We start from the raw sequence: 195,460 nt of genomic DNA on the forward strand, positions 1-195,460 counted from the left end.
TGCTGCTGCGCATCCTATTCCGGACCAGCAGAGTCTAGTCATCCAGAAATATTCAATCGGCATTTGATTCTCTAACCCGCATGCATCTCATCTTCAGCACGGACGTAACGAGATTCAATCTCTGCGTCCGCCGCGAGCTGCTTACGATGCACGATAGCCGACAGAAATACACTGATCTCGTACAGAAGAAGCAGCGGAATCATCACCAGAATATCCGATATAAAGTCTGGAGGTGTAATGATCACTGAAATAAAAATCAGGACAAAATAAGCGACTCTCCGCATCTTGCGAAGCCGAACCGGATTCAAAATCCGGAGTCCTGTTAGAAACATAATAAGCAAAGGAAGTTCGAATAACAGGGATACGGGCACTACAATTCCAAACAGGAAACTGAAATATTGCTTCATGCCGTACGTCTCCACAAGCCCCATTTTCTCCGTAATTGCTGTAGTGAAGGCAAGTGCCATCGGAAAGACGATGTAATATGAGAATGCCACTCCTATAAGAAATAACAGGAAAACATAGGGTACATACTTCAGTGACGCTTTTCGCTCGCGCGGACGCAATCCCGGACTAACAAACTTCCAGATCTGAAATACCGTAAATGGCAGCGTAATAATGAGTGAAAACAGACCGGCAATCTTCATGTAGATGCCAATTCCGTCCCAGAACGAAAAGGCGTGCAGCACAAAACCCTGTGCTGACTCGGCCTTTGTCAGATAGCGATATACCGGGTCCGCTACAAAAAAACCTGCTACCAGTCCCAGTACAAAAATGCTTAGTACATAGATCAGCCGCTTTCGCAGCTCGCTCAGATGTTCCGTAATCGTCATTTCTTCATTTTGCTGCGTCATGCCTGCCCCCCAGTATTGCCAGCTTAAAATATAAAACCCTTCCGGCAGGAAGGGATTTCTCTTTCGTTGCCGTACAGCTTATTCCGGCAGGCGTTTATCGGCAGGCTTGTCTGCAGGTGTGCTCTCCGATGCCAGCGGCTTCGCCTTCTCCTGCTCCTTGCGTTTGGAATTATCATCAGAGATAATGTCTCGTGCACCTTCCTTGAATTCGCGGAAAGTTCGTCCGACTGCACGCCCCAGTTCAGGCAGCTTGTTCGGTCCAAACAATAGCAAAGCGACAATGACTAGCAATATGATCCCCGTTGGTCCAATACCACCAAATCCCATAGTTATCCTCCTCCTTGTCTTAACTCTACTAGAAGCTGCGAACCTGCACCCGCAACCTTAAACGATACATCTACTGTACTTTTTAGAATTAAGCCCATCATACCATAGATGTAACCACTTACATAACCCGCAATATTCACAAAAAAGACATGTAATTCCGGTATTGGTCCTATTGCTTGAATTGCCCTGTGACCATCAACAGCGCTTCCGGAAGCTGGTCCATAATCGCCGCCAGATGCTCATGTACACCCTTCGGAGTACCTGGCAAATTGACAATCAACGTACGTCCACGAATGCCGCATACGCCCCGGAACAGCATCGCAGAACGATTCTTGCCCATGACACTGTATCTCATGGCTTCAGCCATGCCTGGAACTTCCCGTTCAATAACCCGACGGGTCGCTTCCGGAGTAATATCACGAATTGCAAGCTCCGTACCCCCTGTGGTCAATACCAAATCAGCGTGAAAATAATCTGTCATCTCAATCAAAGCCGCGATAATCTCATCGGGTTCATCCGGAACGATGCGGTACTCCACGATTTCCCCACCCAGTTCTTCTTCCACAAGCTCCCGGATCACTTGGGCACTCGTATCCTCACGTTCTCCGCGGGCCCCTTTGTCGCTGGCTGTCAGGATTGCTGTTCTCCACACCATAAAGATCACCCTTCTCCTCTATGAAAAATAAATATCCTTATCGGCTAAAATCGCCGTTTTTGCCACCACTTTTCGAGTTCAGCATGGTTGGACCGATAATCATATCTTTTTGCATGGCTTTGCACATGTCATAGATCGTCAGTGCCGCAGCCGAAGCTGCCGTGAGCGCCTCCATCTCGACACCGGTCTTTCCTTCGGTTTTGACCGTGGCTTCAATCTGCAATTCATCCACACCGTTGTCATGAAAACGGATATCCACACCCGTCAGCGCCAGCGGATGGCACATTGGAATCCAGTCGGATGTTTTCTTGGCGCCCTGAATGCCAGCAATTTGAGCCACGGCCAGCACATCACCTTTACCGATACGCCCCGCTCGAATGGCTTCCAGTGTAGCCGGATTCATCGTCACCTTGGACACCGCCACAGCTGTGCGTACGGTGCTTTCCTTGCCTGAAATATCAACCATCCGGGCTCGACCCTGTTCATTAAAATGGGTCAACTCCCCGCTGGAAGCCTGGTCGTTATTCACTTCTGAATTCAATTACATCACAACCTTTTATTCGATATGTACTATACCTTCGGTTGTTATCAACAGATCAAGCCGCAGATCACGCGGGTCCATCGGAATTTCTTCCTGCAGTTGGCCTGGCAATACGAATGAAGCCATCAATGGTCTTCTGCCGGTCATTGCACATTTGGCTGCAAGTGTCTCGGCAAAGCGATCATAGTAACCGCCCCCATAGCCAATGCGTCCACCATGAAGGTCATATCCCAATCCGGGTACTACGACGAGATCAATATCCGGCCAGCTATCAGGTTGAAGCACTTCACAGGAATCCTTGGGTTCGGGTATCCCCCATATTCCCGGTTCAATATCCCGCTCCCCCATGACTTGCCGCAATTCCATTCGAGCCGGATTGGCCAGCACTTTCGGTGCGAGCATCAGATCCCCATGCTTCCAGCCCTCTTCAAATAAAAAGGCTGTCAATGCTTCGCTTCCATAAGACAAATAGCTGAATAGGACAAGATGTTTGTTCTCCAGCTTCCATTTGTCCCGCCTAAGGCGCTCCAGCTTCCGCTTCATCACCACCTGAATCTCAATCATCACCTGTTGACGCATGCTTGCATCCATCAGATCACGGCTTTGCTTGAGCTTGGAACGAAGGCGGCTTTTCTGTCCCGTACGATCCTGCATGTCCTTCGATAACCTCCTGTTGATAGGGAAGGTAAACTAGCTCTCATTGATAAACAATTTATATGTTATGCACCAGTTGTCATCGTGTTGGAATGGCCAAATGATTCATTTTCTGCAAAATCCTCATGTAATAACATGCCTTCTTTCAGTTTATCATTGATTGACCAAAAAGACTACACGCCTCCGGCACTCTCCATCGGTGCATTTGCTCTGTATTTCATGTAAACTGGAATGTAGTTGTCAAATCAAGAACTGGACCTATGGAGGAACTTAATTTTATGCTGCTGCAAGTATCCGGAATTATCAAACGTTTTGGTGTCGATCCAATCCTGGACGGCGTGAACTTACAAATATTAGAACGCGAGCGCATCGGCCTCGTTGGTGTTAACGGCGCAGGGAAATCCACTTTGCTCAAAATTGTGGCAGGGGAAATGTCCTATGATGGGGGACAGATATTCAAATCCAAGGAAACCACACTCGGCTACCTCGCCCAGAACAGTGGACTGCAATCCGATCGCTCCATATGGGATGAAATGATGAATGTATTCGCTCATCTGACCCAGGCTGAAGCAGATTTGCGTCAGATGGAGCAGGATATTGCTGACCCTGCCCAGATGGAAGATGAGAAAAAATATGCAGACCTGCTGGAACGTTATGCGAAACGCTCGGACTGGTTCAAGGATCATGGCGGTTATGAGATGGAAACCCGCATTCGCAGTGTACTTCACGGGATGGGATTCGGTGAATTCTCGCCGAATACCCAGATTGCCACACTGAGCGGCGGTCAAAAGACACGACTTGCGCTCGCTCGCATTTTGCTCCAGGCCCCTGACCTGCTTATGTTGGACGAGCCTACCAATTATCTCGACATTGCCACCTTGACGTGGCTCGAGGATTACCTGAGGGGTTATTCCGGCGCGCTGCTGGTCGTATCCCATGACCGGTATTTCCTTGACCGGCTTGTTACAACTATTGTGGAGATCGAACGGCACCGCTCCAAAAAATATACGGGCAATTACAGCCGATACATGGAACTTAAAGCTGCCGAGTATGAAAGCCAGCTGAAGCAATATGAGAAACAGCAGGATGAAATCTCCAAGATGGAGGAATTTGTTCAGAAAAATATCGTTCGTGCTTCCACGACCAAGCGGGCACAAAGCCGTCGCAAGGCTCTGGATAAGATGGAGCGGCTCGACAAACCCATGGGGGATCTGAAGAAAGCTCATTTCTCTTTTGAAACGGCTGTCATGTCGGGTAAGGAAGTGCTCCGTGTGGATCAGCTTTCCGTGGCCTACGATGAGGCTTCGCCGTTGTTCCGCAATGTATCTTTTGATCTGAGACGCGGGGAAACGGTTGCTTTGATCGGTCCGAACGGTATCGGAAAATCCACCTTGCTGAAATGCCTCACTGGAAGTTTGCGTCCTGTAAGCGGTGATATCCAATGGGGCACCAAGGTGCAGATTGGCTATTATGATCAGGAGCAGACGGGACTTAACCCTTCCAATACCGTATTGGAAGAGCTGTGGAGTGCCTATCCAGGCATGGAGGAAGCGCGGATTCGTACGGTGCTTGGCAACTTCCTGTTTAGTGGAGATGATGTGCTCAAAAAAATCTCATCGCTTAGCGGCGGAGAAAAAGCACGTGTCTCTCTCTCCAAACTCATGCTCAAGGAAGCCAACATGCTCATTCTGGATGAACCTACGAACCATCTCGATCTGTTTGCCAAAGAAGTGCTTGAAGCGGCGCTGATGGACTATGAAGGCACATTGCTGTTCATCTCCCATGACCGGTACTTCCTCAATAAAATGGCTGAGCGCATTGTTGAGCTTCATCCAGGTGGAACAGAACACTACCTCGGCAATTATGATGATTATGTAGAGAAGAAACAGGAGCTTGAGGACATCGCACGTGAAGCGGCTGAAGCACGTCTTGCCTCCTCCAAAAACTCGACCAAATTTGATCCAGGCCTATCCGCATCCGAAAAGTCCGGAGCCGCCTCATTCGAAGCGGACAAGCAGGCCAAGCGGGAAGAACGAAACCGCCAGCGCAAGCAGGAAGCTCTGGAACAACAGATCGCGAAGCTGGAAACAGAGATTACGGAGCTTGAGGCACAGATGGCCCTGCCTGAAATATATCAGGATTACATGAAGCTGCAAGAGCTTCAGGAACAAGCGGAGGATCACAAGCTTCAACTTGTCAAGGCTTATGAAGAGTGGGAAGAATTGGCCTTGGAATAAGCTGGCCCTATAAGGAGTTGTCCCATAAGTCAGGCTCATGACTTATGGGACAGCTCCTTTTGTACGGGATGGGAACTCCAAAGGTTCTTCAGGCGTAAGTTTCTTGGCGGGAATACTTCGCAAGCTCGAAAGAGCTTTCCTATTTTGTTTTTGACAAGGGTGTTTGCATATTTGTCAAATTTACTCGAATGATGGAAATTATTTTTTTTGTTGGTTACTTCACTGTTTATCCACAAGAAAGCAATATAGCAAGCAACTTCATGGACTTAATTATACGGCGGTAGAATAGCCTTTTTTGCACGAAAACCATATTTATCCACCAAGTTATCCACGTTATCCACAACTTTGTGGATATAAAGGGAGCTATCTATCCCCTAAGACCTTTATTTTCGAAAACATTACTGGTTTGGGTTTGATATAGTTACCCACAAATTATCCTGAATATGTGGATAACTATAATCACACCTTGACAAATCGATCTCTTCTCTCACATTTTATCTCCTATAAAAGGACAAAAGCAGACCTCTGTATTCAAGGCCTGCTTCGCTCCTCTTCTTCGTTAGCGTAAACTCATGTCAGTCTCTGAAAGGCTCTTGCTATTTATGCGTGCACAGGCTCATCGCTCTCGAAAGACTCTGCCTTCAATCCAGCAGCATTACAAGCGGCTACATACGCCAGCCCCGCAGCCATGACGATATCATTGTGCGTAGCGGTTCCTCTGAATTCACGTCCTGCCCGTTCCACAGTAACCGCAGCTTCTGCACTCGCAGCCTCTCCTCCGCTCAAGGCGTGCATCTCCATATCCACAAATGTAATATCATCCGAAATGCTCTGCCCAATCGCCCGGATGGTTGCATCTACCGGACCACCGCCAACCGCAGAATAGGATTGCTCCCCTGCGCTCGTACGAATGCGAACTGCTGCCATTCGATCCGTCATGCTGCCCGCCGTAACCTGCAATTCAACCAATTCATAATCCTGGGCAGGAATATTCATGGTCTGGCTCACCATCTGCAATAACTGGTCATCACTGACCACTTTCTGTTGATCGGCTGTTTCTTTAAAGACCTCATACAGCTGTTCCATTTGCTGCTCATCCGGTTCAAAGCCATATTTGCGAACCCGATCCTTCAAAGCGTGACGACCGGAATGTTTGCCCAGGATAATCATGCTGCGGGGAATGCCCAGCGCTTCCGGGTCCATAATCTCATACGTACTCCGATTCTTGAGCAGACCATCCTGATGAATGCCGGACTCATGCTGGAAGGCATTGCGCCCCACCACCGGTTTGTTGTAGGCGATCGGGAAATGCATTGCACGGCTGATCTGACGCGATGTCTCATACATTTGGTTCAATTTAATATTCGTCGTTGCTCCAATGGCGTCTCCACGCGTCTCCAGAGCCATAATCAGTTCTTCCAAAGCACAGTTGCCCGTACGTTCTCCCACACCGTTGATGGTTACTTCAATCTGGGAAGCACCATTGGCAATCGCAGCCAGACTGTTGGCAACCGCAAGCCCCAAGTCATTATGACAGTGTGCGCTGTAACGCACCTTGTCTCCGCCTCTTGCCCCCTCACGTACCTGACGGAACATCTCTCCATATTCATGCGGCAGCGCATACCCGACCGTGTCTGGCAAATTGATGATACTTGCTCCTGCTTCAATGGCCACTTCAACCATCTCGATCAGATCATCCATCTTCGTACGAGCTGCATCCATGGCGGTGAATTCCACAATATCCGTGAACTGTCGTGCATAAGAGACCATCTCCCGAGCCGTAGCCACGACTTCACTGCGCGGACGACGCAGTTGATGCTCAATATGGATATCCGAAGACGAGATAAACAGGTGAATTCGGCGGCGAGCTGCATCCGCCGTTGCTCGAACGGCTGCATCAATATCCCCTTTGACCGCACGCGCGAATCCACAAATCTCTACGTTTTGCAGTTGTCTGGAAATCGCCTGAACCGCCGCGAACTCACCCGGACTTGAGATCGGGAATCCAGGCTCGATGACGTCAATGCCCAGAGAGGCCAATTGGTGTGCCAGTTCAATCTTTTGCTCAGGCTGCAGACTCGCTCCCGGTGCTTGCTCTCCATCACGCAGTGTTGTATCAAAAATCTCAATCATGCGTTTGTTATTGTTCATTGTCATATTCATCAACCTCCATCAAATTTATAAGATGTTCCTTGCGCTCGAACTAGACCAGAATCTTGCTGTTCACATGACATGTTTTCGTATGTTTTTGTTCATCGTTGTGTTTGAAAGGTTATCAAAGCTTGCTACGTTTATTCGTTCCATAACTCAAACATTGCTCATGACTTATTCGTGACAACAAGAGTGTACGTCGACTTACACTCTCTCATTTCTCTCATGCATGTCATTCATGCCTATCGCCCACCCCTGCTGCCGGCAGCAAACACAAATAACCCGCCATCTCATCTAAGAGACGGCGGGTTATTATCCCTCCGCGGTACCACTCTTGCTTGATGATCCAGGCTTGCGCCAGACATCATCCACCTCGTTGTCTCCAGCCAGAAAGCTTTGTAGCTACGTACACCATGCACCTACAACAGCGTAACCAGCAGGAGAAACACCCTATAACGGAGGTTAGCCGTTGCTGTGTACCACAATGTCCTTCGGTTATAAGGGCAAGGGATGAGACATGGTCTCACCTGTTTCCACAGCTCCGTTCCCGGGCGAGATTCGAACGATTCCAGCCACTGCGTCGCACCACCCCGCAGCTCTCTGAGCGCTTTATCGTTCTACTGCTCCCGTTCATTACATTTATGATATGCGACCATGAATTTCATCACCATTTTGAACATCAAAAAAAGCCTGCCATCTCCTGCAATATTGCAAGAGACGACAGGCTGTTCACCTTCGCGGTACCACTCTTGTTGACTTCGTTTCCTTCGAGCTGATTCAGTATGCGTCCATACCGTTATCATTGCCCAAAGTGACAAAAAGCCCCCTCAGTTATTGTTGAACTTCTTCCGATATGTCATCCGGACTCCATCAACAACGGCCCATTCACGGAGGCAACCCGTAACCATGTACTTTGGGCCATCATCGGCCTTCGGCTTCTCCCAGGGAGTTACCGTGTTCCATCGTTCCGCTTCCAGGTGAGTTTCAGGTTTCCTTCGACTGCGTTGCACCACCCCGCAGCTCTCTAAGACCGGGAAATCCCCTACTGATCCTGTTCATTGCGTTTCAGTTCAGGAATCTATATAAGTCAACAAATGAATATTTACACTGGCGCTCCGATGACAGAACAACCTTCCGATCGCTGTTATCCCCAGATTTCTTTGATTCCCTTCTCTAAAGGGAAAATCCGGTGATAAAGGCGAACGCTTCGCTTCTCCAGGTTATTTCTGTCCTCTCCGCTATTGTGTAAATGTTTAGTTGAACATATCGAATTCCTGTTTTAATTTGTAATTAATATACAGTCTTCACTTGAGACTGTCAAGTCTTCATATACATGAATCAATCTATAACGATTGAACAGACCATGCCTCAAGCGAAAGCCCAGGATCTGCTTTGGCATCGAATTCCGAGATTTCTCCCCGCTGCCATTTTAGATACGCCGCAGCTCCAATCATCGCTGCATTGTCGGTACAATACTCCATCGGCGGGATCAGCAATTCGAGCCCTTCCTTCGCACAGCGCTCCTGCAAAGCTGAACGTAATCCCCGATTTGCAGCAACGCCACCGCATAACAGCAATTGACGTGATCCATACTCACGGACAGCCCTTACCGCTTTTTCTACCAGAACCTCAACGACCGCTTCCTGGAAGCCCCGTGCCACAGCAGATGGTTCAAGCGTTTCTCCGCGCATTTTGGCTTGATTCAGAACATTCAGTACAGCAGACTTCAGACCGCTCAGACTGAAATCATACGAATCTGCTTCAAGCCAGACGCGCGGCAAAGGTACTACCTGCTCTGCCTCAGCAGCCATCCGGTCCACATGCGGTCCTCCCGGGTAGGGACAGCCCAGGGCCCGTGCCACTTTGTCGTAAGCCTCGCCTACAGCATCGTCGCGGGTACGACCGATCAGTTTGAACTTGCCTTCGGATTCCATATGCACAAGCTCGGTGTGACCACCTGAAACCACCAAAGCCATCGCTGGATATTGCAGCTCATGGGTAAGTCTGTTGGCATAGATATGTCCCGCAATATGATGTGTGCCAATAAGCGGCTTCCCAAGAGCCATAGCCATGGTTTTTGCCGCCACAATGCCGACCAGCAATGCACCTACCAGTCCAGGCCCTTGCGTGACAGCAATGGCACTCAGATCACGCGGACGGATGCCGGATTGTTCAATAGCCTGTTCCAACATCAATGTAATAACTTCCACGTGTTTACGCGAAGCCACTTCAGGCACAACCCCGCCAAATGCCTTATGTGTCTCGATCTGACTGGAGATCAGATTGGACAGCACTTCCCGTCCATCCTTGACTACCGCTACGGATGTTTCATCACAGCTTGTCTCCACGGCCAATATATAAGATGGTGCTGAACTTATCTTTTCATTGAAATCTTTCATGAATCCGTTACGCTTCCTTCCTCTTCGCCGCTCCGGCTCGCAGGCGGCAAATTCGCCCACATAATCATCGCATCCTCCCCATTGTCGGAGTAATATCCTTTGCGAAGACCTGCCGATTCAAACCCTTTTTTCTGATATAAGCCCTGGGCAATTCGATTCGATACCCTGACTTCCAGCGTCATTCGTTCCATCCCAAGATACGCCGCGGTTTTCATCAATTCGTCCAGCAGCTTCTCGCCAAGCTTCCGCCCACGATAAGCTTCACGGACTGCAATATTGGTAATGTGGGCTTCATCCATAATGGTCCACATGCCGGCATAGCCAATCGCTGTTCCTTCCAGTTCCATAACCATATATTTAGCAAAATGATTGTGTGTCAATTCATTCTGAAACGCTTCTTCCGTCCAGGGCAGGGTAAAGGCTTCATGTTCAATAACCATCACATCCGGAATATCATCCAATGTCATAAGCCTGAACTGAAACGTCGCCTCCTGCTGGTCATTCTCCACGTTCTCCATTGGCTTCCCCTCCCTTTTAGTGCGTGTTCAAAAAGACCGGTTTTCAGTACCGAGAAGATGGGATGAAGCTAGAAATGGAGTAGCGGAGCATAGGGAAAACTACGTGAGCAACCGCGATGTTTTTGAAGGAAACATACTCCGTAAGCCCCCACTTATTTCGGCTGAATTCCATATACGATGCTGAGGATGCCACTAGGCATCCTTCGTAATCAAAAGCGGACTTTTTGAACAACCCCTTTTAGCCTTTGCGCAGCAGATTGGCTTCCGCTTCAGCCAGCTGGGTGTAGTTGGGCACGAGCGCATGCACGTCATCTCGCTGACCTGCAAGCAGCGCTTCGGCGCCCAGGCGCCCAACCCAGCGGCCCTCCAGCTCATAGGGTACGAGCTGGAGCGCCGTTCCTGCGGGGCAGCGTAGCTCAGCCGCTGCTGCCGCATGCGGGCCCGTCTCGCCGACAATCCAGACGGCAGCGGGCCGCTCTCCCGGCGCCGCCTCCGCCATGCGGGCGGCGAGGGCTTCCAGCCATCCGTCCACCAGGCGGATGGCATCCGGTTCCAGCCGTCGGGGCGCAGCGCTCCCGGCGGAGGCAAACAGCGCGGTATAGGCCTGACCGCGCCGTGCATCCACAAGCGGAACGATCCAGTGGACAGGGGCGGCACCTGTGCCGCCCTGGTCCGCGGATGGCGTTCCGCCAGCCCCAGCTGCGGCATTCTCTGCCGCAGCTTCGGCCTTGGCGGCGAGGCCGCTGTGCCAGCCGCCCCAGGCCAGAGCCTGAAGGCTGGACACCCCGACAACGGGGATGTCCCATGCCCAGGCGAGCGTCTTTGCCGCGGTCACCGCAATGCGGATGCCCGTGTACGAGCCTGGGCCGATGCCGACGGCAATGCCGTCCAGCTGTCCGGGCTGCGTGCTGCTGGCTTCCAGCAGCTGCTCCATCACGGGTACAACGTGCACCGAGTGATTGCGTTCTGCCCGTTCATTGCGTTCTTCCAAAAGAGCGTGATCTTCCATTACCGCGGCTGCCATCACCGCAGTCGAAGTATCCAACGCCAAAAACCGCTGACGCGGCTTTTTTTGTAAATCTTCCATCATCTTTTGACTCCATTCTGTCTGAACTGTCGGCATATAGCAGCGTAAGTCTCGCCATACCCATCCAGTGTAATCGTTCGATCCTCCGGGCCTGTCGTCTCGATCTGCACATGTAAATGTTCCTGCGGCAGCAATTCGGGAATGATGCTCGACCACTCCACCAGGCTGACTCCGGCCCCATAGAAATACTCATCCAGTCCAAGCTCTTCCGCTTCTTCCAGTGATATGCGATAGACATCCATGTGATACAAGGGCAGACGCCCTTCGTATTCCTTGATCAATGTAAACGTGGGGCTGTTGACCACATCACGTACACCCAAATGCCAGGCAAACTTCTGTGAAAATGCCGTTTTGCCCGCGCCCAGATCACCGTCCAATGCAATCACCATGCCGGCGTTTGCCTGTTCAGCGAGTGCGGACGCGAGTACTTCTGTATCTGCAATGCCATGGGAGTAATACACCCAATGCTCATGCGTCTGATTCAATATACGCCCCACCTTTGGCGGTCCAGCCGCCTGAGTTCACTTTGAACTTTATTATATCGGTCCCTTTCTTCCCCCGCAACATCGAAGGATAGGAAGCAGAATGGAAGCTGGCCTCGCGTCACAGGAACGACAAATAAACCGGCACCTTGCGGCACCGGCTACGCTTGGACATCTTCAAGCCTCTTTGTTTCTCTTTATTCTTCCAAACGGTCTACACGTACCGTCTGGGTATTTCCCGGTCTGCTACCCACCTGCACCGTTGCCATGCCGTTCGCTTCATCCACATTTTCAATCCAGACAGGATCTCCTTCCAGCGAAACTGCAATCGTATCCTTGGAATCAAAAATGGCTTTTGCGCGTTTTACATCCATCATTATTCATACTCCCCTTCCGGATCTTCATGAGATTCACGAACCATGCTATCTGTTGTACTATCACCAATATAACCGTTATCTTCCGTAACTTGTCCTCCGCCCAGTCCCTCATTCACCATGCGATCAATGTCCAGCATGAACGACTCTCGGTCAAGCGGCAGCTCTTCCGAAGTAATAGCCTCCCAGTTGACCGCTGCTGCCGGTGTATGAAAATCCTCAGACCCTTCCGAGTCGGCACGGGGATACGGGGAGAACGTGCGGGCATGAGCTTCAGCTTCATCTCGTTTGTTCTTCACAGGTGCACCTCCTGACGTGGTACGTAATAGTTGCAGCATCATCCCTTTATTGGTTAGCATTTCACATGCAGACCCAGGGATGTTTCGTTTATCATCCCCCAGTCTGTCTGAACCATACAGTTCCATGGAAATATGGTTATCCCGTCCGCCAAATGCCTATACTATTGAAAAAAAGGTTCACGGAAAGGAGCCGCCCTCATGCATACGGTCTGGAAAGGTGCGATCAGCTTTGGTCTGGTTCATGTGCCTGTCAAAATGTTCTCGGCTACCGAAGACAAAGATATCTCCATGCGTTATATTCACAAAGTCTGCGGCAGTCCACTCGCTTATATACGCAAATGTCCTTCCTGCGATGTTGAGGTTCAATGGGAAGAGATCACCAAAGGATATGAGTATGAAAAAGGCAAATTCGTCCTGTTTGAAAAAGACGAGCTTGAGGCTTTAAATGATTCCAGCAGTAAAACCATTACCATTCTGGATTTTGTGGATTTAACCGAGATAGATCCCATCTATTTTCAAAAAACGTACTATCTTTCCCCCGATCAAGCGGGAGGTAATGCCTACCAATTATTAATGACAGCCATGCGAGACACCGGCAAGATCGGCATCGCCAAAATCTCCATTCGTTCCAAGAGCAGTCTGGCTGCAATCCGTGTTCTGGAAGACTGCATCTCTATGGAAACCATTTTTTATCCGGACGAGATTCGTCCCGTCGCTCAGGTTCCCAACCTGCCAGAGGTTTTGAACGTGAACGAAAAGGAATTGACGATGGCCAAACTGCTGATTGACCAGTTATCCACCCCTTTCGAACCTGGTAAATATACAGATGACTACCGTGCCAAACTGCTGGATCTGATCAATCACAAAGTGGCAGGCGAAGAGATCAAAATTGCCCCGGCCAAACCGGAAGCCAATGTTATGGATCTGATGGCTGCGCTGCAGGCAAGTATCGAAGCCGTGAAACCCATTCCTGCCGATCCTGGAACGACTACAGCCAAACCCAAGAAACGCGCTCCGAAAAAAACGTCCGAACAGGCAACCGCTGTGGGTGATACTGAAGCTCCTGCCCCTGTCAAAAAAAGGAGAGCAGCTCCAAAGCCCAAGGCATAAGTTATCGAAGCTGCCGAGCCCTTAAGAAAATTGCTTTATACTCCATATTCAACATTGGAGATCCGGCCATTGCCGGATTTTTGTTTTGCACGAAAAATGCGATTGACGAAAGTTGATTTATATTCTATATTAACTTATGAAAAGTAACTTATTTATAAATATACAGCTTAGTTCCGCTTTTATATGATTTGTCTCCATATAATAACCTTATTTCATGACTTATGAGAGAACCAGCCTATACCCTAAACTCTTTTCAGGAGGAAACCATTATGACTTCCACTTATCAAATTCCTGCTACAACCCATCTGGGTGAAGTAAGCCTGCGAATCAGCAATCTGGAGCGATCCATTCAATTTTATACTCAAATTGTCGGACTGAAGGTGCTTGAACGCAGCGAAAAAGTTGCTACAATGACAGCCGATGGAGTGCATACTCTTCTGCGCCTTGTGGAGCTTACCGATGCCGTGACGATGCCTGTTCGCTCCACTTCTGGCCTGTATCACTTTGCCATCCTGCTGCCTGACCGCAAGTCATTGGGCCTTGCCCTCCGTAATCTGGCTGAATCCGGTATCGAAATTGGCCAAGGGGATCATCTGGTCAGTGAAGCGTTCTATATTTCGGACCCGGACCAGAACGGAATTGAAATCTATGCAGACCGTGCACGGGACACCTGGAAGCGAGATGCGGATAATAACTACATCATGTCAAGTGATCCCGTTGATGTGGAAAGCCTGTTTGCTCTAGCCGCAAACGAGCCATGGCAGGGCCTGCCTGCCGGAACAATCATTGGCCATGTTCATTTCCATGTGCGCAGTCTGGAGGAGTCACGTCGTTTCTATACAGGTGTGCTTGGTTTCGATATCGTGGGCAACTTCGCCAATATGTCGGCCCTGTTTGTTTCCGCAGGCGGCTATCACCATCACATCGGGCTGAACATCTGGGCTGGTAACGGCGCACCTGTCAATCCGGACAACGCTACAGGGATTGACTACTTTACCATCCTCTACTCGGGAAATGAGCAATTGGAGCAGGCTGTGGAGCAACTTCGCCAATCAGGTGCAACTTTAGAACAACAAGGTGGCAGCTGGTTTACTGTAGATCCGCAGAATATCCGTATTCGCCTTACTACAACGAGCTATTAAGCCAAATTTCAAGTCCCCCGAAGCTAGCTTATAAAGCGAATCGATTCCTGCACTACCTAATCTGGCCCAGAGCCTGTCTTTCTCCATGTACCCTTGGAGCAAACAGTCGCCTGGGCTTTTTGCATGCCTGTTTATAAAACTGGAGAAATTGGTGCATCCTAACCAAATACCCAGATAGACATGCGGAGGAGAACCCATATGATTGAAAAGGGGCGTTTAACGGTCCGACAACTGGCTTCATTGATGTTCTTATGCACCATCGGTGAGCAGATTATTGTCTTCCCCTCGATGATCACCTCATATGCACATCAGGATGCATGGTTGTCTGCATTATTGGGTGTTGCTGGAGGAACCGGGGTAATATCCATTATGCTTATTACATACAAGCTGCAACCCCGGATGAATCTGATTCAACATGTACTGGAAACGCTGGGACCCTGGATCGGTGCTTTCTTCAGCTGCTTTTATTTATTCTATTTCCTGATAGGTACCTCCGCGTTCATAAGAGAAATCGGTGATTTCATGACGACCCAGATCCTGCCTGAATCACCACTCATGATTGTGAATTTGCTCTTTCTTTGCACTCTTGTCTGGGGACTCTTCTCCGGTCTGGAACCCATAGGCAGGAGTGCCGAGGTGTTCCTCCCCTTGATCGTGCTGTTTCTGCTTATATTAACGGTCTGTCTGTTCCCGCATTCACATTTGGATAATATCAAGCCAGTCCTTGCAGAAGGCCTCCTTAATCCCTTCAAAGGCTTTGTCGCTGTGCTTACCTATCCGTATTGTCAATTGTGCATCTTTCTTATGCTTTTTCCGTACGCCAAAAAAGAAACGCATTGGGAAAGAGATATCCTTCTGGTAGCCATTATAGGCGGACTGATGCTTACCCTGACGCTAGCCATCTGTCTTCTGGTCATGGGACCATTCATGACAGAGCACCACTGGTTCGCAGCATTTAATCTGTCTCTGAAGATCAATATCGGCAACTTTTTGCAGCGAATCGAGGCCTTTATGGCGTCCGTCTGGATCATTGCCGTCTTTTTCAAGAGTGTTCTGTTTTTTTACAGCTTTATACTCGGAGCCACGTATCTCTTCCGGTTGTCCAGTTATCGTCCGCTCATCTTGCCTGGTGCCCTGTTGATTCTGGCCCTGTCCATTCTTATCGCCCCCAATGAAAATTTCTATCTCAAGTTTGTTATCCCCTATTGGATAGATTGGGATCTGACATGTGGTATTGGAATTCCCTTGCTGCTCATAACGATACATAAATTGAAGGCCCGTTTGCGAAAGGGTTAGCTTGCACAATTCCACCTGGAGGATCATCTCCGGCGCAGATTTAACACTAGAGAGGAGTACAGTACATGTTCAATCCCGTGGTTCCTTTTGAACCCGTATCCCGGGATGTTATCCCTACCGGAGAAAACTGGATTGCCCAGATCAAATGGGATGGGGTCCGCATGCTTGCTTACGAAGATGGGCAGGGTATTCAGCTGATCAACCGCAAGCTGCACAATCGAACGGCACAGTATCCCGAACTGGTCCTGCCACGTAATCTGTGCACGGTCCCTTCCTATATTTTGGACGGAGAGATTATTGCTCTTGACCCGGATACAGGGAAGCCTTCCTTCTACCACGTCCTCCGGCGGGATCGCATGAGCAGACCGGATGGCATCGCCCAGGCTGTAAACCAGATTCCGGTGACTTATATGGTGTTTGATATTCTGTACTGCGATGGAGTCTGGGTCACAGATCAGTCTCTTGCCCATCGCCAACGTTTGCTTCATCAAGTACTGAATCCTGCTCCCCATGTTCAGGAGGTGACCAATTCGTCAGATGCCGACGCTCTGCTCACTGTCATGAGGCAGCACCAGATGGAAGGGATTGTATGCAAAGACCTTTCCAGCGCCTATGGAATCAACGGCAAAGATCCACGCTGGCAGAAGGTTAAGATCATGCATGATCTGTATGCCATGATCGGTGGCGTCACCTACCGCAGCGGGATCGTCAATGCCATTGCAGTCGGTGTATACGATGGTCCCAACTTTGTCTATATTGGTCATGTTGGCACAGGTAAGCTGAACTCGGACACTTGGCGTGAGCTTACCGAAAAAGTGAAGCCTCTCATTCGCAAGGATCGACCTTTCCATAACGAGCCGGAGCGAAGCGCAGAGACGACATGGATAGAACCACGAATCGGTGTCAAAGTGCAATTTATGGAACTGACACACCATCGGACATTACGTCACCCCAGTATCCAGACTTTTGCTTCTGTAACCCCTGAGGAGTGTCAGGCCAGTCAGCTTATTTTTGAACGATAGTTTCCAAGTTCGATCCCGCCCGAGAAAATTTAGCCATCGGATACGAGAGTGGTTCACTACAGGAGGTGTTCTTCATGGCCCATACGGTAAAGGGCACTATTACGATTCATGGAATGGAACTGACCGTGACCAATCCAGACAAACTGTTATGGCCCGAAGCAGGTGTAACCAAGGCCATCTATTTGCAAAAACTGGCTGCACTGGCACCTTATCTACTCACCTACACTCGAAATCGGCTTCTCACCACGATACGTTATCCACATGGTGCAGGCGGTGAATTTTTTTATCAGAAAAATGCCCCTGAACCTGTTCCTGATTTTGTGCGAACTGAAATGCACGAGGGAATACGATACGTGGTGATGAACGAACTTCCAGACCTGTTATGGCTCGGCAATTTGGCCGCCCTTGAGTTTCACCCTTCCCTGCATGCGGTAGGCAGCCATCTGCCCTGCGAGTGGATGATTGATCTGGATCCTTCCCAGGAAGAGGAACCTCGCATCATGCAGGCTGCTCTGATCGTGGGGGAAACCCTAACTTCTCTTGGTTTAAGATCGATACCGAAAACCTCTGGTGCCACAGGTGTGCAAATTATTGTTCCCATTCGTCACGGTGTTACCTTTGATGAATTGAGGGATATTGGTCATTTTGTAGGAAAATACGTCACTCAGAAACATCCGGATCTATTCACACTGGAACGACTCAAAAAAGATCGGGGTGACCGTATTTATTTTGATTACCTTCAGCACTACGGAGGCAAGACCCTTGCAGCTCCCTATACACCCCGCGCCAAGTCTGGCGGTACGGTCTCTACCCCGCTCACATGGGATGAAGTCCGTGCCAACGTTTCGATCAAGGATTATCATCTCATGAACATCGTGGAACGTCTGACGCAGACGGGAGATTTGATCGCAGCAGTCGAGCCTCAGCCTGTTGAGCTGATTATTCAGCATTTAAAACAAAAATAGCCGGTCCCCTCAAACCAAGAGGCCGGCTATCTTTATGTGTGGATTACGTTCGATGAGACTCGCTAATGGATACCTTTTTTCTTGAAACGTCCACCCTTCACATCATGAATGTTACCGATCGCCACAAAGGCTTGCGGGTCCCAATCCTCAACGATGGACTTCAGCTTCGCTTCTTCAAGACGGGTAATCACTACAAAAATGATTTTCTTCTCATCTCCGCTGAATCCGCCTTCTCCATCCAGGTAAGTAACTCCACGACCGAGACGATCCGTCAAGGCTGAACCAATATCACGATACTTCTCACTGATGATCCATACGGATTTGGACTGATCGAGTCCTTCGTTCACAATATCAATCATCTTCATCGCAATATAATAAGCAATCATGGAATACAGCGCATTCGGCCAGCCGAATACAAAACCTGCACCTGCGAATATAAATACGTTAATGAACAGTACGATCTGTCCTACAGACAAAGGTGATTTTTCACTTAGGAGGATGGCTACAATCTCCGTACCATCCAATGACCCACCAGACCGGATAACGAGACCCACACCCACACCCAAGATCAATCCGCCGAATACGGCTCCGAGCAGCGGTTCACCTGGCGTCAATGCAGGAACCTTGTGTAGCAATGTTGTTCCAATGGACATTACAACGATCCCAAGCAGTGTAGATAACGCAAACGTTTTACCAATTTGCTTGTAGCCCAGAATCAGGAAAGGCAAGTTGAGCAAGGTCAGGAATATCCCGAGTGGCAGATGCGTAAGCTCCGACACCATAATCGAGATCCCTGTTATTCCACCATCAATAACACCATTCGGCACGAGAAATACTTCGAGTGACACAGCCATCAGTGCAGCACCGACCAGAATCATCACAATACGTTGCAGCAGCTTCAGTGTAAACACCGAGCTCTTTACATTGCGGTCCGGCTTGGATGTTAGTTCTTTAACCGTTACATTGGACATGGTATCCCCCCCATTTTGATCAGTATGTGAATCCATTTCATATATCATTTAAGTACCGAGAGGAACTCCAGCATATAGAAGAACAATCGTCCCGATTCTATACGCACCCTGCATTAAAAGCACCTAAAGGCTATATGAAATGTATTCAAGTATGTCTTAATTCCGGTTGATACTTTCCAAAGAGAGCAAAAGGGAGCCTGTTTTCCCGCAGACTCCCCTCCTTCGCCAAGACATAATTTATATAACTATTATATCATAAAAGATCAAATTTGAGCAAAATAGTTAGCAAAAAGAAGATAAATTCACAAAAAGTGAATTTATCTTGAGAAATCCGCCCTAAATCGGCTAAAGCAGCGGAGAAAGCATGCGAGAAAGCATTTCGGCCCCTTTTTGCCACCGAGAACGCTGCTGGAACACCTTCACGTTAATCTGACTGCAATCATCCAGATCCCGTTCAAAATCTTCTGTGAGTCGTTCCATGGATGATGCCTCAAACAACACTGCCGTCAGCTCAAAATTGCAGAAAAAACTGCGCATATCCATATTGGCTGTACCTACCGTCGCAAGCAAATCATCCACAATCAAAACCTTGGCATGTACGAAACCTTTACGGTATTGATAAAATTTTACTCCGGCTCGTAATAATTCTTCGACATACGATAACGAGGCCAGATGGACAAGCCGGGAATCCGATTGATACGGGATGATAATCTTTACATCGACCCCGCTGACGGCAGCTGTTTTGATCGCTTCATACAGAGCAGGGTCTGGTATAAAATAGGGTGTTGTAATGTATATGCGTTCGCAAGCTACAGAAATCGCACCAAAGCACATTTCCTGAATCGCATCCCATTCCTGGTCCGGCCCGCTGGCCAGAACCTGAATTCTTTCTGTTCCACTGCAAATATGGGGCGGGAACAGCTCTGTTAACTGGGGTTCCGTAATCTGCTCGCCGGAGGCCAGTTTCCAGTCATTCAGGAACGTATTTTGCAGGAAATATACGGCATCTCCTTCAATCTGCACATGGGTATCCCGCCAAAATCCAACCTCGGGATACTGCCCAAGGTAATCATCTCCAACATTCATTCCACCCACAAACCCAATCCTTCCATCCACCACAACAATTTTACGGTGGTTTCGGTAGTTAACTCTCCGATCAATCGTTGCAATAAGCGGTGGTAGAAAGTAATGGAACTCTACGCCAGCATCCTGTAAATTGCGGATAAAACTTCCGCTCATTTTATGGCTGCCCAGTCCGTCGCATATGAAACGCACGTTAACGCCTTCTTTTGCTTTGCGGATCATGACTTCCTGAAACTTTGTACTGATGACATCATCACGGAAAATATAAAATTCAACATGGAGATGATGCTCTGCCTGTTCCATTGCCTTCAGCATGGCTGTAAATGCCTCTTCACCATTCGTGAGTACTTTACTCTTGTTGCAGCCCGTAATCGGACTCTCAGACAGGCGTGACAGGAGGTTAAACAAACGATGCTGATGGTTGTATCGGCTGCCGGACATCTGACTGGCATTCTCGATAATATCGGCCTGTTTCCAGATCGTTTCCCGTATTTCCCGAAAGATTCGCGAACCGGCTTTACGGACCTTCTTGCGTTTGTTGTAGTCCTGGGCGACAAAATAATACACAACGAAGCCGATCAAAGGCACACAAAATAAAATAAACAGCCATGCCACAGCTTTCGCGGGATTGCGGAATTCCAGCAAGAGAATGGTGGCTGCCTGAAAAGTAAATACGAGCAGTATAATGACCAGCCAAAACATTCGGCTTCCTCCTCATGGCAAGGTTTAATCTTGCCGTTCTCTCTCACTACATAAGCTTTGACGATAAAGCCTTTAACTAATCATAGATACCCAATGTTAGCCCCTTTCGTAACGTTTGCTTAGATAAAATTTTACATACGAACCTCGGTTATCCATGGTGATCAGCAGGTCAAGCTATGCTCTGTCGGTGTATATTCGGACTGTGTTATCTTCTACATATTATTATTTCAAGTCAGCAAATGAGCAATGCAGCGCACTTTTGAGCAATTCCCCTTCCAGACTCTTCCTGTTTTCTTGTCGAGAGGTGGTCTTCTTACGTAAAATTAGATATAATATTCGTTAAAAACTTATTACCTAAAGGAGAAGAGCAGTGAATGGAAAGTGAGAGGTATGCGATAAATTTAGTAATGGTTGCGTTTTTGATAGGACTTTCGGCGTTTTTTGTTGCAGTGGAGTTCGCTCTGGTGCGGGTTCGACCGAGCCGGATCGACCAAATGATTGCAGAAGGAAACAAGCGTGCGCTGGCTGTTAAACAGGCCGTCGCCAATCTGGATGGCTATTTGTCTGCCTGTCAGTTGGGCATCACGATTACATCTCTCGGACTGGGCTGGCTGGGTGAACCAACGGTTGAGAAAATTCTCCACCCTGTGTTTGAAAGCATGAATATCCCTGAGGCAGTTTCTTCATTCTTATCATTTGTTATTGCGTTTGTTGCCATCACGTACTTGCATGTGGTCGTTGGTGAACTGGCGCCTAAAACGATAGCGATCCGCAAAGCCGAAGCCGTTGCTCTGTTTACGTCAACACCTATCATCTGGTTTAACCGAATTATGTATCCTTTTATCTGGCTGTTAAACAGCTCAGCGAATCAACTGGTCAAGCTGTTCGGAATCAAACCTGCATCTGAACATGAAGATGCGCATTCGGAAGAAGAATTACAGATTATTATCAATGAAAGCTTTGAGAGTGGAAAGATCAATCAGGCCGAGTTCGGATATGTAAGCCGGATTTTTGCCTTCGATGAGATGCTTGCCAAAGAAATCATGGTGCCCCGGACTGATATGGTCTGCCTTTATGTGAATAGATCAAACGAGGAAAACCTGGAGATTATTCGTGAAGAGCAATATACCCGTTTTCCGGTTGTTAATGAGAGCAAAGATGATATTATCGGTATCATTAATACCAAACAATTCTTCCTGGAGTTATACGGAAACGACGAGCCTGTCGATCTGTCTTCTCTGATTCAGCCGGTATCGGCTGTTCACGAAACAACTCCAGTAAAGGACTTGCTTAAGAAAATGCAGAAGGATGGTGTACACATCGCCGTGCTGGTCGATGAGTATGGAGGAACTTCCGGAATTGTAACGATTGAAGATGTACTTGAACAGATTGTCGGTGAAATTAGGGATGAATTTGACGCAGACGAAGTGGAAGATATTCAGGTCATCAATGAGAACTATGTAATTATGGACGGCAAGGTATCCTTGTCTAAGGTAAACGACATGTTCATGTCCCACCTGGATGCGGATGAATGGGATACCATTGGTGGATGGCTCTATAGTCATCGTCCTGAGATGAATGAACAGGAAGAATATGAGTTCGAGAATCTGACCTTCGTTTTGCTGGAAAAAGACAAGAATCGTTTCTACAAAGTCGCCGTTGTTCCTAAGGAACCACTGACCATGTCCGATTACACCGATGAAGACGAGAAAGAGTCCAATTGGGCTAAATAAAGCAAATTTATAAATAAGAAGAGGAGCACTTGCCTATATTGGTAAGTGCTCCTCTTCTTATTATTTCCCGCTCCATGTGTTACTCTTCTCCATGTTATTTTAATACCCACTTCGCAATATCATCGATAATGGCTTTGGAGACATTAGATGGCTCAGCGTACTCTTGACCAATCGAAAGTCCATCATAGCTGGATAAAATATGATTTACCTTTGGATAGCTACTGTACGTTACATTGGAATGACCTTGAAGAGCCAATTTCCAGTTTTGGAATTGCTTCATAGACACCTGCACATCATTTTCGCCTTGTATAATAAGCATTGGGGTATTTTGCGTTTTAGCCAGTTCCGCAGGCACATAATCTCTCTGCTCAAACCACCAATAAGCAGGTTGGAGTGGAAACGCCTCAGGAAGATGATCTACAGAATATTTAGGATCCTTAACGATCGCAGCAACATTTTTATAAAAATCAGCTTGCCCTTTAATAATCTCAGTGTCTAAGCCAAGCCGCTTCATCCGATCTACCAATTCGTCCTGCTGCTCGGTAAGCACATCCACAAAGCTACTACTTGGTGCAGCAAGTAGTATACTTCCTGCAATATCATGTTGTTTATCCTCAGCAATGATTAACGGTAATGCAAACCCGCCTTGACTATGTCCAGCTACAAAAATCGCTGTAGAATCAATATGTGTATTCTTTTTGAGTAATTCTACTGCATCGTTTACCTGATCTACGCTTTCTTGTTTTAATGTGAATTTAGGCTGTGAAGCGACCTTATAGGTATGCTCATACGTGACCTTATCGTATCTTAATACAGCAACTCCTTGTGAAGCTAAACCTACCGCAAGATCGCGAAATGGCTTTGCACCACCAATGGCAGCATCTTGATTGTTAGGCCCGGATCCATGTACCAGAATGACAACCGGGAAAGGTCCCTCTCCCTTTGGTAAAGTTAGTGTCCCTGGTAAAGCCAAATCACCCTGACCAACCGTAATGTCTTGTTCTGTATAAGCAGATGGGTCGTCGTAGCTTGGTTTTTGATACACATTTGGAGCAGCAGCGGCAATATACAAGTCATCCACAAGCCCGTTATGATTCATTCTGACCGTAATATTTATACGAGTAAGCTCTGTTTTAAACGTATAGGTGACATTGCGATGCACTGTGTTATTTTCTACGTGTTTAGCTATGGCTTTACTTGTCATTTTACCATTTTGACCTTCTAGTGATGACCATAGCTGACTCAACAACGTAGGTGACAACACTCCACTCACAGAGGTATGAACATATTTGGCGGCTTCCTCGCCATCGCCCTCACTTATAAGTGAAATGAATATATCCTCAGGCGCTGCCTTCAGCGTCTCGGTAAGAAATCCTCCATCCATAAAGGTAACTCCTTTCGTTAACTGAACAGGATTGTCTAAGGATATGACTCGCCCATTCACAATCGCCTGTTTCTCTCCTACCTTAACTACAATGGTAAGTTCATTTTTTCGTATTGTGATTTGTCCTGTTTTTTGTTGCCAAGAAACCTCTCCCCCATTCTTTTCTGCAATCTCACGAATAGAAACTAGATTTTCACTACCAGCGGGTTTTTCAGGGGCTGCTGAGATGGATGTCACTGGCAGGATGAGACATACGAAAGTAAGAGAAAGTAATAGCTTTTTCCAATGGTTCATCGTAATAACTCCTTCTAATTCATTTTTATGATATGCATAGATCTATGAGCATTTATTGGCTCAGGGCTATACTTATAACAACAATAGCAATGATGAATAAAACAATGACCCAAGATAGTGGACGAGCGAAGTTATTGGTCCAGCCTATTCCATAACGCTTTTCTACGGTTAAAGAAGGATCATTGGCATTGAAGTAAATAAAACCAAGTTTCCAATAATCATCGTCGTTCACCGGCTGCTCCTTAGATCGTTTGCGCTCCTCTTGATGACTCCAAATTTTCCCACCGCCTTGTCTGCCTGTGAGAGACAGCAGTATAGCGCCTAACACGATCACCACAGGGATGGTGAAGCTAATAGCTGTTAACAAGACCAGATTAGGGACAAACATATTCATCTGAATGACGGCAAATAAAATGGTAAGAAGCAACCCTGTTATGATCGTAAATAGGGACCATTTACGGCGGAATTGAATATTTTCAGCAGCAAACTGGACAGGATTAGACGCAGTAAGCTGTTGTTTGCTTGTTTTAATACTCCAGTTCACCAACATCATAAGTGCAATGATTCCTAGCTGTACAAGATTAACAGCCAGTACCGAAAGGTAGGTTTTAGGCACACTGGAAGTGACATTGCCCTGAAGATCATATTTTATTGGAATGACGTTAGGTAGTTCCTTATAATTCAGGATCGAAATGAACGCAATGGCTGCAATAATAGCAATGTGAATGAGAAACCAATAGTTGGAATAGGTGAGCTTATTTTGGCGGAAGGTGGTATCAATTTTAACTCTTTGAGGTGCTTCTACAGTTGTAAGTGTTCCTTTTATCTTTTTCATCTTGAAATGAAATAATATGTGTAGTGCTGCCCAGTACACAATGAATATCATTGTGCTAACACCGGTAATCATTGCGGTAGAATCTTCATTAGCAGATCGGAGTAAATACAGACAGACAAGGATAACCATCCCGTTTCCGACCAGACTTACTGCCGCAAACGTACTCCGCAGCTTACGTAAGATTGGTGTGTAGTAACTATATTCACTTACCGTAACCCCAAAGCTAATGGTTTCCCTTGTCATATATGGTGCAAAGGATAGAAGTAAGCCTAATGGGGCAAAGATTAAGATGACAGGTAATATACTAAATAGCTGCATACATAACACACTCCCTTGATTCCTTTATTCTTTGTTGTGACCCATCTTTACATCATCATAAATTTGATCTAATACCGCAGATAGTTCCTCTTTGGTCATTCCGCGACATATCGCTTCGGCAATAATCGGTCTGAATTCGCTTTGCTGCTTTTTCAAAAAATCATCCGTTAAATCAGGCATTCCATCAGGGTTTACTACAACTCCCTTTTGTCTATGAACTAGAATGTATCCATCTTGCTTGAGCAGTGTATAAGCCTTGTTGACCGTGTGAAGGTTAACTCCAATATCTGCCGCCAAATTCCGAACCGAAGGTAGCGCCTCACCTAGCTGTAGCTCACCACTAGCAATGCCTTCGATAATTTGATAAACAAGCTGCGAATAGATGGGAAGTTCGGATTGCATATCCAGTTGAATAATCAAGAGTTCACCTTCTTTTTGTTATCTGTTATATATCAAGTATAACAGGTATAACATGAGTGAGCAATATGTATGAAAAAAAGCCGCGTATTAATGGCGAGGGCAAACTTACCTGACCCTTCACCATTGATATGCGGCTTATTCTGATGAGCTTATCTATGTGATTCAAGAACAATCATTAGTCGAGCACATGATAAAGTTATTTTCAAATTCCATTCAGAGTTCAGTCTTATCTTCAACAATCCGATAATGGATTTTGCGAACTATAATTTTCAGAATCATATATAGGGGAATAACGATGATCATACCCAAGATATTTCCCAGGTCAGCACCCACGAGCAAAAGGATAACGGTAGTCAGTGGATGAATATCGAGCTGCTTGCCATAGACGTAAGGTGAGATCAGGTTATCCTGAATTTGCTGTGCGATCACAATAATGACCAGTGACCAGATCGCCATCGAAGGTGATTCAATAAACGCGACAATGACAACCGGGATAGCTGCCAGCAAAGCCCCCACATAAGGAATGAAGTTCAAGATGATGGATACAACCGTCAGAAGAAGGGCATAGGGTAAACCGAGAAACAGAAAACCGATGTACATCAGAATGCCCAAAGCCACATTAACGATGACACGGCCTACAATATAGCTACTAAGTGCTTCATCAATTTCATGGACCGTCTCTTCTCCATCTTTGCGATAACGTCTGGGCAGCAGCAGGGTAAGATTGGTTCCGAATTTGCTGCCTTCCTTAAGCATGTAATAGAGCATGATTGGGAAGGTCGCCAAAATGATCACCAGATTGGATACCACCGAAAACAACCCGGATATATAATCCGTCACCTGTGTAATCCCTTGGCTCAGAAATTCGGAAAGTCGCGAGAATAGATCGGAATCCTCGGGCAAATATTTGGAAAGGAAACCCTTCTTTTCGAATTCACTCAACTGATCACTGAGCGAAGTAACCAGTGCCGGGGCATTTTCCACAAAATTCAATAGCTGCTCCCGCAACGAAGGCCATACCAGTACGCTGAACCCTGCCATGATTAACGCAATCACCGCATAAATCATAATCACCGACAAAGCTCGCTTCATTTTGTGCCGTTCCATGTAATCGACAAGCGGGCGAAGTAAATAATAGAAGAAACCGGCAATCAGCAGCGGAATCATGATGATATGAATCAGTGAGGTTAGGGGTGTGAAAATAAAGTTCACTTTATCCCCCAGATACACGATGAGCAGCAGCAAAATAATCGCTGTGCATATACGGTAAAACTTGTTGTTTATCAAGAAACGTGATCCCTCCATACGCTGCTCTGCCAATGGTCTGCGGCGTTGATATGTATATCTAGTCATTTACTTATGATAGTAAGTACCCTTTAATGACAGTCATGCCACAGGTGATACTGAATATACACTCATTTTCTTCCCAAAACAGAGCTGAAAGCAAAAAAAAAAGAAGCAGGCGTTAGCCTGCCACATCCCTTTTGCTGAATACCACCCATGAAATGACCATGAAGATGACATAGTACACTGCCAGTACGGCAATGGAAAATCCAAGTGTCATGCCTGCATTCCCTCCGTCCACCATGCCAAAGTCCGTCCCTTGACTCATATATCGACTGAGATCCATATTATTGAACAGGACATACTTGGCCCAGTCATAACGGACAGGATTAAAGATCAGCGAGAACAAATTCTGTGTAAACATGATAAATAGAGACAAACCGATTGCCAATGCACCTGAACGAAATACAGAGGAGACCATAAAGGCAATCGCGAGTGTGATAAACAGGTCTACGTAAAGATATCCCCATGATGTAAAGGCGTATGATGCAGAAACTCCACTTCCATCCTGAGGTGCGGAATGGGAGAACAGCAGATACGACATTGCTGTTGCCAGAATAACAACAAGCAACGTGCTCAGAATACTAAACCCAATCACGGTCAGATATTTGGAAGCCAGTATTTTGCTGCGCGACCACGGACGGATTAACAGCAATTTAATGGTGCCCCAGGTGAACTCTCCTGCCACCGCTTCAGCTGCAATGACCACACAGAAGATGGTATTCAGGAAAAAGACCACCTGTACGGTTGTAATGGCTGGCTGCCAGAATAGGTCCTCACTAGATCCCAGGCCCTCTCTTAGCAAAACCGGCATCAACAGTGCGATTATTGCCAGAATGGATAACATAATCCAGGTACGCGGACGACGGAAAATTTTCATGTTTTCGTTCATAATCAGATTCCCGAAATTACCCAATACTTCCGCCCCCAGTCACTTTCAAAAATTGATCTTCCAGCGTATGGGTTACGTTACGAATACCGTATACCTGGAACCCTTCACTGACCAGCCTGGCATTCAAATCCGGAATCTGCTCACGGGATAAACGAATCACAATGGCACTGCCCTGAACTGCAGCTCCGGTAATTAGTTCGGCTGCACGCGGGGCATCATCTACCTCAAATGCAACTTCAGTAAGTACATCCGCTCCCGCCTCAGCTCTGAGATTTCTTACATCAATCAGCTTTCCGTTCTGAATAATCGCTACGGTATCACACATCAATTCCATCTCGGACAGCAAATGACTGGATACAAAGACGGTAATGCCTTCCTCCTTGCAGAGCTGACGCAAATAATCCCTGAGTTCCCGGATTCCCTGCGGATCAAGCCCGTTGGTCGGCTCATCCAACACCAATAACTTTGGCTTATGTAATATGGCCTGTGCGACACCCAGACGCTGACGCATACCCAGAGAATAGGTCTTTACCTTGTCATGAATGCGAGCTGTAAGCCCTACACGTTCAATCGTCTCGGCAATTCTTTCTTTGGTAATGCCAGGTGACATCCGAGCAAAGTGAACGAGATTCTGATAGCCAGTCAGGAACTTGTACATTTCCGGATTCTCGACAATGGCTCCAACTTGAGCTACGGCTTGCTCAAATTCATTCTTTACACTGTGTCCCGAGATGATGATATCTCCTTTGGTAATGGACATTAGTCCGACCATCATTCGAATTGTTGTTGTTTTCCCCGCCCCATTGGGTCCTAAAAAACCAAAAACCTGCCCCGGAGAAATATCCAGAGTCAGGTCACTGACCAATGATCGGGAGGAGATGATTTTACTGACGCCCTGAAGACGGACAACCGGCTCCTGCTGCATTCCATTTCCTCCTTCATCGACGGACATTAACATGATGCCCGTTTCTCATATGAACACAGTGTATCATAATCTTTAGTATATTGTCCCGCAAACTGGGTTTTTCCCTGACGTTTCGTATGAACTACACACGCTTCACAGCATCCAAGCGGCATCTCACTCCGATAAAATCCGGTGCGAAATACGTGATTGCCTCCACAGTCCTCTTCCTTTAGTTCGACAGAACCTCTAACGACCGACACAATCATCCCACAACTGACACAGTAAAAGCGGTCCATTTCGATCAATGTTATTCCTTCCCCTCACAAGGCGCATTGAAGTCCCTGTTATTTGTCGTTAGACGCTGAAATTTGATACATTTTGTATCTATCTCGTAATTTACTTCACACCAGGACCAATGTCAAGGATTTACGGGCATAAAAAGAGATAAAATGCAAAAAAAGCTCTATAAATGCGACGAAAGTCTCGCATTTATAGAGCTTCTTTACGTCCAAATGATACAAATCGGTTCATTATATGGGTTATTATCATTTTCAATGTTTATTCACTGCTTTCATGCGGGGTGTCACCATGCTTCGGATAATACCAAAGCAATGTCCAATCCTCCCCATCCTGCACAACGTAACAGGTCTGTACAATTTTAAATTGCCCGAAGGTTCCTGTATATTGCTGTGTAATTCCAATACGATACACCTCCGGGAACGGCTTCACACCATCGATCACAGTAACGTCAAACTCCCGCTCCGGCTTTTCCATCTCAAAATCAAAGGTTTCCACTCCAAAGTGCTGCATGAAAATATGTGCTCTGGACTGTAAATAGACGCTTTTAGGAAAACGTTCTTTCATTAACGGATGAAAGAGTTCCCATGAACTTCCGAAGTCTCCCTCCTGCTCATAGTTGTAGAACTCTTCGACAATAGCAGCAGCTTCGTCTGGTGCTTCCGCACGAAACAGGTATGGGATCGTTCTGCCTATGAGCCACAATAGCAGTACTACAAGTGCTATAAATCCGACTTTTCTAAGCAGCGCATTCCGGTTCCTTCTTCGCAGCATGTCCAACCCTCCTTGTCCTACTCCCATACTTATGATGGATGGCAGGCAAGTAGAAGCTGGAATCGGAGCAGCATTTCCTGGGAAATCACTTTCTTTTGACTGGAGAATACCTTGTTGATCTGATCGTCCTGCGAATCGTCCGAATTGCCATTACTACGGCAATTCCGCCACATCCGCCAAGCAGGTCCACGCCCACATCCCGAATTGAACTGGTCCGATTCGGGCTAAACTGCTGAATATATTCATCAATGGAGGCGATAATCGCTACTACAGTCAGAGCAGCAGCGATACAAGCCCACATTCGCATTTTCCTGTATCGTAAGCTACCATAAACCAACCCTGCCAGCACTGCATATATGAATAAATGGGCACTCTTCCGAAATATAAATTCGGCAAAATCATAAGGTCGTTGTCTTAGCGAATATTCATGTTCGCCATATGTGAAATGAACATCTGGTAATGCGAATCCGATGTTCAGTTTTGGAGCCCACTTATGCAGCAATGGTTGAATAGTCTGCTGCTGATACGACTGTGTCGAAAAGGACCAGATCACCAGTACCCAGATTACAACCAGAAGTATGGAAAGGATATACACATACGGTCGTTGACTGCGTCTATGTTTATGTCTTCTTTTCCCGATGTCCTCCTCCATAAGCAATCTCTTCACCACTTTCTTTCTTGAAACATTTACGGTTTTCTTTATTTCTCCAAATGATCTTTCAGTATTTGGTGAATGCGGTCCCTCTCCTGCTGATCCACGATATAATAATAAATCCCATTGATTTTTTCGCCTTTACCCTTAATTTCTACTGTGTCGACATTCTCCAGATCACTGCGATAATCAAGAATAAGTTCCTTCATTTCATCAAAAGTAACATCGGTTCTGACATGAGTACCTAATTCGTCAAGCATACTTTGGATATTAAGGACGCTGGAAAATTGCATTGTATTCTTAAGCACCTGCTTCAGAACTTCACGCTGTCGATCATTACGACCCAAATCTCCTTTCGGATCATCATAGCGCATTCTTGAAAAGCCGAGTGCAGCAACACCATCCAGATGAATATTCCCCTGATCATAACGCTGTCCCTCATAATCAAAGGCAAAAGGATTATTTACATCCACGCCTCCGACCAGGTCAATAATTTTGGCAAATCCCTCCATATCCACTTTCATATAATAATGAATGGGAACTCCCAGAAAATTCTCGACGGTATTTACCGACATATCCACGCCTCCGAAGGCATAAGCGTGATTGATCTTATCTTCTGTATTGTGTCCGACAATTTCCGTTCGTGTGTCCCTTGGAATATTAAACATGAGCACTTGTTTTTTCTCAGGATTCACACTTAGCACAATCATTGTATCCGAGCGCCCCCGATCATTTGGACGCTCATCCACGCCAAGTATAAGTGCATTAAAAGGCTCTTTACTGTTGATATCCACCGGAAGCCCACCTCTACTATCCGTGACTGAGACGGGCTTCACAGGATTTCGAGGCTCATAAATTTGGTCAGCCGTTGATCTAACGGATTGGTAAAGATATATGGCATAACCAAACACAACAATTACAAAAAGTGAAACAATCCATGTTGTAATTTTAATCCACTTTTTCATGGGATCTTCCTCACTTACATTCAAGATGATAACTGGTTTGATTAAATGATGGCTGCCGTTTTCCCCTTAAGCTTCTTCAAACCTGGACGGCCAACAGAATAATATTGAAGATTAGATGCCTGAATCTGTTCAGCACTGTACAAATTACGACCGTCAATCATGATGGGATCCTTCATGACTTCAGCCAATTCTGCCAAATCAATATGGGCAAATTCCTTCCATTCAGTCAGTACACACAGGGCATCTGCACCTTCAGCCGCGTGGAGTGGGTTCTCTTCCCACGAGATAGATGCTGCATCTACCTCTTTACGAAAATTCGCCGTTGCAATGGGGTCATAAGCCTTGATTACTGCTCCTGCATCGCTTAAATGCTGAATAATATCGATCGCTGGAGCATCTCGTACGTCATCTGTATCCGGTTTAAAGGCCAGCCCCCAGATTGCAATTGTCTTTCCTGTCAGAGATCCGAGTGCCTCCTCCAGCTTGTGAATAACATGGAAGCGTTGATCCTGATTCACTTGAACAACGGATTTTAACAATCTGAAATCATAATCGACCATCCCCGCAATCTGAATTAATGCCTGTGTGTCTTTGGGGAAACAAGATCCGCCGTAACCAATACCCGCTTTCAAAAATGAAGAACCGATACGCTTATCGTAACCCATACCTTCGGCTACCCGGGTAACATCCGCTCCTACTTTTTCACATATATTCGAGATTTCGTTAATGAATGATATTTTGGTTGCCAAAAATGCATTGGATGCATATTTAATCATTTCGGCTGATCGAATGTCCGTAATGACCAAGTTTTCCGTTAAAGGACGATGAAGTTTCTTTAGGGTTTTAATGGCCCGATCACTGTTCGTTCCAATGACAATACGGTCGGGATTTAATGTATCTTTGACTGCTGATCCTTCCCGAAGAAACTCCGGCACAGAAGCCACATCAAAAGGCTGGGAAGTGATACTTCTGATGAGCTCTCTTACACGATCATTGGTACCTACAGGTACAGTGCTCTTGGTTACTACAATTTTATAGCTCTCAATGTGACTTCCAATCTCAACAGCGACTTGCTCTACATAGCTCAGGTTGGCCTCGCCGCTCGGAAGGGAAGGTGTGCCTACAGCAATAAAGATAATATCGGACTGATTTATGGCCTCAGCGATATTGGAAGTGAACGACAGTTTTCCCGCTTGCATGTTGGAAACCATCAACTCTTTAAGTCCAGGCTCATAGATGGGAACGTGACCCTCATTCAGCATTTCAACTTTGGCTTGATTGTTGTCCACACAGATGACCTGATTGCCGATTTCCGAAAAGCATACTCCCGATACAAGACCAACGTACCCTGTTCCAATTACCGCAATATTCATCTTGTTTTCCCCCAATTCATGCAATTTTGGATTATATCTGTCCATTCCATCTCTATACGCACGATATCCTCTTCCACCAGTTCACTGCCCATCTGAACTTCAATGATTTCAAGTTCGGTTACGGCTCTCACACTGTGTTTGCTGCCTGCCAGAATGGAAATGATGTCCCCCTGATTAAGCAATCTCAGTTCACCATCCAGAATCAGTTCGCCTTGTCCTGAAACGACTGTCCATACTTCATTTCGTTTGAGATGGTATTGATAAGAGAAATTCTTGTCTGCCCCAACAATAATGCGCTTGGTTAATACCTCTTCTCCTTTGGCATTACGTGTATAATCAAGCACCTTGTAACAGCCCCAGCGACGTTCTTCATACATGGGGCGTTGATTGTTATCCTTAAGAATCTCTTTAATCTGTGGACTTGCCTCTTTCTCACTGACCAGTATTCCATCCGGACTTGTAGCCACGATCAGATTGGATACACCCAGCACACAGACCGGGATGTTCAATTCGTTGATCAGATGTGTGTTCACCGAACTGTTTGTCATCACACCTTTGCCCACAATATTGGTACTCATCTCATCTGTCAGTGTGTTCCATGTACCCAGGTCTTTCCAATATCCCTCATAAGGGGTAACCACAATGTGCCTTGCTTTCTCTACAACCTGGTAATCAAAGCTGATTTTCTGTAATCTTCCGTATTGTTTGAGCATCTCTTCATACTGAATGGGAAGCTCAAGGGAAATCAGCAGATTAATCAGATAGTTCAGCTTGAATGCAAAAACCCCGCAATTCCAAAGGGCAGATTGTTCAATCATCTCTGCCGCTTCAGCTTCACAGGGTTTCTCTTGAAAACGTGACACTTTGGCGTGTTGGTGGTGTTCTTCAGTTTTATGTTGATCAGGAATAATATAACCATATTTCTCTGAAGGATAAGTCGGTTTAACCCCGATTAATGCGAGCTCTGCACCAGACTCATCCAATACGCCTTCAAGTTCCGTCACTTTATAGAAAAAGGATTCCTCCACATAGGGATCAACAGGAAGTACAGCAACCGTTTCGCTCAGACTGACACCCTGTACCGAGTACAGATAAACAGCTGCCAAAGCGATCGCAGGAAAGGTATCTCTGCGCTCCGGCTCAACGACAAGATCAACCTCATTACCCAGTTGACTCCGTAAAATCTCCACCTGCGGCTTGCTCGTTGCAATCGTTGCCTGTTCACTTAGCCCCGTATGCTGCAGTTGCCTCCATACCCGCTGCACCATGGATTCCGTCTGCCCCTCCGGGCCCTCCAGTACTTTCAGGAATTGCTTCGATCTCGTATCGTTGGATAAAGGCCATAACCGCTTGCCTGATCCACCGGAGAGAAGTACGATTCTCATAGTCATCACTCCACTCTCTATATTTTACACACATTGAGCCCGAATTTTTATACTGTTGCGGTTGTTTCCATATACTTAGGCGCAGGTGGAGAGCTAGCTTTTGAGGAAGAATCCATGTTTGCCGTGTTAACTTCGTGAGTCCATATCCGATAATATCCCGAGTTCTTTCCATAAGAGTTATCGATCAACACATTAGGTTTTGCCATAAGGCAAGACAGAATGTGCCCGTGTAATCTGGAAGAATGAATCATGCGATAATCAGCGAAACAGCGGATTGCCTTATTAACCAGATAATCACTATATTTCATCCATAAAAATTGTGAAATGGTTCTTGACGCTGGCTTTTTTAACCCCCTACTGATGTAGTAGATCAGTTTCTTTTCATATCTGTTAAATAGAGAAGGCCAATCCAGATGATCACCTTGTACTACCAGTTGTGTTTGTTCTAAATTTTTTTCGATATCGGTCCTAAAAAAGTTGAGTCTCTCTTTGCTTGGGTTATCTTTAACTTCGATTGGCCAAAGCTGATGCGCCATATCTGGAAGAAGAGCAACATGACAATTTATAAAATACGTAGAGGCCAACTGATAAGATGACTCATCTCGTACATATAAATGGAGATTTGTATGTTTATTAAAAATGGCCGCTGTTTTAAGAATATTGGTTTCCTCTTTATAGAAGATCGTCTGAGGCAAAATGACTATTTTGTGTCGGGTAAAATTCTGAACAAGTGTTTCTCTCACCTTCTGGTGAGCATCATACAAATCCCCGAAATTTCCTCCCCCACTAAGAACGATAATGTGATCCTCTGGGATATGAATGTTTTCATGAAAATCATGCACACTATATCTGGCAGAAACCTTAATATTATTGCTCTTAAAAAAGGCTTCTGCTCCCTTCATAATTAATATATCCCCCCCATTGCTATACACAGGGTAATCAATATAATAAATTTTGGAATGGGGAGGTATGACCTCCAGTATCGATTCAAGCCGTTTTTTCAACTCATCCATGGGATGAATCTTTTGCACGTTTGACATCTTTTCCGGCTCCTTTGAGTAAATTTTTCTCTCTCAATCTTTCCTTTAAGAACGTAATATCTTCCTTGTTGTACAGCATCTTATGCATGGGCATTTTGAAAATAATGGATACCGATGCCAGAGACATCAACATACGTACAAAGGAACCTAGCAATAATGCTAACCCTATTCCGTATAGACCCAGGAGCGGAGTGAGCACAAAAAATAAAGTAATGGTCACAGCCAATGCCACAATCTGCCGAAGTACGATTACACCCGGTCTTCCTAGCGCATTAAAAGCAGATGCCAAGATCCATGACCCTCCGCCAACAATGCATTCCAGAGATAACAAATAAAATACACCGCTGGCTTCCAGAAATTCCGGTCCGAATAATAATCCAATAAAAAAACGACCAATCAGCATACTAGGTATGATGATGATCGTCATAAGAACCATACTGATTCGGAAGGCTCTGCCTACAAGGGTCAGCACTTTCTGCTGCTCCATGCCTGCGACTTTCGGAAAGATAACATTCGTTATTGCGGTTTGAACTACATTAAACATTCGGGAGAGGGCAAAGACAACCGAATACAACCCAAAATCTTTGGGGGTAAGCAAAGCCAAAATAATAATTTTATCAAACTGGTTATACAACGTTCCAAGCAGCTCCACACCGTATACTCGAATCCCATAACTGAACAGGTGAATACAGGTTCTGAATTGACCAGCCAGTTTGCTTAAAGAACTGAATATTTGCTGACGCATGGCATACATGTAACATACTAATACCAGTATATTGGCTGCAAAACTGACTATGATCGCTCGTTCTACTGTCAATATGTTTGTTACCCACAACAGTACAAGCCCTACAAGATTTAACAAGGGGGCCAATAGCCGCGATAAATTATAAATATGAAATTTATCTGTCCCTTGGGCGGCAGCTGCAAGCACACCCATAAACAGCATGACAGGAACCATGGTTACCGTATACCAGCGCGCAATGGAAATAACTGATTCCGAATATCCGGAAAGCCAGGAAGAAATGCCAAACCAACTGACCATTCCAGCTATGACGCTGATGGGAATTTGAACCGCAAAACTCATGCTGATGTAGGTTGGTAATTGATTGCTATTCTTTTTGACATTGTAAATTAATGAGGTTGGCAGGCCAAGTGCAGCTAGACCAGATATAAAGGCGGGCCAGAACAGTACAGCCGCAAGTTCCCCTTTACCCGTTGCCCCAAACATGCGGGCGGTGATAATAGACGTGAGAGTCGTTACAGCCATAATGAGAATATTGGCAAAACTGGTCATGAGAATGGTCTGTACCATACTGCGCTGTCTTGGATTTTTGGCAATGGCCATGCTCATCAGGTGTTCAATCCTCTGCCGTTCCGGAAAGATCCGACAATCGTTCCGTTACGATAAGATATCTTGGCCATTTCACTCATTACCTTTTGCACATTATTGAATGAGATTAATATTAATAAAGCCGCTTGTACAATCCTTACCGTATGCTTGAATATTCCCCATCCACTCTTCTTATAACGTGTTGCATCACTAATGCCTTGCCAATAAACTCTTCGTAGCAACCAACGTTTAGTCAGCCTACTTTTTGCTATTTTGTGCTCTACAATAGCGTATGGACTGTAAAAAACTTTATATTCTAAGCGAACCCGACCGATTAGTTCACTTTCTTCACTCGACATTAAATTACTACCGACACGTCCTAAATCTTCTCTAAACGGTTTAATCTGCTGAAAAATACTCATTCTGAATGCTACGTTAGCTCCAAAAGGAATAGATGGCGCCTGCATTTCAACAACCTCGTCAGAAAAATCCATTAACGTGTACAAACTAACGATATCCTGTGGGATCCAATCAGGTTTCCCACCCTCCCAAATGGGATTTATTTTTCCACCGACACATCCAATCCGGGGATCCATATCAAATATTTTAACGACTTCTTTAATCCAGTTAGGACATGCTAAAGCGTCGTCATCCAGGAATAAAATAAATTCCCCTTTTGCTTCCTTGATTGCTCTATTTCTAGCATAAGATAACCCTAGTTGCGGCTCGAAAATATAGCGAACATGCTCTGGCAAGTTGAGTGAGTCGAATAATTCTTTGGTGTTATCTGTTGAATGATTATCAATGACCAGAATTTCGTAATCTGTACCACCCGTATCCCCATTCAAAACACTTTCAACAGCCTGCATCGTGTCTACTGCTCTGTTGTGTGTACAAATGGATACTGAAGCCTTCATGATCTCACCCCAATTACATTTTTTAATTTAGGCTAATTGCTTCAACAGCTTCCCGCGATGCGACCACAGACAATGATTGGTAACCCACTCATACCCGTTATTCCCCATTGTTCTGGCCAGTCCCTCGTCGGTAATCAATTCTTCAATCCGATTCGCGATTTCTTTCTCATCCATTGGATCGACGAGATAACCGGTTATTTCGTCCTTTACCGCGTCAGGTATGCCACCACTATTCCCCGCAATCACAGGCAATCGGTAGTAGTTGGCTTCAAGGAATACAATTCCGAAACCTTCAACATCACCTTTTTCCTTGATATCACGGCTAGGCATAATGAACAGATCAGAACATTCATATAACTGATGCAGCTCATGGTCAGTCGTCCGCCCTGTGAAAACAACTACAGAATCCAACCCGTACTGTCTCACCAGACGTTCCAGCTGCTCTTTATAAGGTCCATCTCCGCATATTACATATTTAAGATCTGGAATCCGTTCAATCACTTGGCTCATGGCTTTAAGCGTGACATCATGACCCTTGCGTTCCACGAGCCGAGAAACGGTGATCATTATTTTTTTGCCATGCAGATCATACTTATCCCGGATATCTTCTTGAAGCCCAGCGGCAACGTTTAATTTGCTTACGTTTAATCCTGGTGGAATAATGACAATCTGTTGTTCCAAAATGCCCAGCTCCACCAGCTTGGACTTGGTATATTGACTATTGGCAATCACCTTGTCGGACCGCTTCAAAATGAATAACAGGAGTGGAAATAACCTGCTGTTCACCATTCCCATCACATCCAGGCCATGAACATAAGGAAAATATTTCACCCGGAAGAAGAGCTTCATAAACGGGCCAGCGATGCCTACCGGAAAAATGTTGACAAAATGTATTTCGTCCGTCTTTTTGCGCCATTTCAGATGAATAAGCTGAATGATCAGGATGAGCTGCGAGAGGATGAGCAGAAATTTATTGGAATCCCAAAAAATCCGTTTCCGAATAATTTCAAAATCGGCCTTCTGGTCGAATTGTTCGGACTCGGCAACATTCTTTATTTTATTCGTTAGAACCGTCGACTCTTCAGCTGGAATTTGTGATATAAGCCCATAAGCATAATCATGAATTCCTCCTTTTTCGGGTGGGAAATCAATAGCAACAAACACTTTATTCATAGGTTTTTATCTCCCTTGAAAGAACGCATCTTGCCTTCTTACACCGTACTCATAATAATATTGACCGTATCCTTGGCACATTTGTTCCAGGAGAAAAAAGCCGAATGCTCTCTGCCCTGAATGGATAATCTCTGACCAAGCTCCGGATCAGACATGATCTCGACGAGACGTGAGGCTGCTTCCTGCGGGTGGTGAGGATCAAAATACAGCCCAGCTTCCCCGCACACTTCCGGAATGGAGCCCCGAGAGGATACAATCACCGGACAGCCGAGTGCCATCGCCTCCAGTGGTGGCAAGCCGAACCCTTCATACAACGAAGGGAAAATGAAGCCAGCAGCATGTTCATACAATGCTTTTAACTCTTCGTCCGTAACATACCCTACCCAGTTTACACCTTCCGATTCATTCACTGCATGATTGCTGAATACCTTGCTGTTTTTTGATCCCACAATGACCACACTCAAATTTTGCGCTTTGACTTCAGGCAAAATCTCTAAAATCAGCTTGAAGTTCTTGTACGGATTCATGGTGCTGACTGCAAGGACATATGGTGATTGAATTCCGTATTTCTCCAGTGTCCCTTGAGCAGCCTGCCTATGATGGATATGGTCGATGCCCAAGTGAGTAACAGATACCTTCTGGGCGGCAATTTTGCAGTGTTGGATCAGTTCTCCCTTGGAGAAGTTAGAGACCGTAATCACTTTTTTGGATATTTTCCCAAGTCTAACCGTCAAAAACTGGTACCATGAGCGAAAAGCAAAAGAAAATGCCTTGGGGTAACTAAATACGGACGCATCATGAATCGTTACGACCTGATTGCGTTTAAAAGCCGGACCTGTGTTACACAGGTTAATCAGCAGTCCTTTTCTAGCATAGAGTGGAAGCTCAAGCTGTTCCCACACATGTCCCTTGAATCTGCCGACCACTTGGTGACGGATATGCTTTAATTCAAGTTTGGTAATAACATTTGCGGGAGAAAGCAGACAAAATTCGTACCTTGTTCCATCCACCTCTCCTGCGTCAATGAGTTTATCGATTTCCTTTATAAGCTCAATGGCATACCGCTGTACTCCGGTAACGGTCTGCGTTAGGAAACGGGCATTAATATATATTCTAATCATGTTATTCTCCATTTCTCTTTGAAATTTCCAGACGTGAAGCGGTATGAACTCCCTCAAAGGTAACCCCCATATCCCTCGCTTCATAATAGAGACTAACGAACTCTTCATTCATTCGATCCGAGCTGAATTTCTCCTTGTAAATGCTATGGCCCACTTCACCCATAGCAGCCAGCGTCATTTTATCCAGATTCATTAGAATCTCCCTCAGCTCTTCGGGTCGTTCAAGATCAAAGATGTATCCATTCATGCCATCTGAAACTAACTCGGGTAAGGAGGCTCGATTGCTTGCAATTACTGGTTTCCGGTTCTTCATGGCTTCCAGAGCTACAAGAGGTAATCCCTCCCATCTGGATGGCATGATAATCGCATCACATTGCTCGTAATAGTGATCAATTTCCGCATTGTTCACCCATCCCAGCCGAACTACATTTCCAGGAAAATTCCACTCATTCTTCTCCAGTACGCTATCACCGATGACATATAGCCGGATTTTCTGCTGAAGTTCAGGATATTTTCCGAATACATCCAGAAGGAGGTCCAGTCCTTTCTGCCGATCATATCTGCCAACGAATAAGAGCTGAATGGCACTCGCCTGCTCCACATCCTCACGAATAACGGGCGGAGAGAACTCTTGTCGCTGGTCATTTTTATGATCCCGCAGACCACTGTAGACAAACCTCGATTTGGCAGGAGACATCCCTAATTGAACGGACTGTTCCAGCTCATACTTTGAAATATTGATAATAAAATCCGTTTTGAACTCTAATACTTTTTCGATCATGAAATAGGCCTTTTTGTGCAAAGGTTTGGTATCCATTAAAAAAGACCACCCGTGGGAGCAATAAAACACGCTCGCTTTTCGAGGCGCAATAAAAAATAAGCCCCTTGCGAGCATACCCGCAAATGAGCTATGAACATGAATAATATCCGGTTGAATCCGTTGTATGGCTTGGTGAATCTGCCTCATGGCTGAAAAAAAGTGTTTGGGGTGGCGTTTGTACTTGTAACGCAAAATGCGATCGGACTCCAAATCGAAATCAGAAGCTGAATTATGGTCACTCATCAGTAAATAAACATCAAAAATATGACGCTGATAGGCAACGAGTTCATTTAAGTAGGTCGCCACACCACCAACAACGTACTCTCCTATATGCAAAACCTTCATTAACGCTCACCTGCTTTGTAAGGTATATCGTCTGTTTCGCGATATTGATAAAGAGCCATCCCCATAAACATCCAGAAGAAAACATTGGCAGGAAACAGTTCAAGTACATTCGTTGTTAAACTTGCTGCTGCCACTCCTGCTCCAAGAGAAAGTGCTACCTCGGGCAGTCGCAAACCATTCGAGTCTGGTAATGTATTCATTCGCTTCACAAGCGAGACGACAATCCACATAAATAAAATGGCAAAATAAACGAGTCCGATCCAACCTGTCTGTTCGTACAAGGAAAAGTACTGATTATCTACCGCAAAATTACTGGAATTCAAACCCATCATATGTGTTCTCCGGCTTGCAGCTCCTACCGATCCAATGCCATTGCCAATGATTCCATTCATCGTGAACGGAGAAGTGAGACTGCTTCCCCATGTCTGTAATCGATCCAATAAGGAAGAACTGGAAAGGAGATTTTTAGATTGCAGCATTCTTCCCCCGAAAAATACAGCTGCCGGGAGCAACATAAATGTCAGTGCCAGGATCAGTGTGTTTTTCTTGCTATATTTACGAATATGGAGAAAGAACATAACCACTTGATATACGAACCATAGTAATAATGCTGATCGAATGGTCGACAATAACAAAAAGCTGATCGTCAGCAGTTGGATACATATGCGAAAACTCCGATGGTTCACTGCCGCTTTGGTTCGTTCGGCAATGATCCCTGTCATAAGCAGAGCATACGCATAGCCATCAGGTGAATACGTAATAGAAGACAAACGTGGTACACCCTCAAGATAATTTTTGATGTTTACTCCGTATACAAATCCCATCGTGATCAGTTTTTCTATACCCAAAGCATATTGAATTAACCATCCTGCAATCAGCATCATAAAAATAATCAGATTGGTTCTGGCAAATGCATAAATTCCACCATATTGCGCCATAAGCATGCCTGCAAATAACATCACCAAAGGTAAAAACGTAATTTTGATGCCGTAGATCAATGTGACCACGCTGGAACCCAAAAATACATTCAGTGCTCCCAGTACTATAGTGGACCCAAGTATAAACAGGAACGGATTTAAAAAGGCAACCTGATGACGATAGACTCTAGTAAGCGAAAAAATGGAAATCAAGACCATACCTACATCTTTCAAAGAGCGAATCACAATATTATCCACATAAATGGAAATCAAGCCGTAGATGGATAGATAAATGAGCAAAAAGTGCATGGACACCGTAAAGAGTGAGGACGGAGATTCGGATCTCGCCTGGACAAATGGATGAGATTTGGCATCCAAAGAAGTCATGTACATGTTAACCTCCACACCTGATTAACTTCTCATAGATACTGGCATGTTCCTTGAGAAGGTAATCTTCATTAAAGGACTGGCTGTGTGCATAACATTGAAGCTTCAACTGATTTTTCTCCCATTCCGACAGCCCATAATAGTGGAGGATCGCCTTGCTAATTGCATCTGCACTATGAGCAGCAAATGAAAATTTTCCAGCATCCAGCAGAATTTCCGGCATTCCTCCAACCTTTGAGGCGTAGACGGGTGTACCTACCTGATATGACTCAATGACTACCCTACCAAAAGGTTCATCCCATGTAGAAGGCACGATGGTGAGGTCCATCTCCTTCATCTGCGGAGCGATCTGTGTTTTATCCATTTTCCCCATAAAAATGATCCGTGGTTCTGATTCTGCAAGTTCTTGCAACTGATGGAGCATTGGACCATCCCCATGAATGAACAGCTTCCCCGCAACCTTCTCATCCAATCTTTTTACAGCTTCGATCAAATGATGAACGCCCTTTACTTCCGTTAATTGTCCAAAATACCCAATGCTCAGCGGCTGATCATGAAAAACCTTTTTGCCTGCATACAATTCCTGAACATGGTCATTATTTTCTACAATATTATGGATCACATGTTTGGAGGCATGTTGGAAGAAACCCAGTTCTGTATGCGTCTTAAGAATATGTTCGGATATGCCAATTACCGATGAGATCATGCGGCTGTATCTCTTGGAGATTTGCCTGTACAACCTGGAATAAGCTGATATTTGAATGGGCTCAATTAGTGAAAAATCCCGAAGAGTATGGACCACTGGAATATCCAGTTCAAACGCTGCTTTCCAAATCGCAAGACTAAGCCCAGGAATATTCTGAGTATGAATGACGGCCGGACGTGTTAACTCAAGATATCGTTTAATATGCCGATACTGCCTAATATTGAATATATCCTGAACCCGCCATAACACTTTGTCGGAGGTCGATACTTGCCTCGCAGAATCACCAATCCAGTAACGATTGTTAAACGGCAACCTCATAATTTCGATACCGTTAACGGTATCTGTCCGCACTTCGCCTTCCTTGTGTCCACCTACCGTAATGACCTTAACGTCAAAACTGGGTTCAAGGGTCTGGGCAAGAATCTGTGTAGATATTTCAGCCCCTCCAATAACATGAGGCGGATACAAACTGTGGGCAATCACTATTTTTTGCACGCATCTCAACTCACTTTATTCAGCTTCATGAAGTTTCCTGCAGCATGGCCCGGTAATGATCAATGGTGAGTTTTAGACCCTCTTCCAGACCAATCTCCGGTTCCCAATTCAAAATCTCCCGAGCCTTGTCAATCACCGGACGTCTAACCTTGGGGTCGTCTTCGGGCAATGGCAAAAATACGAGATTACTGTCCGATTGTGTTAGTTCTTTTACCAAATTAGCAACTTCAAGTATGCTATACTCCGTGGGATTACCAATGTTGATAATTTCCCCATTCGCTTGATCTTCAGCCATCAATTGTTGTAATCCCCGGATGTTATCATCCACATAACAGAACGAACGAGTCTGTGATCCGTCCCCGTACACCGTAATATCCTGTCCTGTTAGCGCCTGTGTCACAAAGTTGGAAATAACCCGACCATCATCGTTACGTAGTCCGGATGAGTACGTATTAAAAATACGCGCCACTTTCACGGAAACGCTGTGTTTCGTGTAGTATTCATAACAGAAAACTTCGCCCAACCGTTTGGCCTCATCATAACAGGCTCTTGGACCCCAGGTATTCACGTTCCCTCGATAACTCTCGGGCTGTGGATGAACTTCAGGATCTCCATAGGCTTCACTTGTACTGGAATAGAGAAACTTTGCTCCCTTGATCCGCGCCAGTTCAAGTAAATGATAGGTCCCTCGGGTATTCACCCAAATCGTACCGATCGAATTTGCCTGATAGAATTTCGGCGAGGCTGGTGAAGCTAGATGATAGACTTCATCCACAGGCTGGTCAACCAAAAAATCCAGTGAGTCGGGCAGCGTAACGTCTGCTTCATGGAAAAAAAAGAGGGGGCTATGAGCCACCTCTTGCAGATTACTAGCAACACCTGTTGAAAGATTATCTATTCCGGTAACCTGATGTCCCTGATGAATTAATGATTTGACCAGATGTGAGCCCAGGAAACCAGCCGCACCAGTCACTACAATATGTTTCAATGCGATCACACTCCATATTATCTATTGAGTAAGTTAAAATGTATTACTTTTAATCATCACACCCACTGTTTTAAAAATGATCATCATATCCATCTTCAAAGAGACGTTAGAGATGTAGTGAAAATCATATTGAAGATTATGATGAATGGGCTCCTTCCGTGCCTCGCTTACCTGCCACAATCCGGTAATCCCTGGTTTCACCAGAAAACGTCTGCGCTCCAGATCCGTATAGCTTTCTTCTACGATTTTCTTCATTTCAGGTCTAGGGCCTATAAAGCTCATATCCCCCTTGATAATGTTAAGCAATTGCGGTAATTCATCCAAGCTGGTCTTGCGAAGTATTCTACCCAGCCGTGTAATTCTAGGATCATTGCTTGCCGTTGGGGAGGCACTGTACTTCGGAGCGTCCGTACGCATCGTTCTGAATTTATAGATATTAAATTTGACCCCGTTTTTCCCGTAACGTTCTTGTTTGAATATGACAGGTCCTTTGGAATCAAGTTTGATCATCATTGCTGCAACCAGCATGACCGGTGATGTAATCAGCAGCAGCACAACTGCTATAACAAAATCGATGAACGGTTTCATCACATCAGTATACCCGCCAACACGTTGTGAGTAAGGCTGCTCAAGCACTGCCGCAGTACCTTCCTTGACTGTGGTTTCCCCACTCCCAAAGTATTCCGGCCCTGAAAGTTTCACAGGCTATCCCCTCCAGCTACAAGCATTTGTTTCAATTGTTCCTTCATCAATATCTCTTCAATCGCCATTAGAACCGGGGCACGCAGCTCTTTATTTTTGAGAGCAAAGTCAAGCGTCGTCAGAATATACCCCAGCTTCTCACCTACATCAAACCGTGAGCCTTCAAAATCATATGCGCTAATTCCTTCATCCCGATTTAACATTTGCAGTGCATCAGTGAGCTGGATTTCGCCACCAGCACCCACATTCTGTTCTTCCAGGTATTCGAATACCTTAGGTGTTAAAATGTAACGACCCATGATCGCCAAGTTGGAAGGTGCTGAACCCAATGGAGGCTTCTCAACCATGCTGTTTACAGAAGATAAACGCCCCTCAGTATGCAGGGGATCGATAATTCCGTAGCGATAAGTTTCACTTGGACTCACGGTCTTTACGCCAAGTACAGATTGGTTCACCTTCTCATATTGCTGAATGAGCTGCTTGGTGCAAGGTACATCCGAAACCACAATATCATCCCCAAGCAATACAGCAAACGGTTCATTACCTATAAAATTCCGAGCACACCAGACTGCATGCCCAAGTCCTAGCGCTTCCTTCTGCCTTATGTAATGAATATCCACGTTGGAGGATTTCCGGACCTCTTCCAGTAAACTGAGCTTTCCTTTTTCGAGCAGATTTTGCTCCAGTTCAAACGCGCTGTCGAAATGGTCCTCAATGGCACGCTTTCCCTTGCCTGTTACAATAATGATGTCTTCAATTCCGGAAGCAACAGCTTCTTCAACGATGTATTGAATGGTCGGTTTATCCACGATAGGGAGCATCTCTTTAGGCATTGCCTTTGTAGCGGGTAAAAATCGGGTTCCCAATCCGGCTGCGGGAATGATTGCTTTCCTCACTTTAGTCATAAATACCACCCTATCCATATAATTTTTTTTTATTTTAAAAGCATGAGTTGGACCATTTAAATCCATGAAACCATGAAATAAATTGATGCAATTCTTACTTTTAATTTCATAAAAGGGCATTAAACCCATCCTCACATCACACCCTTGACGATTTACGTCTAAGGTACACTACCCACAGTGTGACCGAGTGCCTACCTTGATAAAGGTATAGTAGACATGACCTTGACAATCCTATTTTGTGAATTAATCCACACCTTTGCTATGCTTGTTCTCCATAGTAAGCACTACGGCTCTTTGGCACCTGCACGTTGTTTAAAACGGCTCCAAGAATGCGTGCATTCACATGTTCAAGATGGGCTTTTGCCTTTTTAACCAGATCCTTCTTCACCTTACCCGCACTGACAACAAGGATGACACCATCACACAATGAACTAATAATCAGTGCGTCCGTAACGGCCAAAACAGGCGGTGTATCAAACAAGATAACATCATATTCTTCTTTTAAATCCTGAAGCAGAGCTGTCATTTTACGAGAACCAATCATCTCTGAAGGATTAGGTGGTATCGGACCAGAGGAAAGGACATGCAGCCCTTCCACCCCGGTTTCCCGAAGTACTTCTGTCACCTTATATTGGCTGGACAATACACTGGTCAGCCCCACATGATTGGGAACGTTAAACATGCGATGTACCGAAGGTTTACGTAAATCCGTATCCATCAGCAGAACCTTCTTCCCTTCCTGAGCGTAGGTAACTGCCAGATTGCCAATGGTTGTTGTCTTTCCTTCACCGGACAATGCCGAAGCAATCATAATCGTCTGGATCTGACTATCAATAGATGAGAATTGGATATTGGTTCTTAACTTCCGGTAAGCCTCAGATGAAGTAGACTTAGGATTAGCCATTGTTACAAGGGTCCCTTTTTCATTGGTTAACCGTGGCATACTGGCCATCACCTACCTGTTTTTGAGATGTTGTTGATTGCTTGGAAAAACGAGCCTCTTCTTTTCTGATTCTGGAGATCACAGCAAGTGCAGGTATACCCAGTTCTTTCTCCAATTCGTCCTCTGTCTTCAAGGTGTCGTCCAGGTATTCCAACAGGAATATAAATCCTATAGATAATAGAAGGCCAACAAGGAAACTGATCAGGATGTTCATAACTGGATTTACATTAATGGGTTTGGAGGAATCTGTAGGTTTGGCTTCACTCAAAATAGTTACGTTGTCTACTTTCATAATTACGGGGATTTGGGACTTGAACACTTTGGCAACTGCATTTACGGTTTTAGCCGCTTTTTCAGAAGATAAACCGGTGGCGGTCAAACTCATAACCTGGGATTCATTCGCGGTGGTTACCCGAATGCTTTGGCCCAGTTGGTTGCTGTTCATGCCAAGATCGGGGTATGTAGCAGCTACTTTATCGAGGATTGCCGAAGATTTAATGATTTCCATATAGGAATTAATCACTTTAATGTTGGTTTGAATTGAACCAATATCAAGGCTTGGGACACCTTCGGCATTATATGCCTGGTTAACAATTAATTTGGCATTCGCCTCATAAATCGGTACAGTCAAAAAATAATTTTTAACACCTGCACCAATACAAGCAACGGCAACAAAAGCTATGATAATCCAGATTCGTTTGCGCAAAATTTGCATATACTCTTTTAGCTCCATCTCGTATTCCTCCCATTCAAGTCAGCAATGATGATGAAGATCATTTCTTTTATACATGTTTAGCCTGTTTCCAGAACCACATGCTGCGTTTCTTGATCACCGGAACTTCAAGCTTTACGGTTTGGTTGTTCCATACCGAGCGCGCATTATTATGCAAGTTTTGAACCAGACAACTGCCGAATCGGCGTTCAAGCAGGTGATATGCGGCTTTCATCATAAACGTCCGATCTTTCATATCATGAGCATCTGATGAAATGAAATGAAATCCGTTTTCTTTGCAAAAATGAAAACACCACCGCTGAACTTTTCGTCCGAAAAGTCCTAGGACTGATTGGGCCGTAATTTGGCATAGAGCACCTTGCCCAAGATATTCAACCAACAAATCAGGATTAGTTTGAATTAGACGATTGCGTTCGGGATGAGCGATGATTGGAATGATACCCGCTATTTGAAGTTCATGGAGTATCCCGGGGAACTGCGAGGGAATATGGCCAAAGGGCAATTCCAGCAACATATAACGACTCCCGGCGAGTGTGCAGCATTTACCTGCATATAAGTCTCCAATCAGGTTGTCATGCACCCTGATCTCCTGTCCGGGGCGGATCTCCAAGCGAATGCTGCGTTTGCGAAGTTCTGCTCGAAGCAGATCCACTGCCTGATTGACCACGTTGGGTTGATTATTGTACTGCCCGTTCAGGTGATGCGGAGTTGCAATGATCGAGGTAATTCCTGAGGCTGCCGCTTTCTCAGCCATCGCAATGGACTGTTCCATATGAACAGGGCCATCATCCAGACCGGACAAAATGTGGCAGTGCATTTCAACCATATCCAAACTTCCTCAATGTATGATCCCCCTCGCCCCTGTATTCATTGCGCAAAATGCTTTTGGTGTTAAAGAACTAATGCATAACGCTATGAAATATAGTAAAATGGCGTTAAGTGCATGCTTGTTCAGAATTTGTTTAGAATGTGCTCAACTCATATGGTAAAATCAATGTAATGATAGGTTTTCTGCAAGCCAGGTTGTTCCGATTGCTTTTCATACTGAAACCGGGAAACCGTTGGAAACTGAACTTCGCGAATCATCGCATTTAACTGTCCAGTTATATATAGTGTCTGCTCTTGCTGAATATGCAAGCTCGAATGATACAATGTGAGCTCACCGAAGGGTTGTTTCCATTGCAACCTTGCGTAGAGTCGTACACATACATGACTATCTTCTACATCCAAACCAATCAGCATCTCTGATGAGATCGGCAGATTCAGGTCGCTCAGGAACGTGATCGCTTGTGTGTCCATACCAAGTAACAATACAGGACGTCGTTTGCGGTCTACCGATTGGCCATGAAACTCCTGAATGTACATATGGACATTTAATTTCAGATCAGCCCATTCCTGAATCATTGAATTCATGGCTTCATTCCTTTTAGAATGGATTAACTTGCAAGAGTTACCTCTATTCCTTCACACAGGTATATGGGGCGGGTAACTTGTTCATACTTAAAATATCCCAAATGATACATTTTGTAACTCCATACGTCCAATTTACGATACAATACGTATCATGTCAAGCGGTATTTGGACATGGTTCTTTTGATTTACGACAATATGAGATGTCCTTAGACAGACCTATATACAACTCGTCGATCTAAGGCTTTACAATTATGCAGGAAAGCTGCCCTGATCAAAAACTTGGCTCAGGATTGTTTCAATATATATTTGATGGCGTTCAGGGGGAAATAGCTTATGAGCTACGGAAATCGCATTGCTGAATTAAGGGAACAGCGGGGACTTACTCAAGAAGAACTTGCGAGCTCCATTCATATTACAAGAGCTGCTCTCTCCCACTATGAGAAGAACCGACGTAAACCGGATTTCGAAGTGTTAACGAGGCTTGCTGACATTTTTGGCGTATCCATTGATTATCTCATTGGTCGTACCAAACAAAGTGATGTGGTCATGGATGAGGATGTTCGGGAATTTGTCGACTCCCTTGAATTATCGGATAAGGAAGTGCTGGAGCGCTTCGGCCTGATGATTGATGGTAAACCCTTGACAGAAGAAGAGGCTCGTCGTTTCATTGCTTTTGTCCGGATGGAACGCAGTATGGATTAATTTCGTAAAGAAGACCCAGTCCGAGAAGTTTACTCTCCGGTTGCTGGGCTTTTTTACTGTCCTCATTTCCCTCCATCCTCTCGTTGTCGATGGTTGTCAAGGGCGCTTATTATTGTCGGAGGATACGAAATGGTTCCAACGCTCCGGGTCGATTCCGCATTGCAGTAAAACTTTCATGATGTCTATCTGGGTTGCTTCGACTGATTTACCTGTCGGCTTACGATCGCCCCTGGGATGCTTCATATTCATTCCGCTAACCTCTCTTATCTTTATACTTTCCCTGCACTCCAAAACTAGCCTTATTATACTTGAGAAAGTTCCTCAATGTTGTCGTCTCATGGCGATAGCGTTTTTTGTATGGGTTCTAATTTTGTCGAAAACAAAATAGGAGCTCTACGACGCCGGTTTGGCAGCCATAAAGCTCCTATAATTCTTAAGACAACCTGTTCATGCATTCGAACAGGGATGGTGAATTAACCTCCAGCACGTGCGAGTTCACGCATGTTGGCTTCAAATGCAGCCAGCAAGGCAGCCTCTCCAGTCAGACCCGTCGCCTGAATCCGCTCAATTTGCTCTGTCATCCGCTTAAAGTCCTTCGGTATAACGCGAACGAATTGATCAATCGATTGCTGCCAGTTATCCAGAATGCGCTGACCAGCCGCACTGCCTGTATTGGCAACATGGCGCTGGATCATGCCGCGCAGATCTGCACTTTCGGATACGTCTTCGATACGCTCCAAAAGTACCATTTCCAGATTACAACGTTGCAGGAATGTGCCTTCCGGATCATACACATAAGCAATGCCTCCGGACATCCCGGCTGCAAAGTTCCGGCCTGTATCCCCCAGAACGACGACACGTCCGCCCGTCATGTATTCACATCCATGGTCGCCCACACCTTCAACGACTACTTTCGCACCCGAGTTCCGCACGGCGAACCGCTCACCTGCGATTCCGCGAATGTAGGCCTCACCACTGGTTGCTCCGTACAAAGCGGTGTTACCAATGATGATGTTATCTTCGGCATCAAATGTCGCTTTTGGTGAAGGCAACACGATCAGTTTCCCTCCGGACAATCCTTTACCTACATAGTCATTGGAGTCCCCTTCAACGGTCAATGTCATACCTTTAGGTACAAAGGCCCCAAAGCTTTGTCCGGCAGAGCCGATAAATTTGAATTGAATCGTATCTTCCGGCAATCCTGCGAGACCATATTTGCGAGTGATCTCACTACCCAAAATGGTACCTACCGCACGGTTCACGTTCGTAATTGGAAGTACCGCTTCTACCGGCTGACCGGATTCGATCGCAGGCTGTGCCAATGGCAGCAGCTTTTGCATATCCAGCGTTTCTTCCAACTGGTGGTTCTGATGCTGTGTACGATAACGTGCAGAGCCTTCCGGCATTTCAGGCACATGCAGCAGAACAGACAGATCTACACCTTTTTTCTTCCAATGATCCACAGCTTCCACGGTTTCAAGACAATCTGTACGGCCTACCATCTCCTGGATGGTACGGAAACCAAGCTCAGCCATAATTTCGCGAACATCTTCAGCAACAAAACGCATGAAGTTGACCACATGAGCTGGATCACCGGTGTAATTTTTGCGCAGCTCCGGATTTTGTGTAGCTACACCGACTGGACATGTATCCATTTGGCAAACACGCATCATGATACAGCCAAGTGCAACGAGTGGAGCAGTAGAGAAACCGTACTCTTCGGCTCCAAGCAGTGCTGCAATTGCCAGATCACGACCGTTAAGCATTTTTCCGTCTGTTTCCAATACGACACGGTCACGCAGATTGTTCAGCATCAACGTTTGATGTGTCTCTGCAAGACCCAACTCCCAAGGCATTCCCGCGTGACGAATTGAACCTTGTGGAGATGCACCCGTACCACCGTCATAACCGCTGACGAGGATAATATCGGCACGTCCTTTGGCAACACCTGCAGCGATTGTACCCACACCGACCTCTGATACCAGTTTTACATTGATCTCTGCACGAGGATTGGCATTCTTCAAGTCATAGATCAATTCTGCCAGATCTTCAATCGAGTAGATATCATGATGCGGCGGTGGAGAGATCAGACCTACACCTGGTGTTGATCCACGAACCTCAGCGACCCAAGGATACACTTTACGTCCTGGCAGCTGTCCACCTTCGCCCGGTTTTGCTCCCTGTGCCATCTTGATTTGAATCTCGTCGGCATTGACCAGATAGTTGGACGTTACACCAAAACGTCCGGATGCCACCTGTTTGATGGCACTGCGACGAGAATCACCGTTGCTGTCTTTAATGAAGCGAGCCGGATCTTCCCCACCTTCACCTGTATTGGATTTACCTCCAACACGGTTCATTGCGATGGCGAGATCTTCGTGTGCTTCCTTGCTGATCGAACCGAAGGACATTGCCCCTGTTTTGAAACGGCGCATGATGTCTTCCACGGATTCAACTTCATCCAAAGGAATGGCAGGGCCGACCGGTTTCAGCTTCAGCATGGATCGAATGGTCAGCAATTGATCATTTTCGCCTTGCACGAGTTTGGAATACTTTTTATACAGCTTGTAATCCCCGGTACGTACGGCATGCTGCAGCGTATGGATCGTTTGCGGATTGAACAGATGCTCTTCTCCGTCATTACGCCATTGGTATTCACCGCCAGAGTCCAGCACCTTGTCATTGCCGTCTTTGTCCGTAAAGGCACGGTTATGATGGGTCAATGCTTCGGCAGCCACTTCTTCCAGTCCAATCCCGCCAATTCGGGAAGGCGTCCAGGTGAAGTAACGGTCAACGAAATCCGATTTCAGACCTACAGCTTCAAAGATTTGAGCTCCGCGATAGGATTGGATCGTCGAAATTCCCATTTTGGACAATATTTTAATAACGCCCTTGGTAGCGGCTTTGATATAGTTTTTCACAGCTTTTTCATGCGAGATACCACGAAGCAAACCTTGCTGGATCATGTCATCCAATGTTTCAAACGCCAGATACGGGTTCACGGCACTTACACCGTAACCAAGCAACAAAGCATAGTGATGAATATCACGCGGCTCTGCCGATTCCAGCAAAATGCTGACTTTGGTTCTGGTCCCCTGACGAATCAGATGGTGATGCAGACCTGCTACGGCAAGCAACGCTGGAATGGCTGCATTCTCTGCATCCACGCCACGGTCGGACAGGATCAGAATGTTATGACCTTTGTCAATGACACGGTCTGCAGCTTCGAATAGCAGTTCCATCGCTTTGCGGAGTCCTTCTGCGCCTTCTTTGGCTGTAAAGAAGATCGGAATGGTCATCGAACGGAAGCCCGGGCGACGAACGTGGCGAATCTTCGCGAAGTCCTCATTGGACAATACCGGTGTATCCAGACGAATCTGGCGACAGCTCTCCGGTTCAGGGTTCAGCAAGTTGCGCTCAGGTCCAATCGTTGTTGCTGTTGACGTGACAATCTCTTCACGAATCGCATCAATCGGCGGGTTGGTAACTTGGGCGAACATTTGCTTGAAGTAGTTATACAAACGCTGCGGACGATCCGACAATACGGCCAGCGGCGCATCATAACCCATGGAACCCGTAGCTTCCATCCCTGTTGAAGCCATGGGCTCCAACACTTTGCGTAATTCTTCAAATGTATATCCATAGGCCAGTTGAAGCTGGGTTACATTATCATGCTTTGGATCAGGCAGTTCCGGTGCGTCCGGCAGCTCATTCAGATCCATCAGATGTTCATCAAGCCAATCCTGATACGGATTCTCTGCTGCAATGAGTGCTTTCACTTCCTCATCTGCAATGATGCGGCCTTGCTCTGTATCTACAAGCAGCATACGTCCTGGACGCAGGCGGTCTTTGTAGAGAATTTCTTCCGGTGCGATATCAAGTACCCCAACCTCGGAGGACAAAATAATGCGGTCGTCCTTCGTCACATAGTAACGTGCCGGGCGCAGACCATTACGGTCCAGCGTTGCACCAATCTGTAAACCATCGGTAAAGGCCATAGCTGCCGGTCCATCCCACGGTTCCATCATCGTGCTGTGGTATTCATAGAATGCCTTTTTGGCAGGGTCCATTCCCTCATCTGTACTCCAAGGCTCAGGAACCATCATCATGGCTACGTGTGGTAATGAACGACCACTCAAATACAGGAACTCCAGCGTGTTATCAAACATCGCTGTATCCGAACCATCCGGATTGATAACCGGTTTTACTTTGGAGATATCATTGCCGAACAATTCGCTCTCGAACAACGACTGGCGTGCATGCATCCAGTTCACGTTACCACGCATCGTGTTGATCTCACCGTTGTGGATCATGAAGCGATACGGGTGGGCACGCTCCCAACTTGGGAATGTATTCGTACTGAAGCGGGAGTGGACCAACGCAATCGCGGATTCTACAAGATCTTCCTGAAGATCCAGGTAGAATTGTCCAACCTGTTCGGTTGTCAGCATGCCTTTGTAGACGATTTTGCGACAGGACAAGCTTGGCAGGTAGAATGAACCCCCTTCTGCTTCATCCGCCGAATAGCGAATAGCCAGCTCAGCACGTCTGCGAATAACGTACAGCTTCCGTTCAAATCCCAATTCATCCTTCACTTCCGCCGATCTGCCAATAAACACCTGACGCACATAAGGCTTCGCTGCAAGTGCAGAGCGTCCAAGCATTTCATCATACGTAGGCACATCCCGGAAACCAAGGAACGTCTGGCCTTCTTCTTCAATGATTTTCTTGAGACTCTCTTCATGTGCGCTTCGAATCGCTGGATCCTGGGAAAGGAAAAGCATTCCTACTCCGTAGAATCCCTGTTCTGGCAATGCAAAGCCGAGGCGTTCCGCTTCTTGTGCAAAATAACGGTGTGGAATCTGGATCAAAATACCGGCTCCGTCACCGGAATTGGGTTCGCTTCCCTGTCCTCCGCGGTGCTCCATGTTACTAAGCATGGTCAGTGCCTGACTTACGATGTCGTGTGAAGGTACTCCTTTGATATTGGCAACAAAACCCATGCCGCATGCGTCTTTTTCGAACTGTGGGTCATACAGACCCTGTTTGGGAGGTAATCCGATGTGTCTCATGGAACGCAACCTTTCTATAATGAAGTATTTCGGAAAGATCAAGAACATAGGCAACAGGCAACAATGAAACGGGAGGAGCCGGCCTTTCGATAAGCGCCTGCTGAATGAACGAGGGCGACAGCGATCGCTGTCTAGGTCAAGAGCGCTGCAATTGGGGCAGACAGCATGAATTGAGATGCGCTGATCGGGCAATCCGATAACAGGCTGGTATAACTACACGCAACCGCTGGCACGGTCGCTGAAATAAAACGACGTTTTTTGATTATAGTTCTATTATTTTAACACCGACCTAACATCAGCGCAATTTAAACTTTTTAATACCTCTGATAAGAAATGTTTTGCAGTACAGCTTTAGTGTAATGACGTTTAAATTCATCTCTTTTTCGAATAATTATACACATTTTATGTCAGAGTACAACTGATTTAAATGACTAACAAAAGAAAATCATTCCATATGTGGCCTGCGTTTATCCATATTTCCGCTATTTTATCACACCGTAATCCAATGAGCGTCCTCTTCCTTATGCATTTGTATACAAAAAGAGTCTGCAACCCGTTTTCGGGTCACAGACTCTTTGTACTATTTGACTACTATATTGCACAATTTTGATACACAAGCACAAAGTTTATTTTTCATAAAACCAGTCTCATTGTAGTCCAGATTCGACTTATGCTGTTACAACCTGACCGGATTCCGCCGCTTCGACATCTTTTTTGGGGCGTCTGCCGTTCCACAGGAAGAAAGCCAAGGTTAACAGCACAGATACACCCGCATAGATTGCCAGGATTCCGGCCTGATGCCACATTACATCGAAATTGCCACTTGATACAACGGCCTTGAAGCCCATAATGCTGTGCGTCATTGGTAACCAAGGGCTAAATGCCTGCAGCCACGATGGAATCAGCTCCACCGGGAAGGTTCCCGCACTCGCTGCAAGTTGGAAGACCAACAGCAGTATGACTACATAGCGTCCTGGAAGATCCAGCCAAGTGACAAGGGCCTGAACAATCAACATGAAGGTCAGTCCGGTAATGATCGTGAACAGATAGAACAGCGGAACGCTGTGTGTCTCCAGTCCAAGACCGTATAACATGAAGCTTGCAACAATCACCGATTGGAAAATACTCATGGAGCCAAATACCAGCGTACGGCTGACAAAACGATTCCAGCCTGTTGCACCCGGTACGGAGGTCTCACGCATTTTCAACACAATGGTAGAAATCAGTGATCCTACAAACAAACCGATGGACAGGAAGAACGGCGTCAACCCTGTACCGTAATTGCTCACATTCTCTGCCGTGTCCTCTGACGTATTCACAGGTTCAGCGAACATGTTTACCACGTCATCTGTTTTCTTGACTTCTGACGTTTTTTGAGCTGCATCATTCAGCTTGGTAGCCAGCTCATTCGATCCATCTTTCAGCTCAGTGAGGCCGTCAGCCAGTTTGCCCGCTCCGTCACCCAGTTGCTTGGAACCGTCTGTGAGTGAACTCACACCACCGCTAAGCTTGCCTACACCCGTTTGCAAAGCTGACGTTCCCGTCCCCAGTTGTTTGGCTCCATCTGCCAGCAGCGTACCGCCACTTGCAGCTTCACCCAGCTTGCCGCTAAACTGCTTGAGTCCGTCGGAGAGTTTCGTTCCGCCTTGGCTAAGCTGTCCGGCACCTGCCAGCAATTGCTGCTGACCATCCAACAGCTGGTTCGCACCTGCCAGCAGCTGCTTCTGGCCTCCATGCAGCTCGGCAGCACCCGCTGCAAGCTGTTGGTTACCCTGATGCAGTTGATCCGCACCCGCTGCCAGCTTCTGCTCACTCTCATGCAGCTGCTTGCTTCCGTCTGCAACAGCTGCGCTGGCTGCAAGCAGCTTCTGCACATCCTCGCTGGCTGCCAGTTCCGGGTTCGATGCAGCAAGCTGCTTCAACCCCTCAGCAACGCTCTGCGCACCGTCTGCCACCTTGCCGCTGCCGTCCACTGCCGATTGCAAGCCAGCTGCCAAGGTTCCGCTACCCTCCACAGCGCTTTGCAGACCGTCGGACAGTTTCGCGCTGCCCTGCTCGGAAGACTGCAATCCTGTTTGCAGCTTGCCTGTGCCGTCCAGAGAAGACTTCAGTCCGGTTTCCAGCTTGGTACTGCCTTCCTTCAATTGGTCCGCTCCGCTTTGAAGCTGACTTGCAGCTGCCGTGTGAAGCTGCTGCAACCCGGATACCAGATTCGTTGTTCCACTTTCAAGTTTGGATGCACCCGTGTGCAGTGCATTGACTCCATCACTTAATGGGGACAATCCCTCCTGGAGTTCCAGTGTTCCGGAAGCCAGCTTCGCCAAATTATCCTTGAGCTTCACCGCTCCATCATCCAGCTTGCCTGCACCTGTATTCAACTCGCCTGCGCCGTCGCCAGCTTCAGCCAATCCGTCGGATACCTCCGAGAATTTGTCGAGCAGCGTCTCCGCATAGGATTCTGTAACTTTGGCCGACACCTTGGCTTTCAGATCCTTGATCGCCGTCTTGCCAATCTGTGCACCCACGAAACTGTAATTACCATTCGGTTCGTAGATCAGGTCCGCCGGCTTGGGCTTGTCATTAAGCAGCGTGGTGGCCTGGGATGAAAAGTTTTCCGGGATCGTGATTTGCATATAATATTTGTCATTTTCCATGCCTTCTCTAGCCTGACTGGCACTCACAAAGTCCCATTTAAAATCTGCATTTTTCTTCAGTTCATCAATGAGGTCGTTCCCTACATGCAGCGACTTGCCCTCCAACTCTGCGCCCTTATCCAGATTGACAACGGCAACAGGCATTTCATCCACATGACCGTACGGGTCCCAGTAAGCAGCCAAATAAATACCGCTATACAGAATCGGAATAAACATAATGGCGATAACGGGGATCAATATTTTCGGGTTTCTCACGGCCGATCCCACATCCTTGAAAAACACGGATAAAGATTTCATGTCATTTTCTCCCCTTATTCTCTCTGCTCCAAGAGCAGGGTAACCATAGTGAAATTCATTTGATGTGTTCCAAAAAATTACCGAAACACTTACTGACCATTTTCCTCAAACGGTCATTTTAGAGCAAAAAACAAACCTGTCTTCCGACAAGCCTCACTGCCTTCGTGCATATGGATAACCCCTATTATAGTAGAATAAATTTTCGGGCTACGTTGCGGCAGCAATTCCTTCCATTAAGAAAAGGCGAAAGTAATTCTTGATTTCCTCTTTGCTCAGCGGTTCGTGCTGCTTGCTCCAGTCTGAGGTGAGGGCGATGTACAAACGAATCATCATAAAGGCTACTACCTGTGGATCACAGTCGCGAATCTCTCCGTTGCTTCTAGCCTTCTCAAGCTCACGAGCCAGAAAATCGGAGATTACCTTCTCCACTTTCTCCAAACCTTCCTTGGCCTGAAGTGTACCAAAATCCTTAAGCTCCTGGGACAACTTAACCAGCAAATCGTGATCACGGCGAAACTCCAGCAGCGAATCAAGCACACGAAACAGATTATCAAAAAAAGCACTTTCCTGATGCACTTCACGGTGAGCAATGTTCTTCATTTCCTGAATCACTTCCACCAGGATTTGGTCAAACAATTGTTCCTTATTCGTAAAGAACGTGTAGATCGTTCCCTTGCCAACGTTCGCAATCTTTGCTACCTGATCCATCGTGGTTGCCTTGTATCCAAACATGGCGAACGACTGCGCGGCTGCATGAATGACCTGCTGTCTCCTGTCAATCGGAGCCATCATATCCCTCCTCATTTTCATTGATCGTCCTTTTGAATGACCAGAAATACAATTCAGTCATTCGGTCAAAAACAAGATTACCACTCTCATTATCAGATTGCAACCCTAACATTAAAAATTTGGGTTAATTTTTTTTAACCGAAATGCAGTGGAAACTGCTTCTATCCTCGTCTATAGTGTATGATGACTCCAACAAACGGGTAAAGACGAAGTTTCGATGTATCAGAACATCAACTGTAGTGTAAATATGTAACGAATGAACATGATTTTCCGCTTCGCTGTATATTCATGTAGTAATGCATCGTGCGGTATGAACATTAAATTTAAATTGATGAATAAAGGTGAACTCATGCGAAAACCAAGAGTGCTCTTGTTATCCGAAGGTTTCGGCACCGGTCACACACAGGCCGCCCATGCGCTCGCAAGCGGCATTAAAAAAATTAGTCCACATGTGCATAGCCGGGTGATTGAGCTCGGGAAATTTTTGAATCCAACGATGGCTCCACTTATTCTGTCCGCATACCGGAAGACACTATCCGTTCAGCCGAAGCTGGTCAGTCTTCTGTATCGGACGCAGTATAACAAATCGCTGAACGGATTTACAAAATTGGCCTTGCACCGGATTTTTTATACACAGACGGCTCAAGTCGTATCCCAATTGAAACCTGATGCCGTAATCTGCACGCATCCCTTTCCGAATGCGGTCATCTCCCGGCTTAAACGTCAGGGGCTCAATATTCCGCTGTATACGCTCGTCACGGACTACGACGTACATGCAACCTGGATCAATCCCGAGGTGAACAAATATCTGGTTTCCACACCACAGGTAAAGGCTCTGCTTGAAATCAGAGGTGTCGAACCCTCACGAATTGTAATTACCGGTATTCCTGTACATCCCGACTTCTGGGAAGCAGGAGACAAGGTGAGCCTACGGCAGGAAATGGGGCTCCAGAACATGCCTACTGCCCTGCTTATGGGCGGAGGATGGGGACTTTCTTTTGATGAAGAGCATATGAAGGCTCTCACCTCCTGGGCAGATCGTGTACAGCTGCTGTTCTGTCTGGGAAGCAATGAGAAAATGATTGCCAAGCTGAAGGAGATGTCCTGCTTCCAGCATCCGAATATCCGTATACTCGGGTATACCCGAGAGGTCAGCAAACTGATGGATGTATCTGATGTACTGATTACGAAGCCAGGCGGCATGACCTGTACGGAAGCACTGGCAAAAGGATTACCGATGCTATTCGTACCTCCGTTGCCTGGGCAGGAAGAAGAAAACTGTGAATATTTTGTACAAGCCGGATACGGTCAGGTTATTCACTCGGCTGACGTCATTACCAACCGTTTCAGAGAGTTATGTGACGGAGCTGCACCCATTCAAACTGAGAGTCAGCTGAAAACAGTGCACAAACCTAGCAATAAATCCAGCTATGATCCGACGTGCTGTGCCCAGGCGGTCCATGATTTATTGTTCCCGGCTACAGCCGAACTCACATCCGCGCCCAAGGAGCGCTTTACAGCCGGGATAGGAGCCACTTCGCTGTCAGGTACCCGAATCCCATTCTAGCAGCTCTAAGACCCCTTCTGGACGTTCTACGAGGGCTTTTCATATCCGCAGGCCATATATAAAGAAGGTTCCCCTCCGTTACTGGAAGGGAACCTTCTTTTATTTCACTCATTTTCCGTATGATTTACTGAAAAAAAGGGTAATGTAAATAACAAACCCTCATCAAATATAAAATGAAAACGACGAAATAAAACTGCGTTCAAAGCGTATGAGGAGTTGGTATCGTCAGAACATAGTTAACTACCCTGCCTGTTTGCAGAATTTATAGGTATTTTACTTGTAAAACGTATGATGCCCGATGGTTTTCACTTTTTTCTGGGAATGAGCCACTGTCAGATCATCTGCAAGCGTCAAAGACAGGAAATAATACGTATCGTCGGCTACTTCCTTTTTCCCGTTCAATGCCGCATTCACTGCCTTGATCGTGTCCTTATTGGGAGTTACACGTTTCAAGCGCCCATTCGCTACAGGACTGAATTGAGATTTCTGATAGATCACTTTGTAAATGGTATCGGGAAAATTGGCTGACCGCAGCCGGTTTAAGACAACATTGGCAACTGCCACTTTGCCTTCGTACGGTTCACCTTCCGCTTCTGCCATGACAATTTTCTGCAGCAGAAACAGCTCTTTATCGGACACACTGTATGACCAGGTCGCAAGTTTCGAGTCTTCCTGATTCAGAAGTTTGGTCCGCGTAAAGTAAAGTTTTTGGGGGGGAGTGGTTATTGCAGCTACCGCTTTGGCACGCTCTACCTTCGCCAATTTCAGAGCAGCCTCTTTTTTTGCTTTGGCCGCAGCTGCAGCTCGGGCTGCATGTTTAGCCTTCGCTTCCTTCAGTTCCTGCTCTTCCTGAGCAGATGTCAACCAGTTCTTGGCAGGGAGCGAATTGGTCCAGTTACTAGTCTTGATAGACCCATTAGCAGACAGACTTGTCCCGTCTTGCATCATTCGCCTGTCCTCGTTAAAAGAATTTTTGCTATTTTCCACAGAAGCCGCGAGTTCGGTCATCTGTTTGCTCTCACTTGCCTCATTCCACTTTCCAGTCGCCTGAACGACGTTAGCCCCCACTATACATACAAGCAGCACAGATAACATCGGTGCCACCCAACGATTCTTGCTTATAATATCCATTCGAAGATTCCTCCTGTCGAAACAATTCCCTAATCTAAGTAACCACAAAAAAAGAATTTGAATAACGTTGGCTAATATTACATAGGGAATAACGTAATGTCAATGTGATTTTATGTCATAATAATGAGTTTCAGGAAAAAGAAAACGTATCCACGACCTCATACATCGGCTCCTGACCTAGCTGTGTCACATATAGCACAAAATCTTGAATCATCCATGAATTAACACCTAAAACCTGTTCAGGAAGCACTCCAAATATTCCTTTATCCTCATTTCCTGGAACCTGTCCCAGAAATTTTCTCGCCATAGTAATGTGCGGAGAATAAGGTCTCAATTCGGTCTCATATCCAAGGGATGAAGTAGCGTCCACGATTCGTTTTTGCAGCAGATTCAGCCGCCCCAGTTCCCCTTCAACACCTCTCCAAAGCACCTTTGGTGCTTCTTTTAAACCGAATGTTCCCCACCCGGAGACTTTCAGCTCAAAAGGCTGGAATCCGGCGCCTGCCGAACGTAAGGTTTTTCGAAGTTGCCCAATGTCACTAACAAGGGTATCCCCCAGAAATTGCAATGTAATATGATAATCCCGATAATCCGTCCATTTGCGAAAATCAAGTTTGCCCTGCACGAGTTCGGCAGACAGGCGAAGTGAATGTTGTATATGTGCCGGCAACCGAAGCGCAATAAATAATCGTTCCCGTCGGGACGGAAGGTCCGTATATGAATACTTATTCATGGTATACACCTCTTCTAAAGTTCATTTTATTATTTCACAGTCGCCTCTAAGGTTTCAAGTTGGTTAATTATAGAGTGACACAATTTCTGGGATTTGCACATGAGGCTGCATTCCTGCCTTTTACGCACATCGTCTTCTTTTCTGCTACACTAAAAGTACAACACAATTGAATTCAGGAGGCCACTAACTATGGGTAAAATTGTATGTTTCCCATCCTTGTCGACAAAGCAACAACAACGCATTCTGGATGCAGCACCAGGTTATACACTTACGGTTGGCAAAGCCAAAGAGATTGACGCATCGGAGTTAAAAGAAGCCGAGATTATCGTAGGCTGGTCTCCATTGGTAACCGAACATGCCCTGAAAGAAAACAGCCCTTTAAAATGGGTTCAGGTCTGGTCCGCAGGTGTGGATAACCTTCCTTTCTCAGAATTGGAAACAAAAAATACACTGGTAACCAGTGCTAATGGCGTACACGCCATTCCCATTACCGAAATTATTCTGGGTATGATGTTATCCCACAGCCGCTGGCTGAGACAAGCCATGGTCCACCAACAACAGGCAGAGTGGAAATCACCCGGCAAGCCACTGCCTGAATTGCACGGCAAAACAGCAGTCATCGTGGGCGTAGGAGAGATCGGAACAGAAACCGCGCGTATTCTCAAAGCACTGGGCATGAATGTGATCGGAGTGCGCCGCTCCGGAGAAGATGTTCCGAATGTAGACCGCATGTACACCATGTCCGGCTTCCATGAAGCTCTCGGTCAGGGCGATTATGTCATCAATATTTTGCCACTCACGGATGAAACCCATCATATCTATGATCAGGCTGCATTCGCCCATTTCAAATCCGGCGCCTGCTTCGTCAATGTTGGGCGTGGTCCAAGTGTAAATACGGAAGCTCTTCTGAGTGCATTGGACAGCGGACAGGTTGCCTTTGCTGCACTTGACGTATTTGAAGAGGAGCCTCTCCCTTCCGATCATCCATTATGGGGCAAGGACAATGTTCTGATTACACCGCATATTGCAGGCAGCACAGAGCAGTACACTGAACGGGCACTTGATATTTTTGTCCGAAATCTGGAAGCGTATGTTTCTGGTAAAACTCTTCCGCTCAATCTGGTGGATTATAGTCACAAATACTAAATATTCCATTTTATTCTATGTGAAATTGTACAAATCTATATTAGGTATTCCCTTGCCACTCCAAACAAAAACCTCCACACTGGAAATTTTTTTTCCGGTGTGGAGGTTTTTCGATTATTCAGTAATGTTCATGTTGTCACACACCCAAATGTGACGTATAAACGTGCCCTTGCTCACTGTTCGATACTGAGCGATGGTCCATCCGGCATCCAAAATGTGCCCCTCTACCCTTTCGGTGGAAACGATAACCGCCCTCCTTGCAAGCCTCTTCAAACTTGCCAACATGCCAAATTGTTCCTCATCGGGAAGAACAGAGCATAAATTGTAAGGCATATCCAGTATGGCCGCATCGTAGAAACCTTCCAAATCATTCATATCCCCAAGGGTAATCCTGGCCGGATCATACCCATAATGAGGAAGATTAGTACGCGCCCCCTGTACTGCCAAAGGATTCAAATCATTGCCAATCGCCTCGATCCCCATCGATAAAGCTTCAATGACAACAGTTCCCATTCCACAGCACGGATCGAGTAATTGATGACCCTCCACTTGTGGAATCGCTATATTGACCAGCGCTCTGGCTAATGTAACACCAAGGCCTGTAGAATAATTTTGCGGTTTCTGGTGATGGGACTGCCATGAACGATCAGCTTCGATCCACTGGCCCAGGATCCATTTTTCGTCTGAATGGATTAGTCCAAAAGTCACATCAGGCTGCTTCATCATCGCCTTGCCCTTAATGCACATGCCCAGCTCTTTTTCCAGCTGACGGGAACGCGCATAATCTGGCATATGATCTCCTTCTTTCAGGCATACCACCTTAAACGTTTCACCAGAAGACAGATCGATTTGTGAAGCGGCAGGCTTCAGACCTGCCACCGTATCCGCCTCGGCCATCACATCCAGTCTGCCCCGAACAAATGGACTTCTGCCCGGTGGAAGGCAGATCTGGGAGCGAATATAGGCGCACCCTCCGGAATGGATATCGATATCAGGAACGAGCATGGTGGTTAGCTCCAGTTCACATAATGCACGTTCATTTTCATGACAGGCAAAGGTATACACATAACTTCCAACAACTGAATTTTTGCGGTTTGCATCGTTCAACATGGTAGCCGTCCTTCATGTTTCTTCTATTATAAGAAGAGGTTTATATTTTTAATTTTTCAATGGAGGCCAGCAGATCATCGGACAATTCTTTCAGGGTTTGAATATTGCCGCTAATCGTTTCCATCGAACTCACCTGCTCTTCGGCCGAAGCAGATACTTCTTCTACACTCGCCGCGGATTGCTCCGACACTGCCGAAATCTGTTGGCTAAAATCATTCATGCGTCCGCTCGTCTCCTGCATACCCTCCAAGCCATCCGTCATAGTCGCAATGACCTGGACCATGCTCTCGACCGATTCACTAATGGTACGGAACAGATTGCCGGAAATACGTACTTGCTGTTGCCCCCGCTCAGTCTCCAGTACACCTGTACGAAGTTCCTCAACCACACCCTGGGAATCCCGCTGAATGTCCTCTGTGATGACTGTAATCTCTTCCACCGAAGTTTGAACGGCTTCGGACAATTTCCGCACTTCTGCTGCGACGACTGCGAATCCGCGTCCGCTCTCCCCCGCACGAGCTGCTTCAATGGAAGCATTCAAAGCAAGCAGGTTGGTCTGGCGTGCGATATCATGGATGACCTGAACCAGCTGCGAGATATCTTCATTTTTGCGGTCAAGCTGTTCCATTTTGTTCATGGAAGACGAAACTGCCCCAGCGATCTGCTGCATCTGGTTTACAGATTGTTCCATCGACTCGCGACCATTGTGTCCCTGCTTCAGAATGAGGTCTGACATCCGTCGAAGCTGGTTTCCCTGCTCGGAATGCTGCTGGATAAGGATATTAAGTCCTTCAACGGTACGAGCGGATTCTACAGCCGTTTCCGCCTGACTCTCTGCCGCTTTTGCCGACTCTTCCATCGTTATGGCAATTTGGCGACTGCCAATCTTAACCTCTTCGGAGGAGATGGCCAATTCGCTGCTTTGGCGATTGACGGATTCAGCGATACGTCTAACATTCAGTACCATGGACGTCAGATTACCTTTCATGTCATTCACCGCTTTGGCAAGCACACCAACTTCATCTTCATGTCTGGTATGTATATCCTGGACATTCAACTGACCTTCCGCAATCAGTTTCACGGCGCTGATCACCCGGAGCAAAGGTTTAACCACTTGAGAACGAATGATCGGAATACTGATTGCCGTGATAAGAATCATTACCACTACACCAACAACAATGATCATTCTTCCATCCTGCACGGATCGAATCGTCTGCGCAGCAGAGATGCTGGATTGTTCCTGATTGTATTCCACCAGATAGTCCAGATCGACTTGCATGGCATCGAAGGAATCGGCCCCTTTTCCGGATACTTCCTTGGCCAATTGTTCCTGTCCTTCATCACTCAGCTTAATGGATTGTGTGTTGATCTTGAGGTAAGCTTCCCACTTCGTTTTGAATGCATCCCAATGTTCCTTTTCTTCCGTTGTCTTTTCCTGTTGATCGTATATTTTAATCGCCTGGGCCGTTTCCCGAATGTACTTGGTACGCTCTTCCCCGAGGGCCGCTTTGACCCCGGCCTGTGCATCATAATGGCGGTAGCTCAATGATAAAATATGTTCTGTCGTATAATTTAAACGGTTAATCTGTTGAAGTGAGGGCATCCAGTTATTGGTGATCTCATTCGTGTTTCTTTCCATGGAGTTCATTTGTGTAACAACGGTGACGCTAAGAAGAATTAAACAGAGGATTAATAGATAGAACGCGATGCTGATACGCAGACCGATACTCTTGATCTTGAATCTGCTAAACATATGATTTCCTCCCTGTGCCTATTTTCGGCCACTTCCGAATATAGGTTCTTTTGTCGTTGTTTTACCCTTCTTTTGGCATATTGCAAAATAATCTGTTCAATACAATATCTATAGGAAAACAGACGTAACGTATTATAACATTCTTTTGTTAAGGACATGCTCTGTTTTGTTAAAGATGGTGGATGGCTGCCCGACTCAATTCAAAAAGAGCTGCAGCATACGGATTACCGATCTGCAGCTCTTTAGATTGTGAAACAAATTAGGAATCAGGTAGAGAGTAAGCTCGTGCACATTACGCTTCAGCCAGCAATCTGTAAGAGGCCAACCTGCGCTCATAATCCGGTCCAGCCGTAACCACAAGCAATCGATTGGTACCCAGTTTGTCGCTCACCTGCTGTAACTTTTCCCAAATCTGCAAAGGTGTGCCTGTATAATGGCGCTGTGCTTCCGTTTCGCTGGCATGGTCCACATCATGAGCTATCGTGTCAGGATGGGTACGGGTGTGGATATCGGGCTGTCTTGGAACCTCTTCCCCTCCCGCTCCCCGGTTCTTCGTCATTTCACGACTCCAGGACAGCGCCTCTTCCTCTGTCTCCGCACACAGAATGCTGACAGCAACCATGACCTCCGGCTCTTTCCGATGGGCACTTGGGATGAACCCCTCCCGGTAACGACGTACAGCCTCTGTACCATCAGCGTCACTCATGAATTGACCGAATACATACCCCATACCGAAACGGGCAGCGAACTCCGCGCTCTTTACGTTGGTACCCAGCATCCATAAGGATAGGGGAAGCTCCGGGATCGGGCGAGCCGTCACGGGATGCTCCTCATAAGTATAACGATCCTCCAGCAATTCCGTCAGTGCAGCGAGAGATTCAGGCAGCTTGGACACATGTTGCAAGTAATTGCCACTCAAGGCCATCGTTGCATGCGGACCACCGCCTGGCGCACGACCCAAGCCGAGCTCCATTCGCCCCGGATAGAGGGCGGCGAGCAGCCGGAATGACTCCGCTACCTTAAGCGGGCTATAATGCGGAAGAAGCACAGCTCCGGAGCCAAGCTGAATCGTGTTGGTTCTCGCCCCAATATGAGCAAGCAGCACTTCCGGTGATGCCGATGCAAGTTCGTCCATATCATGATGCTCAGACGTCCAGTACCTTGAATACCCCCAAGTCTCAGCACGCTGCGCAAGGGTAACGGATTGTTGAAGCGCCTGTTCTGCCGTGGCACCGTTCAACCTTGGAACAAGGTCAAGTACGCCCAGATTGTATTTCCCACTGATGTTCGCACCCAAGCGGCTCATCCCCTCCATCTCGCTTATCTAGTCCAGATCGTAAATAGAACCGACCTTGAGACCGTAAAGTTCATTATATATTTTCTCGGCAAAAGCATCCGTCATCCCGGCAATATAGTCGATCACCATATGCTCCCATGTCCAGATCGGATTAGCCTTCGCCTGATCCTTCTCATACCGTTGCAGCCAATCAGACGGAATAATGGATTTGGATGTCTCTGGATCAAGGAAAGCATCCCACAGACGTTTGATCATCCATTCACTGCGCTTTTGCAGCCGCTGGACTCGCAGATCCCGAATCATAGTCACCCAGGCGAAGCTCTTGAGCACACTCACTGTACGCAGCATGTCTAGATCCTCGGCACCCTCACGGACAAACGTGACCTTCTTCCAGTCTCCGTTATCAATGACCCCCAGGCTGGCAACAAAAAGGCTGACCCAGTATGCCTTGACCTCACGGCGGGTACGTGAGTAATCATGCTCACAGAACGGCATCTTTTCATTCCAGATACGCAGAAACGAAGCGAGTACTTCTTCTACCTTTTGCCCAATCGCTTCCCTTGTCCACCCGTTCCAGAACAGATCCTCCAGCGTCGTAATCTTATCCACAATCAACCGATTGATATGCGGATCTTGGAGGAAATGCTCATGCACTTCAATCTTGCCTGCCTTGATGCCGTCCTCCAGATCATGGGCAGAGTACGCGATGTCGTCGCAAAGGTCCATCAATTGGGCTTCAAGCGTCTTTTTGCCAGCCGGAATGCCCCAACGATTGCGAATCTCGTGGATATACTGCCATTCATGATGATACATGCCCTTCTTGCTCTCCGTACCGGGGTAAGGGTACTTGTTGATCCCCAGCAGCACTGCATCGGACAGGTTCAGCCCGTCGATATCCTCGCGTTTCTCCAAATACATAATGAGACGGAAGTTGTGTGCGTTGCCTTCAAAATGTTCATATTTTCGTTTCAGCTCCGCGCGAATCTCCGGCTCCTGTTGGGGTGACTTGGCCCCGCGGCTCTTTTTCATCACTTTCTTGACCTCGGTGTTGATGAGATCATCCAGAATGCCGTCCAGCACTTCTTCCCCTTTATGTCCAAAAGGCGGGTGACCAAAATCATGTGCAATTGCGGCACACTCCACCACTTCCGAATCGATGATCAATCCGGGGTTGTCCGCCTGACTCCAGTCTATCTCCGGAAACCGACGAAGCAGGCTCCGTGCAGCTTCACGCGCAATCTGTGCCACCTCCAGAGAGTGGGTTAATCGTGTGCGATAATAATCGCCTGTTCCGGCGCCAAATACCTGGGATTTGCCTTGCAACCGACGGAAGGTCGGTGAATGGATCAGTCTGGAATAGTCCCGCTCATATGCGGCCCGAGCTCCATCCAGTTTGGTCAGTTCAGGGTATTGCCTATGTTCTCTTAGATCGTTCCATTGCATGTTGATCACTCCTAGCCGACTGTCTCTATTTTGAGTGATTATACACATAATCAGCGTTTTCGAAAAGCAAAACCTATCTGCGATTGTCATCTCTTCTCACATCAACTTGTGAAGCACAGTCATCTTCCTTTTATTATACCCTGCCAGACTATCATCCGTGCACCTAAATGATAATGATTCATATTGAAATTACACTAACGTGACTAATGGTGAAAAAAAGTGACTTATACAGTTTACGTGGCCGTTACGGTTACGGATCGTTCTTTTGATCGCTGTTATTCCCAAATTTCTTTGATTCCCTTTAAAAAGGGAGAAATTCGGGAATAAAGGCGAACGCTCCGCTTCTACAGAATCGATTCCGTCCCCTTCACTACTTTTGCTGTCCTTAAAATACATAATGGTATTCACCATTCAACTCGCTAAAATCGAGTGAAAATCAAGTTCAATTTAGAATAATATCATCCATCACTACAGTGATAGTCTGCCTCCCCCGCATCCTTCCCGTTGTGGGTAAAAAAACAAAAACCGACAGGACGGAAATGCCCTGTCGGATGAATATGGAGATGCAGCGAAGTGATTTAGCTACTCAACTTAATTTTCACCTAGTTTGAATCTTAAGGCTGCGTGAATTTTTGCATCAAGGATATTATCGCACGCTTGTACGAAGGATTTTTACACCATAACCTTGCAGATATCGTTAGTGAATTCTACCGGGTCTTGAATTGGTAGTCCTTCGATCAGCAATGCTTGATGATACAGCAGGCTTGTGTAGAGGTTCAGTTTTTCTTTATCCTGTGCGAATGCGTCTTTCAGCGATTTGAAGACATCGTGATTGACATTGATCTCCAACACTTTATCCGCCTGTACATTTTCACTGTTCGGCATAGCTTTCAGGATTTTCTCCATCTCAATCGTCAGTTCACCTTCCGTGGACAAACATACCGGATGGCTTCTCAGGCGTTTGGAAGCTTTAACAGCTTTTACTTTGCCGCCGAGCTGTGCTTGCATCGCTTCGAACAACTCTTTGTTATCGTTGTCCTGTGCATCCGTCTCTTCTTTGTCTGCATTGTCCTCGATGCCCAGGTCACCGCTGGAGATGGATTTGAATTCTTTCTCTTTGTAGTTCGTGATCATCTTGATTGCAAACTCATCGATGTCGTCGGTGAAGTACAAGACTTCATAGCCTTTGTCGAGTACACCCTCGATCTGTGGCAGCTTCTCAATCCGTTCAATGGATTCACCGGATGCGTAGTAGATGTACTTCTGATCTTCAGGCATTCTGGAAACGTACTCGTCCAGGCTCACCAATTTCTTCTCTTTGGAAGAAGAGAACAGGAGCAGATCCTGCAGGGTGTCCTTGTTCACACCATAGTCACTGTATACGCCATACTTCAGCTGACGTCCAAACGCCTGGTAGAACTTCTCGTAATTTTCACGCTCATCCTTAAGCAGGCTTTGCAGCTGGCTCTTGATCTTGTTCTTGATGTTCTTCGCGATCAGACTGAGCTGACGGTCGTGCTGCAGCATTTCACGGGAGATGTTCAGGGACAGATCTTCCGAATCCACCATACCTTTGACAAATCCGAAGTAATCCGGCAGCAGATCTCCGCATTTGTCCATGATCAATACACCGTTAGAGTACAGTTCCAGACCTTTTTCATACTCTTTTGTATAGTAATCAAACGGTGTATTCTCCGGGATAAACAGGATCGCATTATATACCACTGCGCCATCAGCGCTGATGTGCAAATGTTTGAGCGGTTTGTCAAAACCGTAGCGTTTTTCCATATAGAAGTTGTTGTAGTCTTCTTCGGTCAATTCGCTTTTATTTTTACGCCAGATCGGCACCATGCTGTTCACGGTTTGCTCTTCTTTGTACTCTTCGAACTCGTTCTCCGTACCTTCTTTTGGACGTTGGCCTGACACATCCATTTTGATCGGGTAGCGAATGAAATCGGAGTATTTCTTGATGATGGATCTCAGGCGGTACTCTTCCAAAAATTCGTCATACGAATCTTCTTCGGTATTCTGTTTGATCGTCAGGACGATTTCCGTACCCACGGTATCTTTCTCCGCTGGAGTGATCGTGTACCCGTCCGCGCCTTCGGATTCCCATTTCCAGGCTTCGTCGCTGCCCAGCGTTTTACTGGTCACGGTAAGCTTGTCCGCCACCATAAATGCAGAGTAGAAACCAACCCCGAATTGTCCGATGATATTGTGTCCGTCTTTGGCTTCATTCTCTTTCTTAAACGCCAGCGATCCACTCTTCGCGATAACCCCCAGGTTGTTCTCCAGCTCTTCCTGCGTCATCCCGATTCCGGTATCCGTCAGGGTGAGTGTCCGGTTTTCTTTGTCGATGGTGAGCTTGATGTAGTAATCCTCTTTGTTGAAGACGAGTGTGTCGTCAGTCAGTGCTTTGTAATATATTTTGTCAATGGCGTCACTGGAGTTGGAGATCAGTTCTCTCAAAAAGATTTCCCTTTGCGTGTAAATGGAGTTGATCATCATATCCAGCAAACGCTTGGATTCAGCCTGGAATTCTTTCTTAGCCATGAATGGGTGTCTCCTTTCAAATTGGATATCGAATGATTGGATTGAATATAGAAAGTAAACCTTTGAATTGTCCATGCCGAACGTTACGTTGCTAGACCAGCCTTCAAATGCTTTGATCCACAGATTTTTTGGATTCACTCTATTGCTGATTTAAAATAAGTGCATAATTTTCTGCGGTCCAGCCGTTCCGGTTACGAATCGTTCTTTCGATCGCTGTTATCCCCTAATTTCCTTGATCCCTTTTTTGAAAAGGGAGAAATTAAGTGATAAAGGCGAACGCTTCGCTTCTACAAAATCGATTTCGTCCCCTTCACTGCTGCCGCACCATTCACCAACTGATTTTAAACATTGCGATTTTTATTCAAGTAAAAATCTGTTGATCCATCTTGCTCGTGTGCCAGGTCTTTTCTAGCCCCTCAACTCTCATGTCCTATTCAAGGTTAACTTTATCCATATTCAAAAACACAATCATTCCATATGTAGTCGTGTAATGTAAATTCATTTGTTAGCACTCCAATCATCAGAGTGCTAAACCCTTCCTTTTATATAACATATGGCAAAATTGGGTGTCAATACGAAGGCGGATATTTTAACAAAATGATCGAATAACCATTCAAGTTTTGCACATCTCTACCATTTTAGCTCAATCCATCATGCAACACAAAAGCCGCCTCGAATCAAAGTTCGAACCGGCTTGGAGACAGACTGTAATGAGTATGTGGAACAGACGATAGTATCATAACATCGCCATCTAATGTATTTCGAAAGGACATCTACCTTGCTGTGTTGTGATTGCCACATTAGATAACTGCCTTAGATGACTGCCTGAGTCAGCGCTGGCAAACCACACGCTAACGAACCTTACAGAAGTTAATAGGGCTTTTTAGGATGATTTCGCTAACCTAAAGCATCGTAGCACGCTATCTCTCACCTTTAGGCGACCTTCCCAAACTTTCCGCAGGTTTTCGCAAAATAGTGTGTGTGGGATTCGTCAGACTGGGAAATTGGCAGTAAATCGCACAATAAGGCTTTCCAGGTTCGTTAGATTTGGAACAGATTCGGAGACTTGATTTTAGAGATTAAAATGGAGATGCAACCTTCTACTTTTTCACCATTTTTGGATCAAGGGTATCGCGCAGCCCGTCCCCCAGCAAGTTGAAACCGAGCACGGTGAACATGATGGAAAGTCCCGGGAAAATAAGCGTCCAGGGCGCTTTTTGCAGAAACTGGCGGGAATCCGACAGCATTTTACCCCACTCCGGGTCAGGGGGTTGCGCCCCCATGCCAAGAAATCCGAGTGCAGCCGCTTCAATAATTGCTGTCCCTATGCCCAGTGTGCCTTGTACGATGAGCGGGGTAAGGCTATTCGGCAAAATGTGCCGAAACAGAATCCGCATATTACTAGCCCCCAGCGTACGCGCCGACGTAATGAATTCCTCCTGTCTCAAACTAAGTACCCTTGAACGCACCAGCCGTCCGTAGGTCGGGATGTTCACAATGGCGATGGCGAGCAGTGCATTTTGCAAGGATGGACCAAGAATGGCCACGATGGCAATCGCCAGCAGGATGGCTGGAAAGGCAAGCAGGATATCGAACAAACGCGAGATGAGCATGTCTGCCCATTTTCCATAAAACCCGGCAATCAGTCCAAGCAACGCACCCGCCACAATGGAGCCAATCACGGAGAAAAAACCGACCCATAATGAAATGCGCGCCCCGTGCAGCACTCTGGAAAATACGTCACGCCCGAGATCATCGGTACCGAACCAATGCTCGGCCGAAGGGGCTTGCAGACGATCTGTGAGTACCTGCTCTTTGTAGTCATACGGTGCAATATATGGGGCAGCAAAGGCCAACAGAATGAAAAAAACGATAATGATCAAACCTGCGAGCGCAAGCCGATTTCTTCGAAACGTTCTCCAGGCTTCCCGCCATGGACCTGATGCAGGTGCAGGCGCAGTGTCCATTGGTGCTCCGGTATTGGTCGATAATTTGACCATGCGGCGTCTCCCTTCTTGGCTATGGATGAAAGATAAGATCAACGAGTCCACTACGCTCAGGCACTACGATTGCTGAACCGTCTTCCTACTTGTAGCTAATCCGCGGATCGAATACGGCGTACAGTAAGTCCACAATCAGGTTGATCACTACGAAAAAGAATGCCACGATCAGAATGCCGCTCTGGATCACCGGATAGTCCCGCGAACTAATGGCTTCATATATATAGCGACCGACACCAGGCCAGGCAAAGATCGTTTCGGTCAGCACCGCTCCACCGAGCAAGGAACCGGTCTGTATGCCGATGACAGTAAGAACGGGGATGAACGCATTTTTCAACGCATGTCCATATACAACAAAAAACGGGCCAAGCCCTTTCGCCTTCGCGGTTCGGATATAGTCCGAACTCATCACTTCGAGCATACTGGAACGCGTCATCCGGGCAATAACAGCCATCGGAATTGTGCCGAGCGCGATACTTGGCAGCAGTAAATGTTTTGTTACCGTCCACAACTGATCCCAGCGGCCGGCAATCATCGTATCCAGCACATACAAGCCCGTCATGGCTTCAACTGGATCACGCGCATTCATTCTGCCGATGGAGGGCAGCCAATGCAATTTGTTCGCAAACAGCCATTGTTCCATCAACCCCAGCCAGAAGATCGGCATCGACACACCCACCAATGCAATGACCATGCAGCAGTAATCAAACCACGAGTTATGTTTCCACGCACTGACGATCCCGGCATTCACGCCAATGATGATCGCAAACAGCATGCTCGCCATCGTTAATTCAAGGGTCGCTGTCAGATAGGGCATAATTTCCTGGGCAATGGGAACCTTGGTGCGGATGGATGTGCCCAAATCGCCCTTAAACAGATCGCCCAGATAGGCGAAATATTGTTGAAACCATGGTTTGTCCAGTCCCAGCTGGTCACGCAGAGCCTGCTTGGATTGTTCGGTTGCCTTTTGCCCGAGTATGGTCTCGGCCGGATCACCCGGAATGGCATGGATAATGGAAAAGACGATCAGGGTCATGCCCAGCAGCACGGGCAGTAACACGAGTACACGTTTGACGATGTAACTGTTCACTCCTCATTCACCTGCCTTCGATGTATCATGCAAAATCCATGCAATATGCAATTATAAAAAGCGCTGGCAGACATGCATGCTTAAGATCGTTACATCCAGATGTGGGTTCTTATCAAGCATTGCGTGTACGCCAGCGCTTTGAACTAATAAATCTTGATAATACTAAACACAGCTCATATACAAGTTATTCAAAGTAGGCTTTGGCATAGGATTCCGTGCCCAATGGGGACGGTACGAAGTCTTTCAGGTTCGCTTTTCCTGCCAGAATGGGAGTGGTATGCACAAGTGGAACCCATGGAGCATCTTCCTTAATAATCACTTGCGCCTGCTTGTACAGTTCCGCGCGCTTGTCCTGATCCGTTTCTTTCTGCGCACTCGTCAGCAGCGTATGCAATTCTTCGTTGACGTAGAAGCTGCGGTTGTTGCCCGGGATCGCGTCTTTATCGAGCAGCGTATACAGGAAGTTATCCGGGTCACCGTTATCACCTGTCCAGCCGAGCATGTAAATGTCGTCCTTCTCCCCGGCTTTGGCATCATCCAGATACGTTGCCCACTCGGGTGATTCGATGTTGACGGTCACTCCGATTTTCTCAAAATCGGCCTGAATCGCTTCGGCAACCTTCTTGCCGTCAGGCATGTATGGCCGGGATACCGGCATGGCATAGAATGTTACCGGGTCAGGCAATCCATCAGGATAGCCGGCTTCGGCAAGCAGCGCTTTTGCCTTTTCCAGATCGTAAGCATAGTCCTCAATACTGTCGTTATATCCCCAAAGCGTTGGCGGCATCGGATTCACCGCTGGCTGCGCTTGTCCGGCAAAGAAAGCATCGATAATGCCTTGTTTGTTTACCGCATGGTTGAGGGCTTGTCTTACTTTCACGTTATCAAACGGTTTTTTCTTGAAATTGAAACCAATGTATGACACGTTAAAGGGTGGACGCTCGATTTTTTGCAGCTCGCTATTTCCCTCAAGGATGGACAAGTCATCCGGGTTCAGGTCCTCCATGATATCAATCTCGCCGTTTTGCAGCGCATTGAAGCGGGCCGTGTTATCCGGAATGGAACGCACGATCACCTTGTTCAGCTTCGGCAGTCCCTCTTTCCAATAATTCGGATTCTTCTCCAAGGTGATGGAGTCGTTCCGCTTCCACTCTTTGAATACAAACGGGCCTGTGCCTACCGGCTCGCTCTTGAAATTTTCCTTTTTCTCCTGAATCGCGGTTGGACTCGCAATGCCAAATGGCGTCATCGCTATGTTTTGCAGGAAAGGCGCTTGCGGCTGGTTCAGGGTGAACTCGACCGTTGTCTCGTCAATCGCCTTGACTTCCTTGATCACACGTGCATCCTCTGGACCAAACATGGAATCGTAGTAATCGAAGGAATCTCCCTCAAATTTATACTCACTGGCCGGATCACTCCATCGGTTGAAGTTGAACACCACAGCCTCTGCGTTGAAGTCGGTACCATCGTGGAATTTCACTCCGGACTTCAACTTGAAATCATACTTGAGTCCATCCGCCGAAATCTCCCAGCTCTCAGCTAGTCCAGGAACAACCTCGGTTCCACCTTCTTTGTAGTCAAGCAGCGAGTCGAACACCTGATGTCCGATCTTCAGTGACTCCCCATCTGTAACGATTGCCGGGTCCAGTGCCACGGAATCTCCGCCGCGTCCCATAATCATCGTATCCTAAGCCTCGGTCACTTCCGCTGGAGGTTCACTGCCTTCGGCCGGAGCAGGTGAATTCCCAGCCCCCTCATTACTGGAGCAGCCCGATAGGATCAAGACTGTACTCATGGCCATTGCCATGATTCCGGACATCCACTTTTTTCTCATTCGCATACGTACAACACCCTTCCCTGTCTCATAATGTGTGTGATACTGGCATGAAAAAAACTCTATTGATTACAATCGATCGGTTTGGTGCTTTGTATCATATGAAAGGCTTTAAATGCCTTTGATACCTGGGATGGATGTTTAGATAAGTTGAGGAGCATATATGAAATGTAAAAACGGATGTAACCGTACACATTTTTTTAGATTTTTCGAATGTGGTGACCATTTATAAATGCCTGTCGTTGTTGCGCAATAATTAAACTTAGGTCAATAAGCAACAGTAGGATGGTACTGATTTGGCTTGGCGGCTCCAAAATCGAGCTGATTTAGAGAGAACGGCAGCGTTGTCTGATAGGGTAGGAGTTTGTCTTGGCGTTAGATCATCGCAGCTAAAGTGCAATAGGCAAAATCAAATGGTGGCGATCAGCTGATGGACAACGTAATTTAAACAGGATTTTAGTGGTTAAGCAGGTTGGATTGTGTCATAACGTTGTGAGATGGATCTACAGATGTTGGATTTTACAACAGGGAGACATTACATTAACTTTTCATGTTAAAGTCTTGTCATGATGAGGAGGATTGTGAAATTAAACAGTGGTGAAAATCGATTTCGTGTAACTTACTTTACATCACATTGATCAATTAGACAAGAGATTTACGGACATACGTCTTCAACTTTATTATATATGTTAATATCATTTACATGAAATACAAAAAAGGAACACCTTTCGACAAAAAGCGTCGTGTGTCCCTTGTTGTGTTCACTCAGTTATAACCGTGCCCAACTTATATTTTAAGTTATACCAGCTTATTTTTTGAATAAACCTCTGCGGTACATGACCGTGATAAAACGGTAAAAATCATAACTTGCCCCATTATCGATGCTAAACAATGGATTTTTCGTATCATATGCCAATGCTGCATCCACGGCCGCTTTCGCCCAGACCGGAACTTCCATCTGCTGGCGCGCCTGCAGTTTATCTACCTGGGATTTGAGCGCATCAAACGCTGCTTTCTCTTCGGCTGTCATCGGTTCGCCCCCTTTCGGTGGTTCGGTTGGATTCGTGGGATGGGTTGGTTCGGATGGCTCTGGCGGCTTTGGTGCTGCTGCTACATATCTTGCTTTCAATTCCGCTGCCGATCCTTCAAACTCGTTCATGTCCACGTTGCCGCTGATCCCGTTTACCTTGCCCGAATCCGTATACTGCCAGAACGTCCACCGTTTCCAGGCCGGCTGTGCATCCGGTACACGTGTGTTGCTGTAACGCGCAATCCATAGATCGTATGAGCTCATGGAAGTATCAAAATTGCCGGCAAATGAATTGCCCGTGTATATAATCGGTTTTACACCTGTGAGACGTTGTAATTCCGTTAAAAAAGCTTTGGCTACCGTGTTGATCTGAGCTTTACTCAGGTTACCGGGATTATTCTCGTAGTCCAAGACAGGAGGTAATTGCAGCGCCTTGGCGCCTCCTACTTTTTGCAGTGTCGTGGCATAATGCGCAGCTTCAGCCTTGGCACCATCCATGGATGTTGCACGGAAGAAGTGGTACGTTCCGACCAGCATGCCCACCGCCAGTGCGCCAGTCACATTTTTCTGGAAATTCGGATCCGTATATGTCTGTCCTTCGGTGGCCTTGATGAACACAAATGTCATGCCGCTTGCCTTCACTTTGGCCCAGTCAATTGTGCCCTGATAACGGGAGACGTCAATGCCCTGCGTGTTGCCCGAGCTTCTCGTTTGCATGTTTCTCACACCCTTTATGCGGCAAATTGCCGTTTGTATCCGCATTTTGCATCATTCGATTCAAGCGCTCCAGGATGCAAGTATAGACAGATTAGATCATTCTGATCTATGCATTGCTGATGGAAAGTCGCTCTCTGGATTGATGCATAATACTCTTACATTTAATGCTTGAGGATCAGGGGTTGCTTGTGTGCATGTCCTGATTGTTGGTGAAAGATAAGTTTGGATGGCTATAGATTACATCGGTTTTGCTATTTGGGTAAGATTAGTTGCTGCTTGGTCAGTCTGCTTCGAATTCTATGTCGGTGCTATCTAACTTCTATTGGTAATCTATTGGGTTTCCTTTAACTAACTAAAAAATACCGAGTCGGTAAGTGACCGTTCCAGCTACGGATCGTTCTTCCGATCGCTGTTGTCTCCAAATTTTCTTGATTCATTTTCTTAAAGGTTAGAAATTCGGAGACAAAGGCGACCGCTACCGCTTCTTCAGAATCGATTCCGTCTCCTTCACTACGTGTAGCTAATGGATCAGACTATCGATTCGAATATTGCTCTATCTCTTGCTACTAGGCACATTTTAATGAAAGCTAATTCCTTACTTCGTTCCATCTCGGGTCTGTTGATCAGCGTCCTTATGATCTGACTGTACAAAAGATTCCTTGGAATCAGGAGTATAGTTACCAGGAATCCCCCCGTCTCCTCCCTTACCCTTGAGCACTTCAATAGCCTGCCGGATCGCAGGCGGAATTGGTGCGCCCAGCTTGCCCCCATTTTCAATAATGGACAACAGCTCATTCGCGATATAAAAAAAGGCGACCGCATCCCTGAACAAATGTCCGTCTCCCAGAACACCGTCCACCAGATGAGCCACCGATACCATTGCAAAAATAAATACCTTTCGGGCGATGCCAAACATCCCGACATTGCTCTCCAACTTGCCACTCATCCCCGCCGCTGCAATCCCAGTTAGATAGTCGAGGATGACGAAGACTAGCAGTACGCCGAGCACGCCTGACCAGCCGCCGAAGAAGTAGGTTGCTGAGCTGGTTATTAGAGCGAGAAGCCATTTCCATAGGGTATCCCATCGTTCCATGGTTTCACCTCCTTTGAATTTTAAATTTTTATATTTGAGATCTTTAATAGGTACATAAAAAAACACGCTCCGTTGTTGGGCGTGCTAACTACTCAATAATTTCATTTGAATCTATTCTGATAGCATGCAGTGCTTCAGCCACTTTCTCTCGACTCCTTACAGGTATTTGCTCGAGTTTGATCAATCCCTTTTGAATCAGCAAGCTTAACCCGCATCAGGTACCACACTCAACACCGGTTACCACCTTATTGTGGACACTGTACCTCTTATTCGATGTAAAGCTTTAAAATACTCACATTTACTCGGATATGTGCGTTTGAATGGTACTAGACTTTCACTTGCTTCAGTTTTAAAGTTCTATCTTCGACTGCCTTCATATATTCATATGGAGAGAAATCGTAGATACTGCCATGCAGGCGAATGATGTTGTAATCTTGAATAAATTGACTAACAACCTCTTAAGCCTGTCGATAGCTCCTGGCGACGATATCATGCCATCTCAATGATGGCTTGATAAGATTCAATATGAGCGTTTTTTTATTGGGTATTATAGGCGGTATAAGCTCGTGGATCGTTCTTAAGCTAAGGTTGATATTAGTCTACACACCTAACCCATCCTCGCTACAACTGTCATATCTATGCCCAAAGTGAAGTTTTGTATTGACGCCGAACTCCCGGCGCTGGCTGAAAAATAATAAATTTGAAGTTCTTGTCCTGCTTCCAATCTTATGTTTAGCAAGCCAACAGTTTGTTCACCTGTGGTTGTACTATCAGATGTGAACTGGACACCATCTTTCATGTACCTGACAGTAGCTAACGCTCCGCCAGTGGAAACAAGTCTATATGTCAATTTGTAGTTACCTGATTTACTAATCTTAATTCCTCTAAACAGAGTCAAAGAACCGTTTGTAGTACTCCCTGTTGGCGCGGAATAGATTGAAAAAGAGCCTGGAGATATTGTCGATATCGCCAAAATTTTATCTTTAAGTACCGCCCATGTCTCACTTGTGGATGCACTAATACCCTTGGCGTTAATGGCATCCACGATCCCATTTTTAGCATCAACGCCAGATTGAAAAACGTCAGGACTCCAAGCACTCCAAACGCCATTTGTCATGACACGCTGCCTATACCTTGGAACTCCTTCCAACGCTAGAGCTTCCTGCGTCATGAAAAGATCATTATGCAGTGAAACATTTATGTGCCACCAGCCACCATCTGGTGCATTAGTCATTGCAAAGCCACGATATTTCCCGGTTAATAACCCAGGAGAATTAAGATCAAATCCATTAAGGAGTTGAATGGTCGCTCCATCGTCCTGTGTTACTTTGTGAGTTTGAAAATTGTACACGTTCTTCCTCCACGCCGTCCATCCATGCTCGCTTGTGTACCTCCGTTGCTGGAACGTGTCTTCGTATATACTCCTAGCTATCTGAATGACATATGCTCCCTGAAGATGTGCTTGCACCTCGATATAGTAGTATTGGTTGTTGGGAGCATTAATCATTTCTCCACCAGAGTAAAATCCTGTGGTCATTAGAGTATTTAGATCTAATCCATGAGCGGATAGAGTAGTTCCGTTATCTTGTGTTAATTTTCTTTTTTGCCATTGCTTATCATCTACGTATCCATTAGATGCACTTATTGCACTTAATTTTGCATCCCTCACCGCCTTCTCAGTCGCCGCCACCGTCTCAGAAGTTCCATCCGTCTTGCTCGATAACTGCACCTTCCCTTTCTGCGTCAAAGACGCATCGGGAATATCCATCTGACTCACCGCTTCACGAAGCGCATCCAAATCCGCCTGCGTTGCAACACCCTCATCAATCTTTTCAAAAATCCCATTAATACTCTCCCGGGTTACGTTCTCATTCCCCAAGGGAAGAGGCAATTTCAGTCGATCCGTTTCTTGTGGCATTACGCCCACACCTCCAGTTCATTCCACGTCAGGGACGCGGCATCCAGTTCATCCCAGGTCATCTGTTTGTTGTCCAGATCGTCCCAGATCAGATAGTGATATTCATATTCCACGGCCATGTGAGCCGGTTTCAGTTCATCAATCGCACGTTTGAGATCATCAATATTGGGCGGAATGCCCATCGTATCCACAAAGCTCACCGTAAAGCTCCATGCTTCCGGCTGAAACGTCACATCCACCTTGCCCCCGGCATACGCCTCAGCTACATTCGCCACGAGCCTACCGGAAAATTTCCCGGCACCGCGCAGCTTCGATTCGACCACCGCACGCCGCTGGTCTACTGGTTTGAGACGATCCGTCTCAATGCCAAGCTCCTGCTCCCAGAAGTCCAAACCCCACGTCGACGTGCGGACAAAGAACTGATCCAATGTCTCATCCAGCGCCTGATACAGCAGATCCATCTCGGTTCCTTTGGACTGCATATCGGCCTGCATCACGCGGGAAGTCTCATAATAGCTCGGCAAATACGAAAAGAGTTCCCGCCCTTTCTCACTCGTCAATCCAACAGGTACAGCAGAAGGAGCACTCATGCCCTGTCCCCTCCCTTCCTCTCACATCAACGTAAACACCTTCGCTCAAATGCTGCGTTCCCGAGCGGCGTACCGCACGACCCAAGCACTCTTCTTGTCCAGCGCTTTTTTCTCTTCCAGCTGAACCGGATGCAGCATGGTCGGAACATTCCCCATGCCCCATACTACCGATGCCGCTATAACTACGCTTTGCATCCTCCACTACGCCTCTACTCATGCAAATCCACCGTCCCCAGCACCGCCACCTGACTCGCTGTCATCTCGATATTCTGGTCGCTCACACCGTTCACGGTTAGCTCCGAATAATCGATAATCGGCGGAATGTCCAGCAGGATCGCGGCAATCCGGGTGTAGCGTACAAGCGGATCGGCAAAAGCAAGCTGCTTCAAATACGCAGTCACCCCGAGTTCGATCAATGCTCGTACATCTGCCAACGTCGCATCACTCGCAAGGGTCAGCTTCACCTGAATGTTCATTGGTACTTCTTCTGCTGGCATAACCGTCACTACAGGACCAGCGGGGGCAACACCTTCACCCTGTCCATCCTGCGTTGGGTCCACGTATTTCTGCACAGACGCCACCAGATCGGTTCCCGCGGCACGTTTGTCCGTATCCAGCAAATACAATCCCACCGTACCCGGCCCCTTCCATAACGGTATGACACGAGTTGCACCAACACCTGGCACCTCACTGGCCCACTGCACATACTGTGCTTTGTTGCCGCTGGTCCCCTGATTGCGGACTTTGGCATAAAAGCGTTCCAGCAGCGCCGTATCTGCCTCAATATCTGCACCGCCTTTAATCACCTCAACGTTGGTTACAGAGGTAACGCCACTCACTGGTGTGGACAGCACGGTCACGGTGCCTGCAGGCACGTTGCTTTCTTTTCCGGCAACGAGCGCCCGCACGCCAACACTACCCAGACCATCTTCTCCCAACTCCACTCGACCAACGGTTTCATATTCGAGCGAAGCCTCACCGGAGATTTCATCTGCCAACGTAGCCACAACCGTACCCGCAGGAATCACCTTGCCCGGCGTACCCACGAACCTCACCACACCCTGTGCCGCTACCGCAGCCCGCCGCGTAAGCCCATGCTCCCCCGCCCGCAAATCCAGCTCCTCCGAACGAAAATTCGGATCACTGCTCGCCGCCGTACTTGCAAACCCGCGCCGCAGCAGTTCCTGCGCCCACAAAGCCGCCTCAGACAGCATAAACGCAACCGGAGCCTCTGCATCCCACAGAAAAGAACCTTCCGACTTGTCCAGATCCGCGGGCAGACGATCCAGCATACGCTGCATAATCTGTTCCTCCGTCTGGTCCTCCAAATAACGCGGAATCTCAGCCATCCCGTCAGATCACCTCACTTTCCAGAATAAACATCTCTTCCTGCACACTCGCCACCCGGCATGAGAACTTGCACTGCTCCCGATTCCAATCGAACGTAAACTGGTCTACCAAATCCGTGCGTGGATCAGCCAGCAGCGTCTCCGTAACCATCCGGGTGATCTCACTCTCCATCACGCCCCGGCTGTCACCCTGACCCACCAACTCATCCAGCTCTGATCCATAGTTTCGGGAGTAAATCACATGTCTGTACCGCGGCGTCTTCACCGCCTTGATGCACCACTGTATCCAGGCTTCATGTGCACCTGCCGCAGCGACTTTACCACTTGGGGTCAGCACAAAATCCCCCGCATCGTAATCGAATCGCCAGCTCCGTCCAAACCGCACCTCTTCCGAAGCCGCCCCCGACAGATCTTCCTCATCTCCCCATACCACACCCGTTTCCGGGAACAAACTAGGCATGCGCACTCACCACCTTACACAGCACCACAATGTCGTTACCGCCATTCACCCGCATCGCCAGCACACGATCTCCGGCTTTCAATCCTTTACCAAGAGACCACACCGCTTCTTCCACTTCCCCTTCTTGCAAAAGAAACCGTCCCGTGCCCGTTGTTCCGCCGTTTGCCACGTCAGGTATACCGGAAATCGCGCCAGCAGCCTCGCGCTCCGGCAGCCCAAGCGTGCCCGGTAACTCGGCCACGAGATAGTCCTGCACTTCGTGCTTGAAATCGTCCAGCTTCACGCCGGATGAAGTCATCGTACCCAGCACAGCGCCCATGCCACTCACGGCCTGACGGGAATGAGTACTCATCGCACCCCGCATGACCTCGGCAAAATGCCCGTACGGATCATCTTTATTCAAGGTAAACCCTCCTTTTCACCATCTCGACCGTGCCGAGCTCCAACGTCATCGTTCCAGGTCCGGCAGATAGATCACGACTAACCGACATGACGATCAGTTTCAGCCCTTTGAGCAGTACAGCGTCTCCGGCACGAATCGTATTCACGTCTGGTGCAGATACGGTAAAGGTCTCCTGAATACCCGTCAAACGGCTTTTTGCCAGCTTCTTGGCGGCAGTCGCTGTTTTGACCTGATCGTCCTCGATCAGCTTTTGCAGCGTGCCCAGTTCGGCTACACCGTCCTGCTCAATTGCCAGCACCTTGGAAGGAACCTCTTTGCCGCTGCTGGACTCCGAGGCCGCCATCACTTTAACTTTGGTGACCGCGCCTTCGAGCGTACGCATCTGGGTCAGATCGATCAGCCGATCCAATTCGTGCACCTTCGCATTACTGCCTACCTTAAAAAGCTGCAATCCGCCCGGCGTCATCCGCGGATGATACATATCCCCACCGGACTTCACCGTTTCCTTCAGATCGGCAAACATCATCGAAAAAATCGTCTGCGACCGATACACCGCTTTGCTCAGCTTCGTTTGGGTATCCGGCAGCGCGGCATATGGAATTTTCCATTCCTTGGCGTACGTTTTGAGTCGCTGCGTAGCGGTCTGATCCTTCGGCAGCAGGAACTCATCCTCCGATTTTTCCAGATAAATCATCCGGTCGTAGACGGTCAGGGACAGCCGCTTGGTGCCACTGTTTGAGCTTTCCACTTCCCAGATGACGGCAGGGTGCAGCAGGTGAACCATTGATTTTTCGCCAAAAGGAACCCCGCTGATCCGCACCGCCATACCCGGTGATATCGCAGGCAGACCTGAAGATGCAGACACCGCCAGCCGGATGTTGGCCTGATAGGCAATCTGGTCGAGCGAGTCCTTCAGCGTAATCGTCTCCACCAGCTTGGTGATGTCATGTTTGTCGTCCACAATGACCTTGTAGGTCATGGCATCACCAGCTTTTGTCCTGGCTTGATCCGGTTCGGATCACTCCCGATGATCTTAGCGTTCAGCTTGTAGATCTCGTTCCATTTGGAACTGCTGCCCAGCTCAAGCTTTGCTATTTTGGACAGGGAATCGCCAGATTTGACGGTGTAGGTCTTGCTGCTCGTTTTCAGATCCGTACGTGAACCCGACTTGCTCGCAGATGCTGCGCCGCCAACCTTCTCCACTTTGGAATCCCGCCACGTGCGCAGCGTAATGTCAAAGTAAATATCCCCGCTCTCACCGCCCCGGAAGGTCGTATTGTGAGAGATCAGATACACCGGCACGTTCACGCCCGTGTTAGTAATGATGAAGCGCAGCGGCTTTTTCGAAACCAGAAACGTATTCAGCATATTCATCGCTACACGCGGATCAGGCAAAGGCTCGTACATGCAATAGGACGCATCGTATTCTTTTGGAAAAAAAGAAGAGAAGGTGATCTCCTTCACCTTCTCCCCCTGCGCAAAATCAAATTCGCCATGCTCCAGCATATTGATCGTTTCGTACCCTTTGGATCGGGAGATCGTCAGTTCTTCCGGTCTCACTGGAAATTGAAACTTCGTTTTCCCATCGATCAGGGTAAATTCCATGTTGACACCTTCCACGTTATCTTCAAATACAGTCATGACAGGCCTCCTTTCTGCTTAGGCCATAATGGTTTTGCGGTTTTCCATCGCACGGCGTACTTCGCCTGCAAATCTCATCCCAACCTGGTGTGAAATTGCATCGTAGTCGATGGCATTCTCCCGGACAGTCACCTGCACAGCTCCTTGTGGTACGTTTACGGTGATCTGATTGGTCGTCTCGGTTTTGAAATCCTTGAGGTAACCGGACAGACTGCTCATCTGGTCTTCGGATATTTGTACGGTCATCGTGGACGATTTGCCATTGGCATTCGTCTGAGTCCCGTTACCGAGCGCCATCGCTTGGGTCTGCATCACACTTGTCCCCATGAATGCAGCCGACGTAGGTTGACCCCCCTTGCTGTTCAAGTACGCAACTGGCCCCGTAGTAGTTAGCGCAGGTGGCACATATGGAGGCGGCATCATGGGACCCGTAGCTATTTGAGTTGGGGTAGCAGCCGTTGTTGCCGTTACGGCCTTGTCCTCCTTCTTCGAGCCAAAACCGAAGAAACTGGATATGCCATCGGTGATACTCTTTGTTTTCTCAGAGACGTAATCCGCTGCACCCGACAATGCATTACCTACTCCTTCGGTTGCGTTGGACATAAATTTCCCAATATCTTTGGATTTGTCCCCAATCCATTCGCCTGCTGCACTTCCAGCCCAACCACCCACAGCACCACCAACCCAAGTTCCGATTCCCGGTAAAAGGACACTGCCGATGGCACTACCAATCGCTGTACCCGCTGTGCCGCCAATCATGGAACCGACAGCACGACCGCGCTCTTCGGGTGGGGCTGTCGCAACGTTTGCCACATCCGCAAGCATGCTAATCGGCCCAAGTAATTTTTTTGCTCCTTTGGCGAAGCCGCCATTCAGATTATCCATCAACCCGCTACCTGTCAGCATGTCCGTTAAAGATCCGAGTACACCAGAGTCAGCAAACCCTAAGCCACCCGCGCCTCTAATTCTTCGCCCTCTTCTTCCATTTCTATTTTGATCAGGTGGAGGATTAGGTGGATCAGGTACAGGCGGTCTCGGTAGTGGTCTTGGATTCGGTCCGCTGCCTGATCTTCTGCCACTTCGGTAACTTCGTCTTCCACGATCAGGCCCTCTACCACCATCCGCATTGGGTGAACGGACGCTGCGTCTCGTACCAATCTTCCCACCTGTGCAACAGCAGCATTTAGAAGCAGGGCTTCTGGTTGGATCTGGTGCAGGACTGTCATCCTTTTTCTTTTTGAATAACTTTATGATGTCTCCTGCATTAAAGAGTGCATCTTTCACATCATTGAATGCTTGGATTCCTTCAAGCCATTTTTCCCACAGCTTTTTTGGCTCTTCTTCCTTGGCCGGATTGTTGACCGTATTATTATTGCTCCCAATATTCAATGCCAACGATGGCCCACTCGCCGGGTTCATTTTCCCCATCGCCACTTCAACCTTCTGTCGAACTTCCACCGACACCGTACCCGAAGCCTTAACCATCTGGTTCCTGAAGCTGTTCAATTTCGCTAATGCACGATCCAATGCCGGACTCAGATTATCGATCAACCCAACCGTCGGCGTAATCTGCAGCCGGCTCAATCGCACAGCCGTGCTATAAATGCTTTCCAGCCTGCGCCCGGTCGTTCTCAGCTCATTGTTCACCTTGATCAAACTCTGATAGCGTACTCTGCCCAGACGTTCCGTAGAACGCTGAATCTGATCCAGATACCGGATCGTCGTTCGCATTTCCGCATTGGATTTGGATAAACCCACAATCATTTCTGCCATTTCTTTCACCCCCTGCCCGATTTAGTTATCGATTCATTTGCGAGGTGATCGCTGTCATTTCCTCTTCCGAGAAAGCAATCAACAGCGAGCGCTCCCCGCGCGGCAAAGACCAGAACTCTCCGGGCCGTAGATGATGACGGACCCACATGTGATACAGGAACGTGGTCATCCCGCCGGAGTGAATCAGTTTTTTAGGTCTTCAATCTCCACACCGAACCCGGACAGCTCAAGTACCTTGTCGCCAACGGCATCCAGCTCACCCGCGAGCAGCATGCGGCGAACTGCTTGTTCCCCACCGGACAGCTTCATGCGGCCTGTGATACGGTTGTCTCCCCAGCCGGACAGCTCGAGTCCGCGTACATTCATTTTCACCGTTGCCTCGGAGATCAGCAGAGCATTAAACGTTTCGGTATCCACCTTTTCCTCGGTGCGGCCTTTGACCGTTTTCCGAATCGTACAGCGTTCGCGGATCTGATCCACCTTGGAGGACGTCAATCCACGCAGGGTTAGCAGCAAATCCAAACGCTGAATGCGTACATTCTCTTCTGGCAGACGCTCTGCTGCTTCAAACAATTGATCCAAAATTTGTTCTTCGGACAGATTCTCATTCATACTCATGGGGCATAATCTCCTTCTCATTTCACACTGGGGTTAATACATCTCCATACTCAGGGACAACAAAGAGACCGAGAATTTCTCGGCCTGCCTGTGTATCCCACTCTGTTAAGTCTCGTTGCCCGTACGCCTGATCAGACAAGCTTCGTTACGAGGTCTTTCCGAGCTTTGAAGTCATTCCATCCTTAGTTCGCAACAATCGGGTTCAACAATTCAAAACCTTCAAATGTAAAACCTGTCTCCTCCGGTACTTCCTCACCCGCTGTCCAGTTGGCGAGCTGGATTTTGTCCACCATGCAGCCCTTCAGCAAGACACTTTCATGTCCATAGGATTCTGGGTCGTTCAGCTTCGAGATGATCTGGAACTTGGTGAAGCCGCGCTGGATCATATCCGAAGTGACTTTGTAACCCGTCATCGTGCCTGTTCCTTTTTTCGCACCATTCTTGTGGACCTTCCAGTCGTTTCCGACCAGATTCAGCTCACGCTTCTCGATTTCCACGCTGGCCTCCAGCTTATTGATATTCGTCTGCCACACACCATCGATATGCAGTTGACCATGGGTACCGAGAATTACTCTTGACGCATCCAACATGACAATTCCTCCTTGAGATTAGAAAATATCGTATAAAACATCCGTTCACCGAATCGCAGTTCCTTCTAAAATACCGTTTCCTTCTACACAAACCTTATTGCACGTAAAACGTACCAAACAACTGCTCCATTACATCCGTCAGTTTCACATTCCATTGCAGGAATACCTGATCTGCCTCCGGCTTGAGAATTGGTGCAGCACCATAATACGCCGGATCGAGAACGACATCGTATCCATCAGCTTCAATGACATTGCTCTGTGCGAGCAGTGCCAGATAGGCTTTCATTGCACCGATCAGCGCCTGACGGCCCTCTTCCGTATTGTTCACTTTACCGATATACGTATCTTCAGCGGAGCGCTGCAAATCCGTGTTAATCGCATCCATTACGCGGATGGAACGGATTTTTTTCCAGGCATTATTCTGTCCTGCGGCCGGGGTCACGAGTGTATTTACTCCGCGAAGCGCCTTCACCTGACGTCCATCATGGAAGAAAATAAATACACCGTTCTGTACCGCCTGCTCCTGTTCTGCACGAGTCCAGCGACGCGTTACGTCATCGAACGGAGAAGGTGCGTAGGTTGTGGATTCATTCAGGCGTTGTCCTGCGATCAGACCCGCGACATAGGCAGACGTTTCCGCCGAACTGTAGAACGCCTCTCCCAGACGCACACCCGTACCAACATTGATTACACCCTCATGGTTCAACGTGAGTGAACGTGCTGCCGCCTTCTGTGCTGCGGTCGCAGAGGTGTCGTCTGCCGCAGAACCGCCGAATACAGCCATCACGGGTTTACCCTCACTGCGCACACGTTTCACCCATGCTGCAAAGCTCGCCAGCAAAGGTGCATCCGCCGCATAATCCAGTGCCAACACGTCAAATTGCTCGCCTTCCAGCGCGCCCTGCATGGCAATATACTCCGCATTGGTCAATCCGTCGTTGCCACTCGCACCCCCTTTGAACGCCGCTCCCGCAACGGTTGCAACGACACCTGTGCCGTCCCCAATCGCCTGAGCGTTCACCCAAATATTGCTTTCATCCGCGTTAATCTCTTTCGCCAGGCCAGCCGCCGAAATATCCGCAGTCAGAAGCGCGTACAGCATCCGATTGCCTTCAAACAAGCGAACTTCATGCTTCGTATTATCAATTACACCCGGCTGAATCGTGACGTAGAACCCGTTACCTCGGTCCCCCGGATACTTGGCGTCCAGTTGCAGAACGGCCGCATCACTGCTGTCTTTCAGCGTAAGCGTGGCTGCTTTTGCCGCTGCTCCGGCTACCCGATAAGCGAGCAGCTTTTTCGGTCCACCCAGCAGAGCTAACTTCAATGATGTATAAGCTGTTCCGTTATCCAGGGCATGCGCCGAGAAAATACGCTCAATCGCAGCTTCACTGCCGACTTCTACAAAAGTACCTACCGGACCCCAGTTTGCCTTGATCGGCACAACTACCGTTCCTCGATTACCAGCCTGAATGGCCGAAGACGCTGCCGCCTGAAAATTCATATATAAGCCCGGAAGGACCGGACGATTCGTTTGCTCCCAAGTTCCACCTGCCATTATCCCTTCACCTTCGCTTTCATAAATTGGTTAATTCGAACCTGTGCTTCCTCAATGGAAAACGTCTCTTGCGCTGCTTCGTACAGCGCACCGTACAGCACCTCTGCCTTAACGGCAAAGAGGGCTTCAGCATGATTAATCAGCTCGGCCCGCGTATATTGCGGGGCAGCCTGTGTGTTTTTTTTCACGGAGCTTGCCATGGCCATCTCACCTCATGGTTTGACTAAGATTTTGTAAAACGATGATCTTACGCTATGATTTATGAGCTATGATCTTGAAGAATGAAGCTATAATTTTGAGCTATGAATTTTTGATCCTATGAATCTACAATTTTGATGCTAAAGCGATCATTACAAAGCTACAATCTGGAACCTGTACTCCGAGTTCCTCTCGATGATCGTTTACACAATCCCCTTGCTATGATGAATCTCGCGGATCAAAGGTATTTCCGTACCCGGACGGCGAATACGCTGCTGCAATGTCAGACGAATCTGTCCATTCAAGTAGGCGTCTGCCTGCAAGTCGGCAGAAACTTCTTCCACCGTCAAATATCGCGCACCGTCAGTATCCGCCAAAGCAATACGAGTCTTCACAGCCAGTTGTTCAACCAGATGTGTGACTGTATCGCGGACATCTCCTACATTCGCAGCCTGCACATGCCCAACCCATTGCTGTCGAACCTCCAACGTCGAAGTCCCTGCGGCAGTTGTGCTGCATCCGGCCAAACGCCATAACACAGACGGCATACCATAACCTCCGGGCCATGCATCCCCATATACGGACCATTCCTGTCCAAGCTGAGTTCGTGTCCAGCTTTGAAGTGCAGCCATCCACGAATCTGCTGTTTCAGCTTGAGCGCGTTCCATCGTTTCCGGAACATACACTCCAAACCGCAGGCTGCGCGTCACCAGTCCAGAACTGGCGTCCACACGATCGCAATCCGAGGAGCCCAGATAAATACAGGTAAATGCCCCGCCTTCCTCATCCTCCAGCCGAACCTGATGCAGTCCATCCTTCAGCGCTGACGACCAGGCTTCCACTTGTTCAGCGCCTCCGTCTTCGGGACGTGCATATGGAGAGATTTTGATGACCCTCCTATATCCCGCCCAAGCAGACTTCGGTACTTCTTCCGCAAAAGCAATCACGGCACATGGTCCGGTTAACACCTCTCCCGATGCTGAAATATCCTGTACTCGGCCATTCCAGGCAGGGACAAGCGCCTCCAGCTTCATCTTCAGCGTTTGCCTGATGGCGCTGCTTAATCGGTCTGTGTGTGCCAAAGTGTGTAATCCACTACGATTAGACACATTCATTTCGCCCCCTTCAGCTGCAAGTTTGCGATCTGCCCGCATTGCGCAGCGACAATGTAGCAGCAGCGAATTCCCCCTTAACGCAGCTTATGAATATCTACCGGAGTCAAAGTCGGACACCATTCACCGCCATCAAAAAGACCGGCCCCTTGTGGCCGGTCTGTACATTAGCGTATGTGCTTTCGGTGTGTGTCCTTTGCTATTGATCCGATAATACAATCTTACACCCTTTCATCCCTAGCGCGGATGGTGATTCGTACGACTTCGGTGCGATTAAGGTTGTAACTGGGGTGGAAAAAAGACGAAAATTTAGCTGAAGCATAAGACGTCTTATTAACATTAGTTTATTTCTTTGTATTTGGTATTATAGGCAATGAGGTATTTCTCTGTAGAGTCCTCTACTGCAATCATATCTATACTGTTTTCGTTTTTGATTTTAAATAGTTTTGTACCTACTTTGTAGGTGTTGGAACTTATAACGTTCCCATCACCGTGATCTCTCTCATTGGTCGAGGATACCTCTATCTCACCTATTTGTTCAGCTAGTTCCTCCTCTGAGATGATGTCATTGCTTGTAAAATAGACTTCTTCCTTTAGGTTTATCATTTTATCTGAAGGGAAACTTTCTCTGGATGAAGAGCACCCAATCAAAAGTAAAATCAAAGAAACGATCAGTATGAGTAGTAATTTTCTTTTCATATTACCTCCATGTATAGACTAGATCCCCTATTAGATGGCCTTGACTTTTTCTTTTAATTAATGGAAGTTGAAACTTCATCAAGAGTAACCAAACGATTATCGTAAAGGTTTTTGAACGAAATGTCACCCGTTTTAAACGATTGTACATCCTGTTTAATAAAGATACTTTCATCCTCATTAATAGGAATGTATACATTATCGTCGATCTTTTTTAGATACATTAATACTTCTGTACCTTCTTGGAGTTCGGTAGAATTCTCATAGTAAACAATAGAAGTTTCTGTTTCTCCACCAATTTGCCGAAGATTAATTAAATCTCCTTCTGAAACTTCTCCTTTAATGACATTTTCTATAACAACCTCTGATTGGTAAAATGCTTCTTCGGTTTCACCATCATTTTTAATGAGAGGACTAAGTTTGTTTTTAATAGTCCCACTCACAATAAGATCGGCATCATATGCACGAGCTTCGAGAGTGCTGTAGCCAATAGCCCAGGAATAATGGTTTATCTTCAAGTCTTTTTGTGTGGTTTGAGCCTTTTGCAAAACATTTCCGGGAACATCAAGAACAGGTTCATGACTCTGAGCTTTAGCAAAGTTATTATCATAAAGAACATTAATGGTGTTAATGTCCCATGAAGTTGGTGACTTGTTTGGACGCCCGTCTACTAAAGTTCCAGAAGAATTACGTTCAAATGTATATGGAGTCATAACTGTAGGATTACCAAATGGAGCATGATCCAACCCAAGAGCATGACCAAATTCATGAGTTGCGATACCCTCTACATTATCTGTATTGTAATGACTCTGCGTTGTGAAGTATGTATTAACCCATGTTTTCATGGTTGAATAATTTCCAGTTATAATATTAAATGTCCACTCTGCGTGTCCATCCCAATTAACATTACTGTCAGATTTATTGCCTGCAGTAAATTTAGAATTCGTACCAGCTTTTAGAAAGATATCAGTAGATAAGTTCCATTCATCTCTAGCATTCGTCCAAATGTTTGTGTAGAAATTATTAGATCCATTGTTTTGATAAGTTATATTTCTGCTTCCCCATGTGTAACCAGTTACTGGAGTTGCATAAGCTTGTATGTTACTAAACAATAAACCTGCTAAGCCACATAATAATAGCGCCTTCTTAATGTGTTTCATTAAATCACCCTTCTCTCAATGGATATTTTTTACATATTCTTAATATAATGTTAGACAAATGAAGGTGTCAACGGAATTCAGACGAAATAGTACTTTTCTACTAAGTTGTTCTGAAGGGAAGCTTAGTAGATAACTACTAAGCTTAAATCATTTATCGAATTGAACTAATCCCCGAATATGCTGATCATTTTCATACAAAAGATAGCATCCTAATCAAAATAGGATGCTATCTTTCTTTATGCTGCTCGCTACGTTCCACTTTCAAAAACACAAATTAAAAAAATATAGCTTATTTCAGCGTAACCTTCGGATTCAGCGTGATCTCAAACGCACGTCCCCAGATGAAATCGGGATTTGTATATTCCAGCAGTGCGCTGCAATACTCCGCATAGACTGCTCTTCCATTACACATTTGTTTTATCGCTACATTCCCTTGGGCAAAAGCTGTTTTGTTCGCCAGCGCTGTGGTGTAGGTCTGCATCAGATCCCGAAGCAATTCCTGCAAATGAGCATAATCCTCCTCAGAGTTGAACAGCACCATATTTTGATCTGCGAGGGTTGCCACATTGGTATACAGCGCATGCGCTCTGGAATACGTACGAATATCTGCAATCGCTACAGCTTTATAGTAGTAATCTTTCAGGAAGCGTTTGAACAACAATGACCCATGTGCATTCATGGCATCGCGCAACGCGTGGGCATGTGTTTCCGTTGTAATCAGAGCAAAACGGGATTGCCCCATACCCACAGCCATACCGATTTTGTTTCCCGGCGTATTCCATGCACTGTAACCCAGAACCCGGCCCGTATACGGACTGTTCAGGAGTGCTTCGGCTATATCGACGTTGGCTGGACCTTTTCCTACAAAATCAATCAACACCGAAGGAAGACCCTTCTCACTATTACTCGTCAATTGCGTCACAGCCGCCTGCACCTGATCCAGTGCAGTAATAGCAATAATTTCTACCTCCAGCCCCGGCTTTTCTCCCGGTTTACCTGGATGGCGGTTCGTCATGCGATCCAGCTCAGACGCCATGTCAAACGAAGAAGCTTCATCGACAGATACAGCACTCGTCAATCCATCCCCATTTTCCATAATGGAAGTTGTATCCGTTGCCCCGTCAGGCTCTGGATAAGCGGAATCCGCTACAACGACACCACCAACAATATCCACATGGCGCACCACATTCTCGTGCAGATTCATATATTCGTAGGTATTAATGATTGTGGAACCATGCGGGCCAAAATATTTAACTGCATACCGCGTCTTCGCTCCGCCGCGAAGCAATTGATTCGCCATACGTGCCACCAGAGCGTGACCCAAGCCATCCGCATCTGGAAGAATAATCGCCCGATCCGGATTTTGTCCATCCGTACCACCAAGCCATTCATTGATCCGTGCTTCCACATAATGGATCTCATTAATCTGAACGCCCTGTGTATTCGCATCGTCGACTCCTACGGCGAGGAAGTCAATATATCCTTTGCGAGCAAGCTGATCCAGAATATACAGATTCGTTTTGAATTTATGTTGTCTGGTGTTGTAGTACTGTTCTTTATTAAAATACGTCGTTTCCCCATATTCCGTTGACTCTGGAGACAGGTTGTACCCGTTCACAATATCCTCGAATGCCGTAAAGGACTGGCGCGGCTGCTGCATCAGTGCACGTGACTCGTTGTACGCATCCAATGCGAGACCATCTGCAAATGAGGTGGTGGCAAGCCGCATAATGGTATCCATCACAAACACCGGTTTGCGTGGATATTTCCCTTTAATCGCTTTGATCACATCGAGCAAACGGGTGGTGTCCTGATCGTAATCAGGATAGGTGCCGCCTCCATCTTCACGAAGCTGACGACTGCCGATCAGCCCCCCATAAGCGAGCATATCGGAAGAAATGATGAATCCATCGACTTTGGCGGCATTTTTCAAAATGAAATCATGAATGTTGGACGGTTTCCCATACGTAGGCGTAGACGTTCCAAGCAGCGTTGTGCCTTCAACTGTTTTCTCGGAATCCAGACGATTTTGAATGTCACCCAGGTGCGGTGTAATGATATGGATACCGGCTGCTTTTCCTTGTACAACGACGTCATCTAGATTGGCTGGACGATCATCCAGTGGAACATACAATACTGTTTTCATATCCTAAAACCTCCTGTTAGATATATTCAATCTTTCTTTAGTACCCGATCAGAGCAAGTGTGCAATCACCGCATTAAAAAACCAGCCCTTGGCCGGTCTGTACATTAGCGTATGTGCTTATCGGGATAGGTCACTTGCTGCTGATCCGATAATACAATCTTACATGTTTAAATCGGTTGCGCTGACGGTTATCCGTATGGATTACGTCTATTTGTTGTCGCCATCACGGCGGTTAAACGTCGGTTTCTTGCAGAGACTTCTGCCTGATCATCCAACCAAACCATTCCTGATGCTGTTTATATGATATAAGTGGCCTTTCAAACCCTATTTAAATAAAGGATGGATACAATCATGAAAAAAAAGCTCTGGTTCTATCTGTGGATCGCTATTACCAGTTATATGGCTGGCCCCGTTATGTATGCGTTGACAATGTATACCTATTATCAGGAAACAGATGTTATAACTTCATCACTCCTTGGATGGACCGCTGCAACATTCTCATCCGTTGGGATTCTGTTTATCCTGGTCACGGTCATTCTGCTTCGAGTGTTCCACATCTATTATTTCTGGCTGCAAACCCTGCTATTTGAGCTGCTTTTCCTTGTGCTGGTCTATATGACCATTGTTCTTCTTGGGACTGGTTTCACGAGATTGCCCCCGCTGTCCTTTCCATTGACGCCCGAAGGCATTCCCTTGTGGATATTCTGGGGGAGTATTGCACTTATGAGTTCCTGGGGAGTATGGACAGCACGTCAGCCTATCCGAAAATCACCATACCTCCTGGTGTCCAGAGTCATGCTGATCCTGTTTATCCTTGAAATTTGGCCCCGTTAAAAGATAAAAACAGAGCACCGCCTTTTCAGGCAGTGCTCTCTCTTAAATGTCTATTTTCTCACGCAATAATATAGCGGAAGTTTTCCCAGCTTTCCGGAAGCGAGTTTACGTTACGGACATGATGATAGAAGCTGAATGGAAATTTGAACACATGACCTCCGTTCCAGTCACGGGAACGTCTGTCGGTAAGCCAGTAATCCAGCTCATGTGGCAGTGCCACGGAACGCTCCGCACGGATTAATGGCAATTGATCGACTGGAGATTGCAGCGTTGGCATCTCCTGCTCAATATCCACATTCCGGCTCAGCCGCAGCGCCTTCACCATGGTGAGAAAAGGTGGAACTCCTTTGTAGAACAAAGCAGGATAACCCAGTTCAAATAATATGTTAAGCGCGTGCCCGTAGGTTAGCATGTGGCCGATCAGATCATGATGTGCTTCTGCCTGATAGATGGTACGAAATGCGCCAAGCTCATCCAGAATCAGCCGGGACAATTGTTCCGGGCGTTCTATATCAGGGAATCCGTCCGCCTCATTTAACTTCAAGCTGCGAATTTCTTTCACAGTGGTGTTTACCCAGGATCTACCTGGAATGGTTCGTTCAAACGAATCAATAAGTTCAACCATCTGGTCCATGTCATGCTCCGTACCCCAACCATCCAGTTCCCGAATGGCTTTCATACTGAGGGCACCATAGATCGCCTGATGGCCAACCCAGTGCAGCTCTCCGATGGTTCGATCCAGCGCTTCCGTAATACGCGCTTCGGCCTCTTCCCTTGGCAAAACCTCTCCATTCCTGGAGGTCAGGCTGTCGCTCAATCCGTGCTGGCGAAGCATCGCTTTCGCTTCAGCCGTAATACTGCCCGCTGCAAGGGCAGTGAGACGATTTTCCCGCACCCAAAAATAAGCCGCAATAGCACCCGCCCCGTAATGGGCGTGCCACAAATCACCTGTACGCTCCCGACTGGACACCATGATGGTCAGTCCTTCTTCCAACAAACGTCGATCCAACATGCCACCACCCTTCATCGATGCATATCAACACTCTCTTTAAAGCGTTTACTTTCTATATGATGATTCAAATGGTGCACTTATGCCCATTTTGCCTTTTGCTCCGAATTTTAGCCAATGCGAAGTTTTCCAACGTCACGGATGGACACTTCAATTGGATATATGTTTGATTTTTGCTCGGAGAAGAACCAGATTCGTTCCTTTTTCACTACAATAAACAGACCGTTCGCATCACCTACCGGGGCAAAAGTGTCACTGATTTCACCCCAGCGCTTCAAGCCCATCTGCTCCAATTCCTGTACCGCAGAGCGTACATCTTCCGTGACAAGTCCCACCTCACACACCTGCAGCAGATCCTTCTCCGAAAAGGGGCGGTCACTCTCGTTATGAACCGTATGATGAGCAATCAGCTCCAGTATGTTACCGGCAGGGTCTTCAAAGTATAACGAATGAGAGTCCCAGTTAGTGGAGTAAGTCTGATCTTGTTCCTCATGCCAACTCAGACGTACTCGTGCCGCAGCCCATGCCTTCGCCTCCTGAAAACGATTGGTTGGAATCAACCATGCGAAGTGATAAAACGGATGTTGATCTGTTTCACTTTGCATGAAAATCATCTTTGTCAGTCCAATCTGCAGCGTGAAGGTATCCTCGGTCTCCTCGAACAGGCCTAAACCCAGCCTATGAATATAAAAATGTTTCATGTCCTCCAGTCGTGCTGTAGATAACCTGACTTCTTCAAAGATCATGCGAGGTCCCCCTTCGCCCGACCGTGCATGTTCTCCCACTGACTCCAGGGAACCATGCCGAGTTCAGGCTTCGCTTCATCCGGGAGCATCGATATAAATTCCAGGTAATGACCATCCGGATCGGTAAAATAGACGGACACCGCAGGCATCCAGCCGAATACATACAGTTCACCGATATCATCGTCCAGAAAGTTACGCGTCTTGATCCCTTTATCCTCCAGATAAGTGACAGCTTTCTTCATGTCCTCCAACGATAACTGAAACGCAAAATGCTGCCGCTTCACCTCGGAAGGATCTTTTTGCCACAGTCCCAGCATCGCGTTGCCTTCACCGCCAATCCAGTAAAAGGAGTTCCCACGTTCCTTCTGCCCATAAGCGTGCTGCAATCCAATGATCTGTTCATAAAAATGATGGGATCTCTCCAGATTCGTTACGTTCAGATGAGTCTCAAATATGCCTTTAATCATGATAAAAACCTCTTTTCTCTCTCTATAATCTATGGTTAGCCTCCGATTACTTCTTTATCTCAACTCCCGGAAGATTTCCGTGCAGCCGTTAACGTTTGGGCCAGATTCAAAAATGAACCGATGACCCGCTGAACCCGGTCCTCAATATCTTGGCTGCCTTCATATTCTTCGTATCCATCAAATGTAGCTTCAAACCTTCTCCGCTGTGCACCGCCAATGGATATCCACTCCTGAGCGTTAATGCCGTGCAAATTGCGGACAATGGCCTGCAATTGCAAAAGCGAGCTCACACCAACGGCTCCGCCTGATGAACTGATCGACAACACTGGTTTGCCACTGAAGTGAGCTTGGCTCAGGTGATCCAATGCATTTTTGAGTACACCACTGATGCTGCCGTGATACTCCGGTGTAGACAGAATGATGGCATCTGCCGCGAGCATGCGTGTATTCAAGTCTGCCAGGTTTGCATCTTCATTCTGTTTTTCATCCGGCGCATAGAATGGGAGCGGTGTCTGATACAAATCGAACAGGCTGGCTTCATGCCCCTCACCGCTGATTACCTCCACGGCATATTCTCCCAAACGTGTACTGGTTGCATTTTTCCGATTACTGCCTGCCAAAATCATAATATTCATTGATATCACTCTCCCTCAAAGTAGTTAGACATTCCGTATGCTTCGTTTCCAACTTTCCCTACTGTTATCTTACCTTGCTTCCATCTTGGTATCGTCGGCAGATAGACTTAACTTGCAGCACAAAAAAACTCAACCTTTGGGTTGAGTTTCTACGACTTTAGACTGAGAATAGGTCGGAATTGAATCACACGACCCAGCCATTTCTTACGGCATGAAGCGCAGCTTGCGTCCGATCTGCCAGCCCTAATTTATCCAAAAGATGACTGACATGAGTCTTCACCGTTTTTTCGGTAATAACCAGTTGTACAGCAATCTCTTTATTACTTAAACCTTGTGCGATCAGCCCCAGTACTTCTCGCTCCCGACGGGTAAGCATGTCCGGTCCTCCACTGCGGTCAATCGAACAAGAGTCGTTCACCTGGCCGTTCTGCTCCTTTTTCTGAGGCTGAGTGTGCGTATGCGCATTGGCACGGAGATGCTCATCATTCACAGATAGTTCAGACGAAGCCATCACATGCATCAATTGTCCCGCTGCCGCTGGATGAAGTTCTACCTGACCCGCATGCACATTACGGATGGCAACGGCCAGGTTTTCCGGCTCGATATCTTTTAGCAGATACCCTTTCACGCCTGCACGCACGGCGGGCACCACATGATCCTGATCCGAAAAGGAAGTCAGCACGATGATCCGGACTCCAGGCAAGAGCGCACGAATTCTTCTCGCTGTCTCAATTCCGTCAAGCACTGGCATATGCAGATCCATCAACACGACATCCGGGTGCAACTCTTCTGCCTGTTCCAGGGCTTCCAGCCCGTTCGAAGCTTCACCCACTACTTTCATATCCGACTGTGTGGACAAAAATACATGTAATCCGCGCCTTACCATCGCATGATCGTCAGCGAGTAAAATCGTTATTGGCATATCTTCTTCCCCCTGACTTTATACAGATTCGGACGGAAGTGGAATGACGACCGTTACCGACGTTCCCTTACGGGATGAACTTGCAAGTTCGAGGCTGCCGCCCAGTGATTGGGCACGTTCCCTCATGATCGAGAGACCAAGTGAAGTGGCGGGCATGGCTTCACGCCTTTTGGCCCCGCCCTTCCCACGATCTGTTACCGTCAATATTGCTTCATTCCCGCTTAACTGAAGAGTGATCTCAGCGGAAGTGACTCCCGCGTGTTTACGTATATTATTGAGCGCTTCCTGTCCAATGCGCCACAACTCTTCCTCAATGCTTCGAGGCAAGGAACGCATCCCTGTTCGTGTTACAACGACCTGAAGCCCTTGCCCTGTACCATATTCCTGCAATGCACTGAGCAGACCAGACTCCAGACCCGCTGGGCGCAGCTGCATGATCAGGGTGCGCATCTCCTTCAATGCTTCCTGCGACAATGAGCGAATATCCTTCATGGCTTCCGCTGCCGGATGCAGTTGTTCTTGTTCTGAACCAGCCAGCATGCTCTCCGCACCTTTGGCTGTCAAAGACAAGGAGAACAGAATCTGATTCACCGAGTCATGCAAATCCCGGGCCAGTCGGTTTCGTTCCTCCAATCGGGTCAGCTCCCGGCGTTTATCCACCAGCCTCAAACTTTCCCATGAGGCTGTAATATGCTCAGCCAGTGCATCGAGAACCTCACGATCTGCCTGGATGAAATCATTTGCCGAGGCTAATCCAACCACCAGCACTGCCGTTTCGCCAGGAGCACTTAATGGAATGGGAGCGGCCAAGCCCAAGGGTAGAGCGGACGCATTCACCGTGTTAGGGCATCGTGTAGAAACTTCTTGAATTTCCGGTCCCGACAATATCTCTGCACGGTGAGAATGAATCACACGCTGCATATGACTCTCCCCCTCGGAAGAAAGCTCGCAACGTGTCGGCAACTCAGCCTTGCCATGGATATGGGCAGCCTGTACCCGAAAGCTTCCATTCTTCTGGGAAACGATTGCGACAAAAGGCCAGTCATAATGATGACCCAGCAGCTTGACAACCCTCTTGGCCATATCATCTGCATTGTTGCAATCATTGACTGTCATACCCAGCGAACGGCTGAACTCCCCCAGCCTGACGTACAGATCTGCACGCCTTTGCTCCGCGCTGTATAATCGCATCCGTTCCATTGCACTGCCGATCTGATAAGCTACCGCCTGCAGAAGTGCCAGCTCACTATCACTGAAATGCTCTTTCCCCGGAGCAGCAACATTCAGAAGTCCCAGCATTCTCTCCCCCGAGCGCAGCGGAACCGTTGCATGATGGGTAATGTCATGCGTATCTCCCCATTGATGTTCGACGGCATCCTCCAAACGCTTGCAATTTATAATATTGACGGCATTATCCAATCTTCCGTCCCGGAAGCGATTTACGCACCAGCACGAACCGCAGCGCATAGGCTGCTTGTCTTTACGCAGCAGAGCAGGAGGCAGACCGTGATCAGAAATACAGGAGTATTCACCCTGCGTACCGATCAGGAACACCCAGCCCGCAGTTAGTCCGGTCAGCTGCAGCAGTTTACCGAGCACTGTCTCCAGCATCAAATTCAGATCGTTGGACGTATTGAGCGTTTCCGCGATCGTCTTCAGTGTATACATCTCCTGCATCCCGGCTTGTTCCGTCATGCGGATTCCTCTCCTTTGACTGATCCCTAGTGTTGTTGTTCAATTATTGTATACAATCAGCGGAGGATATAAAAGAATGAAGTTCTAGCATTGCATTCTCAGCCCAACTTCTGACGTTCTTTGCGAGACACAGATAATGGTTCCATATTCATCAGACCACGGTCGGACAAGGCCAGCGCCATTTTATAGAAAGCACGCGTGCGAATCTTCGTATACGTATCCTTACTGACTGGCGGATCAAAAACATGGTTATACACTTTATAGTCAAATACATCGTCATCCTTCAGATAGCGTTCTCTAACGAGCACACGCTCCTTCTCGCTCAAACGGGACACCACAAAATCAATCGTATCGCAGTAAGCCTGACGTGCACGCTGCACATCCACATTATAAATTGCCGTTCTGGCAGTGGAGTCCCCGGTCACATTCGTTGCACCATGGAGACGCTCTGCATAACTCGCCGTCACCATCACCTCTCGTTCTTCAAAAGCAATCGTTTTATAAATTCGGTATTTTTCCAGCGCAGCTTCAACAGCAGTCTGTGTTTTGCGTCGGTCCAATTCGGGCAGCATCAGTTCCATATTCATTCTCCTCCTCTAACATTCGTTATAGAATGAAAGTCTAGTAGCTCCGCATGTTCGACTCCGATGACAGAAAAATCTTACGATCGCTGTTATCCCCAGATTTTTTTTGATTATATTTTCTAATGTAAAAATCTAGTGATGGCCTATGCTTTCGACGTAGCTTTCTTACAGAAAGCTTTTAGGCGAGCGCTTCGCTTCTCCAGCTTTTTTCTGTCCTCTTCGTTTTGCGTAACTTAAAGTTCATTCTATAAAAGTTAAACTCGCATTCATCTCATCTTTATTAGGGTTATCCAGTTCTCTGAAATCATAACGGCATTTTTCAAGTTTTCCCTGTTGCCTTTTGGAATCATTTCCGAGCAGCCAGGAATCGGAAAAGAAAAAATCACTTTCTCTCCATCATGCAACTTGTCTCAACTTTACATTTTGTTCGTATTTTGTTCGTATTTCTATTTGAGGATACCACTTTCTGGAGATCGGAGTAAACCTTCATTTTGGGTCGTTTTAAGGATAAAATAAAACCCTCGCTCTCATTTCCTTTACCTTTTGGCATAATTGTTTCATATCTCTTTACCTAATGGTATATATACGATATAGTACAGATAATTAAAGATCCTCGTATAAGTCATTTGATTTTTATTAAGAAGCTACCGAGAATTTGACCTGTATCGTGTTTAGGTACATATCACGAACGTAGTGAAGGAGACGGAATCGATTCTGAAGAAGCGAAGCGTTCGCCTAAAAGCTTTCTGAAAGAAAGCTACATCGGAAGCATACGCTATCACCGGATTTCTCCCTTTTAGGAAAGAGAAACAATGAAATCTGGGGATAACAGCGATCGAAAGAACGATCCGAATCCGGAACGGGCATAGAGTGCACATCTACCTCCCCCGTCCAACTGTCTTCTTAATAATTTTCAATATACTTGTACGAATCAAAGGAGTGGCATGAATTGTGGAACACGCTTTTGGTCCTTATCTAAAAAAACTGCGCGAGCAGCAGGGATACAGCATCAACCAGCTCGCTGAAGCAGCAGGAATCAGCAATTCCCAAATTTCACGTATTGAGAATGGGGTTCGCGGCATTCCAAAGCCTGCCACCATCCGCAAAATCTCTGACGCCCTCTCCGTTCCCTACGCGGATATGATGAAACAGGCGGGATATCTTGAAGCCGCAAACACCGCAGCCGAACTTCAGGAAGTCCCGGAATGGGCAACCTACAAGGATCGCCGGGATTTCAAGAAAATGCTGGAAGATGAGGATGATCTGATGTTTGACGGCATCCCGCTGGATGACGAGGACAAGAAACGAATCAAAGATGTACTGACAGGTCTGTTCTGGGAAGCCAAGCAGATGAACAAACACAAAAAAACGAACGAGTCGGATGAGCGGCCATGAGGCATTGCAAGCTGAACAAAATGAAGCAGCAGGTGAGATGATATGGATGACATTGTAACAAAGCTGATTCGAAAACACCGGACGAACTGCCCATTCAGCATTGCCAGAGCCATTGGAATACAGATCCGGTTCACGAATCTGGGCAAGTCCACCAAAGGACTGTATTTCCGAAAGCTCCGTCGCAGATTTATCGTCATTCACAATGATTTACCGCCGGAATGGCAGCGTTTTGTGTGCGCCCATGAACTTGGACATGACCGATTGCACAAAGGTATAAACCGATTTTTTCTGGAAGAGCACTCCTACTTTGCCCCAGGTAAACTGGAAAGACAGGCCAATCGTTTTGCAATTCAACTTCTGACTTCCGGGGTCATGCCTGAACCCGATGAATCACTGGAAAAATTTTGTTTGCGTACAGGACTGCCACGTGAAGTGCAGCATTTTTTTTAGCCTTTTTCCAGAACATACGTTCCTGACAAATCTAGTTCTATCTACATCTTCCACCAAGAGAATCAGATGTCACTTTCAGGTTACTTATTTTTACGCAAATCACGAGATTTCCTAAATATAGTCTGGTAAAATACAACATGAGTTGTGCAAACACTCAAGAAATGATTATTTTGGGGAGGTTACGGATTTATATGAAAATCTGGAAGACTTACGTTTCACTTCTGCTAACGCTCTGTCTGCTGTTTGGCAGTGTGGGCATCGCTGCAGCTGCAACGGATACCACGCCGGGCACAGGTAAGCACATTACGATTCTACATACGAATGACACGCACGCACGCGCAGTGGAGTCCTCACCTGCGATGGGTTTCGCCAAAGTAGCTGGCATTGCGGACAAATACCGTAACGAAAACCCAAATACCCTTTTGCTGGATGCCGGAGATGCTGTGCATGGTACAACTTTTGCCACACTCGTTAACGGCGAAAGCATTGTTAAAGTGATGAACGAAATCGGTTATCAAGCCATCGTACCGGGTAACCATGAATTCAACTACGGTTCTGAGCGCCTCATCGAACTTGCGGATATGATGAACTTCCCCATGCTCAGTGCCAATGTGAAAAAGAAAGACGGAACTCGTCTCTTCGATCCTTACCTCATTAAAGAAGTAGATGGCGTGAAGATCGGTATCATTGCGCTGACTACACCGGAAACGATGTACAAAACGAATCCGAAAAATGTGGAAGGTCTTGATATTACAGACCCAACTGCGGAAGCCAAAGTTCTCGTGAACGAAATTCGCAGCAAAGTAGATGTTGTTGTTGTTTTGGGACACCTTGGACAAGACGCGTCCAGCACGGATACTAGCTTCAAAGTGGTGAAAGAAGTCCCGGGCATTGACGTATTCATCGACGGGCACAGCCATACGGTTCTGCAAGACGGTCTTGTATCCGATAACGGAACATTGATTGCCAGCGCTGGAGAGTATACCAACTTTGTAGGTGTGATCGACCTGTGGGTAGATGGTGGCAAAGTAACGAAAAAACAAGCAACACTGATCGATGAAACGGAAGCAAAAGATATCAAGCCCAATGAGAAAGTAGCCGCATTGGTGAATTCCATTCAGAAAGAACAAGAACCGATTCTCAAAGAAGAAGTAGCCAATACAGCGATTCTGCTGGACGGCAAACGGGAGCAAGTACGTGCAGGTGAAACGAACCTGGGTGACCTGCTGGCAGATGCCATTCGTGATGTCAGCAAAGCCGATATCGCACTCACAAACGGTGGCGGTATCCGTTCTTCCATTGAAAAAGGGATCGTTACTAAAGGGGATATCATTACTGTACTTCCTTTTGGTAATCAGGTTGTAACGCTTGAAGTAAAAGGCTCCGACGTACTGGCAGCCCTGGAAAATGGCGTAGCATCGTATCCGGAACCAAGCGGTGGATTCCCGCAAGTATCTGGCATGACATTCAGCATTGATTCTTCTGCTGCAAAAGGCAGTCGTGTACACTCCGTCATGATTGGCGATAAAGCTCTTGATCCAAAAGCAACGTACACACTGGCTACGAATGATTTCACGGCTGTTGGTGGCGATGAGTACACCATGTTCGCGAAATACACAACGTCAGGCATGTACGGAGCGATGGATGAAGCATTGATCGAATACATGCAAAAACTGGGCGCTGTCACGATCAAAACAGACGGCCGGATCAAGGAAGCCAAAGCTCCTGCGGTTGAGCCGGAAGCTCCTTCGACAGAAACACCAGCACCAACTGCACCGAAGCCGGAAACACCAAAACCAGAAACACCATCGAAACCGACACCAAGCAAACCAGCTCCTGCCAAATTGCATGTGGTTAAATCTGGGGATTCCCTGTACTCCATCTCCAAAAAATACGGCACAACATGGCAGACGCTGCAAAAGCTGAACCATATCAAAAATCCACACTGGATTTATCCAGGTCAACAATTGAAGCTGCCCGCAGCTTCTTAAGCTCCCATAAGAGCAGCACGGTTCAATCGGATCCATGGTGCATCTGCATCTGAAATGGTTGTACCGGCACAACAAAGGGTGACTCTCATACCGCTATAAGCGGCTGAGGGTCACCCTTTCCAATATGCCATTTCCCGTCTTCTGACGGGATCTTATGAAGCTGGGTATACCCTGTTTATGGGAATATAGCTTTGCTGTAAAATAAATCCTCCTACTGTCTTCCTGTTCCAGCCTCATCCCCGTACCTAAAACATGGACTATAGCAGAAACTCGCATAATTGCCATTCCTGTAAGGTTATCTGCCATTCAGAAGATAATGATTTGCAGCGATGTTTTGCATATTTGCACATCCATACCTTCGCGAATACCATGCGGAGACTTCCTTAAATCCAAAATCGTTGTATACAGAATACAATTGTCTAAAGGATAGTCATTAGGTATGATATAGTGCGAAATCTCAGCTTAATCGTATGTCTATAGCCCTCTTTTTAAAGCTTAATCCTGTGACTCAGCCTCAAAAATAGTTTACCGCATAATAATTGGACCTATTATTTACGCTAATATTATTCGGCGGTCCCTAAGATTTTTTCACCTATGGACAGAGATTTTTTCCAGGTTAAACCTGTGCCTTCACATACATTATAGCTTCTTGAGCAGTCATGCCCTTCCGCTTAGTTTCACCTGATGCTGCCAGCGCATGTGATCCCAATTCAACCTGCCCGTCGGCTGCTCCGCGCCCAATTACAATCTGAACAGGCAATCCGATCAATTCCGCATCCTTGAACTTCACCCCTGGCCGCTCATCCCGATCGTCTACAAGAACAGCGTATCCTGCATCCAGGAGCTGTTGTTCCAAATCAAGTGTAAGCTGGCGCTGCTGCTCGTCTTTCCAGCTAACAGCAATCAGATGGACATGATATGGAGCGATAGCAGCCGGCCAACGGATGCCATCTTCCCCAGCGTATTGTTCGGCTATAGCAGCCATGAGTCTAGATACACCAATACCGTAACACCCCATTACAGGCGCACACTGACGTCCGTTTCGATCCAGGAATGATGCGCCCATCGCATCGCTGTATTTGGTTCCAAGTTTGAAGATATGCCCCACTTCAATGCCTTTTGTGAATACGAGCTTTTCTCCACAAGTTGGGCAACCATCACCCTCAGCGGCGAAGCGGATTCGTTCTACTTTGTCCAAAGCAAAGTCCTTACCCGGGCGTACATTGGAGTAGTGTACATCGATTTCATTGGCTCCTGTAATTGCATATTCCATAGCAGCCACATCCGCATCTACTACCATCGGCAGAGCCAGCCCAACAGGACCCAGGAAACCTACCGTCAGATTGGGATGCTTGGCAAGTGACGCCTCATCAGCCAGCATCAATTCTTCCGCACCCAATACCTGCTTTAGTGCAATATCATTCAGCTCATGATCGCCGCGAACAAGCGCAGCGACCAACTGACCATCGGCTTGATAAAGCAACGTTTTGATCATATGCTGAGCATCCTCGCCGACAAAAGCACTTAGTTCAGCAATTGTACGCACCCCTGGAGTTTGGATTCGAACCAACCTGTTCGCTGTTTCCTGATCCAATTGATGGGCCATAGCAGAATCATCAGAACCGGAAGTAGCTTCTTCATCTGATGCAACTCTCGGGGAAGAACCGGAAGCCTGATATCCGGCTTTCTCCAGATTTGCGGCGTATCCACAGTGTTTGCAGGTTACAATGGTGTCTTCCCCCACATCGGCTAGTGCCATGAACTCATGAGTCTCCCCCTGCCCCCCAATGGTTCCTGCATCCGCCTCTACCCGGATATACTCCAGACCGCATCGCTCCAGAATTCGGGAATATGCGGTATTCATCGCCTGATAGGTACGATCCAGCTCTTCCCAGTCGGAAGCAAAGGAATAGGCATCCTTCATGATGAACTCCCGGCCGCGCAGCAATCCGAATCTCGGGCGACGCTCATCTCTGAATTTGGTGCCAATCTGATAAAGTGTGAACGGCAGCTTCCGATAGGAGTTCACCTCATCGCGAGCCAGCGCCGTTATCACTTCTTCATGAGTTGGTCCGAGGGCGAACTCGCGTGCATGACGATCCTTCAGCCGCATCAACTCAGGTCCATATTGCGTGTATCTTCCGGATTCCTCCCACAACTCGGCTGGCTGCATGATTGGCAGCAATACTTCCTGGCAGCCCGCCCGGTCCATCTCTTCGCGAACGATCCGTTCCACATTCAGTAATATACGCCGACCTAAAGGCAAATAGCTGTATATCCCCGCTGCCAGCTGGCGAATCATGCCGGAACGCAGTAACCAACGATGTCCTGCTGCATCGGCCTCTGCCGGTGCTTCACGTAATGTTGGAACAAGCATTTCACTTTGACGCATCTTGCACACCTCTTGTCTTCAGAATGTATTGTAAATCAGGTTATAAACAGCAAAAAGACACATCCGTCAAGGGACGAATGTGTCGTGGTACCACCCTTATTTAACTGCGTTTATCGATTCCGGTTTGCACCAGATCTTCCTGGGCCATCTCCATCACCGCTTCTGTTCGCAACTTTTGCGATTCGAAGGTTGCAGTCCTTCTGAGCGTAACGGGCCCATCCGGCGGAGGTTGCAACCCATAGGTTATCTGCTCCGCAGCTCGCGAGGTAGGAATTATGAAGCAGCAGCAGAAACCTTGCACTACGTGGTTTCCTCTCTGTAGAAGCTGACTAACGTAATTATGTCCTCGTTGATCGCTGTTATCATTTTTGCTCACCTTAGTACATTTACAAGAAATTGTCAACCACACAGTTACATCCCATTTCCTAAAATGAATTACCGAGCGATGGCTGACATGGCTGTGCGTTCCCTGTAATATAGAGAAATAGAAACCAATGTATTAAATGATAAAGGAGTTAGTCCTATGCCATATATTATCTATGATCTTGAATTCACGGTAAGCCGCAATACTCGTTACTCTTCGGAAATTATAGATATTGGTGCCGTCAAAGTCACAGAAGGTGAGAACGGCCTGTGCGTTTCAGACACGTTCCATACTTATGTTCGTCCTTCCAATAAATCCGTTCTGTCAACCGACACGGTTCAATTTACGGGCATTACCCAGAAGGATATCGATGCAGCCCCTCTTTTTCCAGAAGCATTGAATCAATTTAGGGCCTGGATGGGAAGTGAACCTTATTACATGTGCTCCTGGGGACCGGATGATCGCAGCAAACTGATCTCTCATTGCCGCACACATCAACTCGATGTCGCCTGGATCACCAACCATAATGATCTCCAGCAGCAATGGTCACGTACAGTGCGCAGGGAAGGAAAATTCCGTCAACTTGGACTCGCCCAGGCGCTTGAGTTGTGCGGAATTGAATTCGACGGTACACAACACCGTGCATTGGATGATGCCATCAATACAGCCAAAGTGTTCATGCACCAATTTGACCAATTTAACCTGGAAACGAATTGTGCAGCTGATGATGAAGGTATAACATCCAAAGTGGTCTATTCCAGTAGTGTTGATGAAGATAAAGAATCCCCTTTTGGCAATCTGGCACACCTCTTCAAAGCCAAAGAGTAATTCAATTCCACTCCGTTCTTATGAATAAAAGAAAAAGCAAGAGTGTCTGGCTGGCAGGGTCAGGTTTCAGTTATAAATCCCCCGCCAGCGTTCCAGACGTTCTTTCATCATGTGCCGGAATTTCTCAGGTTCCAAGATCTCCGCGTCCGGTCCATATTGAGACAGCCAGGTCAGAAATCCTTGTTCGTCACTCAATATGGCCTCAAACAACAACGTGCCTTCCGGTTCGATGGTTAAAATGGGACGGGCAAAAAATGGTTCCTGCATGACGCGATCCACTGCATGCGGCGAGAATCTGATCTTGTATGCAATCCACTCCGTACTGTTGCCATGTCCACGTGGCGTACGAAAATAGGATTGTAACATGTAATCATCTTTGCGGAACGTGCGAGGCAAAATACGAACCCTGTGCAAACGACTCACTTGAAATATTTTCAGTTTCTCAGATAGGTGACAATATGCCAACAGGTCAAATCGGTATTCACGGGGGATGAGGCAATAAGGATCAATCCGTACAATCCCTTTCTTGCCTTTAGACAGATATTCTCCTTCAATGGTGTTCTGTGATATTCCAGCCTCCAGCAAGGTCACAAGTGAATGATTCAGAAGATTCGTATTTTCATTTTGCCAAGCAGGTGTACCTACTTTGAACAACCCGCTAATGTGCTCGGTCCATTCCACTCGTTCGGTTTTGTTTTTCTGATTCGAGGCAACTACTTTCTCATACGCGCTTTCAAAAGCGGGCTTCAGCAACGGACGGATATTCTCCATGACTTCTGCCAGGTGCATAAAGGCTTGAGCTTCTTCATCAGACCAATTCAGCGGATACATGGCAAAATGGCTGATAAACATGTATCCTCTTCCATGTCCCATGTTGGCGATCGGGATATGCATTGCACTGAGGGCCTCCATGTCGCGGTATATCGTCCTTTCCGTTGTCTCGCACCGCTCGGCAAGCTCACGGGCCAGAATCCCCGGCTTAGCCTGCACAAGAGTTATAATGCGCATTAATCGGATCAGTCGGTCTGTCATTTTGCCGGACCCTCCACTATGTTGTTTCAATAAATTCGATACAGCTCCATCCATTTTTTATTAGTATGTTATTTAGTACATTCGACTTATTCCTTTACTTCACCTTCAAAAAATTATGTAGAAACATTCCCAAGCACACCGTCATCACTAGTTCTTTATCCCTATTCTCCTAACACCGATCTTTCGCGATTATTATACATGGATTCAAAAGTTACTCCGTAATGGTGACGAAGCTTCTCTACGATTTCGGCCTCATAATAATAATCCAGGTCCTGCTTGCGAGCGGCTTCAATTAACAAGGCATCTGCATGCCGACGCAGCATATTACTTCCCTCTTGTGAACGACCTCTTTCATAAGCACGCAATGCTTGTTTAATCAAAGGGATCGTTTCACTTAATTTGATCGTCTTCTCTACCTTGGGATCTTCCGGCTGACGAAGCATACCCAGATGACTTGTATACTGGATATACAGTTGCTCTCTGCGCAGCAGTACCCTCTGGCTTTGTTTCAATTTCCGTGTACTCCAATAAGCTGAACATACGGCAGTTTTCCCTGATACGCGTGGTCCCATGGAGAATTCGAGTAAAATTTGCTTACTTTCTCCCTTGTACACGTCCCCAAGCCTTAGAACCCAGCCAATATCCGTTTCTTTGGAGCGGCAACCATAGATGCCTTTCAGTTGAGTTCCAAATTCCGGTTTGAGCAATAGTTCCAAGTCTCTCGACACAATTTTGGGTGCTATTTTCCTAAGTCTTTTGGCAGGGGCTCCATTACGCCATTCAACCATCATATATACGGGGTCGGCTCCCCCTGTCGGTATGGCCTCTCGATTCCACGAATAAGATACTTCAAAGACTGAGTTCACTGGTAGTCTCTCCCCCGATTTATAGGTATTATCTTCTAAGTTATCAGGGTAAATGGACACTATATTGTCACGGAACATATGTTCGCAGGAAATTTTTCCATAATATTAGTTTTTCACACCTTAATCCGCCTAAATACGACAATTTACGACGAAAAAGCTTGGCAATTTGCCAAGCTTTTAGAGTACTTCGATATGAGAGGTCCTAAATTAAACTGTCGCTGAATCCATACCCATTTTGTGTAAAGACTGTAACGATTCAGGATTAGTCACTGGAGCATAGGTAACGCTGTCAATAATCAATTCACGCCCGATTGGCTCACCGTTTACCGTGATCATAATCGTTTTGGTTGTTGTCGTTTGTTCTGATGTGTACATATGTTTTTACTCCTTTGTATTCAAGATCTTTTTGAGCATCGGATATATTCGTTTCATTCATTAGTTTTCGTCAATATGAATAGCAGGTACCCGGAACGGAAGGAATAGTGGTATGCAGGACTGTCCGGGTTGCTACCCTGTTCTTCTATTACCCCTGCACATTAAAAGTTAAACAACCGTGTTTGTATTAAATGAATTCAATACAGGGTAATTAAAACTAATCAACTTGAACCCATTTTCCTGGTTTTGACGTATAATGAAAGAGCCGTATTTCAACAAATGACGACGAAATCGGCAAACGATTATGTAACCGAAAGAAGGTGCCATTCATGCCAAAATCCATTCAGGGTTATTTCATTCGGGTGTTATTCACCACATGTGTATTGTTTGCTGTTTCTTTGACTTCTACAGTAAGTGCAGCGAATGCCAATATATTTTCAGACATCTATAGTGGTTGGGAACGAGTATCTGAGCTTCCAGGAGAAGTAAATGCGCTGCAGGAAAGCTACCAACAGACACTGGAACAATTGAATCAAACCTCCGCCCAATTGGGACAAGCCCAGGCAAATGTCGAAGCTTTTAAAGCCCAGAACGAGTTGTTGCTGGCTCAAAATGAGAAGCTGACCGATATGGTAAGCAAACTGCAGAATGATCAGGATGCCAAAACAGCAACCGCCAAACGCATTCAGACAATGGTGATCACAGCCGTTTCTCTCATATTGGGATACTTTATTCTGATCCGGTTGATGCGCTGGGGAATGCGTCGCCGCTCAGGCCGAGTATAAAAGAACAGGAGCAACCGCATGCACATACACCTGAATCATACTGAAGCTGGCGGAGCCGGGCAGGTGGTCACCTTCTCGCTAATCCAGGACGACCGCCTCCATATTCTGCACCCCCAGCAAATTGTCGCCTTTCGCGGACCTAGCAGTAGCCGTCATGATAAAATCATGAATATTACTGGCATGTATCGCAAGAAAAAGCTGATCAAATCCGAAATAACCGGTCCCTGTCAATTTGTCGCTGCCCTGCCTCCGGGATTCACCATGAAGGAAGTTGAACTAAATGAGAACAGCGATCTGCTGTACGACTTCCGCCACCTTTTTTTCTACTCTGACGGCATCACGATGCATACCAAAATTCAAAAAATAAAAAACATGCTGATCACTCGTGACGCAGTGAAAATGAAGTTTTCTGGTAAAGGAAAAATTGGATTGCTGACCCAAGGTCAGGTTTGCCAACAGGAATTGCACCCCACAGCACCACTCTACGTGGACGCAGGCAGCATTATTGCCTATCCTGAGAACGCCCAGCTTGAACTCACCGTGTATGGGAACCATCTTGCCAGTCAGCATATGAACTATCATTGGAAGATGACAGGACATGGCTCTGTGCTCTTTCAGGCTGGCCGTGAAAATCATAGACTGGAACAGGATCTGAACGACGAAGGCTTGTTTAAGCGGATTCTGAAAGAAGTCATTCCGTTTGGAAATGTTTTAATCAAGTAAGTCCAGATGACGTTAGGCTCGGTTATAAATGGGTTCTCATGGAAAGCATGCTCACCGTATTGGAAATGTGTTATACTGTACCGGACAATTGAAGAAGAAAATCCATGCCTACGGCATGGGAGAGGTTCGCGAACTCCCTCTATAAGACTTGACCTTTATTGAGGTCAATAAAGTCTTGCGTACATTTTAGGTAACACGTACGTAAAAAACTAAGGACACTAGATCGTGCCTGCTTTTTTGAAGCAGCCTACGAGAAGGTGTGTTTTTGATGGATGCCAGTTCATGAACTTCTCTGTTCTTCCGACACTCTGTGCCTATGGGCATGGACTGATCTTAAGAAGATGGAGAGGTTTTTTTATGTTGAACGAAGAAAAAGCAGTCGTTGTGTTTAGCGGCGGTCAGGACAGTACAACTTGTTTGTTCTGGGCCAAACAGCAATTTGCCGAGGTTGAGGTGGTTACCTTCGATTACGGCCAGCGTCACAAGCTGGAGATTGAATGCGCCGCAGAGATCGCTCGCGATCTGGGTGTACAGCAAACGGTCCTGGATATGAGCTTGTTAAACCAGCTTGCGCCCAATGCTCTTACTCGCACCGATGTGGAGATTACGCATGAAGAAGGCGAACTGCCGAGTACGTTTGTCGATGGACGGAATCTGTTATTCCTCAGCTTTGCGGCTATTATGGCGAAGCAAAAAGGGGCCCGTCACCTCGTCACAGGGGTATGCGAAACGGATTTCAGCGGATACCCGGATTGTCGGGATTCGTTTGTGAAATCGATGAATGTTACGCTGAATCTATCGATGGACTTCCCGTTTGTCATCCATACCCCACTGATGTGGCTGGACAAAGCCCAGACGTGGAAGATGGCGGATGATCTCGGTGCCTTCGATTATGTACGAGAGCGTACACTGACCTGTTATAACGGGATTGTCGGCGATGGCTGCGGCGAATGCCCTGCCTGCAAACTGCGCAAAGCCGGGCTGGATCGCTATGTGCAGCAGCGCACAGCTGCCGGATCTGTAGGAGTGGATATACGATGAGAGAGCCAGGAACATTCCGTATTGTGGAGAGGCTGCAGCGCATCGGAGAAGATATTCTTCCTGATCAGCTGCGCTATCATCGCAAACGTGTACTTGTCAGCAAGGAGTTTACGTTTGACGCGGCACATCATCTGCATTGTTATGAAGGCAAGTGCAAGAACTTGCACGGGCATACCTATAAAGTTGTTTTTGGCATTAGCGGTTACCCGGGTGAGACAGGGCTAACGGTTGATTTTGGACATATCAAGGATATATGGAAAACACACATTGAAGGGTATCTGGATCACCAGTATTTGAACGAAACCCTTCCCCTCATGAATACAACGGCTGAAAATATGGTCGTCTGGTTGTTCGAGCAGATGGAACATGCCTTGCAGACTGAACCGTATGCCGCACTGACCGAAGGTGGTCGAACAGAGTTTGTCCGCTTGTACGAGACGCCGACCAGTTACGCCGAGGCCAGACGGGAGTGGATGATCGATGGTTAGTGTGGAACGCAGTAAAGAGGCTCGTATTCCTGTGATGGAGATCTTTGGCCCTACGGTTCAAGGAGAAGGCATGGTCATCGGGCAGAAAACGATGTTCGTCCGCACCGCGGGCTGCGATTATCGCTGCTCCTGGTGTGACTCTGCCTTTACTTGGGATGGCAGCGGCAAGGATCTGATCCGGATGATTACACCGGAAGACGTATGGAATGAGCTGCGCCGCGTCGGCGGCTCACGCTTCTCCCATGTGACCATCTCTGGCGGCAACCCCGCCCTGCTCGCTTCACTGGGCGGATTGGTTAAGCTGCTTCGTGAGAATGGCATCCGCACCGCGGTAGAAACGCAGGGCTCCCGTTGGCAGCCCTGGCTGGCGGACATTGACGAAGTCACCGTCTCGCCCAAGCCTCCCAGCTCAGGCATGAATACGGACTGGGCTGTGCTGGATGATCTGATCCGCCGTCTGGCTGCTCGCCCGGTGGAACGAAGCCACAGTCTAAAGATCGTAATCTTCGATGAGACAGACTTGGACTATGCCCGCCGTGTGCATGCACGGTATCCGGGCACGGATTTATTTTTGCAGACCGGGAACCCGGATGTCACTTCTGCCGATACGCCCGATCTGGCGTCTTCGCTGCTTGCCCGTTATGAATGGCTGATTGATCAAGTCAGTGCATCCGATGATCTGAACGACGTTCGTGTGCTGCCACAGCTGCATACTCTGGTGTGGGGGAACAAACGCGGCGTCTGAATGGGCAGTTGTGGGTGGAGTGGACAGCATGATGTAATTTAGGAACCACATACTGAGGCTAAGATGGCCTATCATATATACCGGTAAGCTTGGTGCGTCGCCGGAAATAAGGAGCGTTTACGAATCCATGAGACAACCTGATGAAATGCAAGATCTAACGTTGCTGGGTAACCAGGGCGTAAAATATACGTTTGAATATGATCCGGGAATTCTGGAGAACTTCGATAACAAACACCCGTACCGGGATTATTTTGTCAAATTCAACTGCCCGGAGTTCACCAGCCTGTGCCCGATCACGGGTCAGCCGGACTTTGCAACGATCTATATCAGCTACATCCCTGATGTGAAAATGGTCGAGAGTAAATCTCTTAAGCTGTATCTGTTCAGCTTCCGCAACCATGGAGATTTCCACGAGGATTGTGTGAACATCATCATGAACGACCTGATTAAGCTGATGGACCCACGTTACATTGAAGTATGGGGCAAGTTTACACCGCGCGGAGGCATTTCCATTGATCCGTATACCAACTACGGCAAACCGGGTACGAAGTACGAGCAAATGGCCGAGCACCGCATGATGAATCATGATATGTACCCGGAGACGATTGATAATCGTTAATTTGGTAGATACACCAATTATGCTTTGTATAAAATAAAATCATAGAACAAACCAAAGCCGAACTCTTCAAATCTGAAGAAATTCGGCTTTGGTTTTTTAGTATGGAACGCGAGCGTTTGCATTCCATCGTATGGATTGGACTGGCACTGAGAACGTTAATTTCACCTGTTCCCCTTGTCGACCCTTAAAATCTATCCTATTATGTAACAATATGCTTAGGCACATCACATCATCAGGCGCTGATCCCTCGTGACCGCGACCAAAGGAGAACTGTACATGTCCATGCAAAATTCATTATCCAAAGACGCCGCTGCGCGTTCGAAAGCTCCACCCGGATTGGATGCTCAAGGTACCGTTTACCGGATCTTAATTGCCATCAGTCTGGTTCATTTGTTCAACGATTCAATCCAATCTGTCATTCCAGCTATTTTTCCAATTTTGAAAGACTCCATGCATCTCACGTATACGCAGATCGGATGGATTTCGTTTGCCATCAACTTTACTGCGTCCATCATGCAGCCTGTTGTAGGCTGGTTTGCTGATAAAAAGCCAACACCTTCCATCCTGCCCATCGGCATGGGCTTTACGTTTACCGGTATGCTATTGCTTGCCTTCGCCGACAGTTATATGGCCGTCCTCATCTCCGTCATCTTTGTCGGTCTTGGTTCCGCAGCGTTCCATCCTGAGGGTTCACGGGTATCCCATATGGCCGCAGGGCCTCGTCGGGGGCTGGCTCAGTCGATCTTCCAGGTGGGTGGTAACGCCGGTCAGTCTCTGGCTCCATTGCTCACCAGATGGATTTTCATCCCGTTTGGGCTGTTCGGTGCCATCGGATTCACGGGCATTGCAGCTGCGGGGATCGCGGTTCAAATCTATATCGCTCGCTGGTATGGACGCATGCTGCAATCGGGAGGGTATTTGCGCAGGCAAGCGGCAGCCCGTCGCGCCCCCAATCCAGCATTACGCAAAAAAATTGCTGCTGCCATAACCATTTTGATTCTGCTCGTCTTTGTCCGTTCGTGGTATGTCGCTTCGATCGGCAGCTTCTACGCGTTTAACCTGAAAGATACCTTCAACTTGTCCACAGAGGACGCACAGATCTATATCTTTCTGTTCCTGGCGGCTGGGGCTCTTGGTACGTTCTTTGGCGGTCCACTGGCGGATCGCTTCGGTAAACGGAACATGATCTTCCTGTCGATGGCCGGGGCCGCTCCCTTGGCGCTGCTCCTGCCTTATGCCAATCTGTTTTGGACAGCCGTGTTGCTGAGCATTATTGGGTTCATCATGTTGTCCAGCTTCTCGGTGACCGTTGTATATGCACAAATGTTAATTCCTGGAAAAATCGGAACTGTCTCTGGCCTGATCACGGGTCTGGCATTTGGTATGGGCGGTCTGGGCGCACTCGTGCTCGGGAACTGGATCGACGTGTTCGGCGTATCGCCAGTCATGCAAATGTGCAGCTTCCTGCCACTGATCGGCATCTTTACCTTCCTGCTTCCATCGGATAAATTGCTAAATCGCTGGGCAGAAGAGAACGGTAGTGAAGAATAACAGATCATAGATAATTTAAGCTCCAATTTCAAAATAAACAAAAGTACACTGTTACGACTGTTTAGCGAAAAACGTCAGATGGTTAACCAACCTCGAATTTACTCCAGCATGTGCAAACGGGATAAAGCCTTTACCTAAGGGCTTCATCCCGTTTTTTGTTTGGTCAGCGTTAGCGTCAACCGTGTGCAGCTTCCAGCACGCGGTGCCCTACTTCATGACAAAATACAGTAGAATCACATGTGTGTAACGAATCCAGCGCACTTCAATAGCCTCATTACTGGCAATCAACCAATGTAACGAATCACAGACGCCTTATTCCTCATTTTGTGTGTTTTCGCACCATTTAGTACGATTATCATGCAAATAGCGATAGTGTTATTCCTTAGAATCAGCGATTCTTCTAAACGCCATAATAGGATAGGGTGCCATAGATTCGTTAATGTCAGAATCAGAGCCTTGTGGCATCGTCCTATGGCCATTTTTGTTAATGGACATCACTGCGAAAGGCGCTGAAGAATCAGCCGTTTTTTATATAACATTTTTCCGGCCTCCGCGACATCCCGAATGGTATTCTTGTTGCTCACTGACCCGAATACCATGCCGGCAATCGGAATGAGCTGGAACAGCTTTTTCCAACCAAACGATTCGCTATAGGAATTAAAAACCTCCCGCCAGCCCTGCATCTGGGAGATAACCTCGACCTGTTTATCGGGATTATCGTAATCGGCGAGTTCATCAATAATTGCTTTCTTGCCCACAATATCGGCGGAGGAAAATTGTAGACATTTAACGATAAATATGCGCTCTTGAGGTTCATCGGGATCATATCCGTAGCATAGCGCCATCTCCTGCAGTACTTTCAGGGAAAGCCCCATGACCATCGGAATATCCGCCGCAATCGTCACAATGCCGCCGATGCCTGTTGCGGCACCTTGTGCGGCAGCAAACCTCGTTCGACTGTCCGTAATGCTATCGGCAGTGCGATCCAGCACTTCAAGCGGTAAGCCTTCCACACTATGGATTTTCATCGTATCTTTTGCTTCTCCATCCTGTTCATCGTAAGAGGTATCGGCTTTCATGGAATAACCGGATTGGATTGCTTCCTTTCGGAGCAGCTCAGCGACCTTCTTTTTCTGAACGAGAAATTTCCCGCCATTCTGTACATACTGACCGACTTCATTCAGCGAGTCTCCAATCTTCTGTTTCAGCGCTTTGGGCATAACTTTATCCAGCATGGCAAATGGCAAACGACCAATTTTGTCCCAAATAAACAAGTCCTTCTGTCCTTTTTCCCATTTTAAAATCTGTTCCAGCTCCCGGTCCAATGTCTCGCGCGAATCCATATATGGCCTCCTAATGTTATGTGTATAGTGAATTGTATACTCCTCATACGCAGAGGTCAGGGGATGGTTGCTCTATCAGCATCTCACCTCTTCATTTTCAGGCCTGCCTAGCTATCTTCTCAATGTATAGACATAAGTAAAAGCCCCTAATCCGCATGGCTCGCTGACTAAGGGCTTACTCTAATAAAAAATGTATGATTATTTCGTTTCAGCCGCAGCCCTTCCATCCGGAACAGGAACTCCAAAATCAGGCGTGCCATCATCGTTCCAGCGAATCACCTGTGCGCGAGCATGGCGATTTGGATCGTACAGAGGATCTCCTTCAATCTCTTTGTAATTACGCGCATGATAGATCAGAATATCGGTCTTGCCATCCGGCGATACGGTAAAGCTGTTATGACCCGGGCCATATTGACCGTTTGCCTCACACGTCTGGAATACCGGTGTAGGCGATTTCACCCAGCTCGCTGGATCAAGCAAGTCGGCATCTTCATCCGCAGTGAGCAAACCCATACAATAATTGTAGTCGGTCGCGCTTGCCGAGTAACCAATAAAGATTCGTCCATTCCGATGCAATACTGCTGCTCCTTCATTCACCTTGAAGCCGATGATTTCCCAATCGTATTCAGGTGTAGCGATCATCACCTGTTCACCGCGCAGCGTCCACGGATTCTCCATTTCGGAAATGTACAGATTCGAGTTACCTACAATATCCGGATCTTTTTGTGCCCAGACCAGATAACGGATTCCTTTGTGCTCAAAAGTCGTTGCATCCAATGCAAACGTCTCCCAGCGTGTTATAATTTGCCCTTTTTCTACCCATTCACCTTCCAGTGGATTTGCAGAATCATTCTCCAATACATACATACGGTGGTCGAAAAGACCTTCGTTAGTCTCGCTCGTATGAGCAGCAGCGTAGTAGATGTACCATTTGCCGTCGATAAAATGAATTTCGGGTGCCCAGATATTGGCACTCATCGGTCCTGAATCACGTTTGTGCCACGCCGTTACAGGCTCGGCATCTCTCAATTCTTCCAACGTTTGTGCACGCCGGATTTCAATTCGGTCAAAGGCCGGTACGGAAGCAGAGAAATAATAGTAACCGTCAGTATGACGGTACACCCACGGATCAGCCCGCTGCTCCAGGATAGGATTAGTAAATGTAATGGAATCAGTCATGAGAACGCTCCCCTTTCAAATGTGTGTGTATGGCTCGGAGTGAAGATTTGGAAAGGCTGATGGATAAAGTGCAAAGACTATTTTTGGTGGTGCACCGCGGACGCTCCGGGGGTGGTAGGGCCTTGTCGCTCTCTTGTCCTCCGATTTCTTTTCCCCACCGCATTCAGCGGTTGAAATCGGATGCCAAAGACGCTCCTGCGGCTCCTTCCTCCCCCTGCACTGCTTGTGCACCTGAAAACAACAGCTTCCCTCTTTCTCGCGCTCGCTGAACCAAATCCAAACTCCGAGCCATCGGTGTGGCTCTGTATATATGGGGTCAACCGCTTCGCTTGGTCGACTCTCCCCACGAAATGCACGACTGGCCGTAAGCTATCGGCCAGCTTGGGGGTGCACCGCGGACGCTCCGGGGGTGGCAGGGCCTTGTCGCTCTCTTGTCCTCCGATTTCCTTTCCCACCGCATTCAGCGGTTGAAATCGGATGCCAAAGACGCTCCTGCGGCTCCTTCCTCCCCCTGCACTGCTCGTGCACCCTTCAATGCGCAGCTTCGCTCTTTCTCGCGCTCGCAGGATTACAACCAACTCCGAGCCATAAATGTGGCTCTTCTACTTCTCCGCGGCGCTGATCTGTTTGCCCCAGACGGCAATGCCGCGGTCGCTCATGCCCGTCACTGCAAGCACAGGCTGGCTTCGCTCCCAGTCCCAGGACGGGAGCAGCTTGAGCTCCTCTGTGGAAGCTCCGCCCCACGGGCTTTCTTTCCACTCCAGCATCAGTGTTTGTTTGCCGTCAAACGTCCATTTTCCTGAGCCGTTTGCGCTTTTGATTTGACCGTTGCCCTCCAAAGTATAGGGTACTGCCTGAACCTGTCCGTCCACCGACGGATCAAGCGCCATGCCTTCCCACTCACCGGAGATCATCGACTTCGGAATGTCCTGCGTGTATTCACCTGCATACCGTTCTGGTGATACAACAGGCCAGCCGTCCTTGGTCCACAGCATTTTACGTACATGCAGATACGGCCAGTTTTTATCGGTTTCACCTCTTGCATGATGCACGATATAATAATCGTCGCCATCCTTAAGGACGGAGTTATGTCCAGGTGCAACCCAGCCCTCACCTTCGGTGAAGCGGTAGCCACCCAGAATCTTGGTCCCGACTTCGTATTGAGGCAGATGCTCCGTATCCAGCATGTTCATGCCATTTACATCCGTGTATGGGCCAGTAATTGAATCAGCGCGAGCTACACGCACGTTATAATCTTCGAATAAGGAGTCATACGAGACGAATAGATAATATTTTTTGAACTCCGGGTTATACACAATATATGGACCCTCCACCGCACCTTCTTCCGTAGCACGATCACGGGCGGCAATGCGGGTACCATACCCCTTTTCCTTGAACTTTCCGGTTTCCGGATCGAGAGGTGCAATATATATTCCATCGAAAAAGGAACCATACACCATCCATGAATTGCCTTCGGCATCCACTACCGGATTGGCGTCAATCGCATTCAGCTTATCCTTTTCATTCTCCGCTGTTCTAACAACCAGCCCTTCATCCTGCCACGGGCCTTCTGGTGAAGCAGAGGTCTGCAAACCAATGGCCGAACGTGTACTGCCAAAGGTCGATGCCGAATAATACATGCGGTAGGTATCCCCGACCTGAATCACATCCGGTGCCCACAGGTTAACTGCACCTGTCCAATCGAGAGCTTCTTTCGGAATACCAGGCAAAGCCTGACCTACCCATGTCCAGTTGATCAGATCATCCGATTTGCGAACCATGACGCCGGGTTTCGCTTCTCCCGCTACACGAACGTCTGTGGAATAAACATAGTACCCCTGATCGGTTTTGATAATGGCAGGATCATGTGCGTTGTTCACCGTCCAGCGGGATTCGTCGTCCAGAATGGAAGTGTCATACAATGGAGTATCTTGGGGAGCAGCAGGAAAGACCGGCGGGGACACCGATTTTCCGGCGTCATCCCCAGAACAGCCGGTAGCTCCAACCATCAGCAGCAGTAACATCGAAGCAACAACTCCTTTTCCTGAATTCGTCCACCCGCGGAATGTTCTCCGCTGATTCATCCTTTCACTCCAGAGATCGCTACCGATTCAATAATCTGTTTCTGGAAGATCAGGAAGATGATCAATACTGGCAACAGAGCAACAATGGACGCTGCCATGATAAGCGGATAATCCGTCTGGATCGCATACGTGGCATTGAAATTTGCAATAACGAGCTGTAACGTCTGCTTCTCCGGTGAATTCAGATAAATAATCGGCGCCAGATAATCGTTCCAGATACCCATGAACCAGAGAATCAGTTGAGCTGCAATCGCAGGTTTAATCAGCGGGAACGTAATGCTGGAGTACAATCGGAAATAGGAACTGCCGTCAATTTTCGCTGCTTCAATTATGGCATCAGGCACACTAAGCAGGTATTGACGAAGGAAGAAGATCATGACCACGTTACCAAATAGTCCTGGAACAATCAGTGGCAGCAGCGTGTCCACCCAACCCAGCTTCGAGAACATAATGAATTGCGGAATCATGACTGTCGGATACGGAATCATCATCGATGCAAGTAAAGCAAGAAACAGTTTGTTTTTATGCGGAAATCTCAATTTGGCAAAAGCAAATGCAGCGATACTGGACGTAAACGTCCCGACAACGGTAACACTGACCGCCACGATCAAGCTGTTCTTGATGCCGCTGAGCAGCGGACCTGCTTCCCAGATTTCCTTATACTTTCCGAATTGGAACACTTCAGGTATCCATACGGGCGGAAGTGCGAATACATCCTGCTTCTCCTTCACGGAAGTGGACAGCATCCAGATCAGTGGTGCGATCATCGCAATCGCACCAATCGCGAGTACGATAAAAATGATAGAGTTCGTTAATTTCCTCTTTTGACTGTAAGACATCTCCGGTTCACTCCTTTCCTAGACCATTAATCTCCATCATAGGCTGATTTTTCGTTCATTTTGAATTGCACCAAAGTAATGACAAAAATGAAAATACCCAGAATCATGGCCATTGCAGAGGCATAACCCATCTGCAGATTACTGAATGCTTTCTGCCAGATGTAGAAGACAATCGATGCGGATGAATATTCAGGACCACCCGTAGGTGTCATAATGTTCATTTCCGTAAAGATCTGGGAACCACCAATAATGTTTGTCACAACGAGGAAAAAAGTAACCGGCTTCACCATTGGCCAGGTGATGTTGCGGAAGATCTGGAACCCGTTCGCTCCATCCAGCTCGGCCGCTTCGTAATATGTACGTGATACACTTTGCAATGCAGCCAAATACAATAACATCGTGTAACCGAGGCCTTTCCACACCGTCATAATAATCAAGGCCGGTTTAACCGTGTCTTTGTTCGCGAGCCAGTTAGGGCCTTCAATACCAAACAGATCAAGGAATTGGTTAACCAATCCGTAATCTCCGTTGTACGCCCAGTTCCACATGATGGACACCGCCGCGAGGGACGAAATGACCGGAATATAATAGATCACACGGAACGTCGTTGTCCCGGGGATTTTACGATTCAGACCCATTGCCAGCAGCAATGCAAGCAGCAAACCAATCGGGATACCCAGCATCAGATAAAAGGTGTTGAACATCGCTTTGTAAAACAGATCATCTGTGAGCAAATCCTTAAAATTGGCTAAACCGATAAAGTTCATCTGTCCTAAGCCATCCCAATCCGTAAACGAACCGTACAAGGAATACAGAAAAGGGAACAAAACAAAGATCAGCAAACCAAGAACCGGAGGCAAAATAAACAAATATCCGTACAGCCTCTCTTTGCGATACAAGCTAGATTTTGTAATCACTGCGCTCACCCCTGTTTCTAATATCAGCATGTTGCATGAATCGATGAATGCTTGCTTAATCAATTCATGCAACATGCCCGTATGGAATCCAAAATGATGCCAGCAGCGTGATAGCAGGGCTGCTGGCACCGCCTTTTTTGAACATGGAATCTACTGCTCTATCCATTTGCCGTAGGCTACTTCTCTCTAGAATCTAACCTTCAATCTTTGCAATCACATTATTTCAGCATTTATGCAAAATGATTATTTCTGAGATTTCTTCTCTTGCTCTACCGCTTTGTCCAACAGTTTTTGCATTTTTGGCTGCTGCTGCTTCACATAATCTGCGGCTGTAATTTTGCCATCCAATACCGGCTGAATGTCGGTGAAGAACAGGTCATACCACTCCGCATTGTACGTGTAGTTACCTGGCAGCGAACGGCCGTAATCTTCTACGATATCAATGAATTCCTGTTTGTTCGCCGGTTTCGTTGAAGTATCCTTGGCCCACTCGTCTGCCATATCAAGCAGATTCGGAATCTGTACTTTGGCATCTACCAGCTGCTGCATGCCTTCCTTCGAAGCTGTTAGGTAGTTAACCAATGCTGCAGCTTCTTCCGGATGTTTTGTTTTGGACGATACACCGATCCCGAGGGAACCGATCCACGTCGCTGATTTTCCGGTAGAGCCGGCAGGGAAAGGCAGCAAGTCATATTCGAAAGGCAGCTTCTCGAATGTACTCATATCCCAAGGACCTACAGGGAAGAAAGCCATTTCCCCTTTCATCCAGCGTTGATACGTATCCAATGTTTGCGCTTCCTCAATGGAAGGTGTGATTTTGTATTTATTTTGCATATCGGCAAAGAATTGCAATGCTTCCGCAAATTTCGGATCATCAATCGTTACCTTCGTTTTGCTCTCATCCAGCCAGTCTGCACCATTACTCCATACAAAGGATTGCAGCGCCCACTGTACGTTGAAGCCTGTACCGAATACATCCGGTTTGCCGTCTCCATTCGTATCCTTCGTCGCTTGCTGATTTACCTTAATGAACTCTTCCCAGGTGTAAGGCTTGTCCTTATCAGGGAATGGGATGCCTTCTTTTTCAAATAATGTCTTGTTATAACCGAGTGCGAACGGGCCCAGATCTTTCGGCATGCCGTAGAGATCGCCCTGACCTGCCATTTTGCCATCATAACGGTACAGGTCCAAACCATATTTCCAGATGTTATCCAGATCTACGTCCGCATTATTTTCAATATAAGGTGACAGGTTCATCAACACATTGCTATTCACATAGGCTTTCACATCGCCAGGGTTAAAATAGAATACGTCCGGCAAGCTGTTGCCTGTAATGGCAGCTCTCAACTTTGTTGCGTATTGATCCGCTGCTGTTACAATAATTTTCACTTTGACACCAGGATGTTCCTCTTCGAATTTCTTGACAACGGCCTGATACGCCTTCTGTTCATCCGTGCCACCCCGGAACATGAATGTCAATTCCTTGTCCCCGCTTGAACCGCTGCTTCCCCCGCAGCCCGCAAACACGAGTGCACTTACCAGCATTAGAAGCATAAGTGTGACCAATCTTTTTTTCTTTACCATCTGAACCCCTCCTGATCTGGATTTGTAACCGTATTCAATTGAGTAAAATAAGATTTCTGTTGTTAAATTTATCAAATCCAGATCACTTTAGTCAATACTTTATTAAAACATTTTATATTTATTTAAAACAAATCAGTACGTTGGCCAGCCGTTTGCATCCCATAATAAGTCATTAATCAGCAATTTTGGATCGCCATTATTCTCGGCATCATAAGCGTGGCGTACAATCACATTGCCATTGTATACGTCCTGACCGCCCGGCCCTTTCCATCTTACATTGCCTGTATCCAATATGGTTCCGCCACCATTCAGCATGTTCACACCGTTTTTGTCCACATACGGACCCGTTATACTTGTTGAACGACCATAGACCATTTTGTACGTGCTATTCACGCCCTGGCAGCACGAATCAATGGATGCAAACAAGTAATAATAACCGTTACGATACACAATACTTGGAGCTTCAATGGCCCCGCCATTATTCGGACGAGCCGCAATGGAGGATATACTTCCGGTTGGTTTCATCGTGGTTTTATCGAGTTTTACAATCTTCAAGCCGCTCCAAAAAGAACCGAAAGCCAGCCACGGGTTGCCTGAAGCATCGATGACCAGATTCGGATCAATGGCATTGTAGTTATTCGCAGATGTACTCTGAAGCACCAGCCCTTCATCCTTCCACTGTCCCGCACCGATGCTGTTCGCAGACGCAAGACCAATAGCCGATCGATTGGAACCGAAGGTAGAGATGGAATAGTACAACCATACTTTACCGTTATACTGCTCGATGTCCGGTGCCCATACGTCCAAACCGCTCTGTCCCGGAACGGCAGTGGCCCACCAGGAAGGCTTGCTCAGAAAGATTTGCGGAACCCGGTACCAGGATGACCCGTTATCCGATTTCAGTACCTGAATGCCCGGACCGGTTGAAAAGGTATACCAGGAGCTTCCCTCTTTGATGATGGAAGGATCGTGAACAGCAATATCTCCCGTCAAATTCCAGAATGCTGCAAATGCCCGAGACTGGCCCGCCAGTAACAAAACAAGTACAAGCAGTGCCGGTAATGCCCAACGCCTCTTCATACCTTTTAACCCTCTGAACTTTTCCAAACTGAATTCCACCTCTCCTGATCAAATAGTTAATTTGGTTCATGAAGTATTAAATCAATTTAGGTATACTAGGATTATAAAAGCGGTTACATCACATTTCAATGGTATATTTCAAATATATATGAAATGATTCAAGTTATTTTCTAAAGTAAATATTCATCAATTTATGAATAATACGCTCAATTATGCTATATAACAAGGGGTTTGGCTTCCTGTACTCCGCCCTTCCCTTCCATCGGGTAATCATTTATAATTATCTAAAACAAACCATATAAATGTGCAGAAGCCTGGATCAGCAGGGCTTTGTTCAGAACGTGGAAAGGAAAACCACCTATGATTTATATTAAAGATCTGATGTCGGGTGTGAATATTTTCAAGGCGCTCAGTTCGGAGATCCGGATTCAGATCATTGAGCTGCTGGCAAAGAACCAAAGTCTCAATCTCAATGATCTGGCAACCAAGCTTGGACTGAGTAACGGTGCCATCACCATGCATATCAAAAAGTTGGAAGAAAGCGGATTGATCGAGATTAATACTGCGGTTGGCAAACACGGAATTCAGAAGATTTGTTACCTGAATGAGGAAAAACTGATGGTGGACTTGCGTTCACAGGAAATTTATAACCGGTACGAAGTTGAAATTCAGGTTGGTCATTACAGTGATTATCAGGCAGCCCCAACATGTGGTCTTGCTACTCGGGACAGCATCGTTGGCGAGTTCGATGATCCCCGCTACTTTGCCGATCCGCTCCGTATCGATGCAGAGATGATTTGGCTGGCCGAAGGTTATCTGGAATATCGTATTCCCAACTACCTTAAGCCTAACCAGACGTTCAGCGAAATCCAGTTGTCCATGGAATTGGGTTCAGAAGCACCAGGTTTTTGCGATAACTACCCTTCCGATATCTATTTCTACGTCAACGGCATTGAGATTGGCTGCTGGACGAGTCCAGGCGATTTTGGCAATACCCGGGGTACGTTTAACCCGGACTGGTGGCCGCCGCATCTGAACCAATACGGTATGCTGAAGCTGATCCGCATCACTCAGGAGGGTAGCTATATTGATGGATGCCGTATCTCGGATGTTACCCTGAACGAGATCGGGCTGGATTACAAGAGCGATATCCATTTTCGGATCGCCGTTACCGACGGACCTTTGAATAAGCGGGGATTAACGATCTTCGGCAAAAATTTCGGTAACTACGGACAGAATCTGCTTGCCCGTGTACTTTATAATGTGCAAGAGGAATAGTTTACGAATAAATCGCGATTACACCTAAAAGAGTCAACAAACAGCCGCCCGTTAAAAACGGACGGCTGTGAGCATTTTCTGTTACTTCACTTCGTTCAGACGTTCCGCCAGACGATCCCAGGTTTCTGTAATTCCCTGCAACATCCCCATATCCATGACGGTCTGCAATGCCTCTGCGGATACATACTCAGATCGATTAACGATCTTTGTCTTGTCTCCAAGATCAATGAATAGCATGGTCACTTCGGTTGTCGGCAGGTTCTCATCTGTATTACCTTCCGCATCCGAGAAGTAATCGGTATAAACAATCCGTTCCGGCTCAACAATTTCCTTATAGACACCTTTTCCCCAAGATTCCATACCGTAAAAATCTCCCTGGTTCTTATCCTCGCATTTCATGCAGTAATGCCAAACACCGCCTGGTCGAAAATCCACGTTACAGACAGGTATGGTCCAACCTCTCGGTCCCCACCAGCGCTGAAGATGTTCCGATTCCTTGAACATGCTGAACACAAGCTCACGAGGTGCGTCAAATACTCGCTCAAGTACAAGTACCTTTTCATTTTCCACACTCGACACCATTTCGTTGCTTAACATTGTCATTCCTCCTTATGAGTTAGCGATACCTAGGGTTTGTCTTTCTTACTTTGCAGTTCACGCAAATAATGATCCAGATTGTCAAAACGGTCTTCCATGACGTTCCGAAACGACTGCACCCAATCATCCAACGTTTGAAAAGGTTCTGGACGGAGCTTGTAGATCCTGCGATTGGCCTCGGCCCTTACCTCCAAAATGCCATGATCACTGAGCACTTTCAAATGCTTCGAAGCTTGAGGCTGACGTAATCCCAGCTGTTCAGCAATTTCCCCCACAGTAAGAGGACCATCACGTAATAATTCGACGATATGCATACGATTCGGTTCAGCCAAAGCGCCCAGCAAGCCCATATCCATACCTGGATTGTGTCCTGACATGCTGTTCACCCCATTCAGTTATAGGTATAGGTAGAATCTCATCTCCTTCACCAAAATGTTCATCTTCCTGATATACGAAGTATACCCCATAAAGAATATTCCTGTAAAGGAATATTCTTTATGGACCTATCTTTATTGAATAATCACGAATAAACCTTATTGAAGGTCAAAAGTGCTTACCATAAGGTAAGTACCTGTACTAAAAGTGCATACTTACATCACTGCAATACACCCGTTATACTCAAGAAATATTAAAGTTTAGGAAGGAAGAATCCATTTTGAAAACACTAGTTATCGTAGCACATCCCAACATAAAAACATCGGTCATCAACAAAAGGTGGATAGAGGAACTCCGACAATATCCGGATAAATATACGATACATGAACTTTATAATGTCTATCCCGACGGGCATATTGATGTGCAACAAGAACAGCAGCTCATTGAAGCTCATGACCATCTTGTCCTGCAATTTCCGATTTATTGGTTCAGCAGCCCACCTCTTCTTAAACAATGGCTGGATGAAGTTTTTACTTATGGCTGGGCATATGGCTCCAAGGGTGACAAATTGCAGCAGCGCAAAGCCGCCTTGGCTGTATCTGTCGGAATCAAAGAAGAAGATTACCATGAAGACGGAGCATACCGTTATACCCTTGGACAATTATTATCCCCTTTTGAGACGACCTTTCTTTACTGCAATGCGGATTACCGATCATTTTTTGCCTTCTATGGAGCAGAACACGAGCCCGCGGAAAGTGAATTGATAAAAAGCACACAAGGTTATTTGAATTTTATTGACAATCTGTAATAATAATCACCAGTGTTACGAAATGGAATAACAGGTGGGGATTATATTATGAAGTTGGAGCGATTGATCTCAATCATCTACAAGCTGCTTAATCATGAAGTGTTGTCTGCCTCCAAGCTGGCCGAAGAGTTTCAAGTTTCCCAAAGGACCATCTATCGGGATATCGATGCGATCTGTGCTGCCGGCTTCCCGGTTATATCGTTTCAAGGACATAAGGGCGGATATGGCATGATGGACGGATACAAAATGGATAAAAGCTTGCTCGGTTCGTACGATGTCGATTCCCTGATCACCGTGCTTAGCAGTCTCTCCACTGTGTTTGAAGACGCCCGTGCCCAAGGGACGATTGAGCGACTGAAAACGGTTGGATCGCAGCAGCAAACGTCAAGTCTGGAGGTAGATCTTGAAACTCATCGAACGGCGCCGGATGCACTTCGTGATTTACGCTCTGCTATTACTGAACGTAAAGTCATCACTTTTGATTACATTAATACAAGAAATGAACGTACAACCCGAGATATGGAACCGGTGAGACTACATTTTAAATATCGAAATTGGTACGTTTATGGATTTTGCCGCATACGAAAGGATTATCGGGAGTTTCGACTATCCCGGATGATGAATGTGTCCCTTACGGAGGAATCCTTTCAGCCACATCTGTATGTGCCGAAAGAAGCCGCTCTGTCAAACAGGGAATGGAAAAATGAAGTGCGTGATGTGGTGTTTCGGGTGAAGCCGGAGGCGTTAGCAGAGGCGATGGATCATTTTCATCAAGCGGATAAACAATTTCATGACGATGGAAGTATGACGATGCGCATCCCGGTTGATCAACCGCTGGAAGCGAGATGGCTTTGTTCTTTTCTACTCAGTTTGGGTAGTGGAGTCGAAGTTCTTGAACCTCTTGAACTGCGAGGAATCGTACAAAAACAACTTCGAAACGCGCTCCAGCTTTATGAGGAAGTATGACAGTCTGTTGTCATACTTCTTTTTTTATAATCATTTTATAAACAATCCAATCCACAACCAATCCAAAGGAGACGATACAAATGAACCATCCAGAACAAATGTATAACTACCACACATGGGCTAACCAAACGATCTTGGGAAGAATCAAGGAACTGCCTTCCTCTGTGCTAAGTCAGGAAGTCAACAGCTCTTTCCCGACGCTCGCTCATGCGCTTAACCACATCTATGTGGTGGATAAGATGTGGTATCTGGTTTTGACAGGGACAGACATGCGAGAAGCGCTGCAAGCATGTATGCCATTAAATGAGAACATTCTGGATTCAGTGGATGAATACATCCAGCTGTTCGCCCAGTTAACGGATCAATACAGAGACTGGCTCCAAAACCAAGATAATCTCGAACAAACGGTTCTGCTTGACAATCCCTTTGCCGAAATCCGCCAAACCCGTCTATCCGAAATGGTGCTGCACGTAGTGAATCACGGCAGCTATCACAGAGGCAATATATCTACTATGCTGCGTCAATTAGGCCACGCATCCATCATGAACGATTATGCCCTGTTCTGGTACCAGGAGCCCGCTAAAATATAGAGAAAAAAAGGATGGTACTTCATTGAAGGAAAATGAACATTTAATTACCGCCAATTCAAGGGAAGATCTAAGAATCTGGTTGCAGCAGCATGGAAAGACTCAGACATCCTGCTGGGTTGTCGTTAGCATGAAGCCTACCCCCGATACGCTGTTGTATTTGGACGCGGTCGAAGAATGCCTGTGCTTTGGGTGGATTGATGGGGTCAAGAAAAAAATATCCGCAAATCAGCTTGCTCAGCGATTGTCCCCCCGAAGTAAACGAAGTTCATGGACTGAATTGAATAAAGAACGTGTCCGCCGTCTAGAAACGTTGGGATTAATGAGCGACGAAGGAAGAAAGGTCCTTCCTGACATGGATCACGATGCCTTTAAAATAGATCAGGTTATCGAGCAAAGGCTAAACGAGGAAAAGGAGGTTTATGCAAATTTCTTGGCATTTCCAGCTCTTTATCAAAGAGTTCGAATCGACACGATCCAAAGCGTTAAAAACCAGCCGGAATTGTTCAATAGCAGATTGGACAAATTCATAACAAACACGAAAGAAAACAAAATGTATGGGCAATGGCAAGACCACGGACGTCTTTTGGATTATTGAACGGCATTATAACCACTGAATGGAATCGTGATACAGCAGGATAAACTTTGTCATTGCAGCGCAAAACAGGACCTCCCCAATCGGGAGATCCTGTTTGTTTGTAATCGGCCTCACTTCACTTTCGTTTTACATCTCTGGAGCAGACACCATATTGGCTTCTCCCCAGTCACACATCATGTTTAACAGCGGCATCAATGAATGTCCCCGTTCCGATAATGAATATTCAACTTTGGGCGGAATTTGGGGATATTCTTTGCGTAGAATCAGATCATCTTCCTCCAACTCCTTAAGCAGGACGCTCAATGTTTTGAAAGAGATGGTACCGATACTTCGCTTCAGTTCATTATGTCGCATCACCTTGTTTTCAGACAGCCAATACAGAATAACCATTTTATATTTACCATTGACCAGGGATAACGTATATCCAAAGCCGGTATCTTTTAGGGCTACGCCAGTTGGAACACAGGTTTCTCTCACAGTCATCCCTCCTTTTTACGTTTATCTTATCACAGGGGAATGTTATAGGGACTGCCTGTACGTTTTGGGAGACATGCCATACGCCTTTGTGAACTGGCGGGTAAAATAATTGCTGTCATTAAACCCGCATTCATAAGAAATTTCCGTAATGGACAGATTCCCGTGTTTTAACAGATAACATGCTTTTTCCAGACGCAGCTTCTGTAAATAGGAAATGGGTGTCATCTGATAGTAGGATCGAAAGATCCGATTCAGGTGCCTTACAGAAATATCCGACTTTCCTGCGATCTCTTCCATGGTCAGGGGTTCCAGATAATGATCCTCGATATAGGAAATGGCATTGGCCAGGTGCATCAGACTAGTGCCCTCGATCCCCTTCTCCTGTGTATCATAGTGCCTCGACAGATAAACAACCATCTCCGTAAAACGGGAGATCAGCATCGTCTGATATCCTTGCTGCTTGCTTTTATACTCCTCAATCATGACAGAAATCAGTGATTCCACATACTCCAAATTGGGAATAGCCAAGGCCATTTTACTCGGATAGGAGTGTATATTACGATAAAACGGCTCCAAAACAAACAATGCCTGAAATCCTTTGGATTTCCTCAGATCTGGTCCGGCGGAAGCGAGCATTTCGGGTCTAAACATAATGTTGCAGATCTGAAAATGAGTCGGATCTTTATATGCATGCGACGTGTCCCCATTGATCACGAATACATTTCCCTTCTTGATAAATGATTCCTCAGTGTTGACGATATGTGTGGCATTCCCATTCAGTACGATCACGAGTTCAGAAAAATCAACATGCCTATGAAGTTCCATGTCTTCGTCGTGTCCGCCATATTGAATGAAAAATGGAAATTCCTGGTCTGATGTAAACCATCTCAAATATGCATTACTCAAAAGATCCCCCTCCACGAACATTGTTGGGTTGAATGTCTATATCATGCTATTACAGGACCGAAAAATCAAGGTTTACCGATCATTGAATCAATATAATTCCTCATGTAGTGATGCAAATACAGCTCAGTTTAAGGGCATATTTGTAAACGCATTCAAGACAATAGCAGATAACATTAGGGGGTTAATATGGTTTATTCGATGAGAAAGATTGCAAAATGCTCTGTCGCACTTACACTCTCCTTAGGCTTATTGGCAGGATGCAGTAGTGGTAATGAAAGCTTGGACGGCAATGAAGGAAATGCCAATGACACTTCACCGATGACGTTGACTTTCTTCGGAGCAGATTCCAACGCGAACTGGAATAAGATGCAGGATGATGTCGGCAAGGAGATTACCAAGAAGACCGGCATTACACTGGATGCCGAATTTGCCGTGTCGGACCCTGCCCAGAGACTGGCATTGATCGCGGCAAGCGGCGATTACCCTGATCTGATCAGTCCAAAAGGAGATTTGGACAAATTGGTTGATGCGGGTGCAATGCTGGACCTTACCGATCTAATCGAACAACATGCCCCAAACATCAAGAAACTGTTCGGTGACCAGATCAAGCGTTTGCGCTACAGCAACGATGACCCGTCCATCTATGTCATTCCTACCTACTCGGCCATCGATGGAGTCAACTTCGTGGCAGGTGCAGGTTTCGAACTGCAGCATTGGGCTGTGAAAGAGGCGGGATACCCTCAGATCAAGACATTGCAGGATTATGAGAATGTCATTCGATCCTACCTGGATCAGCATCCTACCGATGAAAATGGCAATAAAAATATTGGCTTGTCCCTGAATGCCGATGATTGGCATATCCAAATTACCGTGACAAACCCTGCTGCCGAGACTACGGGCAAATCAGGCGATGGTGAATACTACATCGATCCGGATACGCATGAAGCAACTTACCATTTCCGCACTGAGGGTGAGAAAGAGTATTTTCAGTGGCTTAACCATATGTATAATACCGGATTGCTTGATCAGGAATCATTTGTTCAGAAAAACGACCAATATCTGGCCAAAGTCGCATCAGGTCGCGTAATCGGTCTGATTGATGCCGACTGGGGTTACTCCGATGGGGAAAAAGCACTGAAGTCATCAGGAAAAAATGATCAAACCTATGGACATTATTCTGTCATGCTGTCTGATCAGTACAAGGATAATCGCTACCAGTCCACAGGTTTCATGGCTGGCTGGGGAGTTGGAATAACCGAAAATGCTGAAGATCCGGTTCGAGCCATTAAATTTCTGGATTTCCTCGCTTCCGAGGAAGGTCAGATCCTTAACTATTGGGGTGTAGAGGGCAAGCAATATACCATGGAGGACGGCAAGCGGGTTGTGCCTGCGGATGTGCAGCAGCGTATAATCAATGACAATATTGCCTTTACCAGAGAATCCGGCGTAGGCCTTTACACCAATATCGGTGGTCATTACGGGGATGGCGTCAAGGACTCGACGGGCAATTATTATACCAAGAACTTCCCTGAGCAGATCATTGAGAATTATACGGATGCAGAGAAAGAAACCCTTAAAGCTTATGATGCTACGACCTGGATGGATCTGTTTCCAAATGAGAAGGACTTCCCTGTAAAACCATGGGGAGCGGTATGGAACCTCTCTGTGCCAAGTGATGATGAAATCAACATCATAGCTAACAAGGTGAAGGATATTACATGGAAGCAGATTCCGCAGGCTGTCATGGCGAAACCGGAACAATTCGATGCCATCTGGAATGACTATCAGCAGAAGCTCATTGATGCAGGGGTCGAAAAAATGGAACAAGGATTCACCAAATACGTCCAGGATCGCGTTAAACTCTGGAATGAATAGGAGCACAGCATGAAGAACTACATTAACCCCGTGATTCCGGGCTTCTATCCTGATCCCAGCATCTGTCGGGTAGACGAAGATTATTATCTGGTAACCAGCACATTTGAATATTTCCCGGGTGTACCCCTTTTCCACAGTAAAGATCTGGTGAATTGGCGCCAGATCGGTCATGTTCTCACTTCTGTCGAACAGCTTCCGCTCGCCAATGCGGGCAGTTCCGGCGGCATTTATGCGCCGACCATACGCCACCATGATGGTTGGTTCTACGTGGCAACTACCAATGTAAGCGGAGGTGGCAATTTCTATGTACGAAGCAGGCAGCCTGAAGGACCTTGGTCCGATCCCATTTTTGTTACCCAGGACGGTATAGATCCCTCCCTATTCTTTGATAACGATGGTCGTGTATACTTTCAATCCGCCTGTAATGGCGCTGAGGGTGAAGGGATCTACCAATGTGAAATTGACATCTTGACAGGTCACAAACTGACAGAGAGCCAATTCATCTGGAGGGGAACCGGCGGTGCTGCACCTGAAGCCCCTCATCTGTACAAAATAAATGGTTTCTATTATCTAATGATTGCCGAAGGGGGAACCGAATACGGGCATATGGAAACCATCGCGCGAAGCACTGATCCATACGGGCCGTTCGTTCCCTGCCCTCACAATCCGATCCTGTCGAATCGAAGCATGAAAAGCAGTATTCACGCCACTGGGCATGCGGATCTTGTGCAAGCTCATGACGGGAGCTGGTGGGCGGTATGCCTGGGAATACGTCCTGCCTCTTATCCGATGCGTCACCATTTGGGGCGTGAGACATTCCTCGCACCCGTGTCCTGGACAAGTGACGGCTGGCCGATAATGGGTCATAACGGACAAATCGAGCCTGTCATGACCCGTCCGCAGCTGCCTGAAGTCCGGTGGCCCTACAAGGCAATTCGGGATGATTTTGACAAGCCATCGCTCGGTCTGGACTGGATATTCCTGCGGAACCCGACTCCCGGGAGTTGGTCACTGAACGAACACCCGGGCCACCTTGTCCTGCGAGGGAACGCTATGTCTCTTAATGATGGTGGAAATCCAGCCTTTATAGGTCGTCGCTTAAGCCATTTTTTATGCAACATCGCTGCCAAACTGAACTTTGAGCCAACCTACGATGGAGACGAAGCGGGATTGACCGTCCATATGAATGAGAACTATCATTATGATTTGGCTATAAAGCGGATTGATGGTCAGAAAAAAATGATATTTCGGCGAACGGTCGGTTCATTAAGAACCGAGGAAATTCAGGATTGCGGAGCAGGACCTGCGATATTACAGATTCAGGCCCAGCGTGATACTTTTACTTTCTCCGTACAGCAAGGTTCAACAACTGCTGCCATACTTGGCTCGGGCGAAACACATCTGCTCTCTACTGAAGTGGCAGGTGGCTTCACAGGAATCATTATGGCCATGTATGCCCACGCCCCATCGGGAGAAGGTGCCCTCAGCATGTTCGATTGGTTTGACTACGAACCGCTGGATTAAATAATGGTGTGACCTTCGAATTTTAATGTAAAAACTATAATATTACCTCTATAAAATTATCCCCTTCAAGTAGATACTCTTTAAAAAGCCTTGTGTGGTAACATAAGGAAAGGAGTGAACTTGAAGGGGATTTTGCTATTGTTATTTTTCCATTAACTCTTTCAAGAGACTTTCTGCACGACTCTTCTTAGATTCAGAAAAGATTCATTGATTTATTATAGAAGTTCTCCTAATATTTTTAGTAGGAACACCCAGCAGCTCGGCATCATGGTAATACTTCACTGACTTTATGAGAGCGCTATCGCTGCAGCTCTAAAGAAAAACGGGAGGTTGCAGATATGAAATGGAATCACTTCAAGTCCAAGCTTCTGCTTAAGTACACACTATCCTATATCTCCATTTTCCTTATACCTCTTGTTATATTAACCATCATTATTTATCACAATGCTGTGGACACGCTCCGTTCAGAGATTGAACAGACTAATGTCAATCAGTTGACCCAAGCAAAAACGGTCATTGATGACCGCATGAAGGAATTGCAGGACATCGCATTTCGTATCGCCTACGATGAGCAGCTAACCCGTTACTGGACCCACCATCCCTACTATAGCCGGGAATCGATTAGTGCCTTGGTCAAATACAAAGCCACTAGTTCCATTATCGATGAGCTATTCCTGTTCTTTCGTGGAGATGATAGCATCTACTCGTCTCAGGGCTCTGAGAACCTGGATGTATTCACGGGCCGCTACAAATTTAATACATGGAACAAAACGGACATGATCCGAGATTTGAATAATGTTCAGTTCCCCACGATACGACCAGCCGAGCAAGTCGTTCAAGGAACCAAAGTACCCAATTCCATGCTCGCCTACCTTGTACCGATTGCACCTAACAATACGCCCGCCCACGGAACTGTCATGTACCTGATTCACGAGTCCAATCTGACCGGATTGATTGATTCCATCCTCAGCGACTACCATGGGATGACTTATATTTTCGATAATTATGGGCAGGTGCTGGCCGCCAATTATAAGGGGGAAACCATTACCGAACAGGAAGTCAAAGCTCTGTTTGAACTTGATCCGGGAACACACAGCCTCTCCTTAAATCAAGAACCGCATTCGGTTGTGTCCGTCAAATCAGAAGCGGGCTGGACTTATGTAACCGCTATGCCAAGCAATCAATTTTTCAGCCGAATCGTCCATATTCGTACCTTTGTTGTTCTTGTTTTCTCCTTCGTCGTGGCGATGGGCACCATCCTTGCCATTATGTTGGCCCGGAGACAATACCATCCGATTTCAGATTTAATGGAGTTCATTCGGTTGAAGAATGATCCCGAAACATCTTCAACAACCAACGAGCTTGAATGGATTAAGAAAACGCTGCACGATTACAGTCAGCGCGTGGACCTTCAGGAGCCCTATGCTCGCAACCATATTCTGTTGATGCTGCTGAAGCACGGTCATACCGGAGATTTCCCCGCAGAATACACGGACAAGCTTGGTATTCACTTCAACCGATCCCATTATTTTGTCATGACCATGGGCTGGGAAATGCATGCTTTTCCTATCGGCGATAACCCTGAACAGCGTACGGTCATGCAGCTGATGAGCGATTTAGAACTGCCGGAATTGTCTGCGTATGCTTACGGCGTGGAGCTTCCACAACCAGACCAACTGGCTCTCATTGTCGGATTTAATGCCGAAATTGGACATGAAGCCAGTCTGAAAGCTCGTATCGAGCCTATCGTCGAAAAGCTGCACAGAATGGTAACAGAACACACCGGTATCGCTCCCGCAATCGGAATAGGCAACCGATATAGTTATCCGGAGCAGTTAAATCAGTCCTACATCGAGGCCTCGACTGCTCTGGAAGCATCGATGCTGCATGGGCAGGGCAGCAGTACCTTCTTCAATGCCCTTTCCGGTTCAGGTTCTGAGGATTCTTCCTTCTGGGTCCCTAAGGATGTGCTGCTGAAACTAGTTCAGAGCTTGAAACAGGGCAGTTACGATGTGGCGGTTCAGGTGGTATCGACCGCGTTAAATACCCTGAAATCCGAAATGCCGTCTGTACCGCTGCTGCGCTGCATCTGCTTTGATATTCTGAATACGATGCTCAAAACGGCCTCGGAACTTGGCATTCATCACGTAGTTAATCAACTTCCAAGGATCACTTCCTACGACTCATTGGAGGATTTGGAGAAAAAACTGACAGGACTTGCCGCCGAGATCTGTGCCCATGTCGAGGCGAAGAGCGAGACGGAAGAAAGCTCCCTGATGGATGAAATCGTTGCTTATATTGATGCCAATTTCTCGGATTATGATCTTAGCCTGGGTACGATTTCATCGAAATTCACGATCTCTTCATCGTATTTCAGCCGTTCCTTCAAAGAGAAGATCGGCATGAACTTTACCCAATATATCTGGCAGAAACGGATGGATGAGGTCATCCGACTGCTGCTGCATACTACCGACCCGTTAAAAGATATCATCACTCGCGTCGGTTATCTGGACACACCGAACTTCATCCGCAAATTCAAAAAAGAGACCGGTTATACCCCAGGGCAGTACCGCAAAATGCACCGTCCCAACGACTCCTCCGATTCCCCGGATGATGATGACGAGGAATGCCTTGGATAATGGAAGGCTTCGTGAAATAAATAGAAACCTCCCCGAACCTTTTGGTTAGGGGAGGTTTTGTATGTTTTTGGCTCATTTAGTAAAGCCGATCCTTCGCATCCGACTCTCTTCTTCTATTTCCCTACCGGAACATCTTGAAGTCCTTGATGTATTGCACCCAACAGACGATGGGTCGGATCACAGCCGTATTCCCAGAACATAATACCAGCCAGTCCCTGATCCTTCACGTAATCGCATTTGCACTGAATCGATTCTTCATCATCATAAGATATTAGGCTGGACCCATTAAAGAGAAACGGAGCGCATGCTTCCTCATCCCAATAACGGACGAAACCATTCTTGTTGATGTACTTCGCTTCCAGTTCGGCAAATGCCGGACCGTAGCCGCCTGTACTACCGGCCATTTGGTGAAGGCCGTGGTTTCGGTCAGGAACCTCAGTCCAGATCCGGGAGTAGAACGCAGCACCGATAACGATCTTCTCCTTTGGTACGCCGGCACGGATGAACAAGTTCACGGAAGCATCTGTACTAATTCGGAACAGATCTCCGGTTGGTGTATACAGATTCGTATGATGTCCGGTCAGAACCTGAAAACCGCCGCGCATATCATAGGTCATCAACTGCACAAAGTCCAGGTACTGCTGCACCTCAGCCATCTCTGTACCGTCTACGTAGTATTGATCAGCCCCTGCCGCAATGGTGAGCAGATAATGACGGCCATCCTCGGAGCCCTTGGCATCCAGCGTTTCCCGGATCGTTTTGAGAAGTAAGGTGAAATTCCGTTTGTCATCAGGACTGGATGCGATACCAGCTTCACCGTAAGAAGGATACTCCCAGTCCAGATCGATTCCGTCAAAAGGGTATTCCTCCAGCACCCTAACCGCTGATGCGGCCATACTGTCCCTCCCCGCCTGGGTTGAGGCAGCTTCAGAGAAACCACCAGCGCTCCATCCGCCTACGGACAGCAGCACCGTTAGATTCGGATGCTCCCGCTTAATATTCCGGATAACCTCTTCGTTTTTTAAATGCTCAGTGGTGATTTCATCATTCTTGACATGTCCAAAGGCTACATTCAGATGTGTTAACTTCAACAGATCCTCATCTGTTATGTCGGGAAGAACAGAATCGACGACATAACCAGCAGCAATATATTCCGTCATTCTCTTCACTCCGATCCATTCAATGATTGAGATATCGCAGCAGCAATCTGCAGAGCTTCCTTGCCTGTACCAATCTTGTACCCGGAGGCCGAGTATCGGATTTGATCCTGATTATCCAGCACGAACAGATGCGGATAGCCCGCTTCGTGAGCGGCAGGTTTCGAAATGAAACCGGACAAGGACGCATAGCTTGAATCCCGGACAAAAATCGTACGTACCGGCAGCTTCGGATAAACCCCATAGTCAAAGGAGGCGTTCCATTCTGTATCTCCGATCACCAGCACGATTGGCACACCCAGCTTATCCAGCGGTTCAGCCAGCTCACACAGCTCACGAATCAGATGCTTGGTCGGTTCCCGTTCTGGTTCAATCCACGCAGCAATGGCCCCCTCTGATCCCAGAAGAGCCTTCATTACCACCTCTGAACCATCCAGACGAGTCAGCTCATTGCCGGTTGCCAGTTGGCCAAGCACAGGGATGTCTACCACCGTCTCGCGATAAGTCAGTACTACTTCCGTGGTGTCTCCAGCACGAACGGTGCAGTAAATGAAGCGGACTCTTACCGTTCCATCTTTCAGACGGATACCAGTCGTTAAGCGATAAGCTCCCGGTTCAACCTCAAATGGATCGCTGTAGATATCGGTGTGACCATATGGATAAATCAGCGTTTTGTACACGCCATCCTCCAGACGGGCCAACGAGAAATTCTCCGCATAGGATGCTGACGGCACATCCTCCCGAGCCTCAGAATCCTTGAGAAGTTGCAGCATCCCCCAGCTTGAGCTCTCCTGATTTCGAGAAGAGGTGAGACTGAACACCGCATCCTCCCAGCCTTTGTCACTAAGATACTGCGGTTTCTGCTCGCTCGGATGCAATCTGGCCGGAATGCCCAAACTCCGGCACACAGCGACAAACAGAATATCAAGCGACTGTGGATCTCCCTTCATCAGGCTGTAAGTACCTACAGGGTTTCCCTTGCCTTTCAGGTTAGGGAGATCCTCATAATACGAATAGCTCTGTTCCAGCTTGCATACAAGCTTCGAAGGATCTTCCCTGAACGCCGCTGCTTCTTCCTCGGAATAAGCATTCTGGAATACGGATCGATAAGGCACCATCATTTCATAGGAGATTCTTGGGCACAGGATGTACTTCACAAACGTCTCTTCTGCCCATTGTCCACGCTGCGAAAGTGAACCTATAAGATGATCGTCCAGTGTCAGCCGAAAAGTATCGATCAAGTCTTTTTCGTTCATCGACTCCAGCAACTGTAGTGGCCACTCACCAAATTCACTGGAACGTTCCTCTAGGAAAGCAGCGATTTCGCGGCTGTTGCCCCGTGCCTTCTGTAGAATATCCCATACCTGCTCCGGAGGCAGTCCAGTTGTATGAGCCAATGCAAATGCATCTTCCTCACTCAGGAATGTATCCTCATATCCACTCCGAATCTTCGTGCCTTCCTCCAGGCGGCGGTTGTGATCCCGGATCTTCTCTTCCGGTAATGCAGTCACCACTTCTCCCTCCCCTTCCGGAGGAGGAACCATATCAAAATCCACGATCCCTGATGGCTGCTCTGACGAATCCAACATGAGCTCAACATGATCGCCGTCCTGAGCTTTGAATAGAACTTCACCCCACTTGCCACCACTAACCGCACGAATCACTAGGTCGCCATGACCTGTCTTAAAGGAAGCATCTCCCTGTGCATCAGTCTTGATTTCGGCGATGGGATAAAATTCAGCACTATTGTATAGCTCAAAGCGGACACTCGCTTCAGGCACGGGCGCACCCTGCTCATTTATTACCTTCACGCAGATGGTATGCGCTGGCGCATAGTTCTCCAGTAAATTGATCTCCGTATATCCCTTCTCTGAGAGTGTTATATCCTCGGGTCCCGGATAGTCCGCAAATATTCTCGTATTAATCAGCATGGCCCTGCGGGCTGGCGGACTGAACCACCCTTGATTCAATCCGGCTTCCGGCTCGCATGCCCCAATGTAATACCACTGGCCGTCCGCCCAGGCTTCTACCCAAGCATGATTGCTGTCACAGTGAGCCCAGCGTGGTGTGTAGACCTGACGGGCAGGTATGCCGATGCTACGAAGAGCGGCTACCGCCAGCGTGGATTCTTCTCCACAACGGCCGCGGGCATTCCGAATCATCGTCAGCGGCGATATCGTCCGCAGATCGCTGCCAATATAAGTCGCTTTCTCATGACACCAGTAATTGGTCTCCAGAATGGCATCCGCCATGGATAACTTCGCTGTCCGGTCAGCCAACTCGTCAAAGATAATGCCACGGAAATCTTCAATATTCTCTGTATTGATTCGATAGGGGAGCACAAAATGCAGAAACAGATGATCTGGTACGCGTCCCCCCCAAAGCACACGCTTCCGAATGTCCAGTGCCCGACGCACATGACTGAGGAACAGTTCCCCATCATAATCAGCCAGGTCGTTCACCGGCATGTAGGCATAAACATATTTCAAAGCCCATGCCTCTTCTTCAGTTAATGGCTGCTGAAACACATGAAACAGTTTATCTTTGCGGGCATCCGCAAAGTTTAACTTCTCCTGGAACTTCTGCTCGATCCGCTCCAAGGACTGTGCATCCATCGAGGACACCAAGGTTTGGCTGGTCATCGCTAGCTCACTCCTTCCACAGCTTTCCGTCTTCCCGAATGCAGATTAAATGTGTGCCGTCCGAGGAAGGCGTACTAATCTGGAATAGGCTACGGGTCGTTTCAATTACAGGCTGGCAAATCAATGTTTCCTCACCCATAAGTAACTTCACATCCTGCGTAAATTCACCATGGGCTTCAAAATAATTGCGTTCACGGTAATAGAGTCTGCGAAGCTCCCATTTGATTCGTTCGTCTTCCGGCAGCTCAAGGAACTGATCCGTTCCGTCATCCGAAAATACGACATATCCCCATAGCTCCGGATAATGCATGTTGATAATACCCATGGGCGACCAGACCCAGTTGTCCTCCGGATAAGGTTTGCCTGTATCCGGATTCAGCACCTTGCGGTACTCACCATCCTGCACCTCAGTCTGCCATTCCACCCGTGAGAAGTTGACACGCCAGAACTCACCCGGTGCAGGAGGACGGTTGCCTTCTGCACATTCCTTTAGGCTGGTCCAGGGAATCGCGACCTCGACGCTCCATTTTCGGTTATCGGCGCCAGGTGTGTTCAGCTCCCCATCGATATGTACGGCTGTCTTGAGACCGCTGATATCCCAACCGTTGACCGGAGGTCCACCATCCCGATATGGCTTCACCAATAACAGGTCCCATACCGTATTCAGCGCATTGATCTCGAACTCATAATATTGATGGGTATCCCCGTCGGGATCGATAAAAATCTCAAAATCATTGTCATAGAAAATAACAGAATCCCGCTCGGTCAACGTAGCCCATATCTGATCTTCAATCAGTTCGGCAGCAAAGTAGAAATAGTCGTCATCCCACAGCATTTTTACCCGAGTCTGTTTTCCGGGTTTCGGACGAAGATCCCCTTCGATATCAACGAAATCATCCGTCCAATGAGCTGCATCCCAGAACGCCTTATCTACGCGGCCGTCCAGCATCAGCGGTTCCTGCGCACGCTTGCATATATAATGTTTGGGAGCATACTCAATTTTCGGCTCAGGTACTCCACTTTGGTTCATATCGCTCTCTCTCCGCTTCATGAGGGAGGGCATGCATCTATAGGTGCATGCCCTCCCGTAATGTTAGTTATGGGTAACAACGGCTCCTGAACCGCCGTACATTTCCAGTTCCTCGTCGAATTCAAGCTTAAGAACCGTCACCTGCTCATGTGTGTCCTCCGGGGTCATTTTGATCCACGTTGTCCCCGGGATATTGAACCAAGGCACGCCCCCATGAATCTCATGATTAAGTTCTTTGCCTGAATGCAGCACAGTAATCTTCTTGATCTTATTGCATAGTCCCTTGATGCATACATTCTCTTTTGGCTCATCATAAACAAACAGGTACAATGTCTTTCTGTCCTCGGATACGGTGCTTCCCCCCAGATAATATCGAGGCATAATACCTTCACCCGTTCCGAAGACGGCCTCTTCATGGGTTCGGATCCATGCTCCCAGTCCAAGCAGAATATCCTCCTGCCTCTTATCAATGGTGCCATCCTCGCGTGGACCGATATCCAGCAGCATGTTGCCTCCCATCGAAATACAATCACAGAACATCCGAATGATCTGATTTAACGATTTGTATTTATGGTCTGTTGGCACATAGCCCCATGATGTGTTGATTGTGGTGCAGAACTCCCATGGTCCCTCTGGTCTTGTGATCGGAATACCTTGCTCCGGCGTCTTATAGTCCCCATAACCTTGAAGGCGGGAGTTGATGATGACATCCGGGTTAAAAGATTGCAGGTAGTGCTTGAACTCCGGCAGATTCCACTGCTCGGCGCTTCGCTCCCAGTCCCCATCGAACCACAGCAAATCCACCTTTCCGTAATTCGTCATGATCTCCCGAAGCTGGTGGTTATTGAACTCAAGGAATTTTTTCCATTTCTCCTGATCCTGAACACCATCCACAGGGCTTGAATGCCGATTGACACTGCTGAGATCCTCGGGTACTTTTCCACCTTCAAACACGCTAGGATAATCCGGGTGCGACCAATCAATCAGCGAAAAGTACATCCCCAGATGAATGCCCTTCTCCCGAATTGCTTCCGCATATTCCCTCACGAGATCCCGATTCGCTGGTGTCTGTTTAACAACATTGAGGTCACTATACTGCGTATCCCACAGAGCAACACCATCATGATGCTTCGTTGTCAGCACGGCGTATCGGGCTCCCGATTTCTCAATCAAGTCCGCCCACTTCTCCGCATTAAACTTCGATGCCGTAAAGCCGTCCAGCTGCTTCATGTACTCTTCGTAGGAGATCCTTCCATTATAGAAGGACCACGATTCCGAAACCCCGTCCACAGCATAGATGCCATAGTGGATGAATATTCCCAGCTTGGCCTCTTCAAACCATTTCTGCATCCTTGTTCACACCTCTTTCTGGAGTCCTTGTTCTTATTGGCCTGTGTTCCAGCGATCGTAGGCCCCTTGATACAGTTCAACGATACGGTCGCTGCCCATTTTTTTGATCTGCGCAATATACTTATCCCAGTTCTCAAGCGGCTCTTGGCCTGTTACGAACTTCGCTTCCATCTGCTTGACGTACGTATCCAGATCAGATAATAGAGCGGTCGCTTCGCTTTGCTCTTCATTTGTTAAATAAACGTTAGGGAATGGTGATTTTCCGATAGGCACCAACTTCTCTTGATTCTGCTGGTCAAGCCATTCGTCAAATTCGGTGCGAAGACCTTTCGCTATATCCGGATCATTAATACCCGGTGTCAAAATGCCATAGTTCGGCGTGATTTTACCGCGATATTCCTCACGATCCCCGCCACCAGGAACAGGCAGCCACTCTTTTACGAGATTTTCCTTGTCTTTGAACTTCCACAGCACACCTTCAGGACCTTGATTGAACAGGGTCGCCCCATCATAGCTGTACAAATAATCGATCCAACGCATGGTTGCCTCAGGGGACGGGTTGCTGCTCGTAATAGCAAAGGTTCCACGTGCCGATATGCCCGGGTGTTTACCGTATACAGGTGAGTCTGCGATCTCACTCTTCACTGGTGTCATCAGCGGATGTTTCGTGCTAGGCTCGCCGCCGAGCGTGAAGTATGGATGGTAGTCATTGAACAGCGCAAGCTTGTTGCTTTCGCCTTTTGCTTTTTTCTGATCGCCTGTTTGGGAGAAGGTCTCATGATCTAGCAAATCTTCTTTCCACAAGCGGTTCATGAACGTCAGATAACCTTTGTAGCCTTCTTCTTGATAAGGATAGTGTACTTTTCCGTCCTTATCCGCGTAGATTCCTTCGTTGTACATTCCCCAGAATCCGAAGAAGTACATACGAAGATCATCCAGTTTTACAGAAGTAAGCGGAATTTCATCTTGTTGTCCGTTGCCGTTAGGGTCTTCTTCCTTAACACGCTTCAGGTACGTATATAATTCCTCCGTAGTCTTAGGTTCCTCTACATTAAGCGCTTTTAGGAATTCCCCGTTATACCACATCGGGCCTCTGTACCACACGGCAGCCGTATCGATAAATGGCAGTGCATACATATGTCCGTCAGGCGTTGTAAATGATTTGCGAACATCCGGGTTTTCGTCGAGAATCTTCTTAATATTCGGTGCATAGCCCTCATCAATGTATTTTTCCAGTGGGATCAGAATGCCTTGAGTTCCATAAGTAACCTGCTCAGCTGGCTTGAGATCCGCAGCATAGAACATATCCGGTAAATCGCCGCTCGCGAATACCAGGTTCTTCTTTGTTTCAAAACTGTCGATCGGCGAAAGCTGGTACTCCAGCTTGATGCCTGACAATTTCTCCATCTCTTGCAGGACTGGCATCGTGTTCCAGTCGGCTACGCCCGCATCCTGGGACATGACCTTTAACGTAAGTGGTTTGTCCACAATCGGGAATCCTTCTTTTTTGACCCCTTCGACATTTGAAGTCGCAGAACCTCCATCTTCATTGGAACCACAAGCTGCAAGCAATGCTGCTGATAGGGTAAGGCAGAGTACAATGGATGAAGCCTTGCGAAGCTTTTTCATGACGACAACTCCCCTTTTTTAGTGTGGATTATGGTTTAAGATCATCCCTTGACGGAACCGATCATAACACCCTGCACAAAGTAACGCTGAAGGAATGGATAAATCGCAATCACAGGTAAGGTTGAAACAATAATGACCGCATATTTGACCAGCGCAGCAATTTCCGCTTTGGAATTCATCGCCGTTGCTGAAGAGGTATCGATAGCTCCCCCGCCCTGCGCTGCCATCTCCTGAAGTACCAGGATTTGGCGAAGAAATAGCTGCAGCGGATACTTCGAGGAATCATTTAAATAGATCATGGCACTGAAATAGCTGTTCCAGTGTCCGACGCCGTAGAAGAGCGCCATCACAGCAATGATCGGCATGGAAAGCGGAAGCACAATTCGGATGAACAACCGGGTGTTAGTACACCCGTCGATATGGGCCGCTTCCTGCAGCTCCTTCGGAATGGTCGATTGGAAAAACGTACGGCATACGATAATATTCCAGATGGATGCGGCTCCCGGCAGAATTAGTGCCCAAATGCTGTTCACCATACCAAGATCCTTAACCAGCAAGTAGCTTGGGACAAGCCCTCCGCTGAAAAACATCGTTACCATAAACATAGCCATGAAGAATCCACGTCCCGCAAAATCAGAGCGGCTGAGCGCGTAGGCTGCCGGAAGAGTGACCATCAGGTTGACGAGTGTACCTACGACAGTATAGATGATCGTATTTTTGTACCCAATCCAGATGTTGGTGTTCTCAAATACGCGGGCATAACCTTCAAACGTAATTCCTTTAGGTAGCAACCACATCTCACCGGAGCTTACAAATTTGGGATCACTGATTGAGGCGCTAATGATGTATAACAGCGGGTAAAGCACAATGACGAGCGCTATCGTCAGATAGATGTAGTTGCACCATAAGAACACTTTATCGCTTCTGCTTTCCTTAACCGCAGTTGACATGTGTTTCCCCTCCTTTTACCACAAACTGTTTTCACTGGTGCGACGTGCAATTTGGTTCACCGTAATTAGCAGAATCGCATTAACTACCGAGTTAAACAATCCTACAGCTGTGGAGAAACTGTACTGCGCATCGACCAGACCGGACCGATAGACAAATGTCGAGATGACATCGGATGAACCCATGTTCAACGGATTTTGCAGCAGCAAGATTTTCTCGAATCCGACACCCAGAATACTGCCCATATTCAGAATTAACAAAATGGTGATCGTAGGGATGATCGCTGGAATGTTAATATGCAGAATCCGTTTAAACCGGCTCGCACCGTCCACCACAGCTGCTTCATGCAGTTGCGGGTCCACACCCGAAAGAGCTGCGAGGTATATAATGGTACCCCAGCCTGCACTCTGCCAGACACCTGAGAGTACGTACACCGTCTTGAACCACGCAGGGTCCGTCAGAAATTGAGGGGCCTGAAATCCAAGAGCCTCCACCAAATTGACAATCATGCCTGACGAAGGTGACAAGAAGGTAATGATCATACCCGACATGACAACGACCGAAATAAAATGCGGTGCATACGTGACCGTCTGTACGGTACGTTTGAAGAAGGAGTCCTTTACTTCATTGAAGGCTAACGCCAGAATGATCGGCAGCGGAAAACCTATAGCCAGCTCATACAAGCTGATACTGAGGGTATTCCATAACAAATCCCAGAAATAATAAGAATTGAAGAAACGGACGAAATGATCGAACCCCACCCACGGGCTTCCCGTGACTCCAAGTGTCGGGATAAAGTTTTTGAATGCGATTTGTATACCGTACATCGGCCCGTAATGGAAAATCAGAAAGTATAGAAATGCTGGCGCGATAAACAGATACAACTCCCAGTTCCGGATTATCCTTCTCCCTAATTTATTTTTCTTGCTGTTCGGAATCGTGTGCACCGATAAGTTTTGCGACAAGGCGGACTTCCCATTTGGCTGCATCAGTTGTTTCCTCCTTTTCTAATGAAAATCCGGCCGTTTGGTGTGGAAGAGCGAAACACTCCTGTTCAAATGTAAGGAATGAGTCCCGGACCACATTTCTATCATGCGAGGTCCTTGTTTCCCTTGCAATTTGGTAACGCTTACATACTGAGTTTATTGATCATTTCCGAATCCGTAAATATGCTATTTCGATCTTCACTCTTAAAAAACACGGAGTGTACTGTTAAAACAGGGGTTTACGCTTTTGGTTCCAGCTTGTCATTGTCATTTTGGAGACATAAAACATGTGGAATTTGACCCATTTTCCTCTTGAAGTTGTCGTTTGGAGTAGCTTCGCATGAACTTGAGAGATGTCCGATCTGAATGAAAGTTGAGAAACAGACCTTAAAGTCAAAACCCACATATGTTTAGGAAAGAGGTATTCCCACTTATGCAGATCGCATCATGAGTTCAAACAGGTTATACAGGTTGCAAGGTCTTAGCAGACATAGCACATTGCCATCTTGAATGTAATAGAAGTTCCTCTTCATTGCTGTTGTGCTTCGACCTCCTCCTCATTCATTTGTCCTTACAATGTTTTTCCGGTCTGCTCTCATAATGGATGAGACATACCTTTTCTCTCTTGATGCATAGGAAAAGTGATGAGGATAGATATAATTCAATCACATAAATGTAATATTATCTATCATATATTTACCACCAGCATCAAGCTCCCTTATGGCTTGGCTTTATTCTATGAGTTTCTACCCAGCTCGGTAAATATGTCGTTTTTATCCCGGACTCCAATCCAATGAATCCTTATAAACACTGGATAAATTCAGTCAAATATGTTGATTTTGTACAAGACACAGTGGTATTATCTTATCGGAAATTTTACAAAACGGCAAAAAAAAGACCCACTCCTTTCATTTGGAGCAGCCCTGTAGGTTGACGAGAATTGAATTTCTTATTCATTAAATGTTAATTTAACTATCACATATATGATTTAACAGCTCTACATATGTTATATTTCATAACAATTTTTATAGAGACTATACTGATACCCGGATTTAACAATCCATTAAAAGGATTCGCCTGTGAGTGATCCACTCCTGCCAATCCACCTCTTGAATCGTTGTCATCATTCAAGAAAAAACTAAAAAAGCGCACTCCGATCAAAGATCGAAGTGCGCTGCACGATTAGCTTATTTTCCGGAAGGCTGTGCTTCTGCAGTGTAACCTGTTGGAATATCTGTCTCTGCAGTTACATCGGTAATCACCATTGGATACATCATGTCCGGATCAGGCTGGATAATCGTATACAGCACAATGGCACGTCCATCCTTCTCCAGTTTCACATCTTCAATCTTCAATCCATAGCCAGGATGAGGCATTTGTGCGGTCAATTTGACTTTTACCGTCTTATCATCCACTTTGGTTGATGTCACCGTAGGCACAATCCCCTGTTGCCCTTCGCCCGGATTCGTTGGAGTCGGTTCTGTCGATCCGCCATTGCCATGCTTATCTACAAATTCAAGTGCATTGAAGATCATGCTTGCAGCCTCCATACGGGTAAGCGACTGATCTGGACGGAAGTTCCCGTCCTTATCCAGTTCGATGATGTCCATGTTCAGCAGGTTCTGGACCGCAGATTTGGCGTCCTTACCGATTTTATTTTCGTCCTTAATATCATTATACAGCATGATCACCGGATATTCTCCGGTTGTGTTAATCCCTTCAAGGAGCAAAATGGCAAACTGCTCACGTGTCATCTTCCCCTGTGGGTTCAATTCCACCGGAATGGAGAGTCCATTTTGAGTGGCGGCCTGAACAGCATCCGCATACCACGTGTCAGGGCTTATTTTATTCTGTGCCGAAGCGGCAGCATATTCATTTTTCAGACCAAATGCGTTCACGATCAGTTGAACACCCTGCGGCTCGGACAATGCGAGATCTGGACGAAACAGATCAGCGGTTACTCCATTAACAATACCCTTCGATTGCAGCGCGTCCACAATCGTTTTTTGTCCTTCATCTTTTACATCCGAGAAAGCGAGTACTGATGCACTTCCAGCCGTCAAAGAAACGCAGAGTGCAAGCGTTGCAGCCAATCCTTTTTTATGTTTCATTTCTTGGCACCTCCATAGTTAGTAAATCCAATTTTTGACCTTTTCAACCCTACAGACGGGAGACCTGTCGGAAATGTTTCAGTAAAATCGACATCTGGTGAATAAATGAAGGATATACAGTATATATCCCCTTCGCTGCAGGCGCTGATCCGGCTTCTTCCATGATGCTTGCTTGCTTCGTTGACATCCTTATCGTTTAGCGCAAAAATAGGAATAGAGAAATCTATCGAATGACGGATAAACAGCAAACCGGATTGCATAAAGTAAGAGGGCACGACGCGCTATTCATAGGTGTCGGCCCTTTTCTTGACTCGCTTGCGTACTAACTTTCATCCCCCTCAACAAAGGAGAACCAATCTTATGTCCAAGAAAGGATTACTACGCGGCTATGTTATTGCCAACTGGCCCGTATACCTGTTCGCTGTACTGCTGATTATCGCCTCCAATGTGGGTCAGGCATCGTTGCCCCGAATTCTGGGCAGTTTCACGGATCAACTCATGCAGCACACACTTCAGATGAATACAGTCATCCGGTACAGTCTTTCGCTCTTAGCCATCGCCATCGCTTATAATCTGCTGTTCGGTACAGGACAATTCATGATCATGAAATTGGGACGACGTTTCGAGTTCATGACACGCGAGCGCATTTTCGGTAAATTCTCGGAGCTGAGCGAGCACTATTTCTCCAAACAGGGAAATGGAAAACTGCTCAGTTACGTCATGAATGATGTCACCTCCGTACGTGAAGCCATCTCTAATGGGGTAACCATGATGACCAATGCAACCTTTCTTTTGCTATCCTGCATCGTGATGATGCTGCTCAGCGGAATCCCGATGAGGCTTATTCTGATCAGTATTGTGCCATTGCTGGCCATTCCGTTTCTGGTCGTTTTTTTCGGTCCGCGAATTCGCAAGCGCTCTCGTGATGTGCAGGATGCGCTTGCAACCATGACAGAATCTGCAGAAGAGCAGCTGGGTGGTATTCGCGTAACCAAAACATTTGCCATTGAAGACAGCGCTCGTGAACGATTTGGATTCACAGTAGATGCCATCAAAAGCAAGCAGCTGCGGCTTGTTCGTCTGTCCTCTCTATTTCAGGCCCTGCTGCCGCTGCTGGGTGCCATTTCACTGGTTGTCTCCCTGCTGGTCGGCGGAATTCTAACGATGCAGAATTCCATTACGCTCGGAAGTTTTGTTGCATTGACGTTATATTTGCGGATCATCATGGGGCCACTTCAACAGATCGGCAATGTCATTAATACCATGCAGCGTTCTGGAGCGTCACTGGAGCGGGTTAATGATCTGCTGACGGAAGTGCCTGATGTACGTGAGCTTCCCCATGCAACAAGTCTGAAAGCCGTGAACGACATTACGATTGAGAATCTGTCCTTCTCCTATCCCGGCAGTTCATCCGCTGCGCTCAAAAACATTAGTTTGAACATCCAGGCAGAAAGAACCGTAGGGATTGTGGGCAAAACAGGTTCTGGTAAAAGCACCTTCGTGAAATTGCTGCTGCGTACATACGAACCACCTGAAGGCACCATCCGTATTAACGATACCGACATTCGGCATCTCTCGCTGGAGAGTCTGCGATCCCGTATTGCCTATGTGCCACAGGATGGGTTTCTGTTCAGTACGACCATTCGGGACAACATTGCTTTTAGCGACCGCGAGGTTCCGCTGGACACGGTAGAGCACAGCGCACGACAAGCGATGATATATGAAAATATTATCCGGTTCCCCGATCAGTTCGATACGCTGCTGGGCGAACGTGGACTTACATTGTCTGGCGGTCAGCGTCAGCGTACCAGTCTGGCCCGGGGGTTGATTAAACAAGCTCAGGTGCTCATTCTGGATGACAGCATGAGTGCTGTAGATGCCGTCACTGAAAGTGGCATTCTGCGCAGCCTGCGTGAGATCGGCAAAGGCAAAACAACGCTGATTATCTCTCACCGGATCAGTGCGGTCCGGCATGCCGACGAGATTATCGTTCTGGATGAAGGACGAATTGCCGAACAGGGAACGCATGCAGAGCTGATGGCTGCCAAAGGGTTATACGCTGCAACCTATCGTTTGCAGGAGGAGGGGTTACATCATGACTAACCGTAACGCTGAAGTTCGTTCAGATGGGGGTGCACAAGCACCGTCAGGGTCCGGTTCCGATGCAGGCGCAGACCAGAGTAAACGTACCTCCTTCAAAGCGATGATGTCCTATGCCAAACCCCATAAATGGGCCTTTGCGGGTATCTTTCTCTGCTCCCTGCTTGGTATTTCCGCAGATCTGCTCCAGCCTTATCTGGTGAAGATCGCAATCGATGATCATCTGGCGATTGGTCAGACCAGTGTAGGCTTCCTTGTCGAGTTGGCAGCAGTCTTTTTGGGGCTCGCTGTGGTCAGTTTTATTTTTACGTATGTACAAAACAATCTGCTGCAGCATGTCGGTCAGAATATCGTTTCTCGCATCCGTAAGGACCTGTTCAAGCATATCTCCAAAATGTCGATGTCTTTCTTCGATCGCTTTCATATCGGCAGTCTGGTGACGAATGTATCCAGCGATACGGAAACGATCAGCAGTTTCTTCACCCAGGTGCTGCTCAGTCTCATCCGGGATGGCATGATGCTGGTGCTCATAATCGTCTTTATGTTCCAGCTCGATCCGGTACTGGCGGGGTATTCCCTCATCGTGTTGCCTGTGATCGCCATCGTAGCTGTATTATTTCGGAGCCAACTTCGCAGGGCTTATCAGAATGCCCGAACTCGTCTCTCCCGTTTGATTGCCTTCACGGCAGAGAACCTGTCCGGCATGTTTTTGATCCAGGCCTTCCATCAGGAAGAGGAGCAGAAGAAAAGATTCACGGAACAGAACCAACTTCACTTGAAGGCCAACATCACGCAAGCCCGCTCCAATGTCATATTCAACCGGACGTTTGATATTCTCGGCAATGCGGCGCTCGTCATGATGGTCTGGCTTGGAGGACGCGCCGTGCTGGGTGAATCACTGCAGGTGGGTGTACTCTATGCATTTATCAGTTATATCCGTCAGTTCTTCCAGCCGATTAACCAGATCACCATGCAATGGAACACATTCCAGTCAACCACCGTATCCATGGATCGGATCTGGAACATTCTGAGTACCCGTCCTGAAGTCGCTGACCCGAAACCCGAACTCGCGTCTACACTTGAACCACGCAACGTGATGGGGCAGATTGATTTTAATGATGTATCGTTCGGCTATCGGCCAGATCGCCCCCTGATCCAGCATATGAATCTGCATCTCTATCCGGGTGAGATGGTAGGCATTGTAGGCACTACAGGGGCTGGCAAAAGTACACTGATCTCCCTGCTCAATCGCTTTTACGATGTGAATCAGGGCAGCATCGAGATTGATGGCACAGACATTCGCCATTTCCCGCAGGCCAGTCTTCATCGGATCGTTGGTCTGATCCAGCAGGAACCGTTCCTTTTCTCAGGCTCCATCATTGATAATGTACGCATGTTTCGCGAGGATATCACCCGAGAACAAGCTATTCAGGCCTGCCGATTTGTCGGGGCGCATGCGATGATTTCACGTTTGCCGCAAGGCTATGATACGCGTCTTTCGGAACGCGGAAGCGGTCTGTCCGCCGGAGAGCGACAACTGATATCGTTTGCCCGGATCGTGGTCTTTCAGCCCCGAGTGCTCATATTGGATGAAGCAACCGCGAATCTGGATTCGCATACCGAACAGTTGGTACAACAGGCGCTGGAATCCGTCTCTCAGGGAAGAACAACGATTGTGATTGCACATCGTCTCTCTACGGTCATGCATGCAGATCGGATTCTCGTGATGGAAAATGGTGAAATTGTGGAGGAAGGCTCCCATCAGAAGTTGATTGAAGCCGAAGGGGTATATGCCGATCTCTACACTCATGCGCGTGAAGCTGGTAATGACTCGGCGATCTCTGGATAGCACATTAGCGTACCGAATCATGTGAGGTTTAATGCACGAGGTGAACCCACGAGGTTGAGCGCTATCCTGTGTACTCGCCTGCCTCATCTCGCGCGCCCACGCTGAACATGCCGCTCTGCGATGCAGGCGGCATGTTTGTTTGGTATATTTTCCAGGAAATGATGATAAGGAGGTGTAATAATGAAACCTGAATCATATGTATCATCGGGCTCGGAGGCTGAGCATCAGTATATCAGCTACCGCCGTTCAACGGCTCTATGGAAAGGAACCTTGTGTCTTCTGTTCCTGTTATTATGTGTAACCCTGTTATGGATCATCTATGACGAGTATGCTGGACAACTGGAGACATTATATTATTTCATCGCAGCTATTCTTGGCATGTGGTTGATCGGTCCCTTATTCTTCATGTTCCTGTTCCGGGCAACCGCAAGTTCTACCGTACTATTATCCTGGAATGATGAAGGGGTTCATACCCGTAAACAGACTATTCTCTGGAATGAAATTCGTAAGATTGAGCTTGCCTCTCCTGCCTTCAGCAAATGGATCTTGTCCGCATCGCCCATGATTGCTCTATACCTGAAAGATGGCTCCCGGCGCCATATCCAGACCGATCACCTGTTTACGAAAAAAGAGCGGAGGCGGGCAATAGTCCTCCTGCAGGAGACACTGCGCAAGAAACAGCAGCAGGACACCTGAAATCCAGCTTCACATCATTCTGACTTTTCAACAGCGACAGACAGGTTCATTTTGTAATTCCCATAAGGCAAAATGGCTTCCAGCAAGCTGCCCAGCTGTTCCATCGTTCCTGTGCGTACTCGCATCAAGTAGCAGCCTTCGCCGCTGATCCGGTGAACCTCCACGATGTCTTCGCGTGCAGCCACGAACTCACGGAAGGCGGCATGCCTGTCACCCGAATTCAGAAAAATCGTCACAAAGGCCTGAAGGCCCAAGCCGAGGCGTTCCTGGTTCCATTTTACTGTATAGCCTTCAAGAACACCCAAATCATGCAGCTTGCGCACTCTCGCACCTACAGCCTGTCCAGTCAGATGCACCTCTTCGCCGATCTCTTTATGAGAGCGTTTGGAGTCTCGAATCAGGCTTTGCAGAATACGGATATCGGTATCATCTATCGTTTCATTCATATTATTCCGCAATCCTTTCAACTTGAAATTAAAGCAGCCTGTTTTCTTTCAGTGTGTCATTTACGCCGCTAAACGGGTTGTATAACATATAGGATCATAACATTAATTCCCGAAGGAGTGCAGGTTCAATGAAAATTCAATTGATTCGTAATGCTACATTATGGCTGGAATATGGCGGTTTGAATATACTGGTTGATCCCATGTTGATGGATAAAGAAGTCATGCCTGCTTTTCCGAACACGCCCAATGAGCTGCGCAATCCAAGAGTGTCTTTGCCTGAGACGGAAACGGATTATATGAATCCGGATCTGCTGATCGTTACGCATACCCACCCCGATCACTGGGATGAAGCAGCAGCCAACCAACTCCGCAAGGATGTGCCTCTGCTGTGCCAGCCAGGAGATGAGGCTGTCTTCACAGGAGCCGGATTTACCAACGTTACCGCTGTTGATGAGAAGCACGAGTACCACTCCGTACGTTTTGCCCGCACTTCAGGACATCACGGAACCGGGGAAATTGGCGAACGTATGGGCAAGGTGTCTGGGTTTGTATTGGAAGCGGATGGAGAACCTATCTCATATATCGCCGGAGATACGATCTGGTGTGAAGAGCCAGCCGAAGCCATTCGTCAATATCAGCCTGAAGTCATTGTGGTGAATGCTGGCGGTGCCCGTTTCGTGGAAGGCGATCCAATCACGATGGACGGTCCTGACGTTGCTTCCGTGAAACGCCATGCACCGGATGCGCATGTCATCGCTGTTCATATGGATGCCATTAACCATTGCATGATGTCCCGAGCGGATCTAGCCAGTTATCTGGCATCCGAGCAGTTGGACGGACAGGTGCTCATTCCGCGCGATGGGGAGAGTTTTGTGTTTGAAGCGGGGGCCGGGCGGAAGTTGAAGTAAAATTCTAAGTTCCCTCTTTGCACGCGCAATCCCAGGTATTTACCTTAATAGCGAGTCCTGGGTTGGTTAGAATGGCTGCACCACGCTAATCTGCAAAATAAGGTGGCGTACGATTCGTTAGAAGCTGGAATACATTAGAGATTCCTTTTGTGGCACTCCACATGGGATGAATACGCTTTGCCACACGTAAAGGCGGAACACTGTGCACTACAAAAAAGGCTGAATGCGTATAAACTCGCATCCAGCCTTTTTTCTAATCGGAAGTCACAGCAATCCGGCGGTTATTCTACCATCAAAGTGCCTCATATTTCCTTGTTCTGCGATTCCTCTGTCTCCTTTGTTCATTGTGCAACTCGCATGATTCTTCCTGCTTGATTACTGAACTTTCAACCGGATTACGTTCCACGATGCTTTGGCCAAGCTTGCCGTAATCAGGGTCTCCGATACCTCTGCATCACCACGGTTATGAGGAGCGACGCGATTCGGCTCTGCTGCGGTATTGGCTGCCTTCAGATCATCACTTTCCAGCACAATATGCTCCATCAAGCGGCACTTCCCAAAGCTGCGCAGATCCACTTCCAGCGGAAGAGATTCTTCCAGATGACGGTTCACGGCGAAAACAGTCACTTCACCCTGCTCCTCATTATGCACTGCAATGGCCTCCAGATAAGGAACATCCGTAATTTGTTTGGTATCATATTTCGGTGACTGGATCAACGGTACAAGCGCGGTTCCACGTCCGAACACGGAAGCATGCATGAACGGATAGAAGATCGTCTGTCTCCATGCAGCGCCGCCATTATCCGTCATGATTGGAGCAATAACGTTGACGAGCTGTGCCAGACATGCCATCTTAACTCGGTCCGCATGTTTCAGCATGCTGATCAGCATGCAGCCCACAAGCAATGCATCTTCATGGTTGTACACATCCTCCAGCTGTGGCGGAGCAATCTGCCATGGGTCCAGCATTTTGTCGCTTTCGTTGGAGTGATACCAGACATTCCATTCATCAAAGGACAGGAACATCGTCTTCTTGCTGCGCTTTTTCGCTTTGATATAATCACAGGTCGCTTTTACCGTATCAATAAAACGATCCATCTCCAGGGAACGCGCCAGGAATGTTGGCGTATCCTGATCGGCATTGCCGTAATACTGGTGAAGCGACAGATATTCAACATGATCATACGTGTGATCCAGCACCGTTGCTTCCCATTCGGGGAAGGATGGCATACCCAGGGATGAACTTCCGCAAGCGACCAGCTCAATCGTCGGATCTGTCCACTTCATTACTTTTGCCGCTTCAAGCGCAATCCGCCCATACTCTTCTGCTGTTTTGTGACCAATCTGCCACGGACCGTCCATTTCGTTGCCAAGACACCAGGTTTTGATGGCATGAGGCTCTTTGTATCCATGTTTAATACGCAAATCACTATAGTAGGAACCTTCAGGATGATTGCTGTACTCCACGATGTTGCGGGCTGCGTCAACTCCCCGTGTTCCCAAATTGACGGCCATCATCACTTCCGAATTCGCCTGTCTGGACCAATCCACAAATTCGTTGAATCCAAATTCATTGGTCTCGATTGTTCTCCAGGCCAGTTCAAGTCTGCGCTTGCGCTCAGACACAGGTCCAACCGAATCCTCCCAATTGTAACCGGATACAAAGTTACCGCCAGGATAACGTACAATTGGAACCTGCAGCTCCTTAACCATCTCCAGCACATCTCCACGGAAACCCGCTTCATTCGCTGTAGGATGACCCGGCTCATATATTCCACCGTATACGGCACGTCCCAGATGTTCAATAAATGAACCGTATAAACGTTTATCTACTACGCCAATTGTGAAATCCTTGTCTACCGTCATTCTTGCTTTTTCCATCGTGAAGTTCAGCTCCCTAAGATTAATATAAAAATTAATTGATAATCTATGGATCAACGTTCATATTTATATTAAAATCGATTATGGTACCAATTTCAACATGAATTTTGCAAAATGTTATTCTTTTTACTGGATTTATGTTTAACTTAATTCTATAAATTAAAAATGGAGGAACACATGTGATCAGAGCAAATACCGATGCCGAATGGCTGCCCCTATACGAGGCACTCGCGAGTGAGGTCCGTCTGCAGATTATCAGACTTGTCGCGGAGACCCCTATGAACGTGAAGGACATTGCCGCATCACTTGGCCTGAGCAGTGCAATCGTAACCATGCATGTTCGCAAGCTTCAGGATGTGGGCATCATCCAGTCCAAAATGATTCGCAAGGATGGAGGTACGCACAAAATGAACAGCCTGGCTGTAGATTGGATCGGTATCTCCATGCCACAGGAAACCGGGGCCGCCCGCAAGCTTCATGAAGTAGCAATCCCTGTCGGGCATTATACCCATTTTGATGTATATCCGACCTGTGGTCTGGCTACCTCGAATCAGGTCATTGGACAGTATGATGACCCACGCTATTTTCTGGACCCCGAACGGATGCATGCCCATATTCTCTGGTTCGGACGTGGATTCGTGGAATACAAAATTCCAAATTATATCTTGTCAGGCCAACAGATCAGTGCCATTGAATTGTCTCTTGAGATAGGCTCCGAAGCACCTTCAGTCAATCCGAACTGGCCCTCGGACATTACATTTATGCTCAACGGAATCCGGTTAGGTGAATGGACAAGCCCTGGAGATTCGGGAAATGGACGCGGGATGTTTACTCCCGAATGGTGGAGCGACAGTGTCAATCAGTACGGTATGCTCAAGGTACTGCGGATTACGCATGAGGGGACATTCATCGATGGACAGCATATGTCCGAAATTACGCTTGCAGATATTCCTGTGGAACGCAACCAATGGACATTGCGCCTCTCCGTGGAGGAAGATGCGCAGCATGTGGGCGGACTGACGTTATATGGTCAGGGATTCGGCAACTATGATCAAGATATCCTGTTCCGTCTGTACTATCAGGATTGAACGAATAACCCAAAAAACCTTCCATCCGCTGAACTGGCAGAGATGGAAGGTTCTAAAGATGAGTATAGAATGTTCTGAATTAATATGTACGCACGGATTTAGAGCGCACTTCCACCAAACAGGAACCGATACTCCCAGTGTTTGCCGGAGATGTCGCTAATCGTCACACCGCCACCAGCATTGGAGTAGGTATGCAGTACTTTGCCATCCCCGAGATAGATGCCCGTGTGGGTAATGGTTGCCTTGGATTTATTCATGCCAGAGTAGGATGATGCCGAGCTGCCTTTATAAGACATAAAGTACATCAGATCACCACGCTTCAGATTTTTCCAATGAGTCGTACCACTACCCTTGGCTTTCACATAGGCTCCTTGTTTACGTGAATCGGACGGAAGCTTGATTCCGAGCGCATCCATAAATGCCTGGCGGACAAAGCTTGAACAGTCGAACGTAGCCGTACTGTTACGACTTGCACCAAACTCATAAGGCGTTCCCCAATATTTCATACCAGCAGCTATGACTTTCTCCACAGAAGCACTGCCTGTAACAGACGTACTGCTGCCTGAACCAGACCCACTGGTACTGCCACTTCCTGTTGTCGTGCTGCCTTTCACGGCTTGTGTATATTTTGAAGAAGAAGATATGTATCCTGTCCGGTTACCGGAGTCCTTAACTTTATACCAGCCAGATCCGGATTTTTGCAGCACCTTCACAGTCTCCCCTTTTGGCACCATACGAACAATGCTTGCTGAAGAAGATGGTGATGTACGCAAGTTTACTCCCCAGATGACTTTAACTTTTGAGTTTTCAACGGCGGCTGCCGATGCGGGTGTCGTTAATGCTCCTGTTGTCAGACTTCCCATCAGCATCGTTGCTGTTACACTTGCGGTAATGATCTTGCTTTTCCAGTTCATGATGTCGTGTTCCCCCTGATGTTACAGAATTTTAACCTGGCCTCATTCGCCGGGCTTGCCCCATTGTAAAACGGCTGTCCATAACGATCATCAGTCCAAAGTCCTGTATTCGATTTGGCATGCTTGAGCACTAAGAATCAGGGAAAATGCTCACACCAATTGGCTAAAACTACCGGAAAACTCTCATTTTTCAATGGTTAAATTATTGTAACTTTTTGCTGTGTCTCATTTTCTGTAGAAATTAAACTTAAACCGTTGATCATGCAAAAAGTGCGTCAGATGACCTATCTTTTAATATTCGAATTCGATATATGGTAAACATTACTATGTTTCATTTGAAGGTCAAGCTGCCTGCATTCAACTTAAACTCTCTCCAATATGCAGAAAAAGCCGGAGATTTCTCCCCGGCTGTACTCCTGATTCTAATATGAATCAATTATGGCTCAATGCCCCATGCGTTGACCCCGTCAATATAGGCGGTCACTTTATTCCAGACACTGAATGCCGTTTGGGTAGCATCAAAGGAATAATCATTCGTCTGATCAAAAGTGGTCCAGTTGTCCTTCGAGAAGCGCCCCTGGATAACTCCCGTCTCTGCTCCGGCAGCCAGGCTGCCTGCTCCGGATTTGAATCCAACCTCCAGATACGTATCCGCTGTACCCTTGGCCGGATCTACCGTCACAAAGCGGGCTTCTACGTTGCCGCTGCCAATCTCGGCATAATCACACCAGAAACTCAGATCAGATGCACTGTCCTTCGTAAAATAATACCGAAGCTTCACCTGGCTCAGATCTACCGCTGTCGTGCCTGTGTTCTTGATATTGAACTGCGGGGTCACCGCATTGCCTGACGTCCCTGAACCACCATTGCGGTATTGCACTTCAAGTGCACCTGTTGTTACAGGAGGCGCTGTTGGTGTCACCGTCACTACATTGGAAAAGGTCTGGCCGCTTGCATTTACTGCCACCACCCGGTAATTGTATGCGGTACCGTTCACTGCCGTGGCATCCGTGTAAGTCAGTGCCGTCAGACCTGTAGCCAGATCGGTGTAGGTTCCACCTGCAACCGAGCGTTGTACCTTGTAACTTGCAGCTCCGGTCGATGCGGTCCATGTCAGCACAGCCTGATTATTGCCCGCCGTTCCCGTAAGGGTTAACACTCCCGGAACGACTGTTCCCGCTTGCGGAGTAGCAGACGCTTGAGCAGAAGGTGCAGATTCGCCAGCTGTATTGACAGCAGTCACCACATAATAGTACGTTTTGCCATTCGTCAATCCCGTATCTGTGAAGGTGCCGCCTGTAACCCCTGTTGCTACGGGTGTATACGGACCCCCGTTCACTTCTGCACGTTTTACAGTATAAGAAGAGGCATTGGAGGCAGTATTCCAGTTCAGAACGACCTCTTCACTGCCCGCTGCAGCTGTCAGACCAGCTGGAGCTGCTGGCACCTGAACCCCTGGACCTCCGGCATCACCAAGGAGACGATCATATTCGCCATACGCGGTAGCCATATCCACCTGTGACCAGAACCGGTGATAGGTAAAGGTTGGTGCACCATTTTCCCATTGTTTCGTTGTTGGGTTGTAAGACGTTCTGTACTTGTTATCCAGATAAGCCCAAGCCGGATCCTGCTTGATTGCCGGACGCAGATCGGAATAACCGATATATACACCGTTACCGCCTTTCGCCGGATCGGAAGGTACGCCTGCTGTACCAGGAATCGTGTTACCCTGACCGAAGGTACCTGACCAATTCGCCGGGATGTAAATTTCTTTGGCGAAGAAACGGAAATAGTCTTTACGCTCCTCTTCTGTAACAATCCCCACACCATCATTATAGTCCCAAGCCGTATCAAGCAGCGACTCGGCCAAATCCTTCGCTTCCTGACCTTTTGCACTCAGCGTGCCGCTCTCCGCCTGGGTTCCTGCCGCAAAGAAAGTCAGCGCCTTGATGTAACTTCCCAGTACCCCCGTGTCCTGCACTGGATCTTTGGTAACCGCATGGAAGTTCGGATTATTCGTAAACGTGCTGAATCCGTTCCATTTATCCGGTTGTCCCTGCCATTCCTGACCGCCTGGAATCCAGAATTCACCCGGAGCAGGTGTAGTCGCAACCTGAACATTGGTTCCGCCCAAGATGCGCTGTCCAGCTGTGTTCAGATAATAGCCTTGTTCATCCGTTACAGGACGCTCCCCTACAAACACATAATCCTTGGACCAATCGATCCACTTCGTAATGACCTTCTTGGCCATCTTGAAGTTCTCGGAGCTGAGGTCACCGCTCTCGGCAAGAATGTAATACATCTCCGCCACCCGCTCCAGCGGCCATGCCTGAAATCCAAACCAGGTGTTGGAATCCGGATCACGATATACAGGTGCTTCCTGATAAGCCATGTCATAGAATGTGCTGACTCCTGCCGGATATGCCCCGTACGAACCGCCAATGCTGTTGGTTGCTCCCCCGCCGATGGCCCCTTCATGGGATTGCAGCCAGTTATAGAATTCCAGCTGACGCTTCAGCGTGGCATTCCAGTCTGCTTGGGCAGTAGCTGATTTCGGAATCAAGCCGCCAGCCGGATCAGACAAGGCATAGGCTGCAACCGGATTCTGATAGGCCTGATGGGTATGACTCGCTCCAATGCGCCATGCCCAGTCCCCGCCTTGACCCAAACCACCTCCCCATGACGTATACCAGGCCATGAGATACATGTTGGAATCCTTGCCTGTTCCCGCACTTGGCGTACCGTTCTTCGCACTGCCGATCTTCTGGAAGTACTTGTCGTACATGCCATAGCGCAGATAGTCTCCCATCTTCTTCGCTTTATCCAGATATTCCGTATTGTTATATCCCATTTCTTTCGCCCAGTAGAGCACCTGCACCGCACGTGCATCGGCATCCGTTGCATTGGTGTAACGCCACTGTGCTGACGGTGCCTGATTCTCCTTCGTAAACAGGCTCATGAACCCCTCGTTTGCTTTACCAAATGATTTATCATCCTGCGATGGGTGAGGAATGGCCTCCCACACGGACTCCTGCTCCCCACGCTGGAACGTATTCACATACGACGTTGTATGGGATGGATTCAGCAGATTCCCGTATCCGTACCAGTTATCCACGTCGATAAGCCAGTGCATCAGATAAGTCTGATTATTCCCATAGGATGCCTTGAATTCGGCATCCAGTGGATCTTTCCCCGCTGCATATTGCCCATTAAGTGTGGATGGATACTGGTCCGGGAACGGCTTTTCCGCTGCATACGTGGCAGGGCTGTTCGGGTTGTAGAAGCTCATGGTTGGCTGCTCTTCCTTGCCATCACCCTCATTGACCGGGATAATGTACTTCTCCATGCTGTCCCAAGCTGCTTCAAGCTTAGACCAGTCCCCAGTATAGTGACCGTACATGGTCTCCAGCCATAACCAATAACTGTACGCCTCCGACGTGGACATATGCCCGTAATCCGGGGCCTCGCTCATCAGTGTCTCAACCGAGTGATACGGAATACCTTCCGGAGAAAAATAACCGTTTGCCGGATCTTTCAGTTGATCATACAGTTGCAAAAACCGTGCTTCATTGATTCCGTCCGCCTGAGCATCAATGGCCTGTTCTTCGGCATAAGCGGTTTGGGGGCCTGCCCACAAACCGGTGTAACCGGTCAGCATAACGGTCCCTGCAAGCATGGCCGTCAAACTTTTCTTCGCAGCTGATTTCAACATGTACATTACCTCCCTGGAATGGTGGAATTCAATTTGAATCGCTGTTGGCTTGTGCTATTTTTCTAAGGCTCGATCCCCCATACTTTCGTACTGCCCTGATACCCCGTCACCTGAGTCCAGGCCGTAAAAGTCGTCTTGGTTGCATCATAGGAATAGTCGTTGCTCTGATCAAAGTTGCTCCAATTGTTCTTGGAGAAACGCCCTTGAATCACCCCTGTCTCCGCTCCAGGAGCCAGACTGCCTGCTCCGGGTTTGAAACTGATCTCCAGAACCGTATCCGCTGTCCCCTTCGCGGGGTCTACCGTGATAAATTTGCCTTCAATGTTGGCCGTACCCATCTGGGCATAGTCACACCAGAAGCTCAGATCAGCCGTGCCATCCTTCGTAAAATAATACCGGAGCTTCACGTCACTCAGAGCAATCACCTGAGTACCTGTGTTCTTAAGATTGAACTGCGGAGTCACCGCAATGTCAGAAGCTCCCGAGCCCCCGTTGCGATACTGCACTTCAAGTGCACCAGGCACAGATCCTCCTGCCTGCGGGGTGGCAGAGACCTGTGCAGACCCCGGCGACTCTCCGGCTGAATTTATAGCCGTCACCACATAATAATAGGTCTTGCCATTCGTCAGCCCCGTGTTCGTGTATGTTAATCCATTTACTCCTGTCGCTACAGTAACATATGGACCGCCATTCACCTCGGCTCGTTTCACGTTGTACGACTCTGCCCCCGGTGATGCTGCCCAGTTCAGGATGACCTGAGCGTTCCCTGCCAGGACCTGAACCCCCGAAGGTGCAGCAGGCGTGACATCTGGTGTGACTCCAGGTTCCTCTCCGTAGATCCGGTTGCCCGCATCGTATACCGGAAGGTATAGGCTCTTGGCCACATTCCCAGTGCCCAAGCCCTCGTATGAATGATCATTATTTGCGTTCCAGGCGCCTTGCGGGCCGGTAATGCGGAACTGGACCTCTTTACGATAATGTCCCTCCCCGCCCGGATAGATTGGGGTTCCGGTAAAGTCGGCAGTAATGGCATAGATTCGCTTCGCTGCATCAACCGCAATCGGCTGGGACACTACAGCACCCTCGGCATATTCCGTTGTGACATGGACATCCGAAACGGTATATCCTGAAGCGTAGACCTCACTCAGATCCAGGAAGTAGCGAAAGGACAACGAATCCCCCATTCGCGCAGGCCAGCCCGAACGATTGTTCAGTTGAGCCTTGATCTCCGTATAATCGGAACCGGATGCTTTCACGGCAGCTTCAACAAAAAACTCATCTGTCTTCACTTCCGGAGCCGGGAAATTCGCGATGGGCTGATCATTCTCGCCGAATAGCAGATTCATCTTGGCTAACGCGCCTGTAAAGCCTGCATTGTAATCGGTTGCCACCTCATTGCTGACATAGTCTCCAATGGAATCGGTGTAGGCATCTTTTACATCCGGTCCACCAACCATTGCACCGTACAGGATGTGTCGGTGATCCGAAGGAATACTGTCACTGTTCGTCCATGAGCCGTGGGAGGTCCGGTGATGCGGATGTTTCGGCGAATTCTGCCCATAGCCGACCACATAACTGCTCTGGCGTGGATTATCCCCCAGGATGTAGTTCATTTGCGATACAGCAAAGTCTTGATATCTTGCTTTTTTAACCGGATCACTGACCCAGTCGGAGTACACAAAAGCAATGAATGATGCATTCGCTGCATAACGGAGCGATCCCCAGGTATCAAGCCAGGCCAGCCCGCCCGGTGTATACTTGATTCGTTCTCCATTCGTACCTACAGACCAATAATCGAGATTGCGCTCTGTCGATTGGATAAACCGTGCTGCTTCCGGCATATTCAGTCTGGACGTAATCCGGGCCAGGAGAATCTGGGCTCCATAATGTTTGTCGTCCCAGCCCTGGGTCCATGTATAGGCCCAGTTCCCGTTCTGCCCATCCGCCTGCCACTGATTCGCCGTCGCAATCGCTTTGGACAAGTAAGCGCTATCATTTGTCGCCATATATAACCATGTTGCTGCCCATGCAAGCTCATCCTCATAACCCGTCCAGGAGTTGTAGAACGATTGGGCATCTGTGATGCAATCTGTATACTTCCCACGGTACGTATCCCCGAAACTGTATAACTCCTTGGCATGTTTCAGCAGTTTGTCGGCATAGACAGGATCACTGTCCCGAAACACCATGGACGAAGACGCAAGTGCTGCCGCTGTTTCTCCTGCAAGTTCACTACCCGGACAGGATGCATCAATCTTAAAGGACGGACGGTTCATCTGCATCACTTCAGCCGGTCCCCACCAGGAATGGTCGGTATTTCCTGCTCCGACTTGTCCCCATAGTTCATTCGGACTCGTATGCGCTTTCACAAAATAATCTGTCGCCCATTTCAAATTATCCTTAATCGCATCCAGTTGTCCTGCCTGTTCATACCCCTCGCGGTATTCCACAACAGACCAGGCTAACATCGTAGCTGAATAAGCCATGGGCAGACCAAATTTCACATGATCCCCGGCATCGTACCATCCTCCGGTTAGATCAACCCCAACATCTGCTCCGTCATTTAAACCGGAATCACCGCGCCATTCCACCCGGTTATCTTCCGGCAATGAGCCAGACCGCTGGGTTTCATAAAAGTAAACGGCTTTCTGCAATGCTTCTGCATAGTTATGGGCTCCGGCAGCCGCATCCGCCTTACCATCCCATGCCTGTATGGAAGTACTTCCTGCCAGTAGTCCTGCCGATAACGCGAGAATAGCGACTCGTCTCCACCAGCTTCCCTTCATGTTCAACCATTCAGCTCCTTTTACCATAGTTGTCTCGTAATTTTCCAAGTACACAGATGTAATGACCCGCTCCTTTCTATGGTGCGACTCCATGTATTTTCCACCATTAATTACCATTATAACCTTTTACTTCAGTTGCAATATCAGCGCTGGTGACTTCTGAAATAACATTGTTGTGACATGTTCGGTTATGGATATGACAAAAAAAAGACCGCCTCTCATATCGATGGTCGCGATATGAGAAACCGTCCTGAAATTTTGTATAATCCTTGCTACAGGCTGAATGACGATCCTGATACTATCCAGTCTGAACATCCTGTCTTTTGACTTGTTACACTCTGAATTTGTTGATTTGCTCCTGCAGCTCTTCTGCCATTTTGGACAAAGAGCCTGCAGACGAAGCAATCTCTTCCATGGAAGCCAGCTGCTGCTGGGTTGCGGCGGATACATTATGCACTCCGCCTGCTGCTTCTCCAGCAATATTGGAGATCTGATCCACATATCCTACAACTTCATTCGTACTTGCTGACATTTCCTCCGAACCTGCGGATACTTCCTGAATCTCACCGGCTACCTTATTAACCGCACCCGAAATCTGCTCAAAGGCTTGTCCTGCCGCTGTTACAATCTCAATTCCGGCCTCCGTTTCATTGCTGTTCACTTTAACAGCCTGCACGGCATGATCTGTATCCTTCTGAATTAATTGCACGAGATCCGTAATTCGTTGTGCAGAAGTGGAAGACTCCTCTGCGAGCTTCCGCACTTCTCCGGCTACGACTGCGAAACCACGTCCGTGCTCACCTGCACGTGCGGCTTCAATCGCTGCATTGAGGGCAAGAAGGTTGGTCTGACGAGCAATATTGTTGATAACCTCTGTAATGGTACCAATCTCTGCGGAACGTTCTCCGAGCCCTGTAACCAGTTCTGTCAGTGATGCAATGGAATTACGAACAGAACCCATCTGCTCAACAGCTTGCTGAATAATCATATTTCCTTCGGCAGACTGATTCGCTGCATCAACGGCGGATACGGATACACTTTGGGCAAGCTCGGCGATCTGTTCCGAACCAAGCGCCATCTCACTCATTGCCTGTGAAGACCGCTTCACCATGTCCACTTGATCGGAAGTACCCACAGCCAGTTCTTCAACCGTCTCGGAAATCTGTTCCGAAGCTTTCGTATTCTGCTCTGCACTCGCAAGGAGTTCCTCTGAAGAGGCGGCTACCTGTTCGGATGTGAACGATACCGATTGAATCATTGCGCGCAGGTTGCCAGTCATCGTATTGAAGGAATCCGCCAGCGATCCCAGCTCATCCTTGTTCTTGATAACAATCTTCTCACTGGTCAAGTCACCATTGGCTATAAGCATGGCCGCTGCATTCATCTTCTTGATTGGCTTCGAAATGATGCTCGCAATAAAGAAGGCAATAAACATGGCAACCAGGAAAGCAAGAATGGTTACTGCCAATATAACATTAAATGCTTGTTCAGCAGACTCAACTGATGTATTCGTAGCTTGATCCGACAGTGTATTTCCCATCGTAATCAATTGAGTAATGGAATCATTCGATTTATACCATAGTGGATAAGCCTCTGAATGCAATCTGCTGGCCTCTTCAAAATTGTTAGCCATGCCCATTTCCATAAATGCTGGCATTTTAGTCAAGTACGCTTCATAGTTCGTGCTAAACGTATTGTACAATGCCACTGCTTCGGTACTGCCTGCGATGAGAGAGGCCAGTTCCTTGCGCTCATTCTCAATCTTGGCTTGGAGTTGTTCCAACGCTTCAGTCATCTTGGTAATTTCAGTTGGATTCGTTTCGACAATTACGGCAAGAGCAAGCCGTTCCACATCGGATATATCTCCATTCATTTTTCCCAGCAGACTCACACTAGGCATCCACATCTTGTCGATTTCATCGGCCTTTTTGGACATATCGTGAATTTGGGTCAGCGCATAAATGCTGACTACAGCCAGTAGAGCCACTACCAATAGAAACCCGGTCAGTAATTTCATTCGAATGGTTAATCTCAATTTCCCCGTTCCACTTCCCTGTGCCTCTTTCATGTTCCCCACTCCTCAACTAGTACATATTTATAGTATATCGACACCTTTCGTCATGAATTGTATATATCCGATTTCAATTTTTTATAAATTTCCGTTAACTTCGAAATAAACACAAAAAAACCTCAAGTCTTTGGCGTACCAAAAACGTAAGGCTCCAGTAAACGGAAGTTCTCTTCCGGTCCCTACTATAATATACTACTAACGGAAAACCCGACGATGTATGTTGATGAAGAAATCGGGAATCGACTTGGTATAGTTCCGCGTAGCAATCAAGATTACACTGATCAGACTGCCCAGAATGAATCCGCCGAGAATATCAGCAGGATAATGTACGCCTACATATACGCGTGATACCCCTGTCAGTAAAGCGAGCAGCAGCATCCATAATCCGAAGCGACGCCCTATGAAAAAAGAAGCCGCAGCTAAAGCGAAAACAAAGGAAGCATGTTTGCTTGGAAAAGATGGGTCCGGAACATGCGGAACCAGTTGATTTACTATACCTTCCACGAACGGCCGCGGGTGACCCACTATAGGTGAAATCCCCCATTTTGCCAGACAAAGGGCTGCAACGGAAGCTACACACGCATAAAATACAATGCGCTGCTTCGAAGGCTCACCGAGAAACCATATGATTACGAGCAGCCCAATCATAACCCAGACAGCATATTCAGCCGATGTAATCATAAACCAGTCCAGAAACGGAATTCGGTCTGCAAACTGATTGATCCAATGAAACACAGATTGATTCATAATAGCCGTTTAATACCTCCATTACACAAAGCATGATTGTTTTTTACATGATAAATATACACCATCCATTTGTCAAATATTCCTCTATCTAACCGAACATTCGAAATCAAAGGGGACATTTTCCTTTCTTTTTGTTAAAATAGTTTGGATTACATATCAGTTCAATCATAGAAAGGTGAAGATTATGCTTAAGAAATGGTTATGGGGGACTGCCCTAACCCTGGCACTTGCCGTAACGGGTGTCATTGTATACTACGGATATTCGATCGTTCATTTTGCCAATAGCATCTCGACCGCTTCCGGTACGACTTCCCCCTCCGATTCCTCCTCAGGGACAGACCCAAACGCAGATTCTCCATCCACTCCACTTCCCAAATGGGACGGTAAAGAACGGGTGAATATTCTGCTTCTCGGTGGGGATTCCAGGGGAGATGATGCCGGCCGTTCAGACTCTGTTATGGTCGCTTCCATAGATCCGGTCTCCAAGAAGGCCCACCTCTTCTCCGTTCTAAGGGACACCTATGTTGAGATTCCGGGTCATGGCAAGAGCAGACTTAATGCCGCTTTTTCCTATGGTGGTGCTGAGCTGACCAAACAAACTGTAGGCAACCTGCTCGGTATTCCGATTCAGCATTACGTGTACACGGACTTCACCGGGTTTATGGCACTGGTTGATGCTGTAGGCGGGATTGATATTGATGTGGAGAAAGACATGTATTACACCAGCAAAGCAGACAAGCATATGTACGATATCGATCTTAAAAAGGGACTACAGCACATGGACGGCAATACGGCCCTCCAGTATGTCCGCTTTCGTCACGACGCAACCTCGGATTTCACCCGTACAGAACGGCAGCGGATATTCATGACGGAATTGGCCAAGAAGATGCAGAGCACCACTTCGCTCTTCAAAATCCCCGATATATTGGAAGCTGTCGCTCCCTATATTGAGACCGATCTCAGTCCAACCCAGATGCTGAAGCTCGCTTCACTCGGGTTCGATATTAACGTGAACGAAATAGATCAGCAGCAGATTCCGCCGCACAAGCTGCTTACCAATGAACTTGTCGGTTCAGCTCAGGTGCTTGGCGTGAATGAAACCAAACTCAAAGCATACATTCAGAATCTGTTTGAGGAAGATGCAAAATCTTCGGAGGATCAATCAATGAAAGTACAAGACTTAAACTAAATTGGATGAAAACAAAAAGAAGCAAGTTCAGCAATGAAAAATATTGATTTATATGGCGGCTAAGGCCGTCTTTTTTTGTGCCTATTTTCCCCATTTAATGCAGCCTTAATGTTCAACAGGTACCCTTAAATGATGAATTCCGGCTACACGAAGGAGGAATGTACATGAATAAACCGCGAATCGTGGAATGGACCCCATTGCGAGGTCTCGCATTTCTCGCTATTGTAATGCAGCATAACATCGCTGAATATATATATCGCCCCGATATTGAGCAACCGGATTCCGTCATGCTGACCATGATTTATCATCTGACTCGTTTTGGCACGCCGACATTTGTCTTTCTGTCTGGAGTACTCTTGTTCTACCATCACAGCCACAGCAAACCGGATTATCCCCGGTTTATCCGTAAACGGTTTGGGGATATTTATGTGCCCTTTATGGTATGGACGTTCATCTATTGGTTGTCCGTACGGATATTCACCCCCGACTTCTGGCTTTCGGGTACACCGGACTTCCGTAGTCTTGTTCGCGAGCTGTTCCTGCCACAGACAGGATACCACCTGTGGTTTGTCATTATGGTGTTCCAATTCTATATTTTGTTCCCCCTGTTTCTTACAGGAGCCAAATGCATTCAAAGATGGTTCGGAAAATTCACCCGCATCACGTCCACGCAATCGATCATTGCGCTGGTTGTCATCGCGGCAGCGCTGTACACATGGCTGATGAAGTGGTCCTACTATGATATGGGCGGGTGGACAGAAGCCTTAACCCAACCCTGGTCTGGTTTGCTGCAATACCGCTCTTATACATGGATCATGTACTGGTTCTACTTTTTGCTTGGCGCCGTATGTGCCTGGTCGGTCGATAGCTGGAGAAGTTGGACCTCACGTATGCTGCCCTGGATGATATGTATGTTCGTAGGGATGTACATCTGGCTAGGTTACGATGTGCTGCGGGGATCAGGAGATGTCGTCAACCTAAATATCTCAACCTATCTGAAGCCGACGACATTCTTGATTATTATGGCGCAGCTGTTCATGTTCTATGGATTCCTTGTACTTCTGCGTAGCAAAGATACGCTATTTCTGCGCCTTCTGTCGTGGATTGGCCGATATTCCTTCGGCGGGTATCTGGTTCATGCATTGGTCATCTATGGTATTGCTTATGTCACCAGACCGCTCCAGCTCAGTGGCTGGCATCTGCCCATAACGCTGCTGTCTTTCGTCGTAACGGTCACTTTCTCTCTTGCAATCAGTTGGGGACTTTCCCAACTTCCCGGGTCCCGCTTCACCGTCGGATTGTACCGAAAAAAACGTATTTATCCGGTCCAGCAAGATGCTGCTGTTCTGGGCAAAAGGAGTACACCCGCGCTTCATCCTTCAGCCAGCCCTAATCGTACCCCGGAAACCAATTCATAGCGCTGCATGAAGAAGAGCGTCTCCCTGATGGAAGACGCTCTTTGTCAATTTGCTTCTGTGGAAGCTGATCTTCCGGGTGCAGTATCCTGAGGAGCGGGAGCATGATGTACATTCCCCTTCTGATTAACAAATCTCTTCAGGTCACCTGTCAATTCTTCCTTCAGCTTGTCCACCAGCTGCGTTTCGCTGATGCCTTTTGCCTGAGCAATCTCAGCCAGCGACTTCCCGCTCTGAAGCTGCTGATGGAGTTGCTCCGGAGTAATGCCGATAAAGCGTGCAATCGCTCCCTTGTCCATCATCGGACGTCTGCTGCCATGATGGACAAACTCACGTCTTAATTCCCGCAGTGGTGTATTAATTACCTTCTTCAGCTTGGTATCCATACCTGCCTTGGCTGCTGCTGCCTGCTCCTTCGTGAGACAGCCTTCTTCAGCAGCTTTATCCAATCGCTGAGAAAGCGACGGCTTCAGCTTCTCCAATAATTGTTCTTCACTAAGTCCCTTGCGCTCTTTGGCAATCTGAGTTAGCGTTTTGCCAAGCTCCATCTGTTCCTTCATGTCCCGAAGCCCAATATCGAGTAAATCTGCGGTCTCCCCAATCATAAACAGGCCATGGCCTGCCTGCATACAAGGCTTGGTCTGATTTGTGGAGGAGGAAGATGTCACCGCATGGGGCTCCTCAACAGATCTGTTCGAATCAGCAAATGCCATATGTCCATTGGTTGTTGATATAAATACGGCTGCCAGTCCGGCTGCCATCCACATTTTCCATCTGTGTTTCATCTCTTTGCCGCCTTTCATATGTCAAAATCCTATGCTTTCTTAGTTTGAGCCTAACTTACCCTTTTTTATCCCATAAAAATACCAAAAGTCATCATTTTTTTTCACAATTCATCACAAAAACTCCTATTTTTTTCAATTCATTTCCGGTATACTTACAGTAACTTCATGATCTAGTCAAATAGTCCTTAATCACTTTATCACAGGAAGGGCGTAACCAAACGATGCGGAGAGAATGGTTTGATCCGTTTAAATCCGATGTGGAGGTGGTGTTCGCTGCGGCAGAGCAGCTGGTACAGAACTATCCTGAACCAATGTCAGAACATGCACTAGAACAAATTCATTTGGTCAATCCTTTGTTACGAGATTCGGGTCACAGCTATATTGGCTATATTATTCCGCTGTGGATGCAACTCTCGGATGGACTCCCCCAAGCGAAAGCACACAGACTGAGTACTGCCTGTCTCATGCATATGTTATATTTTCTGAATCAGGACGAGGTTATGGATGAACGCCCCGCAGATGCAGCACTAAAGTTATCACTGGGTAATCTATACTATATGGACGCCCTCTGTGCATATTCGGAACTTTTCCAACCTTCATCTCCATTCTGGACATATTTCAGGCAGTACATCGAGGATTGGGCCTTGAGTGTCACCGGTGAGAACTCCATTGATTATTTCAACAAAAGCCCGTTGTTAATCGCACAAAAGGCTGCCCCACTTCAGCTCGGAGCAGCTGGTTCACTCCTTCTTTTGGAACAAGGGCATCGCATTCCTTCGGTATGTTCTGCCGTCAACATTGCACTGATGACACTCCAGATGACAGATGACTTCACAGACACGAAACAAGATGCTGTGCACGGAAATTACAACAGCTTCCTCTCCCACATATCCGCAGCATTGGAACACCACTACCCGGCTCATCCTGTAAGCGAATGTGTACATGATAACGTGTACAATACTCAATTCATGAACTCCTATGTTGACATCGCCAGACAATATAACATGATATTAACATCTTCTAACTTGGGAATATCGCATCTCGAAGCGTTTAATTCCTACTTATGCAGCATTTTGGGACAGGCTGTTCAGAACATTGAACAGCATAAGAAAATGCTACTTCTAGGCGGGTTTCACTACTGGATGAGCGAGCAGCATCATGGTGCCTGATCCCAAGAGGCGAGCTGGTTCAGTTGAATTTTAAATATGAAGGGAATGTTGACGATGATGGTATCAGAAAAAACGTTGCATGAGGACATTATTGAGAAAGCCTGGACAGATGAGCACTTTAGACAACAGCTGCACTCCAACCCGAAGCAGGCGCTTCGTGAAGCATTTGGCATTGATATTCCTGAACACATTCAAGTTCGTACCGTTGAAGAACAACAGAACGATTATGTTCTCGTGATTCCTCCCAATCCATCCAAAGTGAATTATGACGTGAACTGCGGGCCATGGAGAGACTAAACCGTTAATTTAATTTAATACTTCCATTTATTACACATGGGGTAGTGAACGAAAAAAGCCATTGTACGCTTCTGCCGGTTGTCATTCGACGAACTCGGCAAAAGATACAACAGCTTCCGTTCCTACCCCTTTGGTGCTTGTAAAGCTGATCTGCCCATGCATGGCTTCCACGATTCGGAAGGTGACCATCATCCCCAGACCGGTTCCCTTAATTTTATTGGAGAAATAGGGCTCTCCAAGCCGAACCAGCGCTTCCTCATCCATGCCTTCCCCATTGTCCCTCACATGTACTTTGACGAACCCATCTTGGGCATAGGCCCATATATCAATCTGACCTTGTCCCTGCAAAGCTTCAATACTATTCTTAATTATATTGATAAAGGCCTGTTTGAACTTGGATGAATTGCCTCTGATCCATAGATTCGGAGGGATATCAGTTGTAATTTTACCACCTTCCAGATTAGCCATCGGTACAAGAATACCTTCAATATGTTCAAATTCATCCCCGATATTTAGAGAGGTAATATGATCAAACTCCGGTTTGGCAAACGTAAGGAAATCGGTAATAATGCCAGAAGCCCGATCCAGCTCCTCCAGAGCAATTCGCACATATCCCTTGTTTTTGTTGTCCTCCTGCTCCGTCATAAGTTGAAGGAATCCCCGAGTCACTTGCAGCGGATTACGAACTTCATGGGCAACCGAAGCTGCCAGTTCACTAATGATCTCCATTTTCTCAGAGCGCTGCAATTCATTATTGAACAACTCCAATTCTTTGGAATATTCAAGCACTTTGGTATGTTTTTCAGCAAATCGGCTTCCCAGTATGGCAATAAGAGAAATGACAAAGGCAACCATCGACCATTTCCACCAGATAAGGTGATAGGGTCCATTTCGCTGGAAATACCACAGTAGCTCAGCAACACTGATTAAGGCGAATGTGCTGAATCCCGTAGCAAGCAAAATGGCTTCTCTACTACGCTGCAACGCTTTGGTGATCGTGCCGATCATTAATATGCTCAAAAGAACTACGAGAATAAACCCAATCACGTCCTGAACCAGTACACTGTAGAACATGTCCCATTGACCGCCGGATATAAAACTCATGAACAGGGCAGTCACAGCAATGATGGAATAGATGAATTGGAATTTTCTCAGTTTGGTGAAGATGCCATAAGGACCTGGTCCGATAATTTGTTCAAAAAAATAACAGAGTGCAGGCATGCCCATCAGCATAGCCATGTCGAACAATACCGAGTATAGATTACCGTAAACCTGGTAGAACGTATATAAAAATTGCGAATAGGTGATGATCATTGTTCCGATGGACCCCATAACGATACATAGCGAAATCCATAATCCCTTATGGAATTTACCGAGGAAAAATGTGCAGCTCATCATTGTAATGGCTGTAAAGACAAAGGTGGCTCCCAATATCACATCCAGCAGCCCATTGTGAATGTACCGTTCCTGAAGTGTCGCATAAGACCCTACCTGAACCGTTCCGTAGATGCCAAGTTTGCCTTTCTCATTCTCGGACCAAACATATAATGCTGCACCAGAATTTTCACTGGATAACGGTAGCAACACAGCATTGTTATCATAATTGTAATGATAGTTCTCATACACCTTACGATCTTCCAGGTAGATTACAATATGATTCCCTTTAATATTCTCAAAGCGAATTGCCGAGCTTTCATCGCTTATTTCAGGAATGGTCACACGAGTCCAAAGCGAACCTGAAGGGGGATCAATGATGCTGTATTCCAATTTTTCTGCGCTCTGCTTCTCCCAGATCTCGTCTGAGCCTTGTACCTCGCTAATGAACCCCTGATCGTTTGCGTTCCCCCATTTTACTTCCCATCCCGTAATGGATACAGGCCTTTCAACCTCTCCTGCATTCGCTGAGATTATCCCGTGCGGCAAGCAGAGCATAATCAACAGGCTCATCCATAAGATGCTGATAGCTTTGGGCACATTTTCCATTTACAGCACCTCAAAGTTCTTATTTTCTCTAACCCCAAGTCCTCTCATTTATCATTCGCCATGATTTAACGTGTCACCTTCTTGGAGGGAAATGAAAATTCATATTTTAGTAGATATATCGTTCTTTTCCATTTTTTTATCGAAAATTTTAAGACTCTTTCTGTTAACCACGCAAATCTTCGAACTGGTTCTCAATCATTTCACGCTCTTTCTGCTCAACCTCGGTACGGAATTCCAACCATTGCTCCGTTTCTTCATCATCATAGATGGTCCATATATCCGAGAAAAGATAATCCCGTAACTGGACAACCTGTCCTGACCATATCCCGCCTACCCAGAACAGTCCATCTGGACGACGAATAACGGTACGGGAAAACCCCGGCGTAGATGCCTTTTGCCCAATTCGGATTCGATTGATCATATTACCTAGCGTATACCAATCCAATTGGAATCCCTCCCTCATATATCCATGTCTAATCATAACATAGGGAAAACATCAAATGCTGCAAAACCGCTCAAGGCGATTCAACCTGCCCTTCCAGGTGTAATGGTTCCTCAAAGCAATCACTTACCCCTTTAAGGAGATGATTCGAATGAACGAGCCACACAAAACGGTAGAGGTAGAACATAAAGACATTCAACAAAAGTCAGACTCGAGTATGGTCGCTTCCACGTTTATCAAATATGCGGCGTATGTCATTATTTTTTTCGGTTTCCTGTACTTTCTGGTCAAGTATGTATTTCCCAAATTTTAGGTCGTAGCTTTTTGGCAACTCCAGGGAATCATACTGAAACAAACAACCATTGAATATAACCCACTGAAAGGAGTGTTACTTATGTCAGACAAACCGATTAGCAATGATGAGAGCGACCGCTACTACGACCGATATCAGAGGTTCCGTGATATTCCTCCGGAAACCGAAGTCCCTGAAGGAGATATGGATACCTTTGATGAAGTTTCCGGAAGACGAATCAACACGGAGGATACTATCGATATACTGCCTGTAGCTGCCACAGCCGCGGAAGAACAGGAATTGGATTCCCGCTTGGCAGAAACGCCGCTTGAATCCGTACCTGATGCCGATCTTCTGCAACCGGATAGCCCGGTTGATCCAGCTGCACCCGATCCAGATGCACTGCACGGTACAGACCTGCTGAACGGCGCCGGTGCAGATGCCAAACCTGAGAACGATATACCACCACGGCGCTAACATGTGTAACTCTAGCCTGATAAGGAGGTGTCGACACGATGAAGGATGAACACAAGCGAGATGTACACGAGCCTGATAATCTGGTGACCGAGCGGGATATTGATCCGGGATTCGGACTGTTCACGGAAGATTCCTTCCCGGGAGCGTTAAAAGATGAGGATCAGATCGATGCTGTAGAGCATGCCATTCCCAAGGAAGAAAAATCTTCGAAGAATGCAGATGCTCGAAACCGAAAGTAGGCTGCATTCAAATTAACTTGGTATCAGCTTCTAAATACCAACACAGGAAACCTCGTCACACCGAGGTTTCTTTTTGTTTTTGTTATTAAAGGAATGGAAGAATTCACACAGAAAAAGATGACTTCCGTATTCTACGGAGCCATCTTCTCTGCATGCTTCTACTCTTCTCTCCATTGATCATTATCATTTATTTCGGAGAGGGTTTGCCCATTCCCGGCAATTTATGTTCCAGTCTGGCCCACTTCGCCACAATGGCGGTAATCAGGAGCGCAATTCCATTGATAATAAAAATCCAGCGAATCGGCAGCCAGCCACCGAGAATACCACCGATAATTGGCCCTGCCATCGTACCGATCTGGGAAGCCGATTGATTCAGGCTGAATGCTCTACCCCGGAAGCCGGGGTCAGTCACCTGCACAATCATTGCATTAATCGCGGGGAACACCGCAGCGAAGAACAATCCATACACAAAACGCAAAATGCCAAACCCGATATAGCCTGTAGTGAAGAACTGCAGGAGGTTCCCAATTGCCCCACCAACGAGACCAATGATCAGCACTTTGCCATATCCGATTCGCGAGCCAATTTTACCCCAGCGCGGCGCCATAATGACCGTAGCTACACCAACCGCTGAGAAAATAATACCCGAGCTGAGAGAAGCACGATCAGGCTGAATGCCCATCTCCATCACGTACACGGTTAATAATGGCTCCAGAATCATGACGGAGAATGTACATATGCCCATCATGCCAAGCACCGTAACAAATAATCGATTGGCCTTGGCTTCCCGGATATCATCCATCACGTGGGAACGCGCCTTGTTCCGGTTAAAGTTCTCTTCCTTTACCCAAAAGGTTGCGATCAGGGCGGAGACCAACACCACGATAGCTGAAAATAAAAATGCATTTCGGTTGCCATAATAGTGGCTAACCACCCCACCAATTAATGGGCCGATTATACCTCCTGTTGCCCCGGCTGTAGACATGATCCCCAGTGCATACCCTGTCTTCTCTTCGGGTGTGTTGGTGCCGACCAGCGCAATGGCCGCCGGAACAAACCCAGCAAGCAGCCCCTGAAACAATCGAACTACGATTAGTGAATAGGGATCCTGCACAAAAAAATTGATCAAATACAAAACTGCAAGGCTGTATCCCGACCGGATCAGCATTGGCTTGCGTCCGTATTTGTCAGCAAGTGATCCCCAGAACGGAGACACCAGCGCACTCGCCAGGAAGGTAATGCCGAAGGCAAGCCCTGACCAGAACTCCAAGTGATCACGAACGCCCAGATCGCCGCTCAGAAACAAGGGTAGAAATGGGATGGAGATCGAATAAGCGGTGCTGCAAAAGAACACACCAATCCACAAAATCACCAGATTACGCTTCCACGAGAAGTCCATATACCCGCACGTCCTTTCCGTTACTGACGACGGGACTGCCGTGTATTGGAGCGAACGGAACAGACCCGTACGTCCCTGCTGCGGAAGCATTTTCCTTATTTTACACCTCTGTAAGCATTTACACCATCCCTTGCTGTTCCTAACATCTGTCTTGCATTGCCATTTTGTCCGCAAAAACGGTATGATAGTTGAGGGATTATCCGAGAATAATTCTGACTAAATATATTATGCAGAGATGCAAGGGGGAACGTTCTCATGTCTTTTCGGTGGAAAAAAACAACAGCTGTGTCGCTAGTACTGGCGATGCTGCTTATCGTCATTAGTGGTTGCGGACGCCCTTCCAATGGCGCAACGGAAGCTGTCCCAGCACCGCCTGAAGGTCCAAATCCAGTGGCTACAATTGAAATGCAAGACGGGCAAAAAATTGTCATCGAGTTGTATCCTGAGATTGCGCCCAATACCGTGTACAATTTCATCTCCTTAGCGAATAAAGGTTTCTATGATGGACTGATCTTTCACCGTGTCATTCCAGGCTTTATGATTCAAGGTGGTGATCCTAACGGCGATGGTTCGGGCGGCCCAGGATATACCATTAAAGGTGAGTTTACATCCAATGGTCACAAAAACCATCTAAATCATACACGTGGAGTCATTTCCATGGCGCGTAAATCCGATAATCTGGATTCCGCTGGCTCCCAGTTTTTCATCATGTTAGCAGATGCCGATTATCTGGATAATGCGTATGCCACCTTTGGCAAAGTTACAGAAGGCATGGACGTCGTTGATGGCATTGCCGCTCAACAAATAGGCGAAAAAGACAAACCGGTTAACGATCAGGTGATGAAAAAAGTCACCGTTGACACCCACGGTCTGGAGTATCCAGAACCGGTGAAAATGCCTTAATTGCTGAAACAGCCAATCATCATCAGATCTATGTTTTACTTGTAAAGCAAACAAAAGCTCTGTCCTGCGTGTTTACGCAGGGCAGAGCTTTATCCATTGTTAGCGTTTACATAAATGACTTTATAAAAAATGCCCTCATCCGGCACGACTCTATATGCAGCAGCTCTGCAACCCGCTGATCTCAATACATCCATCCCATCAAACGCAACCAACCGATGATCGCAATCCATAGCGGACAACTGAAGGCTACACCCCAAGCAAGCCCTTTCAGTAAACTACGGTTTACTTCCACGAACAACGACTCCTTTCTCCAGGGAATAGTCGCAGTATCGGTACTATGATATGATTTTATACCCGTTTTCATTCGTCACGTAACCCTCCGTTTCCTGCTTTTGTTATTTTGTTTCGTGGAATGGGTTTCGTGAACCTGATATACTATGACTACTGAGGTACCACTGGAGATTGATTCATGTTCTTGAAAGGAGATTATTCCATGGCAAAATCAAAAAAACACACCCCTGCTCCCAAAGCAGCACAGGATAAACCCACCACATTGAAGGACCTGCTGAGCAGCGATGTGCTGGAGAAACTAAAAGCGCAGGCAGATGAAGCCAAGGCTGCAGAGGCTGCACGCAAAGAGCAGGAACGCCAGCAGGCGGATGAAGCTCGTAAAGCGGAACAGAAGCGAAAAGATAATGATTTTGAGTACCTGTTGAACAACAGTTCAATGGACTGGAAAAAACATAAGTAATAGCAAGCAAACCGATGATTCTATCATCCCGGTTGCAAAATGTAGGGCCGCCATGCGGTCCTTTTTTATATGGATTACATTGATTCACCTTGGCAGAGTCGGGTATGTAGAGATAGAGAGTAATACTGACAATTCATACGATTCGGAGGGATCAGGATGACTGAACAACGTTTGCAAGGGAAAGTTGCGATTGTGACCGGGGGTGGATCAGGTATCGGTCAAGCTACTGCCATTCGTTTTGCTGAGCATGGAGCCAAAGTATTTTTGCTGGACCGGACCCCGGAAAATGCAGAGAAGACCAAACAGACGATTGAGAACGCAGGCGGAGAAGCCCACGTCATTGAATGTGATGTATCGAAACCGGACAACGTACAGAAGGCCATCAATCAGGCAGCAGAGCAAGCCGGACAGCTCGATATCGTATTTGCCAATGCTGGCATCAACGGCACGATGGCTCCGATCGAAACGATGGAACCGGAGGACTGGGACCAGACGATGGGCATCAATATGCGCGGCACGTTCGCAACCGTGAAGTACGCCATCCCCCATTTGAAAGACAACGGAGGAAGCATTATTATTACTAGCTCCATTAACGGTAACCGTGTATTCTCTGGCATCGGCTTCTGTGCATACGCTTCCAGCAAAGCGGGGCAAACGGCTTTTACGAAGATGGCTGCATTGGAGCTGGCTCAATACAAAATTCGTGTCAACGCTGTCTGTCCGGGCGCCATTGATACTAACATTGATGATAACACCTATCCTTCAGACGATCTGAAAGAAGTACAGATTCCTGTGGAGTTTCCGGAAGGTCATGAACATCCGCTCAAAGGTGAACCTGGAACATCGAAACAGGTAGCCAATCTGGTCCTGTTCCTCGCCTCCGACGAATCTTCCCATGTGACCGGTACCCGGATCTACGTGGACGGTGCGGAATCCTTGCTTCGTGGATAACCATTCATATTCTGCTTACTGTGAGTTAACAGCTCAAAACATCCCGCAAACGGCCTGGATATTCAGACTGCTGCGGGATGTTTGGTTTACCTGTAACTAGAGTGCCGAACTCTTTCCTCTCTTCACGCGGGTATTCAGCCGCTCGGGAATGGCAAAGAGCAGCAAATACATCAGGGAAAATATGACGATGGCCAGCACTTCTTCCCCAAGAATGTACAGAGGATATGGGCCCAACATGTCGAGTACAGAAGGCGTATCGGGTTTATGTCTGAGGAACATATAATTGGCGTCGAGCAGAACATCCATGGCGTATACGAACAGTGCAGCCATATTCACGAAAAGCATAGAACCCAATACCGATTTCCAGCTTGGACGCATCTGTTCCACCCAAGTCATATAGAGCAGCGCCAGAATAATAGAGGCGTGGGCAACAAAAAATTGGATAAAACGAAAATGCGGGTAAGCATAACCAAGATTAGGCGTTACAATCGCCATTAAGGCTCCTGCTATTCCTGCGAACAGCAATGCAGAATGAAGCCATCGACTGCGATTCAATAATAGCAGCGCCGATAACAGAAGAGACAGACTGCATAGTTCCAGTGGCAATGAAGTCTGAAGACTCCAGACGCCCCCATATACATACCAGAATTGAAGCACGCCCTCACAGCCGAACATGAAACAAGCCATCGTCATCCGAATGATCCGGCGTATGTTGGGTGACAATGAACGTAGCCCGTTCCGAAGCAGAAACATCAGTATAATCAGCGCAGCAGTCAGGCCGATCGCCCATAGGTGTGAAGTGGAAAACAGCATAAAAGGCTCTGCATCATATGGATCAAGCCACTGGGGAAATACCATGTGCTTCTTCACTCCTTCCATTCTCGCTGCACAGTATTTCTCTTTAATGTTAACTTTTTCATTTTGGCATTGAATGAATGAAGTGTCCAGATGGATTTCTAAAAAAGGATTGTTATTTAAATATCTTTATGTTAAGATAAATTTAACAACAAAACGCACTAAAAGTTAGTTACTTTATAAATTTAAATGATTTGAATGCTTCATTAACCCATACTACTTTACCAGGAGGAATTATTATGCAAATCAAAGGACTTCACCATGTATCTGCACTGACTGCGCACGCCGCTGAGAACTATCGTTTCTATACCAACGTCATGGGGCTGCGACTGATCAAAAAAACAGTTAACCAGGACGATGTTTCAGTCTACCACCTCTTCTATGGCGACGAAAAAGGCAATCCGGGCACTGAGCTCACCTTCTTTGAAATTCCGATGGCCGGACAGACGCGTGAAGGGGTGAACAGTATTTCGGCCACTTCCCTGCGAGTACCAAGTGATAAAGCTCTTACGTACTGGCAGCAGCGTTTTGATGAATTCGATGTGCCTCATGGAGAAATCACTGAGCGCGGAGGGCGTGCCACGCTTTCGTTTAGCGATTTCGAAGGACAGCGCCTGATTCTTGTCTCCGATGAACACGATGCAGGTGTTGCCGGAGGCAAACCGTGGGATCAAAGCCCCGTACCTGCTGAATATGGTATTGTAGGCCTGGGCCCGGTGCATCTTACCGTCAAAGATGCATCCCTTACCACTCCAGTCCTCACAGAACTGCTCGGCTTCCGTCAAAAAGGGACGTATCCTGCTTTTGTCGCAGGTCAACCCGATGTACTCGTCTTCGAATCCGGTGAAGGTGGCAGCGGCTCCGAGGTTCATGTCGAAGAACGAAACGACCTTGCTCAGGAACGTCCTGGACGCGGCAGTGTACACCATGTCGCCTTCCGGGTGGATAATGAAGAAGAACTGAAACAGTGGGTGGAACGGGTTCATAACTTCCGATTCCCGAACTCCGGTTTCGTAGACCGTTTCTACTTCCGCTCTCTGTACTTCCGTGAACCAAATGGTATCCTGTTCGAACTTGCAACCGACGGTCCCGGCTTCGATACGGATGAAGAAATGGCTCATCTTGGTGAATCCCTGGCGTTGCCTCCATTCCTTGAAGGTCGCCGGGCAGAGATCGAATCCAAATTGAAACCGCTGGACACCATGATTCGTTAATTACAGCCACTAAGGCATAATAAAAAACGATTATCGCTGGCATCACCCAAGGTTAAACCCGGCTGGTGTTCTGGCGAGAATCGTTTTTTTCCTTAGACCCATCTATTTCTTACTTGATTAAATAAGAGGTAGTCAATGGAACAAACAAAGAAGAACCCGGGTCCTCATCCACAATTTCGATAAAGATGAAATCCGTATCCTTTACATCAATATCTACACCAATCAAGCCGCTTTCTGGGGCAACAGTGAATGTTTTTAGCGTTGTATTGTTATGATCTATAACTTTGATCTCCTGGGACCCTGCAATCGTTGCAAGTTCAAGATGTAGTTTGGAATATTTTTTCTGCGTCATGATCTGAAAGCTGTTCCCTAGCTTGGCTGAGTCCGTATGCAAATAAACATCTTTGTAATCCTTGCCTTTGTATGATGTTTCTCCCGGATCTTTGGTGTGCCAATCAGATGTGCCGAGCACGGCTGCTCCAAGTGAACTGAGCGTCTGTTTATTCGTTTCGGATGGTGGTGCAGATTCATTACTGCCGCCAATGTTAACGGAGGAGGTTACACTGTCATAGGTAATATCCGTACCCATCAGTTCACCCACCGCACGCACCGGCAAATAGGTCGTTCCATTGTACGTAATCGGCAGGACGGTCTTTCCATTGGCGTCTTTGGCTGTGACGGTTGTTCCATTCATTTTCAAAGATATCTTGCTGTTCAAATATGCTTTGATCGGCTCCAGACCTGTTGCTGCCAATGCCCCGGTACCGATCCCTAACGTAAGCGTTCCTACCATTAATCCAAGTACCATTTTCTTCTTCATTAAGTAGCCCTCCTGAAGGTATAAAATGAGTTGCTTACTTTATACATTTAAACCACTAAAGGATTAATGTCAATCATTTCATGGTAAAATCTGTATTTCTTTTTTTTGTATTCGGACAGCACAAAGCGAGGCTAAATGTTCATCATTTTTTTCAGCCTCACTCGTTTTCCTGCATCATTTAAGACAGCAGGAATATATTTTTTTGTCATAAACGTCGGAATTATCCTTGTTCTGCTCTATCCTCAGCTTCAATCAAAGGATTCATAGTACTCCTCTTCATATTCTTCTGTGCTGTACTTCAAATCTGAAGCCTTCCATTCGCCATCTTTATACTCATAGGCAAACGTCAGATCACCGTCATATAAACCTGTTCCATATGCACCCGCTGCCGATACCACCAATTTTCCATTCTCTACACTGTAATAAGTAACCCCACCAAATTTCAGCTCTTCGTTATATAAGCCCCCGCTTGTGTCTCCATCGATCCGGGAAGGGTCTGATCTTACTCCGTCAACCGTAACATCAACATCAATTTGGTCCGGGGCCACACGGACTTTCGATTTCACATGCTGCTTCACAATCTCATCCAGTGATTGCATCTTCATCTCTTCCAATGTATCTGGATCGATAATATGCGCCTCGCCCAGATATATGCCTGTTCCATGACCGGCTGTAAACAACACAACAATCTCCTTCTTGCCATCTCCGTTCAGATCGAGCTCGTGCACTTCGGGTTTGTAAGTTCCACCTTCACCCTGCCATTCGGCGAATTCCCGGGTCTTTCCGCTTACTTCCAGAGTCATTCCGTTATATAGATAGCCTGAACCTTCAACTTTCATGGGGTATAATCTTACATTTTCATTCTCTGGAGCAGCCGATACGTACTCCTCCTTGATGGGAGTTGTTTCTTTCGTAGTAAACGTTGTTTCATTCATTGTTTCTATATTGGAAGCCGAGACCGCTGCGGTCTGGCTGGATTGATCATCTATGTTAAGCTGTTTTTGCGATTCATTCATGGTTCTGGCAGCTGAGGTTATACTAATCGTAGCTACCGCCAAAATAATCATCAGCAGGATACCTGTCCAAGTTTTCAATATACTGGGCTCCTTATCTGTTGTGTAATACTACCTATTATATCTTCATTTATCGCCCACGCGTTGCGAATTTGTTAATGTTTCATAAAAAAATCTTTACATATTTCACTTTTTGCGAAAGAACGTTCGGGTTTAACCATAATAAGCAAAAAAAACACTCCGGAAACAGCCTAAGGCTGCATCCGAAATGCTTTCGTTTTGTCCATTAATCGATCAGTTAACTGTCTCAGCTCTTCAGCCGAAGACGATATTTCCTGCATGATTGCCGTCTCCTCATGCGCGGCATCCATAATCCGTCTCGCTTCATCCGAGAACGATCCGGCTTCTCCCTGAATCTTTTTCACATGACCGTGTGTCTGTTCGACGCGGCCCGTCTGTTCCGCAATCTTGGACCCGATATCATGTGCGCCTTTCATGAACACTTCCACGGTCCCCGTTAGCTCTTGCAATGTCTGATCGACAGAGATCGTACGCTCGGATTCGTTAATAACCAGACCATGCTGTTCATGAATCAGTTGAGCTGTGTCCTTAATTCGTTGCTGTACCCGGCTGATCAGTTCATTAATCCGGTGCACCGATTGTTTGCTCTCATCTGCCAGCTTCCGGATCTGTTGCGCCACCACAGCAAAACCTGAACCCTCTTCTCCCGCTCGAGCGGCCTCAATGGAAGCATTTAGGGCAAGCAGCCCTGTTTCCTCAGCGATATCTTTGACGGACTGGGTAATGACTTCAATATCGGAGGCTTCCTTCTCGAGCAGCAGCATAATGTCGCGGGAACGATTGTGGGACTCTGCAAGCTCGTCCATTCCTTTCATTAAAGAAGAAAAGGTCTGCTTCGTGTGATCTACCGATCGCTCCATCTGGCCGGACATTTCTGTCATGCCGATCGACTGACTGTGCATACGCTGAAAATCATTCAACATCTCCCCTGCTGTAATCAGTGATTGCTCGGAGGTTACCTTCTGTTCTTCTACACCCACTGCGATATGATCCACGGCATCCGACATCATCTCGATCTGTTCTGCTGCCTGGGTAATGGCTTCACTAAGTGACTGGGCATTCTGTGAGGTGGTTCGTGTGCTATCCGAGATATCGTTCACGATACTTCTCAGATTGGAAACCATTACGCGAAAAGCTTCATACAATACAGTAAGTTCATCTTCTGTACGCCGCTGCGGAATCTCGACCGTCAAGTCTCCCGATGAGACTTGCTGTGCGGCACGGGACAGATTCACAATAGGACGAGTCAGCCAGCGTGAAGCAAACCAGCCCAAAATTCCGTTCCAGCAGACACCCATGACCAGAACGATGGAGACAAACAACCAGCTCGGCATGGAGAACGAGAGCCAATCTTGGAGAAAAAATATAAAAAAGCCGCTAGTTCCGTACGTAATAAGTGATATTAGTACCAAACCTGCGACGGTTTTTGCGCCTAAAGTCCATTTCATATGCACACCTCATAGTCCTTTTTTCCTATTTTACCAGCAAATAACCAAATAACATGTGACTTAGATCACTGAAAACGACAAATTGATGGCTGTCCAGATGTCCATGCATGACTTCATTCAAGTGGAGCATAATGGATAAGACAGATTTTTACGAGTTAGGCTGAATGACCCTTTAGCCAAGGTGATATCCTTAATTTAAATTATTTATCGGCAATTCGGGTGAAATGATTTAGGTTGGCATCCATTTTGCTTAAATGATATACTGAGTGCGCTTCGGCATTGCCGGAGCTGACCTATTTTTGGATGCCACTGGAGGCGAACGAAATGTCTACAATGTCCACAAGGACGGAGAAAGATTTTATTGGAGAAAAAGAAATTCCTGAGTATGCCTATTATGGAATACAGACGGTACGGGCTGTGGAAAACTTCCCGATTACCGGCGTTCCGGTGCACCGGGAGCTGATTACAGCTCTTGCTGCGGTGAAGAAGGCTGCAGCAATTACAAATATGGAGCTGAAAATGCTGCCGCGCAAAATCGGCGATGTCATTGTCATGGCTGCTGAAGAAATGATGAAAGGCCATCATCTGGATCATTTTATTGTAGATTCCATTCAGGGCGGTGCTGGCACTTCCATGAATATGAATATGAACGAAATTCTCGCGAATCGCGGGTTGGAACTGCTGTTGCAGAACAAGGGAGATTACTTCCACTGCAATCCCAATAACCATGTGAACATGTCCCAATCCACCAATGACGTGATCCCAACCGCGCTGCGCATCGCGGCTTATCGGTTGTCCGAAACGCTGCTGGATACGATGAAGCGTCTACAGGCGGCCTTCCACAAAAAGGAACAGGAATTCGATGATGTAGTTAAGGTAGGCCGGACCCACCTTCAGGATGCCGTACCTATTCGGCTCGGACAAGAATTCGGTGCCTATGCACGCGTAATTGGACGGGATATAGAGCGTCTCGAATTCGCGAATCGCCGTCTGCTCACCATTAACCTGGGAGCGACGGCTGTGGGTACAGGCCTTAACGCCAAACCGGAGTACATCGTCAAGGTTACAGAGCATCTGTCCGATGTGACAGGATTGAATCTGCATACGGCTGAAGACCTCGTGGATGCCACGCAGAATACAGATGCATACCTGGAATTGTCAGCTGCACTGAAAGTATGTGCGGTCAGCCTGTCCAAGATCTGTAACGATATTCGGATGATGGCTTCCGGCCCACGTGCGGGATTTAACGAACTGCGCCTGCCGCCTCGTCAGCCCGGTTCCTCCATTATGCCGGGTAAAGTCAATCCGGTTATGGCTGAGGTTATCAATCAGGTATCCTTCCAGGTGATGGGGAACGACCATACGATCTGCATGGCCTGTGAAGCGGGTCAATTCGAGCTGAACGTTATGGGCCCGGTTATCGCGTTCAACTTGCTGCAATCGCTGAAAATTATGAATAACGGCATCGATGTATTCACCCGTTATGCTGTGGAAGAGATGGAAGCGAACCGTGAACGCTGCGAGCTGATCATGAAACAGAGCTTCAGCGTAATTACAGCGCTTAACCCGCATCTTGGCTATGATGTAGCAGCTTCCATCGTGAAAGAAGCATTGAAAACCGGACTTACGCTGCGGGAAATTATTCTGGAACGAGGGCTGCTGACACCGATCGAGTTGGAAGAAATTTTGCATCCGGAGCAAATGACAACTCCAGGGATTGCCGGTGAGCACTTCCTGCGTAATATGGAACGATTGTAAGCTGTTAAAGTTCATCTTCTTCAGGTTATTTCTTTCCTATCCGTTATAGTCTATATCGGATCGAACAACCCCCGCAGACCGTTACCACGGCTTGCGGGGGTTACTTGTTTAGGATATATAATTAATGGAGGCAGAAGCTCATTCATGCCCAGCGTTTCCGCTCAATCGAAGGCAAAATCTGAAGCTCCTCCCTGTACTTGGCCACCGTACGGCGAGAGATGACAATTCCTTCTTTGGCAAGCAGCGCTGTAAGCTGACTGTCCGAGTAAGGGCGTTCCGCTTGTTCGGAACGAATCAGTTCTTTCAGTCTAAGCTTCACCGAGGGCGCAGAGGTCATTTCCCCACTCACCTTTTCAATTCCGGAGGCAAAAAAAGCCTTGAGCTCATACACACCATGAGGTGTTTGAACATATTTGCCACTTACAGCACGGCTCACCGTCGATTCATGCATACCAATGACCTCGGCAATCGCTGCCAAATTGAGCGGTTTCAGACTAGCCGTCCCTTCTCGAAGAAAGGGCTCCTGTTCACTCATCACTGCAACCAGTACACTCATCAACGTTCTGCGGCGCATGTGCACACTGCGAATGATGGCTCTCGCTTCGATTGCCCGCCTTGACCAGATTTCATCTGCATTGGCATCTCGAATCCAGCGACAGCAAGCATCGTTCAGGGATACACGCGGTATACCTGCTGAATTTAAGCGAAGAGAAACCTCATTGTTCCTGATATCCACAACAGCATCCGGAATAATGTAATGCGGACGTTCCACCCACCCCATTGATCGGCAAGGCTTCGGGTCCAGACTGGCAATATAATCATACGCTACCTGAGCCTGCTTCGAGGTCATTCCGAGACGGTTCCCAACTCTGCCGGGATGGAATCGAATGAGCTCCTCCAGCCCTTCCTCCACCATCCGCTCCGCATGCGGATTAGCAGCCCCGTCCCTTCTAATCTGAAGCAACAGGCATTCACGCAAATTGCGAGCGCCAACTCCTGCCGGGTCCAGCGACTGGAGAATGTCCAGAGCCGCTTCAGCCTCGGTCACAGATATCCCTTTTGCCAGTACAACTTCCTCCAGCTCTATGGCCAGATAACCATCCGCATTCACACAACCAGCCAGATATACAGCTGTTGTCTTCAGAGCAGAAGGGAGATCCAGCAAGCGAAGCTGGGACGTCAGCAGTTGTTCCAGCGTAGGCTCAGCTCCTTTTGCCTGCAGCAAAGGATCGTAAGAATAGAGCTGCCCCTGATGCATTCGACGAGGGAGCCGGGCGCGCAGAGCAGTGGGCTCTTCCAGCTCAAGCACCGGATTCTCATCGGCGACGTCTTGCAAATAACGAGCCAATTCTTGACCTGACAAGGTAAGCAAATGAATGGATTGTTTCATCTCCGGCGTAATAGTTAATCGAATACGCCCCTCCTGCACCAACTGAACGCCTAACATCCGTCTCCCTCCTTAAGTGCTGCTCAAGCAACCTCGGTATATCGACGAACAAAAGATCATTTTTTCAGAATAATAGCATAGAAACCAAACGATTGTCAGCGGGTTCAAACCCAACTGTTCAAACTTAATATTTCTCGGATACCAGCTTGGCTTGCGTGAACAGCAGCAGATAGTCTCTCCCGCCTGCTTTGGAATCTGTACCCGACATGTTAAATCCACCAAATGGATGTGTACCCACCAAAGCGCCTGTGCATTTACGGTTAAAATACAGGTTGCCCGCAAAAAATTCCCGTCTGGCCTGTTCCAGATGTTCACGATTACGCGAAATTACCGCACCCGTCAGACCATAATCCGTATTATTGGCTATATCCAGCGCAGCTTCGAAAGAGTCTGCCTTGATAAAGGCCAGCACAGGTCCAAAAATCTCTTCCTGTGCAATCCGTGCCTGCGGGTCTACATCGGCAATAATGGTCGGTTCAATAAAATAACCCTCCTCGTTCCCTGCAGCGCCGCCCCATACAAGGCGTCCTTCCCCTTTGCCGATCTCAATATATTCCGTGATCTTGGCATATGCCTTGTCATCAATCACAGGGCCTACCTGACTTCCAACTTCAATCGGGCTGCCCATGGTCAGCTGTTTGGTCCGTTCAATCACTCTTTCGAGTACCTCATCATATACATCTTTATGAATAATGGCGCGAGAACACGCGGAGCACTTCTGTCCGGAAAAACCAAACGCCGAAGCTGTAATGGATTCCGCAGCCAATTCCAGATCACTGTCGCGATCCACCACGATGGAATCCTTGCCGCCCATTTCGGCAATGACTCGTTTGATCCATTTCTGACCTGGTGCAGTTCGTGCTGCTCGTTCATTGATCCGCAGACCCACATCTCTGGAGCCTGTGAAACTGATAAAGCGGGTAAGCGCATGATCTACAAGGTAATCACCAACCTCACTGCCCGGTCCTGGCAAATAGTTAACGACGCCATCAGGCACGCCCACTTCCGCAAGCAATTCCATGAATTTGGCTGCAATGACCGGTGTTGTGCTCGCAGGTTTCAATACAACTGTGTTGCCGGAGACCAGCGCAGCCGAGGTCATACCTGCCATAATGGCAAGCGGGAAGTTCCATGGGGGAATGACAATCCCTACACCAAGCGGAATATAACTCAGTTCATTATCTTCGCCTGCAATTCGCGTAAGCGGCTGGGGTTCACTCAGACGCTGCATCTCACGCGCATAAAACTCCATAAAATCAATGGCTTCCGCTGTATCCGCATCCGCTTCAGGCCATGTCTTGCCTGCTTCATATACCATCCAGGCCGAGAATTCATGCTTGCGCCGCCGCATGAGTGCCGCCGCTTTGTACAAATACCGGGCACGTTCATTCGGGTCCGTATGCTTCCAGGTGCGGAATGTTTCCGCAGCGGTCTGGATCGCCTGCTCGGCGAGCTCCTGATCTGCCTGATAGATCGTTCCGACGACCTGATCTTTCACCGCAGGGTTGACGGAGGTTATCGTACGGGCACTTGTTATTTTTTGCCCACCAATAATGATGGAGTATTCCTGCCCAAGCTCTGCTTCTACCTTACGCAACGCGTTCTCAAATGCCTCCCGGTTAGCCGGGACCGCAAAGGATGTGAATGGTTCGTTAACAAAAGGGATGTTCATCAATGATTCCTCCTTCAGGATGTGGGGTTCGCTGGCTGTTAGCCTGAGCTGCCATGCATTTTACTCATCACCCAATATATGTAGCAAGATCCATGCCAACTCCGATTGAAGAAGGAATATTTTTCGGGAAAAATATTTTTTTTGAAATCAACGTCGGCTTTATTCCCGTCCAGAACAACCTTGGCATGATTATTGCTTGGTAGTTTCGTTATGAAGAAGCATGAACCATAAGGAGGAAACCCCGATGAGTATCGGAACGGAAATGTACCGCAAGACGCTGCTGACCGTTGCAGGAAATAAAGCTGTGGAGAATCTGTCCATCAAATATGGCAAAAAGCTCGCAGGCAAGTTCATCGCTGGCAATACACTGGAAGAGGCTCTCGAAGAGATTCGGGCACTTAACAACAAAGGCATTATGGCGACACTGGATCATCTGGGCGAAGGCATTACCCAACTTAAAGAAGCAGCGTTATATCGGGATGAGTATGTACGTCTTGTGGAAGGCATCGCCCGTCAGGGTGCAGACTCCAACGTCTCGCTCAAACCAACCCAGATGGGACTGGCGCTGAACCCCGAAGAAGGCTACAACAATATCCGCGCTGTCGCGGTCAAGGCCAAGACACATGATCTGTTTGTACGTATTGATATGGAAGACAGTCCATTTACTCAAGCAACGCTGGATATCGTGCGCCGTCTGCACGCGGAAGGGCTGGATAATACAGGAACAGTGCTGCAAGCCTACTTGCATCGTACCGTAGAGGATACACGGGACATGATTCGGGAGGGAATCCGGCTGCGTCTGGTCAAGGGAGCATACAAGGAGCCTGCATCCGTAGCTTATCAGAGCGCTTCCGAGGTCATTGATCAATTCAAAACCATGATTCGTAGTCATCTCGATCAGGGTGTATACACCGCGGTTGCATCCCATGATGACAACATTATTACCTGGACCAAGCAGTATGCAAAGGATCGTGGAATCTCCCCGAATGCATTTGAATTTCAAATGTTGTACGGTTTGCGCATGAGCGAACAGGAACGTCTGGCAAGGGAAGGATACCGCATTCGTTGTTACGTGCCCTATGGGACCATGTGGTACCCGTACTACACCCGCCGTCTGGCCGAGAAGCCAGCCAATCTCTGGATGGTCGTCAAAAACATGTTCAGATAGTCATTCTCCAGCTGAATCCACATATATAAATGAACAACGACAAGAATAAAAACCATGCAGCCATTTTTTCCTGGCACATGGTTTCTTTTCTGTACATATTGTTTGGCAAAGAATCTGAATCTGACCATACCTCTTTCGATCACTCTCTTTTAATGTCTAAAAAATGAGCATTCTCAAATTGAAATGTCTACTTTTTTGGACACATTCCATTTGTTATTTACAGATAGATACTATTTAAAGATTTATCCTTCTTTCGGGAAGCAATTCTCTTTCCGTTTATAGCTCACAGTTTGAGTTAGCTGCTCAATTGTTGAATAAGAATAGATGCATTGGCATTGATCTGCGTTCCGCCTGCCAGTGTTTGCAGACCAACAGCCGATGCACTGGAATGATTCCGCAACGTCAATACATCACCAGGAGCGGCGGTGATAATAGTCATGCCTGAATTAGGTTGGGTGCCAGCTCCTGAACCATAGACACTCCCCCCTACAGGGACTCCGTTCTGAAAAAGGGTAAACTGGTTGGCCTGCACCCCGGCAACGATGAAAAACACTGCATAGTCTCCAGCATTAACAATAATAATTTCAGCGGTATTGGGCGTATGAGTAATGTTGGTAAGGTTTTGGTTACTATCGAAAGTGACGTCCGCTTCAATAGCTACAGTCTGAGCGGAAGTATTATAAACATAAGCATACGATGCCAACCCTGGGCTTGCGGTACCCGTTGCACCTGTTGATCCCGTTACTCCAGTGGCACCTGTTGCTCCCGTCACTCCAGTGACGCCTGTTGCTCCCGTCACTCCAGTGGCACCTGTCGGTCCCGTTACTCCAGTATCGCCTGTTGATCCCGTT

Annotated in this window: 169 protein-coding genes, 1 pseudogene and 1 other annotated feature; of the genes and pseudogenes, 49 read left to right on the top strand and 121 right to left on the bottom strand. The window is 47.2% G+C overall.

What is annotated here, in order from left to right; all coding sequences use genetic code 11:
- Positions 1-71 precede the first annotated feature (71 nt).
- The 5 genes from tatC to PPA03S_RS13640 form a co-directional block, all read right to left on the bottom strand.
- Positions 72-854: a twin-arginine translocase subunit TatC gene (tatC, locus tag PPA03S_RS13620; protein WP_062323727.1), complete on the bottom strand. Its 783-nt coding sequence runs from the start codon at positions 852-854 to the stop codon at positions 72-74.
- A 78-nt stretch (positions 855-932) separates the two neighbouring features.
- Positions 933-1,181: a twin-arginine translocase TatA/TatE family subunit gene (gene tatA / locus PPA03S_RS13625; RefSeq protein ID WP_062323729.1), complete on the bottom strand. Its 249-nt coding sequence runs from the start codon at positions 1,179-1,181 to the stop codon at positions 933-935.
- A gap of 169 nt (positions 1,182-1,350) precedes the next feature.
- A complete protein-coding gene (locus PPA03S_RS13630; RefSeq protein ID WP_024630749.1) occupies positions 1,351-1,836 on the bottom strand; it encodes a MogA/MoaB family molybdenum cofactor biosynthesis protein in 486 nt (161 codons plus the stop codon).
- 37 nt (positions 1,837-1,873) lie between these two features.
- A complete protein-coding gene (gene moaC / locus PPA03S_RS13635) occupies positions 1,874-2,365 on the bottom strand; it encodes a cyclic pyranopterin monophosphate synthase MoaC (RefSeq protein WP_281189055.1) in 492 nt (163 codons plus the stop codon).
- A 27-nt stretch (positions 2,366-2,392) separates the two neighbouring features.
- On the bottom strand, positions 2,393-3,031 hold the full coding sequence (locus PPA03S_RS13640; RefSeq protein ID WP_062323731.1) for a 5-formyltetrahydrofolate cyclo-ligase: 639 nt from the start codon (positions 3,029-3,031) through the stop codon (positions 2,393-2,395).
- Positions 3,032-3,309: 278 nt separating this feature from the next.
- On the opposite strand from PPA03S_RS13640, the gene PPA03S_RS13645 reads away from it, so the two are divergent.
- Positions 3,310-5,268, top strand: coding sequence for an ABC-F family ATP-binding cassette domain-containing protein (locus PPA03S_RS13645; protein WP_062323733.1), 1,959 nt, complete (start codon positions 3,310-3,312; stop codon positions 5,266-5,268).
- Between the two features lie 600 nt (positions 5,269-5,868).
- Here PPA03S_RS13645 and PPA03S_RS13650 read toward each other — a convergent pair.
- The 7 genes from PPA03S_RS13650 to PPA03S_RS13685 all read right to left on the bottom strand — a co-directional run bounded on the left by PPA03S_RS13650 (position 5,869) and on the right by PPA03S_RS13685 (position 12,578).
- On the bottom strand, positions 5,869-7,425 hold the full coding sequence (locus tag PPA03S_RS13650) for a 2-isopropylmalate synthase (RefSeq protein ID WP_062323735.1): 1,557 nt from the start codon (positions 7,423-7,425) through the stop codon (positions 5,869-5,871).
- 288 nt (positions 7,426-7,713) lie between these two features.
- Positions 7,714-8,062, bottom strand: a binding site (T-box leader).
- A gap of 700 nt (positions 8,063-8,762) precedes the next feature.
- Entirely contained in the window at positions 8,763-9,818 is a 1,056-nt protein-coding gene (gene tsaD, locus PPA03S_RS13660; RefSeq protein ID WP_062323739.1) for a tRNA (adenosine(37)-N6)-threonylcarbamoyltransferase complex transferase subunit TsaD, read from the bottom strand.
- Complete coding sequence (gene rimI, locus PPA03S_RS13665) at positions 9,815-10,336, bottom strand: ribosomal protein S18-alanine N-acetyltransferase (RefSeq protein ID WP_062323740.1); 522 nt, start codon at positions 10,334-10,336, stop codon at positions 9,815-9,817. Before rimI ends, tsaD begins: the two co-directional genes overlap by 4 nt.
- A 238-nt stretch (positions 10,337-10,574) precedes the next feature.
- Positions 10,575-11,423: a tRNA (adenosine(37)-N6)-threonylcarbamoyltransferase complex dimerization subunit type 1 TsaB gene (gene tsaB / locus PPA03S_RS13670; protein WP_062324014.1), complete on the bottom strand. Its 849-nt coding sequence runs from the start codon at positions 11,421-11,423 to the stop codon at positions 10,575-10,577.
- On the bottom strand, positions 11,423-11,908 hold the full coding sequence (tsaE, locus tag PPA03S_RS13675; RefSeq protein ID WP_062323742.1) for a tRNA (adenosine(37)-N6)-threonylcarbamoyltransferase complex ATPase subunit type 1 TsaE: 486 nt from the start codon (positions 11,906-11,908) through the stop codon (positions 11,423-11,425). Before tsaE ends, tsaB begins: the two co-directional genes overlap by 1 nt.
- 194 nt (positions 11,909-12,102) lie before the next feature.
- On the bottom strand, positions 12,103-12,279 hold the full coding sequence (locus PPA03S_RS13680) for an H-type small acid-soluble spore protein (protein ID WP_062324015.1): 177 nt from the start codon (positions 12,277-12,279) through the stop codon (positions 12,103-12,105).
- Between the two features lie 2 nt (positions 12,280-12,281).
- Positions 12,282-12,578, bottom strand: coding sequence for a hypothetical protein (locus PPA03S_RS13685; RefSeq protein WP_157284149.1), 297 nt, complete (start codon positions 12,576-12,578; stop codon positions 12,282-12,284).
- Positions 12,579-12,776: 198 nt separating this feature from the next.
- Here PPA03S_RS13685 and ku point away from each other — a divergent pair, with 198 nt between their 5' ends.
- The 5 genes from ku to ligD all read left to right on the top strand — a co-directional run bounded on the left by ku (position 12,777) and on the right by ligD (position 18,113).
- On the top strand, positions 12,777-13,688 hold the full coding sequence (ku, locus tag PPA03S_RS13690; protein ID WP_062323746.1) for a non-homologous end joining protein Ku: 912 nt from the start codon (positions 12,777-12,779) through the stop codon (positions 13,686-13,688).
- Positions 13,689-13,957: 269 nt separating this feature from the next.
- Positions 13,958-14,830, top strand: coding sequence for a VOC family protein (locus PPA03S_RS13695; protein WP_062323747.1), 873 nt, complete (start codon positions 13,958-13,960; stop codon positions 14,828-14,830).
- A 198-nt stretch (positions 14,831-15,028) separates the two neighbouring features.
- Positions 15,029-16,126: a GerAB/ArcD/ProY family transporter gene (locus PPA03S_RS13700; RefSeq protein ID WP_062323749.1), complete on the top strand. Its 1,098-nt coding sequence runs from the start codon at positions 15,029-15,031 to the stop codon at positions 16,124-16,126.
- A gap of 65 nt (positions 16,127-16,191) precedes the next feature.
- Positions 16,192-17,148, top strand: a complete 957-nt coding sequence (locus tag PPA03S_RS13705; protein WP_062323752.1) for an ATP-dependent DNA ligase — start codon at positions 16,192-16,194, stop codon at positions 17,146-17,148.
- Positions 17,149-17,222: 74 nt separating this feature from the next.
- Positions 17,223-18,113 (top strand): non-homologous end-joining DNA ligase, encoded by an 891-nt coding sequence (gene ligD / locus PPA03S_RS13710; protein WP_062323754.1) that lies wholly within the window; start codon positions 17,223-17,225, stop codon positions 18,111-18,113.
- A 62-nt stretch (positions 18,114-18,175) separates the two neighbouring features.
- On the opposite strand, the gene PPA03S_RS13715 is transcribed toward ligD, so the two are convergent.
- Together PPA03S_RS13715 and cls are read right to left on the bottom strand one after the other, a co-directional pair.
- Positions 18,176-19,084: a YitT family protein gene (locus PPA03S_RS13715; protein ID WP_062323755.1), complete on the bottom strand. Its 909-nt coding sequence runs from the start codon at positions 19,082-19,084 to the stop codon at positions 18,176-18,178.
- 345 nt (positions 19,085-19,429) lie between these two features.
- The gene (gene cls, locus PPA03S_RS13720) at positions 19,430-20,869 is read right to left on the bottom strand and encodes a cardiolipin synthase (protein ID WP_062323757.1); all 1,440 of its coding nucleotides are present in this window, start codon (positions 20,867-20,869) and stop codon (positions 19,430-19,432) included.
- A gap of 374 nt (positions 20,870-21,243) precedes the next feature.
- Here cls and PPA03S_RS13725 point away from each other — a divergent pair, with 374 nt between their 5' ends.
- Positions 21,244-22,602 carry a hemolysin family protein gene (locus PPA03S_RS13725; RefSeq protein ID WP_062323758.1) on the top strand — a complete coding sequence of 453 codons (1,359 nt, stop codon included), beginning with the start codon at positions 21,244-21,246 and terminating at the stop codon, positions 22,600-22,602.
- A 94-nt stretch (positions 22,603-22,696) separates the two neighbouring features.
- On the opposite strand, the gene PPA03S_RS13730 is transcribed toward PPA03S_RS13725, so the two are convergent.
- The 26 genes from PPA03S_RS13730 to PPA03S_RS13855 all read right to left on the bottom strand — a co-directional run bounded on the left by PPA03S_RS13730 (position 22,697) and on the right by PPA03S_RS13855 (position 49,374).
- The gene (locus PPA03S_RS13730; protein WP_062323760.1) at positions 22,697-24,280 is read right to left on the bottom strand and encodes an alpha/beta hydrolase family protein; all 1,584 of its coding nucleotides are present in this window, start codon (positions 24,278-24,280) and stop codon (positions 22,697-22,699) included.
- Positions 24,281-24,332: 52 nt separating this feature from the next.
- Positions 24,333-25,433: a DUF1648 domain-containing protein gene (locus PPA03S_RS13735; RefSeq protein WP_062323762.1), complete on the bottom strand. Its 1,101-nt coding sequence runs from the start codon at positions 25,431-25,433 to the stop codon at positions 24,333-24,335.
- Positions 25,434-25,457: 24 nt separating this feature from the next.
- Complete coding sequence (locus PPA03S_RS13740; protein WP_062323764.1) at positions 25,458-25,853, bottom strand: GntR family transcriptional regulator; 396 nt, start codon at positions 25,851-25,853, stop codon at positions 25,458-25,460.
- A gap of 213 nt (positions 25,854-26,066) precedes the next feature.
- The gene (locus tag PPA03S_RS13745) at positions 26,067-27,140 is read right to left on the bottom strand and encodes an AI-2E family transporter (RefSeq protein WP_082704154.1); all 1,074 of its coding nucleotides are present in this window, start codon (positions 27,138-27,140) and stop codon (positions 26,067-26,069) included.
- A gap of 178 nt (positions 27,141-27,318) precedes the next feature.
- Positions 27,319-28,113: an ABC transporter permease gene (locus PPA03S_RS13750; protein WP_062323768.1), complete on the bottom strand. Its 795-nt coding sequence runs from the start codon at positions 28,111-28,113 to the stop codon at positions 27,319-27,321.
- Positions 28,106-29,014: an ABC transporter ATP-binding protein gene (locus PPA03S_RS13755; RefSeq protein WP_062323770.1), complete on the bottom strand. Its 909-nt coding sequence runs from the start codon at positions 29,012-29,014 to the stop codon at positions 28,106-28,108. Before PPA03S_RS13755 ends, PPA03S_RS13750 begins: the two co-directional genes overlap by 8 nt.
- 537 nt (positions 29,015-29,551) lie before the next feature.
- Entirely contained in the window at positions 29,552-30,064 is a 513-nt protein-coding gene (locus PPA03S_RS13760; protein ID WP_068964097.1) for a hypothetical protein, read from the bottom strand.
- A gap of 85 nt (positions 30,065-30,149) precedes the next feature.
- A complete protein-coding gene (locus PPA03S_RS13765; RefSeq protein WP_217998939.1) occupies positions 30,150-30,731 on the bottom strand; it encodes a VanZ family protein in 582 nt (193 codons plus the stop codon).
- A gap of 32 nt (positions 30,732-30,763) precedes the next feature.
- On the bottom strand, positions 30,764-31,681 hold the full coding sequence (locus PPA03S_RS13770) for an LCP family glycopolymer transferase (protein WP_062323774.1): 918 nt from the start codon (positions 31,679-31,681) through the stop codon (positions 30,764-30,766).
- Positions 31,682-31,722: 41 nt separating this feature from the next.
- On the bottom strand, positions 31,723-33,054 hold the full coding sequence (locus PPA03S_RS13775) for a UDP-glucose dehydrogenase family protein (protein ID WP_062323776.1): 1,332 nt from the start codon (positions 33,052-33,054) through the stop codon (positions 31,723-31,725).
- Complete coding sequence (locus tag PPA03S_RS13780; RefSeq protein WP_062323778.1) at positions 33,051-34,439, bottom strand: sugar phosphate nucleotidyltransferase; 1,389 nt, start codon at positions 34,437-34,439, stop codon at positions 33,051-33,053. Before PPA03S_RS13780 ends, PPA03S_RS13775 begins: the two co-directional genes overlap by 4 nt.
- A gap of 47 nt (positions 34,440-34,486) precedes the next feature.
- Positions 34,487-35,479 (bottom strand): polysaccharide pyruvyl transferase family protein, encoded by a 993-nt coding sequence (locus PPA03S_RS13785; RefSeq protein ID WP_062323780.1) that lies wholly within the window; start codon positions 35,477-35,479, stop codon positions 34,487-34,489.
- The gene (locus PPA03S_RS13790; protein WP_062323782.1) at positions 35,445-36,830 is read right to left on the bottom strand and encodes a lipopolysaccharide biosynthesis protein; all 1,386 of its coding nucleotides are present in this window, start codon (positions 36,828-36,830) and stop codon (positions 35,445-35,447) included. Before PPA03S_RS13790 ends, PPA03S_RS13785 begins: the two co-directional genes overlap by 35 nt.
- The gene (locus tag PPA03S_RS13795; RefSeq protein ID WP_062323784.1) at positions 36,830-37,726 is read right to left on the bottom strand and encodes a glycosyltransferase; all 897 of its coding nucleotides are present in this window, start codon (positions 37,724-37,726) and stop codon (positions 36,830-36,832) included. Before PPA03S_RS13795 ends, PPA03S_RS13790 begins: the two co-directional genes overlap by 1 nt.
- A gap of 27 nt (positions 37,727-37,753) precedes the next feature.
- A complete protein-coding gene (locus PPA03S_RS13800; RefSeq protein WP_062323786.1) occupies positions 37,754-38,899 on the bottom strand; it encodes a glycosyltransferase family 4 protein in 1,146 nt (381 codons plus the stop codon).
- A gap of 38 nt (positions 38,900-38,937) precedes the next feature.
- Entirely contained in the window at positions 38,938-40,020 is a 1,083-nt protein-coding gene (locus PPA03S_RS13805; RefSeq protein WP_167666034.1) for a glycosyltransferase family 4 protein, read from the bottom strand.
- A 1-nt stretch (position 40,021) separates the two neighbouring features.
- The gene (locus tag PPA03S_RS13810; protein ID WP_062323789.1) at positions 40,022-41,185 is read right to left on the bottom strand and encodes a glycosyltransferase; all 1,164 of its coding nucleotides are present in this window, start codon (positions 41,183-41,185) and stop codon (positions 40,022-40,024) included.
- Positions 41,185-42,489, bottom strand: a complete 1,305-nt coding sequence (locus PPA03S_RS13815; RefSeq protein WP_157284151.1) for an O-antigen ligase family protein — start codon at positions 42,487-42,489, stop codon at positions 41,185-41,187. Before PPA03S_RS13815 ends, PPA03S_RS13810 begins: the two co-directional genes overlap by 1 nt.
- 7 nt (positions 42,490-42,496) lie before the next feature.
- Entirely contained in the window at positions 42,497-43,690 is a 1,194-nt protein-coding gene (locus PPA03S_RS13820; protein WP_062323792.1) for a glycosyltransferase family 4 protein, read from the bottom strand.
- Positions 43,691-43,715: 25 nt separating this feature from the next.
- A complete protein-coding gene (locus PPA03S_RS13825) occupies positions 43,716-44,678 on the bottom strand; it encodes an NAD-dependent epimerase/dehydratase family protein (protein ID WP_062323794.1) in 963 nt (320 codons plus the stop codon).
- Between the two features lie 33 nt (positions 44,679-44,711).
- Positions 44,712-45,380, bottom strand: a complete 669-nt coding sequence (locus PPA03S_RS13830) for a sugar transferase (protein WP_217998940.1) — start codon at positions 45,378-45,380, stop codon at positions 44,712-44,714.
- On the bottom strand, positions 45,377-46,285 hold the full coding sequence (gene galU, locus PPA03S_RS13835) for a UTP--glucose-1-phosphate uridylyltransferase GalU (RefSeq protein WP_062324018.1): 909 nt from the start codon (positions 46,283-46,285) through the stop codon (positions 45,377-45,379). The genes PPA03S_RS13830 and galU overlap by 4 nt, the downstream gene beginning before the upstream one ends.
- A 259-nt stretch (positions 46,286-46,544) precedes the next feature.
- The gene (locus PPA03S_RS13840) at positions 46,545-47,228 is read right to left on the bottom strand and encodes a CpsD/CapB family tyrosine-protein kinase (protein ID WP_062323795.1); all 684 of its coding nucleotides are present in this window, start codon (positions 47,226-47,228) and stop codon (positions 46,545-46,547) included.
- Complete coding sequence (locus tag PPA03S_RS13845) at positions 47,209-47,961, bottom strand: YveK family protein (protein ID WP_062323797.1); 753 nt, start codon at positions 47,959-47,961, stop codon at positions 47,209-47,211. Before PPA03S_RS13845 ends, PPA03S_RS13840 begins: the two co-directional genes overlap by 20 nt.
- 49 nt (positions 47,962-48,010) lie before the next feature.
- Positions 48,011-48,787 (bottom strand): tyrosine-protein phosphatase, encoded by a 777-nt coding sequence (locus PPA03S_RS13850; RefSeq protein WP_062323799.1) that lies wholly within the window; start codon positions 48,785-48,787, stop codon positions 48,011-48,013.
- 152 nt (positions 48,788-48,939) lie between these two features.
- Complete coding sequence (locus tag PPA03S_RS13855) at positions 48,940-49,374, bottom strand: hypothetical protein (protein ID WP_062323801.1); 435 nt, start codon at positions 49,372-49,374, stop codon at positions 48,940-48,942.
- 333 nt (positions 49,375-49,707) lie between these two features.
- Between PPA03S_RS13855 and PPA03S_RS13860 the strand changes: the two genes are divergently transcribed.
- On the top strand, positions 49,708-50,076 hold the full coding sequence (locus tag PPA03S_RS13860) for a helix-turn-helix domain-containing protein (RefSeq protein WP_062323802.1): 369 nt from the start codon (positions 49,708-49,710) through the stop codon (positions 50,074-50,076).
- A gap of 473 nt (positions 50,077-50,549) precedes the next feature.
- Here PPA03S_RS13860 and gltB read toward each other — a convergent pair whose 3' ends face one another.
- From gltB to PPA03S_RS13875, 3 genes are all read right to left on the bottom strand, one after another.
- Positions 50,550-55,148, bottom strand: a complete 4,599-nt coding sequence (gene gltB, locus PPA03S_RS13865; RefSeq protein WP_062323805.1) for a glutamate synthase large subunit — start codon at positions 55,146-55,148, stop codon at positions 50,550-50,552.
- A gap of 668 nt (positions 55,149-55,816) precedes the next feature.
- Complete coding sequence (locus PPA03S_RS13870; protein ID WP_062323807.1) at positions 55,817-58,099, bottom strand: YhgE/Pip family protein; 2,283 nt, start codon at positions 58,097-58,099, stop codon at positions 55,817-55,819.
- A 207-nt stretch (positions 58,100-58,306) separates the two neighbouring features.
- Complete coding sequence (locus PPA03S_RS13875; RefSeq protein ID WP_062323809.1) at positions 58,307-58,888, bottom strand: TetR/AcrR family transcriptional regulator; 582 nt, start codon at positions 58,886-58,888, stop codon at positions 58,307-58,309.
- Between the two features lie 349 nt (positions 58,889-59,237).
- On the opposite strand from PPA03S_RS13875, the gene PPA03S_RS13880 reads away from it, so the two are divergent.
- On the top strand, positions 59,238-60,455 hold the full coding sequence (locus PPA03S_RS13880) for an MGDG synthase family glycosyltransferase (RefSeq protein ID WP_062323811.1): 1,218 nt from the start codon (positions 59,238-59,240) through the stop codon (positions 60,453-60,455).
- A 273-nt stretch (positions 60,456-60,728) separates the two neighbouring features.
- Here the strand turns inward: PPA03S_RS13880 and PPA03S_RS13885 are convergent, their stop codons facing one another.
- Positions 60,729-61,586, bottom strand: a complete 858-nt coding sequence (locus PPA03S_RS13885; RefSeq protein ID WP_062323813.1) for a cell wall hydrolase — start codon at positions 61,584-61,586, stop codon at positions 60,729-60,731.
- Between the two features lie 130 nt (positions 61,587-61,716).
- Positions 61,717-62,319, bottom strand: coding sequence for an RNA 2',3'-cyclic phosphodiesterase (gene thpR / locus PPA03S_RS13890; RefSeq protein WP_062323814.1), 603 nt, complete (start codon positions 62,317-62,319; stop codon positions 61,717-61,719).
- A 189-nt stretch (positions 62,320-62,508) separates the two neighbouring features.
- Here thpR and PPA03S_RS13895 point away from each other — a divergent pair, with 189 nt between their 5' ends.
- The gene (locus PPA03S_RS13895) at positions 62,509-63,465 is read left to right on the top strand and encodes a D-2-hydroxyacid dehydrogenase (protein ID WP_062323816.1); all 957 of its coding nucleotides are present in this window, start codon (positions 62,509-62,511) and stop codon (positions 63,463-63,465) included.
- A 114-nt stretch (positions 63,466-63,579) separates the two neighbouring features.
- Here the strand turns inward: PPA03S_RS13895 and PPA03S_RS13900 are convergent, their stop codons facing one another.
- The 28 genes and pseudogenes from PPA03S_RS13900 to PPA03S_RS14025 all read right to left on the bottom strand — a co-directional run bounded on the left by PPA03S_RS13900 (position 63,580) and on the right by PPA03S_RS14025 (position 95,597).
- Positions 63,580-64,575, bottom strand: coding sequence for a TRM11 family SAM-dependent methyltransferase (locus tag PPA03S_RS13900; RefSeq protein WP_062323818.1), 996 nt, complete (start codon positions 64,573-64,575; stop codon positions 63,580-63,582).
- 40 nt (positions 64,576-64,615) lie between these two features.
- On the bottom strand, positions 64,616-66,328 hold the full coding sequence (locus PPA03S_RS13905) for a methyl-accepting chemotaxis protein (protein WP_062323820.1): 1,713 nt from the start codon (positions 66,326-66,328) through the stop codon (positions 64,616-64,618).
- A 292-nt stretch (positions 66,329-66,620) separates the two neighbouring features.
- Entirely contained in the window at positions 66,621-67,625 is a 1,005-nt protein-coding gene (locus tag PPA03S_RS13910; RefSeq protein WP_245683616.1) for an MsnO8 family LLM class oxidoreductase, read from the bottom strand.
- Between the two features lie 27 nt (positions 67,626-67,652).
- Positions 67,653-69,068 (bottom strand): deoxyguanosinetriphosphate triphosphohydrolase family protein, encoded by a 1,416-nt coding sequence (locus tag PPA03S_RS13915; protein ID WP_062323824.1) that lies wholly within the window; start codon positions 69,066-69,068, stop codon positions 67,653-67,655.
- A gap of 672 nt (positions 69,069-69,740) precedes the next feature.
- Positions 69,741-71,621, bottom strand: a complete 1,881-nt coding sequence (gene htpG, locus PPA03S_RS13920) for a molecular chaperone HtpG (RefSeq protein ID WP_062323826.1) — start codon at positions 71,619-71,621, stop codon at positions 69,741-69,743.
- 1,100 nt (positions 71,622-72,721) lie between these two features.
- The gene (gene nikC, locus PPA03S_RS13925) at positions 72,722-73,621 is read right to left on the bottom strand and encodes a nickel transporter permease (protein WP_062323828.1); all 900 of its coding nucleotides are present in this window, start codon (positions 73,619-73,621) and stop codon (positions 72,722-72,724) included.
- Between the two features lie 85 nt (positions 73,622-73,706).
- Positions 73,707-74,711, bottom strand: coding sequence for an ABC transporter permease (locus PPA03S_RS13930; protein WP_062323830.1), 1,005 nt, complete (start codon positions 74,709-74,711; stop codon positions 73,707-73,709).
- A 184-nt stretch (positions 74,712-74,895) separates the two neighbouring features.
- Positions 74,896-76,545 (bottom strand): annotated as a pseudogene (locus PPA03S_RS13935) (ABC transporter substrate-binding protein).
- 808 nt (positions 76,546-77,353) lie between these two features.
- Positions 77,354-78,292 carry a glycoside hydrolase family 25 protein gene (locus tag PPA03S_RS13940; protein ID WP_062323832.1) on the bottom strand — a complete coding sequence of 313 codons (939 nt, stop codon included), beginning with the start codon at positions 78,290-78,292 and terminating at the stop codon, positions 77,354-77,356.
- Between the two features lie 595 nt (positions 78,293-78,887).
- Positions 78,888-79,385: a phage holin family protein gene (locus tag PPA03S_RS13945; protein WP_062323834.1), complete on the bottom strand. Its 498-nt coding sequence runs from the start codon at positions 79,383-79,385 to the stop codon at positions 78,888-78,890.
- 607 nt (positions 79,386-79,992) lie between these two features.
- Positions 79,993-81,303 (bottom strand): pyocin knob domain-containing protein, encoded by a 1,311-nt coding sequence (locus PPA03S_RS13950; protein ID WP_062323836.1) that lies wholly within the window; start codon positions 81,301-81,303, stop codon positions 79,993-79,995.
- A complete protein-coding gene (locus tag PPA03S_RS13955) occupies positions 81,303-81,893 on the bottom strand; it encodes a YmfQ family protein (protein WP_062323838.1) in 591 nt (196 codons plus the stop codon). The genes PPA03S_RS13950 and PPA03S_RS13955 overlap by 1 nt, the downstream gene beginning before the upstream one ends.
- A gap of 45 nt (positions 81,894-81,938) precedes the next feature.
- A complete protein-coding gene (locus PPA03S_RS32865) occupies positions 81,939-82,088 on the bottom strand; it encodes a hypothetical protein (protein ID WP_157284153.1) in 150 nt (49 codons plus the stop codon).
- A 14-nt stretch (positions 82,089-82,102) separates the two neighbouring features.
- Complete coding sequence (locus PPA03S_RS13960) at positions 82,103-83,242, bottom strand: baseplate J/gp47 family protein (protein WP_062323841.1); 1,140 nt, start codon at positions 83,240-83,242, stop codon at positions 82,103-82,105.
- Positions 83,243-83,246: 4 nt separating this feature from the next.
- The gene (locus PPA03S_RS13965; protein WP_062323843.1) at positions 83,247-83,702 is read right to left on the bottom strand and encodes a DUF2634 domain-containing protein; all 456 of its coding nucleotides are present in this window, start codon (positions 83,700-83,702) and stop codon (positions 83,247-83,249) included.
- Entirely contained in the window at positions 83,695-84,105 is a 411-nt protein-coding gene (locus PPA03S_RS13970) for a hypothetical protein (RefSeq protein WP_062323845.1), read from the bottom strand. Before PPA03S_RS13970 ends, PPA03S_RS13965 begins: the two co-directional genes overlap by 8 nt.
- Positions 84,098-85,084 (bottom strand): XkdQ/YqbQ family protein, encoded by a 987-nt coding sequence (locus PPA03S_RS13975; RefSeq protein WP_062323847.1) that lies wholly within the window; start codon positions 85,082-85,084, stop codon positions 84,098-84,100. Before PPA03S_RS13975 ends, PPA03S_RS13970 begins: the two co-directional genes overlap by 8 nt.
- Positions 85,081-85,710, bottom strand: coding sequence for a LysM peptidoglycan-binding domain-containing protein (locus PPA03S_RS13980; protein ID WP_062324019.1), 630 nt, complete (start codon positions 85,708-85,710; stop codon positions 85,081-85,083). Before PPA03S_RS13980 ends, PPA03S_RS13975 begins: the two co-directional genes overlap by 4 nt.
- A 54-nt stretch (positions 85,711-85,764) precedes the next feature.
- Complete coding sequence (locus PPA03S_RS13985) at positions 85,765-87,519, bottom strand: hypothetical protein (RefSeq protein WP_062323849.1); 1,755 nt, start codon at positions 87,517-87,519, stop codon at positions 85,765-85,767.
- Between the two features lie 25 nt (positions 87,520-87,544).
- Positions 87,545-87,667 (bottom strand): hypothetical protein, encoded by a 123-nt coding sequence (locus PPA03S_RS34260; protein ID WP_281189057.1) that lies wholly within the window; start codon positions 87,665-87,667, stop codon positions 87,545-87,547.
- A gap of 35 nt (positions 87,668-87,702) precedes the next feature.
- Complete coding sequence (locus PPA03S_RS13990) at positions 87,703-88,137, bottom strand: phage tail assembly chaperone (RefSeq protein WP_062323851.1); 435 nt, start codon at positions 88,135-88,137, stop codon at positions 87,703-87,705.
- Between the two features lie 182 nt (positions 88,138-88,319).
- Entirely contained in the window at positions 88,320-88,727 is a 408-nt protein-coding gene (locus tag PPA03S_RS13995) for a phage tail tube protein (protein WP_062323853.1), read from the bottom strand.
- 94 nt (positions 88,728-88,821) lie between these two features.
- A complete protein-coding gene (locus PPA03S_RS14000) occupies positions 88,822-90,285 on the bottom strand; it encodes a phage tail sheath subtilisin-like domain-containing protein (protein WP_062323856.1) in 1,464 nt (487 codons plus the stop codon).
- Positions 90,285-90,485 carry a YqzN/YkzM domain-containing protein gene (locus PPA03S_RS14005; protein WP_062323858.1) on the bottom strand — a complete coding sequence of 67 codons (201 nt, stop codon included), beginning with the start codon at positions 90,483-90,485 and terminating at the stop codon, positions 90,285-90,287. The genes PPA03S_RS14000 and PPA03S_RS14005 overlap by 1 nt, the downstream gene beginning before the upstream one ends.
- A gap of 201 nt (positions 90,486-90,686) precedes the next feature.
- Positions 90,687-91,637 carry a hypothetical protein gene (locus tag PPA03S_RS14010; protein ID WP_062323860.1) on the bottom strand — a complete coding sequence of 317 codons (951 nt, stop codon included), beginning with the start codon at positions 91,635-91,637 and terminating at the stop codon, positions 90,687-90,689.
- Between the two features lie 297 nt (positions 91,638-91,934).
- Positions 91,935-92,294 (bottom strand): hypothetical protein, encoded by a 360-nt coding sequence (locus PPA03S_RS14015; RefSeq protein ID WP_062323861.1) that lies wholly within the window; start codon positions 92,292-92,294, stop codon positions 91,935-91,937.
- A 53-nt stretch (positions 92,295-92,347) separates the two neighbouring features.
- Positions 92,348-93,451, bottom strand: coding sequence for a matrixin family metalloprotease (locus PPA03S_RS14020; RefSeq protein ID WP_062323863.1), 1,104 nt, complete (start codon positions 93,449-93,451; stop codon positions 92,348-92,350).
- Positions 93,452-93,740: 289 nt separating this feature from the next.
- Entirely contained in the window at positions 93,741-95,597 is a 1,857-nt protein-coding gene (locus PPA03S_RS14025) for a DUF4127 family protein (RefSeq protein WP_062323865.1), read from the bottom strand.
- 163 nt (positions 95,598-95,760) lie between these two features.
- On the opposite strand from PPA03S_RS14025, the gene PPA03S_RS33340 reads away from it, so the two are divergent.
- Both PPA03S_RS33340 and PPA03S_RS14030 read left to right on the top strand, forming a co-directional pair.
- A complete protein-coding gene (locus tag PPA03S_RS33340) occupies positions 95,761-95,901 on the top strand; it encodes a hypothetical protein (protein ID WP_167666036.1) in 141 nt (46 codons plus the stop codon).
- Between the two features lie 47 nt (positions 95,902-95,948).
- Positions 95,949-96,431, top strand: coding sequence for a hypothetical protein (locus PPA03S_RS14030; RefSeq protein WP_062323874.1), 483 nt, complete (start codon positions 95,949-95,951; stop codon positions 96,429-96,431).
- Between the two features lie 58 nt (positions 96,432-96,489).
- Here PPA03S_RS14030 and PPA03S_RS14035 read toward each other — a convergent pair whose 3' ends face one another.
- The 7 genes from PPA03S_RS14035 to PPA03S_RS14065 form a co-directional block, all read right to left on the bottom strand.
- On the bottom strand, positions 96,490-97,458 hold the full coding sequence (locus tag PPA03S_RS14035) for a hypothetical protein (protein ID WP_245683617.1): 969 nt from the start codon (positions 97,456-97,458) through the stop codon (positions 96,490-96,492).
- Positions 97,459-97,550: 92 nt separating this feature from the next.
- Positions 97,551-98,186, bottom strand: a complete 636-nt coding sequence (locus tag PPA03S_RS14040; protein ID WP_062323878.1) for a VOC family protein — start codon at positions 98,184-98,186, stop codon at positions 97,551-97,553.
- On the bottom strand, positions 98,183-98,653 hold the full coding sequence (locus tag PPA03S_RS14045) for a VOC family protein (RefSeq protein ID WP_062323880.1): 471 nt from the start codon (positions 98,651-98,653) through the stop codon (positions 98,183-98,185). Before PPA03S_RS14045 ends, PPA03S_RS14040 begins: the two co-directional genes overlap by 4 nt.
- Positions 98,654-98,712: 59 nt before the next feature.
- Positions 98,713-99,288 carry an NADPH-dependent FMN reductase gene (locus PPA03S_RS14050; RefSeq protein WP_062323882.1) on the bottom strand — a complete coding sequence of 192 codons (576 nt, stop codon included), beginning with the start codon at positions 99,286-99,288 and terminating at the stop codon, positions 98,713-98,715.
- Between the two features lie 184 nt (positions 99,289-99,472).
- Positions 99,473-100,210: a response regulator gene (locus tag PPA03S_RS14055; protein WP_062323884.1), complete on the bottom strand. Its 738-nt coding sequence runs from the start codon at positions 100,208-100,210 to the stop codon at positions 99,473-99,475.
- Between the two features lie 18 nt (positions 100,211-100,228).
- The gene (locus tag PPA03S_RS14060; protein WP_062323886.1) at positions 100,229-101,905 is read right to left on the bottom strand and encodes a GAF domain-containing sensor histidine kinase; all 1,677 of its coding nucleotides are present in this window, start codon (positions 101,903-101,905) and stop codon (positions 100,229-100,231) included.
- A 98-nt stretch (positions 101,906-102,003) separates the two neighbouring features.
- The gene (locus tag PPA03S_RS14065) at positions 102,004-102,486 is read right to left on the bottom strand and encodes an ArpU family phage packaging/lysis transcriptional regulator (protein ID WP_062323889.1); all 483 of its coding nucleotides are present in this window, start codon (positions 102,484-102,486) and stop codon (positions 102,004-102,006) included.
- Positions 102,487-103,437: 951 nt separating this feature from the next.
- Between PPA03S_RS14065 and PPA03S_RS14070 the strand changes: the two genes are divergently transcribed.
- The 3 genes from PPA03S_RS14070 (at position 103,438) to PPA03S_RS14080 (ending at position 106,325) form a co-directional block, all read left to right on the top strand.
- On the top strand, positions 103,438-103,884 hold the full coding sequence (locus tag PPA03S_RS14070) for a helix-turn-helix domain-containing protein (RefSeq protein WP_062323891.1): 447 nt from the start codon (positions 103,438-103,440) through the stop codon (positions 103,882-103,884).
- Between the two features lie 42 nt (positions 103,885-103,926).
- Entirely contained in the window at positions 103,927-104,334 is a 408-nt protein-coding gene (locus PPA03S_RS14075; RefSeq protein ID WP_062323893.1) for an ImmA/IrrE family metallo-endopeptidase, read from the top strand.
- Between the two features lie 191 nt (positions 104,335-104,525).
- Positions 104,526-106,325 carry a 5'-nucleotidase C-terminal domain-containing protein gene (locus tag PPA03S_RS14080; protein WP_062323895.1) on the top strand — a complete coding sequence of 600 codons (1,800 nt, stop codon included), beginning with the start codon at positions 104,526-104,528 and terminating at the stop codon, positions 106,323-106,325.
- A gap of 616 nt (positions 106,326-106,941) precedes the next feature.
- Here the strand turns inward: PPA03S_RS14080 and PPA03S_RS14085 are convergent.
- Positions 106,942-108,717: a proline--tRNA ligase gene (locus PPA03S_RS14085; RefSeq protein WP_062323898.1), complete on the bottom strand. Its 1,776-nt coding sequence runs from the start codon at positions 108,715-108,717 to the stop codon at positions 106,942-106,944.
- A 523-nt stretch (positions 108,718-109,240) separates the two neighbouring features.
- Here PPA03S_RS14085 and PPA03S_RS14090 point away from each other — a divergent pair.
- Positions 109,241-109,909 carry a 3'-5' exonuclease gene (locus PPA03S_RS14090; protein WP_062323899.1) on the top strand — a complete coding sequence of 223 codons (669 nt, stop codon included), beginning with the start codon at positions 109,241-109,243 and terminating at the stop codon, positions 109,907-109,909.
- Between the two features lie 66 nt (positions 109,910-109,975).
- Here PPA03S_RS14090 and PPA03S_RS14095 read toward each other — a convergent pair whose 3' ends face one another.
- The 3 genes from PPA03S_RS14095 to PPA03S_RS33345 all read right to left on the bottom strand — a co-directional run bounded on the left by PPA03S_RS14095 (position 109,976) and on the right by PPA03S_RS33345 (position 112,182).
- Positions 109,976-110,941 (bottom strand): helix-turn-helix transcriptional regulator, encoded by a 966-nt coding sequence (locus PPA03S_RS14095; protein WP_062323900.1) that lies wholly within the window; start codon positions 110,939-110,941, stop codon positions 109,976-109,978.
- A gap of 161 nt (positions 110,942-111,102) precedes the next feature.
- A complete protein-coding gene (locus PPA03S_RS14100) occupies positions 111,103-111,807 on the bottom strand; it encodes a hypothetical protein (protein ID WP_062323902.1) in 705 nt (234 codons plus the stop codon).
- Positions 111,808-112,014: 207 nt separating this feature from the next.
- Entirely contained in the window at positions 112,015-112,182 is a 168-nt protein-coding gene (locus PPA03S_RS33345) for a hypothetical protein (RefSeq protein ID WP_167666037.1), read from the bottom strand.
- Positions 112,183-112,511: 329 nt separating this feature from the next.
- Between PPA03S_RS33345 and PPA03S_RS14105 the strand changes: the two genes are divergently transcribed.
- The 7 genes from PPA03S_RS14105 to PPA03S_RS14135 all read left to right on the top strand — a co-directional run bounded on the left by PPA03S_RS14105 (position 112,512) and on the right by PPA03S_RS14135 (position 118,134).
- A complete protein-coding gene (locus PPA03S_RS14105; RefSeq protein WP_062323904.1) occupies positions 112,512-112,967 on the top strand; it encodes a hypothetical protein in 456 nt (151 codons plus the stop codon).
- An 18-nt stretch (positions 112,968-112,985) separates the two neighbouring features.
- Positions 112,986-113,690, top strand: a complete 705-nt coding sequence (locus PPA03S_RS14110; RefSeq protein WP_062323906.1) for an AIM24 family protein — start codon at positions 112,986-112,988, stop codon at positions 113,688-113,690.
- Positions 113,691-114,050: 360 nt separating this feature from the next.
- Positions 114,051-114,731 carry a 7-cyano-7-deazaguanine synthase QueC gene (queC, locus tag PPA03S_RS14115; RefSeq protein ID WP_062324020.1) on the top strand — a complete coding sequence of 227 codons (681 nt, stop codon included), beginning with the start codon at positions 114,051-114,053 and terminating at the stop codon, positions 114,729-114,731.
- Positions 114,728-115,219 carry a 6-carboxytetrahydropterin synthase QueD gene (queD, locus tag PPA03S_RS14120; RefSeq protein WP_062323908.1) on the top strand — a complete coding sequence of 164 codons (492 nt, stop codon included), beginning with the start codon at positions 114,728-114,730 and terminating at the stop codon, positions 115,217-115,219. The genes queC and queD overlap by 4 nt, the downstream gene beginning before the upstream one ends.
- A complete protein-coding gene (gene queE, locus PPA03S_RS14125) occupies positions 115,212-115,964 on the top strand; it encodes a 7-carboxy-7-deazaguanine synthase QueE (RefSeq protein ID WP_062323910.1) in 753 nt (250 codons plus the stop codon). The genes queD and queE overlap by 8 nt, the downstream gene beginning before the upstream one ends.
- 127 nt (positions 115,965-116,091) lie before the next feature.
- Positions 116,092-116,583, top strand: a complete 492-nt coding sequence (queF, locus tag PPA03S_RS14130) for a preQ(1) synthase (RefSeq protein ID WP_062323912.1) — start codon at positions 116,092-116,094, stop codon at positions 116,581-116,583.
- A 282-nt stretch (positions 116,584-116,865) separates the two neighbouring features.
- Positions 116,866-118,134, top strand: coding sequence for an MFS transporter (locus tag PPA03S_RS14135; protein WP_062324021.1), 1,269 nt, complete (start codon positions 116,866-116,868; stop codon positions 118,132-118,134).
- Between the two features lie 494 nt (positions 118,135-118,628).
- Here PPA03S_RS14135 and PPA03S_RS14140 read toward each other — a convergent pair whose 3' ends face one another.
- From PPA03S_RS14140 to abnA, 7 genes are all read right to left on the bottom strand, one after another.
- Entirely contained in the window at positions 118,629-119,477 is an 849-nt protein-coding gene (locus tag PPA03S_RS14140) for an EcsC family protein (protein WP_062323914.1), read from the bottom strand.
- 198 nt (positions 119,478-119,675) lie between these two features.
- Positions 119,676-120,656 (bottom strand): glycoside hydrolase family 43 protein, encoded by a 981-nt coding sequence (locus PPA03S_RS14145; RefSeq protein ID WP_062323916.1) that lies wholly within the window; start codon positions 120,654-120,656, stop codon positions 119,676-119,678.
- Positions 120,657-121,258: 602 nt separating this feature from the next.
- Positions 121,259-122,680: an arabinan endo-1,5-alpha-L-arabinosidase gene (locus tag PPA03S_RS14155; protein ID WP_062324022.1), complete on the bottom strand. Its 1,422-nt coding sequence runs from the start codon at positions 122,678-122,680 to the stop codon at positions 121,259-121,261.
- A 56-nt stretch (positions 122,681-122,736) separates the two neighbouring features.
- Positions 122,737-123,579: a carbohydrate ABC transporter permease gene (locus PPA03S_RS14160; RefSeq protein ID WP_062323920.1), complete on the bottom strand. Its 843-nt coding sequence runs from the start codon at positions 123,577-123,579 to the stop codon at positions 122,737-122,739.
- 26 nt (positions 123,580-123,605) lie between these two features.
- The gene (locus PPA03S_RS14165; protein ID WP_062324023.1) at positions 123,606-124,496 is read right to left on the bottom strand and encodes a carbohydrate ABC transporter permease; all 891 of its coding nucleotides are present in this window, start codon (positions 124,494-124,496) and stop codon (positions 123,606-123,608) included.
- Between the two features lie 243 nt (positions 124,497-124,739).
- Entirely contained in the window at positions 124,740-126,080 is a 1,341-nt protein-coding gene (locus tag PPA03S_RS14170) for an ABC transporter substrate-binding protein (protein ID WP_062323922.1), read from the bottom strand.
- Positions 126,081-126,212: 132 nt separating this feature from the next.
- Entirely contained in the window at positions 126,213-127,160 is a 948-nt protein-coding gene (gene abnA / locus PPA03S_RS14175) for an arabinan endo-1,5-alpha-L-arabinosidase AbnA (RefSeq protein WP_062324024.1), read from the bottom strand.
- 360 nt (positions 127,161-127,520) lie between these two features.
- Between abnA and PPA03S_RS14180 the strand changes: the two genes are divergently transcribed.
- Positions 127,521-128,438 (top strand): ArsR/SmtB family transcription factor, encoded by a 918-nt coding sequence (locus tag PPA03S_RS14180; protein WP_062323924.1) that lies wholly within the window; start codon positions 127,521-127,523, stop codon positions 128,436-128,438.
- Positions 128,439-128,519: 81 nt separating this feature from the next.
- Here PPA03S_RS14180 and PPA03S_RS14185 read toward each other — a convergent pair whose 3' ends face one another.
- Together PPA03S_RS14185 and PPA03S_RS14190 are read right to left on the bottom strand one after the other, a co-directional pair.
- Positions 128,520-129,035: an SRPBCC domain-containing protein gene (locus PPA03S_RS14185; protein WP_062323926.1), complete on the bottom strand. Its 516-nt coding sequence runs from the start codon at positions 129,033-129,035 to the stop codon at positions 128,520-128,522.
- A gap of 29 nt (positions 129,036-129,064) precedes the next feature.
- Positions 129,065-129,412, bottom strand: coding sequence for an ArsR/SmtB family transcription factor (locus PPA03S_RS14190; RefSeq protein WP_062323928.1), 348 nt, complete (start codon positions 129,410-129,412; stop codon positions 129,065-129,067).
- 278 nt (positions 129,413-129,690) lie between these two features.
- Here PPA03S_RS14190 and PPA03S_RS14195 point away from each other — a divergent pair, with 278 nt between their 5' ends.
- The 4 genes from PPA03S_RS14195 to PPA03S_RS14210 all read left to right on the top strand — a co-directional run bounded on the left by PPA03S_RS14195 (position 129,691) and on the right by PPA03S_RS14210 (position 132,369).
- Positions 129,691-130,218 (top strand): NAD(P)H-dependent oxidoreductase, encoded by a 528-nt coding sequence (locus tag PPA03S_RS14195; RefSeq protein WP_174532133.1) that lies wholly within the window; start codon positions 129,691-129,693, stop codon positions 130,216-130,218.
- A 48-nt stretch (positions 130,219-130,266) separates the two neighbouring features.
- Positions 130,267-131,184, top strand: a complete 918-nt coding sequence (locus tag PPA03S_RS14200; protein ID WP_062323931.1) for a helix-turn-helix transcriptional regulator — start codon at positions 130,267-130,269, stop codon at positions 131,182-131,184.
- Positions 131,185-131,264: 80 nt separating this feature from the next.
- Positions 131,265-131,774, top strand: a complete 510-nt coding sequence (locus tag PPA03S_RS14205) for a DinB family protein (protein WP_062323933.1) — start codon at positions 131,265-131,267, stop codon at positions 131,772-131,774.
- A 22-nt stretch (positions 131,775-131,796) separates the two neighbouring features.
- Complete coding sequence (locus PPA03S_RS14210; RefSeq protein WP_062323935.1) at positions 131,797-132,369, top strand: YdeI/OmpD-associated family protein; 573 nt, start codon at positions 131,797-131,799, stop codon at positions 132,367-132,369.
- A 126-nt stretch (positions 132,370-132,495) separates the two neighbouring features.
- Here the strand turns inward: PPA03S_RS14210 and PPA03S_RS14215 are convergent, their stop codons facing one another.
- Positions 132,496-132,846, bottom strand: a complete 351-nt coding sequence (locus tag PPA03S_RS14215) for a winged helix-turn-helix transcriptional regulator (protein WP_062323937.1) — start codon at positions 132,844-132,846, stop codon at positions 132,496-132,498.
- Between the two features lie 42 nt (positions 132,847-132,888).
- Positions 132,889-133,752 carry a helix-turn-helix domain-containing protein gene (locus tag PPA03S_RS14220; RefSeq protein ID WP_062323939.1) on the bottom strand — a complete coding sequence of 288 codons (864 nt, stop codon included), beginning with the start codon at positions 133,750-133,752 and terminating at the stop codon, positions 132,889-132,891.
- Positions 133,753-133,938: 186 nt separating this feature from the next.
- Between PPA03S_RS14220 and PPA03S_RS14225 the strand changes: the two genes are divergently transcribed.
- The 3 genes from PPA03S_RS14225 (at position 133,939) to PPA03S_RS14235 (ending at position 139,790) form a co-directional block, all read left to right on the top strand.
- Entirely contained in the window at positions 133,939-135,627 is a 1,689-nt protein-coding gene (locus PPA03S_RS14225) for an ABC transporter substrate-binding protein (protein ID WP_082704159.1), read from the top strand.
- A gap of 9 nt (positions 135,628-135,636) precedes the next feature.
- Positions 135,637-137,151: a glycoside hydrolase family 43 protein gene (locus tag PPA03S_RS14230; RefSeq protein ID WP_062323941.1), complete on the top strand. Its 1,515-nt coding sequence runs from the start codon at positions 135,637-135,639 to the stop codon at positions 137,149-137,151.
- A 338-nt stretch (positions 137,152-137,489) separates the two neighbouring features.
- Positions 137,490-139,790: a helix-turn-helix domain-containing protein gene (locus PPA03S_RS14235; RefSeq protein WP_062323943.1), complete on the top strand. Its 2,301-nt coding sequence runs from the start codon at positions 137,490-137,492 to the stop codon at positions 139,788-139,790.
- Between the two features lie 113 nt (positions 139,791-139,903).
- On the opposite strand, the gene PPA03S_RS14240 is transcribed toward PPA03S_RS14235, so the two are convergent.
- The 8 genes from PPA03S_RS14240 to PPA03S_RS14275 all read right to left on the bottom strand — a co-directional run bounded on the left by PPA03S_RS14240 (position 139,904) and on the right by PPA03S_RS14275 (position 151,643).
- A complete protein-coding gene (locus tag PPA03S_RS14240; protein WP_062323945.1) occupies positions 139,904-140,950 on the bottom strand; it encodes a glycoside hydrolase family 18 protein in 1,047 nt (348 codons plus the stop codon).
- A gap of 5 nt (positions 140,951-140,955) precedes the next feature.
- Positions 140,956-143,589: a transglutaminase domain-containing protein gene (locus PPA03S_RS14245; RefSeq protein WP_062323947.1), complete on the bottom strand. Its 2,634-nt coding sequence runs from the start codon at positions 143,587-143,589 to the stop codon at positions 140,956-140,958.
- Positions 143,590-143,596: 7 nt separating this feature from the next.
- Complete coding sequence (locus PPA03S_RS14250; RefSeq protein ID WP_062323949.1) at positions 143,597-144,619, bottom strand: carbohydrate-binding family 9-like protein; 1,023 nt, start codon at positions 144,617-144,619, stop codon at positions 143,597-143,599.
- 63 nt (positions 144,620-144,682) lie between these two features.
- A complete protein-coding gene (locus PPA03S_RS14255; RefSeq protein WP_062323952.1) occupies positions 144,683-145,969 on the bottom strand; it encodes an alpha-L-fucosidase in 1,287 nt (428 codons plus the stop codon).
- Positions 145,970-146,002: 33 nt separating this feature from the next.
- Complete coding sequence (locus tag PPA03S_RS14260; protein WP_062323954.1) at positions 146,003-147,598, bottom strand: extracellular solute-binding protein; 1,596 nt, start codon at positions 147,596-147,598, stop codon at positions 146,003-146,005.
- 41 nt (positions 147,599-147,639) lie between these two features.
- Positions 147,640-148,548, bottom strand: a complete 909-nt coding sequence (locus PPA03S_RS14265; RefSeq protein ID WP_062323955.1) for a carbohydrate ABC transporter permease — start codon at positions 148,546-148,548, stop codon at positions 147,640-147,642.
- Between the two features lie 15 nt (positions 148,549-148,563).
- Positions 148,564-149,535 carry an ABC transporter permease gene (locus PPA03S_RS14270; protein ID WP_062323956.1) on the bottom strand — a complete coding sequence of 324 codons (972 nt, stop codon included), beginning with the start codon at positions 149,533-149,535 and terminating at the stop codon, positions 148,564-148,566.
- 1,184 nt (positions 149,536-150,719) lie between these two features.
- Positions 150,720-151,643, bottom strand: coding sequence for an S-layer homology domain-containing protein (locus PPA03S_RS14275; RefSeq protein WP_062323958.1), 924 nt, complete (start codon positions 151,641-151,643; stop codon positions 150,720-150,722).
- Between the two features lie 360 nt (positions 151,644-152,003).
- Here PPA03S_RS14275 and PPA03S_RS14280 point away from each other — a divergent pair, with 360 nt between their 5' ends.
- From PPA03S_RS14280 to PPA03S_RS14290, 3 genes are all read left to right on the top strand, one after another.
- Positions 152,004-153,746, top strand: a complete 1,743-nt coding sequence (locus PPA03S_RS14280; protein WP_062323960.1) for an ABC transporter ATP-binding protein — start codon at positions 152,004-152,006, stop codon at positions 153,744-153,746.
- Positions 153,739-155,592, top strand: coding sequence for an ABC transporter ATP-binding protein (locus tag PPA03S_RS14285; protein ID WP_062323962.1), 1,854 nt, complete (start codon positions 153,739-153,741; stop codon positions 155,590-155,592). The genes PPA03S_RS14280 and PPA03S_RS14285 overlap by 8 nt, the downstream gene beginning before the upstream one ends.
- A 180-nt stretch (positions 155,593-155,772) precedes the next feature.
- Positions 155,773-156,288 (top strand): DUF5381 family protein, encoded by a 516-nt coding sequence (locus PPA03S_RS14290; protein ID WP_062323964.1) that lies wholly within the window; start codon positions 155,773-155,775, stop codon positions 156,286-156,288.
- Between the two features lie 14 nt (positions 156,289-156,302).
- On the opposite strand, the gene PPA03S_RS14295 is transcribed toward PPA03S_RS14290, so the two are convergent.
- Positions 156,303-156,734, bottom strand: coding sequence for an Lrp/AsnC family transcriptional regulator (locus tag PPA03S_RS14295; protein ID WP_062323965.1), 432 nt, complete (start codon positions 156,732-156,734; stop codon positions 156,303-156,305).
- A gap of 128 nt (positions 156,735-156,862) precedes the next feature.
- Between PPA03S_RS14295 and PPA03S_RS14300 the strand changes: the two genes are divergently transcribed.
- A complete protein-coding gene (locus PPA03S_RS14300; RefSeq protein WP_062323967.1) occupies positions 156,863-157,642 on the top strand; it encodes an MBL fold metallo-hydrolase in 780 nt (259 codons plus the stop codon).
- A gap of 375 nt (positions 157,643-158,017) precedes the next feature.
- On the opposite strand, the gene arfA is transcribed toward PPA03S_RS14300, so the two are convergent.
- On the bottom strand, positions 158,018-159,523 hold the full coding sequence (gene arfA / locus PPA03S_RS14305) for an arabinosylfuranosidase ArfA (protein WP_062323969.1): 1,506 nt from the start codon (positions 159,521-159,523) through the stop codon (positions 158,018-158,020).
- A gap of 179 nt (positions 159,524-159,702) precedes the next feature.
- On the opposite strand from arfA, the gene PPA03S_RS14310 reads away from it, so the two are divergent.
- Positions 159,703-160,611: an ArsR/SmtB family transcription factor gene (locus PPA03S_RS14310; RefSeq protein ID WP_082704160.1), complete on the top strand. Its 909-nt coding sequence runs from the start codon at positions 159,703-159,705 to the stop codon at positions 160,609-160,611.
- Between the two features lie 98 nt (positions 160,612-160,709).
- Here PPA03S_RS14310 and PPA03S_RS14315 read toward each other — a convergent pair whose 3' ends face one another.
- The 5 genes from PPA03S_RS14315 to PPA03S_RS14335 all read right to left on the bottom strand — a co-directional run bounded on the left by PPA03S_RS14315 (position 160,710) and on the right by PPA03S_RS14335 (position 170,841).
- Positions 160,710-161,525 carry a C40 family peptidase gene (locus PPA03S_RS14315; RefSeq protein ID WP_062323971.1) on the bottom strand — a complete coding sequence of 272 codons (816 nt, stop codon included), beginning with the start codon at positions 161,523-161,525 and terminating at the stop codon, positions 160,710-160,712.
- A 436-nt stretch (positions 161,526-161,961) separates the two neighbouring features.
- Complete coding sequence (locus tag PPA03S_RS14320) at positions 161,962-165,243, bottom strand: glycoside hydrolase family 48 protein (protein WP_411835230.1); 3,282 nt, start codon at positions 165,241-165,243, stop codon at positions 161,962-161,964.
- Between the two features lie 56 nt (positions 165,244-165,299).
- The gene (locus PPA03S_RS14325; RefSeq protein WP_062324027.1) at positions 165,300-168,023 is read right to left on the bottom strand and encodes a glycoside hydrolase family 9 protein; all 2,724 of its coding nucleotides are present in this window, start codon (positions 168,021-168,023) and stop codon (positions 165,300-165,302) included.
- 331 nt (positions 168,024-168,354) lie between these two features.
- Positions 168,355-170,091, bottom strand: coding sequence for a methyl-accepting chemotaxis protein (locus PPA03S_RS14330; RefSeq protein WP_245683618.1), 1,737 nt, complete (start codon positions 170,089-170,091; stop codon positions 168,355-168,357).
- A gap of 198 nt (positions 170,092-170,289) precedes the next feature.
- Positions 170,290-170,841 (bottom strand): undecaprenyl-diphosphatase, encoded by a 552-nt coding sequence (locus PPA03S_RS14335; RefSeq protein WP_062323975.1) that lies wholly within the window; start codon positions 170,839-170,841, stop codon positions 170,290-170,292.
- Between the two features lie 184 nt (positions 170,842-171,025).
- Between PPA03S_RS14335 and PPA03S_RS14340 the strand changes: the two genes are divergently transcribed.
- Entirely contained in the window at positions 171,026-172,030 is a 1,005-nt protein-coding gene (locus PPA03S_RS14340; protein WP_062323976.1) for an LCP family protein, read from the top strand.
- 164 nt (positions 172,031-172,194) lie between these two features.
- The gene (locus PPA03S_RS14345; RefSeq protein ID WP_082704161.1) at positions 172,195-173,448 is read left to right on the top strand and encodes an acyltransferase; all 1,254 of its coding nucleotides are present in this window, start codon (positions 172,195-172,197) and stop codon (positions 173,446-173,448) included.
- A gap of 44 nt (positions 173,449-173,492) precedes the next feature.
- Here PPA03S_RS14345 and PPA03S_RS14350 read toward each other — a convergent pair whose 3' ends face one another.
- The gene (locus PPA03S_RS14350; RefSeq protein WP_157284157.1) at positions 173,493-174,230 is read right to left on the bottom strand and encodes a hypothetical protein; all 738 of its coding nucleotides are present in this window, start codon (positions 174,228-174,230) and stop codon (positions 173,493-173,495) included.
- 221 nt (positions 174,231-174,451) lie between these two features.
- On the opposite strand from PPA03S_RS14350, the gene PPA03S_RS14355 reads away from it, so the two are divergent.
- Positions 174,452-175,399 carry a hypothetical protein gene (locus PPA03S_RS14355; RefSeq protein WP_062323980.1) on the top strand — a complete coding sequence of 316 codons (948 nt, stop codon included), beginning with the start codon at positions 174,452-174,454 and terminating at the stop codon, positions 175,397-175,399.
- 54 nt (positions 175,400-175,453) lie between these two features.
- Positions 175,454-175,696: an NHLP leader peptide family RiPP precursor gene (locus PPA03S_RS14360; RefSeq protein WP_157284159.1), complete on the top strand. Its 243-nt coding sequence runs from the start codon at positions 175,454-175,456 to the stop codon at positions 175,694-175,696.
- Between the two features lie 81 nt (positions 175,697-175,777).
- On the opposite strand, the gene PPA03S_RS14365 is transcribed toward PPA03S_RS14360, so the two are convergent.
- Positions 175,778-177,643 carry an ATP-binding protein gene (locus PPA03S_RS14365; protein ID WP_245683619.1) on the bottom strand — a complete coding sequence of 622 codons (1,866 nt, stop codon included), beginning with the start codon at positions 177,641-177,643 and terminating at the stop codon, positions 175,778-175,780.
- A gap of 199 nt (positions 177,644-177,842) precedes the next feature.
- Positions 177,843-178,124, bottom strand: a complete 282-nt coding sequence (locus tag PPA03S_RS14370; protein ID WP_062323984.1) for a hypothetical protein — start codon at positions 178,122-178,124, stop codon at positions 177,843-177,845.
- 148 nt (positions 178,125-178,272) lie between these two features.
- Here PPA03S_RS14370 and PPA03S_RS33350 point away from each other — a divergent pair, with 148 nt between their 5' ends.
- The 3 genes from PPA03S_RS33350 (at position 178,273) to PPA03S_RS14380 (ending at position 179,129) form a co-directional block, all read left to right on the top strand.
- A complete protein-coding gene (locus PPA03S_RS33350) occupies positions 178,273-178,434 on the top strand; it encodes a hypothetical protein (protein ID WP_167666038.1) in 162 nt (53 codons plus the stop codon).
- Between the two features lie 81 nt (positions 178,435-178,515).
- Entirely contained in the window at positions 178,516-178,890 is a 375-nt protein-coding gene (locus PPA03S_RS32870) for a hypothetical protein (RefSeq protein ID WP_157284161.1), read from the top strand.
- 38 nt (positions 178,891-178,928) lie between these two features.
- Complete coding sequence (locus PPA03S_RS14380) at positions 178,929-179,129, top strand: hypothetical protein (protein WP_062323986.1); 201 nt, start codon at positions 178,929-178,931, stop codon at positions 179,127-179,129.
- A 187-nt stretch (positions 179,130-179,316) separates the two neighbouring features.
- Here PPA03S_RS14380 and PPA03S_RS14385 read toward each other — a convergent pair whose 3' ends face one another.
- Positions 179,317-180,528 carry an MFS transporter gene (locus PPA03S_RS14385; RefSeq protein WP_062323988.1) on the bottom strand — a complete coding sequence of 404 codons (1,212 nt, stop codon included), beginning with the start codon at positions 180,526-180,528 and terminating at the stop codon, positions 179,317-179,319.
- A gap of 255 nt (positions 180,529-180,783) precedes the next feature.
- On the opposite strand from PPA03S_RS14385, the gene PPA03S_RS14390 reads away from it, so the two are divergent.
- The 3 genes from PPA03S_RS14390 (at position 180,784) to PPA03S_RS14405 (ending at position 183,133) form a co-directional block, all read left to right on the top strand.
- Positions 180,784-181,431, top strand: coding sequence for a peptidylprolyl isomerase (locus PPA03S_RS14390; RefSeq protein WP_062323990.1), 648 nt, complete (start codon positions 180,784-180,786; stop codon positions 181,429-181,431).
- A gap of 493 nt (positions 181,432-181,924) precedes the next feature.
- Positions 181,925-182,182 (top strand): YqkE family protein, encoded by a 258-nt coding sequence (locus tag PPA03S_RS14400; RefSeq protein ID WP_062324031.1) that lies wholly within the window; start codon positions 181,925-181,927, stop codon positions 182,180-182,182.
- Between the two features lie 156 nt (positions 182,183-182,338).
- A complete protein-coding gene (locus tag PPA03S_RS14405) occupies positions 182,339-183,133 on the top strand; it encodes an SDR family oxidoreductase (protein WP_062323995.1) in 795 nt (264 codons plus the stop codon).
- 96 nt (positions 183,134-183,229) lie between these two features.
- On the opposite strand, the gene PPA03S_RS14410 is transcribed toward PPA03S_RS14405, so the two are convergent.
- The gene (locus tag PPA03S_RS14410) at positions 183,230-183,991 is read right to left on the bottom strand and encodes a YwaF family protein (protein ID WP_062323997.1); all 762 of its coding nucleotides are present in this window, start codon (positions 183,989-183,991) and stop codon (positions 183,230-183,232) included.
- Between the two features lie 236 nt (positions 183,992-184,227).
- Between PPA03S_RS14410 and PPA03S_RS14415 the strand changes: the two genes are divergently transcribed.
- Positions 184,228-185,202: a ring-cleaving dioxygenase gene (locus PPA03S_RS14415; protein WP_062323999.1), complete on the top strand. Its 975-nt coding sequence runs from the start codon at positions 184,228-184,230 to the stop codon at positions 185,200-185,202.
- 109 nt (positions 185,203-185,311) lie between these two features.
- Here the strand turns inward: PPA03S_RS14415 and PPA03S_RS14420 are convergent, their stop codons facing one another.
- The 3 genes from PPA03S_RS14420 to PPA03S_RS14430 form a co-directional block, all read right to left on the bottom strand.
- Positions 185,312-186,022, bottom strand: coding sequence for a stalk domain-containing protein (locus tag PPA03S_RS14420; protein WP_062324000.1), 711 nt, complete (start codon positions 186,020-186,022; stop codon positions 185,312-185,314).
- 248 nt (positions 186,023-186,270) lie between these two features.
- Positions 186,271-187,116: a hypothetical protein gene (locus PPA03S_RS14425; RefSeq protein ID WP_062324002.1), complete on the bottom strand. Its 846-nt coding sequence runs from the start codon at positions 187,114-187,116 to the stop codon at positions 186,271-186,273.
- A gap of 170 nt (positions 187,117-187,286) precedes the next feature.
- The gene (locus PPA03S_RS14430; RefSeq protein ID WP_062324004.1) at positions 187,287-188,564 is read right to left on the bottom strand and encodes a methyl-accepting chemotaxis protein; all 1,278 of its coding nucleotides are present in this window, start codon (positions 188,562-188,564) and stop codon (positions 187,287-187,289) included.
- 324 nt (positions 188,565-188,888) lie between these two features.
- On the opposite strand from PPA03S_RS14430, the gene PPA03S_RS14435 reads away from it, so the two are divergent.
- Positions 188,889-190,322: an aspartate ammonia-lyase gene (locus PPA03S_RS14435; protein ID WP_062324007.1), complete on the top strand. Its 1,434-nt coding sequence runs from the start codon at positions 188,889-188,891 to the stop codon at positions 190,320-190,322.
- Between the two features lie 142 nt (positions 190,323-190,464).
- Here the strand turns inward: PPA03S_RS14435 and rpoN are convergent, their stop codons facing one another.
- Both rpoN and pruA read right to left on the bottom strand, forming a co-directional pair.
- Positions 190,465-191,769, bottom strand: coding sequence for an RNA polymerase factor sigma-54 (gene rpoN / locus PPA03S_RS14440; protein WP_062324008.1), 1,305 nt, complete (start codon positions 191,767-191,769; stop codon positions 190,465-190,467).
- A gap of 124 nt (positions 191,770-191,893) precedes the next feature.
- Complete coding sequence (gene pruA / locus PPA03S_RS14445; RefSeq protein ID WP_062324009.1) at positions 191,894-193,441, bottom strand: L-glutamate gamma-semialdehyde dehydrogenase; 1,548 nt, start codon at positions 193,439-193,441, stop codon at positions 191,894-191,896.
- A gap of 244 nt (positions 193,442-193,685) precedes the next feature.
- Here pruA and PPA03S_RS14450 point away from each other — a divergent pair, with 244 nt between their 5' ends.
- The gene (locus tag PPA03S_RS14450; RefSeq protein ID WP_062324010.1) at positions 193,686-194,609 is read left to right on the top strand and encodes a proline dehydrogenase family protein; all 924 of its coding nucleotides are present in this window, start codon (positions 193,686-193,688) and stop codon (positions 194,607-194,609) included.
- A gap of 295 nt (positions 194,610-194,904) precedes the next feature.
- On the opposite strand, the gene PPA03S_RS14455 is transcribed toward PPA03S_RS14450, so the two are convergent.
- A partial coding sequence (locus tag PPA03S_RS14455; RefSeq protein ID WP_167666039.1) for a collagen-like protein occupies positions 194,905-195,460 on the bottom strand: 556 nt, incomplete at its 5' end.

This window comes from Paenibacillus pabuli NBRC 13638, assembly GCF_001514495.1.
Classification (GTDB): Bacteria; Bacillota; Bacilli; order Paenibacillales; family Paenibacillaceae; genus Paenibacillus; species Paenibacillus pabuli.

Coding starts and splice junctions, on each gene's coding strand:
- tatC (WP_062323727.1), bottom strand. CDS start 854: ATGACGCAGCAAAATGAAGAAATGACGATTACGGAACATCTGAGCGAG.
- tatA (WP_062323729.1), bottom strand. CDS start 1,181: ATGGGATTTGGTGGTATTGGACCAACGGGGATCATATTGCTAGTCATT.
- PPA03S_RS13630 (WP_024630749.1), bottom strand. CDS start 1,836: ATGGTGTGGAGAACAGCAATCCTGACAGCCAGCGACAAAGGGGCCCGC.
- PPA03S_RS13640 (WP_062323731.1), bottom strand. CDS start 3,031: ATGCAGGATCGTACGGGACAGAAAAGCCGCCTTCGTTCCAAGCTCAAG.
- PPA03S_RS13645 (WP_062323733.1), top strand. CDS start 3,310: ATGCTGCTGCAAGTATCCGGAATTATCAAACGTTTTGGTGTCGATCCA.
- PPA03S_RS13650 (WP_062323735.1), bottom strand. CDS start 7,425: ATGACAATGAACAATAACAAACGCATGATTGAGATTTTTGATACAACA.
- tsaD (WP_062323739.1), bottom strand. CDS start 9,818: ATGAAAGATTTCAATGAAAAGATAAGTTCAGCACCATCTTATATATTG.
- rimI (WP_062323740.1), bottom strand. CDS start 10,336: ATGGAGAACGTGGAGAATGACCAGCAGGAGGCGACGTTTCAGTTCAGG.
- tsaB (WP_062324014.1), bottom strand. CDS start 11,423: ATGGAAGATTTACAAAAAAAGCCGCGTCAGCGGTTTTTGGCGTTGGAT.
- PPA03S_RS13680 (WP_062324015.1), bottom strand. CDS start 12,279: ATGGATGTAAAACGCGCAAAAGCCATTTTTGATTCCAAGGATACGATT.
- ku (WP_062323746.1), top strand. CDS start 12,777: ATGCATACGGTCTGGAAAGGTGCGATCAGCTTTGGTCTGGTTCATGTG.
- PPA03S_RS13695 (WP_062323747.1), top strand. CDS start 13,958: ATGACTTCCACTTATCAAATTCCTGCTACAACCCATCTGGGTGAAGTA.
- PPA03S_RS13700 (WP_062323749.1), top strand. CDS start 15,029: ATGATTGAAAAGGGGCGTTTAACGGTCCGACAACTGGCTTCATTGATG.
- PPA03S_RS13705 (WP_062323752.1), top strand. CDS start 16,192: ATGTTCAATCCCGTGGTTCCTTTTGAACCCGTATCCCGGGATGTTATC.
- ligD (WP_062323754.1), top strand. CDS start 17,223: ATGGCCCATACGGTAAAGGGCACTATTACGATTCATGGAATGGAACTG.
- PPA03S_RS13715 (WP_062323755.1), bottom strand. CDS start 19,084: ATGTCCAATGTAACGGTTAAAGAACTAACATCCAAGCCGGACCGCAAT.
- cls (WP_062323757.1), bottom strand. CDS start 20,869: ATGTTTTGGCTGGTCATTATACTGCTCGTATTTACTTTTCAGGCAGCC.
- PPA03S_RS13725 (WP_062323758.1), top strand. CDS start 21,244: ATGGAAAGTGAGAGGTATGCGATAAATTTAGTAATGGTTGCGTTTTTG.
- PPA03S_RS13730 (WP_062323760.1), bottom strand. CDS start 24,280: ATGAACCATTGGAAAAAGCTATTACTTTCTCTTACTTTCGTATGTCTC.
- PPA03S_RS13735 (WP_062323762.1), bottom strand. CDS start 25,433: ATGCAGCTATTTAGTATATTACCTGTCATCTTAATCTTTGCCCCATTA.
- PPA03S_RS13755 (WP_062323770.1), bottom strand. CDS start 29,014: ATGCAGCAGGAGCCGGTTGTCCGTCTTCAGGGCGTCAGTAAAATCATC.
- PPA03S_RS13760 (WP_068964097.1), bottom strand. CDS start 30,064: ATGCTGCGAAGAAGGAACCGGAATGCGCTGCTTAGAAAAGTCGGATTT.
- PPA03S_RS13770 (WP_062323774.1), bottom strand. CDS start 31,681: ATGAAAAAGTGGATTAAAATTACAACATGGATTGTTTCACTTTTTGTA.
- PPA03S_RS13775 (WP_062323776.1), bottom strand. CDS start 33,054: ATGAATATTGCGGTAATTGGAACAGGGTACGTTGGTCTTGTATCGGGA.
- PPA03S_RS13780 (WP_062323778.1), bottom strand. CDS start 34,439: ATGAGAATCGTACTTCTCTCCGGTGGATCAGGCAAGCGGTTATGGCCT.
- PPA03S_RS13785 (WP_062323780.1), bottom strand. CDS start 35,479: ATGTCAAACGTGCAAAAGATTCATCCCATGGATGAGTTGAAAAAACGG.
- PPA03S_RS13790 (WP_062323782.1), bottom strand. CDS start 36,830: ATGAGCATGGCCATTGCCAAAAATCCAAGACAGCGCAGTATGGTACAG.
- PPA03S_RS13795 (WP_062323784.1), bottom strand. CDS start 37,726: ATGAAGGCTTCAGTATCCATTTGTACACACAACAGAGCAGTAGACACG.
- PPA03S_RS13800 (WP_062323786.1), bottom strand. CDS start 38,899: ATGAATAAAGTGTTTGTTGCTATTGATTTCCCACCCGAAAAAGGAGGA.
- PPA03S_RS13805 (WP_167666034.1), bottom strand. CDS start 40,020: ATGATTAGAATATATATTAATGCCCGTTTCCTAACGCAGACCGTTACC.
- PPA03S_RS13810 (WP_062323789.1), bottom strand. CDS start 41,185: ATGAAGGTTTTGCATATAGGAGAGTACGTTGTTGGTGGTGTGGCGACC.
- PPA03S_RS13815 (WP_157284151.1), bottom strand. CDS start 42,489: ATGACTTCTTTGGATGCCAAATCTCATCCATTTGTCCAGGCGAGATCC.
- galU (WP_062324018.1), bottom strand. CDS start 46,285: ATGACTAAAGTGAGGAAAGCAATCATTCCCGCAGCCGGATTGGGAACC.
- PPA03S_RS13840 (WP_062323795.1), bottom strand. CDS start 47,228: ATGCCACGGTTAACCAATGAAAAAGGGACCCTTGTAACAATGGCTAAT.
- PPA03S_RS13845 (WP_062323797.1), bottom strand. CDS start 47,961: ATGGAGCTAAAAGAGTATATGCAAATTTTGCGCAAACGAATCTGGATT.
- PPA03S_RS13850 (WP_062323799.1), bottom strand. CDS start 48,787: ATGGTTGAAATGCACTGCCACATTTTGTCCGGTCTGGATGATGGCCCT.
- PPA03S_RS13855 (WP_062323801.1), bottom strand. CDS start 49,374: ATGAATTCAATGATTCAGGAATGGGCTGATCTGAAATTAAATGTCCAT.
- PPA03S_RS13860 (WP_062323802.1), top strand. CDS start 49,708: ATGAGCTACGGAAATCGCATTGCTGAATTAAGGGAACAGCGGGGACTT.
- gltB (WP_062323805.1), bottom strand. CDS start 55,148: ATGAGACACATCGGATTACCTCCCAAACAGGGTCTGTATGACCCACAG.
- PPA03S_RS13870 (WP_062323807.1), bottom strand. CDS start 58,099: ATGAAATCTTTATCCGTGTTTTTCAAGGATGTGGGATCGGCCGTGAGA.
- PPA03S_RS13875 (WP_062323809.1), bottom strand. CDS start 58,888: ATGGCTCCGATTGACAGGAGACAGCAGGTCATTCATGCAGCCGCGCAG.
- PPA03S_RS13880 (WP_062323811.1), top strand. CDS start 59,238: ATGCGAAAACCAAGAGTGCTCTTGTTATCCGAAGGTTTCGGCACCGGT.
- PPA03S_RS13885 (WP_062323813.1), bottom strand. CDS start 61,586: ATGGATATTATAAGCAAGAATCGTTGGGTGGCACCGATGTTATCTGTG.
- thpR (WP_062323814.1), bottom strand. CDS start 62,319: ATGAATAAGTATTCATATACGGACCTTCCGTCCCGACGGGAACGATTA.
- PPA03S_RS13895 (WP_062323816.1), top strand. CDS start 62,509: ATGGGTAAAATTGTATGTTTCCCATCCTTGTCGACAAAGCAACAACAA.
- PPA03S_RS13900 (WP_062323818.1), bottom strand. CDS start 64,575: ATGTTGAACGATGCAAACCGCAAAAATTCAGTTGTTGGAAGTTATGTG.
- PPA03S_RS13905 (WP_062323820.1), bottom strand. CDS start 66,328: ATGTTTAGCAGATTCAAGATCAAGAGTATCGGTCTGCGTATCAGCATC.
- PPA03S_RS13915 (WP_062323824.1), bottom strand. CDS start 69,068: ATGCAATGGAACGATCTAAGAGAACATAGGCAATACCCTGAACTGACC.
- htpG (WP_062323826.1), bottom strand. CDS start 71,621: ATGGCTAAGAAAGAATTCCAGGCTGAATCCAAGCGTTTGCTGGATATG.
- nikC (WP_062323828.1), bottom strand. CDS start 73,621: ATGGTCAAATTATCGACCAATACCGGAGCACCAATGGACACTGCGCCT.
- PPA03S_RS13940 (WP_062323832.1), bottom strand. CDS start 78,292: ATGCAAACGAGAAGCTCGGGCAACACGCAGGGCATTGACGTCTCCCGT.
- PPA03S_RS13945 (WP_062323834.1), bottom strand. CDS start 79,385: ATGGAACGATGGGATACCCTATGGAAATGGCTTCTCGCTCTAATAACC.
- PPA03S_RS13950 (WP_062323836.1), bottom strand. CDS start 81,303: ATGCCACAAGAAACGGATCGACTGAAATTGCCTCTTCCCTTGGGGAAT.
- PPA03S_RS13955 (WP_062323838.1), bottom strand. CDS start 81,893: ATGAGTGCTCCTTCTGCTGTACCTGTTGGATTGACGAGTGAGAAAGGG.
- PPA03S_RS32865 (WP_157284153.1), bottom strand. CDS start 82,088: ATGCAAAGCGTAGTTATAGCGGCATCGGTAGTATGGGGCATGGGGAAT.
- PPA03S_RS13960 (WP_062323841.1), bottom strand. CDS start 83,242: ATGGCTGAGATTCCGCGTTATTTGGAGGACCAGACGGAGGAACAGATT.
- PPA03S_RS13965 (WP_062323843.1), bottom strand. CDS start 83,702: ATGCCTAGTTTGTTCCCGGAAACGGGTGTGGTATGGGGAGATGAGGAA.
- PPA03S_RS13975 (WP_062323847.1), bottom strand. CDS start 85,084: ATGACCTACAAGGTCATTGTGGACGACAAACATGACATCACCAAGCTG.
- PPA03S_RS13980 (WP_062324019.1), bottom strand. CDS start 85,710: ATGGAATTTACCCTGATCGATGGGAAAACGAAGTTTCAATTTCCAGTG.
- PPA03S_RS13985 (WP_062323849.1), bottom strand. CDS start 87,519: ATGGCAGAAATGATTGTGGGTTTATCCAAATCCAATGCGGAAATGCGA.
- PPA03S_RS34260 (WP_281189057.1), bottom strand. CDS start 87,667: ATGTGGGTCCGTCATCATCTACGGCCCGGAGAGTTCTGGTCTTTGCCG.
- PPA03S_RS13990 (WP_062323851.1), bottom strand. CDS start 88,137: ATGAGTATGAATGAGAATCTGTCCGAAGAACAAATTTTGGATCAATTG.
- PPA03S_RS13995 (WP_062323853.1), bottom strand. CDS start 88,727: ATGTTGGATGCGTCAAGAGTAATTCTCGGTACCCATGGTCAACTGCAT.
- PPA03S_RS14000 (WP_062323856.1), bottom strand. CDS start 90,285: ATGGCAGGTGGAACTTGGGAGCAAACGAATCGTCCGGTCCTTCCGGGC.
- PPA03S_RS14005 (WP_062323858.1), bottom strand. CDS start 90,485: ATGGCAAGCTCCGTGAAAAAAAACACACAGGCTGCCCCGCAATATACG.
- PPA03S_RS14010 (WP_062323860.1), bottom strand. CDS start 91,637: ATGCGGGCAGATCGCAAACTTGCAGCTGAAGGGGGCGAAATGAATGTG.
- PPA03S_RS14015 (WP_062323861.1), bottom strand. CDS start 92,294: ATGAAAAGAAAATTACTACTCATACTGATCGTTTCTTTGATTTTACTT.
- PPA03S_RS14020 (WP_062323863.1), bottom strand. CDS start 93,451: ATGAAACACATTAAGAAGGCGCTATTATTATGTGGCTTAGCAGGTTTA.
- PPA03S_RS14025 (WP_062323865.1), bottom strand. CDS start 95,597: ATGAAAACAGTATTGTATGTTCCACTGGATGATCGTCCAGCCAATCTA.
- PPA03S_RS33340 (WP_167666036.1), top strand. CDS start 95,761: ATGTTTAAATCGGTTGCGCTGACGGTTATCCGTATGGATTACGTCTAT.
- PPA03S_RS14030 (WP_062323874.1), top strand. CDS start 95,949: ATGAAAAAAAAGCTCTGGTTCTATCTGTGGATCGCTATTACCAGTTAT.
- PPA03S_RS14035 (WP_245683617.1), bottom strand. CDS start 97,458: ATGAAGGGTGGTGGCATGTTGGATCGACGTTTGTTGGAAGAAGGACTG.
- PPA03S_RS14040 (WP_062323878.1), bottom strand. CDS start 98,186: ATGATCTTTGAAGAAGTCAGGTTATCTACAGCACGACTGGAGGACATG.
- PPA03S_RS14045 (WP_062323880.1), bottom strand. CDS start 98,653: ATGATTAAAGGCATATTTGAGACTCATCTGAACGTAACGAATCTGGAG.
- PPA03S_RS14050 (WP_062323882.1), bottom strand. CDS start 99,288: ATGAATATTATGATTTTGGCAGGCAGTAATCGGAAAAATGCAACCAGT.
- PPA03S_RS14055 (WP_062323884.1), bottom strand. CDS start 100,210: ATGCCAATAACGATTTTACTCGCTGACGATCATGCGATGGTAAGGCGC.
- PPA03S_RS14060 (WP_062323886.1), bottom strand. CDS start 101,905: ATGACGGAACAAGCCGGGATGCAGGAGATGTATACACTGAAGACGATC.
- PPA03S_RS14065 (WP_062323889.1), bottom strand. CDS start 102,486: ATGGAACTGATGCTGCCCGAATTGGACCGACGCAAAACACAGACTGCT.
- PPA03S_RS14075 (WP_062323893.1), top strand. CDS start 103,927: ATGGATGACATTGTAACAAAGCTGATTCGAAAACACCGGACGAACTGC.
- PPA03S_RS14080 (WP_062323895.1), top strand. CDS start 104,526: ATGAAAATCTGGAAGACTTACGTTTCACTTCTGCTAACGCTCTGTCTG.
- PPA03S_RS14085 (WP_062323898.1), bottom strand. CDS start 108,717: ATGCGTCAAAGTGAAATGCTTGTTCCAACATTACGTGAAGCACCGGCA.
- PPA03S_RS14090 (WP_062323899.1), top strand. CDS start 109,241: ATGCCATATATTATCTATGATCTTGAATTCACGGTAAGCCGCAATACT.
- PPA03S_RS14095 (WP_062323900.1), bottom strand. CDS start 110,941: ATGACAGACCGACTGATCCGATTAATGCGCATTATAACTCTTGTGCAG.
- PPA03S_RS33345 (WP_167666037.1), bottom strand. CDS start 112,182: ATGTACACATCAGAACAAACGACAACAACCAAAACGATTATGATCACG.
- PPA03S_RS14105 (WP_062323904.1), top strand. CDS start 112,512: ATGCCAAAATCCATTCAGGGTTATTTCATTCGGGTGTTATTCACCACA.
- PPA03S_RS14110 (WP_062323906.1), top strand. CDS start 112,986: ATGCACATACACCTGAATCATACTGAAGCTGGCGGAGCCGGGCAGGTG.
- queD (WP_062323908.1), top strand. CDS start 114,728: ATGAGAGAGCCAGGAACATTCCGTATTGTGGAGAGGCTGCAGCGCATC.
- queE (WP_062323910.1), top strand. CDS start 115,212: ATGGTTAGTGTGGAACGCAGTAAAGAGGCTCGTATTCCTGTGATGGAG.
- queF (WP_062323912.1), top strand. CDS start 116,092: ATGAGACAACCTGATGAAATGCAAGATCTAACGTTGCTGGGTAACCAG.
- PPA03S_RS14135 (WP_062324021.1), top strand. CDS start 116,866: ATGCAAAATTCATTATCCAAAGACGCCGCTGCGCGTTCGAAAGCTCCA.
- PPA03S_RS14140 (WP_062323914.1), bottom strand. CDS start 119,477: ATGGATTCGCGCGAGACATTGGACCGGGAGCTGGAACAGATTTTAAAA.
- PPA03S_RS14145 (WP_062323916.1), bottom strand. CDS start 120,656: ATGACTGATTCCATTACATTTACTAATCCTATCCTGGAGCAGCGGGCT.
- PPA03S_RS14155 (WP_062324022.1), bottom strand. CDS start 122,680: ATGTTACTGCTGCTGATGGTTGGAGCTACCGGCTGTTCTGGGGATGAC.
- PPA03S_RS14160 (WP_062323920.1), bottom strand. CDS start 123,579: ATGTCTTACAGTCAAAAGAGGAAATTAACGAACTCTATCATTTTTATC.
- PPA03S_RS14170 (WP_062323922.1), bottom strand. CDS start 126,080: ATGGTAAAGAAAAAAAGATTGGTCACACTTATGCTTCTAATGCTGGTA.
- abnA (WP_062324024.1), bottom strand. CDS start 127,160: ATGAAGAGGCGTTGGGCATTACCGGCACTGCTTGTACTTGTTTTGTTA.
- PPA03S_RS14180 (WP_062323924.1), top strand. CDS start 127,521: ATGATTTATATTAAAGATCTGATGTCGGGTGTGAATATTTTCAAGGCG.
- PPA03S_RS14185 (WP_062323926.1), bottom strand. CDS start 129,035: ATGTTAAGCAACGAAATGGTGTCGAGTGTGGAAAATGAAAAGGTACTT.
- PPA03S_RS14190 (WP_062323928.1), bottom strand. CDS start 129,412: ATGTCAGGACACAATCCAGGTATGGATATGGGCTTGCTGGGCGCTTTG.
- PPA03S_RS14200 (WP_062323931.1), top strand. CDS start 130,267: ATGAAGTTGGAGCGATTGATCTCAATCATCTACAAGCTGCTTAATCAT.
- PPA03S_RS14205 (WP_062323933.1), top strand. CDS start 131,265: ATGAACCATCCAGAACAAATGTATAACTACCACACATGGGCTAACCAA.
- PPA03S_RS14225 (WP_082704159.1), top strand. CDS start 133,939: ATGGTTTATTCGATGAGAAAGATTGCAAAATGCTCTGTCGCACTTACA.
- PPA03S_RS14230 (WP_062323941.1), top strand. CDS start 135,637: ATGAAGAACTACATTAACCCCGTGATTCCGGGCTTCTATCCTGATCCC.
- PPA03S_RS14235 (WP_062323943.1), top strand. CDS start 137,490: ATGAAATGGAATCACTTCAAGTCCAAGCTTCTGCTTAAGTACACACTA.
- PPA03S_RS14240 (WP_062323945.1), bottom strand. CDS start 140,950: ATGACGGAATATATTGCTGCTGGTTATGTCGTCGATTCTGTTCTTCCC.
- PPA03S_RS14245 (WP_062323947.1), bottom strand. CDS start 143,589: ATGACCAGCCAAACCTTGGTGTCCTCGATGGATGCACAGTCCTTGGAG.
- PPA03S_RS14250 (WP_062323949.1), bottom strand. CDS start 144,619: ATGAACCAAAGTGGAGTACCTGAGCCGAAAATTGAGTATGCTCCCAAA.
- PPA03S_RS14255 (WP_062323952.1), bottom strand. CDS start 145,969: ATGCAGAAATGGTTTGAAGAGGCCAAGCTGGGAATATTCATCCACTAT.
- PPA03S_RS14260 (WP_062323954.1), bottom strand. CDS start 147,598: ATGAAAAAGCTTCGCAAGGCTTCATCCATTGTACTCTGCCTTACCCTA.
- PPA03S_RS14265 (WP_062323955.1), bottom strand. CDS start 148,548: ATGTCAACTGCGGTTAAGGAAAGCAGAAGCGATAAAGTGTTCTTATGG.
- PPA03S_RS14270 (WP_062323956.1), bottom strand. CDS start 149,535: ATGCAGCCAAATGGGAAGTCCGCCTTGTCGCAAAACTTATCGGTGCAC.
- PPA03S_RS14275 (WP_062323958.1), bottom strand. CDS start 151,643: ATGAAACATAAAAAAGGATTGGCTGCAACGCTTGCACTCTGCGTTTCT.
- PPA03S_RS14280 (WP_062323960.1), top strand. CDS start 152,004: ATGTCCAAGAAAGGATTACTACGCGGCTATGTTATTGCCAACTGGCCC.
- PPA03S_RS14285 (WP_062323962.1), top strand. CDS start 153,739: ATGACTAACCGTAACGCTGAAGTTCGTTCAGATGGGGGTGCACAAGCA.
- PPA03S_RS14290 (WP_062323964.1), top strand. CDS start 155,773: ATGAAACCTGAATCATATGTATCATCGGGCTCGGAGGCTGAGCATCAG.
- PPA03S_RS14295 (WP_062323965.1), bottom strand. CDS start 156,734: ATGAATGAAACGATAGATGATACCGATATCCGTATTCTGCAAAGCCTG.
- PPA03S_RS14300 (WP_062323967.1), top strand. CDS start 156,863: ATGAAAATTCAATTGATTCGTAATGCTACATTATGGCTGGAATATGGC.
- arfA (WP_062323969.1), bottom strand. CDS start 159,523: ATGGAAAAAGCAAGAATGACGGTAGACAAGGATTTCACAATTGGCGTA.
- PPA03S_RS14315 (WP_062323971.1), bottom strand. CDS start 161,525: ATGAACTGGAAAAGCAAGATCATTACCGCAAGTGTAACAGCAACGATG.
- PPA03S_RS14320 (WP_411835230.1), bottom strand. CDS start 165,243: ATGTACATGTTGAAATCAGCTGCGAAGAAAAGTTTGACGGCCATGCTT.
- PPA03S_RS14325 (WP_062324027.1), bottom strand. CDS start 168,023: ATGAAGGGAAGCTGGTGGAGACGAGTCGCTATTCTCGCGTTATCGGCA.
- PPA03S_RS14330 (WP_245683618.1), bottom strand. CDS start 170,091: ATGAAAGAGGCACAGGGAAGTGGAACGGGGAAATTGAGATTAACCATT.
- PPA03S_RS14335 (WP_062323975.1), bottom strand. CDS start 170,841: ATGAATCAATCTGTGTTTCATTGGATCAATCAGTTTGCAGACCGAATT.
- PPA03S_RS14340 (WP_062323976.1), top strand. CDS start 171,026: ATGCTTAAGAAATGGTTATGGGGGACTGCCCTAACCCTGGCACTTGCC.
- PPA03S_RS14345 (WP_082704161.1), top strand. CDS start 172,195: ATGAATAAACCGCGAATCGTGGAATGGACCCCATTGCGAGGTCTCGCA.
- PPA03S_RS14350 (WP_157284157.1), bottom strand. CDS start 174,230: ATGAAACACAGATGGAAAATGTGGATGGCAGCCGGACTGGCAGCCGTA.
- PPA03S_RS14355 (WP_062323980.1), top strand. CDS start 174,452: ATGCGGAGAGAATGGTTTGATCCGTTTAAATCCGATGTGGAGGTGGTG.
- PPA03S_RS14360 (WP_157284159.1), top strand. CDS start 175,454: ATGATGGTATCAGAAAAAACGTTGCATGAGGACATTATTGAGAAAGCC.
- PPA03S_RS14365 (WP_245683619.1), bottom strand. CDS start 177,643: ATGAGCCTGTTGATTATGCTCTGCTTGCCGCACGGGATAATCTCAGCG.
- PPA03S_RS33350 (WP_167666038.1), top strand. CDS start 178,273: ATGAACGAGCCACACAAAACGGTAGAGGTAGAACATAAAGACATTCAA.
- PPA03S_RS32870 (WP_157284161.1), top strand. CDS start 178,516: ATGTCAGACAAACCGATTAGCAATGATGAGAGCGACCGCTACTACGAC.
- PPA03S_RS14380 (WP_062323986.1), top strand. CDS start 178,929: ATGAAGGATGAACACAAGCGAGATGTACACGAGCCTGATAATCTGGTG.
- PPA03S_RS14385 (WP_062323988.1), bottom strand. CDS start 180,528: ATGGACTTCTCGTGGAAGCGTAATCTGGTGATTTTGTGGATTGGTGTG.
- PPA03S_RS14390 (WP_062323990.1), top strand. CDS start 180,784: ATGTCTTTTCGGTGGAAAAAAACAACAGCTGTGTCGCTAGTACTGGCG.
- PPA03S_RS14400 (WP_062324031.1), top strand. CDS start 181,925: ATGGCAAAATCAAAAAAACACACCCCTGCTCCCAAAGCAGCACAGGAT.
- PPA03S_RS14405 (WP_062323995.1), top strand. CDS start 182,339: ATGACTGAACAACGTTTGCAAGGGAAAGTTGCGATTGTGACCGGGGGT.
- PPA03S_RS14410 (WP_062323997.1), bottom strand. CDS start 183,991: ATGGTATTTCCCCAGTGGCTTGATCCATATGATGCAGAGCCTTTTATG.
- PPA03S_RS14415 (WP_062323999.1), top strand. CDS start 184,228: ATGCAAATCAAAGGACTTCACCATGTATCTGCACTGACTGCGCACGCC.
- PPA03S_RS14420 (WP_062324000.1), bottom strand. CDS start 186,022: ATGAAGAAGAAAATGGTACTTGGATTAATGGTAGGAACGCTTACGTTA.
- PPA03S_RS14430 (WP_062324004.1), bottom strand. CDS start 188,564: ATGAAATGGACTTTAGGCGCAAAAACCGTCGCAGGTTTGGTACTAATA.
- PPA03S_RS14435 (WP_062324007.1), top strand. CDS start 188,889: ATGTCTACAATGTCCACAAGGACGGAGAAAGATTTTATTGGAGAAAAA.
- rpoN (WP_062324008.1), bottom strand. CDS start 191,769: ATGTTAGGCGTTCAGTTGGTGCAGGAGGGGCGTATTCGATTAACTATT.
- pruA (WP_062324009.1), bottom strand. CDS start 193,441: ATGAACATCCCTTTTGTTAACGAACCATTCACATCCTTTGCGGTCCCG.
- PPA03S_RS14450 (WP_062324010.1), top strand. CDS start 193,686: ATGAGTATCGGAACGGAAATGTACCGCAAGACGCTGCTGACCGTTGCA.